The sequence below is a fragment of the Luteimonas aestuarii genome (assembly GCF_004357985.1).
In the GTDB taxonomy this organism is placed as follows: domain Bacteria; phylum Pseudomonadota; class Gammaproteobacteria; order Xanthomonadales; family Xanthomonadaceae; genus Luteimonas; species Luteimonas aestuarii.
The window spans coordinates 56,108-286,793 of the sequence record NZ_SMTF01000001.1 but is presented as its reverse complement, the minus strand read 5'-3'; the positions used below and the strand labels follow the sequence as shown (position 1 = coordinate 286,793).

Below are 230,686 nucleotides of genomic sequence, written 5' to 3'. Positions count from 1 at the left end.
GGCCGACCAGTCCAAGGGTGAGGCGCACTTCGACCTGCAGGTCTTGGATCATGAGAACCAACCCCTCGGTGAACATTTCGAGCGGACGTTTCTGACGTTCGATGAGATTCCGGATTACAGACGCGCGCAACTTTCCGCGTTCATGACCGCTCCCAACTACACCAGTGCTAATCGCAACTACTGGAGAGACGGGGCGGATTATCACCAGTCCAAGAACAGCCTCATTAGGATCAGGCTGGCTCTGACCAACCGTTCCGATTTCTCGCTGACCGGAACCAAGCTGGAAGTCACGTGGACTGCCGATGACGGACAGCCTTTTAAGATGCTGACGGCCGACGACCTGCCGGACCTTCCCAGTGATGAGTGGAATTTTCGGGCAGCAATCGTGGGCGATGGTGCCGCAGAAGTGGACGAGGACGGGCCGGTGCCGGTCTACCAGTGCACGCTGGGAAGCGTAAAGCCTGGAGAGTGTCGGCGGGTAGACGAAGACATGGCTTTCCTTCCCATGAAGCCAGGGGAGTTCACTATGCATGTCCGAGTTCTCGCGAACGAGATATCAGCACCCCACGCCATGGAACGCGTTCTTACGGTGGAAGGGGAGTGCAGGCACCTGAGCTTCGATGATCTTCAGGAACTGCTCGACGAGGACTAAGTCGCTTAGCCTTCAGCCAGGTCAGGGCGAGATCATCCACGTCAGCCTGCACGGCCGCCCGCTCCCCAGGAAGCCATTCCCGAACCTGGCCGGCGTCCACCGCGGCGTCCCGGTGCTCCAACCGGTGCCGGGCTTCCAGCCACCTCGCTTTCGTTTCCGCCTCCCTCGACGCTCGCCGCTTCTCCCGCATGCGCACTGAGCCGGCCTTCTCGCTGTATGCCTTGATCTGACCATCGACGGCCAGTGGCCAGGGCGTTTCGTGCGCGCCTTTGCGTCGCTGGCGCACCTGTCGCAAGGTCGGAAACCGGGCCTTCCAACTGTTCAGGCCGGTCCGCTCGCCGTGGGCGGCATCGTGTGGGCTCATGTCGATGACCAGGGCGTGGTGCTCGATGAGCTGCCAGACAGCGACTTGAAAAACTTCTCCCGAAACGTCGAAGCCCACCACCTCCCCGTGCTCCACCCAGCGGCCTAGATGCACATGGCGCAGCAGGGCGGCGGCTTCATTGCGGGTCGTCTGGGTGCGCTGGCCCACCGGCCAACCTACGAACCATCCGTTTTCATGGCGTTCGACGTAGACGAGAAAGCGGGGATGCTTCCAGCGCTCACGGAGCAGGTCCAGCACGGTTCCGTCTTTCGCGTAGCGACCCACAGAGGTCAGGTGATTGTCCGAGCGTTGCAACACTCCCAACCGGGCTTCCTTCAGCGGGTTCAGGTGTTCGGCAGGCACCTTTGCAGCCAACTCTTCCCAAGCCAGAAGGTCGCGCGCGCCGCGTTCGACCGCGCACTTCTTGCAGGCCATCCGCAGGTTCGACGGTTCGACCGGTCCGCCCTGGTTGAACGGAACGAGGGGTGACAGCCCCCACGACTGTCGGCGGCTCACCTCGATGGGCGAACAGCAGAACGCACATGTCGGGTTGTCTTGTCGTCGCAGCAGGTCAAGCGCCCACCTGGGGGTATCGGCGGCACGGGCGCGGTGCTTCTCCAACACCCGTTGAGCAAATGCCTGGAAGTCGGCGAGGGTCATGGGGTGGCCTCCAACGAACGGAAAGCGATCCGGAGTGGGGTGTCATAGATGGGGCGCGAGCACTTCAACAGCTCCCTCACTGGATTGACTAAAACGATAAGGCGCGCGGAATTCCCAGCCATGTTTCGGGTTGCGAGGGTGACTGCTCTCGTGTGACTAAAACGACCGGTGCGGTGCATCCAGCGTCCCCCAACTGGTTTGACTAAAACGATTGCCTCACCGGTTTTCGAGCGCAGCGCCGATGGGTTGCGGTGGTCACGGATGAGGGTTGGCCGGCGAAGAGAAACGGGTGGCCGAACGAACGCAACTGGCTTTCCGTGCGACGAGCGACGGAGGGCGAGAGGGGTAGGGGTGCGTGGGGTGAGGAAAGGCATGGCGTGAACGTGGGGAGAGATGAACCGGTTGGGGATGCACCACTAATACCGCTGAATTGGCTAACCGCAAGGGGTGGCGAAAAGCAACGGCAACAGCTCCACGTCGGTTGAAGCAGTGTCGGCCCAGGCACCGAAGCAGAAGCCTGGAGGGTGTCCTGGACTCGTCATACACATGACGCACTGAAGTGGGTGTGCGCTTCGCGCCCAAAATCTGCGTCACGAACGGCGAAAGCTCAATGCAATCAAGGCCTGACCGTGTCACAAGCGTCAGGAGACAAGGTCAGCGCTTGTTAGCTCCTTTCACCCATGTTTTTCAGGCTCCTGCGGTGGGGCCTTGCCAACTCGCGGATTCCAGGTATCGGTGGAGTAATCCAGAAACGGAGCTACTCGACCAATGGCGTTCGTTCGTCAAAACGTAAATCTCGATCGCGAGCAACTGAAGCTGGCTCGCCGTCTCGCTCGCGAGAGCGGGGTGGCGTTCAGCGCTTACATGCGCGATGCACTGGAGCGGCACAACGCGGGCGTCACATTGATCGCGGTGCTAGAGAACTCGAACGCCCACCTGGAGCTTCTGCTCGATCAGCTGCGCGAGGAGAACGCGACCTTGCGCCGCTCTCTCCAGCAGGACCACCAACGGTTGCGCGACGAGATGAAGGCCGAGCAGGCCCAGGCCATCGAACGCTACGAAGAAGCGCTTCGCCGTGTCCTCTCCGCTGCGATCGCTCCCACAGCACCCAGCAAGGCCTCGGCCAAGACGCCCGCGGCCAATCCCATGCTCTCCCCCCGCGTCTGACCCTTCCCCCACCACTAGGAGATCCATCCCATGAAACGTCGCTCCCTCACCCTGACCGTGTGCCTGGTCGCCTGCCTTCCGTGGGCAGTCCCGCTGCAGGCCTGGGCCCAATCCACTCCCACTGAACTCGGCAACACCGAGGACGCCAAACCTAAGTCCGACAAGAAGCGCTTGTTCAAGGCCGGTGGCATCGGCTGCGTGGCCGGCGGTGCACTCGCTTTTGTCACCGGCAAGAAGGACAAGGCCCTGGCCGCTTGCGCTGCAGGTGCAGCCGTGGGCGCCACCGCGTCTTACGTGAAGCAGCAGCGCGAGCACGCCGAGGAAGCCGCTGAAGCCGCGCGTGCCGCTGGCATGAAGGCCGAGGTCGTGACGAAGACCGAAACCGTCGAAGGCAAGCAAGAGGCGGTGCTGGATTCGCTGCGCTTGAACTACGACCCCACCGACATGATGCAGCTGGACAGCAACACCCAGGCGTTCCTCGACAAGTTCGCCGGCCTGCTGACCAAGTCGACCAACGGGCTCACGGTCGTGTTCCAGGGCACCGACAAGGTCGCCTGCCAGATCCCCATCGTGGAGCTCGCCAAGCGCGGTGCGCTCTCGAAGGTGACGGTGGACGACCGCTGCGGCAAGGGTGAACACGTCATCACCGTCACGCCGGTGCCCGATGTCCGTTGAGCCGCCTGCCCGGGTGTCCTCGCGATGCCCGGGCTTCCTTCCCCATCCCCCAGGAGATCCCATGACCCCCGAAGAACTGATCCGCAAGCGCAAGCGCGATGAGCTGCTCAAGCGCGCCAATGCCGCGCAACCAACCACGCCCACCGATGGGGAGCAGTTGGTGTCCGAGAACACCAAGGAGACATTGAAGGCCGCCGGTCACTGGGCAGGGGTGATCGGCAAGCGCGCTGCCGAGTTGACCCAGAAGGGGGCGCTCGTTGCCGCGGAGAAGGCGAAGGAGGTCAAGGCACAACTGGACGCGAAGCGGGCAAAGACCGCAGAGGAACGGGTTCAGGCTACAGAAGCCAACTCGAGCACCCTGACAGTCCAGCCGGCCAAGGTCGATGTGGCGAGAAAGTTTTTGAAGACCGAGACGGCGGGTTCTCTCGTGGCGGACGGAATGGCTCAGGACCTAATCTCTGTCGATGGCGAAGGTAGGGAAGGCAAAGCTCCTTTCGCTGAAATGGCAGTCGAGGACTTGGTCGAAGCATTGTCCGTCCAGGTGCCACCAGCAATTGCCGGTGAAGGTGAAGCACCCTTGGCCAACATGTCGCAGCAGCACGTGGCAGATAACCTGTCCGTTCAATCGGAATCGGATTCTCCATCTTTCGAGGGTGTCTCGTCCGAAGTCATCGAGGAAGTGCTGGCCCAGATAGTGGAAGCTGGAATACATGACGAACGCGGATTTCTCTCCCCAGAGCCACCAGGTGGCACAGCGCGGGAGATGGCCCGATCAGTTCTTGAGGAGGCCGGTTACGCCAAGACATCAGGTGGACGCGTGTCGGATTTGGCCGATGACTCCAAGTTCGCTTCTCCTTCGGAAGACCCCTTGGGCGAATCCGTGCCGCCGCCGGATGACGCCCACAGCGAGGAGGTGACGCAGCCGTGCATTGGAACCGACGACACAACCCCAAGACGCAAGGCTTGGCCCTGGCTCGTGGGCGGCGTTGTGGCGGTGGCATTGGTCGCTGGGGCGATCAATTTCCTTCAGGGGAAGGACGACCAGCCGCCGCCGAGCGCACCCGCTCCCGTGGCACACGTTGCCACTCCGGTTGTTCCCGAACAGGTGCCTGAGGTGCTGGAAGCCCCCGTGGTCTTGCCAGCGCCAGCAGTGCTTCCAGATCAGGCCAGGCCGGAGCACACGATCGAGAAACCCGAGCCTGTCGCCGCTCCCCTGGTGAAGGCGCCAGCGCCGATTGCGACCCAGTCCATGCCTTCTCGGAAACGCGCGTCCGCCCCTTTGCCGAAGAAGGCCCATGCACCAGCCGCGGCGCAGAAGAACGACTGGCAGCAAAAGGCGAGCAACGATTTGGATGCCTGGGCGGAGAAGTCCGGGATCAAGTGACCCCCTTGCCAACTCGCCGATTCGATCTAGAAAGAAGTGACCTACTCATCATTCAAGGGGGAAACATGTTCCAGTGGCTTTTCACTCAATACCGGGAACCAGGAAAGCTCCACTTCGGCTCGAAGTGGATGAGCCTTCATGGGCGACTTTTCATTGGCAGCCCGGAGTCGCTGGGCATGGGTCAACTGAGTGAGCCCGTGAGGCGCTCCTTCTACTACCTGCGCGCCGATCGCGTGCCGCCGGTGGACAACGATGCGGCTTACGAGGCCTGGACCAAGGATCGGCTCTACGCGAGCAAAGTGGAGCAGGTGGCTGAGCGTTGGGTGGCCAAAGCGGGGTTCCTGGTCACCGCGCCATTCTGCGCGGTGCTTACCGTCCTGGTGCATTGGCTTGGCAACTAAGGGAGAACACTGACATGGCATTGAACATCAGCATTCTGAGCGCGATTGACTGGACGAGCGGACTGGGACGCAAGTTCCGACGCAAGGAAGGAGAGAGCACAACCATTCGCGAAACCATCATCGTCAATTCGAACGCAGAGTTCGAGAACTTGGTGGGGCGCTTCGACCTGAGCGACCGTGTTCGCAGCCGCGTCCTGGACGTTCCACCGAAAGACACCCAGCTGGCTGCTGAGTGCGGCGCCGTTTGGAACGAGGAGCAGAACGCGTTCTTGGTCCCGGATGGAATGAGCGAAGACGATTTCCAGGAGTGGTGGCCCAAGGTCCCCGAGGACCTGCGCGACAGCCAATCCCGAATCACCATCACCAAGAACGGCCGCCGGGCTGAGGGCTTCCTGCAGGGCAACGACATGGGGCAGGGCAACGACAGCATTGCCACGCCGTTGATGTATCTCGCGTTCCCCGCCATCGGTGCGCTGACCCTGTTCCTGGTCTCGCTGATCGGCTGGGCGGGCTGGGCCTTCCTGCTGACGAGCATTCCCTACTTCATCGCCCTGAAGCAGGGCGAGAGCATGAAGGAGGCTCTGAAGGCCTTGGTGCTCCTCCAGTGGATTCCGATGGGAATGGCCAGCATGTCGAAGATGAGCGCTCTAGGAATGGGAGGCGCAGCTGCCGGATCGGCAGGTTTCCAGGCTTACATGGCTTTCTTCACCAAGGCCTTGATGATCGGCTTTAGCCTGGTGGGTGTGATCTTCGTGGTCTGCCTGGTGGCTGCCGCCTCCCATCCCCACCGCGGTGTCATCGGCGGCACCGCCGCCCGGTTCATCCAGGCCATGAAGTGGGTGGGCATCATTGTGGTCGCCCTGCTGGTGTCCCAGATCCTCCCGTGGGGCCTGGGCGACGCCGTGCCCTTCGTCTTGGCCTGCATGTATGCCATGCAGTTCGCCGAGGGCAATTTCGTTCAGACCGGTGCGCGCCTTTACCTGCAGAACAACGACAACAACCTGGGCACCCAAGGCGCCTTGGTCACCTCGCACGTCAAGGCGCGCGAGCAGCAGGCCCAGAACGCTCTGAAGGACACGACCCCGCTGATTTCCGTTGCCCGATCCCTGGGTCACCTGACCGACAAGGGATACGGGTATTCGCCTGATCTGGGCACGGTGATGATGTTGTCTTGGAGGGACCTCACCCAAGGAATGATCATTTTCGGGGCCATTGGTTCGGGCAAGTCCTACAGCCTGATGCGTCCTTTGGCTCGTCGTTTCCGTCGAACTTCCCTAGCTCTTGCGACCAAGAGGGGAATGACTGGATTGGCCGGTGGTGCGCTGATCGTCGACGGCAAGGACGGCGCGATCATCACTGATTTGGAAGGACTGTTCGACATCGTGGTGAAGCCAGGACTATCCGTCGGCCCTTACGAGGGATTGGAGCCGGATCAGATCGTGAAGGCGTTGCGTGGTGCGTCCGGTGGCGTCGTGGACGAGAATTCCAAGTTGTGGTCTGACGGTGGCGACGCGTTCCTCTACCACACCGGAATCATCTTGAAGGCCTTGGTCGAGCACGAGGAGACCTACCGTGCTTGGTGCATGGCCAAGATCGACGGATTGGAACAATCCCACCTGCTATTGCAGCTCGAAGAGCGCAAGCTCCGCAAGCTGGGGCAGGACACCGCCGAAGTGGAAGAACGGTTGGCGGAGGTGGTTCAGGAAGTGGGTCTCTACTCCTGCGTCGTCGAATCCGATCGCGGTTGGGCCTACACCCCAATGCACCACGCCAAGCTGCTCGCCAGCGTCGAAAGCGTCATTCCGACCGGCACGCTCCCTAAGCCCAACCCAAAGGTCATGGAAGTGATCAAGTATCTGGGCCTGGAAGAGCCGGACAACAGCTTGGAAGAAGAAGGCCGTGCTGCGCATGCCGCTTATCTGGCCGCTTACCGGAAGCGCCAGCAGAACGAGCCGCAAACGATCCACCCGGATCTCAAGCGTCCGATGTCCCAACTTCAGAGCTCACTGGAATGGGCATTGCGAGAAGTGCCGGATATGAACGCCGAGCAGCGCCAGTCGTTCACACTCAACTCCCGTGGCTTGCTACAGAAGCTGTTGCGAGGTGAAAAGCTGCGCGATGGCAACGACATCCCCTGGCACTCCATCGAGAAGGGCGAGGTGGACGTTTCGAAGGTTCTGTATGGCGCAATGGTGGGTCTGTTCCTGCCCCCCACCCAATACGGCGAAGCGGGCGAAATGATGATGCGTCTGCTCAAGCAGCGGGTTATGAATGGCATTAAAGCCCGCGGTGCACACGGTGATAAGTGGCGTGACGCATTGCCAGGACAAGTGGAAGTCATGCTGATGATGGACGAGGCCCACTTGTTGCTCACTGCCGACGACACGGACCTGTTCTCCGTATCTCGTTCACTGGGATTGATGCCCGTGCTGGCAACGCAAGGGTTTGAAAGCCTTGAGGTTGCGTTTGGCAGCCGCACGCGGGCAGAAGTGCTGGCAAACACGATGCAGTCGTTGATTGCCTTTAAGTCCTCCTACAACACCAAGGATTACCTGATAAAGCGACTTGACGTGGCCATGCTGACCACTTTTAAGCAGAAGACGCGGGGCATCGACTACAAGGGCGGGCTGGACAACTACCGTCACTCGGTCCTCAACGACCCGAACCACCCCCATGCGGCGGTCTTCGACAAGATGCGCCTGGAAGGTGCGGGTCGCCTGACCGCCTTGCGCGTGGACCCGGCCACGGGTCGCCGCTGGAGGATTGGCGCGGAGGATGTCATTGGTCAGGACGAACTGGCCCGTGACATCGACATGCCCACGGGCGGCAAGCGCGAGGTCCAACCCCTCTTCGCACCTGAGGAGTATCAGGCCCTGCTGGAACCCCGCGGCCACGCCATCGTTGCCTTGAACCGCGCCGGTCACAAGCGCATCGACCTGGCCGAGCTGGTTCCTGACCTGGACTGACGGAGAACGGCGAGGGGGTTCGCCCCCCTTGCCAATCCGCCGATTTGATCAACCCTCGATGTATCCCATCCCCACTGGAGACCCCACATGAGCGACAACCTTACCCAACCCATGGAAGCATTGGACGATCTGCGCACCTTGCGAGCACAACGCAACGAGAAGTTGTTGGGCGACCGTCCTCCCGTCCAAAAGGAAGAGGCCAGGGCGGCCTACGATCAGTCCGTGAGCAAGGACCAGCATTCGATCGACGAGCGTCGCCAGCGGTTGCTGGATTGGGCCGAGAAGGCTAGCCCGGAGCAGATCGAGGCCCTGCAGAAGAAGATTCAGGAGACCGACAAGGCCAAGGCCGAAAGCCAACCCGACAACCAGCACGAACAGGTGGCCTTTCAGACCGTCCAGCAGTGGCGCCAGCAGCGTCAAGGGGAAGAGCAGCGCCCTCCCATGCTGACCCGGGAGCAGCAGAAGGAAGACGGGCCGGGGCGCTTGGGCTACGCCGAGTATGCCCGCACGGCCCAGAAGGAGGCGGCGTTCCTGAAGGACTACGAGAAGAATTTCGACTGGGACAAGCACGAGAAACAGCGCCAGCGAAACGTCTTCAGTCTGTAATTCCGCCTTTTCCAACTAATGTCAAAAACTGCCCGGTTCTTCACAGAATCGGGCTTTTTTGCGTCTTGACACCCATTTCTGGTGTGGTTTCCTGAAGGTGTAAAAAGAGTAGACCGACCTACTCACAAAAACACTAAGGAGACCGACATGACTTTCATCGCCAACTTCTACGAATGGGCCGTAGAGAACACCGCCCTTGCCATCCTGGTGGCATTCTTCGCCATCCTCCTTCTGGCTATCGCTTTCGCTCTGGCACCGTTCATGGCCAAGGCCGCTCTGGTGGGATTGTTCTTCGTCGGCGTCATCTACATGGTCGTCGAGTTCATGTTCAACTGAGCATGAGTCGTTCTTACCGACAAGTGCGTGTCTACGTCCGGCGGAGCTTCCGCCGGTTCGATGGCGACGCATTCATGGCCGTTCTCTTGCCGGTGGTCGTCGTCTACATGCTGGGTTGGATTCTTTTCGGTCCCATCCCTGGGTAACCATCACTACGACGAGCTGAGCATCAATCGGGTCAGTAGTCCGGTAACGTAGCCGGGGCAGTCTGTAAAACTGTTGGCAATGTCCCCTGTAGGTTCAAGTCCTACCTGACCCACCAACACCTGCGAATTCGTCGCTCGCTTGACGGCCGTCGATTCGTCTTTACAACCATGGGGATGGACCCCCGTGAATCTCTCCAACACCAACTGCGCCCCCTGGGCCTCCATCGAACGGAAGTTCTGGTGGACACCTTGCTGCGTGAGTTCGGCAACGAGCCGCAGCACGCTTCCGTCATTCTGGCCCGCTCCCATGCTTTGAGCCTGGCCCCCGTCGAGGGGCGACGCGGCGACCTCGTCTGGCAGGTATGCCATGGCGACGACGACCGAGAGGCCCAGGTGGATCTCCGGTGGGGCCTTCATCGGTTGGCCTTCGACGCTCCCGACAACGCTTCGACCCAGGACATGATTCGTGCCTTCGAGCGTCGGCTGGGCGACAAGAACGAGCCCATGGCGTTCAGTGCCATCGCCGACCATGTGTCACGCCTTACCCCTGCCCAGCACACAGGGTTGTTCCATGACCTGTCCATGGCCGCTGAAGAAGCCCGCGCAGCTCACACCGACGCGCAACGCCTCCAGGAACATGGCCCTTGGCAAGCTTGGTTGACAGGCGCCTCCCGAGCGGGCCACGAAGCCGCCCTGTTGGCCTGCATCGGCATGGGTGCCAGCGTGCGAATGCCCGACGTCAGCGGGAACACGCCGCTCCACCATGCGTCCCGGTTCGGACATGCCCAGCTGATCACGCCCTTGGTGGATGCCGGAGCCGACGTTTCAGCTTTGAACGGGCAGGGCTGGGCACCCCTCCACTTGGCCGCGCTCCACAAGCACGCTCGCGTGTGCCTGCAGCTGATGGCACATGGCGCCAACCCCGAGCAGCCCGGGTGGCGCGGTCGCACCCCCACTCGCATGCACCAGCGTCAACTTCACCATGAGCAAGCCCAAGCCCTATGACGCCCTTGGGGAGGTGCCCGGCAACGTCGCACCGTCCCAGCCGGTCCGCTACTGGCACCGTGCGTTGTTGGGCGGCGGGTTCGTGTTCGGGGTGGTCTACGTCAGCGCCATGGGCGTGGCCTGGCTCGTCCCCAACCCAGATGGCCAGCTCATCCGTTTCACCGATGCTTTGAAGGGCGGACTGGTCACGGCTTATCACTTCCTCACGGCCACGATCTCCCTCCGGCAGGAAGCCCGTCAGTTCATCGAACTGGTCTCCTTTCACCATCCCTTGGCCACATGGACGCGCATTGGTGTGTCACTCGGGTTGGCGGGTTACCTGGCCGTCCGCGTGTTCCTGAAAGAGGCCAAGCCCGCGAGCAACACCTGGCATCTGGCGGGACCTCGACTGCTGGAAGGTGAGGAAGCCATCGCCGAGGCACGCCACCGTTCCCTGACTCCCAAGGAGGCCGAGGCAGACCCATACGCCTTGTCACTGCATCCCGACCTGGTGTTGTCGAAGAAGCAATGGGCGCGCCACGTGCTCATCACGGGTTCGGTGGGCTCGGGCAAATCGGTCATCCTCAAGCACGTGCTGGAGCAGCTGGTCCGCAAGCGGGATGCGAAGCTGTTCCTTTACGACATCAAGGGGGATTTCACGTCGATCTTCCGGCGTCCCATCATCGTTTCCCCGTTCGATTCGTTGACGCGGTCTTACGTGTGGGACGTGGCGGCGGACGTTCGCACGCCCACCCAGGCGGCTGCTTTCGCCGCCTCGCTCATCCCAGAGGGCGAAGGCAACTCCAAGTTCTGGCACTTGGCGGCTCAGGAGCTCCTGATCGGTTGCTTGAGGGAGCTGCAGAACACGGTGCCAGAGCAGTGGTCGTGGACCGATCTCGCGCGCTTGGTGCGCCGCCCTGCACAGGCCATGTGCGACGGTCTCCGTCCCCACTATCCGCGTGGCGCAGCGCTTGTCGTGAACCCAGAGAGCCAGACCACCACCAGTGTGTTGTCCACACTGGGAGGATTCACCCGGCTCCTCGACGATTTGGCCACTGCCTGGCCGACGGTGGGCAAGCGTCGTTTCTCTGTCACTCGGTGGCTCCGTGACGACTACACCGGCCGCAAACAGGTCATCGTCCAATCCGGCCCCGATCCGACGCTGACCAAGGCCTACATCGCCGCGATGATCAACGTTGCGGTGCCGGACTTGATTTCGCCCGCTCTACCGGACAACGAGAGTGGGCGAGGGCTCTACTTCGTGTTCGATGAGCTGACTTCCGCTGGCAAGCTCAACATCGACCCGTTGTTGGCGCTCGGGCGCAGCAAGGGCGTGGTGGCCGTCATGGCGGTCCAGGATCACGCCCAGATCGAATTGGTCTACGGCGAGAAGACCGCTCAGGCGTTCTCCTCCCTCGTGGGCACCCACGTGGTGTGCCAGGTGCAGATGGGCGCGACCCGCGACAAGCTGGCCGGCCAGTTGGGCAAGCACAAGGTGGCTTGGCGCTCGCACGAGGACAAGGCACAGGTCCACGAGGAAAGCCGGGCGCTGATATCCAGTGGGGAGCTGACCGACCGGCTAGGGTTCCGCAAGGGCAAGCGCTATGGGCCGGAGAAGTGGGGCATCGAGGCGATCGTGCAGATGGGCGGGGACGTGCTGTTGCTTGCATGGCCGGGGAAAAACTATCCCGAGGTGCGCGAAGGGCAGATTCCCGCCGAATGGACCACCAAGCCCGCTGGGCCCGTGGACGCGGTCGACGCGGCGCAGGTGGCGGCTGTATCGCCGGCCTTAGATGACCCCGCCGCCATCGCCGAGGTGCAGCGAACCTTGGCCATGACACCGGAAGAGATCGACGCGTTATTCTCCCGCTGAACCGAAACTAGGGGAGGCAAGGATGTCCAAGATCACGGTCCCGATTTGGAAGCCCACAGCCGAGTATGCGGTCAAGGCGGCGCTGACGTCGCGCTTTCGGGAATCGCTGGACGAGCTGGCCAAGAACCGAAAGGGCACCACCAGCCGAATCTTCACCCTGGTCGTGCTGTATCCGGACAAGAACAATGCGGTGGACCCCAATGCTGTTCTGGTGATGACACAACAGGCGCCGCCGAAGCTGCTGGGATACCTGCCGAGTGAAGTAGCTGCCGAATACCAGAAGCGAATGGTCGAAGTCGGATACGACCACCTGGTGTCCGCATGCGAGGCCGTCCTGTCAGGAGGTCTGGTGACCACGGACAAGACCTACGACTACATCCTGGAAGTGGATCTGGACATGTCCACGGACCCGCACCCAGACCACCTGGTCATTCATCCGGAGATGGTCCGCCACCCCGCCGATCCGGAGTTCAAGAAGGACGCCGGCGGGCTGTATCGGTTCAAGTGCTGGATCCCGCACGACGCGGTGGGCCACCTCCATCCCAAGCAGCGAACCAAGGGCTGGACCACGGACTCCTGGACCACGGTCAACTACTACCTGAGCAATGCCCAGGACATCGGGTTGGGTTTCAAGGTGCTTTCAGTGCCCAAGGCCAAGCATGCAAAAGCCTTTGGCGAGGAGCCCGTGACCGCCGTGGTGGAGGACATCAAGCGCCGCTGGGTCACGTTGCGCCTGGAGAAGTAATCCCCCTTGCGCATCGGAGGTTTTCTGGGACCTTGGATCATCCGAGGTTCCGGAGGCTCCATGATCAACTGCACTCGAATCGATGCGCGTGGCAACAACAAGCGCAACGGCAACATGTTTGACTACTTGCTGGCCACCGAACGGCTGGCCATCGACAACGCGGTGGCCTATTACGCCGGCAGCGGCCCCGATCCCCGTCAGACGATCAACTGGGGCGGCAGCCTCGCCGCCGAGCTCGGCCTGGAAGGGCAGCCGGTCACCCGCGAGGTGATGGAACTGCTGGGCAAGGGCTTTTCACCCACCGGAAGGCCGTTGTGCAAGAACGCGGGCGAGGAACCCCGACTGGTCATCAAAAAGGATCGCTGGGACAACGTGCGCCTGGACGACGATGGCAAGCCGATGGAGAAGTGGGAGGGCGGCCATCGGGTGGGATTCGACCTAACCATTTCGGCCCCCGGGGACGTAAGCGTGGCGTTCGCGCTGGCGGACGAGCGCGAGAAGCTGGCCATCCTGAAGGCCCACCGCCAGGCCTGCGCCGTGGCCATGGGCTACATCGAGAGCAAGGTGGAAACCCGCCGGGAGAAGGGAGGAAAAGAAGTCATCGGAACGCAGGGCCTGGTGTGGACTGCCGCCGACCACATAAGCAACAGGAACGTGCAGTGCGATCTGCACACCCACCATCTTGTCTTTGGTGTTTCGACGGGGGAGGACGGCCGTTGGGGCACGTTCGATGCCATCGAGATCTACCGCCACCGCCACGCCGCCGATCACCTCTACAAGGCCGAGCTCTACAGCGCGATGAAAGCGCTGGGCTATGGGATCCAGCGGGAGCGCGAGGTGGACGTGATGGGGCGCGAGACGGGCCAGATTCTCACCACCATCGCCGGCATCGACCGGGAACTGGTGCTCCAGACGAAGACCCGCCGCCAGGAAATCCTGGACTACGTCAAGGAACATCCTTCGGCCAGCCACGACGAGGCCTGCAAGGCCACCCGCAAGAAGAAGGAAGAGCCGCCGTTCGAGCAGGTGGTGAAAGACTGGCAGCAGACCTTCGCAAACATTGCTAGGGAAAGACCTGATTTGGTTCCGACCACCCAGTCGCTCAAGCAGACCCAAGGGCAACACCTGGACCCACATACATTCGATGAGGTCTTGAAGCGCATGCACGAGAACGAGGCGATGTTCTGCGAGCATGACCTGGTTCGGGAGCTGGGTATGGAATTCGCCGGGCAGAAGAACGCTGAGGAAGTGCTGCAGATGGTGAAGGAGTTCACCGAGCAGGACGACTTGGTGCGCGTGAAAGCCGAACACCTCCACGAAGACGATCGGGGCAACCGGTTGGCGCGCAAGCACCGAGAGGATCGATTCTGCGCCACCTGGATGGTCGAATGGGAAGCCGAGATCATCCGCCGCTCGAAGGAGCGGGAGAACGAGACGGACCTGAAGCTGTTCCGCTCCACAGTGGACCGGGAGATCGCCGCGTATGAGAAGCGCAAGGGGTTCACCCTCACCGAGGAGCAGAAGGCCGCTATCGGTCACCTGACCTATGGAACCGCAGGTGTCGGCGTCATGTCGGGGTTGGCCGGCACCGGCAAGACCACGGTGGCCGAGGTCTACAAGCAGTGCTTCGAAGCTGAGGGAAAGCAGCTGATTGGACTGGCGGTGGGTGGACGGGCCGCTGAAAAGTTGGAATTCGAGTCGGGCATGCCCAGCATGTCCGTCGCCAGATTTTTCTCCCAGGTGCGTCAGGGCAAGATTGCTCTGACGAAGAAGGATGTGGTTGTGCTCGATGAAGCCGGCATGGTGGCCACCGGCGATACCTTAAAGCTGATGACCTATTGCCAGCAGATTGGCTGCAAGCTGTTGCTCCAAGGAGACACAGATCAGCTCCAGCCCATTGCGGCCGGCAACGGTTTCGAACTGGCGAAGATGGCACTGGGCGACACGAAGCTGACCGAGATCCGTCGGCAGAAGAACGCCGGTGACCTGATAACCGCGAACAGCTTCTACGAGCGGGACCCCCAGGGGAGGGTCAAGGACATGCGCCGAGGGCACCGGAGCCGCCAAGGCACCCTCGATATGGGTGCGCAGATCCTCCGCAATCTCAAGGAGCGAAATTGCATCGACGACTTCGGGACCGATAAGCAGGCGATCAAGGCGCTGGTGGACGACTACCTGAAAGACCCCACCCCGATGGACGAGAAGTTGGTTCTGGCCCATACCAGGGGCGAGGTCACCAGCCTCAACATGTCCATCCGAAAAGGGCTGCAGGAGCAGGGTGTGCTGGACAAGGAAGAGTTCACCTTCCGGTCGATCGTGAAGGGGAAGTGGGAAGACCTGACGCTGTCCCGCCGCGACCGGGTGATGTTCACGGCGACGAACAACGATCTGGGCGTCATCAACGGCACCGAGGGAACGGTGGAGAGCATCCGCAAGGACAAGGCCGGGGGCTATGACCTGGTGGTGCGCATCGAAGCTTCGAACCCGAAGGAGAACGGGCGCCTCGTGAGGTTCAACACGAGCGAGCACAACGCGCTGGCCCACCGGTATGCAATGACCGTCCATAAATCCCAAGGGCAGGGCAAGGCTGAGGTTTACCACCTGGCCACCAACATGGGCATGCTCGATCAGCAATCGGCGCTGGTGGCGTTCACGCGCCTGACCAAGGGCAGCTACCGCATGTATACGACGGACGACGTGATGGAGCGCATGGCCGAACGCTTGGGCACCGAGCGGCACAAGGAAATGGCGCTGAGCGTCGGACTGTCCGAAACCCAGGCAGCGCCCGTGCGCAACCTGGTTCAGGATGTAGAGGAACTGCTGGCAGGATTGAAGCCGAAACCCCAGGTGCCAGTGGAGAAGCAACGGGGCGCGGTGCTTACCCGGTGACGCAGCGGGCCAGCAGCAAGACGCTGGCCCCCACCGCGATCCACGGCCACCACCGGATGCGTTCCGAGGGAAGCCTGCTTGGCGTGCCCAAGGTCCATCGGCACTGGAGGGCCAGGCATCGAACGTGGGGCGTCGCCCGACGGTGGGGGTTGATGACGATGCCCGGGGGCTTGGCGTAGACGCGCCAACCTTCCTTCGACGCCCTCACTCGCCAGGCCTGTTCGTGTGCTTCGGCTTCCGCTCGGGTGGCCGTCACCACGTTCAGCACATGAAACTGGAAGGGGCGGTGCCAGCCGCCCTGCTGGGAACGGTGCTGTTTCTCCCGCTGCTGCGGGTTCGAACTCTGTCCGATGTAGCAGCCCCCGTCGTCGAACAACAGGGCGTATAGGGTGCGGGGCAGTGGGTGATATTTCTCACTGCGTCCGAGGTTGTGGCGGTGGGTCATGATCTCTCCGTGAGTGAAACGACCCACTCACGAATAGATCAGATTCGAGGACTGGCAACCCCTTGCGCGTTCCCGATGCCGATCTACCGTGGCTTATCGACCTCAGAGGGGAACAGCCTTGGACAACCGATGGATGCGCGCGGCCCGCGTGGGCGACACGGACGAATTGCGCCAACTCCTCGAGGCGGGCATGGATCCCGGGCGCTACGTGCTGGTTGATCAGGGCATGGTGTCCACGATGGCTGAGCAGGTGACAGCGCTCCACCTGGCCGCTTTCGGAGGCCACCTGGCCGCCTGCCGGTTGCTTCTGGCGAATGGCGCGGAAGTGGATGCACTGACGTTGCCTTTGGAGCGCAGGGAAAGCGGGGACACCGCGTTGATGCGCGCGGTTTGGGGCTGCTCGATCGCTGTGGCTGAATTGCTGTTGGAGGCGGGCGCGGACGTAGACGACGTCGACGGGCTGACGGGAGACACGCCGTTGCTGGCAGCGGCACGTTCAGGCCATCCGTCCATGTGCCTACTGCTCCTCGATAACGGAGCGGATCTGTATGCATTCAACCAGGACGGTGAGGGGGCTATGGATCTGGCGGCCGACTCCACAACATTGGAAACGCTTCAAGTCTGGAAGGCGTCCAAGAAGGCCGAGCACCTGGCGCAGGCTTGGGCAACACCACTTCCCGATCCTGGGTCCCGTGCCCGGCTGTAATCGCTCAAAAGAAAAGCCCGGGCTGGTCCCGGGCTCTTCGTGTGGGTCAGCAGGGAGCGGGGCTCACCGTTCGCTGACCTGGTGTTGCTGGAGGAGCGCACCAGCTCCCATCCCAACGGTCGTGTCGTATCCCACTTTCAGAATCGCGCCGATTGCGTTCTTGAGTGTTTTGCTGGTGTTGCCATTTCCTGTATTGCTCGAACGGTTTGCTTTCTTCATGACGTTTTCCTCCGTGTTGTCATCGTTGTTGCGGGTGTCACCATTCCTGTTGCGGTTGAAGAACCATCCCTTGGTGAGAGCCAAGGCGATGGCGGCTATCGGCGCTACGACCATCGTGATGGGTAGGGAATTGAACCCACACCCCTCTGCGAAATTGTTTGGGGCGATTATACGCCCCTCGGGCCCGGAATGCAACTGTAAGTGCTTGTAAATTATGGCAATTCAATTAAATTCCAGCGTGCACGAACAAGGGCCCCGAAGGGCCCCTGCCGAGACAGATCACCTCCTTTTCAGTTACCAACCAATTGCCCAGCCCACGCCGATTGACGTCTGGCTACCAGTCGAGGAGACACCAATCGAGAAAGCCGATGGCGATCCGCCGGGAGTGGTCAAGTCGCGCACGTAACCAAGCGAAAGAGCGGTCTGACCGCCGCAGTGGCCAGCGCCCATCGCCAAACGGTTACGCTTGTTGATCGCGCTTGCTGACATTGCAACTTGGGATTGGGCCTGGCCCATTGCGCACACACCGTCCACACGCTTGTCGGTCCGTTCCAATCGACGGTCGATCTGAACCCACCGGTCATCCAGCGACTGCTGAAGGTTCCACAGCTGCCCACCGTTGACGGCATCCGTGGAGCCTTGCGCCACTCGGCCGTCGGCCACCTGGGTGACCTGGCGGTAACCCATAGCCACTTGGTTGGCGCCCGTGGTGCGGGTGTTGGCGCCGATGGCCACCGAGTTGGTGTGCGTGGCGCTGGCGTTTACGCCCATGGCCGTTCCGTTCACCCCAGCCGCTGAGCCGGCGCCCACCGCGGTGCCGTTTCGCTGAGCTACCGTCGCAGAGCCGACTGCAGTGGCGTTGTCCTGTTGCGCCTGGGCGTTGTTACCGAACGCCGCAGCGGCACGTCCCGATGCTTGCGCATGAGGGCCGACAGCAGTGCTGACGTGGCCGGTGGACGCAGCGCCCATGCCAGCGGCCAGGCTGCTATCACGTGCGTTGGCGCCCATACCGAAGGCGGCCGAACCGCGGTCTTGCGCATTGGCTTGGTCGCCGACGGAGGTGGTTCCACCACCCACGGCGCTGGAGCGGGGACCAATGGAGACCGCCCCAGATCCATCAGGGCCTGAGTCCGCGTTGGCGTCCTCACCGACAGCCACGTCACCGAAGCCTCGGGAAGCCGCGTTGCGGCCGGCCGCAACACCCCCGAGCTGGTCTGCCTGCGCGTTGTCCGACCCGTCGTTGTTGCCGTTGGCGACGAAGTAGGGGTTGGTTCCGTCGCCTTGTCCGTCCCGACCGTTGGCGCCGGCAGGCCCTTGCGAACCCACATCGCCACGCTCTCCCTTGTCGCCTTTCAGCGATACCAGCCACTCCGTTTCCGTTCCAGTGAAGCCGTTGGAAACGGCCACGTCGTAGGCGCTGGCACCGGCTGGACCGGCCGGGCCTTGCGAGCCACCGCCCGGGTTCTGCTCCACGGTATGAAGGCGCCCGTCCAGGTCGTAAATGGCGGCCGTGACGTTGGTGTGGGTGTTGCCGCTGGACAAGGTGATGGTCGGCGGGACGAACACGCCGTTGACGAAGCCCGCCCCGCCGCCGATGGCCCCGGACATTGAGCGGAGTTGACCCACCGAGGCAGCGTCGGTGTCGTTGATCCCGTTGGCGAGATTCGTCACGCGGCGATAGATGCCATATCCCACGTTGCCAACGCTGACCTCATCCGAATTCGTGCATTCACTGAAAGAGCCCAGAGCAACGCAACCGTCGGCGTCTGCCTTCGACATCGCTCCAATGGCCGTGCCGCGAGCACCGGCAGCTGCAGCGCCAGACCCAATGGCGGCGCCGAAGGTCCCGGACACGGAGGTGTTGGAGCCGATGGCGGTCCCGCTGTTCGAGGCGGAAGCGCCTGCGCCAAAGGCAGAAGAGTTAACGCCCGTCGATTCTGCTCTCGCACCCACTGCGGTTGCACTCGGCCCGTTCGCGTGGCTCATGTGGCCCACCGAGGTGGTGCTGCAGCCCTGGGAAGTGGCTTCGTTGCCCACCGCAGTGGCTCCTACGCACGGGGTGCCGTCGATCATGCCGCCATCCGCGATGGCTCGGGCACCAATGGCCGTTGAGAGGTCCGTGACCGCATTGGCGCTGTCGCCCACGGCGGTGGTTTCGAGGGCGGTCGCGTTGGCGTTGTTGCCGACCTGGACCTGCGCCATCGCCGTTCCGGAGAACAGGCAGGCGAGCAGCGCGAGGTGAATGAGTGAGCGTTTCATGGTGGCGTGTCCTCCAAGACGAGTAGGGGTGTCTACTCACGAGTAACACGCAGCGGGAAACGCGCAAGGGGGGGGCATGAAGAACCTCCCGACCCGACGTGGGGAACCGACAGGAGACCGCGTCGAGCCGGGAAGCTGCAGGCAAGGAGGGGGCCTGCCTCTTCTTTTCTATACAAGGTTTTCAGATTCGCAAGGGGTCCTTGCGCGTTTCCGATTTTCCTTTTTCATGAAGAGTAGACCCGTATGAGTAAGGAGGCCTACTCATGATTTTCAATCTCGCCAAAGCGCTGCTGGCGTCTTTCCTGTTGTTCGCCGTTGCCGTGCCGGCGCACGCGCACGTTCCCACCGACTCAATCGCTGACGTCCATGGCAAGAAGCCCGGTCTGTTCAAGCGGCTGTTCCACCGGCACAAGGACGCCCCTCAGTGGGACGGCGTCCACCCTGAGCTTCGGGACAAGCTGGAGCGGATCCAGCTGCAGATGAAAGAAGAGGGGTATGACCTGCGTCTGGCCGAGGGCTACCGGTCGGAGGAGCGCCAGGCCGAACTCCTGGCCAGCCAGAAGGGCGTGACCCAGGTCGGCCCGGGTAGGAGCTGCCACAATCATGGCTTCGCCGCCGACATGGTCATCCACAAGCGGGGGCGACCCAGCTGGAACCTCAAGAACGACCACGTTCGCCAGGGCTACGAGCGCTACGGGGAACTGGCCCAGGCGGCCGGCTTGCGGTGGGGTGGGGCTTGGACCGACTTCAAGGACATGCCCCACGTCGAGCTTCGGGCGCCCTGCCTTCTGGCCATTCGTTCTTATGGGGCCGGACAGGAGGTGAGGGTGGCGGCCGTGGTGCCCGAGCCCTTGCCGCCCCTTTGGCCGGGCTTGGACCCTCTGGCCATCACTCCTGCGGAGGAGTGCGTCGGCTTCGTGTGCCGTCGCCCCTGGGAGTGGAGCGTGTCCACGTCGCGTCTCGACTGGAGCGCGTGGTGGTCATTGCCAATGCCCGTGTTCGAGGGGCCTCAACAGTGCCCCGTGGGCACCGATTTCAGGACGCCGTGGCGGGCTTGATCTTGTTGCGATGGTGTTGCGACGGGCGTCCCCGATTATTCGCTAGGCCGCAAAAACAGCGGAAAACTGGGGAAACAAGAGCGTTATCTGAACATACGCCAATGGTGCTTCATCAAAGGCGTGTGCTCGGCCCGCGGGGCAGCGTCGCCGGCGTCTTTGGGGGAGGGAGTCTTCAAGGTCGTGCCGCGCGCGTCGCAGGGTGTCGGATCAGCCCTCTATTCTGACAATTCGGGGCGATGCGTGCGCCGCGCCCTGACCTGGCTGGCTGACGACCCCAAATCTGCTGCAGGGCAGCAACGACCAGGTCGGGCATGACCGCCGGCACATACGCATGCGTCCGGAAAGTGTGTTAGGTTTTCGTTGGTTTTGTGTCATGCCAACGCGATGGTGCCCGGTCAGTCCCCCACGCCGACCGGTACGCCACGCACCCATCTCCCCGGGAGCGGGGGAGGTGGCGTTTGCTCGTACCGCGCCAACCACGATCTTGCATTTCCACCACTTCAGGTTAGGGGGACACCATGGCTTCTCGCCACCCGCAGCGCAATGTTCTGACCACCGCCGTGTTCGCGGCACTCGCTTCCTTCACCCTGCCTGCGCTCGCGCAGGACGCCCCTTCCGCTTCGGAGGAAGAACCCCGTTCCCTCGCCACGATGGTGGTGACTGCGCAGAAGCGCGAAGAACAGATGCAGGACGTGCCGATCTCGGTGACCGCGCTTGATGAGCGCCTGTTGCAGGACACCGGCGTGCGCGACATCAAGGACATGCAGATCCTGGTGCCGGGCCTGACCGTCACCAGCACCCAGAACGAAGCCATCACCACCGCGCGTATCCGCGGCATCGGCACCGTGGGCGACAACGTCGGCCTGGAATCCTCGGTCGGCGTGGTCATCGATGGCGTGTACCGCCCGCGCAACAGCGTTGGTTTCGGCGACCTCGGGCAGATGGAGCGCATCGAAGTGCTGAAGGGCCCGCAGGGCACGGTGTTCGGCAAGAACACCTCGGCGGGCGTGATCAACGTGGTCACCCGTCGTCCCAGCTACTCGCAGAGCGCCGAGGCCGAGGTCACCGCCGGCAACTACGGCGCACTGGGCGTGTCGGCCAGCTACAACGATGCCATCAGCGACAACATGGCGTTCAACGTTTTCGCCGCCAAGCGCAAGCGCGATGGCTGGATGGACGTCCGCACCGGCCCCGGCCCGCGCCAGGAAACGGACGATTACGACCAGAACTTCCACACCCTGCGCGGCAAGCTGCTGATCGAGCCGAGCGACAACCTCGACATCGTGTTCTCGGCCGACTACACCAGCCGTGAGGAGAACTGCTGTACGGCGGTGCAGACGGTGGTGGGCGCGACCGGCGCGATCCTCAACGGCCTGGTCCGGGCCGAGCTTGGCCCCAATGCGTCCGCGGTCGCCGCCCCAGGCGACGATCCGTTCGACCGCATGGCCTACAGCAACCGCCCGACCAGTCAGGACATCAAGGACAAGGGCGTGTCGATGGAGGTCAACTGGGACGCGTCCTGGCTGGGGGGCGCCACGCTGACCTCGATCACCGCCTCTCGCGACTGGCAGGCCATCAATGGCCTGGATTTCGACTTCAGCGGCGCCGACATCCTGTACCGCAACGCCGACGAGGACGAGTCGTTCACCGGCTTCAAGACCTTCAGCCAGGAGTTCCGCCTGACCGGCTCGGCCGATCGCCTCGACTGGATGGTCGGCATGTTCTATTCCGACGAGGACTTGCGCCGCAACGAGACCTACCGCATCGGGCGGCACTACGAGCCTTACCTGTCGATCGCACTGCTGTCGCTGGTCAACCCGGCGCTTGGCCAGCTTCCGAATGCACCGACGTTCCTCGCCGATGCCACCGGGCGTCCGTTCGGCACCGTGTTCGCCGGCTTTGGCGCCAACGACCGCTACGAACAGAATGCCAAGACGCTTGCGCTGTTCACCAACAACACCTGGCGTGCCACCGATGCGCTGGACCTGACCCTCGGCCTGCGCTACACCCGCGAGGACAAGGAGCTGACCTCGGTCTACAGCAATCCAAACGGCAGCCCGGGTTGTGCCGCCATGCTGCAGCCCACGGTGGGCCAGCAGCGCATTGCGGCAGCGCTCCTCGCGCGTGGCGTGCCCGCGGCGGCGCTGCCCCAGGTCATTCCGCAGGTCATCGGCTATGGCTGCCTGCCTTGGGCCAACCCGCTGCACAACGGCCGCAATACCTTCCAGGAAAGCGAAGAGAAGGAGTGGTCAGGTACGGTCAAGGCGGCTTACCGCTGGAACGAGAACGTGATGACCTACGCCTCGGCCGCGCGCGGCTACAAGGGCGGTGGCTTCAACCTCGACCGCGTGCAGTCCGCCACCGGCCAGTCGATCGATGGCCAAGGCATCATCCCGGTCAACGATACGTCGTTCGGTGGCGAGTTCGTCGACAGCTACGAGTTGGGTGCCAAGACCACCTGGGCGGATGGCACCTTGCTGCTCAATGCCACGCTGTTCCACCAGGAGTACGAGGACTTCCAGCTCAACAGCTTCCTCGGCACCAGCTTCGTGGTGCGTTCGATCCCGAAGGTCACCTCGACCGGACTGGACGCCGAGATCCTGTGGCAGCCGCGGGCGGTGATGGGCCTCATGCTGCAGGGCGGGCTGATGTATGCCGATACCAAGTTCGGCAGCAACATCCCGGGCGTGGACTTCATCGAGCCCACCGGCGCGCTGTACAAGCTGCCGGGCGCGACGATGCCGTTCGTGCCTGAGTGGTCGGGCTCGCTGGCGGCCACGTACGAGTGGGATTTCTCCGACAACCTGATCGGCCGCTTCAACATCGGCGGCAAGTACATGGGGGCCTACAACACCGGCTCCGACCTCGACGTCGAGAAGCACCAGAAGGCGTATACGGTGTTCAACGCGCGCTTCGGCTTCGGTCGTGGCGATGGTCGCTGGATGGTCGAACTGTGGGGCACCAACATCACCGACACCGAGTACGTGCAGGTCGGGTTCGATGGCCCGCTGCAGAACGTCTCGCCAGTGCCGGGCAACCCGTTCAACACCTACAACGCGTTCCTCGGCGCGCCGCGGATGTACGGCATCACCTTCCGCACCCGCTACTGATCCACGTTGCCAGCGAAGCCCGCGCATCCCTGATGCGCGGGCTTTGCTTTTGGCGGCCACGACAGGCGAGGGCGATTCGGGTACAAATGGGCGCCCCGACGATCGCCATGATGCGCATGCCCGACGCCATCCCCACCGACGACGACCTCCGCACGCTGGCCGATGACCTGGGCATCCGTCTGCGCGCCGGCCACCACATGCTGGTCACGGCCGAAAGCTGCACCGGCGGCTGGATCGCGAAGGTCGTCACCGATATCGCCGGATCGTCCGAGTGGTTCGACTGCGGCATGGCCGTCTACAGCTACGAGGCCAAGCAGGCGATGTTGGGCGTACGTCCGCAAACGCTCGAGGAGCATGGCGCGGTCAGCCGCGAAACGGCGATCGAAATGGTGTCCGGCGCGCTGGTGCACTCCGGCGCCAGCATCGCGGTGGCGGTAACCGGTATCGCCGGGCCCGGGGGCGGTGCCCCCGACAAGCCGGTCGGTACCGTCTGGATCGCCTGGAAGCGGCGCGGCGGCTATGCCTCGGCGGACGTGTTCCATTTCGAGGGCGATCGGGAGGCCGTTCGTCGACAGACGGTCGCCCGCGCGCTGCGAGGGCTTGCGGAGGCAGCGGGTTAGTAGTATTACTACTAACCATGAAGATCACCGACACCCAGCAGGCCATCCTCGAACTGATCGCCGAACGGATCGAGGCCGAGGGCATGCCGCCTTCGCAGGCCGAGATCGCCCGGGCCTTCGGCTTCAGTAGCGTCCGTGCGGCGCAGTACCACCTCGAGGCGCTGGAGGCATCCGGCGCCATCGAGCGCGTGCCTGGCCGCGCCCGCGGGATCCGCTTGCTGAAGCCGGTGTTGCCGCCGCAGTCCGAACTCGCCCTGCCTGCCAACGACGACACGCTGCAATTGCCGGTGCTGGGCCAGGTGGCCGCGGGCCTGCCGATCGGCGCCGACATCGGCAGCGACCAGGTGGTGCTGATGGACCGCGCGCTGTTCTCGCCCGCGCCGGACTACCTGCTGAAGGTCAAGGGTGATTCGATGATCGACGAAGGCATCTTCGAAGGCGACCTGATCGGCGTGCATCGCACCCGGGAGGCGCGCAGCGGGCAGATCGTCGTCGCGCGCGTGGACGATGCCGTGACCGTGAAGCTGCTCAAGATCGGCAAGGACCGCATCCGCCTGCTGCCGCGCAACCCTGATTACGCCCCCATCGAGGTGCAACCCGACCAGGAGTTCGCCATCGAGGGCCTGTACTGCGGACTGGTCAGGCCCAACCGGTGATCGCGATGGGGTGTTCCCTGACAGCCGCGGGCGGCATCGGCTGGCATGCCGCGGCCGGGCACGCCACTAGTTTCGAACCTGGCGCCCGCGTCGCAGCCTGTGCGATGGACGCCTGCAAGGATGCACCCAACACGAACCCACGATGACAAGGATCACGAAGATGGACGAAAACAAGAAGCGCGCGCTGTCGGCCGCCCTGACCCAGATCGAGAAGCAGTTCGGCAAGGGCTCGGTGATGCGCATGGGCGACGGCAACGTCGAGGCGGCGGAAGTCATCGGCACCGGTTCGCTGATGCTGGACCTGGCGCTGGGCATCGGCGGCCTGCCCAAGGGGCGCGTGGTCGAGATCTACGGGCCGGAATCCTCGGGCAAGACCACGCTGACACTGCAGACGATCGCACAGTGCCAGAAGGCGGGCGGCACCGCGGCCTTCATCGATGCCGAACACGCGCTCGACCCTGCCTACGCGCAGAAGCTCGGCGTGAACATGGACGACCTGCTGGTGTCGCAGCCCGATACCGGCGAGCAGGCGCTCGAGATCGCCGACATGCTGGTGCGCTCCAATGCGGTGGACATGGTGGTGGTGGACTCGGTTGCCGCGCTCACGCCGCGAGCCGAGATCGAGGGCGAGATGGGCGACCAGCTCCCTGGCCTGCAGGCGCGGCTGATGAGCCAGGCGCTGCGCAAGCTGACCGGCAACATCAAGCGCAGCAACTGCATGGTGATCTTCATCAACCAGCTGCGCATGAAGATCGGCATCATGATGCCGGGCCAGAGCCCGGAAACCACCACGGGCGGCAACGCGCTGAAGTTCTATGCCTCGGTGCGCCTGGACATCCGCCGCATCGGCGCGATCAAGAAGGGCGACGAGATCATCGGCAACCAGACCCGGATCAAGGTGGTCAAGAACAAGATGGCGCCGCCGTTCAAGCAGGTCATCACCGAAATCCTCTACGGCGAGGGCATCAGCCGCGAGGGTGAGCTGATCGACATGGGTGTCGACGCCAAGCTGGTCGACAAGGCCGGCGCCTGGTACAGCTACAACGATGAACGCATCGGCCAAGGCAAGGAGAACGCCCGCAACTACCTCAAGGAAAACCCGCACCTGGCGACCAAGCTGGAAGGCGAGCTGCGCGAGAAGTTCCAGCCGGCCGAAGCCAAGCGCGACGAGTCGGACGATGGCGTCGCCGAGGATTGATCTTCGTGGCCAGGGATGGCGTTTCCACTTGCAACCCTCTCCGGAGACGGGGAGGGTTGTACTGTTTTGGCAGCAGCATCCTGCGTTGCCGGAGGCGCGGTGACAACGCGCCGTGATTTCGTCGTTTCGGTCTTCGCCATGGCGGCAATGCAGTCCGTGCCAGCGTTTCCGACCCTGCCCGCTTCGGGCAATGGAGCCTCCATGTTTGGTTTGATCGGCAACATCAAGGCGGTGCCGGGCCAGCGCGATGCGTTGCTGGCGATCCTGCTGGAGAACGCGGGGCGGATGCCCGGATGCCTGGCCTATGTGGTGGCGGAAGATACCGCCGACGCGGAGGGCATTTGGATCACCGAGGTCTGGGACAGTGCGGCCAGCCACAAGGCATCGCTATCGATTGCCGCCGTACGCGACGCGATTGATCGTGCCAAACCGATCATCGCCGGTTTCGGGCAATTCATCGAAACCCGTCCCCGCGGTGGTCATGGGCTGGCGGCCATCGCGCCGGCATGAGCGAACCCTCGCGTCCTCGCCGGCAGCGTGCGCCGTTGACGGCGACCCAGCGAGCGCTGGCGCTGTTGACACGCCGCGAGCACTCCCGCAAGGAGCTGACGCGCAAGCTGGCCTCGCGCGGCGTGGAGACGACCGAGATCGAGGCCGCGGTTGCGCGGCTGGCGGGGGAGGGCTGGCAGGACGATGGCCGTTTCGCCGAGTCGCTGGTGCGCAGCCGGGTGGGCAGCGGCTACGGGCCCAGGCATATCCGGGCGGAGCTGGGGACGCATGGGCTGGATGCAGGGACGATCGCTTCGGCAATGGCCTCTTTCGACGGGGACTGGACGGACGTAGCGCGCGACCTGGTCCGGCGCCGGTTCGGTGAAGACGGCCCAACCGGCCAGGCGCAGCTGCGCAAGGCGGCCGAATTGCTGATCCGCCGGGGGTTCGATGGCGACACCATCCGCATCGCGACCCGGGTCGCCCCGGAAGAAGCCGGCGACTGAACCCCGGCCGGTTTGATAATCTGGCGGCTTGTCTGGGTTGTCTGCTCTGGCCATGGGCCTCGTCTTGGGGTGTCGCGGGACGGAACGGATGGCCCGCCCGCTGCCAGGCCCGCCATGACCAACCCCACTGCATATACGACTGCGCGCATCCGCAGCGATTTCCTCGAGTTTTTCCGCGGCAAGGGCCATGAGATCGTGCCGTCCGCACCGCTGGTGCCCGCGAACGACCCGACCCTGCTGTTCACCAACTCGGGCATGGTGCAGTTCAAGGACGTGTTCCTGGGCGCCGAGAAGCGCGTCAACCCGCGCGCCGCCGACGTGCAGCGCTGCCTGCGCGCCGGTGGCAAGCACAACGACCTCGATTCGGTCGGCTACACCGCACGCCACCACACCTTCTTCGAGATGCTTGGCAACTGGTCGTTCGGCGACTACTTCAAGAAGGAGGCGATCGCCTGGGCCTGGGAACTGCTGACCGGCGTCTGGGGCTTGCCGAAGGAGCGCCTGCTGGTCACGGTCTACCACACCGACGACGAAGCCTACGCCTTGTGGCACGACATGATCGGCGTTCCGGCCGAGCGCATCGTCCGCATCGGCGACAACAAGGGTGCGCCGTTCGCCTCCGACAACTTCTGGCAAATGGCCGATACCGGCCCCTGCGGTCCCTGCAGCGAGATCTTCTACGACCACGGTCCCGCGCACTTCGGCGGCCCGCCCGGCTCGCCGGACGAGGATGGCGACCGCTACATCGAGATCTGGAACCTGGTGTTCATGCAGTTCGACAAGCAACCGGATGGCACGCTGGTCCCGCTACCGGCGCCCTGCGTCGATACCGGCATGGGGCTGGAACGGCTGGCCGCCGTGCTGCAGGGCGTGCACAGCAACTACGAGATCGACCTGTTCGACGCGCTTATCCGCAAGGCGTCGGTACTCACGGGCACGCCGGACCTGCAGGACAAGTCGCTGCGCGTGATCGCCGACCATATCCGTGCGTGCAGTTTCCTGATCGTCGATGGCGTGCTGCCGTCGAACGAGGGCCGCGGCTACGTACTGCGCCGGATCATCCGTCGCGCATTGCGCCATGGCTGGATGCTTGGCGTGCGCCAGCCGTTTTTCCACCAGCTGGTCGAAACGCTGGACGCGCTGATGGGCGATGCCTATCCCGAGCTGCGCGCCAAGCGGGACTTCGTCGGCAAGGCGCTGCTGGCGGAGGAAGAACGCTTTGCCGAGACGCTCGATGCCGGCATGAAGATCTTCGATGACGTGGCCGCGAAATCCGGTGGCGCCATCCCGGGCGCGGACGCCTTCCGTCTGTACGACACGTATGGGTTCCCACTGGACCTCACCCAGGACATCGCGCGCGAGCGCGGCCTGTCGGTCGATATCGCCGGGTTTGAATCGGCGATGGAGAAGCAGCGCGAAACCGCCCGCGCGGCCGGGAGGTTCGGTGGTGGCGTACAGTTGCCGGCGGACCTGGTCGCCCAACTGCAGCCCACTCGATTCGTCGGCTACGACCGTCTGCATGAAGCTGGCCTGGTGGTGTTGGCGCTGCTGAAGGACGGACGCCCGGTGGAGTCCATCGACGCGGGTGACGCGGCCATCGTGATCCTCGATCGCACGCCGTTCTACGCCGAATCGGGCGGGCAGGTGGGCGATACCGGTGAACTGGACGGGCACGGTGTGCGCTTCCGCGTCGATGACACGCTCAAGCTGGCCGGCCAGTTCCACGCCCATGTGGGCACGCTCGCCAGCGGCAGCCTGAGACGCGGAGACCACCTGCTTGGCGCCGTCGATGCCGAGCGCCGTGGCAGCACCCTGCTCAACCACAGCGCGACGCATCTGCTGCATGGCGCGCTGCGCGGCCTGCTGGGCACCCACGTGGCACAGAAGGGCTCGTTGGTCGCCCCGGACCGGCTGCGCTTCGACTTCTCCCACTTCCAGCCTGTCGCTTCCGGGCAGTTGGCCGAGATCGAGCGCCTGGTCAACGCCGAAGTGCGCGCCGACCATCCGGTCGAAACCCGCGAGATGGCGATGCAGGAGGCCATCGATGCCGGTGCCATCGCGTTGTTCGGCGAGAAGTATGGCGAGCGCGTCCGCGTAGTGAAGATGGGCGATTCGGTCGAACTGTGCGGTGGTACCCACGTCGCGCGCACTGGCGGCATCGGCCTGTTCAAGCTGGTGTCCGAAGGCGGTGTCTCGGCCGGCGTGCGGCGTATCGAAGCGCTCACGGGGCAGGCGGCCCTGGACCACGTCGCGGCCGAGGAGCAGCGGCTGAAGGACGTCGCCGGATTGTTGGGGGGAACCACCGCCGAATCGATCGACAAGCTGCGTGCGTTGCTGGACCGCCAGAAGAAGCTGGAGCGGGAACTCGATGCGCTCAAGGCCAAGGCGGCCAGTGGGGCGACCAGCAGCCTTGCCGACCAGGCGGTGGAGGTCGATGGCATCAAGGTCGTGGCTGCGCGCCTGGAGAACGTGGATGCCAAGGCGTTGCGCGATGCGATCGACCGCCTGCGCCAGCAACTGGGCGATGCGGTGGTGGTGCTGGCCGGCGTGCAGGATGGCAAGGCGGCGCTGGCGGCAGGCGTAGGTGGCGCCGCGGCGGGCCGGGTCAAGGCCGGAGAGTTGTTGGCAAAAGTCGCGGCGAAGGCGGGCGGCAAAGCCGGAGGGCGACCCGACATGGCGCAGGGCGGGGGCATCGATGGCCCCGGCCTGGTGCAGGCGTTGGTGGAGGTTCCGGGGATGATCGGGTCGGGTTCGTGACCACCTTCACGGCAGCATGACTTCCGTAGCTTGACCCTATGCCCGTCGGAGGACATGCTTCACGTTTCTGAATTCTGGGCCGTACGGCACCGTCCTTGGGGGCGGCGCGGCCATCGAACGGGCCAAGGCCCATGGAGATTCCCGAATGTTGATTTTGACCCGCCGGGTCGGCGAAACCCTGATGATCGGAGATTCCGTCACCGTGACGGTGCTTGGCGTCAAGGGCAACCAGGTGCGCATCGGCATTACCGCGCCGAAGGACGTGGCGGTGCACCGCGAAGAGATCTACCAGCGCATCCGCCGCGGTGAGGGCGTCGAAGCGCCGGTGGATTCGGACTCGCAGGACTGACATTTGCCAGCACGCAGGGCAAGCCGGTATCCTTCGCGGCTCGCTGCGACGTGGTTACCGGATGTCGCAGCCCCGGAGACTTGCCCGAGTGGCTGAAGGGGCTCCCCTGCTAAGGGAGTATGGGGCCAAAAACTCCATCGAGGGTTCGAATCCCTCAGTCTCCGCCAGTTTCATCCCGTGACGAATTGACGGATGCCCAGTCGATTCGGCACAATTCCGCTTCTGCACAACGCGCCCGTAGCTCAGTTGGATAGAGCACCAGGCTACGAACTTGGGGGTCGGAGGTTCGAATCCTTCCGGGCGCGCCACTTGCAAGAAAAACCGGCTCGCAGCCGGTTTTTTTTTGCGGATTTTGTCTTGCGCCGATCCGGCCTGGACGTTCGCTACATGCGCAGAAGTGCCTTCCGGGTGGGCACAGCCGCACAGTTCAACTGGTGTCCTGCATATCCGTGCTCTCACCTCCCGATGGGGCCGAGTGCAGCATGCCGCGAGGTATGCGGCGGCGAGAGGCGGCACGGCACCATCGTCGGCTGGGCCCCCGGCAGGCGTCCACGCCGGCGACCCGTTCGCTCGTGTTCGCTTGCGGTCGCCGGGCTGTCGGCCGGTTGCAACGGCCGCTGGCCACGACCGCGCGCATGTCGTGCGATGCTGGTGCCGTCCCGACGCGGAATTCGCCGTGCAACACGCCAGCCTGCGTACTGTATTCGCTGCCCGCATGTCGTCACGGCATGGGGCGGGTGGCGAAGGCGTTACGGTGGCGTCCAGTCGCTTGTCGTCGTGGAAGCCGTGGCTTGCGGATGCGGCCACCCTGCTCAGTGATGCCGAGCGCGCGCGCGCCGCGCGCATGAAGCATGCACGGGACGCGGAGGACCGCATGCTGGCCTATGCATTGCACAGGCTGGTGCTGGGCCGGCTGCTGTCGATGGATCCATGCGACGTGCCGCTGACCCGCGACAGGCACGGCTGCCCGTGCGTGGAAGGGCAGGCGTGCCAGACCAGCCTCAGCCACGCGCGGGACGCGGTGGCCATCGCAGTGAGCACGGCCGGTCCGGTAGGCGTCGACATCGAACACGCTTCCCGCGCCGCGAGCATGGAGGCCATTGCCGACGAGGTATTGCATCCGTCGGAGAGGATCGATCCGGATCATCCCCGTGCGCAACGCGGGCAATCCCTGCTGGAGACATGGGTACGCAAGGAAGCGTACCTGAAGGCCTCGGGCGTCGGCCTGCTGGTGCCGATGCCTGGTTTCGCGCTGCACCAGGGCGAACCCATGCGTCTCGCGCCGCACCCGGACGAGGGCGTCCGCGATGCCGTGGTTTCGACGACGCTGCTGTCGTTGCTGCCCGGCTACGCCCTGGCGTTGACCTGTGCGCCGGGGGTGGAGGTGCAGTCAATGCGCGTCGAGCCTGCTTGACGCCTCACCAGCGTGCAGGAGGCGGCAGACGTGCCGAGATGGACGCCACCAGCGCGTGACGGTGGCTTTCGATGAAGAAGTGGCCGCCGCCGAACTGCTCGATCGCGAAGTCCGCCGAGGTGCCCGCGCGCCAACCCTCCAGCGAGGACGGCGGCGTGCTCGGATCGTGCGCCCCGGCGAACACGGTCAACGGGCACGCCAGTGGTTGACCGGACGGGTCGCGATGGTCTTCCAGCAGACGCAGGTCGGCGCGCAGCACGGGTAGCGCGACGTCACGGATCTCCGGATGCGACAGGCTCGCAGGCAGCGCGCCGAAACGCGCCGCCATGCCGGCCAACAGCGCATCGTCATCGAGTGACCAGGCGGGGGCGGATGCCGTCGCGCCATCGCCGTGCCAAGGGCGGGCAGAGACGAAAAGATGCACCAGTCGCGGGGTGCCGGCGTGCTGCAGGCGATGCGCGAGGGCGTACGCCGCCAGTGCGCCCAGACTGTGGCCGAAGATGGCGGTCGGTTGCGGATGCAGGCTGCGGACACTGCCCTCCAGCGCATCGACCATCCGCTCCCAGCGGGTGAACGGTGCATCCGCCAGTCGGTCCTCGCGACCGGGGAACTGGACCGCGTAGGCCTCCACGTGCGGCGGCAGCGCATCGGGCCAGCCACGGAACAGGGATGCGCCGGCGCCGGCAAACGGCAGGCAGAGCAAGCGCACCGTGGCCATGGGCCGGGGCGACAGGCACTTGAGGCGCACCTCCATCACGACGTGCGGTGCCGCCAGGACGCCGGTGTCGACCGGTTCTGGCGCTGCAGGCCCGGGACGTCGCGGAACTGGGTGTGTGGGCCTGGACGGTGGTGCATGCCTGTCCTGTCGGGGCTCGGGAACCCGTTCTTTCGATCATACATGCGGCTTTCGTCTGGCTTGCGATGCGGCATGGCGCACTTCCGTTCCACCCGGCGTTTGCCACGGGGAAGAGACGTGGGCCGCCGAGGTTGCCGGACACGAACAGGGGCGGTGCGATGGCAGCGTGGTGCAGGGACCAGTGCGGGCAAGGGTGCGTGCCATGACGCAATCATCCGCCCTGTTCACGTTGTCCGGCACCTGGACGCTCGACCCGCTGTTGCCGGTGTTCGACTTCTGGCGTGAATACCTTGGCCTCGATGCCGAAGCGCAGGTGACGCCATACGCGCAGGTGTTCCAGCAGTTGCTCGACCCGGGCAGCGCGCTGCGGCGAAATAGCCGCGGTGCGAACTTCGTTTGCCTGCGCTGGGAAGACCTGTTGCCGGAGCCGGCAGCGACATCCACGAACGCCCATGCCCTGCTGGCGGCGCGGATCGATGAATTCGCGAATGCCTTGTCCGGTTTCGATCACGTGGTGCCTTGCATGGTGCTGGTGGGACCCTCCGACCCGACCAACCCGTCCTGGCGTGCCGCGAATGCCGCGCTCGGCGAAACGCTGGTGGGCTTGCATAACGTGCACGTCCTCGATGGCAACGAGGCGCTGCGACGCTACGGGGTGGCGCACGGCTTCGATGCCGCGTCCGAGCGCTTCGGCCATGTGCCGTACACGCCCGAAGCGCTCGCCGCCCTTGGGACGGTGCTGGTACGCGCGGCGATGGCCGCGCTGCGCAAGCCGGTCAAGCTGTTCGCCGTGGATGGCGACCACACCCTGTGGTCGGGCGTGGTGGGAGAGCAGGGCGTCGACGGACTGCGGGTCGATGCCGGCCACCTGGCGCTGCAGCGCATGCTGTCTGCGCAAACCGGCAGCGGACGGTTGTTGTGCCTGCTGAGCAAGAACGAGGAGGCGGATGCGCGCGCGGTGTTCGAGCGCCGCGGGGACATGGCGTTGCGATGGGACGATTTCATCGAGCATCGCGTCGACTGGAACCCGAAGCCCGGCAACCTGCGCGAGCTGGCCTCGAGCCTGGAGCTTGGGCTGGATGGGATGGTCTTCCTCGACGACAACCCCGTGGAATGCGCGCAGATGCGTGCGCAGTCGCCCACCACGCTCACTGTGCGCGTGCCAGCCGACCCGGCAAGGCTCGAGGCCTTCGTCCAACACCTGTGGCTGTTCGACCATCACGCCACCACCGACGAGGACCGCAAGCGTGCAGGCATGTATCGCGACAACGCCGCGCGCGCCCGTTCACTGCGCGATGCCGGCTCGCTGCAGTCCTTCCTCGATGGGCTCGAACTGGTGGTGCAGATGGAACCACCCGCGGCGTCGGACGTGCCGCGACTGGCACAACTCTCCCAGCGTACCAACCAGTTCAATGCGAGCCTGGTGCGGTTGCAGGAAGGCGAAGTGCTGCAAGCGGGCGATGGCGCGTTCCACCGCGCGGTACGCGCCCGCGATCGCTTCGGGGACTACGGGCTGGTAGGACAGGTCCGCGGCAGGGCCGTCGGCGATCGACTGCAGATCGACCTGTTCATGCTGAGCTGCCGCGCGCTCGGCCGCGGCATCGAGCACCGGATGATCGCCGAGGCGGGGCGGCATGCACTGGCATCGGGCCTGTCTCGGGTGTCGATCCTGTTCCGGGCCGGTGAGCGCAACACGCCTGCCCGGCGCTTCCTCGAAGCGCAGTTCGGCGCGTTGGCGCAGGGCGATCCCGCCGCGTTCACGATGGACGCGGAACGTGCGGTCGGCATCGTGTTCGATGCCGTTGCCGCCGCTGCCGTACCTGCAGACGACGTCGATACGTCGGTCATCGCACCCGCAGCACGCGATGCGACCGACCTTGGCGAGGTCTACGAGCGCATCGCACACGAACTGACGACGGCCGCGGAGATCGAACGCGCCATCGCCGCGCGCGGCCAGCCGCGGCCCGAACTTGCGGTGGGATTCGTCGCGCCTGCGCCGGGGATGGAGCGTGACGTCGCCGGGATCTGGCAGCAGGCCCTTCGGATCGACCGCGTGGGAGCACGGGATCCATTCCGCGACCTGGGCGGCAAGTCGATCCACCTCGTGCAGGTGCACAGGCTGCTGCTGGAACGCCTTGGCATCGATGTCGACATCACCATCCTCTTCCAGCACCCCACGGTCGCATCGCTGGCGGCGCATCTCGCGCCAGATGGCGCCGCGGCACGCACCACCGACGCGGCGCAGCAGCGTGGCCAGCGCATGCGCGAGGCACAGGCGCGCGCGGCTGCAAGGCGACACGCGGGCGGGGGCACACAGACGAGGACAGGCACATGAGCCAGGAAGGGATTGCCATCATCGGCATGTCGGGGCGCTTCCCGGGCGCGCGCGATGTCGATGCGTTCTGGCGGAACATCAGGCAGGGCGTCGAATCGGTCACGCATTTCGATGCGTCCGAGCTCGACCTGCCGCTGGCCTCGCTCGCCACCGAGGACCCGAATGCGCGCTACATCTGCGCCAAGGGCATCCTCGACGACGTCGACCAGTTCGATGCGCGCTTCTTCGGTTACCTGCCGCGCGAAGCGGAGCTGATGGACCCGCAGCACCGCATGTTCCTCGAGATCTGCTGGGAGGCGATGGAGCGTGCCGGGCACGACCCATCGCGGTATCCGGGCGCGGTCGGCGTGTATGCCGGCTGCTACATGGACACCTACCTGATGTGGAACCTGTGCTCGGACCCGGCGTTCCTGGCGCGGTTCATCGAATCGATCCAGGTGGGGTCACTGCAGACCGAGCTGGGCAACGACAAGGATTACCTGGCCACGCGCGTCGCCTTCAAGCTGGGCTTGCGCGGACCGGCGATGACGCTGCAGACCGCATGCTCGACCTCGCTGGTCGCGATCGCCACGGCGTGCCAAAGCCTGGCGTCGTACCAGTGCGACATGGCGCTGGCCGGTGGGGTGACCATCGTGTTGCCGCAGAAGAAGGGCTATTTCTACAAGGAAGGCAGCATGCTGTCGGCCGACGGGCATTGCCGCACCTTCGACGCCGATGCCGCGGGCACGGTGTTCAGCAATGGCGCGGCGGTGGTGTTGCTCAAGCGCGTGGAAGATGCGATCGCGGACGGCGACACCATCCATGCCGTGATCCGCGGCTACGCCACCAACAACGATGGCGCCGGCAAGGTCAGCTACACCGCACCCAGCGTGGACGGGCAGGCGGACGTGATCTCGATGGCGCTGGCGGTGGGCGACATCGACGCGCGCACCGTGGGCCTGGTGGAGGCGCACGGCACGGCCACGCCGATGGGCGATCCCATCGAGATCGCGGGCCTGACGGCCGCCTATCGCGCGCATACGCAGGACAACCAGTTCTGCGCGATCGGGTCGTTGAAGGCGAACCTGGGCCACCTCGACGTGGCCTCGGGGGCGATCGGCCTGATCAAGACGGCGCTTGCGGTGCATGAAGGCGTGCTGCCGCCGTCGATCAATTTCAGCAAGCCGAACCCGAAGATCGATTTCGCCAGCAGCCCCTTCTACGTGAACACTGCGCTGACGCCATGGCCGCAGGGCGAATGGCCGCGCCGTGCGGGGATCAGTTCGTTCGGCGTGGGCGGCACCAATGCGCACGTGGTGCTGGAGCAGGCGCCTGCGCCTGCGCCGGAGGGCGCCCGGCGCTCGCATGCGCTGCTGGTGCTGTCGGCGCGCAGCAAGGAGGCGCTTTCGGCGCAGGCGACACGCCTCGCCGACTGGCTGGAGGCGCATCCGGATGCGTCGCTCGACGACGTGGCCTACACCCTGCAGGTCGGTCGCCAGCAATTCGAGCACCGACGCATCGTGGTGGCTGCGGATATCCCGGGCGCCATCGCGTCACTGCGGTCGCCGCCGGCCCCGGGCGAATCCACCAAGCTGGACACCGCGGCCGCACGCATCGCCTTCATGTTCCCCGGGCAGGGCGCGCAGTACCCCGGCATGGCGCGCGCGCTCCATGCTTCCGAGCCCGCGTTCCGCGACATCGTCGATCGTTGCGGCGAAGCCCTGTGCGACGCCGGCATGGCGGTGCAGGACCCGCGTCCGCTGCTGCTATGGGACGCCGCGTCCTCGTCGCTCGATGCTGCGCAGGCGGCAGAGGCACTGGCACAGACCGACATGGCGCAGCCAGCCATTTTCACCATGGAAATGGCGCTCGCGACGCTGCTTGCCGGATGGGGCGTGCGCGCCGATGCGGTGCTGGGTCACAGTGTCGGCGAGTTTGCTGCGGCCTGCCTCGCCGGCGTCTTCGAACTGGAGGATGCCGTGCGGCTGGTGGCGACGCGCGGCAGGCTGATGCAGGCGCAGCCGCAGGGCACGATGCTGGCGGTGCGGGCACCGTTGCAGCAGGTGCAGCCACTGCTGCCCGATACGCTGTCCATCGCAGCCATCAATGCGCCGGGGCTGGTGGTGGCCAGTGGGCCGGACGACGCCATCGACGCGTTCGCCCAGGCATTGGCTGCGCAGGACATCCAGGCTACGCGGCTGGTGACTTCGCACGCGTTCCATTCCGCGATGATGGCGCCCGCACGCAAGCCGCTGGAGGAGGCCGTGGCTGCGGTCGACTCGCGACCTGCGGCGATCCCGGTGGTGTCCACCTCCACCGGCACGCGATTGCAGGCCGATGGCTTCCGCGACCCGGCGTACTGGGGCGCGCAACTGATGCGTCCGGTGCTGTTCGCCGATGCCGCCACCGAAGCAGCGAACGACGGCCTGGTACTGCTCGAGGTGGGGCCGGGCCGTACCTTGTCCACGCTGGCACGGCAGTCGCTCGACAAGCCCGGCCCGCTGGCAGTGCTGCCCAGCCTGGGTCCGGTGCAGGCGCCGGGGTCGGACGTGCAGCACTTGCTGCATGCCGTCGGGCAACTGTGGCTGGGCGGCGTGCAGCCTGATTGGCAGGCCCTGCAGCCTGGCCCGCGCAGGCGGGTCACGCTGCCGACGTATCCGTTCGAACGCAAGCGGTTCTGGGTGCAGCCAAAAGCGCTTGCCTCGCAGGGCGAGGGACAGGTGCACGACGCCGCGACGAGTGTTGCGACGACGGCAGCCAGCCACGCACTGCCTGCAAATCCGGCAACGACCGATGTGGAACACCTGATCCGGCTGCAGTTGTCCTTGATTGCCGAGCAGCTGGGCGCAATGGGTGACACGGGGACCGGTCGCGGCCCCGGATGACGTTATTGGTCCATGTGGGCCACGGTATTTGCGGAGAATCAGGATGGCGGCGGTAGGACAATTGCGCATTGCAAGGATCGTCGAGCGCTTGCGCACGGTGGCGGCAGACCTCTCCGGCTATGCGCCCGACGACCTGGTCGAGACCTCGACGTTCCTCGACCTTGGCTTCGATTCACTGTTCCTGACCCAGCTCGCGTCGGCATTCCAGGGCGAGTACGGGGTGAAGATCACCTTCCGGCAGTTGTTCGACGAGTTGCCGACGCTGCGCGCGCTGGCCGAGCATCTCGATGCCGCATTGCCGTCGGATACTGCGGCCGTGCCAGCGCCGGGCGCTGCGATGGCTGCGCCGGTCGATGCGATTTCGGGTGAGGGTGTCGTCGCCGATCGGGTACCCGTGGCCGAGCCGATGCCTGCCCCGGTATCCGCTGGCCTGGCCGCGATGTCTGCGACCGTGTCTGCCGGGCCGGCCGCGGGTGGCCTGCAGGGGGTGATGGCGCAACAGCTGGCGTTGATGTCGCAGCAGATCCAGTTGTTGCAGGCGATGAAGGCTGGCGGCACCTCCGCGGCAATGCCCGTGGCGCGTGCCGTAATGCCCGTGGCGCAACCAGTGCCGGCCGTGCCAGCCGCAGCGCAACCTGCGTTGGATGTGGCGGCAGCGACGGATGTCAAGCCTGCGGACGACAAGCCTGCCATGCCGAAGGGCTTCGGACCGCAGGTCGGCCGCGAGGAGCGCGTGCTCACGCGCCGCCAGCGTGAACACATCGCGCGGCTGACCGCGCGCTACAACGCACGCACCGCGCGTTCCAAGCAGCATGTGCAGGCGCATCGCGCGCACCATGCCGATCCGCGCACCGCGGCAGGATTCAACCGGCTGTGGAAGGAAATGGTGTACCCGATCGTGATCGAAGGCTCGCGCGGCTGCCGCCTGCGTGACATCGACGGCAACGAGTACATCGACATCCTCAACGGCTTCGGCCCCAACTTCCTCGGCCACAGTCCGTCGTTCATCTCGGATGCGCTGAAAGCGCAGCTCGACAAGGGGATCGAGGTCGGGCCGCAGACGCCGCTGGCGGGCGAGGCCGCCCAGCTCTTCTGCGAGCTGACGGGGATGGACCGCGTGAGCTGGGTCAACACCGGCTCCGAAGCGGTGCAGGCTGCGATCCGCCTGGCGCGCACCTACACCGGCCGCAACAAGATCGTGGTGTTCTCCGGCGACTACCACGGCAATTTCGATGAGGTGCTGGTGCGCGTGACGAAGAACGCCAAGGGCGAGCGGCGGACCTTCCCGCTGGCGCCGGGCATCCCGTTCCGCGCGGTCGAGGACGTGATCGTGCTCGACTACGGCGAGGACGAATCGCTGGACATCATCCGCCAGCATGCGGGCGACATCGCCGCGGTGCTGGTCGAGCCCGTGCAGAGCCGCCGGCCCGACTTCCAGCCGCACGAGTTCCTGAAGAAGCTGCGCACGCTGACCGAGGACGCCGGCATCGTGCTGGTGTTCGACGAGGTCATCACCGGCTTCCGCATCCGCCCCGGCGGCGCGCAGGAGTATTACGGCATCCAGGCCGACCTGGCCACCTACGGCAAGATCATCGGCGGCGGCATGCCGATCGGCGTGGTCGCGGGGCGTGCGCGCTTCATGGACACGTTCGACGGAGGCCAATGGCAGTACGGCGACGATTCGTTCCCGTCCGCGGGGGTGACCTTCTTCGCCGGCACGTTCGTGCGCCATCCGCTGGCGATCGCCGCCGTGCATGCCGCGCTGAAGTACATCAAGGCGCAGGGCCCGTCGCTGCAAGAGACGGTGAACAAGCGCACCACGCGCTTTGCGACCGAACTCAATACGTTCTTCAAGGAGCGCGGGCTCAAGATCCACATTCCGCACTTCGCCTCGCAGATGTTCATCCGCGTGCAGGAGGAGGGCGAGCTGGCGACGCTGCTGTTCTTCCACCTGCGCGCACGCGGCATCCACGTGCTGGAGAACTTCCCAAGCTATATGACCGCCGCGCACACCGACGAGGATGTCGACGCGATCATCGCCGCATTCAAGGACAGCGTCCTCGAGATGCAGGCCGATGGCCTGCTGCCGGCGGCGCCGGAGACGGCGAAGGCCATCCCGTGGCGCCGCACGCTGCCCCTGACCGACGCGCAGCGCGAGGTGTGGTTCGCCTCGCAGATGGGCGACATGGCCAGTTGTGCCTTCAACGAATCCGATTCGGTGCGGATCGACGGACCGCTGGATGCGGACCGTTTCGTCGCCGCAGTACGCACGGCGCTGGGCGAGCAGGAAGCGTTCCGCTACCGCTTCGACGCCGACGGGCAGATGCAATGGGTCGATGAAGACGCTACGTTCGAGATCGGGTTCACCGATCTTTCCGCGCTGGACGAGTCGGAGCGCAAGCAGCGCGTCGATGCCGTTCTGGAACAGGAAGCGTTGACGCCGTTCGACCTGGAGCATGGACCCCTGGTGCGGGCGCAGCTGTTGAAACTGGCTGCCGACGCACACCTGTTCGTCGTCTACTGCCACCATATCGTCTTCGACGGATATTCCGCTGACGTATTGATGGGGCGTATCGCCGATGTGTACGCATCCGATGCCGGGGTCGATGCCGCATCGGGCGACCGCATCGTTCCGTTCAGCGTATACGCGCACCGCGTGGGCGACGGTGCCGCACCCGCGCGTGACGCGGCCCTGCGCTACTGGCGAGGCGTGTACGACACGCTCCCGCCGCCGCTCGAACTGCCGACGGATCGACCGCGGACGGCGTTGCCCAGCCATCGCGGCGCCACGCTGCACCACGTGCTGGACGCGGAGTTGTCGCACTCGCTTCGCGGCACCGCCAAGGCCTTGAAGACAAGCCTCAACGTGGTGCTGCTGAGCGCGTTCCAGTCGCTGCTGTCGCGGCTGGGCGGGCAGGAAGATCTGGTGGTGGGGGTGCCGGTGGCCGGACAGGCACATACGGGGCTGGAGACGGTGGGATACTGCGTCAACGCGCTGCCGGTGCGCGCAGCGACCATGCACGATAAATCCTTTGCGACACTGGCGAGCGAAACGCAACGCAACCTGTTCGATGCCTTCGAGCATCAGGACGCGTCGCTGGGCCAGGTGGTCAACGCGTTGTCGGTGCCGCGGGAACCGGGGCGGTTGCCGCTGGTCGAGGCGATCTTCAATTACAGCGGCTATTTCGCGAAGCTGGACCTCGGGGGCTGCCAGGTCGAGACCCATGAGAACCCGAGGCGCGCGATCTATTTCGACATGTTCTTCAACATCATCGAATCGCGCGGCGGAAGCCTGGTGATCGATTGGGACTATGCCAGCGACCTGTTCGACGCGGAGACCATCTCGCGCTGGACTGGACACTATGTCGAGCTGCTGCGTGGCGTGGTGGCCGACAGCGCGCAGTCCATCGGCGATCTGCCGCTGGTCGCCGAAGCCGAGGCGTCGGCTGCCTTCGCGGGTTGGGGGCGCTGATGGCCGACGCTTCCTTGCCGGCGGCCACGGAATGCCGGGTCGAACACCTCGTCCGTGCGCAGGCGATTCGCACGCCCGATGCACTGGCGGCGGAATCCGGCAATGCGTCTCTGACCTACCGCGAGCTGCTTGCGGCGACCGATCGTGTCGCCGCGGCACTGCGTGCGCGGGGCGTCGGCCGCGGCACCATGGTCGGCATCCACCTGGAGCGCTCGCTGGACATGCTGGTGGCGCTGCTGGCGGTCATGCAGGCGGGCGGCACCTACATTCCGCTGGACCCGGACTTCCCGCCGGACCGGTTGCAGCACATGGTGTCCGACTCGAGCCTGTCGTTCGTGCTCACGCAATCGTCGCTCGCCGCGGACGTGCCAGGCGGCGGTCACCAGGTGCTGGCGGTCGAGGAGGTGATGCGCAGGGAGGCAACGTCCAACTTCCCTGTCGATGCCTGTCGTGACGCCGCCTCCGGGTGCGACCTGGCCTATGTGCTCTATACGTCGGGTTCCACCGGCTTGCCCAAGGGCGTGGCCATCGAGCACCGAAGCGTCGTCAACTTCCTGCGCAGCATGCAACGCGAGCCGGGCATGGGCGAGGGCGACCGGTTGCTGGCGGTGACCACATTGTCCTTCGACATCGCCGGGCTGGAGCTGTACCTGCCGCTCATCGCCGGTGGCACGGTGGTCATCGCCACGCGAGATCAGGCGATGGATGGCGACGCCCTGCGCGCCCTGGTCGAATCGCGTGGCATCAACATCCTGCAAGCGACGCCCAGCAGCTGGCGGCTGCTGCTGGACGCGGGCTGGCAGGGTGACCCCGGGTTCAAGGCTTTGTGCGGCGGTGAACCGATGCCGCTGGACCTCGCGCATGCGCTGGCCGCGCGTTGCGGCGAACTCTGGAACCTGTACGGCCCCACCGAGACCACGATCTGGTCGACGCTGTGGCGCGTGCCGGCGGACTGCAGGCAGATCCTGGTCGGCAAGCCCATCGCCAATACCCGGATCCATGTGCTGGACAAGTCCGGGCGGCGCGTGCCGGTTGGCATCCCGGGGGAAATATGCATCGGTGGCGATGGCGTGGGTCGCGGCTACCTGCACCGGGACGAGCTGACCGCCGAACGCTTCGTGCCCGATCCGTTCTCGGACGTACCGGGTGCGCGGCTCTACCGTACCGGCGACCAGGGGCGGCTGTTGCCCGACGGCAACCTCGAGTGTCGTGGGCGTCTGGACAGCCAGGTGAAGATCCGTGGCTACCGGATCGAGTTGGGCGAGATCGAGCAGGTGCTGCTGTCCGCGGAAGGCGTGGCACGCGCCGTGGTGATTGCGCGCGAAGATGCGCCTGGTGATGTGCGCCTGGTAGGTTACGTGGTGGTGGGCGCGGGAGAGGCAGGCCCGCACGCGCTGTTCGAGCATGTGCGCGGCAAGTTGCCAGGCTACATGGTGCCGCAACACCTGGTGGTGCTGGATGCCATTCCGTTGCTGCCAAACGGCAAGGTCGATCGCAAGGCCCTGCCTGCGCCTGCGTCGCGCGGCACCACGCGCGGGATCGACCTGTCCGCTGCTTCGCCGGCGCTTCGCTACCTGGTGGCGACCTGTGCCGAGGTGATCGGCGATGCCGTGGCACCGGATGACAATTTCTTCGATGCCGGCGGGCATTCGATGCTTGCGATCAAGTTGATCAATCGCGTGCAGAGGGACACCGGGATGCGCCTCAACCTGCTTGCGCTGGCGTCGTCCACGTTGTCGCAGCTGGCCGAGGCCCTGCCGCAGGATGGGGTTCCCGAAACGTCGATCGCCGGCAGCGCGGCCGCAACGCACGCTTGAGGAGCGCCGTGAAGCCCTGGGATTCCGCCATGGCACACTGCAGGCATGAGTGAACGCATCGACGCTTTTCGTTTCGGTCCCGTGTCGCGCGCGTTGTTCGGGGTCTACCATCACGTCGATGCGCCGCGCGCCGCGGTGCTGCTGTGCCCGCCGCTGCTGCACGAACATGTGCGCAGCCATCGCCTGTTCGCCGGGCTTGCCAGCCTGCTGGCCGCGGACGGCTTGTGCTGCCTGCGCTTCGACTACCACGGTACCGGCGATGCCGACGGCGACAGCACCGCGTTCGATCCCGCGCGCGTCGGCGAGGACCTCGCCCATGCCGCGGAAGCCTTGCGCAGCCGCAGCGATGGCGCACCCCTGATCGTGCTGGCCGTGCGTGCCTCCGCCTTGTTCGCGCGTGCGCACGCGGCCGAGTTGTACGCGTCCGCCGTCTGGTTGTGGCAACCGGTGCTGGACGCCGCGGGTTACCTGCACCAGCTGGAAATGCTGGACGCCGGGGAACGCAGTTCGGGCAAACGCTACCCGTTCGCTCGGCCAGGGCCTGTTCGCGAGGCGGGCGAGTTGGCCGGCTTCGCGACGAACGCGGGTTTCCGCGACGCTTTGCGGGCCTATGACGGCCATGACTGGCCAGACGGCGTTCCCGTCGCCTGGCTGGACGACGCCGATGCGTTGCAGCGTGCCACGACGGCGGTGGATGCACAGGTGGTGCTGCCAACATCGATTACAGGTTGGGCCGGACAGGTGGAACTGGAAGGGCTGTTGCCGGCGCGGGATGCACGCGAGGCGGTCGACGTGCTGCTTTCGGACCTGGAGGCGTGGGCCTGATGGAGCGGGTGATCGAGCTTCCCGGCTACGGCGGTGTCGGCATCCTGACCCCGGCCGGTGGCGCTGCGAATGCAACCGCCGTGGTGCTGTTCAACGCCGGGCTGATCCACCGTTCCGGTCCGCAACGTTTGCATGTCGATCTCGCCAGGCGATTGGCCGCGCGAGGATTCCACGTGTTGCGTTTCGACCTCCCCGGCATCGGGGACGCCATGTCCGCAGGGGCGGCGCCAACAACCCGGGCCGCCATCCAGGCGCTCGATGCGGTGCAGGCGACCACGGGCGCCTCGAACTTCGTGATAGGGGGCATCTGTAGTGCAGCGGACCTGGGGTGGCGCGTGGCGCTGGCCGATGCGCGCGTACAGGGTCTGTTGATGATCGACGGCATGGCGGTGGGCGGTACCTGGTATCGCCTGGGGAAGCTGCGGATGGCGCTGGGCAGCTCGCCTGCATCGTGGCCTGGCAAGTTGCTGCGTCGCCTGCGGCGCGACGCAGCGCATCGCGGCGACTCATCCGATGCGCTGGTCGATGACCTGCGCGACTGGCCCGCACCGCACGAATTCACCCGGCAGGCAGCCGAACTCCTGGACCGGGGCCTGAATGTGCTGGCCCTGTATACCGGCGGGGTCGCCGACTACCTGCTGCATCCGCGCCAGATCGACCGGACCTTCGGCCCATCGCGCAGGCACCCGGGATTGCGCGTCATCATCCGGTTCGACATGGACCACATCTTCTTCGCGTTGCGCCATCGTCGCGAGGCGATCGGCCTGATCGGGGATTGGTTGCAAGACACCTTCCACGAGCGATAGCGCCACGCCAGAATTTTCTGGCATTCCCACCCTGATGAACGCAAGCACACCCGGGATGGCCGGAACACTCAACGACTGGCGTTCCGGCGTGCTAGATTCCTTCGCTAAATCCCGTAATCGCCTGTTTTTACTTGTGTTTGCGGATTCTGTCACAGCGAAACAGGGGCGCTGTCACACTTCCAGCGAGGGTGCCATGCCTGTTGTTCCCCTGCGCCGGCCGGGCGCCTTGTTTGCCGGTCTGGTCTTGTCCTGCGCGCTTCCCGCCTCGGCAGCCGAACTGTTCGTAGCCACCAATGGCAACGACAGCAGTGGCAACGGCAGTTCGTCCAATCCCTATCGTACCGTCAAGCGCGCCATCTCGGCCGGCACTACCGGCGACACCATCACCATCCGCGCAGGCACCTACAACGAGTGCGACGTGCGGCTGCGCCAGCGCATGACGCTGCGCTCGCCGTCCGGCCAGCGCGCGCGCATCCACTGCGATATCAATACTTCGAATACGGTGACGGTGCAGATCGATCCCGGCGCTTCCGGCAGCCGCCTGTCGAACCTGGAGATCAGCGGCGGTTTCTTCTACGGGGTGATGCTGCAGACCAACTGGTACCAGGGCGGGCCCGCCAGCAATACCGGCGCGTCCGACGTGGTCCTCGAGGACCTGCTGGTCCACGGCACGGGTCGCGACGGCATCAAGATCACGCCCAAGTCGAACCGAGCGATCATCCGTCGCGTCGAGATCCACAGCACCGGCCAGCGCGACAGCGGCAATGCCGACGGCATCGACAACGTCAACGGCGACGGCATGCTGGTGGAGGACAGCTACATCCACGATACCGCCACCACCGGCCTGTACTTCAAGGGCGGCGCGCGCAACGTCATCGTGCAGCGCAACCGCATCGAGAACACGGGCAATGCCGGCATCCTCGTCGGCTTCGATACGAGCCCGGAGTTCTTCGACCTGACGGTCAACCCGCAGTACTACGAGGCCATCGGCGGTATCGTCCGCAACAACGTCATCCGCAACACCGCGCACACCGGCATCGGCCTGTACTCGTCGCGCGATGCGGTGGTGGCCAACAACACCATCGTCAACGCCGCGCAGAGCGCGCACTCGGCGATCATGTTCGGCATCGTGTTCCAGGGCTATGGCTCGCATGCGGGGCGTCCGCCGAACCTCAACCCCAGGATCCAGAACAACCTGGTGATCCAGAACAACAATCGCTGCATCGAGGTCCGGTACTCGACCGAGCTCGGCGGCCTGTCCGCGCTCAGCGGCTCGCCGGGGACCGACTGGAATGGCTACAGCAACGGCTGTACGTTCCGCGACAGCCGGCCGAACAGCGGGATCAGCGGTGCGGGCACGCTGGCGCAGTGGCGCGCCGCACGCGGCACCGATGCCAACAGCAAGCAGGCGGCCTACACGGTGAGCGCCAGCGGGCACCTGCCGGCGAACAGCCCCGCCATCAACGCCGGCACCACGGTTGCCGAAGTCACCGACGACATCGATCGGCAGGCGCGCGTGGCGCCTTACGACATCGGCGCGGATGAATACATGGCGGCCAGCCCGCCGGTACGTGCAACGGGTGCACAGCCGCTGCTGCCGGGAACCGTTTCCGCCGCGGGCCAGGCGGTGGCGGCGGGGCAGGTTGCGCAGGTGGTGCCGGTCGCCGCTTCCGCTGGCACGTCGTCGACCTCGCCAGCCACGGCCACGGCCGGGGCGGGCGGGGGCGCCAGTGCCGTTCGCATCCGTCCGCCGATCCTGCGTGCCTGGCTCTGGCTGCGCGACCGGATTGCCGGGGCCTCGCTGCTGCGATAGGCGTCCCGGGCGCCGTGCCGCGGTCGTCCACTGGCCCAGGCTCCTCCCCATGACACCCAGCGCCCGCCCTGGCGCGGCCGTTGTCCTGCATTCCCCCGGATCTGCGTTGGATAGGTGAGCGGAACCGCAGCTGGTTCCGGGACATTCAACGGCGACACAACGGGGGGCGTTGGCATGCAGGCATCGCGGGAGACACGCGCCATCGCGCGCGCCGCATGCATGGCAGGCACTGCGCCGCCATTGCAGGACATCGGGCCATGATGGGTGCATTTGCCAGCCGCGCGAACCGTACCGTGCGCGTGCTGTGGTTGCTGGAACTTTCGGTCATGTTGCTCGCGGTCACGGCCGCGGTCTGGCTGCGTTTCCTCGACGATCCTGCCAGCCGCGGCCTGTTCGTGGAAACCGCCCCGGTGCGGACCCTGCTGGTGGCCATCTTCGTGACCGGCGCGATGGCGACGCTGGGGCTGTACCAGCCGCACGTGCGGCACAACCGGGTCGACCTGGTGCTGCGCATGGCGTTGGCCTTCGGTTTCGGCGGCATCGGCCTGCTGGTGCTGTACTACCTCGTGCCGCAGACCTACATCGGTCGTGGCGTCCTGGCGATCGCGCTGGCCATCGGCTTCATCCTGATCTGCACGTTGCGCCTGCTGGTGTACAGCCTGATTGGCGTCGAGGCTTTCAAACGTCGCATCCTGATCCTGGGAGCCGGCAACAACGCCGACCTGATCAATCGCCGGCTTCGGCGCAAGAGCGATCGCAAGGCCTTTGCCGTGATCGGCTTCCTGCCGATCGGGACACAGCAGCGGGTGGTGGCGGACGACCTGCTGGTCACCGCATCCGAGGGCGAAACCCTGCTGGAACTCGCGCGGCGGCTGCACCTGCACGAGATCGTGGTGGCGCCGGACGAGCGCCGCGGCGGCCTGCCGATGGAACAGGTGCTGCAGTGTGCGCAGAACGGCATCGCGGTGATCGACCTGCCGGCGTTCTTCGAACGCGAGGCCGGGCTGATCAAGCTGGAGATCGCGGACCCTTCCACCCTGGTGTTTTCCGGCGGGTTCGACCATTCCTTCCCCCGCCGCCTCACCAAGCGCGGCTTCGACATCGCCGCGGCCCTGGTGCTCTTGCTGTTGGCGTGGCCGGCGATGCTGGTGGTGGCGCTTTGCGTGTGGCTGGAGTCGGGGTCGCCGGTTTTCTATCGCCAGGTCCGCGTGGGCGAGGGCGGCCGCACCTTCAGCCTGACCAAGTTCCGCAGCATGCGCACCGATGCCGAAAAGGACGGCGTGGCGCGCTGGGCCAGCAGCAACGACGATCGCACGACGCGCGTGGGCCGGTTCATCCGTGCCACCCGGCTGGACGAGTTGCCGCAGCTGTTCAACGTACTGGCCGGCGACATGAGTTTCGTGGGCCCGCGCCCGGAACGGCCGCAGTTCGTGGACCAGCTCAACGGCGAGATCCGCTACTACAACGTGCGCCATTCGGTGAAGCCTGGCCTGACCGGGTGGGCGCAGCTGCGCTACCCCTATGGCGCCTCGGTCAACGATGCCCGCGAGAAGCTGAAGTTCGACCTGTTCTACGTCAAGAACCATGGCCTGGTCTTCGACTTCATGATCCTGCTGCAGACGGTCGAGGTGGTGCTGTTCCGCCGAGGCGCGCGCTGAGCCCGGCGCCACGGGACTCGCGCCACCTGCGCAGCACCCGGAAACGGCCCGGCAGCCACCCACAGGGGTTCCCGCCCGCGGCAAGGCCGCGGACAATGTCATGCCCAGAATGAAATACAGGAAGCCAGCTGCATGAGCACCACCGAAACCCTCGTCAGGGACTTCATCGCCACCACGTTCCCCAGCGAGGACGGTAGCGACCATCCCGCCGACGCCAGCCTGCTGGAAGGCGGCGTGATCGACTCGATCGGCGTGCTGACGCTGGTCACCTGGATCGAGGAAGCCTTCGGCTTCACCGTCGAGGATGAAGACGTGCTGCCCGAGAACCTCGACAGTATCGCCAGCATCGTCGCCTACATCGACCGCAAGCAGTACGAGGCAGGACAAGCGGCATGATCGAGCGTTACGAAAGCCACCTGTCGCGGGCCGCGCGCACGCGGCCCCAGCATGCCGCGATCGTGCATGCCGGCGTGCGCACAAGCTACGCGGAGCTGGATGCTGCCGCTGGCCGCTTCGCCGACGCGCTGGTGGATGGCGCGGCATTCGCGAATGGCGATCGCTGCGTGGTGTTCCTGGAGAACCGGGTCGAAACGGCAGTGGGCATCTTCGGCACCCTGCGCGCGGGCGGCATCTTCAGCGTGGTCAACCCCACGACGAAGACCGACAAGCTGGCGTTCGTGTTGAACAACTGCGAGGCCGCGGTGGTGGTCACCCAGGCCAGCCTGGCGCCGGTGGCGCTTGCCGCCGCGGCGCAGGCGCCCAGCGTGCGCCGCGTGGTGGTGGTGGATGAGCCCGGTGCGCCGCTGGACGGCGCGCACGTGGCCTACGACGCGTTCCTGTCGTCGGCCACGGCCGGCACGTCGGCGCTGCGCCCGGCGGGCGTCGACATCGACCTGGCCATGCTGGTCTACACCTCGGGGTCCACCGGCAACCCCAAGGGCGTCATGATGACGCACAAGAACATCGAACACGCCGCGACCTCGATCACCACCTACCTGCAGTCGTCTCCGGACGACGTGGTGCTGAGCGTGCTGCCGCTGTCGTTCGACTACGGCCTGTACCAGCTGCTGATGTGCGTGAAGATGGGCGCCACCCTGGTGCTGGAAAAATCCTTCGCGTTCCCGCAGAAGGTGCTGCCGCTGCTGGCGTCCGAGAAGATCACCGGCTTCCCGCTGGTGCCGACGATGGCGGCGTTGATCGTGCAGATCCGCAACTTCGACCCGGCCTGGGCCGAAGGCGTGCGCTACCTCACCAACACCGCCGCGGCGCTGCCGCCGGCGCACATCCTGAAGCTGCAGGAGATCTTTCCCAACGCCCGCATCTACTCGATGTACGGCATGACCGAATCCAAGCGCTGCACCTACCTGCCGCCGGAGCAACTGCGGGTCAGGCCGGACAGCGTGGGCATCGCGATCCCGGGCACCGAGGTCTGGGTGGCCGGCGACGACGGCAAGCCGCTACCTCCGAACACCACCGGCGAACTGGTGGTGCGCGGCGGCCATGTGATGCAGGGCTACTGGCGCAACGAGGAAGCGACCGCCAAGGCGCTCAGGCCGGGTCGTTATCCGTGGGAGAAGGTCCTGCACACCGGCGACCTTTTCCGCATGGACGACGAGGGATTCCTGTATTTCGTCGGGCGCAAGGACGACATCCTCAAGTCGCGTGGCGAGAAGGTCAGCCCGAAGGAAGTCGAGAACGTGCTGTACGCGCTGCCTGGCGTTCGCGAGGCAGCGCTGGTCGGCGTGCCAGACCCGGTCATGGGCCATGCGCTGAAGGCGATCATCGTCACCGACCGCGACGACCTCGATGCCAAGGCCATCCTGGCGCACTGCCGCGCGCACCTGGAGGAATTCATGATTCCGCGCACCGTCGAGTTCCGTGATGCGCTGCCGAAGACCGGCACCGGCAAGATCCGCCGCAGCGTGCTGCAGGCGGAAGCCGAGGGCACGCCGCTGCCGGCGGACGAAGAGCCCGCCTGATGCGTTGTCCCCGGGGTGCCACGTCGCCCTGCCGCAGGTGCGCTACGGTTCAGTACTGCATCGCCGCCGGTGTCGCGGATTCGACGCAGTGCTGGCGCGGCTGGTAACCATCGCGCACATCGCCAGGTCCCGGCCGCATCCGCGAGCCTGCCAGTGGCTTCAGCGGCGAGCTGTACCAGTCGGTCAGCTGGCCACACACCACGCGCACCCATGACGGTCCGTATAGCCAATGGCGACCGTCATCGACGGTTTCCGGCGGTGCACCGACAAGCGCCAGGATCTCGCCGGGCAGCATGCCCACCTGCAGCGCCCCGGCTGGCGGACGCTGCACCGCAGGGACCAACGCCGCGATGGCACGTGGCGCGGCGGAGGTGTCGGTGCCGGCGGTGGCATCGTCATCCATCAGCAGGGAGGCAACAAGCACGACCAGCAGGAGCAGGAGGACCAGCAACAGCCAGCGAGGTTTGCCGTGCCGGCCCGCGACGTGTTCGTCCGGTCCTTCCTGCAGGTATTGGTGGCGTTGCGGGTGCAATCCGGGGCGTGACCCGGCAGCAATGGGGCGGGCGGCGACTGAACCGGGGAAACGTCCATGCATGCGATGGAACTCCATCGCCGCGGCATATCCCAGGTTGAGTGACTTCAGTGCTTCCTCGCCGCCACTGCGTTCACCCCTGCGATCAGGGTGCAGCTCCGAGACGCGTTTGCGGTACGCGCGCTTGAAGTCATCGGGCGTGCATTCGGGATCGACGCGAAGGTCCCGGTACAGTGCGATGAAGTCGGTTCTGGAGTTGTCGATGCCTTGCATGCCGAGCTCAATCGTAGGTGCGCGCGCAGAACACTTGCGGCAGCCGGGCCATTGCCTTGAATTCGTGGATGCCCACGTGGTCCTCGATGGCAACGCGCGGTACGTCGAACCGGGGCGAAGCGAGTGTGGCGTATCCGCCATAGTACGAAAAGGCACGACGCACGCCCGCGGCCTCCAGGCATGCGCGCGTGCTGTCGTCGAATGCCCACCGGCTGCCCACCGGATAAGCGAAATACTCCATGCGGCGGCCGGTTTCCGCGAGGATGCGGGCCGCACAGCCGTCGATCTCTTCGCGCTGGCGCGCAGGCGAGAGCCGCGACAGGACCGGGTGGTGCACCGTGTGGCCGCCGATGGTCATGCCGACATCGGCCATTTCGCGGATCATCGACCAGTCCATCCAGTGCCCGGGTGCGCCCGGCGGATGCGCCACGCCGGTGGCTTCCCGCAGGGCCGACAGCATGGCGCCTGCATCGTCTGCGGGCAGGGACTTGTACTTGGCCAGGAGCTTGCGGATCAGCGGGGTGCGCCGGTGTCCCACCTGCAGCGGCTTGGCGAACCACGGTGCCAGCGGAATGCGCGCGGCTTGCGTGCTTCGCGACAGCCATGCGATTTCGTCCCACCAGGGAATCGACGGGTGGTCGATGAAACCCGTGGCGATGAAGAACGTGGCAGGCACGCCGTGCGCCTGCAGGACAGGGAACGCGAGTTCATGGTTGTCGCGGTAGCCGTCGTCGAACGTCACCAGGACCAGGCGGCTGCGTGGCTCGGCAAGCGCGGCATCGAGGTCCGAAGGCGAGATGACATCGCAGTGGCGCTTGAGGAAACCGATCTGCGCGTCGAATGCATCAACGGTCGCGCTCCACAGCTCGCGGTCATAGGGCGAGGCACTGCCATCGCCAACGCGGTGGTAGTTCAGCACCAGCACGCCGCGCTGCGGCAGCATCGCGGAGAGGGCCCGGCCAATCCCGGTGCCCGACAGCAGTCTGGCGGCGATGCGCTTCTTCAAACCCCTTGATCCCCCGCTTCCGAAGTGCGTCATGCAGCCGCGCGACGGATCGCTTTTCTCCACCATTGTGGAACAACAAACGCCAAATCCGGCCGCTGCAGGACGCGATGGCCTGATGGCGGGCCGGACCCCGTTGTCCCGTACGTGGCGTTGCATCCTGCAACCGCGACTCGACGCATTGCGATGTCCCCTCCGTCGCAGGCGTCCTGCACCTTAAACCCGGCTTCCGTCCGGGGCAAGCACGCGTGGCGCGCATGGCGTCGCAGTCCACGGAGACGTCTTCAGAGCATGTGTCGCCGAACCATCCAGCCTTTCATCGTCGTGCTCCTCGGCCTGGCGTGTGCACTCTGGCTAGCCGCGCCGGCGACGGTGCAGGCCGCGACCTGGCACGTCTCCCATGCTGGCGACGACGACAAGGGAAAGGGCTCGGAGGCGCGCCCTTTCCGCACCCTGATGCGGGTGTTCAATACCTCCAACGGCGTCGTGCGTGCGGGCGACACGGTGCTGGTGCACGGTGGTGGCCCGCGCTACGACGAGTGCGACGTGCGCCTGCGCGTGCCGGTGACCTTGCGCTCGGCCCCCGGCCCGCGCGCGCACATCCATTGCGACCTGGACCAGGAGAACACCGTGACGGTGCAGGTCGATCCAGGAGCGTCGGGCAGCCGCGTGTCCAACCTGGAGATCAGTGGCGGCTATTTCTACGGGGTGATGCTGCAGACCTACTGGGAGCAGGGCGGGCCGACGGACCAGGCCGGCGCCAGCGACGTGGTGCTGGAGGACCTGCTGATCCACGGCACCGGCCGCGACGGCATCAAGATCACGCCCAAGTCCAACCGGGCGACCATTCGCCGGGTCGAGATCCACAGCACCGGCCAGCGCGATGCCAGCAACGCCGATGGCATCGACAACGTCAATGGCGACGGCATGGTGGTCGAGGACAGCTATATCCACGATACCGCCACTACGGGCCTCTATTTCAAGGGCGGCGCGCGCGACGTGCTGGTGCAGCGCAATCGCATCGAGAACACGGGGGATGCCGGTATCCTGGTCGGGTTCGACACCAGCGTGCAGTTCTTCGACCTGGACGCCAACCCGGGCTACTACGAAGCGATCCGCGGAACGGTTCGCAACAACGTGATCCGCAACACCGGCTATTCCGGCATCGGCCTGTACGCGTCGAAGGATGCGGTGGTGGCCAACAACACCATCATCGATGCGGGCCGGAAGGGGCATGCGGCGATCTTCTTCGGTATCGTCTTCCAGGACTGGGACGACAAGGCCGGGCGACCACCGAACACCAATGCCACGATCCGCAACAACCTGGTGGTGCAGTCGGGTGGCAACTGCGTCGAAATCCGACATTCCCCGGAACTGGGTGGGCTGGTGGGGCTGGAAGGTGCGCCGGGGCTGGACTGGAACGGCTACCCGACGCGCGGTGGCGGCTGTCGCTTCGTCGACCATCGCCCCGGCACGCCGATGGTCGGTGCCCGCGGCGATTTCGAGCGGTGGCGAGCGCGGATGGGGGCCGATGCGCATAGCGTGTTGGCGGATTTCGCGCTGGATGAACAGGGACGGCCCTTGCCAGGCAGCCCTGCGCTTGGCGCCGGTACGCCCGTGGACGACCTGCCCGACGACATCGAGGGCGCACCCCGCGGCGATCCCCCGACCCTTGGCGCTTATGAAGGCGAGGCCGCGGCCGGCGCATCGACGATGCAATCCGTGCCCGTGCAGCCGGTGCGGGGCGAGCAGGGCGGTCTGGTCGAACGTTCTCGTGGCAGGGCGGCCGAAGCCGGCGTGTTGGCCACGGCCGCTTATTCCCGTTTGCAACGTTCATGGCACGGGTGGATGCCGGGGATTCCGTTGATGACGATCGTTCTGCTGGGTGGCCTGTTGCTGGTGGTGGTTGCAGCATTGTTTGCGCTCAATCTTGCGCGCAAGCGCAACATCACCGGGTGGTTGCTGGCGTGGATGCGACAGGATTGGCGCGAGCCCGTGCCCAAGGGCACCACGCGGCACCTGCTGTTCTGCTTCGTCGACCATTACGAGCCAGCGTGGGGCAAGCCCGGCCTGGCGAAAGAACGCGCGCGCGTGGCGCGTTGGCGCCGCGACCTGCCGAAGCTGTGCGAAGGCCATCGCGATGCCGACGGCCGGCCGCCGGTGCACTCGTTCTTCTATCCGGAAGAGGAATACCGCGAGGAGCACATCGACCGCCTGGTCGAACTGTGCCGCTTGGGTCTGGGCGAGATCGAGATCCACCTGCACCACGACAACGACAACGAGGCCAACCTGCGCGCCACCCTGTCGCGCTTCACCGAGCTGCTGGCCTCGCGACACGACGCGCTGCCGCGAGATCCCGCCACCGGCCAGCCGCGCTGGGCCTTCATTCATGGCAACTGGGCGCTGGACAACAGCCATCCCACCGGCCGCCACTGCGGCGTGGACAACGAACTGATCGTGCTGCGCGAAACAGGCTGCTACGCCGACTACACGCTGCCGGCCGCGCCCGACCCCTGCCAGACCCGCACCGTCAACCGCATCCACTACGCCAAGGACGATCCGTGCAAGCCCAAGTCGCACGACACCGGTCCGCGGGTGCGCGTGGGCGGCCGCGAGGAAGGCGAGCTGATGATCGTGCAGGGTCCGCTTGGCTTCCGCTGGAGGAGCCGCAAGTTCGGGCTGATCCCGCGGATCGAGAACTCGGACATCCGTGCCGTGTCGCCACCGTCGAAGGATCGCATCGATGCCTGGGTGAAGACCGGCATCCACGTGCAGGGCCGGCCGGAATGGACCTTCGTCAAGATCCACACCCATGGCGCCGAGGACTGCGACATGGACACCCTGCTGGGCAAGGCGATGGACGAGGCTTACGCGTACCTGGAATCGAAGTACAACGACGGGACGCAATGGAAGCTGCACTACGTCAGCGCGCGCGAGATGTACAACATCGCCAAGGCCGCCGAGGCTGGCGAAACCGGCGAACCGGGGCAGTACCGCGATTACGTGATCGCGCGGCCCGGCTATCGCGAGCGGGCGCGCGCGGCGGCTTGATCTTTCGATGGGCGCCGCCGGGCACGGCCGCGTCCATGCGGTCGTGTGGTTGCTGGCGTGGGCATGCCTGCGAAGAAGAAAGGTTCTGTTTCTGATCGAGGTAAGGCACCGGCCCGCGATGAGCGCGCAGGTCCGATGCCACCGCAAGTCGCGGCCCGATATCCGCTTGGTTGCGGTGGCATCGGACCTGCGCTGGACAGATCCTCGTGCGTTCGGCAAAAAAGCGAAGCGGCGCTGTCCTTGCCTTGGATTTCCGCCCAGCCGCCGGAAAAGTGTGGGGGCGCCTGCCGGTGCCATGCCGACCAAGCGGAGATCGGGCTGCGACTCGGCATGGCACCGGCAGGCGCCCTTGGTGTCCCGGGGCTCGGGAGAGAAGAATCGTGGCGTCAGGGCAGCGCGGTGAACGTGTCCGCAAGCGCCTGTGCCGGGTCGAGTGGAGGCCTGAAACCCAGCGCACGCAGCCGCTCGCCGGAATACCGCTGCGGCTTCCAGGTCGACAGTGACCGATAGCGCGTGAACAGCAGCGGCAGCCTGCCGCGCGACAGGCGGTGCAGGCGTTCGTTGAGCGACGAAGCCAGCATCAGCAGGGGGCGGGGCACGGGCAGCACGAGGAAGCCGCCGCCGACACGACGGTAGCGCCTGAGGTAATCGCGACAGGTGATGGGCGCTTCGTCCACCACGTCATAAGCATCGCCATCGAACCGGCCATGCGCGGCCGCGAAGCGGAACGCCTCGGCGCAGTTCTCGACGTGCGTCAACGGCAGCGGGTTGTCGCCGCCCAGCAGGAAGAACAGGCGGGCCTTCGGGCCCATGCCGACGCGATTGCTCGGTGCGCGCCGCGTTGGCCCGTGGATCACGCCGGGGCGCAGCACCACCAGGCCGAGGCCATGCCGCAACTGCGCATCGCGGAACATGCGCTCCTGCTCCAGCTTGGCGTGCGAATAGGCGTCGCGGCGCGCGGGCGACGTTTCCAGTGGCGTGGTCTCGTCGACCTGCGCGCCCGGTGGCAGCGCAGCGGTGCCATACACGCCGAACGAACCGGCCAGCACCACGCGCGGCGGTTCCGGCATCGCCAGCATCGCATCGAGCAGGTGGCGCGAGGTGGCCAGCGTGCCGCGGAACACGTCGGCCGGCGATCCGCGCATCGCCGAGGCGAGGTGATGGACGAGGACGACGCCCTGCAGCGCGGCCATGGCATCGGCCACCGAATCCAGCGTGCCGGGGTGGCGTTCGAGTCGTGCCAGCCGGTCCGCGGACAGGCCGGCGCAGGCGGCATCGAGCAGGCGTGCATCGCTGCCCGGCCGCAGCAGCACCCGCACCGGGCCGTCGCCGGCCTGCAGCAGCCGGCGCACCAGGGTCGCGCCGAGGAATCCGGTGCCACCGGTGACGAGGAGGGTCATCTCAGCGCGCCCACGGCATCGGGTCGATGGGGTCGAAGCGCGACTGGATCGCCACGCGTGCGTCGCCGTCGATCGCCTGCGTGATCGCAAGTGAGATTTCGGCCACGTGCAGCGCCAGTTCCGCCGAAAGCCGAGAGGGACGGTCTTCGCGCAGCGCGCGCGCAAGCTCCACCGGACCGAGGCAGAAATCCACCTTGCGCCGGCCTTTCGACAGCCGGATCGCTTCGGCGTCGCCCAGCAGTTTCCGTTTCGACGCGAACGGCGATTCCATCGTGCGTCCGCGGAATGTCAGGCGCCTGCGCACGCGCACCGGCGACTCCGGCTTCCAGACATCGTCGACGGAGAGGATGCCGTCCTCGCCGAACACGCGCAGGGTGTGGTCGTGGCTGGCGACGATGCTGCAGGTCAGCCGCGCGATCGTGCCCGAGGCGTATTCGATGCCGGCGAAGGTCACGTCGGCGGCCTGCTCATGCAGCGGCACGTCGAGGTGTTTCTCGGCCACCGCGCGGCCGCCGAACGCGGTGACCCGGGTGGCCGGGCCGAACATCGCCGCCAGCCAGGTCAGCACGTAACCGGCGTGTTCGAGCGTGTTGCCGACGCGCAGCTCGTCCTCGTGCGGCCACGGCGCGCCGGAGCGCCCGCGCCAGCGGCGCACCGCCATCCGGTGCAGCAGGCCGTCATCCATCTCGGCATAGACCAGGTGCGGATGGCCGATGGCACCCTCGCGCAGCAGCTTCCAGGCGGTCTGCGCCGGCCGGCCGAGCAGGCGGCTGGGTGCGCCGGACAGGCGCAGTCCATGGGCGTGGGCGCGTTGCACCAGGTCGGCGGCGTCGGCGGCGTCCATCGCCAGCGGTTTTTCGGAATACACGTGCTTGCCGGCATCGAGGCACGCGCGCGAAACCGGGTAATGGCTGTGCGGGTTGGTCAGGTTGAGCACGGTATCGACGCCGCCGTCTTCCAGCAGCGCCTCGAAGCTCGGGTAGGCGGGCACGTGGTAAGTCCGGCAGAACAGCGCCAGCCGCACCGGGTCGCGGTCCCATGCGCCGGCCAGTTGCAGGTCGGCGTGCTTGCGCAGGGTGTCCATGTACAGGTCGGCGACGAATCCGCAGCCGACGATGGCGATACGCACGTTCAGTCGCCTCCGTGGCGGTATGGGTCAGCGGCGTGCATCGAGCGCCCTCGCATACACGGTGTCGTAATTCTGCCGCATCGCATCGACCGAGCCGTGCATGCGGACCCATTCGCGCGCCGCCCCACCCAGTCGCCTGCGTCCATCGCGGTCGTGCAGCAGGGCACCCACCGCGTCCTGCAGTGCGGGCAGGTCGTCGGAGGGCACCAGCCGCCCGGTGCTTTGGTCGGCGATGATCTCGCCATTGCCACCGACATCGGTGGCCACGACCGCGAGACCCGCGGCGCAGGCTTCCAGCAGCGCGATCGACAGGCCTTCGGTGCGCGAAGGCAACACGAATACGTCGAACGCGGGCAGCAGTGCCTGTACGTCGTTGCGGGGGCCGGCAAGGTGGATGTGCCGCGCCAGGCCCAGCCCGTCGATCTGCCGCTGGAGTTCCGGCTGCAGTGGACCATCTCCTACGATGACCGCATGCAGCCGTGGGTGCTTGGCCAGCAGGCCCGGCATCGCGTCCAGCAGCAGGCGATGGTTCTTCAACGCCACCAGTCGGCCGACGCTGCCCAGCAGCAGTGCATCGCGCGGGATGCCAAGGCGGTCGCGCGCGGCATCGCGGTCTCCCGTGGTAGCGGGCACCGGCACCCCGTTGAGTACGACGTCGGCCTTGCCCGGTTCCGCCACGCCGGTCTCGACCAGCCGATCGCGGACCTGGCGGCCAACCAGGGCGATCCGCGCGGTGTGGCGTAGCGACCAGCGATACAGCCAGCGCAGGCGCCGGTTCGACAGCCGCGTGCCCATGTTGTGGCAGGTGTTGACCAGCGCCGGCGGGTGCGCGACGAAGCGTGTCGCCAGCGCCGCGTAATAGTTCGGCACGAAGTTGTGGGTGTGCACGACCTGCACCGCATTCGAAGAGACGTTGTGTCGCAACGCCGACAGCATGCGCAGGTCCAGCGTGCCGCGCTTGGCGCCGACCACCACCGGCACGCCCGCGGCTTCCAGCATCGGGCGGAAGCCCCGCGTATCGTTGAGGCTGAACACCTCGACCTGCCGACCCTGCGCCGCCTGTGCGATGGCGAGATCGGCCACGACGCGCTCCAGTCCGCCGAACTCCAGGGTATCGACGACATGCAGGATGCGGGAGGGCGGGGTAAAGGACATCCGCGGTGGAAACGTCGAAACCCGCGCATCGGGGCCAACGACGGCGGGCGTGGCCGGGCGCATTCCCTTTCGCCGTTGTTGTGGGGGTAGGCAGGAACGGCGATGACGATCCGCGGTGCGCGGGCGGGCGGCCGCATCGACGCATCGAAGTACAGGGGACGCAGGTCGCAGGCCATGACGCATCAGTTCAACGGCGCCGCTGCGATCCGCGGGGCGATCATGGTGATGGGTTCGACTTATGTCACCTATGCCCTCGGCCTGCTGACCAGCATCCTGGTCGCGCGCACGCTCGGCCCCGACGAGTTCGGTCGCTACACGTACATCGTATGGCTGGCCGGCATGATCGTCGCGTTCGGCAACAACGGCCTCAACACCACGGGCATCCGTTTCGTCTCCGAAAGCCTCGGGCGCGGCGCACCCGAGGCTGCGCGCAGCGTGCATGGTTGGCTGCTGCGGCGACAGTTGGCCTGCCTCGCGGCGATTGCGCTGGTCTTCATCGTGGCCAACCCGCTGTTCACGCCGGATGGCTGGGAGGGGCGCACGGTCGAGTTCGCCGCGGTGGCGCTGATCGCCGGCGTGGCCAAGGCGCTGTTCGTGTTCGACGTGTCGGTGGCCAAGGGTTACGGCCGCTTCGGGGTCGAGGCCAAGTCGACCGTGCTGATGAGCTTCCTGAACATCATCGCGGTGTTCGTGCTGCTCTGGATGCGCGCTCCGCTGATGGCGTATCTGGCGCTGTTCGCCTCGGTCAGCATTGGCTATGCCGTGTGCTCGGCCGTGATGCTGCGCAGTGGCGGCCAGGTCCCTGCGCGCGCGCCGATGCCGCCGGACCTTTTGCTGCGGATGCGCCGCCACCTGTGGTGGACGGTGCTGCTGGCCGTGGCCTATGCCCTGAGCAACAAGTCGATCGAAACGTGGATGCTGAATGCCATCGTCGGTTCGGCCGCGGTGGGCTTCTTCGCCATCGCCGCGGCGTTGACACGTGGCGGCGTGGACTTGCTGGCATCCGGGCTTGGCACCGTACTGATGCCGATGATGGCGCATGCCTACGGCGAGGGCGGGGCGGAACGGGTGAATACGATCATGGCCAACGCCATCCGCTATTTCTCCTTCATTGGCCTGCTGCTGGCCGGTTCCGGTGCGTTGGTTGCAGACACCGCAGTGAGCCTGCTGTACGGCTCGCAGTACGAGGCGGTCGTCAACCCGTTGCGGGTCTTCATGCTGGTGGGGGGCGCCACGATGGTCACCGGCGCGTTCAACGCCCTGCTGTCGACCACCGACAACCAACGCTTGCGAGTGGGGTACGTGCTGCTGTCGATCCTGATCACGGCAACCTGCGCAGTGCTGCTGATCCCGCGCTACGGATTGAATGGCGCGGTGGCGGCCCATGCGGCCTCGGAGGTGCTGGTGACGGTGCTGATGGTCATCGGCATTTCGCGGCTGCTGAAGCTGCGCATGCCCTGGCGCGAGCTTTCCCGCCTTGTCGCCTGCGCATTGCTGGCGCTGGCGTTCGCGCTGGTGCCGCTTCTGGTCGGAGGCGTGACCATCTGGACCGAGCTGGCGGCTGCCTTGGTTTACGCCGCCGTGTTCATCGCCGGTACGGTGGCCATGCGGGCCTGGCGCGCGGTGGACGTGGAGAGCCTGGATGCCTTCCTGCAGCGCTACCCCTTCCTCTCGCGACGCGTGCAGGGCCCGCTGTTGCGCTGGGGTGGCGGGCTGCCGGCGGATGCTCCGCGCGGATGAGCACGCTTGTCGCCACGATTGCGTTCTGGGCCAGTGCGGCGCTGGTTGCCTATACCTACGCCGGCTATCCGCTGTGGGTACTGTTGCAGGCATGGCTGCGGCCGCGTCCGGTCGCGAAAGGTGATGCACAGCCCGCGGTCACGGCGATCCTGGTCGTGCATGATGCCGAACGCATGGTCGAGGCCAAGATCGAGAACCTGCTGTCGCTGGACTACCCGGAGAAACGATTCGACATCGTGGTTGCCTGTGACGGCTGCAGCGATGGCACCGTAGCCCTGTGTCGACGTTACGCCTCGGATCGGGTGCGGGTACTGGCCTGGCACGAACGGCGCGGCAAGGCACGCAGCCAGGCCGCGGCCGTGGCGGTTGCGCGCGGCGATGTCCTGCTGGTGGTCGACGTGCGCCAGCGCATCGAGCGCGACGCGCTGCGCCGGCTTGCGGGCTGCTTTTCCGATCCGGGGGTGGGCGTGGTGAGCGGCGCATTGCACTTCCCCGCCTCGGCAAGGCGCGCGTACGCGGGGGTCGGCGCATACGGTCGCTACGAGCATGCGATCCGGGACGCCGAATCACGCAGCGGTTCTGTCGTTGGCGTGACGGCGGCGCTCTTCGCCATACGCCGCGCGCTGTTCCGGCCCTCGCATGCCGACATCCGGTTCGATGACGCGCTGGTACCGCTTGTCGTGGCGCGCGCCGGCTACCGCGCCGTGTTCGAACCTGCGGCCATCGCATGGGACCGGGCATCGCCCGATTCCGCATCCGAACGCAATCGGCGGGTGCAGGCCATGGCCGGGAGTTACCAGATGCTCTCCATGGCGCCCTGGCTGCTGCATCCGCGGCACAACCGACTGTGGTTCCGCTATGCGAGCCACAAGCTCATGCGGTTGGCGGCGCCCTGGCTGCTGTCCGTGCTGGCCGCGGCGAGCGCATGGCTGGCGCCCACGCATCCGTTCTACCTGGCCTGCCTGTCCGCAGGCATCGCGTGTGTGTCCATCGCGTTGGTCGGTCCACGCTTGCCCGTGCTGTCGAACAGCCTGATTGTGCGCACGCTGTCCGCGTTCTGGCGCGTGAACGTCCATTCGGGGCGCGCATTGCTCGCCTACGTTCGGAACCCCGGGCTACGGCCGTGGTGATCCGTACTGCGCGCCACGGGCGGAGCTGACGCATGCTGCTCTTCGTGTTCATCACGTTGTACCTGCTGCTGGTGTTGCTGCGCCCGCAGGACTACCCCCAGTTCGCGGGTGTCGGCATCCCCATCCTGCCGCTCGCGCTGATGGCGGCGGCTGGCGCATGGGTCCTGTCGCGCGAGAAGCGTTTCGATGCGCCGCAGTACCTGCTGCTGGTGCTGTTCTACCTGAGCACATGCGTTTCGTTGCTGGTGTTCGGCTGGTTCGGCGGGGCGCAGGCGCAGTTCACCGATTTCCTGCCGACCGTCATCTCCTTCGTGTTGCTGGCCAACGCGGTCAATACGCCATCGCGCACGAAGACCATCATGGCGCTGTTCGTGCTGTGTGCATGCGTGATGGCACTCCATGGCATCGACCAGTCGCTGGACGGCGTGGGTTGGACCGGGCAGGAAACCGTGATGGACGGCCGCATCCAGTACGTCGGCATCTTCAGCGATCCCAACGACCTGGGCATGCTGTTCGTGCTGTCGATGCCGATGGCATTGTACCTGGGGACCCGGGGCGGGTTGCTGGGCTTCCGCCGGTTGTGGTGGTTCGCCGCGTGCGCGCTGCTGTTCTATGGCATCTACCTGACCAATTCGCGGGGCGCGCTGCTGTCGGTGGTCACCATGACCGCGGCATACCTGTGGATCCGCAAGGGCCCGATGGTGGGCGGGCTGCTGGCAGCCGCGGCGCTGGCGATGCTGAAACTCATGCCCTCCCGGCTTGACCAGCTTGATGTGTCCGAGCAATCGGCATCCGGACGCGTCGACGCCTGGTACGAAGGCATGCAGATGTTCATCTGGCAGCCGCTGTTCGGCGTGGGAACCGGCCGTTTCACCGACTATCACCACCTCACCGCGCACAACTCGATCATCCTGGTGCTGGCGGAGAACGGCATCGTCGGCTTCCTCTTCTGGTTCGTGTTCGTGGGGTACTGTTTCTGGATGATGGGTCGCATCATCCGACACGAGCCCGAGCTGGTGGATGGTGCCGACGCCGACGACTGGAGCGAGGCGCGTGCGAAGGCCATCGCCCTGCTGGTCGCGTTGACGGGGTTCTTCACTGCGGCGTTCTTCCTCAGCCGCAGCTACGTGATCCTGCTGTACCTGCTGGCGGCCCTGGTGGTGGCGCATTTCAGCAACGTGCGCGAGCGCTTCCCGTCGCTTGAGGAAATGCGGCTGTCCAGCCACATCGTCCGCTGGGCGATCCTGACGCCATTGGCGGTGGTCGCCTTCTACCTCATCCTCAAGCTGCTGCTGGCGATGGGCTGAACCTCGCCGGTGGCCTCAATGCGTCGTGCGATCCGTTTATCAGGGGATGCACCGTATCGCCGTTGTCACTCCGATCCTTCCCGTCCCGCATGACCTGACGCGAGGACGCTACATCCATGAGACCGCACGCGCGTTGTCTGCGCTTGCCGACGTGCGCGTGTTCTTCCAGCAAGCCCGTTATCCGCGCTTCCCGGGGCTGTCGCCGCGCAGCTTCCTGCGGGGCGAGGTGGGCGCGGACTACCGGCTGGACGGCGTCGACGTGGATGCCTACACGTATCCGGCACTGCCCGGCCTGTCGCGGGCGAGCAACGGCTTCATGGCCGCGCGCGCCCTGCTGCCGCGCCTGCGGTCCTTCATGCCCGACATCGTGCTGGCCTACTGGGTCTATCCCGACGGCTATGCCGCGCGGCGCGCGGCGCGCAGGCTGGGGGTTCCCTGCGTCGTCGGTGCGCGCGGCTCCGATATCCACGTGCGCTCCGGATTCAATGCCCGCATGACGCGCCGTACCCTGCATGGCGTCGACGCGATGCTGACGGTCAGCCGCGCGATGCGGGACAAGGCCATCGCGGATTTCGGTGCGGATCCCGGCCAGGTGCACGCCATCGTCAACGGCATCGATACCAGCGTGTTCCATCCGCGCGACCGCGGGGACATGCGCGACAAGCTGGGCATTCCCCCGGACGCGCGACTGGTCACCTATGTCGGCAGGTACGTGGAAACCAAGGGCATGCGCGAATTGCTGTCGGCATTCCGCTCGCTGGCGCGGAACGATCCGGCACTGCGCCTGGCCCTGGTCGGCGATGGCGTGATGCGCGACGAACTGGCCGCGCTGGTGGCCGCCGCGGGGCTGGACGATCGGGTCACGATGACCGGCGGCCTCGATCCGGTGCAGGTGGCCGAATGGATGTGCGCCTCGGACGTGGTCACGCTGCCCAGCTGGTCCGAGGGGTATCCGAACGTGGTGGTCGAGGGCATCGCTTGCGGACGCCCGGTGGTGGCCACGGCCGTGGGCGGCACCGGCGAGATCATCCGCGATGGCAACGGCATCATGGTGCCGCCACGCGATGCCGAGGCACTGGAGCGTGGACTGTCCGAGGCGCTCGCGCGTGACTGGGACGGTGACGCGATGGCGCTTGCCGCCAAGCGGGGTTGGTGCGACGTGGCCGCGGAGACGCTGGCGGTCTGTGAACGGGTGCTGGCGCGGCGCAACCCGCTGCCGGCGCGGGGGATGGAGGTCGTGACGTGAACGAGGCAGGCGTGATGCAGCACAGAGAGGAAGCAACCCGGCCGATGGCGGTATCGCCGGGTGTCGTGACCCCCGCGGGTACCGTGCGGCGCGTGCTCTACCACCACCGCACGCAGGGCAAGGCGGTGGAGGGTGTGCACATCCGCGGCATCGCCGATGCGCTGCGCAAGGAGGGTGTCGCGGTGGACGTCATCTCGTTGCCCGGCGCCGACCCGTACTCGTCGCCCAAGGCGATGTCGCCCACCCAGCAGTCGCGCAAGTGGATGGGCTGGGTGAACCGCCTGCCCGAGCCCCTGTTCGAACTGGCCGAGCTGGCCTACAACGTGGTCGCGGCGTGGCGCGTGCGCGACTACATGCGCAAGCATCCCGACCTGGCCTTCATGTACGAGCGATACTCGCTGTTCATGGGCCTGCCGACCTGGCTGGCGCGGCGACGCGGCATCCCGGTCATCCTCGAGGTGAACGATTCGGCCAACGTCGAGCGCGTACGCCCGTTGTTCTTCAGGCGGCTGGCGATGGCGATCGAACGCTGGACCTTCCGCAACGCCAGTGGCCTGGTGTTCGTGTCGTCCGTGTTCCGCGACCGGGCGATCGCAGCGCATGGCTGGATCGCGCCCGCCATCATCACGCCCAACGCCGCCAACATCGACAAGTTCACTTTCACCCAGGCGCAGCGCGACGAGACGCGCGCGAAATACGGTCTCGAGGGCAGCGTGGTCTGTGGCTACCTCGGCGCGTTCGTGCCCTGGCACGCCATCGACCGGTTCGTGCACCACCTCGTGGCGCGCCTCGACGAGGCTCCGCACCTCAAGCTGCTGCTGGTGGGCGATGGCGCCACTTTCCCCGCACTCAAGGCCTACGTCGACGAGCGCGGTTTGGCCGATCGCATCCTGCTGACCGGCCGCGTGGCGCACGACGAAGTGCCCGGCCTGCTGGCGGCGATGGACATGGCGGTGATGCCCAGCGCCGGCGACTACACGTCGCCAGTGAAGATGTTCGAGTTCATGGCCTGCGCAGTGCCCCCGGTGGCGCCGGACTTCGAACCGATCCGCGAAATCATCGTCGAAGGCCGTACCGGCTGGATGTTCCCGGCCGGCGACATGGACGCGGCGGTGGCCCGCGTGCTGGAATACAGCCGCGACACCGACACCCTCCGGCGCGTGGGAAGCCATGCGCGCGACTACATCACCCACCACCGCCAGTGGCGGCACAACATCCTGCAGCTGCTGGAGTTCCATGCGTCCATCGTGGCGCGCGGCACGGCGCAGGCAGGCGCGACGACCAGCCCCGCATGACAGATTCCACCCATTCCAGCCGTGACTGGCCGCGCGACGGCGCCGGCGAGTTCCTCGTGGGCGGCCAACCGTTGTCGCGGGTCGTCGATGCCGTCGGCAGCACGCCGTGCTACCTGTACGACCGCGAGCGACTGCGCGCACGCGCATGGGCATTGCGATCGGCATTCCCGACCGGCGTGCTGCTGCACTATGCGATGAAGGCCAATCCGATGCCGGCGCTGGTCTGCCACATGGCAGGCCTGGTCGATGGCCTGGACGTGGCCTCCGCGGGTGAACTGCGCGTGGCGCTGGATACCGGCACGTCGCCGGAGCACATCAGCTTCGCCGGCCCCGGCAAGTCGGATGCCGAGCTGCGGCAGGCGGCGGCCGCCGGGATCCTGGTCAACGTCGAATCGTTCCGGGAGATCGGCGAACTGGCCCGTGCCAGCGAACGCAATGGTCGCGCCGCACGCGTCGCGGTACGCGTCAACCTGCCGTTCGAGCTGAAGGCGTCCGGCATGAAGATGAGCGGTGGCGCGCGCCAGTTCGGGGTGGATGCCGAATGCGTGCCGGACCTGCTGCGCGAAATCGCCGCGGCGGGCCTGGCGTTCGAAGGCTTCCACATGTTCGCCGGCTCGCAGAACCTGCGCCATGCGGCCATCGTGGAGGCGCAGACGAAGTGCTACGAGCAGGCGCTGGAATGGAGCGACCTGTTGCCTGCGCCGGTGCGTAGCCTCAACCTCGGCGGGGGGTTCGGGATCCCGTACACGCCCGGCGAGGCACCGCTGGACCTCGCACCTGTATGCGACAACCTGGGCAGGTTGTCGGAGCGCATGTCCGGTGACTTCCCGGGCGGGCACATCGTGATCGAACTCGGACGCTACCTTGTCGGTGAAGCGGGCCTGTACGTGTCGCGCGTGATCGACCGCAAGATTTCGCGAGGGCAGGTGTTCCTGGTGGTGGATGGCGGCATGCACCACCACCTGGCGGCATCGGGCAACTTCGGGCAGGTGATCCGACGCAACTATCCGGTCGCAGTGAACGGCCGCAGCGATGCGGGCACGGAAACCGCGAGCGTCGTCGGCCCGCTGTGCACGCCACTGGACCTGCTGGCCGATCGCATGGAGCTGGACGCGGCACAACCGGGCGACCTGGTCGTGGTGTTCCAGTCCGGCGCCTACGGTCGCAGCGCCAGCCCACGCAACTTCCTCAGCCATCCGGAGGCGGCGGAAGCGTTGGTCTGATCCACTGCACCGACGCGTTCGCATGCCGTGTGCGTTTCCCCGTGGGCATGCCAGGCCCGAATGCGCTTGCCCGTGATCACGCCTTGGCCCCGGCGCCATTGTCTGCGGGTGCCATGCCCGGCCAAAGGGGCGTGAAGGCGGTTGCTGCCGACTGTCGCCGATGGCGGGCGGACCGCTGTCAGGCGGCGGAGGTTTGGCTCGGCGTCGCCTCTGCCCGGGAAGATGTCTCCGCGCCGGCCGCGGGCTTCGGCTTGGGCGAAGGGACCAGATGCGCGCGCTCCGGTGGCGGCGTGAGGGTGCCGATGCGGCGCGCGGGATTGCCCGCCACCACGGTGTAGGGCGCGACACTGCCCGACACCACCGAGTATGCCGAGACGATACTGCCTTCGCCGATGTCGGCCCCCGGCATCACCAGCACGTTCGAGCCGATCCAGACATTGTCGTGGATGTGCACGGGCTTGACGTCCGCTTCGTCGGGAGGCGCCCCTGCCGCGCGCAGGGCAGGGTCGGCCGGATGGCCGCCGGAATCCCGGATGGTCACGGCGCTCGCCAGTTCCACGTGCGAGCCGATGGTGACCGCCTTGCCTACCACGATGCGGCAGTCGTGCGCGATATCGGTGCCGTCGCCGATATCGAGTCGCGGCCGCTGCGCGAAACGCGCGGCGAAGTTGATCGACAGCTTGCCGCTGATGCGCACGCGGTCGCCGACCAGCAGATCCCCCTTGCCCTGTACCCACGGCACATAGATGCCGGTCGTCACGCCCTTGCCGACGCGCGTGCAGTACGCCTTGAACAGCGGTTCGGCAATGAACGCCCGGCGGATGAAGAACACCAGGCCACGCAACGCCAGGAACAGCCACAGGTAGGGCAGCACCAGCACCCGCGGCGCCGGCAGGGTGAATCCACGCAGGCCCTTGCGCAGCGTGCGCGCAGTGGCGGCCGCGGGGTGGGGCGAAGTGGCGACCCAGTGGCGCATCGTTTGGCGGGACGGCATCTGGTTTACGTCAGCGGTTGCGGTAGGTCACGCCGATGTAGATCAGGTTCTGCTCGAACTCGGCGCTGTCGAGGGAGCTGCTGCGGCTGTATCGGGTTGCCGAAAGCGTCGACGACCAGTGCCGGGACCATTGTTTTTCCAGGCCGAGCGAATACAGGCGGTTGTCCTCGCGTCGGTTGGCCGGGGCGTTGTACTCGGTGCGGTTGGCGCTGGCCGAAGCACGCAGGGTCAGGGTGGGCTGCAGGCGGTAGCCGAAGCCGATGCTGCCGCCGCGGGCTTCCTCGTTTGCGGTCCCGACATCGATGTAGTCGAGCCTTTGGTGGTATGCAGACAGCGAAAGCGAGGTGCGCACGCCGGTGTACTCGTATCCACCGCCAAGCTCCCGCACCTCGTAGGCCGACGCGGTCACGGTGGAATCGCCGGTCATCACCGAGGCCGGGATGCCGGTGGTCGCACCGATCTGGTCCAGCGCGCTGGTGGCCGCGTCGGAGAACTGGTTGGCGGCATTGAGGTTGAACCGGCTGCGCTCGCTGGGTTGCCACCCGATTTCCGCGCGCGCCAACGGGTTGTTGCGACTCTGCCCGTCCGCGTAATCCAGTCGCGACCAGCCGCCATCGAGCTGCATGTCGAAGCGATTGAACTGGCGGCGGTAGGTGGCGAATGCCTCGTAGCGCTTGTGGTCGCGTGCGAACAGGTCGTTGTCGAAATCGATGTCCTGGCCCTGCAGGTTGAACGACAGCGAGCTGGTGGCATCGAGGTCCTTGATGATCCGGAGCGCGCCGGCAACGCGGCTGGAGTTGAAGTCCTGGGTGACCTCGGCATGGCTGTCGATGTAGCGCAGCTCGGCCTGGCCCCGCAGCGCGCCGCCGGCGTTGAAATAGAAGTTGGGGCCTAGCGACAGCACGTTGACCTGCTGCCGGTTGTCCGGCGACGCCGGGGCGAACCGATTGATCGTCTGCACGCCGTATCGGTCCTCGAGCACGAAGCCGAAACGGTCAGGCACGATCATCCAGTTCAGCCGGCCCTCCAGCATGCGATCGGTTGCGTCGTCGTAGATGTCTTCGTAGCGACGGTGGTCCACGCGCCCGGCCAGGCTCGCTTGAACGGTGGACGTGTCGTGCGTCAGCGCGAAGCCCGCCCCGAGGCGCAGGATGTCCTGCTCGATCGGATCGGTGGCCGACAGGGCGACGTTGTCGTCACGCTCGTATCCCGCGTCCAGGCTGTAGTCGATGCGCACGGCATCCGCCGTGCCGGGGAGTGCGGCGGCAAGCGCCGCGGCGATCACGGTCGTGGTGAATGGACGCTTCATGCGCTTTCCCCGTGGTGCGTATTCAATGGATGTCGTTGAAGACCACGCCGGCGAGCTTGTCCGGCTCGAAATTCGCGGCGGCCTTCTCGATCTGGTCGGTGGTGACCTTGCCGTAGCCCGCCACCAGCACCACCAGGTCGGCTAGGTCGGAGAGGATGCGTGCATCCGGCGACTTCAGTACCGGCGGGCCATCGAGCACCACGTAGCGGTTGGCGTGGCTGCTGCGCAGCGAGTCGACCAGCGTGCGCATGCGCAGCGAGGAGAACGATTCTCCGGTGATTTCGCGGGTGCCGCCGCTCGGCACCAGGTACAGCCGCGGCAGGCCGGTGCGGTATTGGGCATGGGCGAGGTCATCGACGCTGCCGTCGAGGTAGTCCATCAGGCCGCCGGTGTCGGCGTCGACACCCAGCGCGGTTTGTTGCGCCGGTCGGAGGGCGTCGCAATCGACCAGGGTGGCCAGTTTGGTTTCATCGAATGCGAATGCGGCGGCGAGGTTTCGCGCGACGAAGCTGGCGCCGCACCCTGGCACGACCGGCGCGACCAGGGTGACGAAATTGGTGTCGCCGCCCAGCGCCAGCAGGCGCGTGCGCAGGTCGCGGAACGCATCGGCCTGCACGCGTGCCGAGTCGTGGCGGTGGATCAGCCGACGCTCCTCCAGCGCTCGCGTCGTCAGGGCCTGCGGGTCCGACGCACGCACGATCGAGCGTGCCTTGCTTGCGCTCGAGATGTCGCGGACGTCGTCCGGGAGGTCGTTCATCGGGGAATCCTGGCGTTGTGGATGTGGCATGCGTCCGGCCTCAGGCATTGGACAGCTTGAAGGCGAACAGCAGCCCGTAGACAAGGAAGACGCCGCAGACCATCGCTGCACTCATGGCCAGCTTGAACGTCTGGCGTCGGCGCTCGCGCGGCGTCGGGTAGGCGGGGATGACGGTCAGTAGCGCGTAGCCGGTCTTCTGCACGATCTGGCGCGGCGCACGCACCCGCGGGTCGAAGCGTACCAGCAGGAACAGGAGGCCCAGCGGCAGCGCGATGGCCAGGGCGAAGCCGGCAGCGGCGATGTGCATGAAACGCAGGCCGCTCGGGCGCAGCGGCATCGTGGCCGGGTCCTGGATCCGCAGGGTCAGGCCCCGGTTCTCCTGGTCCAGGCCCATCGACACCCGCGCGTTCTCGCGGCGGCGCAGCAGGTCCTGGTAGATCTCGCGGTTGACTTCGTAGTCGCGGGTCAGTTCGGCCAACGCACTTTCGGACGCCGCGATGCGCCGGCTGCGATCCAGTTCTTCGTTGAGCAGCGATTGCGCGATGCCCATGCGCGAGCGCGTGGCGGCGGCCTCCCGGCGCGCCTGTGCCTGCTGGCTGCGCAGCTCGTTGTACAGCGGATTGAGCTGGGCTTCTTCCGACGAGATCGCGGACGTTCCTGATTGCGCGCGGCGCTGCTGCTCCGTCGCCAGGCTGCGCTGCAGGTCCTCGAGCTGGTGGCGGATCCTGACCACGTCCGGATGGCGCTCGGTGTAGGTCAGCATCAGCCGGTCCAGCTCGGCACGGAGTTCGATCATCTGCGTGCGGTACAGGTTCTCGCGGGTCTGCACCGCGGACACGGCGGACTCGCCGGTCAGCTGGGAAGCGATGGCGCCGTCGCGGGACTCCTGCTCCAGCAACGTCATGCGGGCCTGTTCGACCTGCGTGCGCAGGGAGCTGATGCGCGAGTTGACGTCCACTGCGCTGCCGGGTTGTGCGTCGGCGTTGCGCGAGCGGTAGTCCTGCAGGTTGCGCTCGGCGTCCAGCAGCTTGGCGTGGTAGTCCTGCACCTGCTTGTCGATGAACTCGTAGGCCTCGCGGCTCTCGCGCTCCTTCGCCGCCAGCGTCTCCTCGATGAACAGTGAGCCGAAGGCTTCAGTGACGCGCCAGGCGCGCTCCGGGTCCGTGTCGCGATAGTCGATCTGCACCAGGTCCGGGCGCGGCGCGGTGATCATCGTCGCCTTGCGGATGTCTTCCATCAGCCGGTCGCGCTCGATCGGCCCGGGGTTGCGCGACGACCAGCCGCCGATGTCCAGAATCTGCTCCAGAACCCGCCTGCTGTAGGCGATCTGGCGCGCATGGCCGGCGCGGTCGGCCACGCCGGTGGGGACCGCGCGGCCTTCCAGCAGCGGCTGGATGATGTCGCTGTCCTGCGCCAGGATCGTGGTGGACGCGGTGTAGTTGCGCGGGATGATCACCATGCCGACCACCAAGGTCAGCAGGGTGACCACCGCGAACGTGCCGGCGATCGCCACGATGCGCTTGCGCGCTTCCTTGTAGAGGATCAGCAGCAACTCGTCGGGCTGCATTTCCTCGGCCTTGCGGGCCTGCGCCGACGTACGCGGCGCGGGAAGGTTGCTCGCTGCCATCAGAACGTGCGCTCCGGCACGGTGATCACGTCGCCCGGGGCGACCTTGTAGTTGGTGGACAGGTCGCCACGGTTGAGGATGCGGTCGAGGCGGACCGGATAGGTGGAGGTGGTTTCGTCAGGGTTCTTGCGGAACAGGTCGGAGCGGTCGGAAGCGGCGAACTCGGTCACGCCCCCGGCGGCCAGCACCGCATCCAGCACGGTCATGCCCTGGCGGTACGGAATCGACACCGGCTGGCGCACCGCGCCGGTGACGCGCACGCGCGACAGGTATTCGTGGCTGCGCAGCTGGGTCAGGATCACCGCCACCTGCGGGTCGCGCACGTAGGCGCCCAGCTTTTCCTGGATATCCTTGGCGACATCGTTGGGCGTACGGCCGCCGGCGGTCACGTCGCCGATCAGGGGCACCGAGATCTTGCCGTCCGGGCGGACCGGCACGGTGATGCCGAGGTCCGGGTTGCGCCACACCGACACCTGTACCTCGTCGTCGACGCCGATGAGGTAGTCATCGACCGGCGCATGGGCGGTGGCGGGCGGTTCGCCCGGGCGCGGGCCGCTGGAGGCGCAGGCCGCGAGCAGGCAGAAGGTAAGCAGTACCGCGATCAGGCGGAAGGCGCGCATGGAAAGTCCCCGTTCTTGCGTAGTGGTGCCGATGCAGGAACAAACGGGAAACAGCCGTGTCCGCGGACAGGCCCTGCCTGAACGTGACGGTGCCGGGTCGTGGTCGGCGCTCCCGGAAGACCGCGCAGGAGCCGTGGCGCTTGCTTCAGTCGGTGGACGGACGGGGCTCGCCTTCGGCGTCGCGCATGCGCAGGATGCGGGCGGGGATGCCGCCGACGGTGGCGCCGGGGGGGACGTCCTTGAGCACCACGGCATTGGCGCCCACGCGTACGTCGTCGCCGATCGCCACGTCGCCGACGATCTTGGCGCCGGCGCCGATGAAGACGTGGTCGCCGATGCGCGGAGACACGTATTTTTCGGCGCCGATGGTGACCTGGTGCTCGATGTAGACATGCGCGCCGCCACGGACGCTGCCGTTGATGACCACGCCCTGGCTGTGGATCAGGACGAAACCGGGCCCGAACTCCGCGCCGCGGCCGATGATGCATTGGCCGAAGAAGGCGTTGAGCTTGTTGGCCAGCATGGCCAGCGGCGCGAGCCGACGCCGGTGGCACCATTGCATCGACCTGTAACACAGCATCGCGAACGTACCGTCGGTCAGCAGCGTCTTGAGCAGTGCGCGCCGCGAGCTGTCGCCATAGCACCACTGCGCCTTCGCCCTCAGGTCCTCGAGGATGATCATGCGCGGGCGACCAGGCGTGCGGCGGCGTCGGGAGTGGACGTATCGCCCGCAGTCTTGGCAGGGTGGGTGGACATCATGACAGGACGGTCGACGCTCGCTGCGCGTGGTTGCGGCCAGCGGAGACTACAGCGAGCCGACGGCAGGGACAACGCATCGCAGTGGCCGCGCAGGCGGCAGGCGCGCTGTCCGGCCGCAGCCCGGTTGCGCGTTGATCCAGTCGTGGGGCCGGCGTTACCGGTCGATGGCATGCGATGGGATGGATGCAATGACGGGGGCGCCGCACCGGCCGGAATCGGTAGTTGCCGGCCAGGCGCGCGTGAGCGTGGTCATGCCCGTGTACAACGCAGAGTCGACGATGCGTCGCTCCATCGATTCGGTGCTCGCACAGACCCACGCAGACTGGGAACTGCTGCTGGTGGACGACGGGTCCAGCGATGGCTCGGCCGGCATCATCGCCGGATACGCGGCGCGCGATGGCCGTATCCGCCCGGTCCACCAGGCCAACGGCGGCGTCGCTTCCGCGCGCAACGCCGGCATCGACATCGCCACCGGCGACTACATCGCCTTCCTCGACAGTGACGACTGGTGGCACCCGGACAAGCTGGCGCTGCAGGTCGCCGCCATGCGCGACCAGGGTGCGCTGGTCAGCTATGCCGCCTACCAACGCGTGGCGGAGGACGGGCGTGCGCTTTCGACGGTATCGCCACCGGCCGCGGTGGACTACCGCGACATGCTGGCCAGCAACTTCATTGGCAACCTGACCGGCATGCTCGACCGTCGGCTGGGCGAGGTGCGGTTCGCGCGCATGGGCCACGAGGATTACGTGTTCTGGCTGGAGTGCGTGCGTCGTGCCGGCCGCGCCGTCCGCGTGCCGAGTGATGGCCCGCTCGCCTGGTACCTAGTGCGCGAGGGGTCGGTGTCGGCGAACAAGCTGCGTGCCGCTTCCTGGCAGTGGCGCATCTATCGCGATGTGGCCGGGCTTTCGCTGGCGCGCGCGAGCGTGTGCATGCTGCAGTACGTCGTGCATGCGTTGCGCAAGCGACGGGCCGAGGCGTTCTGAACGGGCTGTCCAGTTGTTCCCCGACCAGCGGAAAGACACCGGTACAGGGCGCGCAGGACCGGTGCCACGGCAAGTCGCGGCCCGATATCCGCTTGGTTGCGGCGGCATCGGACCTGTGCTGGACAGATCCTCGTGCGTTCGGAAGAAAGCGAAGCGGCGCTGCTCCCGGTTTCCGTTCCGTTCGCCGGATGTGTGAAGGCGTCTGTCGGAGCCGCGCGGGCCAAGCGGATATCGGTCCCCGACTCGACGAGGTCCCGTCGGCATCCTCGGCGTCCCCGCACGTTGCAGGAGCACCTACGCCCGCCGTAGGAGCGGACTTCGCGATGGGCTGCGCAGGCAACGCGTTCCCGGTCGCGCCCACGGGGCGCGGATCAGGAATAGAACGCCCGGTACCACTCCACGAAGTTGCGTACGCCGGTTTCGATGGGCGTGGACGGGCTGTAGCCGGTATCGCGCTTGAGCGCCTCGACGTCGGCCTCGGTGTCCGGCACGTCGCCGGGTTGCATCGGCAGCAGGCGCTTTTCGGCCGTGCGGCCCAGGCAATCCTCGAGCACCTCGATGTAGCGCAACAGCTGCACCGGCTGGTGGTTGCCGATGTTGTAGACCCGCCACGGCGCGCTCGATGACCCCGGGTTGGGCTGTAGCGGGTCGTAGTTCGGATCGGCGCCGGGCACGGTATCCAGCGTGCGGACCACGCCTTCGACGATGTCGTCGATGTAGGTGAAGTCGCGCGTGTGGCGGCCGTGGTTGAATACGTTGATCGGCTCGCCGGCGAGGATCTTGCGGGTGAACAGGAACAGCGCCATGTCCGGCCGGCCCCAGGGGCCATAGACCGTGAAGAAGCGCAGGCCAGTGGTGGGCAGGTCGAACAGGTGGCTGTAGGTATGCGCCATCAGCTCGTTCGCCTTCTTGGTGGCCGCATACAGGCTGACCGGATGGTCGACGCTGTCCTCCACCGCGAACGGCAGCTTGCGGTTGGCACCGTACACCGAGCTGGACGAGGCGTACACCAGGTGCTCGACGCCGTTGTGGCGGCAGGCTTCGAGGATGTTGGTGAAGCCAACGATGTTGCTGTCGATGTAGGCGTGCGGGTTTTCCAGCGAGTAGCGCACGCCGGCCTGCGCCGCCAGGTTGACCACGCGCTGCGGCTTGAACTCGGAGAACACGCGCTCCATCGCTGCACGGTCCTCGAGCGACGCGCGCACGAAGGTGAATCCCGGCTGCGGCAGCAGGCGCGCCAGGCGCGCATCTTTCAGCGCCGGGTCGTAGTAGTCGTTGAGGTTGTCGTAGCCCAGCACCTCGTCGCCGCGTGCCAGCAGGCGATGGGCCAGGGTGGAACCGATGAAGCCGGCGGCGCCGGTGACGAGGATGCGCATGGCTTGGGTCCGGTGGTCAGAGGCAGCCGTCGACCGAGGCGCGGGGCAGCGCGCGCTTTACGTCGAACAGCACGGCGCCGGGCTTGCCGAAGGCGCGCACACCGTCGGCGCCCAGCGCCACGAACTCGCGATGCGCCACGGCCAGCACGATCGCGTCGTACTGCCCGGCGGCGGGCTGCGCCACGGGATCGATGTCGTACTCGTGGCGGGCTTGCGCGGGCGCGACCCATGGGTCGTGCACGTCCACTTCGACGTTGTAGGTCGCCAGTTCGTCGATGATGTCGGTGACGCGTGTGTTGCGCAGGTCCGGGCAATTTTCCTTGAACGCCAGGCCCAGCAGCAGCACCTTCGCGCCCGCGGTACGCAGCCCGCGCTGCTGCATCAGCTTCACCACGCGCTGGGCGACGTGCGCCCCCATGCTGTCGTTGATGCGGCGTCCGGCCAGGATGACTTCCGGGTGGTAGCCGATTTCCTGCGCCTTGTGGGTCAGGTAGTACGGATCCACGCCGATGCAGTGGCCGCCGACCAGGCCGGGACGGAACGGCAGGAAGTTCCACTTGGTGCCGGCGGCTTCGAGCACTTCGTGGGTATCGATGCCCAACCGGTGGAAGATCAGCGACAGCTCGTTGATCAGTGCGATGTTGACGTCGCGCTGGGTGTTCTCGATCACCTTCGCCGCTTCGGCCACGCGGATGCTGCTGGCCTTGTGCGTACCGGCATGGATGATGCTGGCGTACAGCGCGTCGATGAAATCGGCCGCCTCCGGCGTCGAGCCCGAGGTGACCTTGAGGATGGTTTCCAGCCGGTGCTCCTTGTCGCCGGGATTGATCCGCTCCGGGCTGTAGCCGGCGCTGAAATCCGTGTTGAACGACAGGCCCGACTCGCGTTCGATGATCGGCACGCAGACTTCTTCGGTCGCGCCCGGGTAGACGGTGGACTCGAAGATCGCCACGCCGCCGCGTCGGATCGCCTTGCCCACGGTGCGGCTGGCCGATTCCAGCGGGCGCAGGTCCGGGCGCTTGTAACCGTCGATCGGCGTCGGCACGGTGACGATGAACACGTTGCAACCGGCAAGCGCGGCCGCGTCGTCGGTGCAGCTCAACTGGTCCGCCGCCTGCAGCTCGGCTTCGGTCATCTCCAGCGTCTGGTCGTGGTGGCGACGCAGTTCGGCGACGCGCGTGGCGTCGATGTCGAAGCCAAGGGTCGGGTACTTCCGGCCGAAGGCAGCGGCCAGGGGCAGTCCCACGTAGCCCAGGCCGATCACGGCGATGCGGATCTCGTTCTTGTCGGGTAGCGGGGCGGTCATCCGGTCCGTCTCGTGGGAACTCTTTCGAATGCAGCGGGGTGGAGTGGAGTCTAGCGGAGATCGCCATCGACCTCGTCTGCCGGCCTGCTGCATCGAAGTGCAGGCGTGGCAGGCCCTATCGAAAACGCAAACCGGACATCGCGCAGGCCAGCGGCGGTGGCCGCCAGTGCTCCCGGGATGCGTGGGTGATAATGCGACCCTCCTTTCCGTGGAACCCTTGCCATGCGCATCCTGGTCTGTGGCGGCACCGGCTACATCGGCAGCCATACCTGCGTGGTGCTGGCCGAGCGCGGGCACGATTTGCTGATCGCGGACAATTTCAGCAACAGCTCGCCGCGCGTGCTGGAGCGGCTGCAGGCGATCACCGGCAAGACGCCAGCGTTCGAGCGCATCGACCTGCGCGACCGGGACGCCACGCACGGGCTGCTGCGCGAGGGTGGTTTCGACGCGGTGGTGCACTTCGCGGCGCTCAAGGCGGTGGGTGAGTCCTGCGAGAAGCCGCTGGACTACTTCGACAACAACATCACCGGCACCATCCACCTGCTGCAGGCGATGCAGGCGGCGGGCACCAAGCGACTGGTATTCAGTTCGTCGGCGACCGTATACGGCGACCCGGACCGCGTACCGGTGCGCGAGGACGCGCCCCTGCGCGTGACCAATCCCTACGGCCGCACCAAGCTGGTGATGGAGGAACTGATCGCCGATCTTTGCGCCTCGGACCCTGCGTTCCATGCCGCGGTGCTGCGCTATTTCAACCCGGTGGGCGCGCACCCGTCGGGCCTGATCGGCGAAGACCCGGGCGGTACGCCGAACAACCTGATGCCCTACATCTGCCAGGTGGCGGTGGGGCGGCGCGAACGCCTCAGCGTGTTCGGTGGCGACTGGCCGACGGTGGACGGCAGTGGCGTGCGCGATTACATCCACGTGATGGACCTGGCGCGCGCGCATGCCGATGCCATCGACACGCTGCAGCGGGAGCGCCGGGGGTTCACCGTGAACCTCGGCACCGGGCAGGGCGTCAGCGTGCTGCAGCTGGTACAGGCCTTCGAACGCGCGTCGGGCAAGGCGGTGCCCTACGAGATCGTCGCGCGCCGCGCCGGTGACGTGGCCGAGGTCTATGCCGACCCGTCGCTGGCGCAATCCCTGCTGCACTGGTCCGCCGAGCACGATGTCGATGCCATGTGTCGCGATGCCTGGCGCTGGCAATCGATGAATCCGCAGGGCTTTGCCTCGTAGCCGCAGCCGGAGCGTCGTTGTTCCGAGCCACCCAGTTCTCCCGGCGAACCTTCGCATCCGTCATCCCCGGCGATTTGCCGACAGCCCTCATCCCGGCGAACGCCAGGACCCAGTCCCTTCGTCCTTGATCACAGCTTCCCGCTCCGCAGGAATGACGGGACCCCTGCACTCCCGTCGCCAACGCCGCCGCAAACGCATTCACTCCTGCGGCGCGGAGAGGAACCAGTCGGCCACCGCTTCAGGACGCTTCATCCACGCATAGTGGTCTGCCGCAGCGCCGAGCGTGGCGGCGCCGAAGATCCGGGCCTGCGGTTCTCGAGTCGCCAGTTTCGACAACAGGAATCGCAACGACGATTCCGGCGCCAGCCAGTCGTTGTCGAACAGCGCGGCGCGCACCGGCACCGAAACCCGTGCCAGCGCGGCCTCCAGATTCGTGTCCACGCCCTGGGCCTGGTAATGCCCGGTGATTGCGGTCCGCGCCCAGTCGCGGATCAGGCTGCGCGCCTCGTTGCCGCCGAAGCCGATGCGTCGGCCGGGCAGGTAGCCGGCGCGCTGCGCCAGCCAGGGCAGGAAGCGATACGCGAGTGGCAGCATCCAACGGCTCGGCGTCGGGAAGGCCCGCCAGTACGGCGCGCCGCTGCCGGCCAGCCACAGCGACGACGCGCTGCCCGGCTGCAGCGCCAGATGGCAGCAGGCGAGCTGCCCGCCCAGGCTGTGTCCGCCGATCGCAGGCCGCGCAGCCGGCGACGCAATCGCCACCGCCGCGGCGCTTGCGGGAATGTCGTGCAGCAGCAGTTCGCGGTAGCCCCAGTCCCGGGTGGCATCGGCGCGCAACGTACTGCTGCCGTGGCCGCGCCATTCGTGCACGAACACCGCCACGCCGCGCGCGGCCAACACCTCGGCCATGGCGACGTAGTGCTTCGCGGCGATCCCCAGCGCCGGCAGCCACAGCACGCTGCGCGACGGCGCGGCGGGAATGCGCGCCAGCAACTGGAAGCGATGGCCATCCGCGGCTTCGACCGCGATCTCGCGCGCTTCGATCATGCGGGGCGCGCGGCAAGGTGGCCAAGCACGGTCACGTCGCCTTTGCCGGGTCGGTATCCAGCGCGCAGCGCATCGCCGATATAGTCGATCGCGGCTTCCACCGCATCGGCCATCGCCATTTCGCGGCACAGGTTGGCGGCAATGGCCGCAGCCAGCGTGCATCCGGTGCCGTGGCCGTCCACGTCGAGGCGGTCATGGAGGAACTCGGCGTCGGTGACGCCATCGTCGTAGCGATCCACGACGGTCCGGCCTTCGTCGAGGTGCCCGCCCTTGAGCAGCACGGCGCGGGCCCCCAACGCACGCAGGTGGCCCAGCGCAGTGGAGGCCGCACCCGCGTTGTCGACGCGCGTGCCGGCGAGCAATTCCGCTTCCGGAACATTGGGCGTGATGATCGACGCCAATGGCAGCAGCCGCCTGCGCAGCGCGTCGAGGGCGTCGTCCTCCAGCAGCTTGGCGCCAGACGTCGCCACCATCACCGGGTCCAGCACCACGTAGCGTGGTCGATGCGTTTCGAGGGCATCGGCCACGGCGTGGATGACCTCGGCATTCGCCAGCATGCCCAGCTTCACCGCGCCGATGTCGAAATCGTCGAAGCATGCATCGACCTGGGCACGCAGGAACGCGACCGGCGGCACGTGTACCGCGGTCACCCCGCGGGTGTGCTGCGCGGTGAGTGCGGCGATCGCGGACAGCCCGTGCACGCCATGCGCGGCGAAGGTCTTCAGGTCAGCCTGGATGCCGGCGCCACCACCGGAATCTGAGCCGGCGATGGTCAGGGCACAACGCGAGGCGAGTGTTTGCATGGCGGTATTGTGCCGGATGCAATGCGGGGGGCGCATGGCGCGCTTGGCCGTGCGGGTGGCGTGCACTAGTGGCTTGCGGCTGGGGCGATGATCGATTCCGCCAGCCTGATGGCGCGCTCGAAACTGGAGGCAAAGCGGATGTGCCCGGCCTGGCGCTGCAGTTGCATGTCCGCAATCACGCGGTTGGGCTGTTCCTGCAGCGCGGCGATGACCAGCACGATGCCCTTGCGATGGCAGCGTTCGGCCAGCTTCTTCAGCGCGTGGACACCGCTGGCGTCGATCACCGGCACCCGTCCCATCCGCAGGATGAGTACCCTCGGCGGCTCCGCGAACTGGTCCAGCAGGTGGTCCAGCCGGTTGGCCGCGCCGAAGAACAGCGGGCCACCGATCCGGTACGCCTCTACGCCCTCCGGCAGGCGTGCGCGTTGGTCGTCGGATGGTTCGGGGCCGTCCCCTGCGGGATCATCCATGGTCTCGTCGTCGCCGGCCCGGATCTCCACGGCTCCCGCCATCCGGTGCATGAATACGAACGCGGCCAGCACGATGCCGGCCTGGATCGCGACGGTCAGGTCAACGAAGACTGTCAACAGGAAGGTCAGCAGCAGTACCAGCCGATCCCCCCAGGGTGCCGACAGGGTGGTGCGGAAGTGCTCGGCCTCGCTCATGTTCCAGGCCACGACCAGCAGCACGGCGGCCAAGGCTGCAAGCGGGACATACCGCATCAGCGGCGCCAGCACCAGCATGAATAGCAGCAGGAACGCGGCATGCAGGATGCCGGCGACAGGCGTCCTGCCGCCCGCGCGGACGTTGGTGGCGGTGCGGGCGATGGCCCCGGTCGCTGGCAGGCCGCCGAACAGCGCCGAGCCGACGTTCGCCACCCCTTGCGCGACCAGCTCGCCGTTCGAGCGATGGCGGCCGCCGGTCATGCCGTCGGCCACCACTGCCGACAGCAGCGATTCCACGCCGGCGAGGAAGGCAATGGTGAAGGCACTGGGCAGCAATTCGAGGGTGCGCTCGAATGGGATCTGGGGCACATCGAAGGCAGGCAGTCCGGAAGGGATGTCGCCGAAACGCGTGCCGATGGTGTCGGCGGGTAGCGCGAACACGAGGCAGGCTGCAGTGCAGGCCAGCAGCGCGACCAGGAACCCCGGCCACCGCGGCCGCCAGCGACGCAGGCCGATGATCACTCCCAGGCCGAGCACCGTCAGTGCAACGGCGGTCGGCTGCGTGGTCGCCAACTGCTGACCGTACGCCGACCAGCGTTCGAAGAACCCCACCGGTACCTCGTCGAGCTGCAGGCCCAGGGCATCCCTGACCTGGCTCGAGAAGATGCTGACCGCGATGCCCGCGGTGAATCCCGTGATCACCGGCTGCGGCATGTACTTCATCAGCGTGCCCAGCCGCAGCAACCCCGCCACGATCAGCATCAATCCGGCCAGCAGCGTGCACAGGATCAGTCCGCCATAGCCGTGGTTCTGGATGACGACGAACACCACCGGGATGAAGGCCGCCGTGGGGCCGCCGATCTGCACTTTCGATCCGCCCAGCGCGGAGATCAGGAAGCCGGCGATGATCGCCGTGTGCAGGCCCTTCTCGGGCGTGGTGCCGGATGCGATCGCCAGCGCCATCGCCAATGGCAGCGCAACGATGGCTACCGTCAGCCCGGCCAGGGCGTCCGCCCTCAGTGCGTGGAGCCCATAGCCGCCGCGAAAGCTCGAGACCAGCATCGGCTCGAACATGCGCCGGAACGGGCGGTCGTGGCCGGGCATGGTCGTCCTCAGCCGGCACCGATGCGTCGGCCGCACGATGGATCCGATGCGCTGGATGCGGTCATGGCCGGCCCTCGGCTGGCGACCCGGGCATCATCGCGCTGCGTCTCCGCGCCGTACAGTCGACTTCGGTCGCGTGCCGGAGCGTCTTCGGTCCGGCGCACGACCGTGTTTCCACTGTGCCTACAGCACTTCCGAAGCGTAATCCGCCAGCCGCGAACGCTCGCCGCGGCGCAAGGTGATGTGCGCGCTGTGCGCCCAGTCCTTGAAGCGGTCGACGGCGTAGGTCAGGCCCGACGTGGTCTCGGTGAGGTAGGGCGTGTCGATCTGCTCCACGTTGCCCAGGCAGATGATCTTGGTGCCCGGTCCGGCGCGCGTGACCAGGGTCTTCATCTGCTTCGGCGTGAGGTTCTGCGCTTCGTCGAGGATCAAATAGCGCGACAGGAAGGTGCGGCCACGCATGAAGTTGAGCGAGCGGATCTTGATCCGGCTGGCCAGCAGGTCGTTGGTCGCCGCGCGGCCCCAGCTGCCGCCTTCCTGGTTGTGGGTCAGCACCTCCAGGTTGTCGGTCAGCGCGCCCATCCACGGCGTCATCTTCTCTTCCTCGGTGCCGGGCAGGAAGCCGATGTCCTCGCCCACGCTTACCGTGGCGCGGGTCATGATGATCTCGCGGTAGCGCTGCTGGTCCATGGTCTGCGCCAGCCCCGCGGCCAGTGCCAGCAAGGTCTTTCCGGTGCCGGCGGTACCGAGCAGGGTGACGAAGTCGATCTCCGGGTCCATCAGCGCGTTGAGTGCGAAGTTCTGTTCGCGGTTGCGCGCGGTGATGCCCCAGACCGAATGCTGCGTGCTGCGGAAATCGTCGACGATCTGCAGCGTCGCCTTGCCGCCATCGACCTTGGCCACGCGGAACTCGGCCTCGTCGTCGCCGGGCAGGTAGAGGTACTGGTTGGGGTGCCAGTCGCTGTCTTCGCCCAGTGCCACTTCGTAGTAGGTGCGCCCCTTGTCGGTCCACGAGCGCAGGTCCTTGCCGTGGCGCGACCAGAAATCCTCCGGCAGCGCGGTGGCGCCGGTGTAGAGCAGGCTGAAATCGTCCAGCGCGCGGTCGTTCTCGTAGTCCTCGCTGGGGATGCCGGCGATGGCCGCCTTGATCCGCAGGTTGATGTCCTTGGACACGAACACGACCGGGAAGTCCGGGTCTTCCTGGCGCAGCGCGAGGATCGCGCCGAGGATGCGGTTGTCCGGGGCGACCGCGCCGAACGAGGCCTGGTCTTCTTTCGGCACCGTGGTCTGGAACCGCAGGTGGCCGACGCTCTGGGCGCCACGCAGTTGCAGTCCGTTCGGCCGGGTCAGCGGCAACCCGGTGGCGATGTGGTCGGCACCGCCCGATTCGATCAGTTCGTTGATGAAGCGGCTGACCTGGCGCGCGTTGCGGCTGGCCTCGGTGGTGCCTTTCTTGCCGTTGTCGAGCTCCTCGATGACCTGCATCGGCAGGTAGACGTCGTGCTCCTCGAACTTGAACAGCGCGGTGGGGTCGTGCATCAACACATTGGTGTCGAGGACGTAGATGCGCTTGCCTTTGGTCATCATCGGCGTGTGGGCTTCCGTGGCGGGGTGGTGGACCGGCAGCGGCGCGCCGCCATGGCCTGCGGGGCAGGATGGCGACGACCGGTCGGGGCGGGGCGGGTCACTTGGACTAGGGCCTGTCAACACTCATGACGCATGCCGCACCGGCCCTTCGGGCGTGCGCAGCAAGGAAGAGCGACGGCGCGTATGTCGATACGCAACGGAGCGATGACGCCGCTGCGCGCGTCCGAAGGGCCGGCCCGCCGGGTGGTTTCCCCAAGGCCGCCATGCGGCGCCACGTGGCTTGACCTGACGGCCAGTCAGGCACTGCGCCACGCAGCACCACCTGACGGCCTTGGGGAAACCATGCGACATACGTCATGAGTGTTAACAGGCCCTAGCGGCCTTCAGGGCATCGAACACGGCCTGTGCATGGCCGGGTACCTTCACGCCGCGCCATTCCGCGGCCAGGCGGCCTTCGGGGTCGATCAGGAAGGTGCTGCGCACCACGCCCAGCACCTTGCGGCCGTACATGTTCTTCTCGTGGATCACGTCGAAGGCGGTGCACAACTTCTCGTCGGCATCACTGACCAGCGGGAACCTGAAGCCCTGCTTGGCGCAGAAGTTGTCGTGCGACTTCACCGAGTCGCGCGAGACGCCCAGCACCGCCGCGTTGGCGCGCTTGAACTTCGGCAGCAACGCGTTGAAGTCAAGGCCTTCGGTGGTGCAGCCGGGGGTGCTGTCCTTGGGGTAGAAGTACAGCACCAGCCATTGGCCGGCGTAGTCGGCGAGGGTGGTGGTATCGCCGCCGGACAGCGCCAGCGGCAGCTTGAGGGTGGATTTGGGAAGCGCCTTGCCGGGTTGCGTCATGTCAGAACTTCATCGGGTCCATGATCGCATCGAGGTTCAGGTGGTCGCAGAACTCGAGGAAATCGTCGCGCAGCGCGGCGATGTGCATGTTGGCGGGCACGCCGATGGTCACCTGGGCCGAGAACATGTCCGCGCCGGTCTGCATGGCGCGATAGCGCGAGCAGTGCAGGCTTTCGATGGTGATGCCCTGGCGGTCGAAGAAGTCGGCCAGCTGGAACAGGATGCCCGGCTTGTCCGCGGCCACCACTTCCACCACGTAGGGCAGCAGGTTGGACTGGATCGGCTTGGGCCCGGTGCGGTACCAGATCAGCTTCAGGCCTTCCTCGCGCTCCAGCCGGGTCAGCATCGCCTCGAGTTTGGCCACCGCGTCCCACGAGCCGGTCGCCAGCGCGGTGACGGACACGTCGCGGCCGACCGTGGACAGGCGGGTGTCGACCAGGTTGCAGCCGCTGTCGGCGATGCGCCGCGACACGGCCAACAGCGGGGAGGCCGGGTGCGTCGTGTAGGCGTTGATCAGCAGGTGGTTCTCGTTCGGCGCAGGCCGGGTGGTGTCTGGGTCGGTCAAGGCAGCGTCCGCGGCGAGAATGAAGTCTTCCGGTGGCCCGGTCTGAACGGCGGATGGCCGCTTCGCCGGGCTGCGGCCAGCATACTTGCCCGCGCTTCCGGGCCGCAAGTAACATGCCATCGAACCGCGACGGCAAGCCGCATCGCGCGCCCGGCACTCCACACAGAGCCCCATTTTGCGACTTTCCGGCAGCATCACCGCGCTGGCGACGCCGTTCACGGCGACTGGCGAACTCGACCTCGACGCCTGGCGGCGCCTGTTGCAGGCGCAGCTCGACGGTGGCACGCAGGGCGTGGTGGCGGCCGGTTCCACGGGCGAAGCCGCGGCGCTGTATGAATCGGAATACGACGCGCTGCTGCGCACGGCGGTGGAGACCGTGGCCGGACGCCTCCCGGTGCTGGCCGGCACCGGCCTGTCCGGCACTGCGAAGACGGTCGAACAGACGCGCCGTGCGGCCGCACTCGGCGCCGACGCCGCGCTGGTGGTCACGCCGCCTTACGTGCGTCCCACCCAATCCGGCTTGCAGGCGCATTTCCGCCGCGTGGCCGACGAGGGCGGGTTGCCGGTGGTGTTGTACAACGTGCCGGCGCGTACCGGTTGCGACCTGTCGCCGGACACCGTGGCAGCGCTTGTCGGACACGAGGGCATCGTTGGGATCAAGGAAGCGCGGGGTGATCAGGAGCGCGTCGACGCGCTGCATGCGTTGCGCAGCGACACTTTCTCACTGCTTTCCGGCGACGATCCCACTGCAGCGCGCACGATGCTGGCCGGTGCCGATGGCGTGGTGTCCGTGGTGTCCAACGTCGTGCCGCGCGCGATGCGCCGGCTCTGCGACCTGGCCCGCGCCGGGCGTCGCGATCTCGCCGAGGCACTCGACGCGCAATTGCAGGGCCTCTACGACTTCTCGGGCATCGAACCGAATCCGATTCCGATCAAGGCTCTGCTGGAGAGGCAGGGCATCGGCCACGGCCTGCGGCTGCCGCTGCAGGCGCTCTCCGACATCCACCGCCCCACGGCTTCGCGCATCGCGCGCGACGTCGAGGCGCTCGAACTTTCGTGCCGCGATGCCGTCGCGGCCTGACGTACACCTGCAGGAGTCCTGACCCATGCGCCACGTTCCGTCCCCGTCCCGTATCGCGATCGTCGCGATGATCGCCATCGTCGTGCTCGGCACCACCGGCTGCAGGTGGTTCAGCAAGACCAACGAGATGTACGCTCAGAGCCCGGAGTCGCGTCCGCTGGAAGTGCCGCCGGACCTCGACCGTCCCGGCACCAGTGGCGCCATGGCGCTGCCGCCGGCCGCATCGGCCACGCGCTCGGAAATGGCGCCGGCGCCTTCGGCCCAGCCCAACGGTTTCGCCGTCGCCGGATCGCGCGACGAAGTTTTCAATCGCGTCGGTGAGGTGCTGGCCGGCGTGCAGGGACTGACGATCGTCAACCGCGCGCAGATCCTCGGCACCTTCGACGTCGATTATGGCGATGCCAAGTTCCTGGTCCGCATCACCCCGACGGATACCGGCGCGTATGTCGCCGCGGTCGATCCGCGCGGCCTGCCCGCCGCCGGTGAACCGCCCATCCAGCTGATCGAGACGCTGCGCGCCGCGCTCGCCAACTGAGGAATTGCCCGGCCGGTGTACCTTTCCGGCCCAATCAGCGAAACGGGCGCCTCGGCGCCCGTTTTCGTTGCCTCCGGTCGATGCCCGACGGTCAGCGTTCCAGCAGTTCCAGCTTGCCGGTCTTGCCTTCCCAGTCCTTGGCGTCGGGCAGGCCGTCCTTGCGTGCGGTGATCACCGGCCAGGCTTGGGACAACTCGGCGTTGAGGGCGACGAACGCTTCCTGGCCTGCGGGCACGTCGTCTTCCGGGTAGATCGCGTTGATCGGGCACTCCGGCTCGCACAGGGTGCAGTCGATGCATTCGTCCGGGTCGATCACCAGGAAGTTCGGGCCTTCGTGGAAGCAATCGACCGGGCAGACCTCGACGCAATCGGTGTACTTGCACTTGATGCAGTTCTCGGTGACGACGAAAGGCATGGCGGGGTTCCGTGGGTGGTGCGGGGATTCTAAGGCAGGTGCCGGTTCGGGATGCGAGGGGTTCGCATTGGTGCGTGGACGGCGTGGAAGGTTGCTGCGTCGTCGCCGGGAAAAACGGGGTCATCTGTTCGAATCCGACAGCGTGCTTCTGGCTCGACTATCGACACGTCGTCCTCCCGGCGCAAGCCGGGACCCAGTGCCTTCAAGAAAAATATTCTCCCGGGTCCGGCGGCGCCGAGGGCGCCTGCCGGGGCCATGCCGAGTCGTGGCCCGATATCCGCTTGGTCGGCATGGCCCCGACAGGCGCCCCCAACCTCTCCGGCGCGTCAGGCAAAAAGCCAGTCCAAGAACAAGCTGTTTCGCTCTTCTACCGAACTGACGATGGCTTCTCCGCGCAGGTCCGATGCCACCGCAACCAAGCGGATATCGGGCCGCGACTTGCGGTGGCATCGGACCTGCGGCATCACGAGGTGGTGTTTTTTGCTCGATCGGGACGAAGAGCCACAAAAAAGCCCGCGTCGAGTGGCGCGGGCTTTCAGTTGCCCCCATCCCGTTCCCTTCCCCCGCAAGCGGAGGAAGGGCGAAGGAATGGCGGTCGTCGCATCCTTGGCGTCCATGCAGCCTGTCGGTCGCATGCCTTCGGGTGCGGCGGAAGAATTGGCGCTCCCTACGGGAATCGAACCCGTGTTTCAGCCTTGAGAGGGCCGCGTCCTGACCGCTAGACGAAGGGAGCGGTGGTGTTGCATGCAACCGGGTCGGCAGGACGTCCAACCCGTGCCCCGGACATCGGCCCGGCGCAGCTTGCTAGTATAGCAGCGATACGGGCGGCGAACGTGGCCGCCCCTCCGGAACCCGCCTGGCGCAGATGCCCAACGACACCTCGATCACACCCGTCCTGCGGGTCATTCCCCGCGACCAGCACGCCATCTCGCGCAAGGACATCAGTGCCAATGCGCTGCGCGTGCTCTACCGCCTGCGTGAAGGCGGCTACCAAGGCTACCTGGTGGGCGGCGCGGTCCGCGACCTGCTGGCCGGGCGCCATCCCAAGGATTTCGACGTGGCCACCGATGCCACGCCGGACCAGGTCAAGCACCTGTTCCGCAATTGCCGCCTGATCGGCCGCCGCTTCCGGCTGGCGCACGTGGTGTTCGGCCGCGAGATCATCGAGGTTGCCACCTTCCGCGCCAACGTCGACGACGGCAGCGGCGATCGCGAGACCCACGAGGGCGGTCGCCTGCTGCGTGACAACGTGTACGGCACCATCGAGGACGATGCCGTCCGCCGCGACTTCACCGCCAACGCGCTGTACTACACCATCGAGGACTTCTCGGTGCGGGATTACGTCGGCGGCTTCGAGGATGTTGCCAACCGCCGCATGCGCCTGATCGGCGATCCCGAAACGCGCTATCGAGAAGACCCGGTGCGCATGCTGCGCGCGGTGCGGCTGGCGGCGAAGCTGGGCTTCGAGGTGGAGGCTGCCAGCGCCGAGCCGATCCCGCGGCTGGCGTCGCTGCTGGCCGAGGCCGCGCCTGCGCGCCTGTTCGAGGAGTGCATGAAGCTGTTCCTGTCCGGGCATGCGGTGGCCAGCTTCGAAGGCCTGGAGCAGCACGGCCTGGTCGCGGCGTTGTTCCCCGAGACCGCCGCCGCGCTGGCATCCAACCGCAGCGGCGCCTTGCGCAAGATGCTGCTCGCGGGCCTGGGCAATACCGATGCGCGGGTGGAAGCGGACGAGCCGGTGTCGCCGGCCTTCCTGTTCGCCGTGCTGTTGTGGCCGGCCTACTGCCGCGAGCTGATGAAGCTGCAGGCGCAGGGCGTCAGCCCGGTGGAGGCGCAGCGCCGCGCCGCGGACCGCGTGACCGTGCACCAGCTGTCGACCATCGCGCTGCCGCGCCGGTTCTCGCTGCCGATGCAGGAGATCTGGCTGATGCAGGCGCGGTTCTCGCTGCGCCAGCGCAAGCGGGTGATGCGCACGCTTGCGCATCCGCGCTTCCGTGCGGCATGGGACTTCCTGCTGCTGCGCGGCATCACCTCCGATGCGCATGCCGAGGACATCGCGTTCTGGCGCGAGGCGCAGGACGATCCCGACCACGCCATCGCAGCCCATCCCCCGGAGGGCGAGGGCGAAGGCGATGCCGCCGCGCCGCGCAAGCGTCGCCGCCGTCGCCGTCGCGCCACGGCCGCCCTCGGCACGGACTAGGCCTCGATGCACACCCCGGTCGTCGCCTGCATCGGGCTGGGCGGCAATCTCGGCGATGCCGCCGCGGCGGTGGCATCGGCCGCACGCTCGCTCGATGGGCTGCCGCACACCCGCCTGCTGCAGGTGTCGCGGCTGTACCGCACGCCCGCCTGGGGCGTGACCGCGCAACCGGACTTCATCAATGCCGTTGCCGCGGTGGAAACCTCGCTGGCGCCGCGCGCACTGCTGGATGGGCTGCTGGCGCTGGAGCGCGACCATGGACGCACCCGCGCCGCCGACGGCAGCGATCGTTGGGGCCCGCGCACGCTGGACCTGGACATCCTGCTGTATGGCGATGCGGTGGTGGACGCGCCGGGGCTGACGATCCCGCATCCCCGCCTGTCGCAACGCGCCTTCGCGCTGCTTCCGTTGCTCGAGATCCTGCCCGGCGCCCGCATTCCAGGCGTGGGCGATGCGCGCGCCGCGCTGGCCGCATTGGAAACCACCGCCATCGAGGCGCTAGGCTAGCGACATGAGCCAGGCCCCTGCGAAACCCGTCACCGTCCCGGCGCTTGGCGATGCCAGGCGCGCCGGCCGCAAGCTGGCGATGCTGACCGCCTACGATGCCGGCTTCGCCCGCGTGTTCGATGCCAGTGGCGTCGACATCGTGCTGGTGGGAGATTCGCTGGGCATGGTGGTGCAGGGCGAGGCTTCGACCCTGCCGGTGACTGTGGACCATATCGAGTACCACACGCGGGCCGTGGCGCGTGGTCTGTCGCGCGCGTTGCTGCTGGCGGACCTGCCATTCCAGGCGGATGCCACGCCCGAGCGCGCGCTCGATGCCGCCACGCGCCTGCTGCAGGCCGGCGCGGGCATGGTCAAGCTGGAAGGCGCCGGGCCGCACAAGCTCGATGCGATCCGGTTCCTCGCCGGGCGCGAGATCCCGGTGTCCGCGCACCTCGGCCTCACCCCGCAGTCGGTGTTGCGCTTCGGCGGCTTCAAGGTGCAGGGCCGCGAGGCCGCGGCGGCGGAACAGCTGCGCGCCGATGCGCTGGCGGTGGCGGAAGCAGGTGCCGACCTGCTGGTGCTAGAGTGCGTGCCCTCGGCGCTGGCCGCTGACATCACCCGCGCATCGCCGATCCCGACCATCGGCATCGGTGCCGGCCCGCATTGCGATGGCCAGGTGCTGGTGCTGCACGACATGCTGGGGCTGGACACCGGCCACCGCCGCCCGAAGTTCGTCAAGGATTTCCTGGTCGAGGGCGGCTCGGTGGCGGGCGCGGTGCAGGCCTACGTCAATGCGGTGCGGGACGGGAGTTTTCCCGATGCGGCCCACGCGTATGAATGACCGCGCGTCCAGATTGGATGCGTGCGCGGTCGCCGATCGATGCGGATGAACACAAAACCCCCGTCATCCCGGCGCGAGCCGGGACCCGGCGACTTGTCTCCGGGTCAAGGCCGCTCGAAGGCACTGGGTCCTGGCGTTCGCCGGGATGACGTCGTTGAGGCTCGCCCGTGTCCGCAACGCGCCACGGCACCATGACCGCCATGCTCGAAACCGTCACCGACCTGCAGGCCCTGCGCACCCGAATCGCCGGATGGAAGCGCGAAGGCTTGCGCATTGGCTTCGTGCCCACGATGGGCAACCTGCACGCCGGCCACCATTCGTTGGTGCAGCTGGCGCGTGCGCATGCCGATCGCGTGGTCGCCAGCGTCTTCGTCAATCCCACGCAGTTCGGCCCCAACGAGGATTTCGCGCGTTATCCGCGCACGCCGGACGCGGATGCACGGGGCCTCGACACGGCGGGTTGCGACCTGCTGTGGCTGCCGTCGGTGCAGACGATGTACCCCTATGGCGCGGAGGCCGCGGTGCGCATGCGCGTGCCGGGGATCACCGACGTGCTCGACGGTGCGCATCGCCCCGGGCATTTCGATGGCGTGGTGACCGTGGTGTCGCGCCTGTTCAACCAGGTGCAACCCGACGTGGCCGCGTTCGGGCGCAAGGACTACCAGCAGCTTGCGGTCATCCGCTACTTCGTGCGCGACCTCGCGTTCCCGGTCGAACTGCTCGCCGGCGAGACTCGGCGCGAGGATGACGGCCTTGCGATGAGCTCGCGCAACCAGTATCTGTCGCGGGCCGAGCGCATTATCGCGCCGGAGATCCACCGCACCCTGCAGGCCATGCGCACGGCATACCTCGATGGCATGTCCCTTGCCGCGGTCCAGGCCGACGCCGCGCAACGCCTCGAACGCGCCGGCTTCGCCGTCGATTACGCAGAGGTCCGCGATGCCGGTCTGGGCGCACCGGACCCTGCGTCGCGAGGTCCGTTCGTGGCGCTGGTGGCCGCACGGTTGGGCCGCACGCGCCTGATCGACAACCTGGAATTCACAGCCGCGGGATGAATCCGCGCGCCGATGTTGCGGCGCGGAAATCGGTCCTATACTCGGGCGACGCGTGTTTCGTGCGCAGGGTGGTGCCGCCAGGGCGCCACGGGCATGGGGCACCCCACAACGCCTTTCCGGTCCAGGTTGCCCCCACATGAGCATCGATTCCGCCGCACTTCGAGAACACGCATCACGCCTGCGCGACACGCCGATCCGCGCGCTGGCCGCCACCCCCGGGCGCCCTGAGTCACAGGCGCTGCGTGCCGGTCCGCTGTACGCGAATTTCGCACGGCAGCGGTATGACGATGCCGCGCTCGATGCGTTGTTCTCGGTTGCCGATGCGGCCGGGTTTCCGTCGGCGATGCGCCGGCTGGTCGATGGCGAAACCGTCAACGCCACCGAGGGACGCGCCGCGTTGCACACCGCCCTGCGCGGTGACACGTCCACGTCGCCCGCGGTGCGCGAACGCGCCGCGCAGGCGCGCGACGCCAGGCAGCGGATGGGCGCTCTGGTCGACGCCTTGTCGGGCAGCGGCGTGACCGACATCGTCAGCGTCGGCATCGGCGGATCCGACCTGGGGCCGCGGCTGGTGGTGGATGCGCTGGCGCAAACGGACGCACGCTTCCGCGTGCACTTCCTGTCCAACGTGGACGGCAACGCGGCGCGACGCACGCTGGCGGGACTGGATCCATCGAAGACCGCGACGATCCTGATCTCGAAGACCTTCGGCACGCAGGAAACCCTGCTCAACGGCGGCATCGTGCGCGAATGGCTGGGCGACGACAGCCGCGTGTACGGCGTCAGCGCCAACGTCGATCGCGCCGCCGCGTTCGGCATCGCGCCCGAACGCATCCTGCCGATGTGGGACTGGGTGGGTGGTCGCTACTCGCTGTGGTCGGCGGTGGGATTTCCGATCGCGCTCGGCATCGGCATGGATCGCTTCGAACAGCTGTTGTCGGGCGCCGCCGGCTTCGACGCGCATGCGGTTGGCGCGGCACCTCGCGACAACCTCGCGTTCCGCCACGCGTTGACGGCCATCTGGAACCGCAACGCGCTGGGTCTCGCCACGCAGGCGGTCCTGCCCTACGACGAACGCCTCAGGCTGCTGCCCAACTACCTGCAGCAACTGGTGATGGAAAGCCTCGGCAAGTCGGCTCGGCTTGATGGCGCGCAGCTGCAGGTCGACACCGTGCCGGTCTGGTGGGGTGGCCCGGGCACCGACACCCAGCACAGCTTCTTCCAGGCGCTGCACCAAGGCACCCAGGTGGTGCCGGCCGATTTCATCGGCGTGGTCGGCAGCGAGGGCGGGCACGAAGAAAACCATCGCGCACTGCTCGCCAACCTGCTGGCGCAGACCGAAGCGCTGGCGAACGGGCAGCCCAGCGACGATCCGCACCGCGCCTATGCCGGCAACCGACCCAGCACGCTGATCCTGCTGGACGCGCTGTCGCCGCAGGCGCTCGGTGCACTGGTGGCGCTGTACGAGCACAGCGTGTACCTGCAGTCGGTGGCATGGGGCATCAATGCCTTCGACCAGTTCGGCGTGGAGCTGGGCAAGCAACTGGCGAACAAGCTGTTGCCGGCGCTGTCCGGCGATGCGCAGGTTGATGATCCGGTGACGCGCGCGCTGCTCGACGAAATCAACGCGCGTTCGGGCCAACGATGACGCCGGGCGCGCGCGTCCGCCATGCCGAGCCCGGCGATGCCGCCGGCCTGCATGCGCTGTTCGCGGAGCCGGGTGCATTTGCGGCGACCCTGCAACTGCCATACCCGTCGCTCGCGGCGTGGGAGAAGCAACTGCGCGATTTGCCGCGGCATGTGGTGCAACTGGTGGCTGAGGTCGATGGCGACGGAGTCGTCGGCGCCGCCGGGTTCGAGGTCTTCCAGAGTCCACGGCGACGACATGTCGCCAACCTCGGCATGGCCGTGGCGCCCGCGTATCGCGGCCGAGGCGTCGGCACGCAGTTGCTGGAAGCGGTGATCGATACCGCCGAACGCTGGCATGGCGTGCGCAGGCTGGAGCTGGAGGTCTATGCCGACAATGCCGCGGCCATCTCGCTTTACGGGCGCCATGGCTTCGAGCGCGAGGGACTTGCGCGCGAGTACGCCTTGCGCGACGGCGCGTACGTCGACGTGCTGTTGATGGCGAGGCGCGCCAGGCGCCTCTAGCTGCTATCCGCGGCTACGGCATCCCGTGCCGCCGCAGCGCCCACTCGATGTGTTCGCGCACCACGGGGTCTGGCCAGTCGCGGCGCGATTGCAGCGCATCGATGACCTCGCGCGTGGCCGGCGCATTACCCAGGGCGATGGCGAGGTTGCGCAGCCAGCGCGCATGTCCGCTGCGGCGGATCGCGGACCCTTCCGTGCGTCGGAGGAACTCGTCCTCGTCCCATGCGAACAGTTCGGCCAGCGAGGCTTCGTCCAGGCGGTTGCGCGCGCGGAAATCCGGTTCGTCGGTGCGCCTGGCGAACTTGTTCCAGGGACACACCAGCTGGCAGTCGTCGCACCCGAAGATGCGGTTGCCGATGGCCGGGCGCAGCGCTTCGTCGATCGCGCCTTCGTGTTCGATGGTCAGGTAGGCGATGCAGCGGCGCGCATCGAGGCGGTGCGGCGCGACGATGGCCTGCGTCGGGCAGATGTCGATGCAGCGCGCGCAGGTGCCGCAGTGTGCGCTCGCAGGCGGATCGATCGGCAGCGGCAGGTCGACGTACAGCTCGCCGAGGAAGAACCACGAACCACCGTCGCGGTCGATCAGGCAGGTGTGCTTGCCGATCCAGCCCAGCCCCGCATTGCGCGCCAGCGCGCGCTCGAGTACCGGTGCCGAGTCGACGAACACGCGATGGCCGAACGGACCGATCTCCCCGGCGATGCGATCGGCGAGCTTCTGCAGCCGGTTGCGCATCAGCTTGTGGTAGTCGCGGCCGAGCGCATAGCGCGCCACGTAGGCGCGGCTGCCGTCGGCCAGCGTGCGCCAGGCCTCGTCTTCGTCCTGGCCGTAGTCGAGCCCCACCGACACCACGCGCAGTGTGCCGGGTACCAGCTCCTGTGGGCGCGAGCGCTTGTCGCCGTGGCGCGCCATCCAGTCCATCGAACCGTACAGTCCGTTCGCCAGCCAGCTGCGCAGGTGGGCTTCATCCTCGCCCAGCTCGATGCCGGCGATGCCGCAGCGCTGGAAACCCGATTCGCGCGCCAGCGACTTGATCCGCAGCGCCAGCGCAGCAGGATCGGCGGGCGTCGATGGGCTTGCGGGCACGGACATGGGGCAAGTATAGAATCCGGCGCATGGAGCAGCCCTCGCCAGCCCGCGGCACACCCCTGTACGACGCGGCTGCGCTGCGCGGGGTGGAAACACAGGCGGCGGGCGACGACGGCTTCGCGCTGATGGCAAAGGCCGGCCAGGCCGCCTGGCGCGAACTGCTTCGCCACTGGCCCGATGCGCAGACCCTCGTGGTCGTTTGTGGCCCCGGCAACAACGGCGGCGATGGCTATGTGCTGGCGCGCCACGCGCACGCATCCGGACGCACGGTGCGCGTGCTGCGGCTCGCGACGCATGCGCCGAAGACACCGCTGGCACGGCGCGCCTGCGACGAGTATGAAGCGGCGGGTGGCGTGGTGGTCGAATTCGGCGGCACCGTGGGACATCCCGATGTGATCGTGGATGCGGTGTTCGGCATCGGCCTGTCGCGCGCAGCCGACGGTGCAGCGGCGGAGCTCTTCGCAGCGATCGCGGCGTCGGGGCGTCCGGTGCTGTCGCTGGATGTGCCCAGCGGCGTCGATGCCGACCACGGCCGCGTGCCGGGGGCCGCCATCGTCGCCACGCGCACGCTGCAGTTCATCGCGCCCCATGCCGGGCTGGCGACGGGTGCGGCACTGGAGCATGTCGGCCGACTTTCGCTGGCCACGCTGGACCTGCCGGCACACCTGCGCGACGCGATGGCGGTCGTCGCCACCCGTTTCGATGCGGACGACCTGTCGGCGATGTTCGCGCCACGCCCGCGCAACACCCACAAGGGTGCAAGTGGCCGCGTGCTGTGCATCGGTGGCGACAGCGGCAAGGGCGGCGCGGTGATGCTGGCCGCGGAAGCCGCGCTGCGCAGTGGCGCGGGGCTGGTCGCGGTGGCCACGCAGCCGTTGCATGTCGCGCCGCTGCTGGCGCGCTGCCCGGAGGCGATGCCGGTCGGCATTACGTCGGCGCGGCAACTCGATCCGATGCTGGACACCGCCGATGTCGTCGCGATCGGCCCCGGACTGGGGCAGGGCGACTGGGGGCGCACGCTGTTCGAACGTGCATTGTCCCGTGGCAAGCCACTGGTGCTGGATGCCGATGCCTTGAACCTGCTCGCAGCCTCCGCGCGCCTGCCTTCGCACGATGACATCCTCACGCCGCACCCGGGCGAAGCCGCGCGACTGCTGGGCATCAGCGTGGCCGAGGTGCAGGCCAATCGCTACGCGGCGGCGCGCCTGCTGTGCCAGGCCATGGGCTGCGTAGTGGTGTTGAAGGGGGCGGGCACGCTGGTGGCCGCGCCGGACACGACGCCGCGCGTGGTATCCGCCGGCAATCCCGGCATGGCCGTTGGCGGCATGGGCGACGTGCTGACTGGCTGCATCGCCGCGCTGCGCGCGCAAGGGCGCGATGCCTTCGATGCCGCGACCACGGGTGCGCTGCTGCACGCCGTGGCCGGCGACGATGCGGCGGGGGAGGGTGGCGAGCGCGGCCTGCTGCCCTCGGACCTGCTGCCGCACCTGCGCCGACGTGCCAACGGGACAACTCCCGGGGGGGCGCGATGACGCTGCATGTCCATCTTGCCGACGAACAGGCCACGGCCGAACTGGCGGGCGCGTTGGCGCTCGCGGCGCCGCCCGGCGCGATGGTGCACCTGCGGGGCGACCTTGGCGCCGGAAAATCCACACTGGCGCGCGCCTGGCTGCGTGCGCTGGGCGTGACCGGTCCGGTCCGCAGCCCCACCTACACGCTGGTGGAGCATTACCTGCTGGCCTCCGGACGCGAAGCCGTGCACCTCGATCTGTACCGCATCGGCGATGCCGCCGAGCTCGATTTCCTGGGCCTGGACGACATCGAGCCGGTGCTGTGGCTGGTGGAGTGGCCAGACCGGGCGGGGCCGGCGCTGCCGCCCGCAGACCTGCGGGTGCATCTGGCCGTCGCTGGCGAAGGCCGCGGCGCCCGACTGGAGCCGGTGTCGGGCCCCGGGCATGCCTGGCTGGCGACCGTCCGGCTCCCGGAGCGGTTTGCAGCGATTACCTGAACCGGAACCTAGAAAGGTTTGGCAGGTGCCGGATTTTGAAGGGAAAACCCGTTGCAAAATCGGGGCGTTGGTGCTTGACTACTGCCCATGCGCCTTCGGGGAATCAACATCCAGCAAGTGCTGCTTGGCATCGCCTTGCTGGCGGCCTTGCTCTGGAACCTTGCGTATTCGTCCGAAATCAAGGACTTGCGCCTGAGTACCGGCGCCACCGGCACCCGGGTCGAGATCCACCTGGACGACCGAGCCGAGCACAAGGTGCTGTCCCTCGCCAACCCCGACCGCCTGGTGGTGGACCTGCCCGGCAGTCGCTTCGCCGCGGGCCTGCGCCTGCCGCCGGCGGCAGGCATCGTCAGCAGCGTCCGCAACGGCCAGCCGGTGCCGGGCACCGCGCGGATCGTGTTCGACCTGTCCAGTCCGGTCGTCGCAATGCAGCCGCGCTACGAGGACGGCCCTGACGGCCTGCGCCTGATCCTCGAGTGGCCCGGCGACGGGCCGGCCGATCCGATCGCGCAGATCGCGGCTGCCACCTCCCCCCTTGCCAGCGCAGCCACCTCGCCTGCCTCATCCCAGATCGATCCGGCCGTTGCCTCGGCCGATGCCACCTCGCGCATCATCGCCGGCCTGCAGGGCGGCGCGACGGCAGTGGGTGACACGCCTTCGAATCCGGCATCTCCGCCGCAGCCGCAGCCATCGAGCGATCCGTCGCTGCAGCGGCAGGTGCCGACCCCAACCCCCGCGCCGGCCACCGTGGCCGCCGCGACCACCCCAGCGACCATCCCGCCGCAGGTCGCGCAGCCGCCTCCGCCCGCCGCGCGTCCGCCGCTGGCCCAGGCCGGCACGCGGCCGCTGGTCATCGCCATCGATCCCGGCCACGGTGGCCAGGATCCCGGTGCGATCGGCCCCGCCGGCACCTACGAGAAGCACATCGTGCTGGCGATCTCTCGTGAACTGGCGCGGCAGATCAACGCCACGCCGGGCATGCGCGCCTACCTCGTGCGCGATCGCGACGAGTTCGTCGACCTGCCGCAGCGCGCGCGCCGCGCCCGCCAGGCCGGTGCGGACATGTTCGTCTCCATCCATGCCGATGCCGCGCACAACCGTGCGGCCTACGGATCTTCGGTGTACACACTGTCCACGCGCGGCGCCTCGTCGCAGCAGGCGCGCTGGCTGGCCGACCGCGAGAACGCGTCCGACCTGGTCGGCGGCGCGCGGCTGGAGCGCGACGTGCTGTCCAACGTCCTGCTCGACCTCGCGCAGAGCGGGCACATGAAGGCCTCGCAGGAGGCCGCCAGCCACGTGCTGGAAGGCTTGCGCAGCGTCGGCAAGACGCACAAGCCGCAGGTCGAATACGCCAACTTCTCGGTGCTGCGCAATGCCGACATGCCGGCGATGCTGGTCGAAACCGGCTTCATTTCCAACGCCGACGAGGAACAGCGGCTGAAGGATCCGGCGCACCAGCGCCGCCTGGCCGAAGCGGTGCTCAAGGGCATCGACCGGTACTTCGTCAACCAGCCGCCGCCGGGCACGCTGTACGCTGCGCGCGCCGCCCGGGAAGCCGAGGCCGTCGCTGGCGGAAGCCGCTGACGCGCCCGTCCGGCCACGGCCGGGCACCCTCCGCTATCATCACGCCTGACCCCTGCGGCGGCCCGGACTCCGTGCCGCGACCCTGCGTGCCGATCCTGCAACTCCCCGACACCCTGATCAACCAGATCGCCGCCGGCGAAGTCGTCGAGCGGCCCGCGTCCGTGGTCAAGGAACTGGTCGAAAACGCCGTCGATGCCGGCGCCGACCGCATCGACATCGACCTCGAGGAAGGCGGCGTGCGCCTGATCCGCGTGCGCGACAACGGCTCGGGCATCGCGCCGGATGAATTGCCGCTCGCGGTGTCGCGCCATGCGACCAGCAAGATCGGGTCGCTGGACGATCTGGAAACGGTGGCGACGATGGGATTCCGCGGCGAGGCGCTGCCATCGATCGCGTCGGTCAGCCGCTTCGTGCTGGCGTCGCGTCGCGGCGATGATGGACACGGTTCGGCATTGCCGGTGGAAGGCGGTCGCGTGGGCGCAGTGGAGCCTAGGCAGCATCCGCCCGGCACCACGGTCGAGGTGCGCGACCTGTTCTACAACGTGCCGGCACGGCGCAAGTTCCTCCGTGCCGAACGCACCGAATTGGGCCACATCGAAGAGTGGCTGCGTTCGCTGGCGTTGGCACGGCCCGACGTGGAGTTGCGCATCTCGCACAACGGCAAGCCGACGCGGCGCTACAAGGGCGGCACCGAGCTGTTCTCGGACGACCGCCTGCATGAAACCCTGGGTCCGGAGTTCGCGAAACATGCCCTGCGCGTCGACCACGCCGCGGCGGGCCTGCGCCTGCACGGCTGGATCGCGCAGCCGGCCTATTCGCGCGCAAGCGCCGACCAGCAATACCTCTACGTCAACCGTCGCCCGGTGCGCGACCGCAGCGTGGCGCATGCGGTGCGGCAGGCGTTCGGCGACGTGATGTACCACGGCCGCCAGCCGGCCTACGTGCTGTTCCTCGACCTCGACCCGGCGCGCGTGGACGTAAACGTGCACCCGGCCAAGCATGAGGTGCGGTTCCGCGATACCCGACTGGTGCACGACTTCGTCTACCGCACCCTGCACGAAGCCCTGGCGGACACGCGGGCAGGCAGCCAGGTGGCGCCTGCGTTCGCGCCGACGGGCGATGCCGCGATGGTGACCGAGGCAACCGCGCCGTGGTCGCGGCCGATGCCGCAGCCGAACCTGTCACTGCAGGTAGGCGAGGCACGGGCCGCGTATGCGGCGCTGTACGCCGCGCCCGGCACAGTGCGCGTCGAAACGCCGCTGCCTGCCGAAGATGCCGCCACCGGCATCCCGCCGCTGGGCTATGCGCTGGCGCAGTTGCACGGCATCTATATCCTCAGCGAGACCGCGGACGGCCTGATCGTGGTGGACATGCATGCCGCGCACGAACGCATCGGCTACGAACGGCTGAAGGCGGCGCATGACGGCGAAGGCCTGCGCACCCAACCGTTGCTGGTGCCGCAATCGATCGCCGTGTCCGAGCGCGAAGCCGAGATCGCCGAGCGCGAGGCCACGACACTGGCGGAACTTGGCTTCGAGCTGTCGCGGACTGGACCGCAGGCGCTGCTGCTGCGCGGCGTGCCGGCGTTGCTGGCACAGGGCGATACCGAGACGCTGGTCCGCGACGTGCTGGCCGACCTGCGCGAACATGGCGAAAGCCGCCGGGTGAAGGCTGCGCGCGACGAGCTGTTGTCGACGATGGCCTGCCACGGCGCGGTGCGCGCCAACCGCAGGTTGACCGTGCCGGAAATGAACGCGTTGCTGCGGCAGATGGAAGCGACCGAACGTTCCGGGCAATGCAACCACGGGCGGCCGACCTGGGCACGGTTCACGGTGCACGAGATCGACCGCTGGTTCCTGAGGGGGAGATGACATGCGAAAGCTGACGTGGGGCGTGTGGCTGGGGACGTCGATGCTGCTGGCCGCGTGTGGCGGTTCCGGTGGGTCGCAGGACAGCGGTCTCGAGCCGCCGCCGCAGGATCCGCGGTTTGTCGCCGACAACGCGCAATGGCGCGAGGAACGCCGCGAGCGCCTGCTGCAGCCCGACGGCTGGGCGAGCCTCGTGGGATTGCATCGTCTTGAACTCAACGCGCACTACGTCGGCAGCGGGGCGACCAACGGCATCCGGCTGGCGAAGGGTCCGGAAAAACTCGGCCTGCTGCAGCAGTCGGGCGGCCGCGTGTGGCTGGTGCCGGAACGCGGCGTCGCGCTCACGCTGGATGGCGAGCCTGTGAAGGCGCGCTTCGAACTGAAGCCCGATACCGATCAATCACCCTCCATCGTCGGTTTCGATGAAGGCAACGGTCAGTTGTCGTTGTTGCAGCGGTCTGGTGGCAAGGCGCTGCGCGTCAAGCACGCGGACGCCGAAACGCGCACGCAGTTCGGCACGCTGGAGTACTGGCCGGCCGATGCCGGCTGGCGCATCGACGCCAGCTTCGTGCCGCATGCCACGCCGCGCACGCTCGAGATCATGGACATCACCAGCCAGCTGCAGGCCTTGCCGAATCCGGGCGTGGTCGAGTTCGAGCGCGACGGCGCGCGTTACCGGCTGGAGGCGCTGGAAGGCGAAGAGGGCGGCCTGTTCCTGGTGTTCGCCGACCGTACCAGCGGCCACGAGAGCTATGGTCCGGGGCGATACCTCTACACCGATGCGCCGGACCGGTCGGGCGCGGTCGTGGTGGACTTCAATCGCGCCTACAATCCCCCGTGCGCCTTCACCGACTACGCCACCTGTCCGCTGCCGCCCCATGAGAACCGCATGGACCTGGCCGTGACCGCTGGCGAGAAGCGCTACCGCCGTCCCACACCCTGATCACAAAGGATCGTCGTCCATGTCGATTTCGAACCCCGTGCCCGCGATGCTCCGCGGCCTCAAGACCACTCTATGCAGCGCCGCGGTGTGCGCACTGCTGCTCGTCGGGCCAGCCGCTGCACGGCAAGGTACCGAGCCCGCGTCCGCGCCGCCGGTGCCGCTGCTGTGGAAGGTGTCCGACGCCGACAACGCGGTGTACCTGCTGGGCTCGTTCCACCTGCTCAAGCCCAGCGACTATCCGCTGTCGCCGGACGTGGATACCGCATTCGCCGCCGCCGACCGCGTGGTGTTCGAGATCGCGCCCGAGGAGATGGGCTCGCCGGCGCTGGGCATGCAGATGGGCCAGGCCGCGCTGCGCACCGATGGCACCCAGCTCAACAGCGAACTGCCGCCGGAAACGGTGGCCGCGCTCGATGCCTGGGTGCAGGAGAATGCCAGCCACCTCGCCGCGATGCAGATGAACGGGCAGGTGCTGCAGATGTTCGAGCCGTGGTTCGTTGGACTGATGGTGACCATCGTCGAACTGACCAAGTATGGCCTGGACCCGGCCATCGGCCTCGACACCCATATGGCGGAGCGCGCGCGCACCGCCAACAAGCCGACCTCGGGCCTGGAGACCGGCGCCGAGCAGATCGCGTTCCTCGACGGCATGGACCCGGCCGAACAACTGCAGTTCCTGCAGGAATCGCTGAAGTCCGGTGCCGAAGGCCAGGAAGCGGTGGAGAAGCTGCACAACGCCTGGCGCGCGGGGGATGCCGACACGCTGTGGCGGGAAATGGCCCTGGAGATGCGCGATCAGTTCCCGAAGCTCTATCACCGCATCAACGTCGAGCGCAACGACGCCTGGGTGCCGAAGATCGCCGCCCACCTCGAGGCACCGGGTAGCGACGACACCTTGGTCGTGGTCGGCGCCCTGCACCTGCTGGGCGAGGACGGCGTGGTCGAAAAGCTGCGCGAACGCGGCTACGAGGTGGAGCGGATCTGCTCCGCCTGCGCGACGCGCTGAGGGCGGCGCACTGGAGTCAATCCCGGTCCCGGCGTCCGCCGGGACCCGTCTGATCCCGCTGCGGCGTGCTTCGGCACGCCGTTCTGTCGTCAGGGGACGGGAGCCGTACCGGGTCGAAGTTCGATGCAGTCCACGGGACACGGTGGGATGCACAGCTCGCAGCCGGTGCACAGCGCCGCGATGACGGTATGCATCAGCTTGCTGCCGCCGACGATGGCGTCGACCGGACAGGCCTGGATGCACTTGGTGCAGCCAATGCAGTCGGCTTCGACGATCAACGCCACCTGCGGCGGCTTGTGCATGCCGCGCGTTCGGTCATAGGGAAGGGGAGGCACGTCCAGCACGTGGGCCAGGGCGCGGGCACCGGCATCGCCACCCGGCGGGCAGTGGTCGACGCCGGCTTCGCCGCGCGCCATGGCCACGGCGTATGGCCGGCAGCCGTCGTAGCCGCACTGTCGGCATTGCGTCTGCGGCAGCAGGCGGTCGAGCCGCTCGACGAGGTGGAGATCGGCGGGTGCGTTCATGCGACCTGCACCCCGCGGTACCAGCGCTCGTGCGCCAGGGCGAGCATCGGGCGGTCCTCGCCGCTGTCGCCGTAGGCATGGATGCGCTCGTAACGCGACAGGTCGTGGTGCCGGCGGATCTCGTCCGCCTTGTGCGCGCCGATGTCGCGCACGGCGTAGCGGCCGGTCAGCCGTCCGCCCCGCACTTCGAGCGTATTGCAGAGCAGCGCCAGCCCGTGCTGCGCGCACCACGGGCGCAGGTAGGCATCCAGCGACGCCGACACCAGCACCACGTCATGGCCCTGCTGGCGATGCCAGCCGATGCGCGCCATCACCTCGGGGCGCACCAGCGCGGGCAGTGCCTCGCGCGCGTAGGCCCGTCCGTGCGCCTCGATCTCGTCGGGCGTGCGCCCGGGAAAGACCCGCGCGGTAACCCGGCGACGGATGCGCCCGGCGCTCACCAGCTTCAGCCGATAGCCGAGCAGCCAGGGACCCACCGTCCATTTCGCCGACGCAAGCTGCGCCGGCGTGGCCACGCGGCGCAGGAACCGCGCGTAGGTATCGCAGGTGGTGACGGTGTGGTCGAAATCGAACAGGGCGAGCTGCATGACGGGACGTTGGGCCGATGCGGCTGGTGGCGACAACGCCGCGGCGATCAACGCACCGGCATGCCGGGCTGCGCGCCGGCATCGACATCCAGCAGCGCCAGTGCACCGCCATCGAAACCGGCCGACAGGATCATCCCCTCGCTCATGCCAAAGCGCATCTTGCGTGGCGCGAGGTTGGCGATGAACACGACGTGGCGACCGACCAGCGCCTCCGGATCACCGTAGCTGGCGCGGATGCCGGAGAAGATCTGGCGCGTGCCGAGGTCGCCGGCATCGAGCTCGAAGCGCAACAGCTTGTCCGAACCCTCCACGAACCCGCACGCGACCACCTTGCCGATGCGCAGGTCGAGCTTGGCGAAATCGTCGATGCTTACGATCTCGCTCCCTCCTCCGCTTGCGGGGGGTGAAGAGGTGCGCTCGCGAACCAGTGGTTCGCGCGCCGATGAACGCCCGTCGGCTGCGCCGATGGGCCGGGCGGGCTGGGGTGGGGGCAAGGACGATGCCTGCAGCTCTGCCGCCTTCGCGGTCTGCGCGGCTTTGGCCGCAGCGGCCAAGGTGTCTTTCGAAGCTTCGGTCATGGCGTCGATGCGTTTTGGATCAATGCGGGTGAACAGGGCGGTGTACGGCGCAAGCGCCCGGCCCGCCAGGTCGATGGTGGCGCCGGGGGCGAGATCCACGCCGCCGAAATACGCCTCGACCTTACCCACCGTGGCCGGCAGGATCGGCTTGAGCATGCCCGCGATATCTGCGAAGGCCTGCAGCGAAGTGGCCAGCACCAGGTGTAGGTCGGGCTGGCGTGCATCGTCCTTCGCCAGCGCCCACGGCGCGGTCTGTGCGATGTACTCGTTGACGCGGTCGGCTGCGGACATGGCAGTGCGGGCTACCGCGGCGAAGTTGCCTTGTTCGTAGTCGGCCGGCACCGTCGCTGCCGCCCTCCGGACGTCCGACAGCACCGCATCGGCCTGGGCTTGCCAGCCCTCGCTCGTCCCATCCAGGGTGTCGCCGGGGAGTGCGTTGCCGAAGTGCGTGTCCAGCAGTTTCGCGCAGCGACTGGCGATGTTGACGAACTTGCCGACCAGGTCGCTGTTCACGCGTGCGACGAAATCGGACAGGTTCAGGTCCACGTCGTCAACGCCACCCGACGACTTGGTGGCGAAGTAGTAGCGCAGCGCCTCCGGGTCGAGCCCGCTATCGAGGTAGGTGCGCGCCATGACGAAGGTGCCGCGCGACTTCGACATCTTGTCGCCGTTGACCATCAGGTAGCCGTTGACGTGCAGCCGTTCCGGCAGGCGCAGGCCGTTGCCGGCAAGGACGGCGGGCCAGAACAGGCCGTGGAAGTTCACGATGTCCTTGCCGATGAAGTGGCGCAGTTCCGCGTGGTCGCCGGGTGCGAGCAGGCGTTCGAACTCGGCCTCGTCGAAACCGGGCTTGCGGCCGCTGCGCGCAAGCGCGAGCAGGCTGGAGAAGTAACCGATCGGCGCATCCAGCCAGACATAGAAGTACTTGCCCGGGTGGCCGGGGATCTGGAAGCCGAAGTAGGGCGCGTCGCGCGAGATGTCCCAGTCTCGCAGGCCGCCCTCGGCATCGATCCATTCGCGCAGCTTGGCCTTGACGCCGGGGATCGCGACGTCGCCTTCCAGCCAGCCGCGCAAGACCCCGGTGAAATCGCCGACCTTGAAGAAGAAGTGCTCGGACTCGCGCAGTTCCGGCGTGGCACCCGACACCACCGAGCGCGGGTGTTTCAGTTCCGTCGGCGAATAGGTCGCGCCGCAGGCCTCGCAGTTGTCGCCGTACTGGTCGGGCGTGCCGCAATTGGGGCATTCGCCCTTGACGTAGCGGTCCGGCAGGAACATCGCCTTGACCGGATCGAACAGCTGCTCGATCGAACGGCGCTCGACGTGGCCGCGGCCGTCCAGTGCGGCGTAGAAGCGCTCGGTCAGCTCACGGTTCTCGGCCGAATGGGTGGAGTGGTACCAGTCGAAGGCCACGCCGAAATCGGCGAAATCACGCTCCTGGCTGGCCTGCGTGCGCTGGATGAATTCCTCCGGGGGCACGCCTGCCTTTTCGGCCGCCAACATGATCGGCGTGCCATGCGTGTCATTGGCGCAGGCGAAATGCACCGTACCGCCCGCCATGCGCCGCGCGCGCACCCAGATGTCGGCCTGGATGTAGCCGACCAGGTGGCCGATGTGCAGGTGGCCATTGCCGTAGGGCAGGGCGCTGGTGACGAGGGCGGGGCGGGGCATGGAGGCGGTCTTTGTGGCGGCCCTGGATTATCGCATGGGCATCGCCGCTGCCCGGCCACGAAAAAGCCCGGCATCTGCCGGGCTTCCGGGACTTCTAAGACGGGGCGTGCTACTGGCGGACCCAGACCTGCGTCCGGCACAGGAAGGCGATGCAGCCGGCCACTTCCAGCTTGCTGCCGCCGTCGACCAGCTTCATCTTGGAGCGATAGACCTTGCCCTCCTCGGGATTGAGGATGGTGCCGCCACCGAACCCATCGCCGCGTTCCGCGCGCATGCCGCGGATGATCTCCATGCCGGTGATCGGACGGTCCTTGCGGTCGTCGCTGCACTTGTCGCAGGTGGGGTTGGGGCGGCTGGGATTGAGCAGTTCGACGATGCGGCCGGTGTAGGTGCCATCGCTTCCCTGGCGGATTTCGACGATGGACTTGGGCTTGCCCGACTCATCGATGGTTTGCCAGCGACCCGCTGGATCAGATGCGAATGCTGGGATGCTGACGCAGATTGCGATGGCGGCGAGTGCCGCGGAACCGAGCTTGCGCACGAACGATTTCTCCAGGGTGGCGGCCACAGGCCGACGATGACGGCGTTATAGCGCATTGGCCCCCTGCGCGGCGGCGATTGCCGCTGGCGTTCAGGGCAGGGAGGGGTCGCGTTCAGGCGCGCCCCTGCCTTCGCCATCAGTCCGACGCGGTTCCACCCGCTGGCTGCGCGCTGCCGATATGCCTGTCGAAGAACTCGAGCATCTTCGTATACAGGTTGACGCGGTTGTCCACGTCGTAGAAGCCGTGCATCTCGCCGGACTGGATGATCATGCCCTCCGGCGGGTTGCCTGCGGCAATCAATGCACGATTCATCAGCTCGGTCTGCTCCGGCGGGGTGCGTTCGTCGCGCGCGCCTGCCGCCAGATAGACCGGAATCCCGACCTCCCCGGCACGTCGTGCAGGCGAGTTCTCGGCCCATACGGAGGCATCGGTTCCATGCGTCCTCCGCAGGTAGCGCAGGCCTGACTCCGATTGCGGGATGTCGCCGCGCTTGAACATCATGTCCACGTCGTACACGCCGACATAGCCAAAAGTGCAGCGATACAGCCCGGGCTCGCGAATGGGCGCCATCAACGACGAGTAGCCGCCGAAGCTGCCGCCATAGATGCAGATGCGGTCCTTGTCGGCATGGCCTTGTGCGATTGCCCAGCGGGTGGCATCGATGATGTCGTTCTGGATGCCTTGGCCCCACTGCATGTGGCCGGCATCCTGGAATGCGCGTCCGTATCCACCCGAGCCGCGGAAGTTCACCTGCAGCACGGCATAGCCGCGGCTGGCGAGCATCTGCGCTTCCCAGTTGAAGCCCCAGGCATCGCGCGGACCGATGGGGCCGCCATGTGGATTGACGATCATCGGCAAGTTGCGGCCATCGCTGCCATTGGGGATTGTCAGGTAGCCGTGGATCGTCATGCCATCGCGAGAGGCGAACGAAAATGGCATGGTCGACGCCATCTTCGTTTTGTCCAGCCACTGGCGATTGCTCATCATGAAGCGCGCCTGCCCGGTATCCCGGTTGTAGAGGTAAAGCTCGCCAGGGTTGGAGTCGGAATAGACCGACACCAGGATCTGGCTGCCGTCATCGGTGTGGCTTGAGAACGACACCATCTCTCCCGGAAAAGCTGATGCGAGTGACGAGAACAACTCCGCGTCGCGATGGGTGGCGTTGATCAGTTGGACCATCGGCGCGCCGGCTTCCGTGACCACGCCCACCAGAGTTTCCCCATCCGTGGACCAGATGGCGCGCGAGACATCCGCGACGGGATCGCTGAACAAGGGACTGAACTCGCCCGACTCGACGTCGAGGGTTCCGATGGCGGAGGGCTGCTTGCCGTCGCTGCGGTCGACGTAGACCGTGCCATCGTCGGTAGTCCGGATGACGCGCAGATGATAGCCGTCGGAACGCGATGCGTTGATGAGCGTCCATCGCGCTCCGTCGCGGCGATACAGTTCTGTCCTTTCGTCGTAGTTGCCATCCTCGTCACGGCTGGATGAGCACACGGCGAATCGTGGTTCCTTCCGGGCATCCAGGGCGATTCCGCAGTTTTCCTTGGGCGCTCGTGCCAAGGGCGTCCTGCGCCCGCTGAAGACGTCCATCCTGACGACTTCGGTGCCGGCACCTTCGGACGACCGTGGCGAGGTGACCGACATGACCACGAACTGGTTGTCATCCTTGAGCGTGTCAAGGAGGCGGAACTGCTGGTTGCTGACGGTCTTGCCACGTTGGGTGGCATCGCGGGTGCCGCGGAATACCAGAGGACGCGGTTGTGACCCGTCTGCATTGACGGCGAACCATTCGCCAAGCATGAACGGCTGCGCGTAGCCGCCCAGCTTGCGCACGGCGTTGAACATCAATCGATCCGGGCTGACCCAATGGAACTCGCCAACGCTCTTCTTGTCGGGTAGCTGGTTGATCTTGAGGACAGTCAGGTCGCTGGTGCGCATAACCGTCAATACATCCTGGTCACCACGATCGACGGTTACTGCCAGGAATCGGCCATCGGGCGAGATCTTGGCGTTGCTGTAGGTCGGGTGGCGAGCGAAGTCCTCGATTGAATACGCCGATGCGTGCGCGGGCGAAAGGTTCATCGCCGCGGCCATCAAGGCTGCTGCAATCGTCGAAAGGCTTTTCATACCCATGTCTGAATATCTCCCATGTGTGCTGGCGGCAGCATGAGGTGCTCCAGCAACGATGTTCGTGGTCCTCAAAGCAAGAGCCCGGCGGATGCCGGGCTCTTGTCTGATGGCCCGCCGTTCTTTCAGAACCGGTAGGACAGGCTGAAGGCATACCTGCGGCCCAGCGGATCTGCACCGATCCATGGGTTGAAGTACGGATAACCTTGGCCAGGGTCGTGCCGATACTGGTTGTTCGTCACGTTGACCACGTCGAATTGTGCGCGCAGGTTGGGTCCGAAGCGCTTTCCGACGGTCAGGTTGTAGACCATGTACGGGTGGAGGCGACGACCAAAGCAGACCTGGTCATTCGGCGGCAGCAGGCACCCGTCCTCCTCCTGGAAAGACCAGGCCGAACCCAGGCGCGAACCATACACGGTGGTATCCCAGTCACCCTTGTTCCAGGTGACCGACCCGCGGACCCGGCTGCGCTCGGGATAGAACCAGATCGGAGGCGAGTCGCGGTAGTCCACCAACTCGTCGCTTTCGAACTGCTTGTACTTGTTGGTGAGGACCAGCGAGTAGTTCACGTCGAATCGGAAGCGACCCAGGCGATCGGTATCCAGGACATAGCGGAATGTCGAGTCGATGCCGCTTGTGTCGCGCAGCGCGGTATTGATGTACGCGGAGTTGATGCTCTCGATTCGTCCGTCCAGCGTAGTGCCGGGTGCCACCTGGCGGGTCACAAGCGAGGTGACGTTGCCGCAGAACTCAGGTGTCAATTCCGGTCGCGGGGCGGTGGAACTCCAACTGCCCAGGCGGCAGGCTGCCTCGGCCTGCAGGATGAAGTCATTGCTCAACTGCGCGGCAGCATCGGCCAATTCGATGCGGTAGTAGTCCACGGACAGCGACATGTTGTCGATGATGTCCCAGACGAACCCATAGCCATAGGACGTGCCTTCTTCCTCCTTGAGGCCGGGATTGCCGGAGAGCGACGTGCGCGCGGAGTAGATCGTGGGATCTCCGGTTTGGTTGCACTGTGCGCGTGTACGGGGTCCGCCGGCGGACCCCGGGCCGATACCGGCCCGGCAGGAATATTCGTCCAGCACATTCGAGAACGATGCGGCACCCTCGGCATAGACAAGCTGCATGTCCGGCGCCTTGAAGCTGGTGGCGTACGAACCGCGGAGCAGCAGCCTTTCCCAGGGCCTGAATTCCAACCCGAGGTTATAGGTGATGGCGTCGTCCACGGCCGTGATGTCGTCGTACTTGTCGTAACGTGCGGCAAGCTGCGCATCGAGCATGCTGAAGATCGGCACGCGGAACTCGACGCCTGCGGCATAGCGATCACGACGACCCGTCGTCTGGCCCGAACTTACCAGGTTATAGACCGTCTGGTTGTCCGCGGGACGGAGCGGGTCGAGGCGGGGATCGCTGCGCAACTCCGTCTCTTGGCGCACCCCTTCCAGCACGCCTGCGAAGCCTACGGGGCCCGCGGGCAGGTCGAACAGGTCGCCGCTGATGTTGAAATTCACCGCACTCGAGCTGGTGGTGCCCTTGTTGATGACACGGGTCGACACCGATTCATAGATCTCGGGCGTCCATGGGGCGAACCAGCGGTCGCGGTTCAGGGTATGAATCGGGAAGCCGCTGATGAACCCTTGGCGTGGTCCCAGGAAGTAATCATGCACGGCTTGGGCCAGCAGTCGCGGACGATCTGCTTCGTAGCGATATTCCGAGTGCTGAGCGAAAGCCTCCCAGTCGAAGCGTTCGCCGAACATGCCGCGTACGCCTGCAGTGATGTCGTAGGTACTTTCGTCGAACAGCGTAGTCGCCGCTTCGTTGCCGCCAAGCTCGAAGGGATTGAAGACTCGTTGCAGTTGCACCAGATGACCGAGCGTCGGGTCGTAGAATACTGAGCTCAGCCCGCCAGTGGAATTGACGAGGAAGCGATTGTTGGCAGTCCCCCCCAGAACTCCGTGCCCGAGCTCGCCTTGGCGTCACTGCCATAATAGGTGATGCTGCCGAAGAGCTGCGTTTCCGGAGTGATGTCGAAGGTGCCGTAGCCATATGCGGAGTGGAAGCTGCCCGCGTTAGAGATCGACCTGGAGCCCACCTGGTTGAACGAGCCGCAGTAGGTGCCGCGTGCGGCCGTGGTGACGGTGGTATAGCCAAAACGATCGCAGTTGGCCTGTCCGGGGTACAGGCTTTCGTGGTTGGTCGGTCCTGAAGGGTGTGCCGAGGCACGGATGGCGATCAGCGACAGCGCCGGGTTGACAACCAGTCCATAGGGATTGTTGCGGGTGTCTGCCATGAAGTCGCGTTGCGTGCCAAACACTGCCTCGTTGGCGCCATACTGGAAAGCGAACAGTGTCGACCAGCGGTCACCGGTCCTTCCCCCTGTGTATTCGATGGAGAAGCGGTCGCCGCCGCCCTCGGCCGTAGTGCCCACGACGCCACGGAGCAGGTTGCCTTCGTAGTTCTCGCGGAGCACGATGTTGACCACGCCTGCCACTGCGTCGGAGCCATAGATCGCCGATGCACCACCGGTCAACACTTCGATGCGCTCGACGATGGACGTGGGCACGGCGCGCACGTTCACGACGTTATTGTCGCGGTTGTAAGGCTGTGGGTACTGCGCGGGGCGGCGGCCGTTGATCAGCGTGAGGGTGTAGCCAGGCCCCAGGTTGCGCAGGTTGACGACCTGGGCGTTCGGGGTGAAGCCGGTGACGCCAAGATCCCCAGTGAACGAAGACGCGGTGTTCTGGCTCAGCGACTGCAACACGTCACCGATCGTCTGGAAGCCTTCACGGTCGATATCCTCGCGTGAAATCACCGTCACCGGTGCCGGGCCTTCGATCTCCGCGCGCTTGATGCGGGAACCGACCACCGAGACCCTGTCGAGGGTTGCGGCGCTGCTTGAGCCGGGGCGGGACTCCTGCAGCTCGTTTTCGTCCTGGTCGCTGCTGCTAGCGTCCTGCGCTGCCGCAGTGCCCATCGTGGTCAGGAAAAGTGCGGCGAACAGCGCCGAACTCAAGTGGCTGGGCTTCGGGCCAGTCATGCGTTTTTTCATTGATATATCCCCAAGAATGGTTCGAGTGACTGCGTCCATCGTCCAATGCGGCCGTCAGTTTCGCGTAACAACATTAGGAAACGGGCGGTTCCCCCTGCCCGATGAAGCGACCTTAACATGTGGTTAATTGCCGTGCCAGATGTCACATGCGGTGCGGGGTACATATGCTAGGCCGCAGTCCCGGGCAGCACCTTCGGTCGTAACATGTTGTAATCATTCGACACATGCCTTCGCAAACTCTCCCCCGCGGCGTCCAGCCACAGCTCTTCCCCCTTGCCCGCATCCGCAACATCCTCGCCGTCGGTTCCGGCAAGGGCGGGGTGGGCAAGTCCACCACGGCCGTGAACCTTGCGCTGGCCCTGGCGGCGGGCGGCGCGCGGGTCGGGGTGCTGGATGCCGACGTCTATGGCCCGAGTATTCCGATGATGCTGGGCCTGTCGGGCCGGCCGGACAGTCCGGACGGGAAGTCGATCGAGCCGATGCGGGCGCACGGGATCGAGGCGATGTCGATCGGGCTGCTGGTCGAGCAGGACACGCCGATGATCTGGCGCGGACCGATGGCGACGTCGGCGCTGACGCAGTTGCTCAACGACACGCTGTGGGGCGGCGAGGAGGGCCTGGACTACCTGGTCGTGGACCTGCCGCCGGGTACCGGCGACATCCAGCTGACGCTGGCGCAGAAGATCCCGGTGGCAGGGGCGGTGATCGTCACCACGCCGCAGGACGTGGCCACGCTGGACGCGCGCAAGGCGCTGAAGATGTTCGAGAAGGTGGAGGTCGCGGTGCTGGGGCTGGTGGAGAACATGGCCCAGCACGTGTGCTCGAACTGCGGCCATGTGGAACACCTGTTCGGGCAGGGCGGTGGCGAGCGGATGGCCGCCCAGTACGGGGTGCCGCTGCTGGGCTCGCTGCCGCTGGAGATCGGTATCCGCGAGCAGGGCGATGCCGGGACCCCGATCGTCGTGGCGCAACCAGAGTCGGCCGCGGCGCAGGCGTATCGGGAGACGGCGCGGCGGCTGGTCGAGGAACTTTCGAAGCGACCGCGGGCAGCGATGTCGATCTCCGCTTCGCTGGTGTAGGGCGGGTCTCGACCCGCCGTGCTTGGCACGCCTGGCTTGGCGACGGTGATCGAAGTGCGGCGGGTCGAGACCCGCCCTACAATGCCCGATTCGGCCACCACGGCTACGGGAACCACTGCATGAGCATCAAGAGCGACCGCTGGATCCGGCGGATGTCCGAACAGCACGGCATGATCGAGCCGTACGCACCGGGCCAGGTCAAGGAAGCCAATGGCGGCCGCATCGTCAGCTATGGCACCTCCAGCTACGGCTACGACGTGCGCTGCTCGCGCGAGTTCAAGGTGTTCACCAACATCAACTCGACCATCGTCGACCCCAAGCACTTCGACCCGAAGAGCTTCGTCGACATCGAGGCCGACGAGTGCATCATCCCGCCCAACAGCTTCGCGCTGGCGCGGACGGTGGAGTTCTTCCGCATCCCGCGCGACACGCTGGTGGTGTGCCTGGGCAAGAGCACCTATGCGCGCTGTGGCATCATCGTCAACGTCACCCCGCTGGAGCCGGAGTGGGAAGGCCACGTGACGCTGGAATTCAGCAACACCACGCCGCTGCCGGCGCGCATCTACGCCAACGAGGGCGTGGCGCAGATGCTGTTCTTCCAGTCCGATCCGGATGACGTGTGCGAAACGTCCTACAAGGACCGCGGCGGCAAGTACCAGGGACAGACGGGCGTGACCTTGCCGAAGACCTGAGTCTGGTCGATTCGAAGCGCGGCGGGGATGACCGACGCGTGCGATGTGCCCGTGTGCATCCTGCGCGCCCATGTTCGAGACCGCTTGCTCGAAGCCACTGGGTTCCGGCGTTCGCCGGGATGACGGGAGCTGGCTTGCGCGACCAGCCTGTGCGGCCGATCAGGGCGCGCTGAGGAAACCCTCGCGCAACACCTGCACGCGCTCGATCAGCAGCTCCGGTGGATAGGGGCGTGCCGCCACGCGGCCCCAGACCGGCGCTGGCCACGCCGGGTCGTTCTCGAAACGTGCGATCACGTGGACGTGGAGCTGCGGCACCAGGTTGCCCAGCGCAGCCACGTTGAGTTTGTAGGGCTGGAACGCGTCGCGCAGCAAGCGTGCGGCCTGGTCGATCTCGTCGGTCAGTTGCCGGCGCTGGCCGGCATCGAGGTCGATCAGTTCGCGCGCACCGGCGATGGTTGGCACCAGCACCAGCCACGGGTAATTGGCATCGTCCATCAGCCGCACCTCGCACAGGGCCAGGGTGGCCAGGGGGTGGGTGTCGGCGGCCAGTTGCGGGTGCAGTTCGTAGCGTGTCGGCGCTTGCGCGTGACGGCCCATGGCAGGCTCCTTGAGCAGGGAGGGTGGCTTCAGGGAGCCCCATTGTGCGCCCTCGGGACCGGACTGTCGGCGGCAAGCTGCCAAACACGGTCGCAGCGGCGCATTGCGACGTGTACCGGGGGGCGGGGCGGTCGGCTCGTATAATGCCCGGCCCTGCCAGCGCCGCGCTTCCATGCCAGCCAGCCAGCCCAAAGTCGGTTTCGTCAGCCTCGGTTGTCCCAAGGCGCTGGTGGATTCCGAGCGCATCCTCACCCAGTTGCGGGTCGATGGCTACGACATCGTGCAGACCTACGACGATGCCGACGTGGTGGTGGTGAATACCTGCGGCTTCATCGACTCGGCGGTGGCCGAATCGCTGGATGCCATCGGCGAGGCCATGGCCGAGAACGGCAAGGTCATCGTCACTGGCTGCCTGGGCAAGCGCTCGGAGATGATCCGCGAGCAGTATCCGGACGTGCTCTCGATCAGCGGCCCGCAGGACTACGGCAGCGTGATGTCGGCCGTGCACACCGCGTTGCCGCAGTCGCACGACCCGTTCACGAACCTCGTGCCGCGTCGTGCCGCCGGGGATGATGTGGGCATCAAACTCACGCCGAAGCACTACGCCTACCTGAAGATTTCGGAAGGCTGCAACCACCGCTGCAGCTTCTGCATCATTCCGTCGATGCGTGGCGACCTGGTGTCGCGCCCGGTCGACGACGTGCTGCGCGAGGCCGAGCGCCTGGTGGTGCGCGGCGGGGTGCGGGAACTGCTGGTGATCTCGCAGGACACCTCGGCCTACGGCGTGGACGTGAAATACGCCGAACGTGAGTGGCGTGGCAAGGCGTACCAGACGCGCATGAAGGCCCTGTGCGAGGGGCTGGCCGAGCTGGGCGTGTGGACGCGGCTGCATTACGTGTATCCGTATCCGCATGTCGACGACATCATTCCGCTGATGGCGGAAGGAAAGCTGCTGCCTTACCTCGACATCCCGTTCCAGCATGCCAACCCGCGCGTGCTGAAGTTGATGAAGCGCCCCGGCGCGGTCGACAAGGTGCGCGAACGCATCGCGCGCTGGCGCGGGATCTGCCCGGAGCTGACGATCCGCAGCACCTTCATCGTCGGCTTCCCCGGCGAGACGGAGGCGGAGTTCGAGGAACTGCTGGACTTCCTGCGCGAGGTGCGACTGGATCGCGTGGGGGCGTTCGCCTATTCGCCGGTGGATGGCGCGACGGCGAATGCGCTGCCCGATCCCGTCCCCGAAGCCGTGAAGCAGGAGCGCCTGGCGCGTTTCATGGAGGTGCAGGCGGAAATCTCCACGCAGAAGCTCGAGGACAAGGTGGGCAGCGTGCAGCGCTGCCTCGTCGACCTGCTGGACGGCGAACTGGCGATCGCCCGTTCGATGGCCGACGCGCCCGAGATCGACGGCGTGGTGCAGATCCAGGATGGCCGCGACGCCGGCCTGCAGCCGGGCGAGTTCGTCGACGTGCGCATCATGGGCAGCGACGAGCACGATCTGTATGGCGAGGTGGAGTACGGCCGCGGGCTGGAGCTTCTTCGCGACGCGTGAAACGGTGCCCCGGCGCCCAGACCGCGCGCCGATCCCGCCGATGCCGTCAGTCGGAGCTTGCCCCCGTCCGCACGAGGACCATCGCTTCGTCGCGTTCGTCGGCGGCCTGGCAACCACCGCCATCCTGCCGCAAGGCGTCGGCATCGCCGATGACCCGGAAACCGAACAGGCGGTCGTCGCGCGTGGGCACTGGCTGTGGATCGACGAGGATCACGCAGCTGCCGGCGATCTCGTCGATCCACCACGTCCCGCGCAACATGCGCGTCCCGGTGGCGTCGGCCGCGCAATGCAGGTCGAGCACATAAGTCTTGTCGGTCGAAAGCCGCAACCGGGCCGACAGGAACTCGCAGGCCCCGTCCCGCTGCCAGCCGTCGCGCACCTTGCCGGAATACTCCCCGGCAAGCAGCGGTTGCCGAGCGGGCGGCCATTCCACGATGTATCCCTGCGCTGCCGCAGTCATTCCGAAAGCGCTGGCAGACAGGGCGAGGGTCGGCAAGACGCGGCGCCCCGCTTTAGCAAGGACCATCGTCCGACTCCCGGTATTCAATCGCCACCACAGCGAACCGCGCGGGCCCGCCCGGCAACTGCGCTTCGAACTCGTCGTCCACGCGCTTCTTCAGCATCGCGCGCGCGAGCGGCGAGTCGATGCTGATCCAGCCCAGTTTTGCATCCGTCTCGTCCGGGCCGACGATGCGGTAGCGCGATGTCTCGCCGGTTTCCAGGTGCTCCACTTCGATCGTCGCGCCGAAGAACACGGCTTCGGGATCGGAGGGCACCGTGTCCACCACGCGCAGCGTCTCCAGCCGTTGGCCCAGGTAGCGCACGCGCCGATCGATCTCGCCAAGCTGCTTCTTGCGGTAGGTGTATTCCGCGTTCTCGGAGCGGTCGCCCTCGGCCGCCGCCGCGGCCAGTGCCTTGACCACTTCAGGTCGCCTGACGCGCCACAGTTCGTCCAGTTCGGCCTTCAACCGTGCATGCCCGGCCGGGGTGACCAGCGCAGTGCTCTTCTCGGAGGGTGGCCGCCAGCGTCCCACGGTGGCCGGTCAGTCGCGGCGCAGGAGGTGGTCCAGCGTGCTGTCGATGGCATTGCCCTCCGGGTCGAGGGCCCGCAGTTCATCGTTCGAGACGATCGAAAGGTGGCGGTCCGGCGCATCTTTCACGTCCGGATCGAGCAGCAGGCGCGTGCCTGCGGCATCGACGGTCCAGGTGCCGGCGGTCTGCGCGTTGCCACGGTCGCGGTAGGCCTCGGTGAGGTGGAAGGTGCCGTCATCGGCGATGTGCAGGCGCGTGTCGATGCCCGGGCAATCGGCGCAGGGCAGGGTGCCGCTGAACATGCCGGCGAATGCCCTGCGGTCGAAGCCCGCCGGTTCCGGGCGCGAGTGGTGTTCGATGGCGATGGCGTCGCTGCCTTCGAGCAGCGGGTCGCGCCCGGGTTGTGCTTCGGGCGTCGTGGTGGTCGCGTTGGCTGTTGCGGCGCCGCCGGTGTCGATATCGGTGGATTTATCGGCTGCAGGCTGGCAGGCGCAGATGGCAAGCGCGAGGGTCAGGGACAGCGGCAGACTGCGAAGCGACATGCGAAACCTCGACTTGGATGCGGTCATTTGATTTTCATGCCACCTAAGACATTACGAATGATGCGACTAGTAACAGTGCGAGCCGCCTGTTTTCCGGCTGCTTCCAGCACTCCTTGTCGCTTGTTTGTGCCCAGTAGCCAGCGAGAAATCACCCCTGCCATTCCCCCCTCGTTGGCGTCGTCGCCGGATTTCGCCGCCGGCGCCTGCTTTTGCGCAGGCATTTCCTCGGTGCGTCGGGCCAGCATCTCGGCAGCCGAGTCGCGATTCACCGCAGTGTCGTACTTGCCACCGACCGGACTGCCTGCGCGCACCTGCGCGCGTTCGGCCTCGGTGATCGCACCCATGCGGCAGCGCGGCGGCGACACAAGCGTATGTTCGACCGGCATCGGAATGCCCTTGTCCTGCAGGGTGGACACCAGTGCCTCGCCGGTGCCGAGTGCCGACAGCGCTTCAGCGACCCTGAGCCGCGGATTGGCGACGAAGGTCTCTGCGGCGGTGCGCACCGCCTTCTGGTCGCGCGGCGTGAACGCGCGCAGGGCGTGCTGCACGCGGTTGCCGAGCTGGCCGAGGATCTCGGTCGGCACGTCGTCGGGGTACTGCGAGCAGAAATACACGCCTACACCCTTGGAGCGGATGATCCGCACCACCTGTTCGATCCGCTGGCGCAGCGCCGGGGGCGCGTCGTTGAACAGCAGGTGCGCCTCGTCGAAGATGAAGACGAGCTTCGGCTTGTCCAGGTCGCCCACTTCCGGCAGCGTTTCGAACAGCTCCGACAGCAGCCACAGCAGGAAGCTCGAGTAGAGCCGCGGCTTGAGGATCAACTGGTCGGCCGCCAGCAGGCCGATCACGCCGCGCCCGTTGACGTGGGTGCGCATCAGGTCGTGCAGCTCCAGCGCGGGCTCGCCGAAGAAGTGGTTGCCACCTTCCTGCTCCAGCCGCAACAGCGCACGCTGGATGGCGCCGACCGACTGCGTGCTGACCAGGCCGTAGCTGGTGGAGATGTCCTTGCGCTCCTCGACGATCAGGTTGAGCAGGGCGCGCAGGTCGGCCAGGTCGAGCAGCAGCAGGCCGCGGTCGTCGGCCAGCTTGAACAGGATGTCCAGCACGCCGCCTTGGGTGTCGTTGAGTTCGAGGATGCGCGACAGCAGCACCGGCCCCATCTCGCTGACCGTGGTCCGCACAGGGTGGCCGAGCTTGCCGTACAGGTCCCAGAACACCACCGGGCTGCCTTCCGGCGTCCAGTCGTCGATGCCGATCTGTGCGGCGCGTTGGAGCAGGCGCTCGCTCGCCTCGCCGGGCATCGCCAGGCCTGCCACGTCGCCCTTCACGTCGGCCAGGAACACCGGCACGCCGATCCGCGAGAAGCCTTCGGCCAGCGTCATCAGCGTGACCGTCTTGCCGGTGCCGGTGGCGCCGGCCACCAGGCCATGGCGGTTGCCGTACTTCGGCAGCAGGTGCACCTGTCCGCTGTCCGGGGTGGTGATGGCCTTGCCGACGAGGATCGGGTCCATGGACGTTCCGTGTGGATGGGTCTCGGCCATTCTAGCGGTTGATCCCGACATCGAGACGTCGCGCTTGCCCCCTGTCGCAGGCGGCGGATACCCTGCCGAATCCCCGCCACGCCGCAGAGAGCCGCTTTGTCCATGCCGTCCCGCACCACCGTTTTCCTGCCGCTGTTGGCGCTGGCCATTGCCGCCGGCGCGATTCCCGAGGCGCAGGCCCAGTCCCGCCGCGGGCAGGCCGACATCGAAGCGCTGCAGCAGCGGATGACCGAGGCGGAGGCGCGGTACCGCGAAGCCATGGTCAAGGCCGGCAACAACGATCCGGCCGGCGTGGACGAGAGCAATGCCGCGCTGGAGGACATGGAGGACGTGATCGTCGAGTGCGGGCGCACGCGCGGCTGCGGCACGGGCACCCTGCTGGCGACCTACAAGCGGCTGCTGAAGGCGCAGGTTGACGCCGCCGCCGCGGCGGAGGACGACGAAGCCGATACCACGTTGGTCGACGATGGCGATGGCCTGCCGACCGGGGACGTGCCGCCCGCGGCGACCGCAGCGGCCCTGCTCAGCGCCGATGACCGTCGCTTCATGGAGCTGGTGCAGATGAATCCGGCGGTGCAGGCCGGCATCCGCCGCTGGCTGACCGACATGCGGGTGTCGCTGATCACCAGCCACGAGAACTACCAGTACATGCAGCACCTGATGTCACCGGGCTTCACCCGTCGCGGCCTGCCCGAGGCGCTGCTGTTCGGCATCCTGGCCAAGGAATCGAACGGCCGGGTGCACTCGCGCTCGCGCGCGGGTGCGCTGGGCCCGTTGCAGTTCATGCCGGCCACCGGCGCGCGTTTCGGCCTGGGCCGCGACGACACCGGCTTCGATACGCGCTACGACGCACGCATGTCGGCCGATGCGGCTGCCGCCTACCTCAGCGAACGCTTTGCCGAGCTGGGCAACAACATCGAATACTGGCTGGCGGCCTACAACGGCGGCGAAGGCCGCGCGCGCCGCGTCTACCGGGAGTTCAACGGCAGGCCGTTCTGGGATGTCGACGTTTACAACCAGTTCCCGGCGGAAACCAAGGACTACGTGCCGATGGTGATCGCCGCGGCCTGGCTGTACATGCATCCGCGTGAATACGGGCTGGTGTTCCCCAGGGTCGACACGCGGCCGGCCACCTTCGCCCTGAAGCAGCCGGCGTCGATCTACGAGCTGACCATCTGCCTCGGCAACGGCGGTACCCGCGAGGGCTACATGCGCGCGCTGCGCAACCTCAATCCTCGCTACGAGGCCGAGCAGTGGATCCCGGCGGGCACGGTGCTCAACGGCACCGTACGCATGGCGGGGTTGTACGAACGCTGGTGCGTGCGCGGTGCGCGGGCAGAACTGGCGCGGCGGCTGGTCAACAGCGATCCGGCCAGCGCGATCGTCCGCACCAGTGCGCTGCAGCCGGTTTCGAATGACGAGGTGCCCGCGATTGGTGCCACGCCTGCGGCGGCACCCGCGCCGGCGCCTGCAGCGGCCATGCGTACCCATCGCGTGGCCCGGGGTGAAACCCTGGTGGCCATCGCACAGCGCTACCAGTGCGATACCGGCGTGCTGGCGCGCGCCAACGGCATCGCCGCACCGCGTTACCTGGTACGGCAGGGGCAGTCATTGAAACTGGAAGGTTGCAGGCGCTAGTTCGCTGCCCGGCGAAGAATGTCCGTTCGTCATCCCCACGACGGCGGGGATGCATGGACTTGTCCATGGACGCATCCTTCGGCAAGCCAATGCCGGGATGGAACAGCACTTGGCGTGCTTCTACGGCACCGAGCGCCGGTGTGTCGCGGGACGACCTTCGATGCACGATGCCCAAGGCTCCCCGGTTTGGCGGGGATGGCGACATCTGTCCGGTCTTGCCTAGCGCAAGCGGGCCAGTCGCTGCCCCAGCTTCACCGGTGACTCGGCCTTCAGCGTGGGCTCGAGCTCGGCCACGCCGGGCGGAAGCAGCACGATCACGGTGGAGCCGTAATTGAAGCGGGCCATTTCCTCGAACCTCTCCAGCGTGATGCCACGCCCCCGCCAGTCCTTGCGGGTGATGCGGTCGCCGTAGGCCGGGATTTCCTCGCCGCTCCAGACCGTCTCCACGCCCGATACCAGCAGCGCGCCCACCATCACCGAGACCATCGGCCCGAAGTCGGTGTCGAAGTGGCACGCCAGGCGCTCGTTGCGCGCGAACAGGCGCGGCACGCTGGCCACGGCATCGGTGCCCACGCTGAACAGCCGGCCTGGCACGTGCACCGTCTCGCGCAGCGTGCCGGTCCAGGGCATGTGCACGCGGTGGTAGTCGCGCGGCGACAGGTACACGGTGGCGAACAGGCCATTGCGGAACGGCTCCGCATCGACCACGTCGCCCAGCAGTTCGGCGGCGGTGAACGACTGGCCCTTGGCCTGGAAGATGCGGCCGTCCTCGATGGCGCCGCACTGGCTGACGTGGCCGTCGGCCGGCATCAGCAGGGCGCGCGGGTCGGGATCGGCGACGCGTGCGCCGGGCTTGAGTGCGCGGGTGAAGAACGCATTGAAGGTGGCGTAGCTGCGCGGGTCGGGGTTCGCGGCTTCGGCCAGATCGACGTTGAACTTGTGCACCACGGTGTCGATCAGCCAGCGGCTGGTGCGGGGCGAGTCGGAATAGGCCAGGCGGCGCGCCAGCGACGACAGCAAGCGGTGCGGCAGCGCATAGGTGAGGGCGGTGACCGGACTCACTGGCGCGAGGTCTCGGTCAGGCCGGTGAAATCGGCGGCGATGGCGGCCGGCTGCTCCAGCGCGCTGCCCGGCAGCACGCCGGCCATGCGACCCTGCGGGTCCAGCACCGCCAGCGAGGCGCTGTGGTCGATGGTGTACTGGTTGGGACCATCGCCCAGCGGCACCTTCGCGAAGACCAGCGACAGCGAGCGCGCGAAGGTTTCGAGCGAGGGAATGTCGCCGGTGGCAGCCAGTGTGTCGCGATGGAAGGCGTGGGCGTATTCGCCAATGCGGTCGGGTGTATCGCGCTCCGGATCGACCGAGACGAACAGCACGCGCGGTCGGATCGATTCGGGGAAGGCTTCCCATTCCCGTTGCGCCTGCGCCAACTGGGCCAGCGTGGTCGGGCAGACGTCCGGACAGAAGGTGAAGCCGATGAACACGACGGTCCAGTGGCCGTTGAGTTCGCCGGGTACCAGTTGCGTGCCATCGGACTGCTGCAGGCTGAAAGGCGGGATCTGCCGGGGCTGCGGGAACAGCTTGACCACCTGCGTCGCCGGCTGCGCGCTGGCGCGGTCGGCGCCGAAGTAGTGGTTCGCGGCCAGCAGGCCGGCACCGCCGGCCAGGGCGATGACGAGGATGACGAGGGTGGTGCGGTTGAACATCGCGCTGCCTGTGGATCCACGGTGAGCGACCATGATACCCGCCCCCCCGTTTATACTTGCCGACCGGCCCGACGCCGGGGTGTGCGAGCCCATGACCGACGAACTGCAGACGATCATCGACCTGATCCGCTACGGCGCCAGCCGCTTCAACGCGGCGGGGCTGACGTTCGGCCACAGCCATGACAACGCCATCGACGAGGCCACGCACCTCACCCTGCACGCGCTGCACCTGCCGCACGACCTGGGCCCCGCCTACGGCAACGCCCGGGTCACGCTGGCCGAGAAGGAAGACGTGCTGGCGCTGTTCCTGCGCCGCATCGAGGAGCGCGTGCCCGCCGCCTACCTGACTGGCGAGGCGTGGTTCGCGGGCCTGAGTTTCAAGAGCGACCGCCGCGCGCTGGTGCCGCGTTCACCCATCGCGGAACTGATCCTCTCGGGCTTCGAGCCCTGGCTGGGCGGCCGCGAGGTACGCCGCGCGCTGGACCTGTGCACGGGGTCGGGCTGCATTGCGATCGCGATGGCGCACTACAACCCCGACTGGCACGTGGATGGCGCCGACATCAGCGACGAGGCGCTGTCGCTGGCGCGCGAGAACGAGGCCCGCCTGCTCACCGCCAACACCCGCTTCGTGAAGTCGGATGTGTTTTCCGGCCTGCAGGGCGAACACTACGACCTGATCGTCAGCAACCCGCCGTATGTCACCAACGACGAGACCGACGCGCTGCCGAAGGAATATGCCTACGAGCCCGAGCTTGGCCTGCGTGCAGGCGACGACGGCCTCGACATCGTGTTGCGCATGCTGCGCGACGCGCCACTGCACCTGACCGAGGACGGCCTCCTGATCTGCGAGGTTGGCGAGTCCGAACAGCACCTGGTCAGGCTGCTGCCCGAACTGCCACTGATGTGGGTGGAATTCAAGGTCGGCCAGATGGGCGTGTTCGTGGTCGAGCGCCACGACCTGGTCACGCACAATGCGCGCATCGCCGCACTGGCGGCGCAGCGCGAGGGCGCGGCGGCGCCAGCGGCAGCGGCAGCGTCTTCAACGCCCTCCGCCAGCAGCTTGTTCTGAGTGTGTGTTCGTGATTCCCGCGCAAGCGTGAATCTCTCTGAATCGTGGGATAGTGCGAATGTATTCCCGCATGCACGGGAATGACGGAGCAAGGCGGGTAGTGCATTGAACACCTTCGGCCATCTCTTCCGCGTCACCACCTTCGGCGAATCGCATGGGCCGGCGATCGGCTGCGTGGTCGATGGCTGTCCTCCGGGAATCGCGATTGCGCCGGAAGACTTCGCGCACGACCTGTCGCGTCGCGCGACCGGCAAGACGCGACATACCTCCGCGCGGCACGAAGCGGACGAGGTGGAGATCCTCAGCGGCGTGTACGAAGGCGTCACCACCGGCACCCCCATTGCCCTGCTGGTCCGCAACACCGACCAGCGCAGCAAGGACTACACCGCCATCGCCGCGCAGTTCCGGCCAGGCCATGCCGACTACACCTACTGGCACAAGTACGGCCTGCGCGATCCGCGCGGCGGCGGACGTTCGTCGGCGCGCGAGACCACGATGCGGGTGGCGGCGGCGGTGCTCGCGAAGAAGTGGCTGGCCGACCGTTTCGGCGTGAGCGTGCGCGGCTGCATGGGCCAGATCGGCGATATCGTGCCGGAGACGCACGACTGGCACGCGGTCGAAGCCAATCCGTTCTTCTGGCCCGATGCCGCGCAGGTGCCGGAGCTGGAAGCCTTCATGGATGCGCTGCGCAAGTCCGGCGATTCGGTCGGCGCACGCGTGACCGTGGTGGCCGACGGCGTGCCACCGGGCTGGGGCGAGCCGGTCTACGGCAAGCTCGACGGCGAGCTCGCCGAGGCGATGATGTCGATCAACGCGGTCAAGGGCGTGGAGATCGGCGACGGCTTCGCCAGCGTCGCGCAGAAGGGCACCACGCATCGCGACGTGATGACGCCCGGTGGCTTCCTGTCCAACCATGCCGGCGGCATCCTTGGGGGCATCAGCACTGGCCAGCAGGTGGTGGTATCGGTGGCATTCAAGCCGACCTCCAGCCTGCGCCTGCCGGTGCAAGGCGTGGACGTGGACGGCAACGTGGTCGATGTCATCACCACCGGCCGCCACGACCCCTGCGTGGGCATCCGCGCCACGCCGATCTGCGAGGCCATGTTGGCGCTGGTGTTGATGGACCAGGCGCTGCGCCATCGTGCCCAGTGCGGCGACGTGGGTGGCGTCGTGCCGCGCATCCCGCCATCCGCCGGTGGCTGACCGGCCGCGCGTCTGGGTGTCGCAGCCCCTGTTCGACGACATCGTCGGCCGGCTGCACGAACATTTCGAGGTGGATGCCACCGGCAAAGTGACCGTCTGGTCGTCGCCGCAGATCGCGGCCAAGCTGCGCGGATGCGAGGGCGCGGTGGTCACGCTCAACGAGCGCGTCGGCGCCCATGAAATCGCCGATGCGACCAGCCTGCGCGCCATTGCCAACGTCGGCGTCGGCTACAACAACCTCGATGTCGCCGCGCTCGGCGCACGCCGCATCGTCGCCACCAATACGCCCGACGTGTTGACCGAAACCACGGCAGACATGGCGTTCGCCCTGCTGATGGCGGCGTCGCGCCGGGTCACCGAAGGCGAGCGCTGGCTGCGCGAGGGGCAATGGACGCAGTGGGCGTTCGACAGCCTGCTGGGCAACGACATCCACGGCAGCACGCTCGGCATCCTCGGCATGGGCCGGATCGGGCAGGGCGTTGCGATGCGCGGCGCACAGGGCTTCCGCATGCGCGTGCTGTACCACAACCGCAGCCGCCTGCCGGACGGTATCGAAAGCAACTGTCGTGCACGCTATGTCGACTTCGCTACACTGCTGGCCGAGTCGGATCACCTGGTGCTGGTGCTGCCATACTCGCCCGCCACCCACCACGTCATCGATGCCGCCGCCCTCGCACGCATGAAACCCACCGCGACGCTCATCAACATCGGCCGCGGCGGCCTCGTCGACGAGGATGCGCTGGCCGACGCCCTGTCCGGCGGCCGCCTGTTCTCGGCGGGACTGGATGTGTTCGAAGGCGAGCCCGTGGTCAATCCGAAGCTGCTGGCGGTGCGCAACGTGGTGCTCACGCCGCATGTCGGCAGCGCGACCCGCGCCACGCGCCGCGCAATGGCAACGCTGGCCGTCGACAACCTGATCGCCGCATTGGGCCATGGCCCGGATGCAGGCAGTCCGCCGACGCCGATCACGGCCATCAAGACCGCGAAACGATAGGGGAGCCGCCGCCGGCATTGCGCGCGTGTTCCCCCGAAACAGGCGATGGCGCGTGCCGCACGCACGCAAGACACTCCACAGCAGATCCCGGATCCACTCCCCATGAACGATTCACAGCAACGCCGTTTCAACGTCGCCGTCGTCGGCGCCACCGGCGCGGTCGGCGAAACCATGCTCGCCATCCTCGCCGAGCGCGACTTCCCGGTCGGCAAGCTCGTCCCGCTCGCGTCGGAGCGTTCCGCCGGCAGCACCATCGACTACCGTGGCGATGACCACGTCGTGCAGGACCTCGCCACGTTCGATCCGGCCGGCATCGACATCGCGCTGTTTTCCGCCGGTGGCGAGACCTCGAAGGAACATGCGCCGAGGTTTGCCGCGGCCGGCGCGGTGGTGATCGACAACTCGTCGGCCTTCCGCTACGACGACGACGTGCCGCTGGTGGTCAGCGAAGTGAACCCGGAAGCGGCGAGGCAGCGCCCGCGCGGCATCATCGCCAACCCGAACTGTTCGACCATGCAGATGCTGGTCGCACTGGCGCCGATCCACCGCAAGGCCGGGATCACCCGCATCAACGTGGCCACCTACCAGTCGGTCTCGGGCGCGGGCCGTAGCGCGATGGAAGAGCTGGGCAAGCAGACCGCGCAGTTGCTGGGCTTCAGCGGCATCGATCCGCAGAAGTTCCCGGTGCAGATCGCCTTCAACCTGATCCCGCACATCGACAGCTTCCTCGACAACGGTTTCACCAAGGAAGAGATGAAACTGGTGTGGGAGACCCGGAAGATCCTTGGCGACGACAGCATCCAGGTGAACCCGACCGCGGTGCGCGTGCCCGTGTTCTACGGCCACTCCGAGGCCGTGCACCTGGAGACCCGCGACAAGATCACGGCCGACGAAGCCCGCGCGCTGCTGGCGTCGGCGCCGGGCGTGGAAGTGGTGGACGAGCGCAAGCCGGGCGGCTATCCGACACCGGTCACCCATGCCTCCGGCAACGACGCGGTATACGTGGGCCGCATCCGCGAAGACATCTCGCATCCGCGCGGACTGGACCTGTGGATCGTGTCGGACAACATCCGCAAGGGTGCGGCGCTGAACGCGGTGCAGCTGGCCGAACTGGTGGCGGCCGAAGGCTAGGGCCCGTGAACGCGACATGCGCCAACCGCATCGACAGGCCGCGGACATTGCCGAAGATGCGGTCTGGCGGCTAGAGTCGTCGGAATGTCACGGGGAACGACACCTTCCATGCCGATGCGGCTGCTGTGGATCCTGCTGCTGGCGCTGGCCTGCGGGCCGGCGCTTGCGCTCGGGCTTGGCCAGATCGAGGTCAAGTCGCGCCACGGCCAGCCGCTGTTGGCCGAAATCCCGATCGTGTCCAGCGATCCGTCGGAGATGGAGCGCCTGCAGGCGCGGCTGGCATCGCCCGAGACGTTCCGCAGGGTGGGGCTGGAGCCGCCGGTCGGCGTGGTGCAGGAGCTGCAGTTCGCCATCGCGCTGGATCCGCAGGGTCGTCCGGTCATCCGGATCACCACGGCGGCGCCGGTGGAGGCGTCGGCGCTCACCTTCCTGCTGGAGGTGGACTGGGGCTTCGGCCGGCTGGTGCGTGAATATTCGGCGCTGGTCGACTCGCCGCAGACCGTGGCCGCGCCCGCGCAGCCGCCGATCGATGCGCCGGTGGTGGCGCCCCAGGACCTGATCGTCCGTGCGCCGGAAGCCGCCCCGCCTGAAACCACGGAAGCGGAACCCGCCGCCGACCCCGTGCCGGACGTGGCCGCGACCGAACCTGCGGAAGCAGCGGCGCCTGCTGCAATGCCTGCGCCGCGCCCGCCACCGCCTGCACCCGCATCCCCGGCGACTGCCGTCGCTGGAGGTGGGTTACCGCCGGTACAGGCCGGGCAGACGCTGTCGGGCATCGCTGCCGGCCTGAGCGCACAGACCGGGCACAGCCTCAACCAGACCATGCTGGCGCTGCTGCGGGCCAATCCCGATGCCTTCATCCGCGGCAACATCAACCTGCTGCGCGAAGGCGCGGTGCTGCGCGTGCCCGGGCCGTCCGAACTGGCGGCCGAGGATGCGCGCGCGGCCAACGCCATCGTGCGCGAACAGGTCGCGCAGTGGCGGGAGTGGCGAAACCCGGTGCCGCAGCCGGTGGAAGCGGCGTCGGCCACGGCGGATGCCGCCGGTGCCAGCGGGCCCTCCCGTACCAGCGACGCGCGGCTCGAAATCGTGCCGCCCACCTCCGGTGGCGCGGCGGCAGGAACACGGTCCGGCATTGCGGCCGGCGGCGAGGGTGACATGCTGCGACAACAGGAATTGACCGAGGCACGCGAGACCATCGCCGCACGCTCGGCCGAGGTGGACGAACTGAAGGCGCGCGTCGCCGAGCTGGAGCAGTTGCAGCAGCAGCAGTCGCAGCTGATCGCGCTCAAGGATAGCGAGCTGGCGGCAGCGCAACAGCGGCTGGCCGAAAGCAACCAGCAGCCGACGCCAACGCTTGCCTCCACGGCGCAGGCATCGAATCCGGAAGCGCCGGGCGTGGCTTTGCCATGGGTGTGGATCGGACTGGGTGTGTTCGCGTTGATCCTGCTGGCCTGGTGGTGGGCCAGCCGTCGCAGCGTGGCCTCCGCCAACGCCAGCCGCAGTTTCCTGTCCGATCGCCCGGTGCCTGCGCCGTCCAGGTCGATGTCGACCCCGGCGCCGGTGGTGGACGCCCAGGCCGATGCCGACGTGGCCTCGCCGCCCGCCGCCGCGCCTGCACGGCTGGACCCTGCCGCCGCCATGGCGGCCAGCGGCTGGCCGAACACGCCAGCGCCCGCCGCCGACGCCGGGTTGGTCGAGCCGGCGGCCGCCGGGGACGCCGCGCCGCCCTGGCATGCCGCCGGTAACGGCGCCGCGCAGGCCGCGACGATCGCACCGCTGAATCCTGCGCCGGCGGGGCAGGAGCGGCTGGAGCTGGCCCGCGCCTACATCGACCTGGGCGATGTCGATACTGCGCGCACGCTGCTGCAGGAAGTCGCGGACAGCGGCGACATGGCCTCGCGTGGCGAGGCGGCGCGCCTGCTGCGCGAACTGGTGTGACCCGGCGTTTCGCGCTGGGCGTCGAATACGACGGCGGCGCATTCCAGGGCTGGCAGCGGCTTAGTCCGCCTGGTGTCGCCGGCGACACTTCCGTGCAGGGTGTGCTGGAGCAGGCCTTGTCCCGCGTGGCCGACGCGCCAACGGCGACCACGTGCGCCGGCCGCACCGATGCTGGCGTGCACGGACAGTGCCAGGTGGTGCATTTCGACACCGATGCCGTCCGTGACCCACGCGCCTGGGTGCTGGGAACCACCACGCGGCTGCCGTCGTCGATCGCGGTGCGCTGGTGCGCGCCGGTGGACGACGCGTTCAACGCACGATTTTCGGCGGTGGCGCGTTGTTATCGCTACCGCCTGCTCAACCGACAGGTGCGGCCCGCGCTTCAGCGGCAATACCTGTCCTGGCACTGGCGTCCGCTGGATGCGGCAGCCATGCACCGCGCCGCGCAGGCGCTGGTGGGCGAGCATGATTTCAGTGCGTTCCGCTCCGCGCAGTGCCAGGCAACGCACGCACGTCGTGAACTGCAACGCATCGCGGTCGCGCGCGAGGGCGACGTGGTGACGGTGGAGGTGCAGGCCAATGCCTTCCTGCACCACATGGTGCGCAACCTCGTCGGCTCCCTGCTGGAAGTCGGTGCCGGCGCGCGGAAGGAGCGCTGGGTGGCCGAATTACTGGCCGGGCGGGACCGCACCGTGGCCGGGCCTACCGCTCCACCGCAAGGATTGACGTTCATTGCGCCCCTGTATCCGCGACAATGGGGCCTGCCCGACGAGGTGACCCTGTGAGCCGACCCCTGTACCGCACCCGCGTGAAGTTCTGTGGATTGACCCGACCGGGCGACGTGCGCCTGGCTGGAGAACTCGGCGTGGATGCCGTGGGTTTCGTGTTCGCGCCGGCCAGCCGCCGTCGCGTCGAGATCGATGCCGCCGCGGCCATGACCCATGCGCTGGCGCCCTTGGTCGACTCGGTGGCACTGTTCATGGACAACGCCGCCGACGAGGTGCGCGAGGTGGTGCGCCAGGTGAAGCCGGCGCTGCTGCAGTTCCATGGCAACGAGGACGATGCGTTCTGCCGCAGCTTCGGCGTGGCCTACATCAAGGCCGTGCCGATGGGCGGCGGCGATGCGCTGGATCCACTGTCGCTGCATTCCCGCTACCCGGCGGCGTCCGCCTTCCTGCTGGACGGGCACGCCCCGGGCGCTGCGGGGGGCGAGGGCCACCTGTTCGACTGGGCGAGCGTGCCCAAGGGCATGACCAAGCCCTTCCTGCTGGCAGGCGGACTGACGCCCGACAACGTGTTCGACGCGGTGGTGGCGACCTTGCCCTGGGGCGTGGACGTGTCCAGCGGGATCGAGGTCGAAGGCGATCCTGGCGTGAAGGATGGCGCACGCATGCGCCGCTTCGTCGAGGAAGTGCGACGCGCCGATTGCGACTGACCGCATCGGCACAACCAGAAGGCCATGGGTTTGAACCAAGCAGACATCGATTTCAACGCCTACCCCGACGCGGCCGGCCACTTCGGTCGCCATGGCGGTCGTTTCGTCGCCGAGACCCTGGTCGGTCCGCTGCAGGCGCTTGCCGCGGCCTACGACGCCGCGCGCGTCGATCCTGCCTTCGTGGCCGAATTCGACAAGGACCTGAAGCACTACGTCGGCCGGCCCAGCCCGATCTACGAAGCCGAGCGCCTTGCGCGCGAGGTGGGTGGCGCGCGCATCCTGCTCAAGCGCGAGGACCTCAACCACACCGGTGCGCACAAGATCAACAACACCATCGGCCAGGCACTGCTGGCCAGCCGCATGGGCAAGACCCGCATCATCGCCGAGACCGGTGCCGGCCAGCACGGCGTGGCCAGCGCCACCGTTGCCGCGCGCCTGGGCCTGGAATGCGTGGTGTACATGGGCGCGACCGACATCGAGCGGCAGAAGATCAACGTCTACCGCATGAAGCTGCTGGGCGCCGAGGTGGTACCCGTGACCAGCGGCTCGGCGACGCTGAAGGATGCGCTGAACGAGGCGATGCGCGACTGGGTGACCAACGTGCACGACACCTTCTACATCATCGGCACCGTCGCCGGCCCCGACCCGTACCCGCGCATGGTGCGCGATTTCAACGCCGTGGTCGGGCGCGAGGCGAGGGCGCAGATGCTGGAAGACTACGGCCGCCTGCCGGATGCCATCACCGCCTGCGTCGGCGGCGGCAGCAATGCCATCGGCCTGTTCCATGCGTTCCTGGGCGATCGCGGCGTGCGCATCGTCGGCGCGGAGGCGGCGGGCGACGGCATCGAGACCGGGCGCCACGCGGCGTCGCTCGCGGCGGGGCGCGTCGGCGTGCTGCACGGCAACCGCACCTACGTGATCTGCGACGACGATGGCCAGATCACCGAAACACATTCGATTTCGGCCGGCCTGGACTATCCCGGCGTCGGTCCGGAACACGCCTTCCTCAAGGACACTGGCCGTGCCGAGTACGTTGGCGTGACCGACGACGAAGCACTGCATGCGTTCCACGCCCTGGCGCGCACCGAAGGCATCCTGCCGGCGCTCGAATCCAGCCACGCCATCGCGCAGGCGATGAAGCTGGCGCGCGACCTGCCGAAGGACGCGCTGGTGCTGTGCAACCTGTCGGGCCGCGGCGACAAGGACGTGCACACCATCGCCGCGCGCGAGGGCATCGACCTGTGAGTCGCCTCGACGCGAAGTTTTCGGACCTGCGGGCGGCAGGCCGCAAGGCCCTGATCCCCTTCATCACGGCCGGCGACCCTTCACTGGAATCCACCGCGCCGGTGATGCACGCGCTGGTCGAGGCCGGTGCGGACGTGATCGAGCTTGGCGTGCCGTTCTCCGACCCGATGGCCGATGGCCCCACCATCCAGCGCAGTTCGGAACGCGCATTGGCCCGCGGCGCCGGCCTGCGTCATGCGCTGCAGGCGGTGGCGATGTTCCGCCAGGGTGACGACAGCACGCCGGTGGTGCTGATGGGATACCTGAACCCGGTGGAGATCCACGGCGCCGGACGCTTTGCCCGCGAGGCGGTGGCTGCCGGCGTGGATGGCGTGCTGCTGGTCGACCTGCCGCCTGAAGAAGCGGATGACACGCGCGCGCTGTTCAGCCAGCATGGGTTGGCGCTGGTCGCGCTGGCATCGCCCACCACCAGCCCCGAACGCCTCGCCATGCTGTGCGACACCGCGCAGGGGTATCTGTATTACGTCAGCTTTGCGGGCGTCACCGGTGCGTCGGACCGTCTCGATGCCAAGGCCGCCGGCGAACGGCTCAGGCAATTGCGCACCACCGCGCGCGTGCCGGTGGTGGCAGGATTCGGGATCAAGGATGCCGCCAGCGCCGCGGCAATGGCGGTGGACGCCGATGGCGTGGTGGTCGGCAGCGCGCTGGTGGCGGCGCTGGCCGGGCGGGATGCCGGTGCGGCCGACGCTGCGAAGGCGTTCCTGGCCCCGCTGCGCGCCGCGCTGGATGCGTGACCGTACGGTGGCCCGGCGAGGCGGTGGGCTAAACTTCGCGCCATGACGCGGCCCGGCCGCAAGACCACTGGATACCGATGTCCTGGCTGAAAAAGGTGATGCCGCCGCGCATCCGCACCGACAACGGCACGCCCAGGAAGCGCAGCGTGCCCGAGGGACTGTGGGACAAGTGCGACCGTTGCGGCGCCGTGCTGTACCGCACCGAGCTGGAGCAGAACCTCGAGGTCTGCCCGAAGTGCAACTTCCACCGTCCGATCCGCGCACGCGCGCGGCTGAAGGCGTTCCTCGACCCGGGCGGGCAGTTGGAGATCGGCGCCGCGCTGGGGCCAACCGACGTCCTGAAGTTCAAGGACCAGAAGAAGTACGTCGAGCGGATCAAGGCCGCGCAGAAGAGCACCGGCGAGCGCGATGCGCTGGTGACCCTGCAGGGCAGGCTGCACGGCCGCGACATCGTGGCCAGTGCGTTCGACTTCGCCTACATGGGCGGTTCGATGGGTTCGGTGGTGGGTGAACGTTTCACGCTGGGCGCCGAGCGTGCGCGCGAGATCGGTTCCCCCTTCGTTTGCTTCGCCGCCAGCGGTGGCGCGCGCATGCAGGAAAGCCTGTTCTCGCTGATGCAGATGGCCAAGACCTCGGCTGCGCTGGGCCGCCTGCGCGAGGCCGGCTTGCCGTATGTGTCGGTGATGACCCATCCGACCACCGGCGGCGTCTCGGCCAGCTTCGCGATGCTGGGCGACATCAACATCGCCGAGCCGGAAGCGCTGATCGGCTTCGCCGGCCCGCGGGTGATCGAGCAGACCGTGCGCGAGACTTTGCCGGAAGGCTTCCAGCGCTCGGAGTTCCTGCTCGACCACGGCGCCATCGACCAGATCTGCGACCGTCGCGAGCTGCGCGACCGGATCGCCCGCCTGCTTGCGTTGATGATGCGGCAGCCGGCGCTTGCCGGCGATTCCACGGGCGACGCATGAGCAGGAAGTACTTCGGCACCGACGGCATCCGCGGCAAGGTGGGCGAGGGCCCGATCTCGGCCGACTTCGTCCTGCGCCTGGGCAATGCCTATGGGCACGCGCTGCGCGCCGCTGCCGGCGACGGCCGCAAGCCGGAAGTGTTCATCGGCAAGGACACGCGCATCTCCAACTACATGTTCGAGGCGGCGCTGGAGGCCGGGCTGGTGGCTGCCGGCGTCGATGTGCAGTTGATGGGGCCGATGCCCACGCCGGCCGTGGCGCATCTCACGCGCACCATGCGCGCCGATGGCGGCATCGTCATTTCCGCTTCGCACAACCCGCATTACGACAACGGCATCAAGTTCTTCTCGGCCGAAGGCGAGAAGCTCGACGACGCCACCGAGCTGGCCATCGAGGCCGCGCTCGACCATCCGTTCTCCACCGTTGCCTCCGAGCGCCTGGGCAAGGCGCTGCGCACGCGCGACGCCATTGGCCGCTACGTGGAGGCGTGCAAGAATTCCGTGCCGCGGCAGTTCGACCTGGCGGGCATGCACATCGTGGTGGACTGCGCCAATGGCGCGACCTACCAGGTCGGGCCGCTGGTGCTGCGCGAACTGGGTGCCGAGGTCGATGCCATCGGCGTCGACCCCAACGGCACCAACATCAATGACGGCGTCGGTTCGATGCACCCGGAAGCATTGGCAGCCCGCGTGCGCGAGACGGGCGCGGACCTTGGCATCGCCTTCGATGGCGATGGCGACCGCCTGCTGTTCGTGGATGGCGAGGGCCGGACCTGCGACGGCGACGACCTGCTGTACGTGCTGGCGCTGGACTGGCAGGCCTCCGGCCGCCTGCGCGGGCCGGTGGTGGGCACGCTGATGACCAACTACGGGCTGGAGAAGGCACTGGGCGCGGCTGGCATCGGTTTCCTGCGCGCCAAGGTCGGCGACCGCTACGTCCATCAGATGCTGCTGGAACACGACGGCATGCTTGGCGGCGAGACCTCCGGTCATCTGCTGTGCCTGGACCGCACCACGACCGGCGACGGCATCATCAGCGCGCTGCAGGTGCTCGAGTCGCTGCGCGGCCGCGGGCTGTCGCTGCAGGAGGCGTTGCAGGGCATGCAGAAGCTGCCACAGAAGACCATCAACGTGCGTTTCGCCAACGGCGCCAGGCCCGCCGAGGCTGAAAGCGTGAAGGCCGCGTTGCGCGAAGCCCAGCAGGCCGTGCATGGCCGTGGTCGCGCCTTCCTGCGCCCCTCGGGCACCGAGCCGGTGGTGCGGGTGACGGTGGAAGCCGACGACGGCATGCTGATGCAATCCACCGTCGAACGCCTGGCGGACGCCGTGCGCCTTGCCGCGCAAGACTGAACATTGACCACGGTCGATGCGCGCGGCCCGGTGCCGTGGTGCAACGGCCGGAAACATCCGGAGCCTGACGCATGAGTTCGCGAATCCCCACCCTCGACATCCGCCGCTTCGACACTGATCGCGATGCTTTTGTCGCCGAACTCGGTGCCGCCTACCGTGAATGGGGTTTCGCGGGCATCAACGGCCACGGTATCCCGCAGTCGCAGCTCGATGACGCCTATGGCGTGTTCAAGGCGTTCTTCGCCCTGCCCGAGGACGTGAAGAAGCTGTATCACGTGCCCGGCAGCGGCGGTGCCCGCGGCTACACCCCGTTCGGCGTCGAGACGGCCAAGGACTCCAAGCATTTCGACCTCAAGGAGTTCTGGCACATCGGCCGTGAGATCCCGGACGATTCCAAGTACCGTGAAGTGATGCCGCCGAACCTGTGGCCGACCGAGGTGCCCGGGTTCCGCGAGCACGGCTACGGCCTGTACCAGACGCTCGATGCGCTGGGGTCCAAGGTGCTGTCCGCATTGGCGTTGCACCTCGGCCTGGCGGAGGACTACTTCGCCGACAAGACCGATTACGGCAATTCGATCCTGCGGCCGATCCACTATCCGCCGATCACCGCCGACGACATCCCCAACGTGCGCGCCGGCGCCCATGAGGACATCAACCTGATCACCTTGCTGGTGGGCGCCAGCGCGGCCGGGCTGGAGGTGCTGTCGAAGAAGGGCGAATGGGTGCCTTTCACGTCAGATGCCGACACGATCGTGGTCAACATCGGTGACATGCTGCAGCGCCTGACCAACCACGTGTATCCATCCACCACCCACCGCGTGACCAACCCGCCGGGCGAGCAGGCCCGCCAGCCGCGCTACTCGGTGCCGTTCTTCCTGCATCCGAACCCGGATTTCCTGATCGACGTGCTGCCATCCACCGTCACCGCGGACAATCCCAGTCGCTATCCCGAGCCGATCACGGCACAGGGATACCTGGAAGAGCGCCTGCGCGAGATCAAGCTGGCCTGACGCGGCGTGGGCCGGCTGCGTGCCGGCCGCGTCCCTGCCGACGATGGGGCGGGCGCATCCGTGGCACGCTGGCCTGTTCAGAATCCGCTGGCACGGTTCATGCATGATCCCCTTGACCTGCAAGGGGACAGGCCATCGTGGGAAGCACATCCAGACTCCGGCCCTGGTTCGCCTGCGTGCTCGCGCTCGCGGCGCTGGCAGGCGTGGCCGAGGCGACCGAACTGCGGGTGATGGTCAGCGGCGGCGATGCGCCGCTGGCCGATGCCGTCGTCAGCCTGCACCCCGTCGGAGCCGGGGGTGCTGCCGCGTCGGCACGCGCCGACATGAACCAGCGCGACTCCACGTTCGTGCCCGGCGTACTGCCCGTACAGACGGGGACGGTCGTGCGCTTCCCGAACAGCGACAACATCCAGCACCACGTCTATTCGTTCTCCGAGGCCAAGCGCTTCGACCTGCCGCTGTACACCGGGCGCGATGCGCCACCCGTACTGTTCGACGCGACCGGCGTAGTCGTGGTGGGTTGCAACATCCACGACTGGATGATCGGCCACATCGTGGTGGTGGACACGCCTTACTTCGCGAAGACCGGCGCCGATGGCACCGTGCGGCTGCAGGCTCCGCCGGGCGATTACGACCTGCGCGTCTGGCATGTCCGCGCCGACCGTCGGGTGGCGGACAGGCGGCTGTCGCTGCGCGGGGCCAGCATGCCTGCCCAGCTGGTGGAACTGCCGGTCACGCCCGCGCCCGCTGCGGTCGAGACCCGCGGCAGCGAGCGTCTTCGTGAACTGCAGCAGAAGTTCCGCCGCATGAAGGATGGGGCGTGATGTTCCAGCGCTTCCAGGCGCGCATCGTCGCGCTGATGATCCTGGTGGTGCTGCTGGCGCAGTTGGCCACGTTTGGCGTGGTCACCGTGGCCACGGAGCGCGCGGTCGGCAGCCGCCTGCAGCAGGAGCTGCGCGTGGGGCAGCGGGTCTGGGAGCAGTTCCACGACAATCGTGCCGAGCAACTGCTGGCCAGCGGTTCGGTGCTGGCCGACGACTTCGGCTTCCGGGCCGCGGCGGCGACCGGCGATGCGCCGACGATCGCCTCTGCGCTTGGCAACCATGGCGCAAGGATGGGAGCGGACCTGGCATGGCTGCTGACTCCGCAGGGCAAATGGGTGGCGGGCACCGAAGGCATCGGCATGCCGCCGCGGGAAATGCTGGCGGCGCTGGTCGCCGAGGCGCAGGCAGCTGGTTTCGCGATGCAGGTGCTGTCAGTGCAGGATCGACTGCTGCAGGTGGCGCTGTTGCCGGTGATGGCGCCGGACCTGGTCGGCTGGCTGGCCGTGGGGCAGGCCTTCGAGGATCGCGCCGCCGCCGACTACCGCAACCTCACCGGGCTGGATGCAAGCTTCGTCAGCGGCTCGGCGGGCGCCTGGCAGGTGCATGCCACCTCGCTCCCGCGAACCGAGCGCAACGCGCTGGCCTTGACCACCTTGCCGGTCGACGCCTCAGGCGAGTCGTTGCGCCTGGATGATGCGCGCTACCTCGCCGTGGCGCGTCCGCTCGAGGGGGGCACGCAAGGGCAGCAGGTGGTGTTGCAGGGCTCGTTCGACGCCGCGCTCGCACCCTACATGGCGCTACGCACGCGCATCCTGGCGATGTCGGCGCTGGCGGCACTGCTGGCACTCGTCGTGGCGGCGACGCTGGGCAGGGGCATCAGCCGCCCACTCGCACGCCTTGCCGACGCCGCTCGGCGGATCCAGGCCGGCGACTACTCGCGACCGCCGCAACCGGAAGGGCGGGGGGAAATCGCGGATCTCGCGGGTGCATTCGGGCGGATGCAGGCGGATATCGCCGCGCGCGAAGCGCGCATCCTGCACCAGGCGCGGCACGATGGATTGACCGGGCTGCCCAACCGCGGCCATGCCCGCGACCTGCTGCAGGCGGCGATCCAGGCCGGCGATGCGGCGGGCACGTCGTCTGCGGTGGTGGCGATCGACCTCGACCGGTTCAAGGAGATCAACGACACGCTCGGCCACGACTTCGCAGACGAAGTGCTGCAGGAAGTCGGGCGGCGGCTTCGCGCCACGCTGGCGCCGCAGCATGTGGTCGCGCGGCTGGGCGGCGATGAGTTCCTCGCGGTACTGGTGGGCGTGGATGCCGAAAGCGCGATGGCCGAGGCGTCGTCGCTGCTGTCCCGGTTGCGACACCCGCTCGAACTCTCCCGCACCCGCATCAGCCTGGACGCCAGCCTCGGCGTGGCCATGCACCCGGCGCACGGTGCCGATGCCGATACCCTGCTGCGGCGCGCGGACATCGCGCTGTACGACGCCAAGGCCGCGCACAGCGGCACTGCCCTGTACGCGCCCGGGCGCGACGAGGTCCACCTGCGCCAGCTGACGCTGATGTCGGACCTGCGCAAGTCGATCGAGCGCGGACAATTGACGCTGCGCTTCCAGCCCAAGCTGCAGGTGGCGGATGCGCATGTCGTGCACGTCGAGGCGCTGCTGCGCTGGCGACACGCCACCCTGGGGATGGTGCCCCCGGACGAATTCATTCCGTTGGCCGAGCGCTCCGGCTTCATCCACGAACTGACACGGTACGTGCTGGACGAATCCCTGCGCTGCAATGCCCGCTGGCGGCGCGAGGGCGTGGACCTCGGCCTCGCCGTGAACCTGTCGGCGATGGACCTGATGGACGCGGACCTGCCGGATTTCATCCTGGATCGACTGCGGCGCCACGGCGTCCCGGCAGGCAAGCTGATCCTGGAGGTCACCGAAGGTGCGCTGATGCGCGACATCGACTACGCGATCCGGATGCTGTTGCGACTCAAGGCCTGCGGCATCCGGCTGGCGATCGATGATTTCGGCACGGGCTACTCGTCGCTGGCGCAACTCAAGCGGATGCCGGTGGACGAGCTGAAGATCGACAAGAGTTTCGTGATGCAGCTCGCCGAGGGCAGCGACGATGCGGTGATCGTGCGTTCCACCATCGAACTGGGACACAACATGGGGCTGTCCGTGATCGCGGAAGGCGTGGAGAACGAGGCCGCGATGACCCTGTTGCGCAGCTATCGCTGCGACATGGTGCAAGGCTATCTGTTCAGTGCGCCGCTCGATGCCGACGCGCTGCTGTCGTGGTGCCGCCGGCACGCGGGCGAAGGGCAGCGTATCCACGTTGCGACGACGGAGGTCGACGCATGAGGACGTGGCATCTGCTGGCTTCGCTGGCACTGGTCGCCGGATTGCCCTGGCTGGCCACGCCGGCGTTCGCCGGGCAGGGCCGCCTGCTGGCGACGGGTGGTGCCACCCAGGTGGAGGGCGCTGCCGGGGGTGGCATCGTGCCTTGGGCCGTGTTGGCCGGTTACGGCACCGAAGACGAATTTGGCGGCGCGGCTTTCCATACCCGCGTGGATACCGGCGACTACGCACTGGCCGCCTACGGCGCTGCGTTCACGCTGTACAACCGGCTCGAACTTTCCGTGGCGAGGCAGTCCTTCGATCTGGGCGAACTGCAGCGCCAGCTGGCCTTGCCGTGGGATTCACTGGACCAGGACATCCATGGCGCCAAGCTGCGCATCGCGGGCGACCTGGTGTATACGCACATGCCGCAGGTCAGCGTGGGGATGCAGCGCAAGCGCCTGCGCGATGGCACCCTGCCGCTGGCGCTGGGTGCGCATGACGACGCGGGCACGGATGTCTACGTCAGCGCCACCAAACTGTTCCTCGATGCCGCCGGTGGCTACCAGCTGCTGCTCAACGGCACCCTGCGTTCGACCCGCGCCAACCAGGGCGGCCTGCTGGGGTTCGGCGGCGACCGCAAGGCCGGGCGCTCGGTGGTGTTCGAGGGCTCCGCCGCCGTCCTGCCCAGTCCGCGCCTGGCGCTGGGCGTCGAGTACCGGCAGAAGCCCGACAACCTCGGCTTCGCACGCGAGGACGACTGGTACGACGTCTTCGTCGCCTGGTTCCCCAACAAGCATGTCGCCGTGGTGGGCGCGTGGGCCGAGCTGGGCAGCATCGCCACGCTCGATCGCCAGCGCGGCGCCTACCTGTCGCTGCAAGTCGGCTTCTGAGGAGTGACGTGGATGCGCCTTCGTTTGGTGATCCTGCTGACCGTGTTGTGCTGCGGCGCCTGCGCAAGCGCTCCCCAGCGTAGCGTCTACGACGACCTGGGCGGGCAGGCCGGGATCGAGCAACTGGTCGAAGACCTGCTGGTGCGCGTGTCGGACGATCCGCGCATCGCGCCGCTGTTCATCGGCGTGGACATCGTGAACCTGCATTCGCGGCTGTCGGAACACCTGTGCGCCGAGGCGGGAGGCCCCTGCGTCTATGCCGGCAAGAACATGGTGGACGCGCACGCGCACGTCGACATCAACGCTGCGCACTTCAACGCCCTGGTGGAGAACCTGGTCGAGACCATGGAGGCGCGGGGGGTGCCGCGCAGCGCACAAAACAGGCTGCTGGCGCGGTTGGCACCGATGCAGCGGGACGTGGTCGGCGCGTCGCGAGCGGGTGGCCGGTGATCAGTCCACCGGCCTGACCTTGCGCGAGTTGCGGGCCATCAGCGCCATCGCCGCGCGATGCGGCAGCAGTTTCACCAGCGTGCCCAGCATGCGATAGCGCCAACCCGGCACCGCCAGTACGTCGCCGCGCTCGTTGGCGTCGATGCCCTCGCGTGCGACATCCATGGCGTCGAGCCACAGCTTCGGCGACACGCGCATCTTTCCCCGGGTGCCGGTGACGTCGTGGAATTCGGAATAGGTGAAGCCGGGGCAGAGCGCGGTCACGTGCACCCCGCGATCGACGTTCTCCATCGCCAGCGATTCGCTGAATTTCACCAGCCAGGCCTTGGCGGGCGCGTAGAGGGTCTGGCCATCGGCGGACGGCATCAGCGCGGCGAAGGAAGCGACGTTGAGGATGCGGCCGTCGTCGAAGCGGCGGATCGACGGCAGCAGGCGCCAGGTCAGTTCGGCCACCGCGGCCACCATGACCTGCTGGAACTGTGCGTGCGTGCGCCAATCGTTCTTCAGGTAGCGCCCCGGAACGCCATACCCGGCGTTGTTGGCCAGGATGCGGATGGCGATGCCACGCGCGTCCAGCGTATCCACCAGCGCCGCGGGCGCAGCCGGATCGGAAAGGTCGGCGGCGATCACCTCCACCGGCACCCGCGCGCGCAGTTCGGTGGCGAGCGCTTCGAGCCTGTCGAGGCGACGGGCGGTCAGCACCAGCGGCACGCCGCGGCGCGCGTACTCGCGGGCGATCTCGGCGCCGATGCCGCTGGAGGCGCCGGTGACGAGGGCATGGCCGCGGGTGTCGTGCATGGCGGGCTCCGTCTGTCTGGGAAGGGCATCGGCTATCCTGTCGCCCGCATTCGAACAGGGCAGGGCATGGACATGCGTCGCAGGATCGTAGCCGGAAACTGGAAGCTCCACGGCAGCCGGGCGTTCGCATCGGAGCTGGTCGATGGCGTCGCCGCAGGCCTGCCGGTCGCCGGCGTCGAGGTGGTGGTGCTTCCGCCGTTCCCGTTCCTGCCGCAGCTCGCCGCCAGCCACGCCGGCGGCATCGCCTTCGGTGCCCAGGACGTCAGCGAGCACGCCAAGGGCGCCTATACCGGCGAGGTGTCGGCGGCCATGCTGGTCGACGTGGGCGCCCGCTACACCTTGGTGGGTCACTCCGAGCGCCGCCAGTACCACGGCGAAGACAGCGCCCTGGTGGCCCGGAAGTACCTGGCGGCCCGCGAGGCCGGGCTCACGCCGATCCTGTGCGTCGGCGAGACCCTCGATGAACGCGAGGCGGGCCGCACCGAGCAGGTGCTGCTGGACCAGCTGGCACCGTTGTTCGAGCTCGCGGGCGCGGGGGTGCTGGCCGACGGGGTGGTGGCGTATGAGCCGGTCTGGGCGATTGGCACCGGCCGCACCGCCACCACCGGGCAGGCGCAAGCGGTCCACGCCTTCCTGCGTGGCGAGGTCGCCCGGCGCGATGCTACAATCGCGGATTCCCTGCCGTTGCTGTATGGCGGCAGCTGCAAGCCCGACAATGCCGAGGCGCTGTTCTCGCAGCCGGACGTGGATGGTGGACTGATCGGCGGCGCCTCGCTCGCGGCCAACGACTTCCTCGCCATCGTCGCCGCGGCCGCGCGCTGAGGGTCGGTCTCCACCCGCAAGTCTTTTCGTTATCGAGCACCCCCATGCTGTTGTTGACCCTCAACATCCTGTTCGTGCTGGTCGCCGTCGCGATGGTCGCACTGATCCTCATGCAGCGCGGTGCCGGCGCATCGGCCGGTTCCGGCTTCGGCGGCGGCGCCTCGTCCACCGTGTTCGGTGCCCGGGGCTCGTCGAACTTCCTGACCAAGGCCACCAAGTGGCTGGCGATCACGTTCTTCGCGATCACGCTGTTCATGGCGTGGTACGCGCACAACGGCGCCCGCGTGCAGCCGGTGCAGGACGTCGACCTGGGCGTGATGTCGCAGGTGCCGGAGGCCCCCGCAGCACCCGCTGCGCTCGAAGTCCCGACGGTCCCCTCTGGCAATGCAGTGCCTGCCGCGCCGGCGCAGTCGGAAGTGCCGCAGGCCGTCCCGGCACAGGATGCGGCGGAAACGCCCGCGGCCACTCCGCAAAACGAGTGAGACCGCTTACAATTGCGTGATCCGCGGGCAGTCGACGCGGAACGTACAGACATTGCCCAGGTGGCGGAATTGGTAGACGCACTACCTTGAGGTGGTAGCGGCTTAGGTCGTGGGGGTTCGAGTCCCCCCTTGGGCACCAGAAACGGAAGGCGTCCCGCGGCAACGCGGACGCCAAGCCACGGCCGCTTTCGCGGCCGGTAGCCGAGAGAACAACGCGTGCTGGCCGAATACCTGCCGACCCTGCTGTTCCTGTTCGTTGCCACCGGTATCGGCATCGCGTTGCTGATCATCGGCAACCTGCTGGGCCCGAAGCGCCCGAGCGCCGAGAAGCTGTCCGCGTACGAGTGCGGATTCAGCGCATTCGAAGACGCGCGCATGCAGTTCGACGTGCGCTACTACCTCATCGCCATCCAGTTCATCGTCTTCGACCTGGAAATCATCTTCATCGTGCCGTGGGCCACCGTGTTCCGCGACCTCGGCGTGCTGGGGCTGATCGAGATGGGCATCTTCGCCGGCATGCTGCTGCTCGGCTTCATCTACGTGTGGAAGAAGGGGGCGCTCGAATGGGAGTGATCCAGGCCATTCGCGGGCTTGCCGATTCGGCCAGCAACCCGCTGCCCGAAGGCCGCATCGACGACATCCTGCGTCCCGAGGGCGACAATCCGCTGCTCGAGCAGGGCTTCGTGACCACCAGCTCCGACGTGCTGCTCAACTGGGCGCGCACCGGCTCGATGTGGCCGATGACCTTCGGCCTGGCGTGCTGCGCGGTGGAGATGATGCATGCCGGTGCCGCGCGCCTGGACCTGGACCGCTACGGCGTGGTGTTCCGGCCGTCGCCGCGCCAGTCCGACGTGATGATCGTCGCCGGCACCCTGGTCAACAAGATGGCCCCGGCGCTGCGCAAGGTCTACGACCAGATGCCCAACCCGAAGTGGGTGATCTCGATGGGCAGCTGCGCCAACGGTGGCGGTTACTACCACTACTCCTACGCCGTGGTGCGCGGCTGCGACCGCATCGTGCCGGTCGACGTGTACGTGCCGGGCTGCCCGCCGACCGCGGAAGCGCTGGTGTACGGCATCCTGCAGCTGCAGAAGAAGATCCGTCGCGCCAGCAACTTCGGCGACGAGAAGACGGGGATGCGCAATGGCTGATCGCATCGATCGGGAGTCCGCTACGGCGTTCGCCGGGCGCCTGCGCGCACGCTTCCCGGATGCCGAGGTGTCCGTGGCGCTGCCGCGCGGTGAAGTCGGCATCGTCACCGCTGGCGACTGGCTTGCGACCTGCCAGGTGCTGCGCGACGAGTTCGGCTTCGAATCGCTGGTCGACCTGTGCGGGCTGGACCTGCTGGGCTATGGCAGCGACGAGTGGGATACGGATACGTCGTCCGAAGGCTTCAGTCGAGGCGTGGAAGGCCGTGGCCCGGGTCGCTTCGCCTATGGCGAGGCGCCTTCGCAACAATTGCCCCAACCCGATGGCGAGGGCGCGATTCCCTTGCCGGAGCGCCGATTCGCCGCGGTCGCGCAACTGCTGTCTGTCCAGCACAACCGTCGCCTGCGCGTGACCTGCCTGGCGCAGGACGATGCGCTGCCGGTGGTGTCGTCGCTGACCGGGCTGTGGCCGGTGGCCAACTGGTTCGAGCGTGAGGCGTTCGACCTGTTCGGCATCATCTTCGAAGGCCATCCGGACCTGCGCCGCATCCTGACCGACTACGGGTTCGTGGGCCATCCGTTCCGCAAGGACTTCCCGCTGATCGGCAATGTCGAGGTGCGCTACGACGCCGAGAAGCAACGCGTGGTGTACGAACCGGTGACCTCGGTCGAGCCGCGCGTGCTGGTGCCGCGCGTGATCCGCGACGACGCGCGCTACGCGACGGCCGTCGGCGAACAGATGGCGCGCAGGGCAGGGGGTGCGAAGTGAGTGCAGTGCCCAACGTTCCCGCAGCCAGCGCGACCTCCGGTACCAGGCAGGAGATCCGCAGCTACACCTTGAACTTCGGCCCGCAGCATCCGGCCGCGCACGGCGTGTTGCGCCTGATCCTGGAAATGGACGGCGAGACGGTGGTGCGTGCCGACCCGCATATCGGGCTGCTGCATCGTGGCACCGAGAAGCTGGCCGAGTCCAAGCCGTTCAACCAGTCGATCGGCTACATGGATCGCCTGGACTACGTGTCGATGATGTGCAACGAGCACGCCTACGTGCGCGCCATCGAGAGCCTGATGGGCATCGAGGCGCCGGAACGCGCGCAGTACATCCGCACGCTGTTCGACGAGGTCACCCGCATCCTCAACCACCTGATGTGGGTGGGTTCGAATGCGCTCGACCTCGGCGCGATGGCGGTGTTCCTGTACGCGTTCCGCGAGCGCGAGGAACTGATGGACGTGTACGAGGCGGTCAGCGGCGCACGCATGCACGCCACGTACTACCGCCCGGGTGGCGTCTACCGCGACCTGCCGGACCACATGCCGAAGTACCGCGAGTCGCCGTGGCGCAAGGGCGGCAAGCTTAAGCGCTTCAACGAGTGGCGCGAAGGCTCGATGCTGGATTACCTGGAGGCGTTCGCCAACGACTTCCCGACCCGCGTCGACGAGTACGAGACGCTGCTCACCGACAACCGCATCTGGAAGCAGCGCACCGTCGGCATCGGCGTGATCCCGCCGGAACAGGCGCTGGCCTGGGGCATGAGCGGCCCGATGCTGCGCGGTTCGGGCGTGGCCTGGGACCTTCGCAAGAAGCAGCCGTACGCGAAGTACGACGTGGTGGACTTCGACATTCCGGTCGGCGTCAACGGCGACTGCTACGACCGCTACCTGGTGCGCATCGCGGAAATGCGGCAGTCCACGCGCATCATCCAGCAGTGCGTGCGCTGGCTGAAGGCCAATCCCGGCCCGGTGATGGTCGACAACTACAAGGTCGCGCCTCCCTCCCGCGAGGAGATGAAGGACGACATGGAAGCGCTGATCCACCACTTCAAGCTGTTCACCGAAGGCTACTGCGTGCCGGCGGGCGAGACGTACTGCGCGGTCGAGGCGCCGAAGGGCGAGTTCGGCTGCTACCTCGTCAGCGACGGCGCCAACAAGCCGTTCCGCGTGCACCTGCGCGCACCCGGCTTCGCCCACCTGTCGTCGATGGACGAGATCGTGAAGGGCCACATGCTGGCCGACGTGGTGGCGATGATCGGCACCTATGACGTCGTGTTCGGAGAGATCGACCGATGAGAGCGACCGGCAACTTCGAGAATGCGCGCAACGTCGACCCGATGGTGGTGCTGAGCGACGACACGCGTGCGCACATCGACCACTGGCTGACCAAGTTCCCGCCGGACCGCAAGCGCTCGGCCGTGCTGCCGGGCCTGCACGCTGCGCAGGCGCAGAACCAGGGCTACCTGACCGACGAACTGATCGCCGGCGTTGCCAAGTACCTCGACCTGCCGCCGGTGTGGGCCTACGAGGTGGCGACGTTCTATTCGATGTTCGAGACGCAGAAGGTCGGCCGCAACAACGTCGCGTTCTGCACCAACATCAGCTGCTGGCTCAACGGTGCCGAAGACCTGGTCGCGCATGCCGAGAAGAAGCTGGGCTGCAAGTTGGGCGAATCCACCGCCGACGGCCGCGTCTACCTCAAGCGCGAGGAAGAGTGCGTGGCTGCGTGCTGCGGCGCGCCGGTGGTGGTGATCAACGGGCATTACCACGAGAAGCTCTCTCCCGAGAAAGTGGACGAGCTGCTGGACGGGTTGAAGTAATGGCAGGGCACTCCCACTATTCCGAAGGTTATGGTCCCGTCGGCCCCGCGCCGAAGGAGTACCAGGCCGTCTACACCACGTTGCATTTCGACAAGCCGTGGTCGTACGAAAACTACCTCAAGACCGGCGGTTACAGCGCGCTGCGCAAGATCCTCGAGGAGAAGATCCCGCCGGCCGACGTGATCGAGATGGTCAAGCAGTCCGGCCTGCGCGGCCGCGGCGGCGCGGGCTTCCCGACCGGCCTGAAGTGGAGCTTCATGCCCAAGGGCGAGATGCAGAAGTACATCCTCTGCAACTCGGACGAATCCGAGCCGGGCACCGCCAAGGATCGCGACATCCTGCGCTACAACCCGCATTCGGTCATCGAGGGCATGGCGATTGCCTGCTACGCCACCGGCGCCAGCGTGGGCTACAACTACCTGCGCGGCGAGTTCCACCACGAACCCTTCGAGCATCTCGAGGAAGCCACTGCCGAGGCCTACAAGCACGGTTGGCTGGGCAAGGACATCCTCGGCTCCGGCATCGACATCGACCTGTACAACGCGCTGGGCGCGGGTGCCTACATCTGCGGCGAAGAGACCGCGCTGATGGAGTCGCTGGAAGGCAAGAAGGGCCAGCCGCGGTTCAAGCCGCCGTTCCCGGCCAACTTCGGCCTGTACGGCAAGCCGACCACGATCAACAACACCGAGACCTTCGCCTCGGTGCCGGCCATCGTGCGCAACGGCGCCGAGTGGTTCCTGGGGCTGGGCAAGCCGAACAACGGTGGCTGCAAGATCTTCTCGGTGTCGGGTCATGTCACCAGGCCGGGCAATTACGAACTGCGCCTCGGCACGCCGTTCTCCGAACTACTGGAAATCGCCGGCGGCCTGCGCCCCGGGCGCGCGCTGAAGGGCGTGATTCCCGGTGGTTCGTCGATGCCGGTGCTGCCGGGCGAAACCATCCTGGGCCTGACCATGGATTACGACGCGCTGCAGAAGGCCGGGTCCGGCCTGGGCTCGGCGGCGGTGATCGTGATGGACGACACCACCTGCATGGTGCGTGCCTGCCAGCGCATCGCGCGCTTCTACTACGCCGAGAGCTGCGGCCAGTGCACGCCCTGCCGCGAAGGCACCGGCTGGATGTACCGCATGGTCACGCGCATCGTGAACAAGGAAGCGACGCTGGACGACCTGCAGATGCTGCGTGCCGCCGCGGGCCAGATCGAGGGCCACACCATCTGCGCCTTCGGTGAAGCCGCGGCGTGGCCGGTGCAGGGCTTCCTGCGCCATTTCTGGGACGAGTTCGAATACGCCATCGTCAACAAGCGCTTCCTGGTCGACGACCAGTTGGCCGGCACCGTGGTGCCGAAGGCGGTGGCGGCATGAGTGCGCAGCCGGTGAATCCAGATCTGCCGCCAGACCACGTCACCGTGTTCATCGACGGCGTCGAGATGGCCGCGCCGAAGGGCTCGATGATCATCCATGCCGCCGACAAGGCCGGCATCCCGATCCCGCGTTTCTGCTACCACGACAAGCTGTCGATCGCCGCGAATTGCCGCATGTGCCTGGTCGACACCGAAGTCGGCGGCCGTTCCGCGCCGAAGCCGTCGCCGGCCTGCGCCACGCCGGTGATGGACGGCCTGAAGGTGTTCACGCGCAACGACAAGGCGCTCAAGGCGCAGCGCAACGTGATGGAGTTCCTGCTGATCAACCATCCGCTCGACTGCCCGATCTGCGACCAGGGCGGCGAGTGCGAGCTGCAGGACCTGTCGCTGGGCTACGGCCGCTCGGTCAGCCGTTTCAGCGAGCGCAAGCGCGTCGTCGCCGACGAGGACATGGGGCCGCTGGTCGCCACCGAGATGACCCGCTGCATCCAGTGCACGCGCTGCGTGCGCTTCACCGCGGAGGTCGCCGGCACCTACGAGCTGGGCGGCATGCAGCGTGGCGAGAACCTGCAGATCGGCACCTACGACGGCAAGCCGCTGACCACGGAACTGTCGGGCAACGTGATCGACGTGTGCCCGGTCGGTGCGTTGACCAACAAGGTGTTCCGCTTCCGCGCGCGCCCATGGGAGCTGATCGCGAAGGAGTCGCTGGGCTTCCACGACGCGCTCGGCAGCAACCTGTTCCTGCACTTGCGTCGTGGCGACGTGATGCGCGCCGTGCCGCGCGACAACGAAGCGGTCAACGAGTGCTGGCTGTCGGACCGCGACCGCTATTCGCACCAGGGCCTGTACGCCGAAGATCGCGCGACGGTACCGCTGGTGCGCGTTGCGTCCAATGGCGACGCGGGCGACTGGCGCGAAGCGTCGTGGGACGAAGCGCTGGCCAAGGCCGCGCAGATCCTGCGCGACAACGGCGCCGACAACCTCGGCGTGCTGGTGCATCCGGCCACCTCGAACGAGGAGGGTGCGTTGCTGGCGCGCCTGGCGGAAGGCCTGGGAACGGGCAACCTCGACCACCGCATCGCGCAGCGCGACCTGTCCGACGGCGCGACCGCGACGCAGTTTGCCACGCCGGTCGCGGAGATCGAACAGGCCGATGCCATCGTCATCGTCGGCTCGAACCTGCGCCACGAAGTACCGCTGCTGCACCAGCGCGTGCGCAAGGCGTGGAAGCAGGGTGCCAGGGTGCACGTGGTCAATCCGGTCGATTTCGAGTTCGCGTTCGACATCGCCTCCAAGGCCATCGTCGCCCCGTCGAAGCTCGCCGATGCGCTGGGTTCGACCGAACTGGCCAGGGCTGTCGAAGGCGCCAACCACGTCGCGGTGATCCTCGGCGCGGTCGCCGAGAATGGCATGCATGCCGCGGCGATCCGTGCGGCTGCGGCCGATTTCGCCAAGCGCGCCAACGGCACGCTCAACCGCATCCCGCAGGGCGCGAACGCGCTGGGCCTGTCGCGTCTGGGCGTGCTGCCGACGACGCGCGATGCCAATGCGATGCTCGCCGAGCCGCGTGCCGCCTACGTGATCCACGGCATCGAGCCGGGCCTCGATTTCGCCGACCAGGCCGCCGCGATGAAGGCGTTGGGCGGCGCGCAGGTGGTGGCCTTCAGCCACTTCGCCTGTGCTTCGACGCGCCGCGTGGCCGATGTGATCCTGCCGATCGCGACCCTGTTCGAGAACGACGCCACGCTGGCCAATCTCGATGGCCGCGAACAGCGCGCCGTGGCTGCCGGCAAGTTGCCGGGCGACGCCCGCCAGGGCTGGAAGGTGCTGCGCGCACTCGGTGGCGAACTGGGACTGCCGGGGTTCGAGTTCACCGATCTCGCCGGCCTGCGTGCCGGGATCTCCGCACGCGACGTCGCCGTCCAGGCCGGTGCCGCGCCGCAGGCGGGGCAGGGCGGGCTGGAGCTGGCCGTGTCGCAGGCGATCTACCGCGTCGATGGGCTCACGCGTCGTGCCGCGGCGCTGCAGGCGCATCCGCTGACCGTCGGCCCGCGCGTCACCCTGCATCCGCAGGACGCCAGCGCCGCGGGCCTGTCCGAGGGCGCGATGGCGAAGGTCTCCAACGGCTCAGGCACGGCCACGCTGCAGGTGGGCATCAGCGACAGCGTTGCGCCCGGCGCGGCGTGGGTCGAGTCCGGTTATGGCGCCACGGCCGCACTGGGCGGCGGTCGCGTCGAAGTGGAGGCCGCATGAGCAGTACCGCGACCAATACCGCCACCATCCTGGGCAACGTGACCCAGCCCGTCCATGACCTGCTGATGTCGCTGGGCTGGATCGGCGCCGTCGTCTGGATCGTGCTGAAGATCCTCGCCATCGCCGTGCCGGTCATCGTGTCGGTGGCGTTCTACGTGGTGTGGGAGCGCAAGCTGATCGGCTGGATGCACGTGCGCCACGGGCCGATGTACGTGGGCTGGGGCATCCTCCAGGCCTTCGCCGACGTGTTCAAGCTGCTGTTCAAGGAAGTCATCCAGCCGAGCAGCGCGCAGAAATCACTGTACGTGCTGGCGCCGTTGATCGTGCTGGCGCCGTCGTTCGCGGCCTGGGCGGTGATTCCGTTCGACGCGCAGCTGGTGCTGTCCAATGCCAATGCCGGCCTGCTGTACCTGCTGGCGATGACCTCGCTGGGCGTGTATGGCGTGATCCTCGCCGGCTGGGCATCGAACTCGAAGTACGCCTTCCTCGGTGCGATGCGTTCGGCCGCGCAGGTGGTGAGCTACGAGATCGCGATGGGCTTCGCGCTGGTCGGCGTGATGATCGGCGCGGGCAGCCTCAACCTGACCGAGATCGTGATGTCGCAGGCGGGCAACGCCGGCCTGTTCGAGTGGTTCTGGCTGCCGATGCTGCCGCTGTTCGTCATCTACTTCATCTCCGGCGTGGCCGAGACCAACCGCGCGCCGTTCGACGTGGTGGAGGGCGAGTCGGAGATCGTCGCCGGGCACATGGTGGAGTACTCCGGTTCGGCGTTCGCGCTGTTCTTCCTGGCCGAGTACGCCAACATGATCCTGGTCAGCTTCCTGACCGCGATCTTCTTCCTGGGCGGCTGGTTGTCGCCGATCCCGGCGGCGTTCATCCCGGACATCCCGGTGCTCGGCACGTTGCTCGGCGACGGCTGGTGGTGGCTGTTCGCCAAGGTGTTCTTCTTCGCCAGCTGTTTCATCTGGTTCCGCGCCTCGTTCCCGCGCTACCGCTACGACCAGATCATGCGGCTGGGCTGGAAGGTGTTCATTCCGTTGAGCATCGCGTGGATCGTGGTGGTCGCACTGATGGCGTATTTCGGCGTGTTCGAGGCAGGGCAGTGATGGCCAAGTTCGTTGCATGGTTCCGCAGCCTGTTCCTGCTCGAGTTGCTGGGCGGGCTGTGGTTGACGCTGAAGTACCTGTTCCGTCCCAAGTACACCTTGATGTACCCGATGGAAAAGACCCCGCAGTCGCCGCGGTTCCGCGGCCTGCATGCGCTGCGCCGCTACCCGAACGGCGAGGAGCGCTGCATCGCCTGCAAGCTGTGCGAGGCGGTGTGCCCGGCGCTGGCGATCACCATCGACTCCGAGCAGCGCGCCGACGGCACCCGCCGCACCACGCGCTACGACATCGACCTGTTCAAGTGCATCTACTGCGGCTTCTGCGAAGAGTCCTGCCCGGTCGACTCGATCGTCGAGACCCACGTGCACGAATACCACTTCGAACACCGCGGCGAGAACATCGTCACCAAGCCGCAGCTGCTCGCCATCGGCGACCGCCTCGAGGCCGAGATCGCCGAACGCCGCGCCGCCGACGCCGCCTACAGGTAAGCCATGGACCTCGCCCTGCTCGCATTCCTCGCTTTCTCCGTCGTGGCCGTGATGTCGGCCGGCGCGGTGATCAGCGTCAAGAACCCGGTGCATGCCGCGCTGTTCCTGGTGCTGACCTTCTTCACCGTGGCCTGCACATGGATCCTCGCCGGCGCCGAGTTCCTCGGCGTGGCGCTGATCCTGGTCTACGTGGGCGCGGTGATGGTGCTGTTCCTGTTCGTGGTGATGATGCTGGACATCGACGTGGTGCCGCTGCGCGAGGGCTACGTGCGTTACCTGCCGGTGGGCCTGCTGGTCGCGGTGGTGATGCTGGTCGAGATGCTGGCGCTGATCGGCCTCAAGGCGCGCATGGCGCCGTTCCCGGTCGACGCCGCCGAAGCGCAGGGCGTCTCGAACATCACCTGGCTTGGCCGCCGCCTGTTCACCGACTTCCTGCTGCCGTTCGAAGTGGCCGGCCTGATCCTCACCGTCGCCGTCGTGGCGGCCGTGATCCTGACGCTGCGCCGCCGCGAGGGTACCAAGCACCAGAATCCGGGCGAGCAATCGCGCGCGCGTGCCGCCGACCGGGTGCGGCTGGTCAGCATGCCGGCCGAACGGCGGGTCGAGGAAACGCCGCCCACGGGCGACGTCCCGGGCGAAGGGGAGGCGAAATAATGGACGTGTTCGGGCAAGGCCTTGCCTTGGGCCACTACCTTGCGCTGGGCGCGGTGCTGTTCTGCATCAGCGTGGCGGGCATCTTCCTCAACCGGAAGAACGTGATCATCCTGCTGATGTGCATCGAGCTGATGCTGCTGGCGGTGAACATCAATTTCATCGGCTTCTCGCGCCAGTTCGGCGACGAATCGGGCCAGATTTTCGTGTTCTTCATCCTCACCGTGGCCGCGGCCGAGGCCGCGATCGGCCTGGCCATCCTGGTGGTGCTGTTCCGCAACCGGCGCACGATCAACGTGGCCGAACTCGATATGTTGAAGGGCTGATCCGATGCCGGGTATGGAAATCACCCTCTCCAAGACCATCCTGCTGGTGGTGGTGCTGGCACCGCTGCTGGGCGCGATCGTCGCCGGGTTCTTCGGTCGCCAGGTGGGCCGCGTCGGTGCGCACACCGCGACCATCCTCGGCGTCGCCGTCAGCTGCGCGCTGTCGGTCTACGTGCTGTGGCAGCTGGTCTGGCAGGGCGCGGCGCCGTTCAACCAGAACGTCTATACGTTCTTCGAGGTGGGCAACTATTCGGCGCACGTCGGCTTCATGGTCGACAAGCTGACCGCGATGATGATGGTGGTGGTGACCTTCGTGTCGCTGCTGGTGCACGTGTACACCATCGGCTACATGCACGAGGATCCGGGCTACCAGCGGTTCTTCAGCTACATCAGCCTGTTCACCTTCTCGATGCTGATGCTGGTGATGGGCAACAACTTCCTGCAGCTGTTCTTCGGCTGGGAAGCGGTGGGCCTGGTGTCGTACCTGCTGATCGGTTTCTGGTTCAAGCGGCCGACCGCCATCTTCGCCAACATGAAGGCGTTCCTGGTCAACCGCGTGGGCGACTTCGGCTTCCTGCTGGGCATTGCCGGCGTGCTGTACTGGTTCGGCTCGCTGGACTACGCCACCGTGTTCGCCAATGCCGGCGACACCATCGGCGGCGGACAGGTGGTGCAGATCATCCCGGGCATGGAATGGTCGGTGGCCACGCTGATCTGCATCTGCCTGTTCATCGGCGCGATGGGCAAGTCGGCGCAGGTGCCGCTGCACGTGTGGCTGCCGGACTCGATGGAAGGCCCTACCCCCATCTCGGCGCTGATCCACGCCGCGACGATGGTCACCGCGGGCATCTTCATGGTCGCGCGCATGTCGCCGCTGTTCGAACTGAGCGAGATGGCGCTGGCCTTCATCCTGTTCATCGGCGCCACCACGGCGTTCTTCACCGGCCTGATCGGCATGGTGCAGAACGACATCAAGCGGGTGGTGGCCTACTCCACGCTGTCGCAGCTCGGTTACATGACCGTGGCTCTGGGCGTGTCCGCGTATTCGGCCGCGGTGTTCCACCTGATGACGCACGCCTTCTTCAAGGCGCTGCTGTTCCTGGCGGCCGGCTCGGTGATCATCGGCATGCACCACGAGCAGGACATGCGCAAGATGGGCGGCCTGCGCAAGTACATGCCGATCACCTTCTGGACCAGCGTCATCGGCACGCTGGCGCTGATCGGCACGCCGTTCTTCAGCGGGTTCTACTCGAAGGACACGATCATCGAGGCCGCGAAACACGGCGGCGCCACGATGGGCTGGGTGGGCACCTATGCCTACTGGGCGGTGCTGCTGGGCGCGTTCGTCACGTCCTTCTACAGCTTCCGCCTGCTGTACATGACCTATTTCGGCGAAGAGCGTTTCCGCCACGCCGAGCCCTCGCATCCGCACGTGGCGCACGACGAGCACGGGCAGGAAACCCGCCACGAGCCGCTGCACGAGGACGCCCACGGCCACCATGCCGACGATCCGCACCACGGCGTGCACGAGCCGCACGAGTCGCCGTGGGTGGTGACGCTGCCGCTGATCCTGCTGTCGATCCCGTCGATCCTGGTCGGCTACTTCACCGTCGGCCCGATGCTGTTCGGTACGGACTGGACCGGCCACCACGAGGCGGCACCGTTCTTCCTGGGCGCGATCGACGTATCCGCCGCGCGCGACAGCGTGGTGATGGTGAAGGACGCGCTGTGGCACGGCCCGGCGGCGTTCGCGCTGCACGGCTTCATCGCGCCGGCGTTCTGGCTGGTGGTCGCCGGCTTCGCGCTGGCGACGGTGATGTACTGGTGGAAGCCGCACCTGCCGGCGAAGGTCGGGCATGCCCTGCGGCTGCCGATCCGCATCCTCGAGAACAAGTACGGCATGGACGACCTGTGGATCAAGGGGTTCGCCGGCGGCGGCCTGCTGCTGGGCGAGGCCTCGCGCCAGGTCGACAGCAAGGTGATCGATGGCGCCGCGGTCAACGGCAGCGCCCGCATCGTCGACCTGGTGTCCGGCGTGCTGCGCAAGGTGCAGACCGGCCGCCTGTACAACTACGCCTTCGCGATGATCGTCGGCCTGATCGTGCTGCTGGCGGTGCTGATCCGCAACTGGACCTGATGCAATGCAGAACCTGCCTCTCCTCAGCATCCTGATCTGGCTGCCGATCCTCGGCGGCGCACTGGTGCTTGCGCTGGGCGACCGCCGCGCCGAGCTGGCGCGCTGGGTCTCGCTGGGCATCGCGCTGGCGGTGTTCCTGGTCAGCCTGCCGCTGTTCACCGGCTTCGATTACACCGCCACGGCGATGCAGTTCGTCGAGCGCCGCGAGTGGATCCCCGCCTACGACATCCAGTACCACCTGGGCGTGGACGGCATCTCGGTCGCGCTGATCATCCTGACCACGCTGACCACCGCGCTGGTGCTGATCGGTGCCTGGACCTCGATCGGCAAGCGCGTCAACCAGTACTACGCGGCGATGCTGGTGCTGGAAGGCCTGATGATCGGCGTGTTCTCGGCCGTCGACGCCATGCTGTTCTACGTGCTGTTCGAAGGCATGCTGATCCCGATGTTCATCATCATCGGCGTCTGGGGCGGCCCGCGGCGCGTGTACGCATCGATCAAGTTCTTCCTGTACACCTTCCTCGGCTCGGTGTTCATGCTGATCGGGCTGGTGTACCTGTACCTGAAGGCCGGCAGCTGGCAGTTGCCGGACCTGTACGCGCTGCCGCTGACCGCGACCGAGCAGATGTGGCTGTTCTTCGCCTTCCTCGCCGCCTTCGCGGTGAAGGTGCCGATGTTCCCGGTGCACACCTGGTTGCCGGACGCGCACGTCGAGGCGCCGACCGGCGGCTCGGTGATCCTGGCGGCGATCATGCTGAAGATCGGCGGCTACGGCTTCCTGCGCTTCAGCCTGCCGATCACGCCCGATGCCGGCAACGACTGGGCGTGGCTGCTGATCGCGCTGTCGCTGGTGGCGGTGGTGTACGTGGGCATGGTGGCCCTGGTGCAGCAGGACATGAAGAAGCTGATCGCCTATTCGTCCGTCTCGCACATGGGTTTCGTCACCCTGGGCACGTTCATCGCGTTCGCGCTGGTGCGCGAGTCGGGCAACACCGATGCCGCGCGCCTCGGCCTGCAGGGCGCGATGGTGCAGATGATCTCGCACGGCTTCATCTCCGGCGCCATGTTCTCGTGCGTGGGCGTGCTCTACGACCGCATGCACACGCGCATGATCAAGGACTACGGCGGCGTGGCGAACACCATGCCCTGGTTCGCGTTCTTCATGGTGCTGTTCGCGATGGCCAACGCCGGCCTGCCGGGCACGTCGGGCTTCGTCGGCGAGTTCATGGTGATCCTGGCCAGCTTCCAGCAGCATCCGCTGATCGCCTTCACCGCCGCCATCACCCTGGTGGTCGGTGCGGCCTACACGCTGTGGCTGGTGAAGCGGGTGATGTTCGGCGAGGTCGGCAACGCGCACGTCGCGCAGCTGCAGGACATCAACGGACGCGAGTGGCTGGTGCTGGGCGTGTTCGCGGCCGGCGTGCTGGCGATCGGCGTCTATCCGAAGCCGCTGACCGACCTGATGGAACCGTCCATCGCGCAGCTGGTGAGCCATCTCGCCGCGAGCAAGCTTTGAGGTGATGTGTCGATGAGTGCTGCCCCGTTCGTTCCACCCGTCCGCACCCTCGCCGAGTTCGCGCCGCTGCTGCCCGAACTGACGGTGATCTTCGGCGCGTTCGCGCTGCTGATGCTCGACCTGTTCCTGGACGAGCGCCGCCGCATCTGGACCAACGCGCTGTCCATCGTGGTGCTGCTCACGGCTGCCGCGATGATCGTGTTCGGCGTGGGCGGGCATGGCGAGGTGATGGAGGGCGTGTTCGTGCGCGACACCGGCGCGGACATCCTCAAGCTCGTGGTGCTGGTGGTATCGGCGGCGTCGCTGGCCTACCTGTGGTCGTCGCTGCGCGAGCGCGGCCTGTACCAGGGCGAGGCCTCGATCCTGTTGCTGTTCACCGTGGTCGGCATGATGCTGCTGATGTCCGCGGGCAACCTGACCATGGTCTACCTCGGCCTTGAGCTGATGGCGCTGTCCACCTGCGCGCTGATCGCCTTCGATCGCGACAACCCCAGGGCCACAGAAGCGGCGATGAAGAGCTTCATCCTCGGCGCGCTGGCCTCGGGCATGCTGCTGTACGGCATGTCGCTGCTGTATGGCGCGACCGGTACGCTGTCGCTCGACGGCATCCGCGAGGCCATCGGTACGGTGACTGGCGAGAACCGCGTGCTGCTGCTGACCGGCATGGTGTTCGTGATCGCCGGCGTGGCGTTCAAGTTCGGTGCGGCTCCGTTCCATATGTGGCTGCCCGACACCTACCACGGTGCGCCGACGGCGATGACCGTGTTCATCTGCGCCACCCGCGACGTGGCCGCGTTCGCGATGGCCTGGCGCCTGTTCGAAGTGGCGATGGGCCCATTGCACGACCAGTGGCAAAGCCTGGTGGCGATGTTGGCGGTGCTGTCGCTGGCGGTGGGCAACCTGATCGCCATCGCACAGACCAACCTCAAGCGCATGCTGGCGTATTCGACGGTGTCGCACGTCGGCTTCCTGCTGATGGGCATCGCCGGCGGCGGACCGATCGGGTTCTCTGCATCGATGTTCTATGCGATCAGCTACTCGATCATGTCGGCGGCAGCCTTCGGTGCCATCGTCATGCTCTCGCGCAAGGGCTTCGAGGCCGAGCGCATCGAGGACTACAAGGGCCTCAGCACCCGCAGCCCGTGGATGGCGGGACTGGTGCTGATCGTCATGGCGTCGCTGGCGGGCGTGCCGCCGCTGCTTGGATTCTGGGCGAAGATGGCGGTGTTGCGCGCGGCGCTGGATGGCGGCCTGATGTGGCTGGCCATCGCCGGCGTGGTGTTCGCGGTGATCGGCGCGTTCTACTACCTGCGACTGATCAAGGTGATGTACTTCGACGAGCCGGTCGGCGAAGCGGTGCTGCCGCGCAAGAGCATCGGCCTGCGCGCGATGTTCGCGGTCAACGCGCTGGCGCTGCTGGGCCTGGGCCTGTTCTGGAGCCCGATCATGGCGTGGTGCCAGCAGGCGTTCGCCTGACCCCCTCCCTCTGCTGCAAAGGCGGCGGAGGGATGGCAAAGGCTGGAGTGGGCGACGCGGGTGTAGTGCCGGTCGCCATCGCAAGTCGCCGCCCGATATCGGCTTGGTTGCGATGGCGACCGGCACTACACCTAGAATTTCGCTCCCAACTCCGTTCCCAAAGCAATCGCCGTGCGTCTGCCATAGGCTTCGACTTGCTTTTTTGCGATCCACCGCAAGGACCTTGGGAGCGTCTGCCTGGTGTCATGCCGACCAAGCGGATATCGGGCCGCGATTCGGCGTGACACCAGGCAGATGCTCCACGCAGCCTCTCCCCAGCGATCCCGCCTCTTCCAGACCCGGAACGACGTTCAGCACGCGGCGTTGTCCCGGGCTTGTAAAAACGACCGGGCATCCGCATAATTCCGCTTCTGCTGCGGGGTGGAGCAGTCTGGCAGCTCGTCGGGCTCATAACCCGAAGGTCGCAGGTTCAAATCCTGCCCCCGCTACCAGCTTTCGTTTGCCGGGATTCCATGAGCATTTCAGGGAGTCCCGTGGATACGGAAGTCGGGCTTCGTCGAAGCATCTGCTCGCTTCGACGCCGAAATCCAGTGGTATCGGACAAGGGGCCCAATGGGCCCCTTGTTGCGTTCCGGGGTTCGGTTTTCCAGGCACAGGTTTCCATACACAGGCATCGCGTGACCGACAAGGCGACACACATTTCGGCACTGCTGGCCCCGACCGTCGCGTCGCTGGGGCTGGAATTGCTGGGCATCGAATACCTGCCGGCCCCCGGCGGAGCGGTGCTGCGCCTGTATATCGACGTGCCGGAAGCCGAGGCCGAGACGCGCCACGTGGCCATCGAGGACTGCGAGGCCGTCAGTCGCGAGGTGTCGGCGCAGCTCGATGTGGAAGACCCGATTTCCGGCAACTACACGCTGGAAGTGTCGTCGCCCGGCATCGACCGTCCGCTGTTCACGCCGGCGCAGTTCGCGCGCTACGTGGGGCAGCAGGCCAAGGTGGGTCTGAAACTGCCGCAGGATGGCCGGCGCAGGTTGCAGGGCACGATCGTCGCGGTGGACGAGGGCAGGGTGAGCTTCGAGGTCGATGGCCAGCCGTTCGACGTGGCGTCCGACAACATCGACAAGGCGCGTCTGCTCCCCGACTGGGCCGCGCTGGGCCTGGCGCCGGGCAAGGACGGCAAGAAGAAGGGTGCGTCCGGCGGCAAGGCGGCCGGCAAATCCGGCAAGCATTGAGCGTGTCCGGCCGGGTGCCGGGCGGGAATCCAACCAACGGCGGCCTTTGGCTGCCACATGCTGAAGTGAAGTGACACCACGATGAGTAAAGAACTGCTGCTAGTCGTCGATGCCGTCGCCAACGAGAAGGGCGTGCCCGAGACCGTGATCCTCGAGGCGATCGAGGCCGCGCTGGCCACCGCCGCGAAGAAGCGTTACCACGAACAGGACGTACTGACCCGCGTGCAGATCGACGCGAAGGACGGCAGCTACGAGACCTTCCGCCGCTGGGAAGTGGTGGCCGACGACGTGGTGATGGAATCGCCCGACCGCCAGATCCGGCTGATGGATGCCGTGGACGAGGCCGAAGGCGTCGAGGTGGGCGACTACATCGAGGAACAGATCGAGAACGTCGATTTCGGTCGCATCGCCGCGCAGGCCGCCAAGCAGGTGATCGTGCAGCGCGTGCGCGAGGCCGAGCGGCAGCAGGTGGTCGATGCCTGGAAGGACCGCATCGGCGAGCTGGTCACCGGCGTGGTCAAGCGCGTCGAGCGTGGCAACGTCTACGTGGACCTCGGCGGCAACGCCGAAGCCTTCATCCCCAAGGACAAGGCGATCCCGCGCGATGTCGTGCGCGCCGGCGACCGCATCCGCGGCTACCTGTTCGACGTGCGCAGCGAGCCCCGCGGCCCGCAGCTGTTCATCAGCCGCGCCGCGCCGGAATTCATGATGGAGCTGTTCAAGCTCGAGGTGCCGGAAGTCGGCCAGGGACTGGTCGAGATCAAGGCCTGCGCACGCGACCCTGGTGATCGCGCCAAGATCGCCGTGATCGCCTACGACACGCGCACCGACCCCATCGGCGCCTGCATCGGCATGCGCGGTTCGCGCGTGCAGGCGGTGAGCAACGAATTGAACGGCGAGCGCGTGGACATCGTGCTGTGGTCGGACAACCCCGCCCAGTTCGTGATCAACGCCATGGCGCCGGCCGAGGTGCAGTCCATCGTGGTCGACGAGGACAAGCACTCGATGGACCTTGCCGTGGCCGAGGACAAGCTGGCCCAGGCGATCGGCAAGGGCGGCCAGAACGTGCGCCTCGCCAGCCGCCTGAGCGGTTGGCAGCTCAACGTCATGACCCAGGACCAGGTGACCGAGAAATCGGAAGCCGAGCAGGCCGCCGCCCGCGTCCTGTTCCAGGAAAAGCTGGAAGTGGACGAGGAAATCGCCGGCATCCTGGTGGCCGAGGGCTTCAGCACGGTCGAGGAAATCGCCTACGTGCCGGTCGGCGAGCTGCTGGCGGTCGAGGGCTTCGACGAGGACATCGTCGAGGAACTGCGCTCGCGCGCCCGCGACGCGCTGCTGAACGATGCGCTGGCGGTCGAGGAAGAGCTGGACGAGAACGCGCCCACGGAGGACCTGCTGGCGCTGGATGGCATGGACGAGGCGACTGCCTTCGCCCTGGCCGAGAACGGCATCCGCACGGCCGAGGACCTTTCCGACCTGGGGGCCGACGAAGTAGCCGAATTCGGCATCGATGGGCTGGACGAGGAACGCGCTGCGGCGCTGATCCTGGCGGCCCGAGCCGAGGAAATCGCACGGTTGGAGCGCGGCGAATGACCCCGCGATGAACGCCGCCCTGCGCCTCCAAGGGCTTAGAATCCGCGTTTCCCTTGCTCTCGGCGAGGGGGCGCCACACAGAGCATAGGATCCGAATGTCGCAACAAACCACCATCCGCAAGCTTGCCGCCCTGGTCAATACGCCGGTCGAGAAACTGCTGGAGCAGCTGTCCGAAGCGGGCATGCCCTTCAGCGATCCCGACCAGGTGGTGACCAGTGCCGAGAAGCTGAAGCTGCTGGGTTTCCTGAAGCGCGCGCACGGCAAGGGCGACAAGCCCGCCGAGGAAGCGATCGCGCCGAAGAAGATCACGCTCAATCGCACGCGCAAGCAGGAAATCACCGTTGGCGGCGGCAAGAACAAGGCCACCGTCGACGTGGTGGTGCGCAAGAAGGTCACGCTGGTCAAGCCGACCGAGGCGAAGACGCCCGAGCAGGAGCAGGACGCCGAGCGTGCCGAGATCCTGCGCAAGCTGGAGGAATCGCGCCAGCGCAACCTGTCCGAGCAGCAGCGGCTGGAAGAAGACGACCGCCGTCGCGCCGAGGAAGCCGCGGAACAGAAGCGCAAGGAAGAAGCCGAGGCCGAGCGCCTGCAGGCCGAAGCCGCGCTGGCCGCGGCCTTGCCGGCCGAGGACGACCCTGCCGCGCGCAAGGCCCATGGCCACGGTCATCCCAAGCCGGCCGCGCCGCGCACGGATGATCGCGCCGGCCACAAGGGCAAGCCGCATCGCGGTTCGCACGCGATGGTCGCGGGCGTGGAGGACGATGAGAACGCCGCGCGCTTCGCCGGACAGTTGCACCTCAGCGCGTCCGAACGCGCTCGCCGCAGCACTTCGCGCGGCAAGCCCAAGCCGCGCCGCAACATCGAGCAGTCGCGCAGCGGTTCGGCCGGTCCGCATGGCTTCGAACGCCCGACCGCGCCGGTGGTGCGTGAAGTGGCGGTCGGCGAGGCGATCACCGTGGCCGACCTGGCGCAGAAGCTTGCGATGAAGGGCGGCGACGTGGTCAAGGCGCTGTTCAAGATGGGGGTCATGGCCACCATCACCCAGTCCATCGACCACGACACCGCGGTGCTGGTGGTCGAGGAACTGGGCCACAGGGCCGTGGCCGCCGAAAGCGACGACGCCGAGACCGAGCTGCTGGCGCATGCCGGCGAGCTGCAGGGCGAGAAGGCGGCGCGTCCGCCGGTGGTCACCATCATGGGCCACGTCGACCACGGCAAGACCTCGCTGCTCGACTACATCCGCCGCACCAAGGTGGCGTCGGGCGAAGCCGGCGGCATTACCCAGCACATCGGTGCGTACCACGTCGAAACCGACAAGGGCGTCATCAGCTTCCTCGACACCCCCGGCCATGCGGCGTTCACGTCGATGCGCGCCCGTGGCGCGAAGTTGACCGACATCGTGGTGCTGGTGGTGGGTGCCGATGATGGCGTGATGCCGCAGACGGTCGAGGCGATCCAGCATGCGCGCGCCGCCAAGGTGCCGCTGATCATCGCGATCAACAAGATCGACAAGTCCGATGCCGACCCCGGCAGGATCCGCAACGAGCTGCTCGAGCACGACGTGGTGGCCGAGGACTTCGGCGGCGATGTGCAGATGGTCGAGCTGTCGGCCAAGACCGGCCTGGGCGTCGACAACCTGCTGGACGCGATCTCGCTGCAGGCCGAAGTGCTGGAGCTGCAGGCCGTGGCCGAAGGTCGCGCCAATGGCGTGGTCATCGAATCCTCGCTGGACAAGGGCCGTGGCCCCGTGGCGACGGTGCTGGTGCAGCAGGGCCGGCTGGAGAAGGGCGACTACCTGGTGTGCGGTGTGCAGTACGGCCGCGTGCGTGCGCTGTTCGACGAGACCGGCGCGCAGGTGCAGTCGGCGGGCCCGTCGATCCCGGTGCAGGTCCTCGGCCTGTCGGGCGTGCCCGATGCCGGCGACGACTTCGTGGTGGTCGCCGACGAGCGGCTTGCCAAGGACGTGGCCCAGCAGCGCGAGGCCAAGCGCCGTGAGTCGCGACTGGTCGCCGCCGCCGGCAACCGCATGGAAGACATCATGGCCCAGATGGGCCAGAGCGAGGCGCAGCAGCAGCTCAACCTCGTGGTCAAGGCCGACGTGCAGGGCTCGGTGGAAGCGCTGCGCCAGGCGCTGACAGGCCTGTCGAACGAGCAGATCCGGATCAACGTGATCGTCTCGGGCGTCGGCGGCATCACCGAGTCCGATGCCAACGCCGCGGCGACCGCCAAGGCGACGATCATCGGCTTCAACGTCCGTGCCGACGCGTCCGCGCGCAAGATCATCGAGAACGGCAACCTCGACCTGCGCTACTTCTCCATCATCTACGACGTGATCGACCAGGTGAAGCAGGTGGCGTCCGGCCTGCTGGGCGTGGAGATCCGCGAGGAGATCATCGGCATCGCCGAGGTCCGCGACGTGTTCCGCAGCTCCAAGTTCGGCGCGGTGGCGGGCTGCATGGTCACGGAGGGCGTGGTCAAGCGTTCCAAGCCGATCCGCGTGCTGCGCGACAACACCGTGGTGTTCGAGGGCGAGCTGGAATCGCTGCGTCGCTTCAAGGACAACGTCGACGAAGTCCGCAGCGGCACCGAATGCGGCATCGGCGTGAAGGCGTACAACGACGTGCAGCCGGGCGACCAGATCGAATGCTTCGAGCGCATCGAGGTGCAGCGCACGCTGTAAGGCGTGCGCATCGACCGCATGGCGCAGAAGTCCTTCCATCGTACCGACCGCGTGTCCGCCCAGCTCCGCCGCGAGCTGGGCACGCTGGTGCGCGAGGCCGTGCAGGAGCACGGCCTGCCTTCGCTCAGCGTGTCCGATGTGGAAGTCACGCGCGACATGGCGCATGCCAAGGTGTTCGTGACCGCCCTGCAGCCCGAACGCGCCGCCGAGGCGATGAAGGGCCTGAAGGCGGTGGCGCATGAGATCCGCTTTCGCCTGGCGCGGGCGGTGAAGCTGCGGCACGTGCCCGAGCTGCACTTCCATTACGACGATTCGGTCGATCGCGGCGAACGCATCGACAACCTGCTGCGCGACCTGCCGGATCTCGTGGATGACGAGCCTGCGCCGTAGGGCGGGTCTCGACCCGCCTTGAACGACGCGTCCGGACTGCCGCAGGCGCGGCGGGTCGAGACCCGCCCTACAATCGCGATGATGACCGCCCGCCCACGCACCAGGTTCAGGAAGCTCGACGGCATCCTGCTGCTCGACAAGCCGCGTGGCATCAGTTCCAACCAGGCGCTGCAGCGCGTACGCCACCTGTTCCGCGCCGAAAAGGGTGGCCATACCGGCAGCCTCGATCCGCTCGCGACCGGCCTGCTGCCGATCTGCTTCGGCGAAGCCACCAAGATCGCTGGCGGCCTGCTGGGTGCGCGCAAGGCCTACGACACCGTTGCGCGCCTGGGCGTGGTGACCGATACCGATGATGCCGATGGCCAGCCGCTGCGCGCGCGCGCGGTGCCCGACCTGCGCATCCCGCAGATCGATGAGGCATTGCGTGCCCTGACCGGGCGCATCCGGCAGCGGCCGCCGATCTATTCCGCACTCAAGCGCGGCGGCGAGCCGCTGTATGCCAAGGCGCGCCGCGGCGAGCAGGTGGAGGTGGAGGCACGCGAGGTGGACGTGCACGCATTCGCATTGCAGTCCGCCGGCGACCTGTTGGACGACCTGCAAGGCGTACCGCCGCAGTTGCGCCTGCACGTGGAGTGCGGCTCGGGCACCTACGTGCGTAGCCTCGTCCGCGACCTGGGTGAGGCGCTCGGCTGCGGGGCACACGTGGCCGAGTTGCGTCGGCTCTGGGTCGACCCGTTCAGGGAACCGAAGATGTGGAGCCTCGAGGAACTGCAGGCGCTGGCCGGGCGGGGCGAACGCAGCCTGGAGGCCTGCCTGCTGCCGGTCGAGCGGGGCATGTCCGCTTGGGCGCCTGCGGACGTGGACGCCACGCAGGCCCGGCGCCTGGCGCATGGACAGGCCGTGCAGGGCGGGTTCCGTGGAGACGGCCAGGTCGCCATTTTTGGCCCCGACGGTCGTGCCCTTGGATTGGGCGAGCTGTCCGACGGCTGCCTGCGGCCGACACGGCTGTTTGCCTGGGCTGCGGCGCAGGGGCCGGGCGCGTCCGCGTGAGCGCCTTGTCCACGGACGGCTGAGCCGTTACAATTCCGCGGCTTTTTCAAGCACTTCCGGCATCCTGCCGGTTCCATCCATCCAAGGCGGGCCAAGGCGGTAGGCCGTGCGTGTCGACGACACGGCGCTCTCTGCCTGCCACGCGTCAAGAGGCAACAGCATGTCCATCGACAACAGCAAGATCATCGAAGAACACAAGCGCGGCGACAACGACACCGGTAGCCCGGAAGTCCAGGTCGCCCTGCTGTCGGCGCGCATCGCGCACCTGACCGAGCACTTCAAGACCCACAAGAAGGACCACCATGGCAGGCGCGGCCTGCTGATGATGGTCAACCGTCGCCGCAGCCTGCTCGATTACCTGCATCGCAAGGATGCCGAGCGCTACAAGGCCCTGATCCAGAAGCTGGGCCTGCGCCGGTAAGCCGGACCACCGCCGCGGCGCAGAAATGCGCCGCGGCGTTGTTTTTGGGGCAGCCGATGCGGTTGTCCTGTTGTACGGGGCAGGACGCCCACACCCATCGCCAGCAATTCCGGTCGCGTGCACGCGGCCACCCGTCCGGGGCATGGGTCCCGGGTGGTCCAACGATCAAGACCCAAGGACATCCAACGTGGCAAAAGTGACCAAGACCTTCCAGTACGGCAACCAGGCCGTGACCCTCGAGACCGGCGAGATCGCCCGCCAGGCCGGCGGCGCCGTGATGGTGTCGTGCGAAGGCACCGTGCTGCTGGTCAGCGCCGTGGCCAACAAGACCGCACGCGAAGGCCAGGACTTCTTCCCGCTGACCGTGGATTACCAGGAAAAGTTCTATGCCGGTGGCCGCATCCCCGGCGGCTTCTTCAAGCGCGAAGGCCGCGCGACCGAGAAGGAGACGCTGATCTCGCGCCTGATCGATCGCCCGATCCGTCCACTGTTCCCCGATGGCTTCCGCAATGAAGTGCAGATCATCGCCACCGTGATGTCGATGAACCCGGAAGTCGACGGCGACATCCTCGCCCTGATCGGCGCGTCCGCCGCGCTGTCGCTGTCGGGCGCGCCGTTCGACGGGCCCATCGGCGCCGCCAAGGTCGGCTACAAGGACGGCCAGTACCTGCTCAACCCGACCGTCAGCGAGCTGAAGGATTCGGACCTGGAACTGGTGGTCGCCGGTACCGCGCCCGCGGTCCTGATGGTCGAATCCGAAGCGAAGGAACTGTCGGAAGACGTGATGCTGGGCGCCGTGATGTTCGGCCACCAGCAGATGCAGGTCGCGATCGCCGCGGTCAACGAACTGGTCGCCGAAGCGGGCAAGCCGAAGTGGGAATGGTCGGCCCCGGCCGCCAACGAAGGCCTGGTGTCCGCCATCCGCAATGCGGTGGGCGAGCAGCTCGCCAGCGCGTTCCAGGTGCGCGACAAGCTCGAGCGCAAGGACGCCATTTCCACCGTGAAGAAGGCGATCCTCGAGGCGCTCGCGCCGCAGGCCGAGGCAAATGCCTGGTCGTCCGGCGAGCTGTCGAAGGAATTCGGTGAGCAGGAATACCAGACCATGCGCAACTCGGTCCTCAAGACCAAGGTGCGTATCGACGGCCGCGCGCCCGACACCGTCCGCCCGATCGCGTCGAAGGTCGGCATCCTGCCACGCGTGCACGGCTCCTCGCTGTTCACTCGCGGCGAGACGCAGGCGATCGTGGCGGTGACCCTCGGCACCGCACGCGATGGCCAGATCATCGATGCCGTCGCCGGCGAGTACAAGGAACACTTCCTGTTCCACTACAACTTCCCTCCGTACTCGGTGGGTGAAGCCGGCCGCATGATGGGCCCGAAGCGTCGCGAGATCGGCCACGGCCGCCTCGCCAAGCGCGGCGTGCTCGCCGTGATGCCGACGATGGAAGAGTTCCCGTACACCATCCGAGTCGTCTCGGAAATCACCGAGTCGAATGGCTCCTCGTCGATGGCGTCGGTCTGCGGTTCCTCGCTGGCGCTGATGGACGCCGGCGTGCCGATCAAGGCGCCGGTCGCGGGCATCGCGATGGGCCTGGTGAAGGAAGGCGACGACTTCGTCGTGCTGTCGGACATCCTGGGCGACGAAGATCACCTGGGTGACATGGACTTCAAGGTGGCCGGTACCACCAATGGCATCTCGGCGCTGCAGATGGACATCAAGATCCAGGGCATCACCGAGGAGATCATGAGGGTCGCGCTGGCGCAGGCCAAGCAGGGCCGCCTCCACATTCTGGGCGAGATGGCCAACGCGCTGACCGAAGCCCGTCCCGAGCTCAGCGAGTTCGCGCCGCGCCTGATCACCATCAAGATCCATCCCGACAAGATCCGCGAAGTGATCGGCAAGGGCGGTTCGGTGATCCAGGCCATCACCAAGGAAACCGGCACCCAGATCGACATCCAGGACGACGGTACGATCACCATTGCCTCGGTCAATGCCGTTGCAGGCCAGGCCGCGAAGGACCGCATCGAGCAGATCACCTCCGACGTCGAGCCGGGTCGCATCTACGAGGGCAAGGTTGCCAAGATCATGGACTTCGGTGCGTTCGTCACCATCTCCCCCGGCAAGGACGGGCTGGTGCACGTCTCGCAGATTTCCAACGAGCGCGTCGAGAAGGTCGGCGACGTGCTCAAGGAAGGCGACGTGGTCAAGGTCAAGGTTCTCGAGGTCGACAAGCAGGGCCGCATCCGCCTGTCGATGAAGGCGATCGAGGAAGGCGAGGGCGTGCCGGCCGCGTAAGCCGCCGCCACGCACCTTCTACGCGTATCAGGAAAGAGCGGGCGGAAGCCCGCTCTTTTCGTTTGTCGATGGCGTCGGGCCTGCAGGCGATGCGAAAGCCGCATCCGCGTGCGCCTCCCCGGTGCCGCCGCAAGTCGCGGCCCGATATCCGCTTGGTTGCGACGGCATCGGGGCGGCGCTGTTACATCCGTGGATGCGGCGGCGGGATGCGACGAGCGGATGGATTGGCCGCGTTCGCGAGGAGCGCCTCCGTTCGCTACCTGCCGGCATCCGCGCGATGGCGCGGAGACATGGACGTTCGCCGCGGCTGCCGTCGTGGAGCAATCGCCCGAATCGTGCCGCCCAACTACAGGCGATGTTGCAGCATCAACCGGTACAGCTTGAGTCGCCACCGCAACAGCGGCTGCGAGACGCTGCGCGGCAAGAACGCGATGCTTCGCGACGTCGTGGTCCTTGCTTCGCCGGCGGTGGGCAGGGAGGAACCCACGGCCGGCTGCGGATGCGTGGTGATGTTGGCGACGGCGGGCTGGGCCGCCTGCGCGGCCATGGCGGCGACGCCGGTACCGACGATGCCAAGGGCTGAGGGTATCCCGTAGCCGGGGAACACCTCGCCGATGCGGGTATGGCCCATGCGCTTGGCCAACAACTCGGAAAACACGTGCCGGAAATCGGTGGTGACAGGCACGTCGCCGAAGTGTGGCGAGAGGATCTCCGGATCCAGGCCAGCCCATGTGCCGTAGAAGCGGCGCCCGTTGACCGGACCGCCGAACACCAGCAGCGGGTTGCCATAGCCGTGGTCGGTGCCGCCGCTGCCGTTCTGGCGCACGCGACGGCCGAACTCGGACTGCACCACCACGGTGACGCGTGCCATTTCGCCGCTGTTCTTCAACTCCCCGTACAGCGCGGTCAACGCCTGCGAGAGTTCTGCGATCTTGTTCTGGTAGTAGTGGTAGCCGCTGCCGGCAGTGCCCTGTCCATCGTGGGTGTCCCAGCCGCCGAGGTCCACGGTGGCGTAACGCAGGCCCAGGTTGAAGCGGATCGATTGCGCCACGGTCCAGAGCTGCCGGGCGAAGTTGGAGGTGGGCCACGACGCAGGCAGGGTCGCCGTGTACGGTTGCTGGGCGACCACGCGCAACGCCGCATCGGCGGCGCGTCCGCTGCGCTCCACTCGTGTCTGTCCGTTCCACAGGCTTGCCAGGGTTTCATTGACCCCCTTGAAGCCTGCGGGATAGCCGTCGTCGCGTCGCATCTGCCACTGCCACGCACCGGCGTTGAGCGCGAAATCGGTCGGGCTGCCCATGGTCAGCGCGTCGGTGGCGCCGAGCAGGTTGGCCGGCGTGCGGCTGTTCACCGCCACCGCCGGCATCACGACTTGCGACGATGCATCGGGCTGCGTGTTCCACGCGCGCGTGATCCAGCCGGTGCCGTTGCCCTGGCTGCCGGGCGTGCCGAGGTCGAGATAGAGCTGCGCGTCGAAGTGGCTGCGCGTGACCGTGGTCTGCATGCCACAGCAGTGCACGATGGCCAGCCTGCCGTCGGCCCAGATGTCGTTGAGCCCGGTCGCGGAGGGGTGCAGGCCGAAGCCGGTCGCCGATCCGTTGGACAGCGTCAGCGGCAGCGCGCCGTAGGCGCCGCTGGCGGCGATCGACAGGTTGGGGCGCGCCTGTTCGTAATGCGTGCGGTCGTTGCCGGACACCGGTACCACGAGGTTCAGGCCATCGATGCCGCCGCGCAGGAAGATGTGCACGATGGTGTCGTGGTTGTTCACCGCCGCGTGGGCCGGGCTGCCGAACAGCAGGGATGGGCCGACGGCGCCGATGGCGGCGGTGGCGCAGCAGCCCTTGAGGAATTCGCGGCGGTCGAGTTCGATACTCATGGCGTCATCCTCACCGGCTCAGGAATTCAGGGGTCATCAGCACCAGCGACACCATGCTGCGCAGGCGCTGGTGGTTGTAGTGGCGCTTGAGGTCGCCCTGCGCCCACGCGTCGGTATCGGTGATGACGTAACCGTCGATGTCGCCGTTCTGCGCCATGAACGCCAGCAGCGTGTTGTAGCGCGAGGCTTCCGGCCGGTAGCCGAGGATGCGCGTGCACCAGAAGTCCACCAGCCTTCGCGCCGTCCACTGGGCAACCGGAACGCCGGTGCGCGTGGTCTCCAGGATCGGCAACAGCTTGCCGTCGCCGGCGACGTTGTTGGTCTCGGTCAGCCAGTTCAGCGTTTTCCAGGTCATCGCGTGGCTGTTCGCGCCGCCCCAGGCTTGTCCTTTGTCCGGATAGCCGTTGGGCGCCGGCCAGTCGTAGGGCTGGTGGCCAGTGAAGCCCATCCGCCAGTTGAGGTCGTTGCTGCGGTTTTCGTCCAGCCGGTAGGTCCAGTCGCAGTCCAGTACGCGCAGCGCGGCGGCGATGGCCTCGAACGGACGGCGTTGCTTCATGCCCCAGTTGTGGAACGCGGCATCGGACAGCAGGATGTGCCGCAGGGTGCGCTTGATCTGGTCGGGCGCCTGCCAGTGCTGGCGGAACACCGCCGCGGCGCTGTCGACGAGATCCTGCGTGGGCTCGTCGTTGAAGAAGCGGCGGATCAGCTTGCGGCAGATGAATTTCGCCACGCGCGGATGGCTGGCGATGCGATCGAGGATGTCGCGGCCATCCTTGAGTGCTGGCTGCTCGGGATAGATGAAGCGGCCCAGCACGAACTTCGGCCCGGTGTCGTGCCAGGCGGCGCGATAGACGAAGGTGCCGTCGTTCTCGCTCGGGTACTGCCAGTGCCCGTTCTTCACCGACCAGCCGGTGAACGCAGCCGCGGTTTCGTAGACGTCGATATCGGTGTAGCCGATCGGATAGCTCGGGTCCTCGGGGCAGGGTGGTACCTGGAAGGGATCCATGAAGCCGAGGTAGTTCTCGGCGCCGAAGGTGTGCAGCTCCAGCAATTCCCGGGCGAAATTCTCGTTGGGGCCGGAACGCGAGTTCGACAGGTTGTCGAGGTAGTACATCATCGCCGTGCTCTGGGCCACGGCTTCCAGCATCTGCCGGAAGTTGCCCATCGCGTGCTGTCGGGTCACGTCGCGGTCGTAGTGCACGTACACCGGGCAGCAGTCGTAGTCGGTGACCATCACGTTGAAATGGTCGTGCCAGAACGTGTTGACGATCTCGAACAACTGACGTTTCGAATGCACCGCGCGGGCGAGCGCCGCGCGTTGCACTTCCCATCCGGGGCGCATGCGGGTGTTGTAGTCGTCCTGGCGCACGTGCTGGGACCATTGCTGCGCGAGTGTCTTGCCCAGCGTGGTGTATCCGGCGGCCGACAGCCGGGCCTCCATCGCGCTGTCGTCGATCGACTCCCAATTCAACTGCTGGTCGACGTAGGCGGTCATGCGCGCGGTGTCGTTCGCGCCCAGCGCGTTGAACGCCGCGATGCTGGCAGCCGTGGCGCCATAGCTGAGGTTGTTGAGTGCGCGCACGGCGAAAGGCGGTTTGGCCAGGGTCAGCAGGCGCGGCTGGCTGATGGCCGCCATGACCGGGCCGGCTGCAGCTGCCGGCGCAGCCGGGGCCGGTTGGAAGCGGGGCGCCCCCTTCAGGCGGTAGCGTCGCGCGTGCGCGTCTTGCAGCAGCTTGCGCTGGCTGGCCGGGAGCTGGTCGGTCATGGCAGGCGGTCCTGTCTATCCCCTCGCGGCAGGGTATGTGCGCAACGGAGGCGTGTATGTGACCGGTTGCGCAATCCCGTCGCGGTTTCGCCTGGGGAGGGTTGCCGCTGCCACCGGTGGTGTCAGACCCAGCCGGTCAGGTAGTAGATGGCAATGACCGCGAACACCGCAGCCGTGCTGATCAGGGTGATGGCGAAGATGTCCTTGTAGGACTGGCGATGGCTGAGCCCGGTCACCGCGAGCAGGGTGATGACCGCACCGTTGTGCGGAAGGGTATCCAGGCCACCCGATGCCATTGCCGCCACCTTGTGCAACACCTCCATCGGGATGCCTGCCGCCTGCGCGTTGGCGATGAAGCTCTCCGACATGGCGGCAAGCGCGATGCTCATGCCACCCGACGCCGACCCGGTGATGCCTGCGAGCGCAGTGACGGTGATCGCTTCATTGACCAACGGATCGGGGATCGAGTTGAGCGCATTGGCCACCAGCAGGAAGCCGGGCAGGGCAGCGATGACCGCACCGAAGCCGTACTCCGACGCCGTGTTCATCGATGCCAGCAGCGCGCCACCGATCGCGGCCCTGGTGCCTTCGGCGAACTTGCGCGACACCGGCTTCCACGCCAGCAGCAGCACCGCAAGGATGCCCACCAGCAGCGCGCCCTGCACGGCCCAGATCGCGGCGACGCGCGAGACCTCCTGCACCACGGGTGTAGCGTCGCCCATTGCCGATGGCGAGAACGCGTGGCTCTCGCCGTAGAGGCGTGGAATGAGCACCGTGAACACCTTGTTCGACACGCCCACCAGTACCAGCGGCAGCAGTGCGACCAGCGGGTGGGCGTGGCGCTCGCCTTCGAACGGTTCCGGCTCGTTGCGCAGGTCGGTACCGTAGCCTTCGCCGGCCGATGCCGCGCGCTTGCGGCGCCACTCCAGGTAGGCCATGCCGGCGGCGAAGATCAGCACCGAACCGATCGTGCCCAGGATAGGCGCGGCCCAGGCATCGGTGCCGAAGAAGGCAGTGGGGATGATGTTCTGGATCTGCGGCGTGCCGGGCAGCGCCATCATGGTGAAGGTGAACGCGCCGAGCGCGATCGTGCCGGGGATCAGGCGCTTGGGGATGTCCCCCTGTCGGAACAGTTCCGCCGCGAACGGGTACACCGCGAACACCACCACGAACAGCGACACGCCGCCGTAGGTCAGCAGCGCGCAGACCAGCACGATGGCCAGCATGGCCCGCTGCGCACCGACCACGCGGATGGTCGCGGCGACGATCGACTTCGAGAACCCCGAGATCTCGATCAGCTTGCCGAACACCGCGCCCAGCAGGAACACCGGGAAATACAGCTTCAGGAAGCCCACCATCCTGTCCATGAACAGTCCGGTGAACATCGGCGCCACCAGGGTGGGGTCGGTCAGCAGCACCGCGCCCATCGCCGCGATCGGCGCGAACAGGATCACGCTGTAGCCGCGGTAGGCGACGAACATCAGGAAGCACAGCGACGCCAGGACGATCAGGAACTCCATGCGCACAGCTCTCCGGCGCGGCCGGGCCGCAGATGGGCCGCCAGTGTCGCCAGCGCCAGAGGGTCGGCCCATTGTCCGAAGGTACGATGCCGCCCGCCTGCCGCGGTCCGTACTGTTGCCGGTGGGCGGCCATCCGGCCGCAAGCCATGCCATACCCCTGGGAGGGGCATCGATGAAGCGCACGCACCTGAAGTACAGCACCCTGAGCCTGGCGGTCGCCTTGGCCTCCGCCGCGCCGGCCGTCGTCGCGCAGGACGTCGCCACGGCCACGCCGCAGTCCGAGGCGGCCACCCTGGACACGGTGCAGGTGACCGCACGCCGCCGCGCCGAGTCCATCCAGGACGTGCCGGTGGCGGTCAGCGCCTTCGGCGAAGAGCAGCTGAAGGACCTGCAGGCCAGCAACATCGATGGCCTGCAGGGCGCGGTGCCCAACCTCAACATCGTGCAGGGTCGTGGTTCGGCCAACAGCGTCAACGTGTTCATCCGTGGCATCGGCCAGCCGGATGCGTTGCAGACCTTCGACCCAGGCGTGGGCATGTACGTCGACGACGTGTACTACTCGCGTATCAATGGCGCGCTGTTCTCACTGTTCGACGTTCAGCAGGTGGAAGTGCTGCGCGGCCCGCAGGGCACGCTGTACGGCAAGAATTCGACCGGCGGCGCGATCAAGATCAACACCAAGGATCCGTTCACCGATGCGGGCGGCGCGGCCGAGCTGACCGTCGGCCGCGATGGTCGCCGCGAGGGCCGTTTCTACGCGGGCGGGCAGTTGGGCGAGACGGTGGCGGCCAGCATTGCGGTGGCCAGCATCGACAACGATGGTTTCATCCGCGACCCGGCTACCGGGCGCAGCTTCAATGGCGACGACACGTTTGCCTTCCGCGCCAAGGCCGCGTTTCGTCCGGTCGACGGCTTCCGTGCCACGCTCTCGGTCGATCGCACCCGGCAGGACACGGATCTCTCCCTCGGCCGCCCGACCGCACCGCTGGTCGCCACCGACCTGCTGCTGGGCCCGGTGGTGCTGAAGCCGGCGCCGACCGGCGAGTTCGACTTCACCGCGCGCACTTCGTTCGCGCCCTGGCAGGGCCAGCAGATGACCCACACCGGCGCGTCGCTCACCGCCGAGTGGGATGTCAGCGACCGCCTGCTGTTCAAGAGCATCACTGCCTATCGCGAGCTGCAGACCAATTCCTACATCGATATCGATGCGTCCGAGTTCGAGCTGGGCGACGTGCTGGTGGCATTGGACCAGGACCAGGTGAGCCAGGAACTGCAGCTGCAGTACGACAACGGCAGCAACCTGCAGGCGACTTTCGGCCTGTACTACATGAAGGAAGACGTGCCGTCCTACCAGGAGGCTTACGCCGACGACCTGTTCTTCAACGGCGGCGTGCCGGTGCAGTTCCTGCGCACCATCGAGGACGACCTCAGCACCACCAGCAAGGCCGCGTTCGCCCACTTCAACTGGGAATTCGCGCCCACCTGGACGCTGGCCGCTGGCGTGCGCTACACCGAGGACGAGAAGGACTACGCGCGTTCGACCAGCACTTTCTGGAATTCGACTTCGTTGTTCCTGGGCATCCTGCCGTTCGCCGCGCTCAACGAGACCGTCGCCTTCCAGGCACGCCAGAAGTGGAGTGCGGTGACGCCGTCGCTCAGCCTGCAGAAGGCCTTCGGCGACAACGCGATGGGTTACGTGTCGGCCAACCGCGGCTTCAAGTCCGGCGGCTTCAACGGCCGCGCCAACAGCGCGCTGGAAACCACGGCGGCGGCGTTCGATCCCGAGTTCGTGTGGACCTACGAAGCCGGCTTCAAGCTGCGCTCGCAGGACGGTCGGTTGCAGGCGAACGTCGCCGCCTTCCACAGCCGCTACAAGGACTTCCAGGCGCGCGTGTCGGAAGTGCTGAACCCCGAATCGCCGACGCCGACGTTCTCGTTCCCGGTACTCAACGCTGCGGAGATGGAGGTCAACGGCTTCGAGTTCGAGGGCGTCGCGCGTCTCGGCAGCGCCACCACGCTCAGTGCGCAGCTGGGTTGGACCGACGCCAGTTACAAGCGCTTCGACGACCTGCGCACGACGGACCCGACCAACCCGGCGTACAACCCGACGCTGCACGAGCACGTGCCGTTCACCCCGGATTGGACCGCGCGCATCGCCCTGCAGCACGCGTTCACGCTGGGCGGCGCCGGCACCCTGACCGTGGGCGGCGATGCCTCGTACCGCGGCGACACCTGGCTGTCGGTCGACAACCGCGCGAACCTCTCGCAGGACGCGTACACGCTGTTCGGCCTGTACGGGGTGTGGGACTCGCCGCAGTACGCCTGGCAAGTGCGCACCGGTGTGCGCAACCTGACCGACGAGGTCTACAAGATCGAAGGCCAAGAGTTCTCCAGCGTGGGCAACATCCAGACCGCCTACTACGGCCGTCCGCGCGACTGGTACCTGTCGGTGCGCTACAACTTCTGACCGGCTTCGCTCTACGCCGGTCGACAGCGGCGGGCAGGTCCCGCCGCTGCGCTATGCTCGCTCGCCTGCGGGGTGGCACGGGTGGGATGGACGAACGCACGACCATGGCCAGGACAGGTAGCCGATGCTGAGCGTCAGCATGGTCGCGGCCGCCGCGCTGGCCTGGCTGGCCGTGCTGTTCGGCACGGCGGTGTATGCCGAACGCCATGCCGGCGCGTTCGCGCGGCACTGGCGGCATGTCTACACCCTGTCGCTGGCGGTGCACTGCACCTCGTGGACGTTCTACGGCACCGTCACCCAGGCCGGCCGCTACGGCTGGCCGCTGCCGCCGACCTTCATCGGCGCGATCCTGTTCTACGCGCTGGCGTTCGGGTTCATGACCCGGCTGGTGCGGCTGGCGCGCGAAAGCAATGCCACGTCGCTTGCGGACCTGATCGCCACGCGGTTGGGCAAGGACGCGTGGCTGGCGGCCATCGTCACCGGCGTGGTCGCCATCGGCCTGATCCCGTACATCGCGCTGCAACTCCAGGCGATCACCCTGAGCTTCGCTACCGTGGTGTCGCGTCCCGGCGCTGCCGGCGACGTCGTGCCTGCGGTATGGCGCGACGGCGCGCTGTACGTGGCGCTGGCCATGGCCGCATTCGCGATGCTGTTCGGCACCCGGCGTGCCAGTGCGACCGAGCACAATCGCGGGCTGGTGCTGGCGATGGCCTTCGAGTCGCTGTTCAAGCTGGTGGCGATGCTGGCGCTCGGACTGTTCGTCTGGCTGGCGCTGGACCTGCCCGATGCCGGACAGGTGCAGCGCGTCGCGGCGACCGCGCCCGCCACCGGCTTCGTTCCGCTGGTGTTGCTGGGCGTGCTGGCGATGTTCCTGCTGCCGCATCAGTTCCACGTGGCGGTGGTGGAATGCCGCGACGAGGCGCACGTGCGCACCGCGCGCTGGCAGTTCCCGCTGTACCTGCTGCTGATCGCCTTGCCAACGCTGCCGCTGGCGAAGGCGGGCGCCGCGCTGCTGGGCGATCGCGTGCCGTCGGACATGTACGCCCTCGCGCTGCCGCTCTCGCAGGGCAACGAGGCGATGGCGCTGCTGGTGTTCCTGGGCGGCCTGAGTGCGGCAACCGGCATGGTCATCGTCAGCACGCTGGCGCTCAGCCTGATGATCGGCAACCACTGGTTCGCACCGGGCCTGCTGCGCGGCGCCTGGTCGCGCGGGCAGGGCGACGACCACCGCGGCGCGCTGCTGATGCTGCGCCGGGGCGGCATCCTCGCGATCATGCTGCTGGGCTGGGCCTACAGCCGGCTGGTCAGCGGCAGCGAAGCGCTGGCCGACGTGGGCGCGGTGTCGTTCTCGGCGCTGGCGACGCTGGCCCCTGCATTGGCGTTCGCGGTGTGGCGGCCGGAGACGCCACCGCGGGCGGCCGCTTTCGGCGTGGCCGCAGGCTTCGTCGCGTGGGCATGGGTGATGCTGGTGCCAACGCTCGCGGGCGACCGCAGCTGGCTGCTTGCCGGCCCCTTCGGCTGGGCATGGCTGGCGCCGGACGCCCTGTTCGGCCTCACCGGCTGGAGCCGGCTGGGGCGGGCGGTGGGCGTCAGTCTCTTCATCGGCACGCTGGTCACGCTGGCGATGACCTGGCGCGGCGCGCCCTCGCGCGGTCCATCGCGCGGCGGCTCCGATTTGCAGACCCTCCGCAATGCCGGGCGGCGGTTCCTGCCGGCCTCGCGCGTCGATGACGTGTTGCGGGGCGCGCCGGAAACCGGGCCGGTCCCGGCGCGGATCGAAGCGCAACTGGAGCGCGAGCTGGCGGCGATCCTGGGCAGCGCATCGGCTCGACTGCTACTGGACGCGGCGCGGCGCGACGCGGGACCCGACCTCGATACCGTGGCCGCCATCGTCGGCGAGGCCTCGCAGGACCTGCGCTTCAACCAGCGGCTGCTGGAAGCCGCCCTGGAGAACATGAGCCAGGGCATCAGCGTGGTGGACAGCGAGTTGCGGCTGGTGGCGTGGAACACGCGTTACGCACAGTTGTTCGACCTCACGCCGGACATGCTGCGCGTCGGCATGCCGGTGGAGCAGCTGGTGCGCCGCAACCTGCGACAGGGCCTGATCGGCGCCGTGGACATCGAGCACGAATCCACGAAGCGCCTGCGCCACATGCGCGCCGGCACGCCTTACCTCGCCGAGCGTCGCTTCCCCAACGGCACCGTGGTCGAGATCCGCGGCAACCCGATGCCGAACGGCGGTTTCGTCGCGACCTTCACCGACGTCACCGCGTTCCGCGATGCCGAGGTCGAGCTCAAGCGCAGCAACGAGACGCTGGAGCAACGCGTGGCCGAACGCACCGCCAGCCTCGACCAGGCCCGGCGCGAAGCCGAGCGTGCGAACGATGCCAAGAGCCGGTTCCTCGCGGCCGTCGGCCACGACCTGCTGCAGCCGCTGCACGCCGCGCAATTGTTCACCGATGGCCTGTCGCAGCAGCTCGATGCGCCCCGGCGGGCGTCGTTGCAGCAGGTGCGCGGCGCGCTGGACTCGACGACCGACCTGTTGATGGGGCTGTTCGACATGTCGCGGCTGGAGGCCGGCGGGCTGGTGCCGCAGCCGCGTGACTTCCCGCTGGCGGACGTGCTGGAGCCGCTGGCGTCGGAGTTCGGTGCGTTGGCGGCGGAGCGTGGCCTGGCGTTCCGCCATGTCGCGACGCAGGCATGGGTGCACGGCGACCCGCAGTTGCTGCGGCGGGTATTGCAGAATTTCCTGGCCAACGCCGTACGCTACACATCGAGCGGCGGCGTGCTGCTGGGCGTGCGCCGGGAGGGCGGCGCGATGCGCATCGAGGTGCACGACACCGGCCCGGGCATCGAGGCTTCACAGCAGTCGGTGATCTTCGAGGAGTTCCGTCGTGGCGAAGGCGTGCCCGGGCAGGGACTGGGCCTGGGCCTGGCCATCGCCGATCGCATCGCACGCTTGATGCAGGCACCGCTGGCGCTGCGCAGCGCGATGGGGCGGGGGACCGTGTTCTCGTTGCGGCTGCCGCGGGCGGCGGGTCCCGTCCGGGGAGAGGCAAACGCCGCGAAGCCCGGCCTGAAGGGGCTTCGCGTGCTGCTGGTCGATAACGATCCGGCCGCGCTGGCCGCCATGCACACGTTGTTGCAAGGCTGGGGCTGCATGGTCGACGCCGTGGGCGATGGCGAGGCCGCACTGCGTGCCATGACGCGCCACGCCGCGGCGCTGTGGCTCTTCGATTACCACCTGGATGCGGGCGATACCGGGATTGCGCTGCGCGGCCGACTGGCCGAACGCTTCGGCCCTCGGCCAACGCTGGTGCTCAGCGCCGACGACAGCGGCGAGGTGCGTCGCGCAGCGCTGGACGAAGGCCTGTCGCTGCTGCAGAAACCGGTACGGCCGCTGGCGTTGAAGTCGGTGCTGGATCGATTGCTTGCCAGCCGCGCGTAGGTGCTGTCCATGCCTTGACCAGGCGGGATGTCGTGGCTCGGCGCGTTGCTTTCAACGGTGCGCCAACCGCGTGACGACGGGGTCATGGGATTCGCTGCAGACGGAGGAAAGCAGGCTGCGACGCTCCGGGGGAATGTCATCCCAGGGCTGGAACTTGCGCACGCGCACTCCCGATGCCGCCGCAAACCACGGCTCGACATCCGCTTGGTTGCAGCGGCACCGGGGCTGCGCAGTCATTTCCGTGGATGCGGTGACCGGATGCGTCCGTGCCAGGACATGCGCTGGCCGCGGCAGATGGAACCAGCCGATCCACGGGAAGCATCGGCGACGATTTCCTACAATGCACGCCCGCCTCGCCACCGAATTGCCATGCCGTATACCCCCATCGTCGCCACCCTGGGTTACGTGCTGTCTCCCGATCGCCGGCGCGTGCTGATGGTCCATCGCAACGCGCGACCCGGAGACCAGCACCTGGGCAAGTACAACGGACTGGGTGGCAAGCTCGAAGCCGACGAGGACATCGTCGCTGGCATGCGCCGCGAGATCCACGAGGAAGCGGGCATCGAGTGCCACGACATGGCAATGCGCGGCACCATCAGCTGGCCCGGTTTCGGCAAGCAGGGCGAGGACTGGTTCGGGTTCGTGTTCGTCATCACCCGCTTCACCGGCGTGCCGTTCGCGTCGAACCCCGAAGGCACGCTGGAGTGGGTGGACGTGGACCACATCCTCGACTTGCCGCTGTGGGAAGGCGACCGCCATTTCCTGCCGCTGGTGTTCGATGCCGATCCGCGCGCGTTCCACGGCGTCATGCCGTATCGCGATGGCCGCATGCTGTCGTGGACGGTCTCGCGCATCTGAGTGTCGCGATGCGCGTCCGCGTGAGGGGTTCCGACGTGCGGCGTGAGATTGTCGCGGTCGCTGCGCGAAGCTTGAGTTTCTGTCCGCGTTCGCGTTGCAGCATTTTTTGGCCGCTCGATGGCGGCAGGCATCGTCATGTTCGACGTCGCCACGATCGTGGCCCCTCCGGCAGGATGACCGGATGACTTGCGGCAATGGGCTTGGCAACGTGAGTCTTCGCCGCTGCACCGGTATCGCGACCATGCGCGGTACCTCGTCATTAGGTCAGGTCGCGCATCCAGCTGGATTTTTCCAACACATTGCGTGAGGACGGGGATTTCATGCGCCGTCTGGAGCGGGACGGGGTTACGCTCGAAGACCTGGATGCGGATGGTGCCTACCCGATCGATGGCGCTTCCTCCTGGCGCGTCATCAACACCTGCAACACCCTCGGAGGTGCCATCGTGCCGCGAGGCGAGTGTCCAGTTCAATTTCGACCCTACGACGTTGGTTTCGTGCGGGGGGGGGGGAACGGCAATCGCGTGCGGAGGTTCGACTTGGCCGATGGGGCGCTGGACAGGCGCTCGGAAGTGTTTGTCCACGAGCATGGTCTTGCCACTTCGATAGCATCGAGTTGCCGGCTTCCTCCCGATTTTTCGCCTCCAGGCAGTACGCCCCAGCGGTGCCCACCGCACGAGGTTCCGGTGTTCTTGGCGAACGTTGCTGCACATGTGAGGTCCGAGGGCGCTGGATAACGGCGACGGGCCGTCAGCGTGCCGCCAGGGAGAGAGCTGGCGGTTCCACGCTGACGGCCTGTCCCGGCGCGACGCGTTCCGCGCCGCGCACCACCACGTTGTCGCCCGGCCGCACGGCGCCGTCCACTTCGACCAGCCCGTCGATCTCCTCGCCGGTCACCACGCCAAGCCGTTCGGCCGTGCCGTTGTCGCCGATCCGCAGTACGTAACTGCCCTCGCGGCGCAGTACCACGGCATCGCGCGGCACCGCGACCACGGTCCGTGCCGCGGCGCGTGGCATGCCGACCTCCAGCGCCGTGCCGACCGGCCACGTCCGCCCGTCCACGTCGATGCGGAGTTCCATCTGGCGGGAGGCTTCGTCGCCGACCGGCACCTGCGCGGAGACGTGCAGCGCGTGGATCCGGTCGCCATCGCGGACCTGCACCGCCGTGCCTGGCGGCAACTGCGCGGCGAACCCGACCGGTGCGCGCACGCGGATCTCGCGTGCGCCGGTGTCCACGACGCGGACCACCGCGCCGCCGGGCACCAGGTACTCACCGGCCTGCGCATACTGCTCGGCCACCACGCCGTCGAAGGGTGCGCGCACCACCATCTGGCTGCGCTGGTGCCGCACCTGCGCCAGCTGCGCCTGCGCGCGGGCATGGTCCTGCGCCAGCATGTCGCGGTCCGCGCGGACCTGGTCGTACTGGGCGCGGGCGATGCTTTGCGTGCCGGCGAGCGCGGCATAGCGCGTTTCCTGCAGCCGGGCCATCTCCAGCTGCGAACGGATGCGGGCGGACTCGGCCTCGATCTCGCGTTCGCGCAGGCGCAGGCTGGTGTCGTCGAGCACCGCCACCGGGTCGCCCGCGGCCACGGTCTGCCCGACGCTCGCGATCCGGGCCACGCGCCCGGGCTGTTCGCCGGCCACGCGCGCATCGCGGCGGCTGATCACGCCGCCGGGCGCCCAGTGCATCGGCGCGAACGCGATGTCCACCGCGGGCGCGACCGCGACGATGGCGGCAGGCGGCGCAGCGGGTGGTGCGGCGCTGGCATCGGCGTCGCGCCGCAGCAAGGCCAGTGCGGCCACGCCGGCCAGTGCACAGGCGAGCAGGGTCTTGTGGAGGGTTCGCATGTCGGTCTCCGCTGGATCAGGGGGTGGCGTGGGACGGGACGGCTGTCGCGTTCGCGGTCGCCGTGCGGTGCGCCGGACGGTGGGCCAGCCGCAACAGCGCCGGCACCAGCACCGCGGTGAACACCAGGCTCAGCGCGATGCCGCCCACCGACAGCGCGGCGATGCCGCGGTAGATCGCCGCACCGGGGCCCGGATTGACCGCCATCGGCAACGCGCCGAGCACGCCGGTGGCCGCGGCGATCAGGATCGGCCGCAGTCGCTGCTCCAGCGCCTGGCGCAGGGCCTCGTCCAGCGACGCGCCGGCGGATTCGGCCTCGCGCGTCTGTGCGACCAGCAGGATGGCGTTGTTGATCACCATGCCCATCAGCATCACGAAGCCGATCATCGACAGCAGGTCCAGCGTCTGCCCGGCCACCAGGCCGAGCGCGCGCAGGCCGAGCACGCCGCCCAGCACCGCCAGCGGCAGCGAGGCGATGACGAAGGCGCTGTCGCGCAGCGAGCGGAACATCGCCGCCATCAGCAGGAACAGCACCAGCAGCGCCAGCAGGAAGTTGTCGCGCATGCTGGCGACCACGCCTTCCAGCCGGTCGGCGCTGCCGGAGACGCGGATCGCGGCATCGGCGGGCAGGGCATCGCGCAGCAGCGGCACCATCTCGCGCTGCACGATGTCCAGCGCCTGTTCGAGCGACATGTCGGCGGGCGGATCGATGGTCAAGGTGACGGTGCGGCGGCGGTCGATCCGGCGCAGCTGGGTCGCGGCCAGCACGGCATCCACCTGCGCCAGCTCACCCAGGGGCAGCACCCCCGCCAGCGGCGTGGACAGCGGTACGCCGGCGAAACGTTCCAGCGCATCGTCGCGATCGCTGCGCAGGATGATCGGCAGGCGGCGGTCGCCGTCGAACTGCTCGCCCAGCCATTGGCCGTCGCCGAGCACGCGCACCACGGTGCCCAGGTCGCCGCGTTGCCATCCGGCCTCGGCGAGGCGGCGATCGTTGGGCGAGATGCGCAGCTCCGGCGTATCGATGTCGGCGTTCGGCCAGCGCTGCACGTTGGCGCCGGGGAAGCGTTCGCCCAGTCCACGCCGGCCGAGGTCGGCGGCGCGGGTCAGCGCATCGGGATCGGCATGTTGCAGGTGGATCGCGATCGCGCGCGGCGAACCGCCGAACCCGCCGAACAGCTCGCCCTCGCGCGCGAAGGCGCGGGTGTCCGGGAAACCCACGATCACCTCGTCGCGCACGATCCGTTCCAGTTCGCCGATCTGCGAGGCGTCCACCACGCGTGCGCCCAGCGTGCCGCCGCCGGGCCACAGTTGCAGGTACCAGTTGCTCAGTTGCGGCGATCGCTCGCCGTCCATGTACGGCTGCATCCGCGCCAGCAGCACCGGCACGATCTCGCGGTCCACCCGCTCCGGGCTCATGCCCGGCGGGAAGGTGAAGTTCGCGTCGACCGCCGCGCGCTTGACCGGAGGCAGGTAGTCGACCTGCGGCACCAGCAGCCAGGCCAGCAGCACCGGCGCGGCGACCAGCGTACCCACCCAGGCCCACTGCCGGCGACGCCCCTCGGTGGAGCGCATCGCCCAGGCGCTGGCCTGCGACCAGAAGCGGTGGCGCGTGCTGCCGCCCGGACGGCTGCGCAGCCAGTTGCCGGCCGCCGCGGGCAGCACCACCACCGCGACCAGCAGGGATACGCCCACGGCGATGGAAATGGTCAACGCCAGGTCGGAGAACAGCTGTCCCTCCACGTCGCGCATGAACACCACCGGCAGGAACACCGCGACCGTGGTCAGGGTGGAGGCCAGCAGCGCGCCACCGACCTGGCGCGTACCCTCCAGTGCTGCGCGCGCGGCCGGCATGCCCTGTTCGCGCAGGCGCAAGATGTTCTCCGCCACCACCACCGCCGCGTCCATCACCATGCCCACCGCGAACGCCAGCCCGGCCAGCGAGATCACGTTGAGGCTGCGCCCGGTGAGCTGCAGCACGATGAAGGTGGCCAGCAGCGAGATGGGAATGGCGCAGGCGATCAGCGCCGTTGCGCGGGCATCGCGCAGGAACCACCACAGGCACCCGACCGCAAGCAGCATCCCCGCGAACAGGCTGCCCGAGAGCAGGCCGATCGCACGGTGGATGAACACCGAGGCATCGAAGCTTTGCGCGATGTCCAGGCCCAGCGGTTGCAGTTCCTGCTCGCGCAGATCCTCCATGGCGTCGCGCACCTGCGCCAGCGTGTCCAGCACGTTGGCGCCGTTGCTGCGCAGCACCCGCAGGCCGATCGCCGGGTTGCCGTTCTGGTAGGAGAAGAAGCGCTGTTGCGGCCGTTTCACCTCCACCGTGGCCACGTCGGCCAGCCGGACCGGCATGCCGTCGCGCCAGGCCAGGATCATCCCGCCCATGGCATCGGGCGAATAGCGGCCGGCGAAACGCAGCACGTACTCGCGGCGGCCGGCTTCCACGGTGCCGCCCGAGACATCGGTGGCGCGCGCGGCGACGGCGGCCACCTGTGGGATGTCGATGCCCAGCGACGCGGCGCGCGCCAGGTCGATGGTGACCGACAGTTCTTCCGGTTCGCTGCCATTGATCTCGACGCCGGCGACGCCCTCGATGGCGGCCAGCCGCGGGACCACGCGGTCCTCCACCACCTGGCGGAAATCGCGTACGTCGCCCGACGTCCCCTGCAGCTTTTGCACGAACAGGAAGGTCAGCGACGCGTTGGCGACGTCGGCCCCGGTGCGGACCACCGGCGGCGTGGCATCGCGCGGCAGTGGCGGCAGGCGGTTCATCCGTGACAGCACCTCGACCAGCATCGCCTCCGTGTCGCTGCCGACGGCGAAGGTGAGGTTGATGTTGCTGAAGCCGGGCGAGACGTTGGACGCGATCTCCTCCAGCCCGGGCAGGCCCTGCATCACCGTTTCGATCGGTTCGACGATCTCCGATTCCATCTCCTGCGGCGAGGCTGCGCGCCACGCCGTCTGGATCGACATCTGCGGGCGGTCGATCTCGGGAAACAGCTGCAGCGGCAGTTTCGCCAGTGCCAGCAGTCCGAAGGCACAGGCCATCACCACGGCGACGGCCACGGCGGCGGGATTGCGCAGGGAGGCTTCGGTGAGCTTCATCGCGGGACGCGCATCGTTGCGGATGGCGCGCACGATGCGCCCGCGGACGTGCATTGCGATGCCCCGGAAGTCACGTCGCGGACCGCATTGCGCCGGGACGACGGCGGTGTGCGACGAAACGTTGCGGCCAGCGCCGGAGCACTACCGGATTTCTGCAAGGATACGATCTCCATGATCCACGTCATCCCGGCGAACGCCGGGACCCGGCGTCTTTGGCTGGTGCTGCCCTGTCCATCACGTTCCTGGCATCGCGTCGAAGGCTCGGCACGGTGTTGCAGCGGTTTCGTGGCTGGAGCTCGAGCGCGAAGGCATTGCGTCTTCGACCCCGGCCCTCGCGCACCGCGCTCGGGCGTTCGCCCGGGCGCGCGCCAGTGGCTCGCCCTCATCCCGGCGTTCGCAGAAGGATGGAGCGTGATTCGCCCGATGACCGTGCGTCGTCCGCCGGGTGGAAATGCGCAGCCAGTGGTCCTAGCCCAGCGCCGGCAACCGGTCCCGGAAGCTGCGCGAGAGTTTCAGTTCCTGCCCGCAATCCAGCAGCAGGAAGCATTCGCCGTTGGTGTGCGGCCGGGTTTCGATGATGCGGCTGGCGTTGACGATGGTGGAGCGGTGGATGCGCGGGAAGCGGCGCGGATCGAGCTGGCGTTCAAGGTTGCGCATCGTGGCGCGCAGCACCAGCGTGCGTGCCTGCCCGCCGTCGCCGTCGACGTGGATGCACATGTAGTCGCCCGCGGCATCGATCCAGCGGATGCTGCGCAGGTCCACGCGGATCGTGCGCTGGCCGTCGCGCACCGCCAACCGGTCCTCGCGACGCAGCTGTTCCAGCGCGTCCGGTCGCAGCGCTTCGTCCAGCTTCAGCGGCGGCTTGCCGCTCAATTCGCCCAGCAGGCCCAGCAGGTGGGCGCAGTGCGAGCCCGCCTGCTGTTCGCTGCGAGCCTGCCGCGCCCTGGACAGTGCCTGCGCCAGGCGCCCCTCGTCGACGGGCTTGAGCAGGTAATCGATGGCCGAAGCCTCGAAGGCACGAATGGCGTAGTGGTCGAAGGCAGTGACGAACACCACCATCGGCATTTCGCTCGCGGGCACGCGGCGCAGGGTTTCGAAGCCGTCGATCCCCGGCATCTGCACGTCCAGAAACACCAGGTCCGGCCGGTGTTGGCCAAGGCCGGCAATGGCGGACAGGCCGTCGCCGTACTGTCCTACGATGTCGACATCGCCATGTGCGGCCAGGCGCAGTTCCAGGCCACGGCGGGCGAGGGGCTCGTCGTCCACCACCAGCACGCGCAGCCGCTCGTTTCCCGAGCCTCGTGGGTTCGTGTTCATTCGGAGATGCCCGATGCGGTTTCCAGGGGCAGCTGCAGCGTGACTTCGATGCCGGGGCGACGGTTGCGCACGGCGACACTCGCGCGCTCGCCATACAGCACCTGCAGGCGCTCCCGCGTGTTGCGCAGGCCGACGCCGTTGCCCGGCTGCAGGCCGCCGTTGCCCAGCGCTTCGCAGCCGGGGCCGTCGTCGATGACACGGAGCACCAGCTGGGCGCCGTTGCGCGATGCTTCGATCCGCAGCAGGCCCCCTTCGACGCGCTTGGCGACGGCGTACTTGATCGCGTTCTCCACCAGCGGCTGCAGCAACAGGCTTGGCAGCAGGGCGCGCCAGCATTTCTCGTCGATCTCGGTCTCGATGCGCAATCGTTCCGCGAAACGGACTTTCTCGATGTCCAGGTAAAGCGTCAGCGCATCCAGCTCCTGTCGAAGCGTTACGCGCTGCATCGGGTCGCTGTCGAGCGAGTGGCGCAGGAACGAAGACAATCCCTGCACCATCCTGTTGGCGGTGGCGTTGTCGCGATCCAGCACCAGGGTGGAGATCGCATTGAGCGTGTTGAACAGGAAGTGCGGGTTGAGCTGGTAGCGCAGCATCTTCAGTTGCGCCTGGTGTGCCATGCCGCGCGCTGCCAGCACCCGCTTGGTCTCGTCCTGCAGTTGCCGGTACAGTTTGATGCCGGTGTACAGGCCTGCCCATGCAAGCACGACGTAGATGTAGTTCAGCGAGTACGCGAGTCGCGAAACGTGGTTGATGGGCGCGCAGGTTTCACAGAAGCCCACCAGCACGCCACGAGTGATGGTGTCGATGACGACCGAACACGCGAGGACTGCAGCCATGACCAGTGCCAGCAGGCGTGCCGGCGGCATGTCCCAGCAGCGGCGCAGCAGCATCCGCAGGCCCAGGGTCGCGACTGCGCCCGTGGCGGCGGCAGTGAACGGCACCATCCAGTAGCCTGCGGGCTTGCCGTGGGCCACCGCCTGCAGATAGCCCAGCGCGAAATACCCGCCCCAGCCGCCCAGGTGGAGCAGCCAGAACAGGCCTTGCCGATGCAGCTCCAGCGGGCGTGGCAGGGCGAGGGACATCGCGGGTGGCCAGGTAAAGGTGGCGCAATCCTACTCCCGCCGCGCTTCCGCTGGACTCGCTTCGACGCGTCCCGGGCACGCTCCGTCGCGGCGGAGCGCCAGGCACGTGCTCAGGGTGTGGAGATCCGGCTGGGGTCACCGATCTCCAGCTCGCGCAGGATCACGCTGGCCTGGGTGCGGTTGCGCGCGCCGAGCTTTTCGAAGATCACCGACAGGTGCGCCTTGACCGTGCGCTCCTGGATGTCGAGGGTATCGGCGATCTGCTTGTTCAACAGTCCCTCGGCGACGAGGGTCAGCACCCGGAACTGCTGCGGGGTCAGGCTGGCCAGGCGCGCGGCGAGGTCGGCATCGGCCGGCGACGACTGCGTGCGCGTGACCGCCCCGCGCAGCGCGGGCGGCAGCCACTGCTCGCAGGCCAGTACCGTGCGGATCGCCTCGCGCAGTTCGTCCAGCCCGGCGCTCTTGGGGATGTAGCCGGCAGCGCCGTGGTCCAGCGCACGGCGCACGGTGCGCGGGTCTTCGTTGGCCGACACCAGCACCACGGCCACGGCCGGGTACTGGGCGCGGATTGCGGCCAGTCCCGCCAGGCCATGGTTGCCGGGCATGTGCAGGTCCAGCAGCACCAGGTCGATGTCGTCGCGGGATTCCAGCAGCGCCAGCACGCCGCCCAGCGTTTCCGCCTCCACCGTGGCCACGTCGGGTGCGGCCTCCGCGGCAGCGCCGCGCAGGGCGGCGCGGAACAGCGGGTGGTCGTCGGCGATCAGCAGGGTGGGCATGTCAGTCCAGCGTGCGGGTCAGGTAGGCGCTGTTGGGGTCGTCTTCGTAATCGGCGAAGGGGCCGCAGGGCTCGAAACCGGCCGCAGCGTAGAGTGTCCGCGCCGGGATGAAATAGTCGGTCGCGCCGGTCTCCAGGCTGAGCCGGGTGTAGCCGCGCTGCTTGGCTTCACCGACCAGGAAGGCCAGCATCGCCTTGGCCACGCCGCGCCGCTGGTAGCCGAGTGCGGTGCGCATCGCCTTGATCTCGGCGTGCGCCTCATCGATGTGCTGCAGCGCGCCGCAGCCGGCGAGCGCGTCGCCGTCGCGGAGCACCCAGACGCGCACATCGGGTTGGCGCAGGCCGTCGAGGTCCAGCGCATGCTGGCTCTCCAGCGGCGAGGCGGCACGCATCGTGTCGCGATGTTCTTCCATCAATGCGACGAAGGCGGTGCCGTCGAGGTTGGCGGGTTCGATGTGCATGGGGGGGCGGCGACGTTCATCCGGTAGGCGCGGGCCATGCCCGCGACTTGATGTTCGGGTTTCGATGCGGCCCATGGGAACGCATCGTGGCATGGCCCGCTGCTACTGGGCCGTCCATCCGCCATCGATCGGCAGGGCGGTCCCGGTGACGTTGTGCGCCTCGCGGCGGCACAGCCACACCGCCATCGCGCCGATGTCCTCCGGCAGCGACATGCGCAGGCTGGGCTGCTTTTCCGACAGCAGCGATTTCACCCCGTCCTCGCGGCTGCCGCCGTTGCGCCGGGCCTCGATCTGCGGCTCGATCAGCGGCGTCTCCACCCAGCCGGGACAGATGCAGTTGACGGTCACGCCACCGCTGTCGCGGCTGCCGCTGGCCGCGTATTCCAGCGCGGTCACCTTGCTCAGGCCGACGATGCCGAACTTGCTGGCCACGTAGGGCGCCTTCTCCTTCGAGGCCACCAGCCCGTGCACCGAGGCGATGTTGACCACGCGGCCGAAACCGCGCGCGGCCATGCCGGGCAATGCGAGGCGCATGGTGTGGAAGGCGGACGTGAGGTTGATGGCGAGGATGTCGTTCCACTTCGCCACCGGCATGTCGGCGATCGGCGCGGCGTGCTGGATGCCGGCGTTGTTGACCAGCACGTCGAGCGGGGACCAGTCCGCGATGTCGGCCATCATCGCCTCGATGGCGTCGGCATCGCGCAGATCGGCGCCGAAGTGGCGTGCGTCGGGCGCGCCGGCTTCGCGAACGGATCGCACCGCGGCCTCGATCTGTTCGGGCGAGCCCAGGCCGTTGACGGCCACGCGGGCGCCGTGCGCCGCGAGGGCGCGGGCGATGGCCAGGCCGATGCCGGAGGTGCTGCCGGTCACCAGTGCGGTGCGGCCTTCGAGGAAGCGGTCGTTCATGGCGTGGGGTCTGTCTGGTGGCGGGAAACGGTACCAGCATAGGCGCCAGCGGGCGTGGTACCAAAGTACGATGGGGCGCCGGCACGGGGCTGCTACCGTAGCGGCCATGAACGCATCCATGATCGGAACGCTGTGCGCGGCCCTGGCCGCGGTGTCCCTGGGCGCCTGCGCGACCGGCCCGACGACCACGTCGGCCATGGCCCTGGCGAAGGAGGCCCCGATGTTCACGATGCAGCGCACTACCGAACACCGTGACGGCGATGACCTGCTGAGCGCGGGACTTGGCCTGGACGGGCTGCGTGAGATGGTGCCGCCGAGCTTTGCCAACCCGGACCGGCCCACGGCCGCCGAACTGCGGCGCCGCGCACTGTGGAGCAACTGGCGCGGCATCGCCGACCTGGGCCCCACCGGTGGCTTCGGCAGCCTGTACGGCAGCGCCGCGGCCGTGCCGGGTCGCGAGTTCCACGCCTATGCCACCGTGCCGGGCGCGCGCCATCCGCACCGGGTCATGCTGCAACTACCCGACGACTTCGATGCCGGCAAGCGCTGCGTGGTGGTGACGGCCTCGTCCGGCTCGCGCGGCATTTACGGGGCGATCGCGGTCGCCGGTGCGTGGGGCCTGCCGAACGGCTGCGCGGTGGCCTATACCGACAAGGGCGCCGGCACGGACTACGTCGACCTCGACACCGGAACCGGCGTACGCAGCGATGGCACCCGCGCGCGTCTGGATGCGGGCGACCTCGCGTTCCGGCCGGCATTGCCGCAGGCTGCATCGGGCGTGGCGTTCAAGCATGCGCATTCGGGCGACAACCCGGAGGCGGACTGGGGTCGGCACGTGAAGCAGGCGGCGGAATTCGCGCTGGCCACACTCAACGACGCGCTTCCGCAGGCCGCGCCGTTCACCTTCGACAACACCCGCATCATCGCGGTGGGCATTTCCAACGGTGGCGGCGCGGTGTTGCGCGCTGCCGAAGGCGCTGCCGACTGGCTGGACGCGGTGGTCGCCGCCGAACCCAACGTGTACATCGATGCCCCCGGCGCACGCACGCTTTACGACTACAGCACCGAAGCGGCGCTGCTGATGCCGTGTGCGCTGGCCCACTTCGACGGCCTGCCGCAATCCCCACTGTCGCCGGTCGCGCTGGTGATGCGTGCGCCGCGCTGCGCATCGCTGCGTGCAGCCGGCATGATCGAGGGCGACGACACCGCGGCACAGGCGCGTTCGGCCCATGCGCGCCTGCGCGACGCGGGCTGGAGCGATGGCGCGATGCGGGCGGCCACGCTGTCGGTGGACTTCGATCTGTTCCGCGCCGTCGCCGTGACCTATGCATCGGCCTACGGCCGCTACAGCGTGAATGCACATCCCTGCGGCTTCACGTTCGCAGCGCAGAATCCGGATTTCTCCGCGCGCGCCGCGACCGCGGCCGAACGTGCAGCGTGGTGGAGCGATGCCAGTGGCGTCCCGCCGGGCCCGGGCGCCGGCATCGTCGATTCGACGCTGGCCCCACCGGACTTCACGTTGCAAGGCCTGCAGTGTCTGCGCGCACTGAACGATGACGACGGCGCAGCCGCGCGGCGCGTGCGCGAGGGCATCGCCGCAACGACCGCCGGGATGCCGCGCAAGGGCTTGCCGGTGGTGGTGATCCATGGCGCCGACGACGGCCTGGTGCCGATGGCCTTCACCAGCACGCCGTACGTCGCCGCTGCGAAGGAGGCCGGTGCCGATGTGCGTTTCTGGCAGGTCCGCAACGCCCAGCATTTCGACGGGTTCCTGGCGTTGCCGGACTACGCCACGCGCTATGTGCCGATGCTGCCGTACGTGTATGCGGCGCTGGATCGCGTATCCGCGCACCTTGACGGGCAGGGCACATTGCCGGCCGATGCCGACATTGCCACCACGCCGCGTGCGGCAGGCAGCGCACTGGAAGCAGCGCACCTGGCGATTCCGGGCCAGTGACCGGATAACCGCGGACGCGTCCCGCCGCGGGCGTTGCCGGTGCGGGTGCGGGTGCGAGCCGGACACGCACCGCGGCGGTCCTGTCGCCATCACGCGCTTTTTGGCACTGTGGCGTCTTCGGCCACCGGAGTGCCCCATGACCCGCCCCCGCCACTTCTCGATGTTGCGCGATTTCCACCTGGCCGACTGGTTCACGCTGGCCAACGCGGTGTGCGGCGTGTTCGCCGTGTTCGCGGCCATGCGCTTCCTGCAGGATGGCGTCGTCCGGGACCTGATGCTGGGCATGGCGCTGATCCCGCTGGCCTTCGTGTTCGACGCGCTGGACGGCCGCATCGCGCGCTGGCGCAAGGTGGCGTCCACGCTGGGGCGCGAGCTCGATTCACTGGCCGACGTGATCTCGTTCGGCGTCGCGCCTGCCGCGCTGGCCTACGCCTGCGGGCTGCAGGGTGGCTGGGACATGCTGGTGCTGGCGTACTTCGTCGGTTGCGGCGTCAGCCGGCTGGCGCGCTACAACGTGACCGCCGAGACGCTGGCCGATGGCGGCGACACGGTGAAGCATTTCGAGGGCACGCCGATCCCGACCAGCCTGCTGCTGGTGGTGCTGCTGGCGGTGGCGGTGTGGCAGGAGGCGATTGGCGACGCCGTCTGGTTCGGTGTGATCCAGCTCGGTCCGTGGCAGTTGCACCCGCTGGTGCTGGTGTTCGCGCTGTCGGGATCGCTGATGATCAGCAAGACGCTGCGTATCCCCAAACCCTGACGCGGCCCCCGCCGACACCAAACCGACCGCCACGGGTTGCTATGATCGGGGCACCTGCAGGAGGACGGCATGGCGAACGGACCAGCGGATTTCGAACGGCTCGCGCGGCAGTACTGGGGCGCGTGGGGCGATGCCATGCGCAACGCCATGCCGGGCATGGCGCCACCCGATCCGGTGCGCGCCGGCACCCAGGCCTGGCAGGATGCGATCGACTGGTGGACGAGGCAGGCGGGCATGCGCCCGGCGCACGAGGACGTGCTGGGTCGTTTCAACCGCCAGGCCAGCGACTGGTATGCGCAGATGCAGCAGGTGGCGGCGCGCTTCGGCGGTGCCGACAACACCGCCGCCGACGTGGTGCGGGCGTGGAAGGACGCGCTGGGCGGCGAGGGTGCCGCCAATATCTTCGCCGACATGCTCAGGTCGATGGCGGGCCGTGGCTTGCAAGGTGCTGAGCAATGGTCGGAGCAGATGGGGCCGATGCTGCACGCGATGCGAACCGATGCCGGCGCATGGCTGCAGATGCCCACTTTCGGTTTCGCCCGCGAGCACCAGGAGCGTTCGCAGGCCCTGGCGGCGGCGCAGCTGGAATGCCAGGAAGCCAGCAACGCGTTCAACACGCTGATGCTCAAGGCCTCCGAGGCCGCATTCGCCGTGTTCGAGCGCAAGCTGTCCGAGCACGAAGCGCCCGGCCTGCAGATCAGCAGCCCGCGCAAACTGTTCGACCTGTGGATCGACGCCGCGGAGGAGGCCTACGCCGAGACCGCGCTGTCGAAGGAGTACCGCGAGGCCTACGGCAACCTCGTCAATGCGCAGATGCGGCTGCGCGCCGGCGTGCAGAAGGAAGTCGAGCAGGCCACGGCCGCGCTGGGCATGCCCACGCGCAGCGAGCTGGACGGCGCGCATCGCAAGATCGTCGAGCTCGAGCGCGCGCTGCGCAAGCTGCGTGATGCGGCGGCAGCGGCTGTCGCGCCCACGCCCGCGCCGCGGCGCGAAGCAATGAACGCCCACGCGTCCGGCGATGTGCGGCCCAAGCCTGCCGCCAAGTCCCGGCCTGCGAAGAGGAAGGCGAAACCCGCCGCGAAGGCGCGTGCTGAGGCGCCTGCGGCCAGGCCCGCCCGCAAGCCTGCGGCGAAGAAGGTGGCGCGCAAGCGGGCATCGCGCGCACCGTCGCGTGCGTCGCGCGCGCCCACGAATGGGTTCTCGTCCGCGATCCCGGTGGCCCCGGTGCCACTGCCGAAGGAGTCGACATGAACGGCCCGTTGAACATCACGCTCGACGACCTGGCCGACGAGGCCGCCCGTTTCCAGCAGAAGCTGGGCGCGGGCCTGCAGACGTTGCTGGAGGTCGAGGACGTGCACTTCGGCGCCACCGAGCGCGAGGAAGTCTGGCGCGACGGCAAGGTGGTGCTGTACCGCTTTCGCGGCGAACGCAAGCCCACTGCGAAAGTTCCGCTGCTGATCAGCTACGCATTGGTCAACCGCCCGTACATGGTCGACCTGCAGGCCGACCGCTCCATCGTCAAGGGCCTGCTGGAACGCGGCGAGGACGTGTACGTCATCGACTGGGGCTACCCCGACCGCTCCGACCGCTTCCTCACGCTGGAGGACTACATCGAGCGATTCCTCGGCGGCGCGGTCGACCACCTGCGTCGTTCGTCCGGGCTCGAGGGAGTCAACCTGCTCGGCATCTGCCAAGGCGGCGCGTTCTCGCTGTGCTATGCCGCGCTGAACCCCGGCAAGGTGCGGAACCTCATCACCATGGTCACGCCGGTGGACTTCCACACCGCCGACAACATGCTGTCCAACTGGACCCAGGGCATGGACGTGGATCTGTTCGTCGACACGCTGGGCAACGTGCCCGCGGACATGATGAACCTGTGCTACCTCACGCTGAAGCCATGGCGGCTGTTCGTGCAGAAGTACGTGGGCCTGGTGGATATCCTCGACGACCGCAAGGCGATGGAGGATTTCCTGCGCATGGAGAAGTGGATCTTCGATTCGCCCGACCAGGCCGGCGAGGCCTTCCGCCAGTTCATCAAGCAGTTCTACCAGGGGAATGGCTTCATCAATGGCGGCATCACCATCGGCGAGCGCGAGGTCGACCTGGGCTTCGTCGACATGCCGGTGCTGAACATCTACGCCGAGCAGGACCACCTGGTGCCGCCCGATGCCTCGCGCGCGCTCAAGGACATGGTGGGCAGCACCGACTACTCGGAGCTTTCGTTCCGCGGCGGCCACATCGGCATCTACGTGTCCAGCCGCGCGCAGAAGGAAGTGCCGACGGCGATCCACGACTGGCTGGCCAGGCGCAACCGTTGACGCAGGCAGGCTGCACTGGCTGCAACAGAGGGAAGATCCAATGGCACGTATTGCACTGACCCGTACCGTCAACGACCGCGTGCTTGCCGGCGTGGTCGGCGGCGTCGCGCGACGATTCGGCTGGCATCCCACGTGGACGCGCGTGGGCTACATCCTGCTGTCGATCCTGTCGGCGGCCTTCCCCGGCATCCTGGTGTACCTCGTGCTCTGGCTGTTGATGCCCGAAGGCGACGATTGAGCGTCACGGTCCCGTCGTCGCGGCCATGGCGACGTACGCTGCTTCTCGCACTGGGTGCGACCTGGGCGTCGCCGAACACGGTGCTGGGCCTGGTGGCAGGCATTGCAGGCATGGCATTCGGCGCACGCCCACGCTGGAACGCGCGTGAATGCGCCATCGTCTTCCATCGCTGGCCTTGGGGCCCGGGTGGCGCAATGACGCTGGGCAACGTGATCCTGCATACCGGGGACAGCCTGGACGTTGCGTGCAGCACGTACGCACATCGCGCCGGCCTGTGCGTGGAGGCCGGGATCCAGCTCGGCGACCACGAACGCGCGCATGTCTACCAGTACATGGCACTCGGCCCGCTGTTCCTGCCACTGTACTTCCTGTGTGGCGGCATCAGCGTCCGCAACCGCTTCGAGCGGGCCGCGGACCGTTACGCGCAGACGGGGCGCGGGTGGTGGCCCTGGTGATGCAGCGGCGTGACCGTACGGCGCAGTGCCTGCCGGTGACATGCAACACCGGTTGGATCGGGTCGCAGTCAGCCGCGTTTCGCGGCTTCGATGGCCGCGATGTCGATCTTGCGCATCGTCATCATCGCTTCGAATGCGCGCTTCGCCACGGCCTTGTCGGGACTGGTCACCGCCTCCGTCAGTACGCGCGGCGTGATCTGCCAGGAGATGCCCCAGCGGTCGCGGCACCAGCCGCAGGCGCTCTCCTCGCCACCGTTGCCGACGATGGCGTTCCACAGCCTGTCGGTTTCGGCCTGGTCGTCGGTGGCGACCTGAAACGAAAAGGCCTCGCTGTGTTTGAACGCGGCGCCGCCGTTGAGGCCCAGGCAGGGGAGTCCGAGCACGGTGAACTCCACGGTCAGCACATCGCCTTCCTTGCCGGAAGGGAAGTCCGACGGTGCGCGGTGCACTGCGCCGACGGCGCTGTCGGGGAAGGTCTCGGCGTAAAACCTTGCTGCGCCGAGTGCGTCATGGTCGAACCAGAGGCAGATGGTGTTGTTGGGAATCATGGCTTGGCTCTTGGAAAATGGCGGGGCGCCGGCGTGCGGGAGATCCGGCGGGGCGTGGCTATCGAACGGACACCGGTCCAGCGTCGGCAGTGCGCTGCATCAGCCCGTGCATCGCCATCCAGCGACTGAACGCGTCGAACCAGCCGGTGCTGGTGGTCGGCTTCTGGTACATGCCGAAGCCATGGCCACCTTGTTCGTAGAAATGGAATTCGACCGGGCGCCCGGCGGCGCGCCAGCTTTCGACCAGGCCGAAGCCGCTGTCGGCGAACAGCCCATCATCGGCGGCGATGGCGATGAACAGCGGCGGTGCGTCCGCGGGCACCTCGACCGCTGACAGCGGGCCGTAGATGTTGCCGATGAAGGCCGGGCGGGCGTCCTCGCCGGCCAGCGTGGTGGCGAGCGTCAGCATCGCGCCAGCGGAGAAACCGAGCATGCCGATGCGATCAGGATCGACGCGCCATTCTTCGGCACGCGCGCGCACCAGCGCGAACGCGGCGCGGGCATCCGCCAGTTGTGGTTCCAGTTCGGCGATGGTTTCCGCGGGATCTGGCCGGCGTGGCGCGCCCTGCGCAAACATTGCCTGCATCGATGCTGCGAATCCGTCCATGTCCGCAGGCGTCTGGTTGAGCCGGTACTTGAGCACGAAGGCGGCGACCCCCTGCGCCGCGAGCGCACGCGCCACGTCCCAGCCTTCGTTCTCCATCGACAGCGTGCGGAAACCCCCGCCGGGGGCCACGATCACGGCGGTGCCCGTCGCCATCGCGGGATCGGGCAGGAACGGCGTCAAGGTGGCATCGGTGACGTTGCGTGCGAACACGCGCTCGTACTGGCGATGCCAGGATTCGGCGGTGGCCGCACCGGGCAGGGTGCCGGTCCGCAGGTCGATGGCCTCAGGCTGCGACGGGACGGGGATCGGCTCCATCGCATCGTGCTGTGCAAGGGCGGGCGTGACGCCTGCGAACAACAGCAGGGTGGCCAGCAGCGACGGATATCGGCGACGGAGCGGAGCGGCCAAGGCGGGGCATGTGAATCGCGTCGCAATCATTGCGGCATTCCTTGGGGGGCGGGACGCCGACTCTAGCGCCGTGCGCAATCGCGACCGTTGTGCGCTGCGGCGTACGGCGGGCGATGTGCGATCAGTGGGCTGAGCCACCCTGTCGAAAGGCGAGGCCTGCATGCATGGCTCCATGTCTGCACACCTGTGACGAACCGGAATGCCGTGGATCGACATCGGCGCGCTGGCCCTTGCACTGTCTTGTCATGCCGCGATCACCCGGCCCGCACGCGGTGCGCGCTACATATCGCCCTGGCGCATATGCAGTCGCGCCATGCACTCCACATCACACCGAGGAACGGCGATGGCCGATGAAAAACCACTGGATCGCGAGCAGGGCAAGGATCGCACGCCGCCCGAACGCGAACGGGACGTCAGCGTCTGGGCGCGCGCGCATGGCGTCTCGGCGGATGACCTGAGCGGCGGGACCAAGGAGGGGCAGCCTGCGACCGCGACGGACAAGGCGCGTGAACGCCGCGACGCGGAAGCAGAGCAGGTGCGTGACAGAGACTGAAAGCTGGTCCGCGCTGTCGTCGGCCGATGCGTCAGTCGCCGGTCGCACTGCGTGGGGTCCACGGGTCGGGGCGCGCGCCCATGCGCAGCACGTGCTTGCGGAACACCAGCACGCTGTCGACCAGTGCATCGGTGCGCACGAAGGCGATCGGCAGGCCCGGCTCGGCGTCGTGCACCGACTCCGCCGCGAAGCCCCGCTCGCGGAGCCGTGCGGCGACCTCGCGCGCGCTGGCATCGGGGTCCGCGACCACGAAGCCGAGCGCCGCGCCGTGCGGGCCCAGCCGTTCGTACATGAGCGGATCGGGCCGGTTGACGATGGTGCCGTTGGAGAACAGCGTGCGTTGCACGCTCCCCGAGTCGATCCGGAAGCGCGGGCGCACGCCCAGCGGGCGCATGATGTCCTCCATCGCCACCAGCGCCCCGCCGGAGCTGGCGCTGAAGACGTGGTAGTGCCGGTCGGGGAAGGGAAGGGGGTTGCGGTCGAACGCCAGCGCAAACGCCCAGAGCAACGACAGCAGGGCGACCAGCGGGACAAGGATGGCGACCGGCAGCGGGACCTGGACGCGGCGTCGGGTCCGGGTGTTGGCATCGACCATCATGCTTCTCCATCTGGCGGGTGAAGCTGGGCTTCCCGGGACATTCCCGGGCGTTTGTGGATATCACGTCATCATGGGCATGGACCGGACGGCCGCCGTCGGCCGGGCGGAGCATGTGGATGTCAGCCGGCCCCATGTCGTTGCCCTTGGCGGTTTGTTGCGCGCGATGGGGTTGCTACTCTTGCGCTTCCACCGCAGCGGGTTGATCTTCCATGCAAAGGCGACAGTTCCTCGGCAGCGCAGCACTGGCTGCCTTGATGCCACTGGTGGGCACCGGCCAGGGCGCATTTGCTGCAACACCACGCGCACGACTGTTGCCGGTGCCGCTGAACCCGGGTGACACCGTGGCCCTGGTCAGCCCGTCGGCGGCGATGGAAGATCCGTTCGACCTGCAGCTCGCGCAGGAAGTGCTGGAGGCGCTGGGGCTCAAGGTGCGCACCGGCGCGCATTACGCCGGGCGGCGTGGACACCTCGCGGGCACCGATGCCGAGCGCGCGGGCGACCTCAACGCGGCTTTCGCCGATCACGACATCAAGGCCGTGGTCTGCGCACGCGGGGGTTCGGGCGCGGCGCGGTTGTTGCCCCTGATCGACTACGCATCCATCCGTCGCAATCCCAAGGTCCTGCTGGGCTACTCCGACATCACGGCGCTGCACAGTGCCATCCAGGCGCAGACGGGGCTGGTGACCTTCCACGGGCCCAACGGCTCCGGCAGCTGGAACCGGTTCAACGCAGACCAGTTCCGCCGCGTGTTCTTCCAGCGCGAGCTGATGCACTACGAAAACATCGCCGAAACCGGCGATGAGCTCGTGCAGCGGCGCAACCGCACCATCACCATCAACGGCGGCAAGGCCAGTGGCGAGCTGGTGGGCGGCAACCTGACCGTGCTCACCGCGCTGGCGGGTTCGCCGTACCTGCCGGATTTCAGCGGCAAGATCCTGTTCCTCGAGGACGTCTCGGAAGCGCCGTACCGCGTCGACCGCATGTTCAGCACGCTCAAGCTGATGGGCGCGCTGGACAAGGTGGCCGGCGTGATCTTCGGGGAATGCACCGACTGCCGGCCCGGCAACGGTTTCGGCTCGCTCAACCTGCAGCAGATCCTCGACGACTACATCAAGCCGCTGGGCGTGCCTGCCTACCACGGGGCGATGATCGGGCATATCCGCCAGCAATTCATCGTGCCGGTGGGCGGGCGGGTCGAAATGGATGCCGATGCCGGCGCATTCCGCCTGCTGGATCCGGTGTTCCAGTCCTGATCGCAGCTGTCTGCATCCGTTGCAGGGACGTGAGCACGGTGACGGTTTGCGCATCCATGAATGCGCAGTTGCGGGTGCAGGCACCTCCATGGGGTGCGCCGGGCTGACCTGCCCGCTGCGATGTGGCAGCGCGATATGGTATTAATCCTGTTACGGTGAGGCGTGCGGGGAGCCGCCGTGCCGGTCGGGGGCAGTCGCGATGCCTGGAAGTCGTCGGGCAGGTGGCATGCCAGGGGGATCGATTCGGGGGATCGCTAGACATGTCCAAACTGCTTGACCTGATGCGCAGGCTCGGGAGTGATGCCGCGCTCGCTTCGGAGTATGCCGACGACCCGGAAGGGGTGATGCTGCGGATGGGGCTGTCGGATGAGGAACGGACCGCGATGCTCGAGAAGGACTACGAGGCGATCAAGCGCCTGACCGGTCTCGAGGACGGCCAGTTCTCGACCAACCACAGCATCAAAGCCTACGAGTAGCCGTCATCGCGGCGCGCATGCATCGTTTCCGCTCCATCGTGCTGCTGGTGATGGCGCTGTCCGCCGCGCCGGCATCGGCGGACGATGCGCTCGAGTCGGCCATTGCCGAGGTGGAGCGACTGGCGGTGACGGCACATTGGCGCGAGTCGAATGCCGGGATCGAGGCCTTGCACCCCCGTCGCGGGGCGATGTCGGACCACCAGCGTCACCGCATCGATTACGTGGCGTCGCGCAACCGCGCCCTTGCAGGAGACCATCTCGGCGCCCTGGAAGACCTGGGGCGATTGCTGCAGCAGGCGGTCGAACCCGATCTCCACGTGCGCGCGTACACCACGGCGATCAGCGTGGCAGCGAACGTGGAGGACTGGCCGCTGGCATTCCGCTGGTTGGGCCAGGCGCTGGAGCGCATGCCAGAAGCGTCCGCGCCCGCGGCCAGTCGGGTCCATGGCGTGGCCAGCTACCTGCTGGTGCTTGCGGGCGAATCCAACATCGCGCGCTTCCATGCCACGCGTGCGTTGGCGATGGCGGAGGCGGAGGGCGCCATCCGCGAGACCTGCCTCGCCCTGTCCGAAATGGGACTGGTCGAGGACCATGCCGGCAACTATCGCGAAGCGGAGCGATGGCGTCGCCGCCAGATCGACGCCTGCGGCAAGGCCGGCGATCCGGTGTTCACCGCCATCGGGCATTACGGCGTGGGCAAGATGCTCAATCGCCAGGGACGGCATGCGGAGGCGCTGGTGCAAACCCGGCGTGCGCTCGAGGTGCATGGCAAGAGCGGGTACCTGTCCGGTACGTGGGGCGCGCGGATGGTGGTCGCCGAGAGCCTGATCGCGTCCGGCGGCGACCTGGATGAAGCAGGCCACTTGCTGGCCGGCGCGCTCGACTACTACCGGGAGGAAGGCATCCATTTCGCGATCGCGGAAGCAGAGGAGCACATGGCGCGGCTTGCCGAAGCGCGGGACGACTTGCCCGAGGCGGTACGCTACTACCAGCTGGCAATGGCTTCGCAGGCGGCGGCTGAGCGGGACGTGCGCGAACGCCGCGTGGCCTACCTGCAGCTCGAGTTCGACACGCGCGTGAAGGAACAGCAGATCGCCTTGCTGGAGGCGGAGGCCGAAGTGGCGGCGCTGCAGGCCAGCGCGACCAGACGCCGGCAGTGGCTGCTCGCCGCCGGCATGGGGGGGCTGCTGGCCACCGCCCTCCTGCTGACCGGGTTGTTGCGGCGATCTTTCCTGGAGCGCAAGCGGTACCGCTGGCAGTCGGAGCACGACAGCCTGACGGGCCTGTACAACTACCAGCAGTTGCGCAAGCTCGGTGAGCAGGCATTCCAGCAGGCGCGCACCCGTGCGGCGGCCTTCACTGCGATCGTCGCCGATATCGACCGCTTCAAGGACGTCAACGACCGCCACGGCCACGCCGCGGGCGACGAGGCACTGCGTTCGCTGGGCGGATGGATCACAGGCGTGGTGGGCGACGCCGGCATCGCCGGTCGAAGCGGCGGCGACGAGTTCTCCATCCTGCTCGAGGCGGATGCCGCGGCTGCCGAAGTACTGCTGCAGCGCCTGCGCGACCGCGTCGAGCCAATCACCGTGTTCGGGCAGACGGTGCATTTCAGCATCAGCGCCGGGACCTGCCAGTCGAACGGCGATATCGATTCGCTCGAAGAGCTGATCCACGAAGCCGACCAGGCCCTGTATCGCGCGAAGCAGCAGGGGCGCGATCGCGTGGTGCACGCGAGCGGCGAGCCGCGCGCGGCCAGCCGGGGCGCCTCGCTGGTCGTAGTGGGCAGCGGCATCGATTTCGGTCGCCACGCCAGCGAGCGATGCCTGTCGGAGATCCGCGAGGCGGAGGTGGTGTTTTGCCTGGTCGACCCGTTCGCGTTGGCCATGATCCGGGGCATCCATCCGGATGCGATCGACCTGGGCGTGCACTACGCGACCGGCAAGGATCGTCGCGAGACGTATCGCGGGATGGATGCGGCCATCATGCAGGCGCTCCACGCTGGCCATCGGGTGTGCGCAGTCTTCTACGGACACCCCGGCGTGTTCGCCGACGTGCCGCATGCCGTCGTGCGCAAGGCGCGCGAGGCGGGTATCCCGGCGCGGATGGAGCCCGGTGTGTCTTCGGAAGCGTGCCTGTATGCGGACCTGGGCATCGATCCCGGGAGGTGGGGGGTGCAGTCGATGGAGGCGACGCAGTTCCTTGTCCATGATCGTCGCCCGGATCCTGCCGGGCTGTTGCTGCTCTGGCAGGTCGCGTTGTCGGGGGACCTGGCCTGCACCCGTTTCCATGCCGAACGCGAAGGCCTGCAGTCGTTGGTGGACAAGCTGCTGCATTGCTATCCACCCGACCACCAGGTGATCCTGTACGAAGCCGCGCGCCTGCCCATCGAGACTTTCCGTGCCGAGCGCGTGGCGCTGCGCGATCTTCCGGAGGCGCGGTACCAGGAGTACACCACGCTGGTGGTGCCGCCCTTGCACAGGGAGGGCGGGGTTGCCGAGGATGCCGCCCGCGCCGCCTTTGCCTGATGCCGTTTCGCCAGAGGCGCCCTGACCGGTCGCCATCGCGTTGAAGCGAATGCGCGTCGCGCGGCATTCCCGCCAGCGCCTCATCGTCGCAAGCGCGCATCCGGGCCGCCATCGGAGGGATGAGAGACTGCCGGTCAGCGCTTCCGTACGTCGGTGCTCGCCCAGCCGCTTGCCAGTCGTGCATCGTCGTGTGCCGGGCGGACATGGAGGCGTCTCTACCCGACTGGTGGTACGACGGGATGCCGCAGTGCGCAACGGTGGCAGCAGCAAGTGCTGCTACTCTTTGGTAGCGCTAACATTCCTGGCGCCACTTCGTACCTGCGTCCATGCCCGACCAAGAGGAGCGTCATGCCGAATCCAGTCTATCGTCGTCCGGTTTCGCGTCGCCTGGCAGGTGGATGGAAGGCGCTGTGCGTACTCGCACTCCTTGGCTGGTGCCTGCCCTTGGCCGCGCAGCCATCCGGAGGCCCGTACGGCCCGATCCCGCAGTCGTATGCGGTGCCGACCGAGGGCACGGTCTACTACGTCGCGCCAGACGGCCGTGCCGACGCGCCAGGCACCGCGGTGGCGCGGCCTACGACCATCGAGTCCGCGATCTCCCGCGTGGTCACCGGCGACAGCATCGTGATGCGCGGCGGCACCTATCGTACGGGCGGCCTGCAGCTCAACCAGGGCATCACCCTCCAGCCCTACCTGGACGAGCGTCCTGTCCTGGTCGGAACACGCATTGCGACCGACTGGGAGGAACTGCGCGACGGCGTCTGGCGCACCCGTTGGGATACGCTGTTCCCGGCGCAGCCGCTGGCGTGGTGGCGGCGCGAGCGCGAGGGCATGCATACGCCACTGCACCGTTTCAACAACGACATGGTGTTCGTGGACGGCAGGCTGCTGGAATCGGCCGGCTGGGAGGGCGAGCTGGGCGAGGACGCGTACTTCATCGACTACGACACCGGGCATGTGTACATCGGCTTCGACCCCGAAGGCCGGGAGGTCGAAATCACGGCACACGACATCGCGCTGCATCGCCCCTCGCGTCCTGTGCACGGCAAGGAATCCGATCGCAAGGGTCCGACGATCCGCGGCATCACGTTCACCCGTTATGCGTTTCGTGCAATCGATATCGAAGGTGTGAAGCCGTCCACTGGTCCCAATGACGAGCCCACCGATGATCCGGTCGGCCCGTCGGACCCGTCGGCCCACGGCAAGGAAGTCGTCGGCACCACGCTTGAGAACGTGACCATCAGCTTCACCTCGCGCGTGGCCGGCTACTTCCGTGGGGACGGACTGGTGATCCGCAACTCGCTGGTCAGCGACACCGGCACCGAAGGCATCTACGTCATCGGGTCGTCGGACGTGCTGCTGGAGCGCAACATCATCCGCCGCAACAACATCGAACGGATCACCGGCTACTACGCCTCGGCGGTGAAGATCTTCAACCAGTCGTATCGGGTGGTGGTGCGCGACAACCTGGTGATCGAGCATCCGCATTCGAACGGCGTCTGGTACGACGTGGGCAACGTCGATGGCGTGTTCGCCAACAACCACGTCGAAGGCACCCAGATCGGGTTCTTCTTCGAGATTTCGCGTGGCATGGTGGTCGCGGGCAATGTCTTCGTCGACAACCGGCAGGGCGTGCGCGTGCTCAACAGCGCCGATGCGCAGGTGTTGCACAACACGTTTGTCGATTCGCCGGTGATGTTCGACCGCGACGAGCGCAGCGCGCAGGGCGACCATTTCGGCTGGCACCCGGCGACAGGGCCGGACGTGGGCGAGCGTGAAGGACATGCGTTCGTGGGCAACCTGCTGGTGGCGACGCCGGGCTTCGACCGGCCCTTGTTGCACTTCGACCAGGCCGAAGCGCTGTGCGGCACGCTGCGGCAGCCGATGGCGACGCGCGTCGAGCACAACGCCTACATCCACGCCGGGTTGGGCGACGCACCGCTGGTCACCTGGAGCCCGGTGGCCGGCCGCAGTTGCCTCGCGCGCTACGCAACGCTGGACGCGTTCCGTGCAGGGGCGCGCATGGGTGCCGGCAGCGTGGAACTGCCGCGCTACGGCGGCCAGTTGTTCCGCAGCGTCGATCTGCGCAACTTCGATCTGGCGCAGCGCCCTGCCGGGCTGGAGGAAGTCGAGGTCGATCCCGCTGCTGCCCAGGCGTTGGGATGGCCTGCCGGGAAGGTGCTTCCCGGCGCGTTTCCTGCTCTGGACGCAGCACTGCGGTCGGAGTGAGCGAGCGGGATCTTCCCTGAGCACACCTGGAGGCGCGCCATGCGTCTCCCGGTGGTGGGTCGGACGGTCGCCTTGGCGTGCCGGGCCGTTGGCGCAGCACGGCGGTGCATCCAACCCGCATCTCCCATCGTATGGACCGTCGCCGGCAGCCGCCGGTCCATAGGAGGAGAGACCGATGAACCGTTTGCTCAGCGCTGCATTGATCGTTGCCTGCCTCAGCCCCGCGGCTGCCATGGCACAGGACGGGCCCAGCTTCAGCCTTTTCGGGGGACGCGAAGCCGACGTCAAGGGTGACGTGCACAAGGGCGCCATCGCGCCCATCGCGGACCTCGGTCCGCTCAATCCCGCCCTGGCGGGCGTCGCCGCGGAACTGCGCATCGAGTCGCGCGGATACGACGACATCTACAGCGAGGCGAACGTCTTTGGCGTGGAAATGGCCTGGCCGACCCAGGGCGGCGAGATTTTCGGGCAGCTTGCGTCGACGCGCAGCAGCGAAGGCGAGGTCCAGGTAGGCGGCGCGTTCGTGCCGGCCCTCGATGCCACGCTGCCGGTCTTCGGCCGGTTCGGTCGCTACGAGGCGCTCGCACTGGAAGGCGGCTATCGCCACTACTTCAGTGACGGCAATGCACGCCCGTACCTGGCCGGCCGCTTGGGGGCCACGCGCGTGGGCAGTATCGATGCGACGTTCACCATTCCCGCCGCCGACATCACCCTCAGCAACGTCCCGTTCTACGAGAGCGGCTGGATTCTCGGCGGTGGCGCGGACTTCGGCGTGATCTGGCAGTTGTCGGAGGCGGCGTCACTAGGCGCGGAAATCGGCGTGCGCTACCACGGCAAGTTGAAGGACGACGACAGCGCCATTGGCGGGCTGGGCCTGGCCAGCATCAACGACACCGGCGCTCGCACCTCGTTCCCGGTCAGCATGCGGCTGGAATTCCGCTTCTGATCCCGCGCGCGGCGGCCATGCCCCAGGGGCGCGGCCGTCGCCGCCGCCGCGCGCTATCGCCACTGCCATGAAACGTATCGATCCCGGCAAGCTCCCGCCCTGGAAGCGCGCGCGTCCACCCGGACAACCGTCGCGCTTGACCAGGTGCCAGATCGAAGCGGCGCGCGAGCGCGCCTCTGCGGCGGGACGTCGCTATCCCAACCTCGTCGACAACATGTGGGCCGCGCGCAACGTGCCGCGCGGCGAAGGCGAGGCCCCGCAGGTTGGCGAAGTCGCAGCGGAAGACGCGGACTGACCGTCATCAGCCGGGCGCGCCGAGGCGGTTGATCTCGGCGTTCTCGACTGTCGACGGCGGTGAGGGCATGTGCGAAAGCGCGAGCATCGCGCGGCCCACGGCGGCGGTCGTGGTCATCAGGCCGGGCATCAGCCTGACCCCCAGTCCCATGAACGGGCCGCCGACGGCATACAGCGGTTTGAGCACGGCGTGGCTGGTCTGCTCACCGTGCACGGGCTGGATGCCGCCCGGCCGCAGCATCACGGTGGAGAGCGACAGCATGCGCAGCGCGTCTTCGGTTTCGCCCTTGATCCGCAGAGGCATGATGCGGCTGGACGCATCGGCGTGCGCGCCTGAAACATAGAGGAAGCGTCCGTCCGGATTGGCAGTGGCATATGCATTGGCGACGGCCAGCGTGAGCGCGAGGGTGACGTGGCGATACTCGGCCTCCGGCGTGCCGATGGGCGGCGCGCCCGCGCAATGGAAGCAGGCGTCCATGCCTTCCAGGCGCTGCGCGATCCCTGGCGCGTCGGCGAAATCCTCCAGCACGATCTCGCGCAGCCGGGGATGCTGGCGCCCGGTCGGGCGACGCACGAGGGCGGTGACCTGCCTCAGGTCATGCGCCTGCAGGCATTCGTGCAGGACGCCCTGGCCCACGAGCCCGGTGGCGCCGGTCAGCAACACATGCATGGTCGATGCTCCAGTCGTTGGCGTGGAAGTGTTTCACGGCCGATGTTGATGGGGCGTGGTGGCTGCGCCGACGGCATCCGTTCACAGCATCGAAAGTTCCACGTTGCTCAACTGGCCATGGTAGCTGTCGCGCAGCCGGACCTTGCGCACCAGGTCGGCGATGATGTGTCCGCTGAAATCGACGCCGGTCAGCTCCTCGGCCATGTTGATTCCGCCGGGCGTATCCACGTTCACCTCCATCAGCTTGTCGCCGACGATGTCCAGGCCGACGAAATACATGCCGTCGCGCACCAGTTTCGGCGCCACCAGCTTCGCCAGCCGGAGGGCATCCGCATCGGGCTCCGCGATCTCGAACTTGCCGCCGGCACTGATGTTGCTGCGGGCATCGCCGCTGTCGTTGTAGCGACGGAAGCAGGCATGGCGTCCATCGACCTGCAGCGGCTGGCCGTTGAGCATCAACAGGCGCAGGTCGCCGTCGGCGGCACCGGGCAGGTACTCCTGCGCGATCGCGTAGCCGTCGCGGGTGACGGCATCGATCATCTGGTTGAGGTTGCCGTTGTCGCTCTCCTTCACCACGAACACCCCCTGGCCCCCGGATCCCTGCAGCGGCTTGACCACCCCGCGGCCGCCCTGTCCGGCGATGAACGACTTGATCTCGTCGGCATCGCGGCTGATGCAGGTCAGCGGGCGCACGTCTTCGGGGAAATGCTGGAAGTAGGTCTTGTTGGAGGCATCGGTGAGGTGGGTGGGGTCGTTGACCACGATCACGCCACGTCGGAGGACGAGCTGTGCGAACAACAGCGCGCTGTTGGGCGCCCAGGGACGGTCCACCAGCTCTTCTGCCGGGTCGCTGCGCAGCATCAGCACATCGAGCTGGTCGACGTTGATGCGGTCGATCCCCGGGTCCTCGCCCTGCAGTTCGGCCAGCAGCGCGGCATCATCGGCGTAGTCCCGAGCGCGCGGCACGTAAGCCCTTGCGCGGACGGTGTCGGTGGCGTCGTAGATGAAATCGCCCAGGCCGATCAGCGCGACGTCGTGGCCAAGGTTGGCCGCGGTGCGCGCCAGCCGGATGGTGGTGTAGTTGTCCTGTTCGGTGCCGACGTCGTTGACGACGAAGCCGAGGCGGATGGGGCGGTCGCTCATGGTGCGGAGTCCTGGACGGGAAGCGGTTCGGGGTGCGCGTGGTACAGGCCGGCCACGCCGAGCCTTCGGCAGCGTTCCAGCGCAGCAGGGAATCCGGGCGCGCGGGTGTAGCGTGGCAGCAGGGCCGGTGGCGTTGCCCAGCCCGCCTCGAGCAATTGTTCGATCACCACGCGATGCGACAGCGCGAACTTGCCCGCGAACAGCGACTCGAAGTCGCCACCGTTGCGCAGGTCGTCCAGCAGGTCGCGCAGGCCGCGCAGGTACACCGCATCCTTGGTCAGCCCGCCTCCGCGCTGCGCGCGTACCGCGACGTCGAAGGCATCATCGGTGGAGAAGCCGTGTTCATCGTGCAGGCACGCGAAGATCTCCGGGATACCGTTGCGGTGGATCGCCATGTCCGCGGCCACCACGCGCGCGGCGAGGATCCTGAGGCGTTCGCCGGGCAGGTATCCGGCCAGGTACTCGGCCAGCACGCCCAGTCCTTCCTGCAGCGGATCGTAATGCGCCAGCCCCACCGCCATCTGCCGCAGGGGTTGGCGGCTGCCGTTGTAGTAGGTGACCACGTGGGTGCCCACTTCGTGCTGCACCAGCGGCTGCAGGCGCGCGTCGGGCAGGCGCAAATGCAGGTCGAGGTAGAGCTTGCCGTGCGAGACCATCATGAGCGAGCCGACGTCGGCGTTGACCACGACCTCAAGCTCGAAGTCCGGCGCCTGCGTGCGGTACCAGTCGACCTCCTCCTCGACGGCCGCCACCACCGCATCGACGCCGGTGTCGGCGGGCAGCGGGTCGCCGCTGCCGACGTCCGCGAGGATCTGCCGGGCGAGTGCGAGCAAGCCAGCCTCGACACCACCGAACAGGTCGATGCTGGCGCCGATGAAGCCGTCCGTGCCGCGTAGCCGCACGAGTTCGATGGTCCTGTCCAGTTCGCGCTGCTTTTCCGCCAGCACCCCTGCCAGTAGCGGCGATTCGATCTCGTCGACCGGAAGGTCCAGCAATCGCCTGCGAAGCGCGGTGAGATCGACCACCGGGTCGGCATAACGCAGCGGCGATACGTGCCTGCGCCTGCTGGCATCGAATTCCTGCCACAGCGCGTCGGTGCCGAGGGGATTGAGCGCCAGCAGCCAGTCGAGCTCGGCATCCATGACCGCCAATGCCGTATCCACCTTTGCGGCGATCGGCGGGACAGGCTGGAGCCGTGCTGGCGGTGCCTGAGTCATCGTCGGGTTCACCGGCGCCTCCGGAACTCCGGTCGCACCACGTCGACGGCGTGTTGCAGGCCGCGTTGCAGCGCATCGAGTGCGGCGATGTCGGCCTGGCCGGTCCATTCGTCCATGAAGATCTTCTTGTACTCGGGCGAGATGGTGCAGACCCGGTCGCCCCATTGCGCATACACCCATTCCGGGAAGTGGCCACCGGTGGGGAAGCGCACGTTCGCGCGTACGTCGGGCGTTGCGCCGTGGATCGGAGTCTGCCGCAGTGCCTGTGCGAAACGTTCGCAGGTTGCGCGCCAGCGCGCCGGGTCGGCGGTGGTGAAGCCCAGTTCGATATCGGGATTCCCGTCCTGTGCGGCGGGTGGCTGGTCGGGACCGTCGCGGCGGTGGTTGTAGCTATGCAGGTCGATCAGCAGCACTGCGTCCCAGCGGGCGAGCAGCCGGTCGAGCAGCTCCGTCACCATCGCGTAGAAGCGGTCCCATGCCGCCCGCGATTGCTCGACTTCGCGAGGCGGCAGCGGCGCACGCCAGGCCTGCAGCCCCCACGCGTCCTCCGGGCGCGCATACACCGCGCGTTCCCGCGGGCGATTGAGGTCCACCTCGAACCGCGACGTGCGGACCTGGACGCGTACGTCGCCGACGCGGGTCAGGACGCCGGTGAGCGGGTCTTCCTCGCGCAGGCGCTGGGCATCGTCGATCGCAAGCATTGGTCGCAGCACATCGCGGATCGCATGGCCGTCATGGATCGCGGTCGCCACGACCGGACCATCGGCCAGGGTGATGTCCCAGTCCGCGCAGGTATGCGCAAGCGCGATTTGTCCACGCGTCAGGAAGTATTCCGCCTTCGCATCGATGGCGGAGATCGGGCTGTTCGTCATGGCCACGATGCTGGCAGCGATGCAATGAGCGCGTCGTGACGGCAATGCGAACGCGGAGTAAAGCGGGATCCGACGTTGCCACGCACATCTGCGAGATCAAGGGTCATTCCCTGCACCGGCGGTTGCGAACGCATCGTGCGGCAAGCGCATTCCGCGCGGACGTGGCTGGCGACACGCTACGATGTCGCCACTCCCGCAAGCGTGGCTGTCCGCATGTCGTCCACCCAGGATCGCGATCCGTACCCCGACGCGCTGCGCGCCTGTGCGCTGCTGGTGGTGGTGCTGGGGCACTGGATCGCCACGCTGCCGAGGCTTGAGGACGGACAGCTGGTGGCGACCGACCATCTGCTGGCGGTCTGGGGCTCGGCCGGATTCCTAACCTGGCTGGTGCAAGTGGTGCCGCTGTTCGTCTTCGTGTCCGCAGCCGTCAGTGCCGACAGCGTGGAAAAGCGCCTGCGCGAGGGCGCCCAGCGGCAATGGTGGGCATTGCGCGCGCTGGGCATGGCGCGGCCCACGGTGACCTACCTCGCGGTACTCACGTTGCTGGCCTTGGTGTCGCTGGCAATGGGCACGCGCCTGCTGGGCCTGTTCAACACGTCGCTCACGGTGCACCTGTGGTTCCTGCTGATGCTGTTGACGGTGCAGGCAATGCTGCCGTGGTGCCTGCGCATGGACCGGCGCTTCGGTTTGGGCGCGGTGGCGGGGCTGGTGCTGGTGGCGATGTCGCTGGATGGGGTGCGTGGCGGCGTCTCTTCGTTCGCCGACTTGCGCTGGCTGGGCGATCGCGTCTCAAGCGCGTCGCCGGGCATGGCGTGGCTCAACATGCTGGTGGTGTGGCTGGTGCCGCAGCAACTGGGGATCGCCTGGAAGCGGGGACGTTTCCGCGGCGTGCAGGCGGGTCTGGCGCTGCTGGCGCTGGGTGCCGCATGGCTGGTGCTGGCTCTGGGCAGCGGCTATCCGGTGGCGATGGTGGGCGTGGCGCTGGCCGGGAACAACATGCTGCCGCCGACGCTGGCGCTGGTCGGCGTGATGTGGTTGCAGGCGGGCGCCGTGCTGGTGTTCGAACCGCTGGCACGCACGCTGCTGGCGGGGCGCGTGCTGGGCCGCGCGGTGGCCATCCTTGGTGCGCTGGGCATGCCGTTGTACCTGTGGCACAAGCTTGCGGAATTGCCTGCGGCCTGGCTGGGCGAAAAGCTGGGCCTTCCCATCGATGCCGGTGTTCCCGGCGAGGCCGGGTTCTGGCTTGGTCGGCTGGCGTGGATCGTGTTGTGCATGCTGATGGTGGCGCCGGTGATCGCAGCCGTGGTCGCGTTCGAGCTGCGGCGCGTGCGCGAGGTGCCGGCCATGGCGGACTGGAAGGCCGTGTCGTTGGGAGGCATCGCGCTGTACGCCGGACTCGCGATGGCATTGGCCTGGGGCGCGTGGCCGGGCGCTGTCGCCGGGCTGGCCTGCGTGGCGTTCGCATCGTGGCGACTGCGGCTTCGTGGCGGGAATGGCTGAGCGGTTCGCACGTCTCCCGAGTGGACGCGGCGTCGTGGTCGGCGCACGATGGTTGGGTCGAATGACCGATCGGGAATGAGGGGATCGCGATGAATTTTCTGCCGTTGATGGCTGGCCTGTGTCTCGCGATCGGCATGCCGCCGGGCGTGGATGCCGCGGCAATGGGACCGACCGCGGTGGCCAATGCGGGGCAGGGCCATGATGCCGCCCTGGCCCGGCAGCTCGGTGCGGACGAGCGCGGCATGCGTCGCTATGTGCTTGTGATCCTGAAGACGGGACCCGCAAGGGTCCCCGACGGACCGGAACGCGATGCGATGTTCGCCGGACATTTCGCGAACATGGCGGCGTGGTCGGCAGCCGGCAAGCTGGTGCTGGCCGGGCCGTTCCTGCAGGATGCAGAAGGATGGCGCGGGCTTTACGTGTTCGCGGTGGCGGATCGGGACGAGGCGCGTGCACTTGCCGAATCCGATCCGGTGGTGCGGCAAGGCGAAATGGTCGCGGAGTACCACGACTGGTATGGAACGGCGGCGCTGATGCAGGTACCGATGTTGCATGAAACCCTGGTGCCGCCTGCCTCGCCCGATCCGGGATGATGGTCGCGTCGTTGTTCGATGCCTGGCGGCGGTCTAGTCGCGCGCGAACGACATCGCGGGGCCTTTCGGCACGATGCCGGTCGGGTTGATGTGCCGGTGGCTCTGGTAGTAATGGCGTTTGATGTGGTCCATGTCGACCGTGGGCGCCACCGCCGGATGCGCGAACAGTCGCCGCGTGTAGTCCCAGAGCACGGGGTAATCGACCAGTCGCCGCAGGTTGCACTTGAAGTGGCCGTGGTACACGGGATCGAACCGCAGCAAGGTGGTGAACAGGCGCCAGTCGGCTTCGGTCAGCGTGTCGCCGCACAGCCACTCGTGCGCCGACAGTCGCTGTTCCAGCCAGTCCAACGTCTCGAACACATCCGTGACCGCCTCGTCATACGCTGACTGCTTCTTCGCGAAGCCGGCCTTGTAGACACCGTTGTTGAGGCCGTCGTAGACGCGATCGTTGATGGCATCGATCTCGCCGCGCAGTTCCATCGGGTAATAGTCGCCTTCGCCGGCGCCGACGCCATCGAAGGCGCTGTTGAACATCCGGATGATGTCGGCCGATTCGTTGCTGACGATGCAGTCGCGCTGCTTGTCCCACAGCACCGGTACGGTCACGCGACCGGTGTAACGCGGGTCCGATTTCACGTACAGCTGCCACACGGTGTCCGCGCCGTGCAGCGGATCGGGCACGACGCCCGGGCCCGGCCGGAAGGTCCAGCCGTCTTCCGCCATCAGCCAGTGCGTCACCGACAGGTCGATCGCGTCCTGCAGGCCCTTGAGCTCGCGGAAAATCGTGGTGCGATGCGCCCACGGGCACGCGCGCGCGATGTAAAGGTGGTAGCGCCCCGGCTCCGCGCGGAACCCGGCCTCGCCGGTGGGGCCGGCGCTGCCGTCGGCGGTGATCCAGTTCCGGAACGCGGAATCCGGTCGCCGCAGGCGACCGTCGTCATCGACCAGCTTGTCGTCGTCGCTTTCCCACTTGCCGTCGATCAGCATGCCCATCGCGGTCGTACTCCCTCGGAAAATGCCCGTGCGCAAGTATGCGCAGGGTGGCGTCAAGCAGGCGTGGGCGTGCATGACCATCGGCATGGCAATGACTTCCGGCCCGCGGCGCGCCGCATTCGCACGTGGATACTGGACGCACCCTGCTGGCCAGCCAGCTCCCGCCGGAGTTCCCATGCGTCCGATTTCCTTCGCCGCCGTCGCCTGCGGCATCGCACTGCTGGCGGTTTCTGCCACGTCGGCGGCGGGTCGCCATGGCTTCGGCAGCCAACACAGCGGTTGCAGCGTGGAAAGTGCATACACGCTGCGCGTGGGGCAACACGGCATCCGATTGCACGACAACGATGGCAAGGCTTCGCCGCAGCGGATCGACTTCCATGACGGCGCGCTGCGCATCGATGGCATCGAGCGTGATGTCTCGCAGGCCGATGCCCGGCGGCTGCGCAGCATGGAAGCGGAGACACGCGCGTTGCTGCCGGAGATCGCGGGCATCACCCGCGAGGCGATCGGCATCACTTTCGACACGCTGGGCAGCGTCAACGCGGCGTTGGCCGGCAACAGGCGCAACGCGCGCCAGTTCGAACGGTTGCGCGCACGTTCGCTGGCGCGCATCGACGAGACGTTGGGCCGGGGCGTCTGGAATGCAGACATCTTCGGCGATGCATTCGAGGCCGAGATCGAGGCGGCCGCGGAATCGATGGCCGCCAGCTTCACGCCCGGGCGCGCGATCTGGATGGTGATGACCGGCGGCATCGGCCGCATGGAGCGGCGGATGGAGAAGATGGAAGGTGACATCGAACGCTCGATTTCGGCGCGCGAAGGCCAGCTGGAGCAGCACGCCACTGGGTTGTGCACGCGCCTGGAGACGCTGGATGCGCTGCAGGAGGCGATGGAGCTCAGGCTCGACGATGGCCGCCCGCTACGTGTGTTCGAGTTCCGGCGCGGGCATGGCGTGGAAAATCCCGGGGAGGACGTACAGGCCAATCGTGGCTCCTGAGCCGACCGTTCCGTCTGTGTCTCGATACGTGGCGCCAGCGTGCGCTTTGCGTCGCGCATTCATGGCCGGGTTGCAGCAATGCTGTCGGCCGCTGAATGCGGCGGATCATCTGGCCGTCGTGCGGCAGTAAACACGATGGCCGCAGCCCCGCTGGCTGAAGCACGCATCGCAGCGGGTTTGCATGCCCATGTCAGGGTCGCTATGGTGGTGGCGTGACGTATTCGCTGCACCGTGACGCTACCGGTGCCTGTCCGTGTCACGCCTCCCTTCCCATCCGTTCCAAGGAGATCGCCATGCAGATCGCCGCTTCACGTGTCGCCAGCATCCATTACACCCTCACCGATGCCGACGGCAGGGTGCTCGACAAATCCCCGGAATCGCAGCCTCTGCGCTATTTCCATGGCGCCGGCAACATCATCCCCGGCCTGGAGAAGGCGCTCGACGGCAAGCAGGCCGGCGACGCGCTGAAGGTCGAGGTAAAGCCCGAGGAAGCCTACGGCGTGCGCAACGATGCACTGGTCAAGGTGCTGCCGCGCGAGGCGTTCCAAGGCGTGGACAAGGTGGAAGCCGGGATGCAGTTCCGCGCGCAGGGCGAGGGTGGTCCGCTGTTGCTGACCGTCATCGACGTCGGCGATGCGGGGGTGACGGTGGATGGCAACCATCCGCTGGCCGGCCAGACGTTGCACTTCGACGTGCAGGTGGCCGACGTGCGCGAAGCGTCCGAGCAGGAAAGGCAGGAAGGCAGGGTGCAGCCCGCCTGAGCTGGCTGCAAAGCGCCTGTCGCTGCGCGCGGTCAGAGCACCGCGCGCAGGATGAAGAAGAAGATCACCGACAGCACCGCACCTGCCGGCACGGTGATCAGCCAGGACAGGAAGATGTTGCGGATCACGGTGACGTTGAGCGCCGAGATGCCGCGCGCCATGCCCACGCCCAGGACCGCACCCACCAGGGTGTGCGTGGTGGATACCGGAAGGCCGGTGCTGGAGGCGAGCACGACCGTCGAGGCCGCGGACATCTCCGCGGCGAAACCGCGGCTGGGCGTCAGCGCGGTGATCTTCTCGCCCACCGTGCGCATCACCTGCTTGCCGTAAGTCGCCAGGCCCAGCACGATGCCGCCGCCACCGAGCAGCAGCAACCACGGCGACACCACCGAGCGGCCTTCGACCACGCCGGTCGAGGCGACCGAGATGACCGCCGCCACCGGGCCGATGGCGTTGGCGACGTCGTTGGAACCGTGCGCGAACGCCATCGAGCAGGCGGTGATGACCATCAGCACGCCGAAGATGCGCTCCACCGTGGCGAAGCGGAACTTGCGATCGGCGGCGGGATCCACCTGGATGCGGTCGATGATCAGCTTGCCCGACACCGCCACCACGATGGCCACCACGCTGGCGACCAGCAAATTCTGTCCGGTGCTGAGGTCCAGGCCCACGTGGGTCAGGCCCTTCATCAGCGTCATCATCGTGATCATGAACGCGGCCGCCAGCATGTACAGCGGCACGTACCTGCGTGCGCGCTCGACCGGGTCGTTGCGGTCGAGGATCAGCACCTGCACCGTGCGGAAGATCAGGAAGGCGATGGTGCCCGCGATCACCGGCGAGACCACCCAGCTCATCGCGATCTGTCCCACCTTGCCCCACTGCACCGCGTTCACGCCGATGCCGACGGCCGCGAAACCGACGATCGCACCGATGATGGAATGCGTGGTGGACACCGGCCAACCCATCTTCGATGCCAGGTTGAGCCAGACCGCCGCGGCCAGCAGCGATCCCAGCATCCCGTAGATCATCAGTTCGGGCGTATCCGACAGCAGGCTGGCATCGACGATGCCATTGCGGATGGTCGAGGTGACATTGCCCCCGGCCAGCACCGCGCCGGCGAACTCGAAGACTGCGGCGATGATCACGGCCTGCTTGAAGCTGATCGCCTTGGCGCCGGTGGAGGTGGCCATGGCATTGGCCACGTCGTTGGCGCCGATCGCCCAGGCCATGTACAGGCCGAACACCGCCGCCAGGATGATGTAGAGGGTCATCTGCTCCATGTCGGCGCCCTCAGCGTGCCAGCAACCGCTGCAGGCGGCTGCCCACGCGCTGCGCGTAGTCACCCACCTCGCCGATCCATTCGATCGCCTGGTACATGAACACCACGTCCACCGGCGGCAGGTCCTTTTCGCGCACGAACAACACGGCGCGTACCTCGGCCTGCAGCTGGTCGGTGTCGTCCTCGATCGCATCGAGGTGGTCGATCAGCTCGTTCACCAGCTCCACCTCGGCGCCGCGGAAACCGGTCTCGAACAGTTCGCCAAGCTCGTTGACGCTGCGCTCGGCCTGGTCCACGGCGTCCACGCAGCGGCGCACCAGCTTCATCAAGACCTCGCCGACGTCGGCGGGGAAGGCCATCTTCCGCCCGATCACGATGCCGGAGACGTCCTTGGCGGTGTTGGCCACGCGGTCCTGGACCATCAGCAGATCCAGCAGGTCCGCCCGCGGTACCGGCATCCACAGGTTGTCGGGCAGGTTGAGGCGCACGTCCTTCTTCATGTCGTCGGCGGCCTGCTCCTTGGCGACGATGCGCTCGCGCGAGGCTTCGGCGGCCACCCAGTCGCCGCGCAGCACGGCCTCCATGAACGGCGTCAGCTCGCGTGCGCAGGCGGCGGCCTCCTGGAAGTGCTTCTGGAGCGGACGGACGGGCGAGCGGCCGAAGAGGTTGGCGACGAAGCTGTTGGCCATGTGGATCCCCTGGGTGGCGCCGGCAGGGCCGGCTGTCATCAGACTGTCATTATCGGCGGAAAGCCGGCGTCGCGGGAACCTGTGGGAACGCGTGTCCGCAGGGTGGGCGGCCCGCAGGATCAGGCCGAGGCGACACGGTCGCGGCCGGCCGCCTTGGCGCGGTACAGCGCCGCATCGGCGGCTCGTATCCAGTGCTCCAGCGCGGGATAGTCCGGTGACAGTTCGGCCACCCCGATGCTCAGCGTGCAGCGCAGGCCGGGCTCGGCATCGAACTCCAGCGCGCGCACCTGCCGCAGCATGCGCTCGGCGCAGGCGAGGGCGGTCGGGGTATCGCTGTCGACCAGCAGCACGGCGAACTCGTCGCCACCGTAGCGGGCGGGCAGGTCGACGTCGCGGACGCTGTCGCGCAGCACGCCCGCGATGCCCTTCAGTACCACGTCGCCCATGCCGTGGCCGTAACGGTCGTTGATGGTCTTGAAGTGGTCCACGTCCACCAGCAGGATCGAGGTGGGGCGGCCGTAGCGATGGAAGCGCGCCAGCTCGCGCGAGGCGATGCTTTCGAAATGCGGGCGGTTGGGCAACTGCATCGCAGGGTCGGTGCGGTTGAGTCGCGCCAGTTCCCGGTTCTGCTCGAAGATCCGGCGCATCAGGCGATGCGTCAGCACGCTCAGCACGATGGCGTACACGAACATGAAGGGGAACGAGAGCAACAGGGTGCGATGCGAGGACTCGGGCTGGTAGGGGAAGCCGAGCAGGATCCACGTGGCAGCGAAGCCGGCCAACCCGGCCAGCGTGCAGCGGATGGCCAGCGACCATCCACCTGCGGCGATCTTGTCGGCGGTCAGCATCGCCAAGAACAACGCGGTGGGCGCGGCGCTCAGCGCCATCGCCGCGATCCATGCGCCGCCGAACGTCGAGTCGAGCATCAGGCAGCGGAATTGCGCCTCGACCGGGTCGCGCGCGCGTCGGCAAATGCGGTAGGCCAGCGGCGGCCACAGCATGACGTTGAGCGCCAGTAGCAACCACCAGAAACCGGGCGCGTCGCGTTCGGCAAGCACCGAGGCGATGGGCAGCATGCACAACAATACGCCCAGCACACGCATGCGATGGATGCGGCGCACGAATTGCAGGTCCCTTGCGCGGAGTTCCTCGGCGATGGCGTGGTGCTGCATCGGAGGCAATCGGTTCCAGCGAGTTGGCGGAGCAGCCGCCATCTTACCGCGCGTGCGCGGGATCGGCGTGGACGCACGCGCTCCGCCATCTGGCCGCGCCAGGCCGCAGTGCGAAATGATGCGAAGGGGCGATGACCGTTCACACTCGTGGCACGCCTGCATCGCCACCATGGCCCCACGTCAACCGGGAGCAGCAGGCATGGTCAAGTGGGCCATCATCTTCGCGATCATCGGACTTGTGGCCGGTGCTCTGGGTTTCTCCGGCGTGGCGAGTGCCGCCATGGGCATCGCGCAGGTGCTGTTCTTCATCGCGATCGCCATTGCGGTGGTGCTGTTCGTGCTGGGCATGACGATCTACAGGAAGGTCACGTAGCCGAGGCCGCCAGGCGCTGCGAAGGCCTCAAGCCGTGTTGCGGCGATAGGGCGCGAACAAGCGCAGCAGCCAGGGCTTCTGCGCCAGCACGAGGCTTACGCCGACCCGTTGTTCGGACGGCAGTGCGGCATCGCGCGCCAGCAGGCCGTCGAACTCCCGCGCCACCTCATCGAGTCGTTGCCGCATCTGCTGCACGCCGTCCGGGCTCAGGCTGCCGCTGAGCAGCAGCAGGCGGTCATGGTCGCCGTCGAACGGTGCAGCGAAGTAGTCGCCCAGCAGTTCGGTGCGGAAGTACCGTTCCATCGGCCCGTCGGTCAACCAGCGGAAGTTGCGCGCCGTCAGCGGCCGCACGCGATTGCCGGCCTGCAGCTCGATGATGCCCATGCGGTCCAGTCGCGCCAGCAGGGCCGTCCACTGCGGCACGCTGAAATTGAAGTGCGCCGACACGTCGGGCTGCTGCCAGCGGTTGATGCTGAGGAACATCGCCAGCATCAGGGCAGGGTCGTCCACCAATGCCTGCTCCTGCGCTTGGGTCAGCCGCGCCATCGGTTCCTGGCCGCGTCCGGCATCGGCACCCAGTTCGGCAAGCCCCATGCCCAGCACGTCGCAGATCTGCTCCAGCCGCACCAGGCTCATCGCCCGGCGCGAGAACATTCGCTTCACCGCCGCTTCGCTGAGATCGATGCGCGCGGCCAGTTCGCGATAGGTCATGCCTTGCGCGCGCAGGCCGCGCTTGAGGGCGTTCACGAGGTCGATGGAAAGGGCCATGGTCTAAAAATACGCTACCGCCCGGCGAGTGGACCAGCACTTTTCACATCCCGGTTGCCTGCGTCGCGCAAGGCGGCAAGGCTCCGTCGCAGTCCTTGGGAATGGGAGCCGACGGTGATGCAACGGGACAGAGGGCAGGCGATGGACCTGAAGGCGGCAATGGTGATCGCGATGTCGCTGGCGTACATGGGTGCCGCAGGCGCGGCGACGCAGTCCGATGCCCTGAGCCGGCAGTCTGATGCCAGCCTGATGGCCTCGGTGGAAGTGCCGGTGGCCATGGCGGAGGCCTTGTCCGCGGGTGCGGCGCTATCGGTCACGGCGGTCGACGCCAGCGGTGGCGTGGTGGCATTGACGATTTCAGCCGCCGGCGCAGGCGCTTCCGCGTTGGTGCAGGTCTCGGCGGAGATGGCGCGTGCGCTGGGGATCGCCGTGGGCACCGTGGTGGTGGTGACCGCGGTTTCGACCGGCTGGGTGCTCAGCGTGGCCGGCGAGTCGCTCTATTACGTCGCGAATGCGTTGACCCGGCCGCACCTTCATTCGCGACGCCTATTGCCGTGAACCGCGAGACCTTTTGCCTGTGCCTGGTGCTGCTACTGTGGCCGGTGCATGCGTTTGCTGGCGCCAACTGTGAAGCGACGGCCGTGCCCGCGCACAAGGTGGCGGCCGCGGCATCGACCGCGTTGCGCACGGTCGACGCGCTCGACGCACGTAATGCACCGGTTGCGCTGGTGGCACGCGTGGGCCGCGACCTGTCGGAGCACGGCCTGGTCTACAGCCACGCCGGCTTCGCGGTGCGCGACCATCCCGCCGGGCGCTGGACCGTCGTCCACCTGCTCAACGAGTGCGGCAGTGCACGCGCCGGGCTGTATGCGCAGGGGCTGGTCAACTTCTTTTCCGATGACCTGGTCAACCAGGATGCGCGAATCACGTGGTTGGCACCGGCGCATGCGCAGCGGCTGGCGTTGCACCTGCTGGCGGTGGAATCGAATCCGCTGTTCCAGCCGAAGTACAACCTGATCGCACGCCCGGGCAGTCGCGAGTACCAGAATTCGACGGCATGGGTGCTGGAGACGCTGGCCGCGACCCTTCCAACGACTGGCACCGTGCGCGATCGCCAGCGGGCGCATGCGCTGGCCGTGCAGGCCGGGTTCCGCCCCGACACCATCCGCATTCCGTATGCACAACGCGTGTTGGGCGGACTGTTCGGCAGCAATGTCGCTTTCACTGACCATGGGATATCGACGCGGCTGTCAGGCGAGTATCCGGTGGTGACGGTGCGCTCGATCCTGCGCTGGGTGGCGTCGAACGATCCACAATCGACGCAGATGGAGTGGCGTGGCGGCGTGCTGATGGCGGAGCCGGGTCCCGGCTAGCAAGAGGTCGGACGGCGTGCTTCCGCGATTGCCCGCAATGTGTATACGCCAGGACATCCGGCTGGATTCGCGCGAAGTTCAAGTTCCCTTATCCGTCATCGCCGCGCAGTCGGGGACCCATGGACGTGTCCCTTGCGCAATCTGACGGGATCGCGAACTGCTTTTTGAGATCCCCAGCCGCTGTGAGAACGGTCGCCCCACTACCAGAAGCACCCACTTCCGGGAGAGACTCCTGGAACGATCGAGGTGCGTGGATCCCCGCCTGCGCGGGATGACGATCTGGATGACCCCACCGATGGCGTTGCTCTCTCAACCTGTCGCAACGAAGTTGCTGTTGCCCGCCGACTGCAGCGCAATCCAGCACAGCGCGACCGTCGTGGCATCGCCCAGTGCACTGTGGCGACCGAGCACGGGTACGCCCAGCGTGTCGGCGATGTGCTGGAAGTCCAGGTTGGGCGGCACGTCAGGCTGTGCGCGCCGCGCGCGTGCGGCGAAGGCATGCGCCAAATCGACGCGCGGGTTGGGCAGCGCGAAGCCGGTGATCGCCTTCGCGTGCGGCGCCAGCATCGCCACGTCGAAGGCGAGGTGGTAGCCCAGCAAGGTGCGACTGCCCAGCCAGGGCAGGAACGCGCGCATGGCCGCGGTCACCGACACGCCCTCCGCCGCCTCGTCGGGGGTGATGTGGTGGTGGCGGATCGAATCGATGCCGAAGCTGCGGTCGGGGCGGATGCGTTGTTCAAATCGCTCCGATGCCACCACCACGCCGCCGCGGATCGGCACCGCCGCCAAGGTGAGGATGTGGTCGTTCCGCGGATCCAGCCCGGTGGTTTCGAGGTCCAGGCTGACCCACTCGCCGGCGGGGGGCGCATGCAGCAGGGCCGTCCACTCGCTACCCGCATGCCGGCGCCGCAGCCACCAGCGTCGCATCGGTCCCACCGCTCAGTCCCGCAGGTGGAAGCTGTGGCGGATGTGTCCGCGGAATTCCTTGACCACGTGCAGGGCATCGCGCAGCAGTTCGCGGTCCAGCCGGGTCAGGCGCGCGGGATCGATCGCGTTGCCCGCCTTGCGCCCTTCGTCGAGCGCCGCCAGTTGCGACTGCAGGCGCATGCGCTGGAACACGTTGAGCGCCTGCGGCAGGTCGCGGCCGAGGTCGCTGGACAGGTGGCCCTGTTCGACCAGCGCAGTACAGCGTTCAGCACTGCCATTCGCCTCGATGCCGTGGCGCAGGGCCAGGCAGCGCAAGCCGTGCACGACCGGGAAGATGCCGCCCTTCTTGATGTCGATGCCGTCGGCGTCGCTGCGCACCCGGCCGAAGAAGGTCAGTGGCGTGTCGAAATCGAGCGTGGCCGCGGCAAGGTGGTGCAGCAGGATGTGGTCCTCGCCCAGTGCCATCAGCCGCGCTTTCACCGGCGCGAACAGCGCAAGCTTGCCTGCGATCGGACGGGCATCCAGCGCGATCGAAAGGTCGAGTGCGTTCTGGCCGCCATACGACTGGCGCCAGTGGTCGATCCGTGCGTGCCATTCCGATGCGCGCATCCGCCAGTGCGGGTTGTTCACCATCACCTTGCCGGGGCAGGGCGGATAGCCCACCTTGTCCAGCGCGGCACTGAAGCGCCCCATGGCGTCGTCCAGCCCAGGCCAGTCGAGGTCGTCGGCCAGCACCAGCGCATTGTCCTGGTCGGTCTTGAGCACCTGCTCGCGTCGGCCCTCGCTGCCCATCACCAGCAGGCAGATGCCGTTGCGATGCGCCTCCGGCACCAGCAGGTCGAACAGCTGGCCCATGATCCGGCTGTTGAGCGCGCTGACCAGTTCCATCACGTAGGGAATGCGCGCCCCGTGGGCGTTGAGGCTGCGCACCAACCGGTCCATCGCGCCGGCGGCATCGGCGATCTCCTCCAGCGTGCGCGCACGCGACAGTCGCAGGCTGATCAGGTGCGAATGGCTGGCGAAGTGCGACAGCACTTCGGCCATGCCCAGCGTGCCGGCGATCGCGCCCCGATCGGTCACCACCACGCGCTCGATGTGGCGTTCGGTCATCTGCACCAGGGCCTGGAACAGCACGGCGCTGGTATCGACCGCCACCAGCGGGCGGCTGGCGAGCGGGCCGACCGTTGCGTCCAGCGGCAGGCGCTCCAGTGACAGCGCTTCCAGCAGGTCGGTGCGGGTGACGATGCCCGGTGCATCGTGCGCGGGATCGTCCACCAGCAGGCAATCGACGCGACGCGCATGCAGGCGGGCGCTGGCTTCGGCGATGGTGGCGGTGGCATCGATGCGTTCGGCCGGCGCCAGCTGTGCCTCGCCCACCTGGGTCACCATCAGCTCGGCGACTTCGCGCCGGTCGGAATTGCCGATCGACAGTCGGCCCTTGGTCGCCAGGCCTTCATTGAAGTACGCCGCGAAGGGCGGGTTGTCGGCGATCAGTTGGCGGAACACCTCCGCGGGGATGAGGAAGGTCAGGCAATCGCCGTCGGCGCGGTAGCTCAGGCGCGCGCGCCCGGCCATCACCGCCCAGGCACCGAACACGTCGCCCGGGCCGTAGTCGGCGAAGCGCTGCTCCCGGCCGTTGTCGTCGCGCACGGTCGCATGCACCAGGCCCTTGAGGATGACGTGGGCGTGCAGCGAGGGCTTGCCGGCTTCGATCAGCGTCGTGCCAGCGCGGTGCAGGGCGATGTCGACGCTGGCCTGCAGCCGTTCGCGCCCGGCATCGTCCAGCAGGTCGAAGGGCGGCAGCGACAGGTCGAGTCCGGGCACGGGGTCCATGCCCGGATTGTGCGCCCGCGCAGGCGCAGGGTGAATCACACCAAAGTGGAAGGGTGCCGGTGCGCCGCGGCATCCGGTCGTGCTGGCGACGGTTACCATGCAGCGCTGATGCGATCCGGGGCGCAATGCGCCGGCACACGGGAGGACGGGTGGAGGCAAGCGCCGGGACGGAACATTCGCAGGGCACCGATGGCGCCCTGCGACGACGCGTGGGCCTGGTGCTGGGGCCGCTGCTGTTCGCGCTGGTCTACTGGCTGCCAGCGCTGACCGGGCTGGACGATGCGCCACGCGCGGTGCTGGCGGTGACGCTGTGGGTGGCCACCTGGTGGATCACCGAGGCGATGCCGATCCCGGCCACCTCGCTGATGCCGATCTTCCTGCTGCCGATCACCGGCGGTGCCGACGAGCGCACCGCGACGATGGCCTACGGCAATCCCATCGTGTTCATGTACATGGGCGGCTTCACCATCGCCCTGGCGATCCAGAAGTGGAACCTGCACAAGCGCATCGCCATGGCGATCCTGTCGATGGTCGGTGCCGGGGGGCAGCGGATCACCCTGGGCGTGATCCTGGCCACGGCCTTCCTGTCGATGTGGATCTCGAATGCGGCCACGGCGCTGATGATGCTGCCGATCGGCCTGGCGCTGATCGAGGAAATCCGCGACAAGCAGATCTACGACGAGGTGTCTCTGAAGCGCTTCGCCAAGGGCCTGTTGCTGTCGATCGCCTACGCCGCGTCGATCGGTGGCCTCGCCACCCTCATCGGTTCGGTGCCCAACGCGGTGTTCGCCGCGGTGTCGGCGCAGTCGCTGGGCCGTCCCGTGAGTTTCGCGCAGTGGTTCTTCTTCGCCGCGCCGCTGACCGCGCTGCTGCTGGCGGTGCTGTACGTCTACATGACGCGGATCAAGTTCCGGGTGCGGCCGGTGCAGGAGATCGGCAGCGACTTCGCGCGCGAGCAGTTGCACCGCCTCGGGCCGATGGCGTTCGAGGAAAAAGCGGTGCTGGCGATCTTCGCCGTGGTCGGCACGCTGTGGATCGGCAGCGGTTTCCTGCCGGAAGCGTGGCGGCTGTCGGATACGTCGATCTCGATGATCGGCGCCGTGAGCCTGTTCCTGCTGCCCGCGCGCAAGGGCAGGGGGCGGCTGATGGCGTGGCCGGACATGAAGGCGCTGCCCTGGGGCCTGCTGCTGCTGTTCGGCGGCGGCCTGTCGCTGGCGGCGGCGTTCGAGAGCTCCGGCCTGACGCAGTGGTTCGGTACGCTGCTCGGCGGCCTGCAGGTGCTGCCGCTGGTGCTGATCGTGGTGGCGCTGTCGGCGATCGTGTTGTTCATGACCGAGATCATGTCCAACACCGCGGTGTCGAACATGCTGATCCCGGTCGGCATCGGCCTGGCGCTGGGTATCGGTGCCGATCCGCACACCATCATGGCGGTGATCGCGCTGTCGGCCAGCTGCGCGTTCATGCTGCCGATCTCCACGCCACCCAATGCCGCGGTGTTCAGCGCCGACATCATCACCATCGACGACATGGTGCGCGCCGGTTTCTGGATGAACATCGCCGCGGTGCTGCTGGTCAGCGCGTTCGTGCTGGTCTGGCAGCCGGTTGCGATGGCGGGCTGAGCGCCGGCATTGCTATCGTGTCGGCCACGCCGCGCGGCGGCCCACCACCCAGGACCTTTCCATGATCGAACGCATCGACGCGGGCAACCGCATGTCCGAAGCCTGCATCCACGGCGGCATCGCCTACCTCGCCGGACAGATCCCGATCACGCCAGGTGCGGACATCGAGACGCAGACACGGGAAGTGCTGCAAGAGATCGACGAACTGCTCGCGAAGTGCGGCAGCGACAAGACGCGCATCCTGCGCGCGCAGATCTACCTCGCGGACATCGCCGATTTCGACGGCATGAACCGCGCCTGGGATGCTTGGGTAGCCGCGGGCGAGGCACCGGCGCGTGCGACGGTGGAAGCACGGCTGGCGAATCCGGAGTGGAAGGTCGAGATCGTGGTCACGGCGGTGGTGTAGCCGTCGCCTGTGCCGTCCGCTGACCCGATTCGCGTCGTCTCCATCGTGATCCGTCGCGTGTCGATGGGAGTAGCGCCATCGGGATTCGCGCGCCGTTTCCAGAGGTATCCGTGTTTGCAACGCGTGCCTCCAGCGCTTAGGGTCGGGGAGAACCCAACGGGAGCGGGAAGATGAATGGGATGACCCCCGGCTGGCGCGCTGCGCGCTGGAAGCATGCAGGCGTGGCGCTGTTCACGGCGATGGCGATGCTGGCATGTGCAGGGCACGAGGATGCGGCGGCGCCGCAGGCAAGCGATGCCGACACCATTGCCTTCGTCGATGTCGACGTACTGCCGATGGATCGCGATGCGGTGTTGTCCGCCCAGACGGTGCTCGTGCGCGATGGCCGCATCGTTTCGATGGGCCCTTCGGCCGACGTCGACGTGCCGACCGGTGCGCAGCGGATCGACGGTCGCGGCAAGGTGCTGATGCCGGGCCTGGCGGAGATGCACGGCCACGTGCCCGGTGGCGACGATCCGCAGTACGTCGAGGACGTGCTGTTCCTGTACATCGCCAACGGCGTGACCTTCGTGCGCAACATGGCGGGCAACGAAAGCCACCTGGCGTTGCGTGATCGCCTGGCACAGGGCGAGCTGGACGGGCCGACGATGGTCGCCGCCAGTCCCTGGCTGGGGGCGAGGGACGAGGCCGAGATCAATGCGACGCTGCAGGCGCACCATGCCGCCGGCTACGACCTGGCCAAGCTGGGCAGCGTGCCGGCGGACCTGTATCCCGGGATGGCGCGCACGGCACATGCGCTGGGGATTCCCTTTGCCGGGCACATCCCCGAGGGCGTGGCCCTGGAAACCGCACTCGACGCGCGGCAGGCGTCGATCGACCACTTCGATCGCTACGTCGAGTTCCTGGTCCCTGGAGATGCCGCGGCGCGCAGTCGCAGCGCGGGGTTCTTCGGCAGCGGCTGGGTGGACGCGGTGGATGCCGCACGCATTCCAGAGGCCGTGCAGCGCACGATCGATGCCGGCACCTGGAACGTGCCGACGCTGAGCCTGGTCGAGCATCTCGCATCGCCCGAAACGGCGGCGGACATGATCGCGTGGCCGGAGATGCGCTACATGCCGCAATCCGTACTCGACGGCTGGGTGCGGGCCAAGGGCGAGTTCGGTGCGCGCGAAGACTTCCAGCCTGCCGCGGCGCAACGGCTGGTGGAGGTGCGCAGGCAGTTGCTGAAGGCGCTGCATGATCGCGGCGCCCCGATCGCCCTGGGTTCGGACGCGCCGCAGTTCTTCAACGTGCCCGGATTCTCGATCCACCACGAGATGCGGATGATGGTCGCCGCCGGGATGACGCCATACGAAGTGCTCGCGACCGGCACCACGGCGCCGGCGCGCTACATGCAAACCCCTGGCGAGTTCGGCGTGGTTGCGCCGGGGGCACGCGCCGACCTTGTGCTGCTGGATGCCGATCCGCGCCAGGACATCGGCCATTTCAAGGCGCAGGCAGGGGTGATGGTGCGGGGTCGCTGGTGGCCCGCGGACAGGATCCGCGCGAGGCTCGAGACCATCGCGGCACGTCGAGCGGAGACGGCTGCCGACGGCTGAGTGCATGCGTGTTGCGCCGCAGCAATGTGGCGAGGCCAACCTCCGGCACGGGTCCGGCGAGGGCGGGGTGGGTATCCTGAGGAGTCCCGTGCGCGCCGCTCGCAGCGACGCACCCACGTTTTGAACCGGAGAACGCTGTTGAAGCTGAACAAGACCGCCCTGTCCCTGGCCACTGCACTGGCCCTTGGCTTCACCGCGCAGGCCTCTGCGCACGACAACCACCGCTGCCTCGACGACGCCTGCACCCTGCAGGCGCTGTTCGCGCAGGACGATGCCGGCGGCGGCCACGGCATCATCGCCGCCCAGCGCTACGGCAACTGGGGCATCGATACCGCGGGCATGGACAAGAGCGTCCGTCCCGGTGAGGACTTCTTCGCCTACGCCAGCGGCACCTGGGCGCGGAACACGCAGATCCCCGCCGACCAGTCGAGCTATGGCAACTTCCGCGTGCTGCGCGACCTGTCGGAAGCGCGCGTGCGGGCGCTGGTGGAAAGCTATCCCAAGGCCGACCCTTCCACGGGCGATGCGGCGAAGATCGCTACGCTCTACCAAGGGTTCATGGACGAGGGTGCCGTCGAGGCGCTGGGCGGGCAGCCGCTGCAGCCTTACCTGGCCGAACTGAAGTCCGCTGCCGACAAGGCCGCATTCGCCAGCCTGATCGCCGCGCGCGGCGGCTTCGGCGGCGGCATGTTCAGCCTGTTCGTGTCCGACGACCAGCGCAACCCCGACCAGTACACGCTGTACCTGAGCCAGTCGGGCCTGGGCCTGGGCGATCGCGAGATGTACCTGCGCGACAACTTCGCGCCGCAGCGCGAGCGTTACCTCGCCTACATCGCGCAGATGCTGGAACTGGCCGGATGGGAAGACCCGGCCGCCAGCGCCGAGGCGGTGATGGCGCTGGAGACCCGCATCGCCGACGCGCACTGGACCCGCGCCGAGAGCCGCGACCGCGACAAGACCTACAACCCCAAGCCGCTGGCCGATTTCGCCGACGATGCGCCTGGCTTCCCGTGGGCGGCGTACTTCGCCGCATCCGGGCTGGACCACGCGCCGGTCGCCGTGGTGCGCCAGGACAGCGCCATCCCGAAGCTGGCCGCGATCTTCGGCGACACCGACCTGTCGACGTTGAAGGCATGGGAAGCGTTCCACATCGCCGACGGCATGGCACCGTTGCTTTCGAGCGCCTTCGTCAATGCGCATTACGAGTTCCGCGAGAAGTTCCTGTCCGGCCAGCCCGAGCCGCGCGAGCGCTGGAAGCGCGGCGTGTCCTTCGTCGAAGGCGTGATGGGCGAGGCGATCGGCCGCGACTACGTGGCGCTGTACTACCCGCCGGATGCCAAGGCGAAGATGGACGAGCTGGTCGCCAACGTGAAGGTGGCGATGGGTGCGCGCCTGGACTCGCTGGAGTGGATGAGCGACGCCACCAAGGCCGAGGCCCACGCCAAGCTGGCCGGTTTTGGCCTGAAGATCGGCCATCCCGACAAGTGGCGCGACTACAGCGCGCTCGAAGTCCGAGAGGGCGACCTGTTCGGCAACGCCATGCGTGCGCGCAATTTCGAGTGGGAATACCGTCGTTCGCGCCTCGGCCAGCCGGTCGACAAGGACGAGTGGGGCATGACCCCGCAGACGGTCAACGCCTACTACAACTCGGTGAAGAACGAGATCGTGTTCCCGGCGGGCATCCTGCAGCCGCCGTTCTTCGATCCCGATGCCGATCCGGCGGTGAACTACGGCGCCATCGGCGGCGTGATCGGCCACGAGATCATCCACGGCTTCGACGACCAGGGCCGCAAGTCCGACGGCGAAGGCGTGCTGCGCGACTGGTGGACGGCGGAGGATGCCGCGAAGTTCGAGGCGCAGGCGGAGCGACTGGGTGCCCAGTACGAGGCATACGAGTTCCCGCAACTGCCCGGCATGCACATCAACGGCCGCACCGCCATGGGCGAGAACATCGGCGACCTTGGCGGCCTGACCATCGCGCTGGAGGCCTACCGTCGTTCGCTCGCTGGCGAGGAAGCCCCGGTGATCGACGGCTTCACCGGCGAGCAGCGCCTGTTCCTGGGTTGGGCGCAGGTGTGGCGCACGTTGTGGCGTGACGACGCGCTGCGCCAGCAGCTCGTCAACGGCACGCATTCGCCGGGCCATATCCGTGCATTCGCGCCGCTGCGCAACATGGATGCCTGGTACGAGGCCTTCGACGTGACCGAGTCCGATGCGCTGTGGATCGCGCCGGAAGACCGGGTGCGGATCTGGTAACGCGGTTTGGACGAAGCCCGCGCAAGCGGGCTTCGCCTTGTTTGATTGCCACTTGAGACGCGATCGAGGGGGAGCAAGCGAATGATGCGAAGTGCAAGGCGTTGGTGGCTGGCGTGCCTGCTGTGCATTGGCGGCGGGGTGGCGCATGCGCAGGACATCGCCATCGTCGGTGCGCGCGTGGTGCCGTCGCCGGAGGCCGAAGTGATCGCCTCCGGCACGGTCGTCGTGCGCGATGGCCGCGTCGTGGCCGTGGGTCCGAGCGATGGCATCGATGTGCCGGATGGCATCACCACCATCGACGGCCGCGGCACCACGCTACTGGCGGGGTTCTGGAACAGCCATGTGCACTTCCTCGCGCCGGAAACGCGCGCGCCGGCGTCCGTTCCCGCCGATGCCCTCGAGTCCGCGCTCGCATCGATGCTGACGCGCTGGGGCTTCACCACGGTGTTCGACATTTCCTCGATCGGGGGCGCTGCGGCTGCCATGCGGGCGCGGATCGAGGCCGGCGAGGTGCGCGGGCCGGACATCCTGTACGTCGATACGCCGTTCTTCCCGGAGGGCGGAACGCCCAGCTATGTGCGCGACCTGTTCGATGAGATGCAGGCGCCCAGCGCGGAAGTGGCCACGGCCGACGAGGCGCGCACGCGTGCGGACGCGCAACTGGCCGCTGGCGCGGACGGCGTGAAGCTGTTCGCCGGTGCCATCCTCGGGGGTGCGCTCGACGTACTGCCGATGGACGTGGATGTCGCCCGCGCGATCGTCGAGGCCGCCCACCGCGCAGGCAAACCGGCCTTCGCGCATCCGACCAATGTCGCCGGACTGGAGGTTTCGCTGGCCGCTGGCGTGGATATCCTCGCGCACACCACGCCCGTGTCCGGGCCATGGGACGAGGCAATGGTGCAGCGCCTGCGTGCGGCCAACATGGCATTGACGCCGACGCTGACGCTGTTCGACCACGAGTTGCGCCGCGAGGGTGCGCCACAGGAGGTCATCGATCGTTTCCTCGAGGCCGCCACGCAGCAGGTGCGCGCGTACCACGCGGCAGGTGGCGACATCCTGTTCGGCACCGATGTCGATTTCATCCAGCAGTACGACACACGACTCGAGTTCGAACTGCTGCGCGCCTCCGGGCTGGACTGGCGCGCGATCCTCGCCACCCTCACCACCACGCCGGCGCGCCGCTTCGGCCAGGACGATCGCAAGGGACGCATCGCGGAAGGGCTGCAGGCGGACCTGGTACTGCTGGAGGGCGATCCGGCGGATGACGTGGCTGCGTTCGCGCGCGTGCGGCAGGTGTTGCGCGCAGGCAGGATGCTGTATCGCGCCCGGGACGAGGGGCGCTGACAGGGCCGCGGCCTACAGGCGAACGGCGTTGCGGAACACGGGCTGGCCGGCGTCATGGCGTCGCGCGCATACGGGATCATCGAGGGCTTCCGCCAGCGCAGTCACGAACTCGTATTGCGTGGTGTCCCTGCCCATCGTCGCCAGGCCCTGGCGCAATCCTTCCTGAGCACCGCTATTGATCGCCGAGATCCATTCGCTTTGGGGATGGGTGGCTGAAAGGTTGCCGGGATTCCCGAACGCGTTGCGACAGGCCTCGATGTCAAGCGAGTGGTAGGCGCGGCAATTGAGCGGGCGGGCCGGGTAGATGCCGCAGGCGCCGTCGGCGTCGAGCATGGGGCAGGGGATATTGGTCGAGAGCAGCTGTCCTCGCGGCAGCGCAGAGACGCGTTCCGCAGTGTCGCGAACCAGATCCACGCGTGTCGCCAGCTCGTCCGGGGACAATCTTCCGCGCAGGTACTGGACGACCCCCAGCACCTCGACGGGCATCGCGGCGACGCGCAGGTGGCAGCACATCGCGCAGCCCCTGGCGCAGGCCAGCGGATGCGTGGATGCGCGCGCCGGTGCCTGCAGCTCTATCTCCAGCCGCGCCTGGGTCTTGCGTCGGGCGCCCTCGGCATCGCGCCTGGCAACGGCGGGGCGTGTGTCCTCGAGCACGGCGTGGCGTGCGGAGGCGCGCGCAGGGTGGGGCTGGGGCATGGCGCGTGCTAAGTCGTGGCAAACGGACGGCCATGGTAACGCGGGGTGGGGACGACGACTCCGACCGGTCGGTGCCGTGCGTGGTCGCGACGGACTATGTGCCGGATGCGGCGAAACGAAGGGCGACGCGATGCGGCCAGCGGTCACCCCGACTTTCGTCATGCGCGGCGGACGCGCGACAGGTGCAAGATGCGGCGATCCATCCGACCGGAGTCCACGATGCGCACGTCACGACGCGACCTGCTCAAGCTCGGTGCGCTTGCCGCCGCCAGCGCCACCTTGCCTGCCTTTGCCTCGAGCGCGGTGGGTGCGCCCATCGACAAGGCCGCCAGGCCACTGCGCGTCCTCATCCTCGGCGGGACCGGGTTTACCGGACCCTTCCAGGTGCAGTACGCGCTGGCGCGCGGGCACCAGGTCACCCTGTTCAACCGAGGCAGGCGGCCTTCCCCGGAATGGCCTGGGGAGGTGGAACAACTGCATGGCGATCGCGACACCGGTGACCTGAAGGCGCTGGAAGGTCGCGAGTGGGACGTCTGCATCGACAACCCCACCACGTTGCCATTCTGGGTGCGCGATGCCGGCAACGTGCTTAAGGGCAAGGTCGGCCATTACCTCTTCATCTCGACCATCTCGGTCTACGCGGATGGCTCGAAGCCGGGCATCACCGAAGACGCGGCGTTGGCACGTTATGGCGGTGCCGATGCCATGGCCGAGACGCGCGATAGCATGATGGCGGACATGGCCAACCTGTACGGTCCGCTCAAGGCGCTGAGCGAGGCCGAGGCGTGGAAGCAGTTCGATGAGCGCACCACGATCATCCGGCCGGGCTACATCGTGGGCCCGCGCGATGAAACCGATCGCTTCACCTACTGGCCGCACCGCATCGCGCAAGGCGGCGAGGTCCTGGTGCCTGGCGACGGCAGTGATCCCGTGCAGATCATCGATGGCCGCGACCTGGGCGAGTGGGTGATCCGCCTTGCCGAAAACCGCACCTACGGGACCTTCAACGCGTGTGGTCCGGATTACAGGCTGAGCACCGACGCAATGGTGCACGGTTGCCACGCGGTCACCGGCGGCCCGGTCGAGTTCACGCACGTGCCAACGCAGTTCCTGGAACAGCAGGAGGTCTCGTTGCCGATCTGGGTGCCCTCGGACCACGACACCTATGGCGGCTACGGTGCGGTCAGCAACGCCGCCGCCATCGCCGCGGGCCTGACGTTCCGGCCACTGGCCACGACCGTGGAAGACCTGCTGGCGTGGTTCCGGTCATTGCCTGCGGACCGCCAGGCGACCCTGCGGGCCGGTATCACCCGCGAGAAAGAGAAAACCGTGCTGGATGCGTGGCGGGCTTCGCATGGCCGGGTCGGCTGAGCGTGCCCGGATGCAGGCAGGGCTGGAAGCGCGCAGGCAGGAAGTCGCAGGCCGACGTTGCGCCGACCCGCGTCTGGTTTCGGCTTGATGCGGTTTGACGTGGACGCGAATTCGGATCTGCTTGCGCCACCGCGTCAGCGGTGCGCTGCACGCAGCCAGATCGCGCATGCACCCGGATCGCTAGACGTTGGCGTCGTTAGAGGTTAGAGCTCGTCAACGCCAGACTCGCTCACAGCGCTGTTCGACCACGCGGTCGCCACGCGCTTCCTGGCGGTTGCCCTGCACATTGCGGCCGATGACGCCGCCGGCGACTGCGCCGCCGACGGTGGCGATGTCGCGGCCGCTGCCACCGCCCACCTGCCTGCCGACCAGGCCACCGATCACGGCACCCGCGGCAGTACCGCCAATGCGGTTCGGATCACTGTCGGCCTGGCGAACTTCGACATCGGTGCAGACCACGCGACTCCCGTCACTGAAACGGCGGCCCTCGTCCTCGGGTCCGTAGAGGACGGTCGATTGTGCCGACACGACGCCGGAAGCAGCCAACGCGACGGCGGCGAGCAGGGTAGTGGCATGGATCGGCTTCATTTCGAGACTCCGTGATTGCAGGTTTCGGTGGGATCTTCGCGTCACCGGTGCAAAACGCAGGTGAAAAACTGCGAACTGGTTGGCCCACATTACGGCCGCAGTTCAGCGAGGCAGGCGTTGCGTGAAGTCGTCGGCACCGACCAGGGTCTCGCCAATCAGGGTCTGGAACGAGGCCGCCGGCTACGGCGACGATGCAGGTGTTCGTATTTGCATCCAGTCCACGCGCGGTCGGGGATGATGCCGTGATGCAGCACACACCTTCGCCACGCCCACGTCGCAGCCTTGCCGGTTTGCTGTCCCTGCTGCTGCTGGCATGCGCAACCTGGGCGTGGCAGGTGGCCGGGGTGCGCGTGCCCGATGCGTGGAACCCCTGGGCCCCGCTCCGCATCGATGCATCACCCAACCTGCTGACCGGCATCAAGCTGGCGCGCGCCTCGACGGATCGCGTCGCCTGTCGTGAAGCATTGGGGCAGGCGGGTATGCGGTTGACGGCGCTGCCCGACCGCGAGACCGGCGATGGCTGCGGTTTCGACAATGCGTACCGCATTGACCGCACCAGCGTCGCCGTTGGCGAACCGTTCTCGCTGAGCTGCCGGGCTGCGTTGTCGCTGGCGATGTGGGAGCGCCACGCGTTGCAGCAGGCCGCGGACGCGCATCTCGGTAGCCCGGTGGCACGAATCGAGCATCTCGGGTCGTACGCATGCCGGAACATCTATAACGCGGACGGGCGTCGGCGCAGCCAACA

At 67.4% G+C, this 230,686-nt stretch carries 195 protein-coding genes, 6 tRNA genes and 2 pseudogenes (2 of these 203 cut by a window edge); 134 read left to right on the top strand and 69 right to left on the bottom strand.

All coding sequences use genetic code 11. The features are described from left to right. Positions 1-652, top strand: the 3' portion of a protein-coding gene (locus tag E2F46_RS01280) for an AlbA family DNA-binding domain-containing protein (protein ID WP_133320366.1). 473 nt of this gene lie to the left of the window's left edge; the window shows 652 of its 1,125 coding nt (coding positions 474-1,125); the start codon falls outside the window, past its left edge; it ends in the stop codon at positions 650-652. Here the strand turns inward: E2F46_RS01280 and E2F46_RS01275 are convergent. Further along, positions 585-1,676, bottom strand: a complete 1,092-nt coding sequence (locus tag E2F46_RS01275; protein WP_207949489.1) for a hypothetical protein — start codon at positions 1,674-1,676, stop codon at positions 585-587. The two genes, E2F46_RS01280 and E2F46_RS01275, sit on opposite strands and share 68 nt — an antisense overlap. A 768-nt stretch (positions 1,677-2,444) precedes the next feature. Here E2F46_RS01275 and E2F46_RS01270 point away from each other — a divergent pair. The 12 genes from E2F46_RS01270 to mobF all read left to right on the top strand — a co-directional run bounded on the left by E2F46_RS01270 (position 2,445) and on the right by mobF (position 15,848). After that, positions 2,445-2,843 (top strand): hypothetical protein, encoded by a 399-nt coding sequence (locus tag E2F46_RS01270; RefSeq protein WP_133320365.1) that lies wholly within the window; start codon positions 2,445-2,447, stop codon positions 2,841-2,843. 30 nt (positions 2,844-2,873) lie between these two features. Next, positions 2,874-3,518, top strand: a complete 645-nt coding sequence (locus E2F46_RS01265; RefSeq protein ID WP_133320364.1) for a hypothetical protein — start codon at positions 2,874-2,876, stop codon at positions 3,516-3,518. A gap of 61 nt (positions 3,519-3,579) precedes the next feature. Next, complete coding sequence (locus E2F46_RS17550) at positions 3,580-4,902, top strand: hypothetical protein (protein WP_207949488.1); 1,323 nt, start codon at positions 3,580-3,582, stop codon at positions 4,900-4,902. A 65-nt stretch (positions 4,903-4,967) separates the two neighbouring features. Next, the gene (locus tag E2F46_RS01255; RefSeq protein WP_133320363.1) at positions 4,968-5,303 is read left to right on the top strand and encodes a hypothetical protein; all 336 of its coding nucleotides are present in this window, start codon (positions 4,968-4,970) and stop codon (positions 5,301-5,303) included. 14 nt (positions 5,304-5,317) lie between these two features. Beyond that, positions 5,318-8,269 carry a TraM recognition domain-containing protein gene (locus E2F46_RS01250; protein ID WP_133320362.1) on the top strand — a complete coding sequence of 984 codons (2,952 nt, stop codon included), beginning with the start codon at positions 5,318-5,320 and terminating at the stop codon, positions 8,267-8,269. Between the two features lie 87 nt (positions 8,270-8,356). Then, on the top strand, positions 8,357-8,875 hold the full coding sequence (locus E2F46_RS01245) for a hypothetical protein (protein WP_133320361.1): 519 nt from the start codon (positions 8,357-8,359) through the stop codon (positions 8,873-8,875). Between the two features lie 147 nt (positions 8,876-9,022). Further along, the gene (locus E2F46_RS01240; RefSeq protein WP_133320360.1) at positions 9,023-9,211 is read left to right on the top strand and encodes a hypothetical protein; all 189 of its coding nucleotides are present in this window, start codon (positions 9,023-9,025) and stop codon (positions 9,209-9,211) included. 175 nt (positions 9,212-9,386) lie between these two features. Next, a tRNA-Tyr gene (locus E2F46_RS01235) sits at positions 9,387-9,473 on the top strand. Between the two features lie 124 nt (positions 9,474-9,597). Beyond that, complete coding sequence (locus E2F46_RS01230) at positions 9,598-10,362, top strand: ankyrin repeat domain-containing protein (RefSeq protein ID WP_243720257.1); 765 nt, start codon at positions 9,598-9,600, stop codon at positions 10,360-10,362. Continuing rightward, positions 10,340-12,214 carry a helicase HerA-like domain-containing protein gene (locus tag E2F46_RS01225; RefSeq protein WP_133320358.1) on the top strand — a complete coding sequence of 625 codons (1,875 nt, stop codon included), beginning with the start codon at positions 10,340-10,342 and terminating at the stop codon, positions 12,212-12,214. The genes E2F46_RS01230 and E2F46_RS01225 overlap by 23 nt, the downstream gene beginning before the upstream one ends. 22 nt (positions 12,215-12,236) lie before the next feature. Further along, positions 12,237-12,959, top strand: a complete 723-nt coding sequence (locus E2F46_RS01220) for a hypothetical protein (RefSeq protein ID WP_133320357.1) — start codon at positions 12,237-12,239, stop codon at positions 12,957-12,959. Between the two features lie 60 nt (positions 12,960-13,019). Next, on the top strand, positions 13,020-15,848 hold the full coding sequence (gene mobF / locus E2F46_RS01215; RefSeq protein ID WP_133320356.1) for a MobF family relaxase: 2,829 nt from the start codon (positions 13,020-13,022) through the stop codon (positions 15,846-15,848). Here the strand turns inward: mobF and E2F46_RS01210 are convergent. Then, a complete protein-coding gene (locus E2F46_RS01210; RefSeq protein WP_133320355.1) occupies positions 15,838-16,293 on the bottom strand; it encodes a GIY-YIG nuclease family protein in 456 nt (151 codons plus the stop codon). The genes mobF and E2F46_RS01210 overlap by 11 nt on opposite strands. A 118-nt stretch (positions 16,294-16,411) precedes the next feature. Between E2F46_RS01210 and E2F46_RS01205 the strand changes: the two genes are divergently transcribed. Next, the gene (locus E2F46_RS01205; protein WP_133320354.1) at positions 16,412-16,999 is read left to right on the top strand and encodes an ankyrin repeat domain-containing protein; all 588 of its coding nucleotides are present in this window, start codon (positions 16,412-16,414) and stop codon (positions 16,997-16,999) included. Between the two features lie 63 nt (positions 17,000-17,062). Here E2F46_RS01205 and E2F46_RS01200 read toward each other — a convergent pair whose 3' ends face one another. Together E2F46_RS01200 and E2F46_RS01195 are read right to left on the bottom strand one after the other, a co-directional pair. Beyond that, positions 17,063-17,332, bottom strand: a complete 270-nt coding sequence (locus E2F46_RS01200; protein ID WP_165967314.1) for a hypothetical protein — start codon at positions 17,330-17,332, stop codon at positions 17,063-17,065. Positions 17,333-17,512: 180 nt separating this feature from the next. Further along, a complete protein-coding gene (locus E2F46_RS01195; protein ID WP_133320352.1) occupies positions 17,513-19,477 on the bottom strand; it encodes a YadA family autotransporter adhesin in 1,965 nt (654 codons plus the stop codon). 263 nt (positions 19,478-19,740) lie between these two features. Between E2F46_RS01195 and E2F46_RS01190 the strand changes: the two genes are divergently transcribed. The 12 genes from E2F46_RS01190 to E2F46_RS01135 all read left to right on the top strand — a co-directional run bounded on the left by E2F46_RS01190 (position 19,741) and on the right by E2F46_RS01135 (position 31,634). After that, positions 19,741-20,535, top strand: a complete 795-nt coding sequence (locus tag E2F46_RS01190; protein WP_243720256.1) for a M15 family metallopeptidase — start codon at positions 19,741-19,743, stop codon at positions 20,533-20,535. 518 nt (positions 20,536-21,053) lie between these two features. Continuing rightward, positions 21,054-23,645, top strand: a complete 2,592-nt coding sequence (locus tag E2F46_RS01185) for a TonB-dependent receptor (protein WP_133320351.1) — start codon at positions 21,054-21,056, stop codon at positions 23,643-23,645. Positions 23,646-23,761: 116 nt separating this feature from the next. Further along, a complete protein-coding gene (locus E2F46_RS01180) occupies positions 23,762-24,265 on the top strand; it encodes a CinA family protein (RefSeq protein ID WP_165967313.1) in 504 nt (167 codons plus the stop codon). A 17-nt stretch (positions 24,266-24,282) separates the two neighbouring features. Continuing rightward, positions 24,283-24,921 carry a transcriptional repressor LexA gene (gene lexA, locus E2F46_RS01175; RefSeq protein ID WP_133320350.1) on the top strand — a complete coding sequence of 213 codons (639 nt, stop codon included), beginning with the start codon at positions 24,283-24,285 and terminating at the stop codon, positions 24,919-24,921. Between the two features lie 160 nt (positions 24,922-25,081). Further along, complete coding sequence (recA, locus tag E2F46_RS01170; protein ID WP_133320349.1) at positions 25,082-26,119, top strand: recombinase RecA; 1,038 nt, start codon at positions 25,082-25,084, stop codon at positions 26,117-26,119. 99 nt (positions 26,120-26,218) lie between these two features. Then, a complete protein-coding gene (locus E2F46_RS01165; RefSeq protein ID WP_243720255.1) occupies positions 26,219-26,629 on the top strand; it encodes a putative quinol monooxygenase in 411 nt (136 codons plus the stop codon). Next, a complete protein-coding gene (recX, locus tag E2F46_RS01160; RefSeq protein ID WP_133320348.1) occupies positions 26,626-27,114 on the top strand; it encodes a recombination regulator RecX in 489 nt (162 codons plus the stop codon). The genes E2F46_RS01165 and recX overlap by 4 nt, the downstream gene beginning before the upstream one ends. Positions 27,115-27,228: 114 nt before the next feature. Beyond that, complete coding sequence (gene alaS, locus E2F46_RS01155; protein ID WP_133320347.1) at positions 27,229-29,871, top strand: alanine--tRNA ligase; 2,643 nt, start codon at positions 27,229-27,231, stop codon at positions 29,869-29,871. Between the two features lie 145 nt (positions 29,872-30,016). Beyond that, entirely contained in the window at positions 30,017-30,220 is a 204-nt protein-coding gene (gene csrA, locus E2F46_RS01150; protein ID WP_133320346.1) for a carbon storage regulator CsrA, read from the top strand. A gap of 74 nt (positions 30,221-30,294) precedes the next feature. Then, a tRNA-Ser gene (locus E2F46_RS01145) sits at positions 30,295-30,387 on the top strand. A 64-nt stretch (positions 30,388-30,451) separates the two neighbouring features. After that, positions 30,452-30,528 (top strand) — tRNA-Arg (locus E2F46_RS01140). 407 nt (positions 30,529-30,935) lie between these two features. Continuing rightward, complete coding sequence (locus tag E2F46_RS01135) at positions 30,936-31,634, top strand: 4'-phosphopantetheinyl transferase family protein (RefSeq protein WP_133320345.1); 699 nt, start codon at positions 30,936-30,938, stop codon at positions 31,632-31,634. 4 nt (positions 31,635-31,638) lie between these two features. On the opposite strand, the gene E2F46_RS01130 is transcribed toward E2F46_RS01135, so the two are convergent. Then, positions 31,639-32,388 (bottom strand): thioesterase II family protein, encoded by a 750-nt coding sequence (locus tag E2F46_RS01130; RefSeq protein ID WP_133320344.1) that lies wholly within the window; start codon positions 32,386-32,388, stop codon positions 31,639-31,641. Positions 32,389-32,692: 304 nt separating this feature from the next. Between E2F46_RS01130 and E2F46_RS01125 the strand changes: the two genes are divergently transcribed. From E2F46_RS01125 to E2F46_RS01080, 10 genes are all read left to right on the top strand, one after another. Continuing rightward, positions 32,693-34,825, top strand: coding sequence for an HAD-IIIC family phosphatase (locus tag E2F46_RS01125; protein ID WP_165967312.1), 2,133 nt, complete (start codon positions 32,693-32,695; stop codon positions 34,823-34,825). Beyond that, the gene (locus tag E2F46_RS01120) at positions 34,822-37,689 is read left to right on the top strand and encodes a type I polyketide synthase (protein WP_133320342.1); all 2,868 of its coding nucleotides are present in this window, start codon (positions 34,822-34,824) and stop codon (positions 37,687-37,689) included. The genes E2F46_RS01125 and E2F46_RS01120 overlap by 4 nt, the downstream gene beginning before the upstream one ends. A gap of 43 nt (positions 37,690-37,732) precedes the next feature. Further along, on the top strand, positions 37,733-41,161 hold the full coding sequence (locus E2F46_RS01115; protein ID WP_133320341.1) for an aminotransferase class III-fold pyridoxal phosphate-dependent enzyme: 3,429 nt from the start codon (positions 37,733-37,735) through the stop codon (positions 41,159-41,161). Beyond that, the gene (locus tag E2F46_RS01110) at positions 41,161-42,978 is read left to right on the top strand and encodes a non-ribosomal peptide synthetase (protein ID WP_133320340.1); all 1,818 of its coding nucleotides are present in this window, start codon (positions 41,161-41,163) and stop codon (positions 42,976-42,978) included. Before E2F46_RS01115 ends, E2F46_RS01110 begins: the two co-directional genes overlap by 1 nt. 45 nt (positions 42,979-43,023) lie before the next feature. Then, positions 43,024-43,803, top strand: a complete 780-nt coding sequence (locus E2F46_RS01105; RefSeq protein ID WP_133320339.1) for an alpha/beta hydrolase family protein — start codon at positions 43,024-43,026, stop codon at positions 43,801-43,803. Next, a complete protein-coding gene (locus E2F46_RS01100; protein ID WP_133320338.1) occupies positions 43,803-44,609 on the top strand; it encodes a hypothetical protein in 807 nt (268 codons plus the stop codon). Before E2F46_RS01105 ends, E2F46_RS01100 begins: the two co-directional genes overlap by 1 nt. A gap of 193 nt (positions 44,610-44,802) precedes the next feature. Next, positions 44,803-46,422 carry a right-handed parallel beta-helix repeat-containing protein gene (locus E2F46_RS01095; RefSeq protein WP_165967311.1) on the top strand — a complete coding sequence of 540 codons (1,620 nt, stop codon included), beginning with the start codon at positions 44,803-44,805 and terminating at the stop codon, positions 46,420-46,422. A gap of 257 nt (positions 46,423-46,679) precedes the next feature. Beyond that, entirely contained in the window at positions 46,680-48,080 is a 1,401-nt protein-coding gene (locus E2F46_RS01090) for a TIGR03013 family XrtA/PEP-CTERM system glycosyltransferase (RefSeq protein WP_133320336.1), read from the top strand. A 132-nt stretch (positions 48,081-48,212) separates the two neighbouring features. Then, positions 48,213-48,476, top strand: coding sequence for an acyl carrier protein (locus tag E2F46_RS01085; protein WP_133320335.1), 264 nt, complete (start codon positions 48,213-48,215; stop codon positions 48,474-48,476). After that, positions 48,473-50,059 carry a class I adenylate-forming enzyme family protein gene (locus E2F46_RS01080; RefSeq protein WP_133320334.1) on the top strand — a complete coding sequence of 529 codons (1,587 nt, stop codon included), beginning with the start codon at positions 48,473-48,475 and terminating at the stop codon, positions 50,057-50,059. The genes E2F46_RS01085 and E2F46_RS01080 overlap by 4 nt, the downstream gene beginning before the upstream one ends. Before the next feature lie 49 nt (positions 50,060-50,108). Here the strand turns inward: E2F46_RS01080 and E2F46_RS01075 are convergent, their stop codons facing one another. Further along, a complete protein-coding gene (locus E2F46_RS01075) occupies positions 50,109-50,864 on the bottom strand; it encodes a J domain-containing protein (protein ID WP_165967310.1) in 756 nt (251 codons plus the stop codon). Between the two features lie 7 nt (positions 50,865-50,871). Then, positions 50,872-51,870: a polysaccharide deacetylase family protein gene (locus E2F46_RS01070; RefSeq protein WP_165967309.1), complete on the bottom strand. Its 999-nt coding sequence runs from the start codon at positions 51,868-51,870 to the stop codon at positions 50,872-50,874. Between the two features lie 288 nt (positions 51,871-52,158). On the opposite strand from E2F46_RS01070, the gene E2F46_RS01065 reads away from it, so the two are divergent. After that, positions 52,159-54,918 (top strand): right-handed parallel beta-helix repeat-containing protein, encoded by a 2,760-nt coding sequence (locus E2F46_RS01065; RefSeq protein WP_165967308.1) that lies wholly within the window; start codon positions 52,159-52,161, stop codon positions 54,916-54,918. Positions 54,919-55,304: 386 nt separating this feature from the next. Here the strand turns inward: E2F46_RS01065 and E2F46_RS01060 are convergent, their stop codons facing one another. Genes E2F46_RS01060 through E2F46_RS01050 form a run of 3 tightly spaced genes read right to left on the bottom strand, consistent with a single transcriptional unit; the run spans position 55,305 to position 58,602 of the window. Further along, entirely contained in the window at positions 55,305-56,318 is a 1,014-nt protein-coding gene (locus tag E2F46_RS01060; RefSeq protein WP_133320330.1) for an NAD-dependent epimerase/dehydratase family protein, read from the bottom strand. A 1-nt stretch (position 56,319) separates the two neighbouring features. Further along, positions 56,320-57,447 carry a Gfo/Idh/MocA family protein gene (locus tag E2F46_RS01055; RefSeq protein WP_133320329.1) on the bottom strand — a complete coding sequence of 376 codons (1,128 nt, stop codon included), beginning with the start codon at positions 57,445-57,447 and terminating at the stop codon, positions 56,320-56,322. Positions 57,448-57,474: 27 nt separating this feature from the next. After that, complete coding sequence (locus E2F46_RS01050; protein WP_165967307.1) at positions 57,475-58,602, bottom strand: glycosyltransferase; 1,128 nt, start codon at positions 58,600-58,602, stop codon at positions 57,475-57,477. A gap of 102 nt (positions 58,603-58,704) precedes the next feature. On the opposite strand from E2F46_RS01050, the gene E2F46_RS01045 reads away from it, so the two are divergent. Genes E2F46_RS01045 through E2F46_RS01020 form a run of 6 tightly spaced genes read left to right on the top strand, consistent with a single transcriptional unit; the run spans position 58,705 to position 66,543 of the window. Continuing rightward, positions 58,705-60,342 carry an oligosaccharide flippase family protein gene (locus E2F46_RS01045; RefSeq protein ID WP_133320327.1) on the top strand — a complete coding sequence of 546 codons (1,638 nt, stop codon included), beginning with the start codon at positions 58,705-58,707 and terminating at the stop codon, positions 60,340-60,342. Beyond that, positions 60,339-61,472, top strand: a complete 1,134-nt coding sequence (locus tag E2F46_RS01040) for a glycosyltransferase (protein WP_133320326.1) — start codon at positions 60,339-60,341, stop codon at positions 61,470-61,472. The genes E2F46_RS01045 and E2F46_RS01040 overlap by 4 nt, the downstream gene beginning before the upstream one ends. A 32-nt stretch (positions 61,473-61,504) precedes the next feature. Next, positions 61,505-62,779 carry an O-antigen ligase family protein gene (locus E2F46_RS01035; RefSeq protein ID WP_133320325.1) on the top strand — a complete coding sequence of 425 codons (1,275 nt, stop codon included), beginning with the start codon at positions 61,505-61,507 and terminating at the stop codon, positions 62,777-62,779. A 46-nt stretch (positions 62,780-62,825) separates the two neighbouring features. Then, positions 62,826-64,025: a glycosyltransferase gene (locus E2F46_RS01030; RefSeq protein ID WP_133320324.1), complete on the top strand. Its 1,200-nt coding sequence runs from the start codon at positions 62,826-62,828 to the stop codon at positions 64,023-64,025. Beyond that, complete coding sequence (locus E2F46_RS01025) at positions 64,022-65,320, top strand: glycosyltransferase family 4 protein (RefSeq protein ID WP_243720254.1); 1,299 nt, start codon at positions 64,022-64,024, stop codon at positions 65,318-65,320. Before E2F46_RS01030 ends, E2F46_RS01025 begins: the two co-directional genes overlap by 4 nt. Continuing rightward, the gene (locus E2F46_RS01020; protein WP_133320323.1) at positions 65,317-66,543 is read left to right on the top strand and encodes a pyridoxal-dependent decarboxylase, exosortase A system-associated; all 1,227 of its coding nucleotides are present in this window, start codon (positions 65,317-65,319) and stop codon (positions 66,541-66,543) included. The genes E2F46_RS01025 and E2F46_RS01020 overlap by 4 nt, the downstream gene beginning before the upstream one ends. A gap of 178 nt (positions 66,544-66,721) precedes the next feature. Here the strand turns inward: E2F46_RS01020 and E2F46_RS01015 are convergent, their stop codons facing one another. From E2F46_RS01015 to E2F46_RS17770, 6 genes are all read right to left on the bottom strand, one after another. Beyond that, positions 66,722-67,537 carry an acyltransferase gene (locus E2F46_RS01015; protein WP_133320322.1) on the bottom strand — a complete coding sequence of 272 codons (816 nt, stop codon included), beginning with the start codon at positions 67,535-67,537 and terminating at the stop codon, positions 66,722-66,724. A 10-nt stretch (positions 67,538-67,547) separates the two neighbouring features. Further along, positions 67,548-68,846 carry a porin family protein gene (locus E2F46_RS01010; RefSeq protein ID WP_133320321.1) on the bottom strand — a complete coding sequence of 433 codons (1,299 nt, stop codon included), beginning with the start codon at positions 68,844-68,846 and terminating at the stop codon, positions 67,548-67,550. A gap of 22 nt (positions 68,847-68,868) precedes the next feature. Continuing rightward, complete coding sequence (locus E2F46_RS01005) at positions 68,869-69,603, bottom strand: P-loop NTPase family protein (RefSeq protein WP_133320320.1); 735 nt, start codon at positions 69,601-69,603, stop codon at positions 68,869-68,871. 40 nt (positions 69,604-69,643) lie between these two features. Continuing rightward, on the bottom strand, positions 69,644-71,230 hold the full coding sequence (locus E2F46_RS01000) for an XrtA system polysaccharide chain length determinant (RefSeq protein ID WP_243720253.1): 1,587 nt from the start codon (positions 71,228-71,230) through the stop codon (positions 69,644-69,646). Further along, complete coding sequence (locus tag E2F46_RS00995) at positions 71,230-71,850, bottom strand: XrtA/PEP-CTERM system exopolysaccharide export protein (RefSeq protein WP_133320319.1); 621 nt, start codon at positions 71,848-71,850, stop codon at positions 71,230-71,232. Before E2F46_RS00995 ends, E2F46_RS01000 begins: the two co-directional genes overlap by 1 nt. A 145-nt stretch (positions 71,851-71,995) precedes the next feature. Continuing rightward, on the bottom strand, positions 71,996-72,532 hold the full coding sequence (locus E2F46_RS17770; RefSeq protein ID WP_133320318.1) for a serine O-acetyltransferase: 537 nt from the start codon (positions 72,530-72,532) through the stop codon (positions 71,996-71,998). Between the two features lie 241 nt (positions 72,533-72,773). Between E2F46_RS17770 and E2F46_RS00985 the strand changes: the two genes are divergently transcribed. Continuing rightward, complete coding sequence (locus E2F46_RS00985) at positions 72,774-73,592, top strand: glycosyltransferase family 2 protein (protein ID WP_133320317.1); 819 nt, start codon at positions 72,774-72,776, stop codon at positions 73,590-73,592. A gap of 371 nt (positions 73,593-73,963) precedes the next feature. Here E2F46_RS00985 and E2F46_RS00980 read toward each other — a convergent pair whose 3' ends face one another. Both E2F46_RS00980 and E2F46_RS00975 read right to left on the bottom strand, forming a co-directional pair. Further along, a complete protein-coding gene (locus E2F46_RS00980; RefSeq protein WP_133320316.1) occupies positions 73,964-74,968 on the bottom strand; it encodes an NAD-dependent epimerase in 1,005 nt (334 codons plus the stop codon). Positions 74,969-74,984: 16 nt separating this feature from the next. Further along, positions 74,985-76,274, bottom strand: a complete 1,290-nt coding sequence (locus E2F46_RS00975; RefSeq protein WP_133320315.1) for a nucleotide sugar dehydrogenase — start codon at positions 76,272-76,274, stop codon at positions 74,985-74,987. Between the two features lie 222 nt (positions 76,275-76,496). Here E2F46_RS00975 and galE point away from each other — a divergent pair, with 222 nt between their 5' ends. Continuing rightward, positions 76,497-77,510, top strand: a complete 1,014-nt coding sequence (gene galE / locus E2F46_RS00970; protein WP_133320314.1) for a UDP-glucose 4-epimerase GalE — start codon at positions 76,497-76,499, stop codon at positions 77,508-77,510. Between the two features lie 198 nt (positions 77,511-77,708). Here galE and E2F46_RS00965 read toward each other — a convergent pair whose 3' ends face one another. The 6 genes from E2F46_RS00965 to E2F46_RS00940 form a co-directional block, all read right to left on the bottom strand. Further along, on the bottom strand, positions 77,709-78,554 hold the full coding sequence (locus tag E2F46_RS00965; RefSeq protein WP_133320313.1) for an alpha/beta hydrolase family protein: 846 nt from the start codon (positions 78,552-78,554) through the stop codon (positions 77,709-77,711). Next, entirely contained in the window at positions 78,551-79,357 is an 807-nt protein-coding gene (gene thiD / locus E2F46_RS00960; protein ID WP_133320312.1) for a bifunctional hydroxymethylpyrimidine kinase/phosphomethylpyrimidine kinase, read from the bottom strand. The genes E2F46_RS00965 and thiD overlap by 4 nt, the downstream gene beginning before the upstream one ends. A 65-nt stretch (positions 79,358-79,422) precedes the next feature. Then, positions 79,423-81,126: a SulP family inorganic anion transporter gene (locus E2F46_RS00955; RefSeq protein ID WP_133320311.1), complete on the bottom strand. Its 1,704-nt coding sequence runs from the start codon at positions 81,124-81,126 to the stop codon at positions 79,423-79,425. A 183-nt stretch (positions 81,127-81,309) separates the two neighbouring features. Continuing rightward, a complete protein-coding gene (locus E2F46_RS00950; protein WP_133320310.1) occupies positions 81,310-82,710 on the bottom strand; it encodes a PhoH family protein in 1,401 nt (466 codons plus the stop codon). A 366-nt stretch (positions 82,711-83,076) separates the two neighbouring features. Further along, entirely contained in the window at positions 83,077-83,559 is a 483-nt protein-coding gene (locus tag E2F46_RS00945; RefSeq protein WP_133320309.1) for a peroxiredoxin, read from the bottom strand. Position 83,560: 1 nt separating this feature from the next. Next, positions 83,561-84,124 carry a glycine cleavage system transcriptional repressor gene (locus E2F46_RS00940; protein WP_165967305.1) on the bottom strand — a complete coding sequence of 188 codons (564 nt, stop codon included), beginning with the start codon at positions 84,122-84,124 and terminating at the stop codon, positions 83,561-83,563. Between the two features lie 175 nt (positions 84,125-84,299). Between E2F46_RS00940 and dapA the strand changes: the two genes are divergently transcribed. Both dapA and E2F46_RS00930 read left to right on the top strand, forming a co-directional pair. Beyond that, positions 84,300-85,205: a 4-hydroxy-tetrahydrodipicolinate synthase gene (dapA, locus tag E2F46_RS00935; RefSeq protein WP_133320307.1), complete on the top strand. Its 906-nt coding sequence runs from the start codon at positions 84,300-84,302 to the stop codon at positions 85,203-85,205. Positions 85,206-85,230: 25 nt separating this feature from the next. Further along, complete coding sequence (locus E2F46_RS00930; protein ID WP_133320306.1) at positions 85,231-85,740, top strand: hypothetical protein; 510 nt, start codon at positions 85,231-85,233, stop codon at positions 85,738-85,740. Positions 85,741-85,831: 91 nt separating this feature from the next. Here E2F46_RS00930 and fdxA read toward each other — a convergent pair whose 3' ends face one another. The 3 genes from fdxA to E2F46_RS00915 form a co-directional block, all read right to left on the bottom strand. Next, positions 85,832-86,155 carry a ferredoxin FdxA gene (gene fdxA, locus E2F46_RS00925; RefSeq protein ID WP_133320305.1) on the bottom strand — a complete coding sequence of 108 codons (324 nt, stop codon included), beginning with the start codon at positions 86,153-86,155 and terminating at the stop codon, positions 85,832-85,834. 326 nt (positions 86,156-86,481) lie between these two features. Beyond that, positions 86,482-86,772 (bottom strand): hypothetical protein, encoded by a 291-nt coding sequence (locus tag E2F46_RS00920; protein WP_133320304.1) that lies wholly within the window; start codon positions 86,770-86,772, stop codon positions 86,482-86,484. 41 nt (positions 86,773-86,813) lie between these two features. Next, a tRNA-Glu gene (locus E2F46_RS00915) sits at positions 86,814-86,888 on the bottom strand. A 132-nt stretch (positions 86,889-87,020) separates the two neighbouring features. Here E2F46_RS00915 and pcnB point away from each other — a divergent pair. The 6 genes from pcnB to E2F46_RS00885 all read left to right on the top strand — a co-directional run bounded on the left by pcnB (position 87,021) and on the right by E2F46_RS00885 (position 92,885). After that, on the top strand, positions 87,021-88,352 hold the full coding sequence (gene pcnB, locus E2F46_RS00910; RefSeq protein WP_133320303.1) for a polynucleotide adenylyltransferase PcnB: 1,332 nt from the start codon (positions 87,021-87,023) through the stop codon (positions 88,350-88,352). A 6-nt stretch (positions 88,353-88,358) separates the two neighbouring features. Next, complete coding sequence (folK, locus tag E2F46_RS00905; RefSeq protein WP_133320302.1) at positions 88,359-88,859, top strand: 2-amino-4-hydroxy-6-hydroxymethyldihydropteridine diphosphokinase; 501 nt, start codon at positions 88,359-88,361, stop codon at positions 88,857-88,859. Between the two features lie 4 nt (positions 88,860-88,863). Further along, complete coding sequence (gene panB, locus E2F46_RS00900) at positions 88,864-89,679, top strand: 3-methyl-2-oxobutanoate hydroxymethyltransferase (RefSeq protein WP_133320301.1); 816 nt, start codon at positions 88,864-88,866, stop codon at positions 89,677-89,679. Positions 89,680-89,879: 200 nt separating this feature from the next. Further along, complete coding sequence (panC, locus tag E2F46_RS00895; protein WP_133320582.1) at positions 89,880-90,734, top strand: pantoate--beta-alanine ligase; 855 nt, start codon at positions 89,880-89,882, stop codon at positions 90,732-90,734. Between the two features lie 136 nt (positions 90,735-90,870). Beyond that, positions 90,871-92,382: a glucose-6-phosphate isomerase gene (pgi, locus tag E2F46_RS00890; protein ID WP_133320300.1), complete on the top strand. Its 1,512-nt coding sequence runs from the start codon at positions 90,871-90,873 to the stop codon at positions 92,380-92,382. Continuing rightward, positions 92,379-92,885, top strand: a complete 507-nt coding sequence (locus E2F46_RS00885; protein WP_133320299.1) for a GNAT family N-acetyltransferase — start codon at positions 92,379-92,381, stop codon at positions 92,883-92,885. The genes pgi and E2F46_RS00885 overlap by 4 nt, the downstream gene beginning before the upstream one ends. Before the next feature lie 13 nt (positions 92,886-92,898). On the opposite strand, the gene queG is transcribed toward E2F46_RS00885, so the two are convergent. Further along, positions 92,899-93,975 carry a tRNA epoxyqueuosine(34) reductase QueG gene (gene queG / locus E2F46_RS00880; RefSeq protein ID WP_133320298.1) on the bottom strand — a complete coding sequence of 359 codons (1,077 nt, stop codon included), beginning with the start codon at positions 93,973-93,975 and terminating at the stop codon, positions 92,899-92,901. A gap of 23 nt (positions 93,976-93,998) precedes the next feature. Between queG and E2F46_RS00875 the strand changes: the two genes are divergently transcribed. The 6 genes from E2F46_RS00875 to E2F46_RS00850 all read left to right on the top strand — a co-directional run bounded on the left by E2F46_RS00875 (position 93,999) and on the right by E2F46_RS00850 (position 101,381). After that, positions 93,999-95,504, top strand: a complete 1,506-nt coding sequence (locus E2F46_RS00875; protein ID WP_133320297.1) for an NAD(P)H-hydrate dehydratase — start codon at positions 93,999-94,001, stop codon at positions 95,502-95,504. After that, positions 95,501-95,980: a tRNA (adenosine(37)-N6)-threonylcarbamoyltransferase complex ATPase subunit type 1 TsaE gene (gene tsaE / locus E2F46_RS00870; RefSeq protein WP_133320296.1), complete on the top strand. Its 480-nt coding sequence runs from the start codon at positions 95,501-95,503 to the stop codon at positions 95,978-95,980. The genes E2F46_RS00875 and tsaE overlap by 4 nt, the downstream gene beginning before the upstream one ends. Positions 95,981-96,067: 87 nt before the next feature. Then, a complete protein-coding gene (locus E2F46_RS00865; RefSeq protein ID WP_133320295.1) occupies positions 96,068-97,564 on the top strand; it encodes an N-acetylmuramoyl-L-alanine amidase in 1,497 nt (498 codons plus the stop codon). 86 nt (positions 97,565-97,650) lie between these two features. After that, complete coding sequence (gene mutL / locus E2F46_RS00860) at positions 97,651-99,435, top strand: DNA mismatch repair endonuclease MutL (RefSeq protein ID WP_133320581.1); 1,785 nt, start codon at positions 97,651-97,653, stop codon at positions 99,433-99,435. A gap of 1 nt (position 99,436) precedes the next feature. Continuing rightward, positions 99,437-100,375, top strand: coding sequence for a DUF1684 domain-containing protein (locus E2F46_RS00855; protein WP_133320294.1), 939 nt, complete (start codon positions 99,437-99,439; stop codon positions 100,373-100,375). A gap of 19 nt (positions 100,376-100,394) precedes the next feature. Beyond that, complete coding sequence (locus tag E2F46_RS00850; RefSeq protein ID WP_243720252.1) at positions 100,395-101,381, top strand: TraB/GumN family protein; 987 nt, start codon at positions 100,395-100,397, stop codon at positions 101,379-101,381. An 89-nt stretch (positions 101,382-101,470) separates the two neighbouring features. Here the strand turns inward: E2F46_RS00850 and rnfB are convergent, their stop codons facing one another. From rnfB to E2F46_RS00815, 7 genes are all read right to left on the bottom strand, one after another. Then, complete coding sequence (rnfB, locus tag E2F46_RS00845; protein WP_133320293.1) at positions 101,471-101,905, bottom strand: Rnf electron transport complex subunit RnfB; 435 nt, start codon at positions 101,903-101,905, stop codon at positions 101,471-101,473. Beyond that, positions 101,902-102,492 (bottom strand): HAD-IB family hydrolase, encoded by a 591-nt coding sequence (locus tag E2F46_RS00840; RefSeq protein WP_133320292.1) that lies wholly within the window; start codon positions 102,490-102,492, stop codon positions 101,902-101,904. Before E2F46_RS00840 ends, rnfB begins: the two co-directional genes overlap by 4 nt. Before the next feature lie 47 nt (positions 102,493-102,539). Beyond that, a complete protein-coding gene (gene metG, locus E2F46_RS00835) occupies positions 102,540-104,738 on the bottom strand; it encodes a methionine--tRNA ligase (protein ID WP_133320291.1) in 2,199 nt (732 codons plus the stop codon). Between the two features lie 109 nt (positions 104,739-104,847). Beyond that, a complete protein-coding gene (locus E2F46_RS00830; protein WP_243720251.1) occupies positions 104,848-105,306 on the bottom strand; it encodes a DUF2147 domain-containing protein in 459 nt (152 codons plus the stop codon). Positions 105,307-105,415: 109 nt separating this feature from the next. Continuing rightward, a complete protein-coding gene (locus tag E2F46_RS00825) occupies positions 105,416-107,596 on the bottom strand; it encodes a S9 family peptidase (protein WP_243720250.1) in 2,181 nt (726 codons plus the stop codon). Continuing rightward, positions 107,536-109,275: a TonB-dependent receptor domain-containing protein gene (locus E2F46_RS00820; RefSeq protein ID WP_133320290.1), complete on the bottom strand. Its 1,740-nt coding sequence runs from the start codon at positions 109,273-109,275 to the stop codon at positions 107,536-107,538. The genes E2F46_RS00825 and E2F46_RS00820 overlap by 61 nt, the downstream gene beginning before the upstream one ends. 35 nt (positions 109,276-109,310) lie before the next feature. After that, a complete protein-coding gene (locus E2F46_RS00815; protein WP_133320289.1) occupies positions 109,311-110,501 on the bottom strand; it encodes a TonB-dependent receptor plug domain-containing protein in 1,191 nt (396 codons plus the stop codon). A 185-nt stretch (positions 110,502-110,686) separates the two neighbouring features. Here E2F46_RS00815 and apbC point away from each other — a divergent pair, with 185 nt between their 5' ends. Together apbC and dcd are read left to right on the top strand one after the other, a co-directional pair. Then, on the top strand, positions 110,687-111,541 hold the full coding sequence (gene apbC / locus E2F46_RS00810) for an iron-sulfur cluster carrier protein ApbC (protein WP_133320288.1): 855 nt from the start codon (positions 110,687-110,689) through the stop codon (positions 111,539-111,541). Between the two features lie 119 nt (positions 111,542-111,660). Then, positions 111,661-112,233 carry a dCTP deaminase gene (gene dcd, locus E2F46_RS00805; RefSeq protein ID WP_133320287.1) on the top strand — a complete coding sequence of 191 codons (573 nt, stop codon included), beginning with the start codon at positions 111,661-111,663 and terminating at the stop codon, positions 112,231-112,233. 159 nt (positions 112,234-112,392) lie between these two features. On the opposite strand, the gene E2F46_RS00800 is transcribed toward dcd, so the two are convergent. Further along, the gene (locus tag E2F46_RS00800) at positions 112,393-112,830 is read right to left on the bottom strand and encodes an HIT domain-containing protein (RefSeq protein ID WP_133320286.1); all 438 of its coding nucleotides are present in this window, start codon (positions 112,828-112,830) and stop codon (positions 112,393-112,395) included. A gap of 172 nt (positions 112,831-113,002) precedes the next feature. On the opposite strand from E2F46_RS00800, the gene rimO reads away from it, so the two are divergent. Next, the gene (rimO, locus tag E2F46_RS00795) at positions 113,003-114,379 is read left to right on the top strand and encodes a 30S ribosomal protein S12 methylthiotransferase RimO (protein WP_133320285.1); all 1,377 of its coding nucleotides are present in this window, start codon (positions 113,003-113,005) and stop codon (positions 114,377-114,379) included. A gap of 46 nt (positions 114,380-114,425) precedes the next feature. Here rimO and E2F46_RS00790 read toward each other — a convergent pair whose 3' ends face one another. The 4 genes from E2F46_RS00790 to E2F46_RS00775 all read right to left on the bottom strand — a co-directional run bounded on the left by E2F46_RS00790 (position 114,426) and on the right by E2F46_RS00775 (position 117,464). Next, positions 114,426-114,812 (bottom strand): hypothetical protein, encoded by a 387-nt coding sequence (locus tag E2F46_RS00790; protein ID WP_133320284.1) that lies wholly within the window; start codon positions 114,810-114,812, stop codon positions 114,426-114,428. Positions 114,813-114,891: 79 nt separating this feature from the next. Beyond that, positions 114,892-115,413, bottom strand: a complete 522-nt coding sequence (gene greB / locus E2F46_RS00785) for a transcription elongation factor GreB (protein WP_133320283.1) — start codon at positions 115,411-115,413, stop codon at positions 114,892-114,894. A gap of 9 nt (positions 115,414-115,422) precedes the next feature. Then, positions 115,423-115,953: a copper resistance protein NlpE gene (locus tag E2F46_RS00780; protein ID WP_165967304.1), complete on the bottom strand. Its 531-nt coding sequence runs from the start codon at positions 115,951-115,953 to the stop codon at positions 115,423-115,425. A 23-nt stretch (positions 115,954-115,976) separates the two neighbouring features. Continuing rightward, positions 115,977-117,464 carry a helicase HerA-like domain-containing protein gene (locus E2F46_RS00775; protein WP_133320281.1) on the bottom strand — a complete coding sequence of 496 codons (1,488 nt, stop codon included), beginning with the start codon at positions 117,462-117,464 and terminating at the stop codon, positions 115,977-115,979. A 132-nt stretch (positions 117,465-117,596) separates the two neighbouring features. On the opposite strand from E2F46_RS00775, the gene E2F46_RS00770 reads away from it, so the two are divergent. Continuing rightward, positions 117,597-119,132: a transglycosylase SLT domain-containing protein gene (locus E2F46_RS00770; RefSeq protein ID WP_133320280.1), complete on the top strand. Its 1,536-nt coding sequence runs from the start codon at positions 117,597-117,599 to the stop codon at positions 119,130-119,132. Between the two features lie 219 nt (positions 119,133-119,351). On the opposite strand, the gene asd is transcribed toward E2F46_RS00770, so the two are convergent. Further along, positions 119,352-120,194, bottom strand: coding sequence for an archaetidylserine decarboxylase (gene asd / locus E2F46_RS00765; protein ID WP_133320279.1), 843 nt, complete (start codon positions 120,192-120,194; stop codon positions 119,352-119,354). Beyond that, positions 120,191-120,838, bottom strand: coding sequence for an SCO family protein (locus E2F46_RS00760; protein WP_133320278.1), 648 nt, complete (start codon positions 120,836-120,838; stop codon positions 120,191-120,193). Before E2F46_RS00760 ends, asd begins: the two co-directional genes overlap by 4 nt. 91 nt (positions 120,839-120,929) lie before the next feature. Between E2F46_RS00760 and prmB the strand changes: the two are divergent. From prmB to E2F46_RS00680, 16 genes and pseudogenes are all read left to right on the top strand, one after another. Further along, positions 120,930-121,841 (top strand): annotated as a pseudogene (gene prmB / locus E2F46_RS00755) (50S ribosomal protein L3 N(5)-glutamine methyltransferase); the annotation flags it as partial. A gap of 171 nt (positions 121,842-122,012) precedes the next feature. Beyond that, positions 122,013-123,110 (top strand): chorismate synthase, encoded by a 1,098-nt coding sequence (aroC, locus tag E2F46_RS00750; protein ID WP_133320276.1) that lies wholly within the window; start codon positions 122,013-122,015, stop codon positions 123,108-123,110. Continuing rightward, a pseudogene (locus tag E2F46_RS00745) lies at positions 123,103-124,210 on the top strand (2-hydroxyacid dehydrogenase). Before aroC ends, E2F46_RS00745 begins: the two are co-directional and overlap by 8 nt. Continuing rightward, positions 124,207-125,235: an aspartate-semialdehyde dehydrogenase gene (locus E2F46_RS00740; protein WP_133320274.1), complete on the top strand. Its 1,029-nt coding sequence runs from the start codon at positions 124,207-124,209 to the stop codon at positions 125,233-125,235. The pseudogene E2F46_RS00745 and the gene E2F46_RS00740 overlap by 4 nt, the downstream one beginning before the upstream one ends. A gap of 108 nt (positions 125,236-125,343) precedes the next feature. Beyond that, positions 125,344-127,176, top strand: coding sequence for a motility hub landmark protein FimV (locus E2F46_RS00735; RefSeq protein WP_133320273.1), 1,833 nt, complete (start codon positions 125,344-125,346; stop codon positions 127,174-127,176). After that, positions 127,173-127,961 (top strand): tRNA pseudouridine(38-40) synthase TruA, encoded by a 789-nt coding sequence (truA, locus tag E2F46_RS00730; protein WP_133320272.1) that lies wholly within the window; start codon positions 127,173-127,175, stop codon positions 127,959-127,961. The genes E2F46_RS00735 and truA overlap by 4 nt, the downstream gene beginning before the upstream one ends. Further along, positions 127,958-128,611, top strand: a complete 654-nt coding sequence (locus E2F46_RS00725) for a phosphoribosylanthranilate isomerase (protein WP_133320271.1) — start codon at positions 127,958-127,960, stop codon at positions 128,609-128,611. Before truA ends, E2F46_RS00725 begins: the two co-directional genes overlap by 4 nt. A gap of 24 nt (positions 128,612-128,635) precedes the next feature. After that, a complete protein-coding gene (trpB, locus tag E2F46_RS00720) occupies positions 128,636-129,856 on the top strand; it encodes a tryptophan synthase subunit beta (protein WP_133320270.1) in 1,221 nt (406 codons plus the stop codon). After that, positions 129,853-130,650 carry a tryptophan synthase subunit alpha gene (gene trpA / locus E2F46_RS00715; RefSeq protein WP_133320269.1) on the top strand — a complete coding sequence of 266 codons (798 nt, stop codon included), beginning with the start codon at positions 129,853-129,855 and terminating at the stop codon, positions 130,648-130,650. The genes trpB and trpA overlap by 4 nt, the downstream gene beginning before the upstream one ends. A 77-nt stretch (positions 130,651-130,727) precedes the next feature. Beyond that, complete coding sequence (gene accD, locus E2F46_RS00710; RefSeq protein ID WP_133320268.1) at positions 130,728-131,618, top strand: acetyl-CoA carboxylase, carboxyltransferase subunit beta; 891 nt, start codon at positions 130,728-130,730, stop codon at positions 131,616-131,618. Beyond that, positions 131,615-132,967, top strand: a complete 1,353-nt coding sequence (gene glmM / locus E2F46_RS00705; protein ID WP_133320267.1) for a phosphoglucosamine mutase — start codon at positions 131,615-131,617, stop codon at positions 132,965-132,967. The genes accD and glmM overlap by 4 nt, the downstream gene beginning before the upstream one ends. Before the next feature lie 71 nt (positions 132,968-133,038). Continuing rightward, positions 133,039-133,977, top strand: a complete 939-nt coding sequence (locus E2F46_RS00700) for an isopenicillin N synthase family dioxygenase (protein ID WP_133320266.1) — start codon at positions 133,039-133,041, stop codon at positions 133,975-133,977. 230 nt (positions 133,978-134,207) lie between these two features. Next, complete coding sequence (locus E2F46_RS00695) at positions 134,208-134,801, top strand: methylamine utilization protein (RefSeq protein ID WP_425599788.1); 594 nt, start codon at positions 134,208-134,210, stop codon at positions 134,799-134,801. Then, on the top strand, positions 134,798-137,164 hold the full coding sequence (locus E2F46_RS00690; RefSeq protein ID WP_425599785.1) for a putative bifunctional diguanylate cyclase/phosphodiesterase: 2,367 nt from the start codon (positions 134,798-134,800) through the stop codon (positions 137,162-137,164). Before E2F46_RS00695 ends, E2F46_RS00690 begins: the two co-directional genes overlap by 4 nt. Continuing rightward, positions 137,161-138,033 (top strand): DUF3034 family protein, encoded by an 873-nt coding sequence (locus E2F46_RS00685; protein WP_133320263.1) that lies wholly within the window; start codon positions 137,161-137,163, stop codon positions 138,031-138,033. The genes E2F46_RS00690 and E2F46_RS00685 overlap by 4 nt, the downstream gene beginning before the upstream one ends. Before the next feature lie 12 nt (positions 138,034-138,045). Next, positions 138,046-138,483 carry a group I truncated hemoglobin gene (locus E2F46_RS00680; RefSeq protein WP_133320262.1) on the top strand — a complete coding sequence of 146 codons (438 nt, stop codon included), beginning with the start codon at positions 138,046-138,048 and terminating at the stop codon, positions 138,481-138,483. On the opposite strand, the gene E2F46_RS00675 is transcribed toward E2F46_RS00680, so the two are convergent. Further along, positions 138,484-139,281 carry an SDR family NAD(P)-dependent oxidoreductase gene (locus tag E2F46_RS00675; protein WP_133320261.1) on the bottom strand — a complete coding sequence of 266 codons (798 nt, stop codon included), beginning with the start codon at positions 139,279-139,281 and terminating at the stop codon, positions 138,484-138,486. Positions 139,282-139,353: 72 nt separating this feature from the next. On the opposite strand from E2F46_RS00675, the gene tpiA reads away from it, so the two are divergent. From tpiA to pnp, 25 genes are all read left to right on the top strand, one after another. Then, on the top strand, positions 139,354-140,103 hold the full coding sequence (gene tpiA / locus E2F46_RS00670) for a triose-phosphate isomerase (protein ID WP_133320260.1): 750 nt from the start codon (positions 139,354-139,356) through the stop codon (positions 140,101-140,103). A 44-nt stretch (positions 140,104-140,147) separates the two neighbouring features. Continuing rightward, complete coding sequence (secG, locus tag E2F46_RS00665) at positions 140,148-140,585, top strand: preprotein translocase subunit SecG (RefSeq protein WP_133320259.1); 438 nt, start codon at positions 140,148-140,150, stop codon at positions 140,583-140,585. Between the two features lie 54 nt (positions 140,586-140,639). Beyond that, positions 140,640-140,724, top strand: a tRNA-Leu gene (locus tag E2F46_RS00660). A 77-nt stretch (positions 140,725-140,801) separates the two neighbouring features. Beyond that, positions 140,802-141,158: an NADH-quinone oxidoreductase subunit A gene (locus E2F46_RS00655; RefSeq protein WP_133320258.1), complete on the top strand. Its 357-nt coding sequence runs from the start codon at positions 140,802-140,804 to the stop codon at positions 141,156-141,158. After that, positions 141,149-141,736, top strand: coding sequence for a NuoB/complex I 20 kDa subunit family protein (locus tag E2F46_RS00650; RefSeq protein ID WP_133320257.1), 588 nt, complete (start codon positions 141,149-141,151; stop codon positions 141,734-141,736). The genes E2F46_RS00655 and E2F46_RS00650 overlap by 10 nt, the downstream gene beginning before the upstream one ends. After that, positions 141,729-142,502 carry an NADH-quinone oxidoreductase subunit C gene (locus E2F46_RS00645; protein ID WP_133320256.1) on the top strand — a complete coding sequence of 258 codons (774 nt, stop codon included), beginning with the start codon at positions 141,729-141,731 and terminating at the stop codon, positions 142,500-142,502. The genes E2F46_RS00650 and E2F46_RS00645 overlap by 8 nt, the downstream gene beginning before the upstream one ends. Beyond that, positions 142,499-143,800 carry an NADH-quinone oxidoreductase subunit D gene (locus tag E2F46_RS00640; protein WP_133320255.1) on the top strand — a complete coding sequence of 434 codons (1,302 nt, stop codon included), beginning with the start codon at positions 142,499-142,501 and terminating at the stop codon, positions 143,798-143,800. Before E2F46_RS00645 ends, E2F46_RS00640 begins: the two co-directional genes overlap by 4 nt. Then, positions 143,797-144,324 carry an NADH-quinone oxidoreductase subunit NuoE gene (gene nuoE, locus E2F46_RS00635; protein WP_133320254.1) on the top strand — a complete coding sequence of 176 codons (528 nt, stop codon included), beginning with the start codon at positions 143,797-143,799 and terminating at the stop codon, positions 144,322-144,324. Before E2F46_RS00640 ends, nuoE begins: the two co-directional genes overlap by 4 nt. Beyond that, positions 144,324-145,688: an NADH-quinone oxidoreductase subunit NuoF gene (nuoF, locus tag E2F46_RS00630; RefSeq protein WP_133320253.1), complete on the top strand. Its 1,365-nt coding sequence runs from the start codon at positions 144,324-144,326 to the stop codon at positions 145,686-145,688. The genes nuoE and nuoF overlap by 1 nt, the downstream gene beginning before the upstream one ends. Then, a complete protein-coding gene (gene nuoG / locus E2F46_RS00625) occupies positions 145,685-147,943 on the top strand; it encodes an NADH-quinone oxidoreductase subunit NuoG (RefSeq protein WP_133320252.1) in 2,259 nt (752 codons plus the stop codon). The genes nuoF and nuoG overlap by 4 nt, the downstream gene beginning before the upstream one ends. A 65-nt stretch (positions 147,944-148,008) precedes the next feature. After that, positions 148,009-149,049 (top strand): NADH-quinone oxidoreductase subunit NuoH, encoded by a 1,041-nt coding sequence (nuoH, locus tag E2F46_RS00620; protein ID WP_425599787.1) that lies wholly within the window; start codon positions 148,009-148,011, stop codon positions 149,047-149,049. After that, a complete protein-coding gene (gene nuoI / locus E2F46_RS00615; protein ID WP_133320250.1) occupies positions 149,049-149,537 on the top strand; it encodes an NADH-quinone oxidoreductase subunit NuoI in 489 nt (162 codons plus the stop codon). The genes nuoH and nuoI overlap by 1 nt, the downstream gene beginning before the upstream one ends. A gap of 3 nt (positions 149,538-149,540) precedes the next feature. Next, positions 149,541-150,191, top strand: coding sequence for an NADH-quinone oxidoreductase subunit J (locus E2F46_RS00610; protein WP_133320249.1), 651 nt, complete (start codon positions 149,541-149,543; stop codon positions 150,189-150,191). Next, positions 150,191-150,514, top strand: a complete 324-nt coding sequence (gene nuoK / locus E2F46_RS00605; protein WP_133320248.1) for an NADH-quinone oxidoreductase subunit NuoK — start codon at positions 150,191-150,193, stop codon at positions 150,512-150,514. The genes E2F46_RS00610 and nuoK overlap by 1 nt, the downstream gene beginning before the upstream one ends. A gap of 13 nt (positions 150,515-150,527) precedes the next feature. Then, positions 150,528-152,651 (top strand): NADH-quinone oxidoreductase subunit L, encoded by a 2,124-nt coding sequence (nuoL, locus tag E2F46_RS00600; RefSeq protein WP_133320247.1) that lies wholly within the window; start codon positions 150,528-150,530, stop codon positions 152,649-152,651. A 4-nt stretch (positions 152,652-152,655) separates the two neighbouring features. After that, positions 152,656-154,167, top strand: coding sequence for an NADH-quinone oxidoreductase subunit M (locus E2F46_RS00595; protein WP_133320246.1), 1,512 nt, complete (start codon positions 152,656-152,658; stop codon positions 154,165-154,167). A gap of 12 nt (positions 154,168-154,179) precedes the next feature. Then, positions 154,180-155,643 (top strand): NADH-quinone oxidoreductase subunit NuoN, encoded by a 1,464-nt coding sequence (gene nuoN, locus E2F46_RS00590; protein ID WP_133320245.1) that lies wholly within the window; start codon positions 154,180-154,182, stop codon positions 155,641-155,643. 414 nt (positions 155,644-156,057) lie between these two features. Beyond that, positions 156,058-156,134, top strand: a tRNA-Met gene (locus tag E2F46_RS00585). Between the two features lie 186 nt (positions 156,135-156,320). Beyond that, positions 156,321-156,878 carry a ribosome maturation factor RimP gene (gene rimP / locus E2F46_RS00580; RefSeq protein WP_133320244.1) on the top strand — a complete coding sequence of 186 codons (558 nt, stop codon included), beginning with the start codon at positions 156,321-156,323 and terminating at the stop codon, positions 156,876-156,878. Between the two features lie 81 nt (positions 156,879-156,959). Continuing rightward, the gene (gene nusA / locus E2F46_RS00575) at positions 156,960-158,471 is read left to right on the top strand and encodes a transcription termination factor NusA (RefSeq protein ID WP_133320243.1); all 1,512 of its coding nucleotides are present in this window, start codon (positions 156,960-156,962) and stop codon (positions 158,469-158,471) included. 95 nt (positions 158,472-158,566) lie between these two features. Next, a complete protein-coding gene (infB, locus tag E2F46_RS00570; RefSeq protein ID WP_165967303.1) occupies positions 158,567-161,152 on the top strand; it encodes a translation initiation factor IF-2 in 2,586 nt (861 codons plus the stop codon). An 18-nt stretch (positions 161,153-161,170) separates the two neighbouring features. Continuing rightward, the gene (gene rbfA / locus E2F46_RS00565) at positions 161,171-161,542 is read left to right on the top strand and encodes a 30S ribosome-binding factor RbfA (protein ID WP_133320577.1); all 372 of its coding nucleotides are present in this window, start codon (positions 161,171-161,173) and stop codon (positions 161,540-161,542) included. Positions 161,543-161,623: 81 nt separating this feature from the next. Continuing rightward, complete coding sequence (truB, locus tag E2F46_RS00560; protein ID WP_133320241.1) at positions 161,624-162,592, top strand: tRNA pseudouridine(55) synthase TruB; 969 nt, start codon at positions 161,624-161,626, stop codon at positions 162,590-162,592. A 160-nt stretch (positions 162,593-162,752) separates the two neighbouring features. Beyond that, positions 162,753-163,013 (top strand): 30S ribosomal protein S15, encoded by a 261-nt coding sequence (gene rpsO / locus E2F46_RS00555; RefSeq protein ID WP_133320240.1) that lies wholly within the window; start codon positions 162,753-162,755, stop codon positions 163,011-163,013. A gap of 187 nt (positions 163,014-163,200) precedes the next feature. Then, a complete protein-coding gene (pnp, locus tag E2F46_RS00550) occupies positions 163,201-165,309 on the top strand; it encodes a polyribonucleotide nucleotidyltransferase (protein WP_133320239.1) in 2,109 nt (702 codons plus the stop codon). Between the two features lie 346 nt (positions 165,310-165,655). On the opposite strand, the gene E2F46_RS00545 is transcribed toward pnp, so the two are convergent. The 3 genes from E2F46_RS00545 to E2F46_RS00535 all read right to left on the bottom strand — a co-directional run bounded on the left by E2F46_RS00545 (position 165,656) and on the right by E2F46_RS00535 (position 170,470). Further along, positions 165,656-167,185: a DUF1501 domain-containing protein gene (locus E2F46_RS00545; protein WP_133320576.1), complete on the bottom strand. Its 1,530-nt coding sequence runs from the start codon at positions 167,183-167,185 to the stop codon at positions 165,656-165,658. 10 nt (positions 167,186-167,195) lie between these two features. Further along, complete coding sequence (locus E2F46_RS00540) at positions 167,196-168,950, bottom strand: DUF1800 domain-containing protein (RefSeq protein WP_133320238.1); 1,755 nt, start codon at positions 168,948-168,950, stop codon at positions 167,196-167,198. Positions 168,951-169,072: 122 nt separating this feature from the next. Then, positions 169,073-170,470: a GntP family permease gene (locus E2F46_RS00535; RefSeq protein ID WP_133320237.1), complete on the bottom strand. Its 1,398-nt coding sequence runs from the start codon at positions 170,468-170,470 to the stop codon at positions 169,073-169,075. A gap of 172 nt (positions 170,471-170,642) precedes the next feature. On the opposite strand from E2F46_RS00535, the gene E2F46_RS00530 reads away from it, so the two are divergent. The 3 genes from E2F46_RS00530 to E2F46_RS00520 all read left to right on the top strand — a co-directional run bounded on the left by E2F46_RS00530 (position 170,643) and on the right by E2F46_RS00520 (position 177,243). Further along, entirely contained in the window at positions 170,643-172,937 is a 2,295-nt protein-coding gene (locus tag E2F46_RS00530; RefSeq protein ID WP_133320236.1) for a TonB-dependent receptor, read from the top strand. A gap of 124 nt (positions 172,938-173,061) precedes the next feature. Next, positions 173,062-176,385: a hybrid sensor histidine kinase/response regulator gene (locus E2F46_RS00525; RefSeq protein WP_133320235.1), complete on the top strand. Its 3,324-nt coding sequence runs from the start codon at positions 173,062-173,064 to the stop codon at positions 176,383-176,385. 369 nt (positions 176,386-176,754) lie between these two features. Then, the gene (locus E2F46_RS00520; protein WP_133320234.1) at positions 176,755-177,243 is read left to right on the top strand and encodes an NUDIX hydrolase; all 489 of its coding nucleotides are present in this window, start codon (positions 176,755-176,757) and stop codon (positions 177,241-177,243) included. 747 nt (positions 177,244-177,990) lie between these two features. On the opposite strand, the gene E2F46_RS00515 is transcribed toward E2F46_RS00520, so the two are convergent. From E2F46_RS00515 to E2F46_RS00485, 7 genes are all read right to left on the bottom strand, one after another. Continuing rightward, positions 177,991-179,088 carry an efflux RND transporter periplasmic adaptor subunit gene (locus tag E2F46_RS00515; RefSeq protein ID WP_133320233.1) on the bottom strand — a complete coding sequence of 366 codons (1,098 nt, stop codon included), beginning with the start codon at positions 179,086-179,088 and terminating at the stop codon, positions 177,991-177,993. A 16-nt stretch (positions 179,089-179,104) separates the two neighbouring features. Next, positions 179,105-182,251 carry an efflux RND transporter permease subunit gene (locus tag E2F46_RS00510; RefSeq protein ID WP_207949487.1) on the bottom strand — a complete coding sequence of 1,049 codons (3,147 nt, stop codon included), beginning with the start codon at positions 182,249-182,251 and terminating at the stop codon, positions 179,105-179,107. Between the two features lie 414 nt (positions 182,252-182,665). Continuing rightward, the gene (locus E2F46_RS00505; protein ID WP_133320232.1) at positions 182,666-183,514 is read right to left on the bottom strand and encodes a LytR/AlgR family response regulator transcription factor; all 849 of its coding nucleotides are present in this window, start codon (positions 183,512-183,514) and stop codon (positions 182,666-182,668) included. Continuing rightward, a complete protein-coding gene (locus E2F46_RS00500) occupies positions 183,511-184,596 on the bottom strand; it encodes a sensor histidine kinase (protein ID WP_133320231.1) in 1,086 nt (361 codons plus the stop codon). The genes E2F46_RS00505 and E2F46_RS00500 overlap by 4 nt, the downstream gene beginning before the upstream one ends. 110 nt (positions 184,597-184,706) lie before the next feature. Beyond that, a complete protein-coding gene (locus E2F46_RS00495) occupies positions 184,707-185,372 on the bottom strand; it encodes a response regulator transcription factor (RefSeq protein WP_133320230.1) in 666 nt (221 codons plus the stop codon). 1 nt (position 185,373) lies between these two features. Beyond that, positions 185,374-185,832: a GNAT family N-acetyltransferase gene (locus tag E2F46_RS00490; protein WP_133320229.1), complete on the bottom strand. Its 459-nt coding sequence runs from the start codon at positions 185,830-185,832 to the stop codon at positions 185,374-185,376. A 102-nt stretch (positions 185,833-185,934) separates the two neighbouring features. Beyond that, positions 185,935-186,738 carry a 3-hydroxybutyrate dehydrogenase gene (locus E2F46_RS00485; RefSeq protein WP_133320228.1) on the bottom strand — a complete coding sequence of 268 codons (804 nt, stop codon included), beginning with the start codon at positions 186,736-186,738 and terminating at the stop codon, positions 185,935-185,937. 106 nt (positions 186,739-186,844) lie between these two features. Here E2F46_RS00485 and E2F46_RS00480 point away from each other — a divergent pair, with 106 nt between their 5' ends. From E2F46_RS00480 to E2F46_RS00455, 6 genes are all read left to right on the top strand, one after another. Beyond that, the gene (locus tag E2F46_RS00480; RefSeq protein ID WP_243720248.1) at positions 186,845-188,695 is read left to right on the top strand and encodes a D-(-)-3-hydroxybutyrate oligomer hydrolase; all 1,851 of its coding nucleotides are present in this window, start codon (positions 186,845-186,847) and stop codon (positions 188,693-188,695) included. Positions 188,696-188,831: 136 nt separating this feature from the next. Next, on the top strand, positions 188,832-189,452 hold the full coding sequence (locus E2F46_RS00475) for a CDP-alcohol phosphatidyltransferase family protein (protein ID WP_133320227.1): 621 nt from the start codon (positions 188,832-188,834) through the stop codon (positions 189,450-189,452). Between the two features lie 69 nt (positions 189,453-189,521). Beyond that, entirely contained in the window at positions 189,522-190,703 is a 1,182-nt protein-coding gene (phaE, locus tag E2F46_RS00470) for a class III poly(R)-hydroxyalkanoic acid synthase subunit PhaE (protein ID WP_133320226.1), read from the top strand. Continuing rightward, positions 190,700-191,770: a class III poly(R)-hydroxyalkanoic acid synthase subunit PhaC gene (locus E2F46_RS00465; protein WP_133320225.1), complete on the top strand. Its 1,071-nt coding sequence runs from the start codon at positions 190,700-190,702 to the stop codon at positions 191,768-191,770. Before phaE ends, E2F46_RS00465 begins: the two co-directional genes overlap by 4 nt. A 40-nt stretch (positions 191,771-191,810) precedes the next feature. Beyond that, on the top strand, positions 191,811-192,008 hold the full coding sequence (locus E2F46_RS00460; RefSeq protein ID WP_133320224.1) for a PspC domain-containing protein: 198 nt from the start codon (positions 191,811-191,813) through the stop codon (positions 192,006-192,008). Beyond that, positions 192,005-192,463, top strand: coding sequence for a hypothetical protein (locus tag E2F46_RS00455; RefSeq protein ID WP_133320223.1), 459 nt, complete (start codon positions 192,005-192,007; stop codon positions 192,461-192,463). The genes E2F46_RS00460 and E2F46_RS00455 overlap by 4 nt, the downstream gene beginning before the upstream one ends. Positions 192,464-192,531: 68 nt before the next feature. Here the strand turns inward: E2F46_RS00455 and E2F46_RS00450 are convergent, their stop codons facing one another. Then, complete coding sequence (locus E2F46_RS00450) at positions 192,532-193,011, bottom strand: VOC family protein (protein WP_133320222.1); 480 nt, start codon at positions 193,009-193,011, stop codon at positions 192,532-192,534. Positions 193,012-193,069: 58 nt separating this feature from the next. After that, on the bottom strand, positions 193,070-194,026 hold the full coding sequence (locus tag E2F46_RS00445; RefSeq protein WP_243720247.1) for an alpha/beta hydrolase: 957 nt from the start codon (positions 194,024-194,026) through the stop codon (positions 193,070-193,072). A 343-nt stretch (positions 194,027-194,369) separates the two neighbouring features. Here E2F46_RS00445 and E2F46_RS00440 point away from each other — a divergent pair, with 343 nt between their 5' ends. Further along, positions 194,370-194,579, top strand: a complete 210-nt coding sequence (locus E2F46_RS00440) for a hypothetical protein (RefSeq protein ID WP_133320220.1) — start codon at positions 194,370-194,372, stop codon at positions 194,577-194,579. 31 nt (positions 194,580-194,610) lie between these two features. On the opposite strand, the gene E2F46_RS00435 is transcribed toward E2F46_RS00440, so the two are convergent. After that, the gene (locus E2F46_RS00435) at positions 194,611-195,174 is read right to left on the bottom strand and encodes a hypothetical protein (RefSeq protein ID WP_133320219.1); all 564 of its coding nucleotides are present in this window, start codon (positions 195,172-195,174) and stop codon (positions 194,611-194,613) included. Between the two features lie 212 nt (positions 195,175-195,386). On the opposite strand from E2F46_RS00435, the gene E2F46_RS00430 reads away from it, so the two are divergent. The 6 genes from E2F46_RS00430 to E2F46_RS00405 all read left to right on the top strand — a co-directional run bounded on the left by E2F46_RS00430 (position 195,387) and on the right by E2F46_RS00405 (position 202,904). Continuing rightward, positions 195,387-196,430 carry a S66 peptidase family protein gene (locus E2F46_RS00430; RefSeq protein WP_133320218.1) on the top strand — a complete coding sequence of 348 codons (1,044 nt, stop codon included), beginning with the start codon at positions 195,387-195,389 and terminating at the stop codon, positions 196,428-196,430. A gap of 260 nt (positions 196,431-196,690) precedes the next feature. Then, the gene (locus tag E2F46_RS00425) at positions 196,691-196,906 is read left to right on the top strand and encodes a hypothetical protein (RefSeq protein ID WP_133320217.1); all 216 of its coding nucleotides are present in this window, start codon (positions 196,691-196,693) and stop codon (positions 196,904-196,906) included. A 17-nt stretch (positions 196,907-196,923) separates the two neighbouring features. Beyond that, positions 196,924-199,434, top strand: a complete 2,511-nt coding sequence (locus tag E2F46_RS00420) for a diguanylate cyclase (protein ID WP_133320216.1) — start codon at positions 196,924-196,926, stop codon at positions 199,432-199,434. A gap of 348 nt (positions 199,435-199,782) precedes the next feature. Continuing rightward, entirely contained in the window at positions 199,783-201,663 is a 1,881-nt protein-coding gene (locus E2F46_RS00415) for a right-handed parallel beta-helix repeat-containing protein (RefSeq protein ID WP_207949486.1), read from the top strand. A gap of 175 nt (positions 201,664-201,838) precedes the next feature. Beyond that, positions 201,839-202,609, top strand: coding sequence for a hypothetical protein (locus E2F46_RS00410; RefSeq protein WP_133320215.1), 771 nt, complete (start codon positions 201,839-201,841; stop codon positions 202,607-202,609). A gap of 67 nt (positions 202,610-202,676) precedes the next feature. After that, positions 202,677-202,904 (top strand): hypothetical protein, encoded by a 228-nt coding sequence (locus E2F46_RS00405; protein ID WP_425599784.1) that lies wholly within the window; start codon positions 202,677-202,679, stop codon positions 202,902-202,904. 6 nt (positions 202,905-202,910) lie between these two features. Here the strand turns inward: E2F46_RS00405 and E2F46_RS00400 are convergent, their stop codons facing one another. The 4 genes from E2F46_RS00400 to E2F46_RS00385 form a co-directional block, all read right to left on the bottom strand. Beyond that, a complete protein-coding gene (locus E2F46_RS00400) occupies positions 202,911-203,573 on the bottom strand; it encodes an NAD(P)H-binding protein (protein ID WP_133320214.1) in 663 nt (220 codons plus the stop codon). Positions 203,574-203,654: 81 nt separating this feature from the next. Then, a complete protein-coding gene (locus E2F46_RS00395) occupies positions 203,655-204,716 on the bottom strand; it encodes an ATP-grasp domain-containing protein (protein WP_207949485.1) in 1,062 nt (353 codons plus the stop codon). Further along, a complete protein-coding gene (locus tag E2F46_RS00390; RefSeq protein ID WP_165967302.1) occupies positions 204,713-205,879 on the bottom strand; it encodes a tyrosine/phenylalanine carboxypeptidase domain-containing protein in 1,167 nt (388 codons plus the stop codon). Before E2F46_RS00390 ends, E2F46_RS00395 begins: the two co-directional genes overlap by 4 nt. 62 nt (positions 205,880-205,941) lie before the next feature. Then, the gene (locus tag E2F46_RS00385; protein ID WP_133320212.1) at positions 205,942-206,805 is read right to left on the bottom strand and encodes an N-formylglutamate amidohydrolase; all 864 of its coding nucleotides are present in this window, start codon (positions 206,803-206,805) and stop codon (positions 205,942-205,944) included. Positions 206,806-207,018: 213 nt separating this feature from the next. Between E2F46_RS00385 and E2F46_RS00380 the strand changes: the two genes are divergently transcribed. Then, the gene (locus E2F46_RS00380; RefSeq protein WP_133320211.1) at positions 207,019-208,305 is read left to right on the top strand and encodes an acyltransferase family protein; all 1,287 of its coding nucleotides are present in this window, start codon (positions 207,019-207,021) and stop codon (positions 208,303-208,305) included. Between the two features lie 89 nt (positions 208,306-208,394). After that, positions 208,395-208,898: a YciI family protein gene (locus E2F46_RS00375; protein ID WP_133320210.1), complete on the top strand. Its 504-nt coding sequence runs from the start codon at positions 208,395-208,397 to the stop codon at positions 208,896-208,898. A 33-nt stretch (positions 208,899-208,931) separates the two neighbouring features. Here the strand turns inward: E2F46_RS00375 and E2F46_RS00370 are convergent, their stop codons facing one another. Further along, the gene (locus E2F46_RS00370) at positions 208,932-209,891 is read right to left on the bottom strand and encodes a glutathione S-transferase family protein (protein ID WP_133320209.1); all 960 of its coding nucleotides are present in this window, start codon (positions 209,889-209,891) and stop codon (positions 208,932-208,934) included. A gap of 175 nt (positions 209,892-210,066) precedes the next feature. On the opposite strand from E2F46_RS00370, the gene E2F46_RS00365 reads away from it, so the two are divergent. Beyond that, on the top strand, positions 210,067-210,888 hold the full coding sequence (locus E2F46_RS00365; RefSeq protein WP_165967301.1) for a DUF2884 family protein: 822 nt from the start codon (positions 210,067-210,069) through the stop codon (positions 210,886-210,888). Between the two features lie 293 nt (positions 210,889-211,181). Continuing rightward, complete coding sequence (locus E2F46_RS00360; protein WP_133320207.1) at positions 211,182-211,649, top strand: FKBP-type peptidyl-prolyl cis-trans isomerase; 468 nt, start codon at positions 211,182-211,184, stop codon at positions 211,647-211,649. Between the two features lie 32 nt (positions 211,650-211,681). Here E2F46_RS00360 and E2F46_RS00355 read toward each other — a convergent pair whose 3' ends face one another. The 3 genes from E2F46_RS00355 to E2F46_RS00345 all read right to left on the bottom strand — a co-directional run bounded on the left by E2F46_RS00355 (position 211,682) and on the right by E2F46_RS00345 (position 214,789). Further along, a complete protein-coding gene (locus E2F46_RS00355) occupies positions 211,682-212,929 on the bottom strand; it encodes an inorganic phosphate transporter (RefSeq protein WP_133320206.1) in 1,248 nt (415 codons plus the stop codon). Between the two features lie 10 nt (positions 212,930-212,939). Next, on the bottom strand, positions 212,940-213,656 hold the full coding sequence (locus E2F46_RS00350; protein ID WP_207949484.1) for a TIGR00153 family protein: 717 nt from the start codon (positions 213,654-213,656) through the stop codon (positions 212,940-212,942). 80 nt (positions 213,657-213,736) lie between these two features. Beyond that, positions 213,737-214,789, bottom strand: coding sequence for a diguanylate cyclase (locus tag E2F46_RS00345; protein ID WP_165967300.1), 1,053 nt, complete (start codon positions 214,787-214,789; stop codon positions 213,737-213,739). A 199-nt stretch (positions 214,790-214,988) separates the two neighbouring features. Between E2F46_RS00345 and E2F46_RS00340 the strand changes: the two genes are divergently transcribed. Then, positions 214,989-215,162 (top strand): DUF1328 domain-containing protein, encoded by a 174-nt coding sequence (locus E2F46_RS00340; protein WP_133320204.1) that lies wholly within the window; start codon positions 214,989-214,991, stop codon positions 215,160-215,162. 27 nt (positions 215,163-215,189) lie between these two features. Here E2F46_RS00340 and E2F46_RS00335 read toward each other — a convergent pair whose 3' ends face one another. Continuing rightward, positions 215,190-215,930 (bottom strand): helix-turn-helix domain-containing protein, encoded by a 741-nt coding sequence (locus E2F46_RS00335; protein WP_133320203.1) that lies wholly within the window; start codon positions 215,928-215,930, stop codon positions 215,190-215,192. A gap of 117 nt (positions 215,931-216,047) precedes the next feature. On the opposite strand from E2F46_RS00335, the gene E2F46_RS17380 reads away from it, so the two are divergent. Both E2F46_RS17380 and E2F46_RS00330 read left to right on the top strand, forming a co-directional pair. Next, a complete protein-coding gene (locus E2F46_RS17380) occupies positions 216,048-216,488 on the top strand; it encodes a hypothetical protein (RefSeq protein ID WP_165967299.1) in 441 nt (146 codons plus the stop codon). Then, a complete protein-coding gene (locus E2F46_RS00330) occupies positions 216,485-217,303 on the top strand; it encodes a DUF2145 domain-containing protein (protein ID WP_165967298.1) in 819 nt (272 codons plus the stop codon). The genes E2F46_RS17380 and E2F46_RS00330 overlap by 4 nt, the downstream gene beginning before the upstream one ends. 309 nt (positions 217,304-217,612) lie before the next feature. Here the strand turns inward: E2F46_RS00330 and E2F46_RS00325 are convergent, their stop codons facing one another. Both E2F46_RS00325 and E2F46_RS00320 read right to left on the bottom strand, forming a co-directional pair. Continuing rightward, positions 217,613-218,230 carry an exonuclease domain-containing protein gene (locus E2F46_RS00325; protein WP_133320201.1) on the bottom strand — a complete coding sequence of 206 codons (618 nt, stop codon included), beginning with the start codon at positions 218,228-218,230 and terminating at the stop codon, positions 217,613-217,615. A gap of 12 nt (positions 218,231-218,242) precedes the next feature. Continuing rightward, positions 218,243-220,063 carry a putative nucleotidyltransferase substrate binding domain-containing protein gene (locus E2F46_RS00320; RefSeq protein ID WP_165967297.1) on the bottom strand — a complete coding sequence of 607 codons (1,821 nt, stop codon included), beginning with the start codon at positions 220,061-220,063 and terminating at the stop codon, positions 218,243-218,245. Between the two features lie 149 nt (positions 220,064-220,212). Between E2F46_RS00320 and E2F46_RS00315 the strand changes: the two genes are divergently transcribed. From E2F46_RS00315 to E2F46_RS00295, 5 genes are all read left to right on the top strand, one after another. Continuing rightward, a complete protein-coding gene (locus E2F46_RS00315; protein WP_207949483.1) occupies positions 220,213-221,682 on the top strand; it encodes an SLC13 family permease in 1,470 nt (489 codons plus the stop codon). Between the two features lie 61 nt (positions 221,683-221,743). Next, complete coding sequence (locus E2F46_RS00310) at positions 221,744-222,088, top strand: RidA family protein (protein ID WP_133320199.1); 345 nt, start codon at positions 221,744-221,746, stop codon at positions 222,086-222,088. A 170-nt stretch (positions 222,089-222,258) separates the two neighbouring features. After that, positions 222,259-223,686, top strand: coding sequence for an amidohydrolase family protein (locus tag E2F46_RS00305; RefSeq protein WP_133320198.1), 1,428 nt, complete (start codon positions 222,259-222,261; stop codon positions 223,684-223,686). Between the two features lie 138 nt (positions 223,687-223,824). Continuing rightward, on the top strand, positions 223,825-225,942 hold the full coding sequence (locus E2F46_RS00300; RefSeq protein ID WP_243720246.1) for a M13 family metallopeptidase: 2,118 nt from the start codon (positions 223,825-223,827) through the stop codon (positions 225,940-225,942). 81 nt (positions 225,943-226,023) lie between these two features. Then, on the top strand, positions 226,024-227,286 hold the full coding sequence (locus tag E2F46_RS00295) for an amidohydrolase family protein (RefSeq protein ID WP_243720245.1): 1,263 nt from the start codon (positions 226,024-226,026) through the stop codon (positions 227,284-227,286). Between the two features lie 12 nt (positions 227,287-227,298). Here the strand turns inward: E2F46_RS00295 and E2F46_RS00290 are convergent, their stop codons facing one another. After that, a complete protein-coding gene (locus tag E2F46_RS00290) occupies positions 227,299-227,982 on the bottom strand; it encodes a YkgJ family cysteine cluster protein (RefSeq protein WP_165967296.1) in 684 nt (227 codons plus the stop codon). A gap of 219 nt (positions 227,983-228,201) precedes the next feature. On the opposite strand from E2F46_RS00290, the gene E2F46_RS00285 reads away from it, so the two are divergent. Beyond that, entirely contained in the window at positions 228,202-229,353 is a 1,152-nt protein-coding gene (locus tag E2F46_RS00285) for a Rossmann-fold NAD(P)-binding domain-containing protein (RefSeq protein ID WP_133320195.1), read from the top strand. A gap of 213 nt (positions 229,354-229,566) precedes the next feature. Here the strand turns inward: E2F46_RS00285 and E2F46_RS00280 are convergent, their stop codons facing one another. Next, positions 229,567-229,941, bottom strand: coding sequence for a glycine zipper 2TM domain-containing protein (locus E2F46_RS00280; RefSeq protein ID WP_133320194.1), 375 nt, complete (start codon positions 229,939-229,941; stop codon positions 229,567-229,569). Positions 229,942-230,186: 245 nt separating this feature from the next. Here E2F46_RS00280 and E2F46_RS00275 point away from each other — a divergent pair, with 245 nt between their 5' ends. Beyond that, on the top strand, positions 230,187-230,686 hold the 5' portion of the coding sequence (locus E2F46_RS00275; protein WP_133320193.1) for an extensin-like domain-containing protein. It continues 271 nt past the right edge of the window; only the first 500 of its 771 coding nucleotides appear in the window; its start codon is at positions 230,187-230,189; the stop codon falls past the right edge of the window.

Bases quoted from the DNA above. Each gene is read 5' to 3' on its own strand.
- E2F46_RS00490 (WP_133320229.1), bottom strand. From the start codon at position 185,832: ATGCACATCGAACCCGCCAACCTCGACGGCACCGCCTTCGTCGCATTG.
- E2F46_RS00530 (WP_133320236.1), top strand. From the start codon at position 170,643: ATGAAGCGCACGCACCTGAAGTACAGCACCCTGAGCCTGGCGGTCGCC.
- E2F46_RS00360 (WP_133320207.1), top strand. From the start codon at position 211,182: ATGCAGATCGCCGCTTCACGTGTCGCCAGCATCCATTACACCCTCACC.
- fdxA (WP_133320305.1), bottom strand. From the start codon at position 86,155: ATGCCTTTCGTCGTCACCGAGAACTGCATCAAGTGCAAGTACACCGAT.
- tsaE (WP_133320296.1), top strand. From the start codon at position 95,501: ATGACGCTGCATGTCCATCTTGCCGACGAACAGGCCACGGCCGAACTG.
- E2F46_RS01265 (WP_133320364.1), top strand. From the start codon at position 2,874: ATGAAACGTCGCTCCCTCACCCTGACCGTGTGCCTGGTCGCCTGCCTT.
- E2F46_RS00510 (WP_207949487.1), bottom strand. From the start codon at position 182,251: ATGCACGTCCGCGGGCGCATCGTGCGCGCCATCCGCAACGATGCGCGT.
- E2F46_RS01135 (WP_133320345.1), top strand. From the start codon at position 30,936: ATGTCGTCACGGCATGGGGCGGGTGGCGAAGGCGTTACGGTGGCGTCC.
- E2F46_RS17550 (WP_207949488.1), top strand. From the start codon at position 3,580: ATGACCCCCGAAGAACTGATCCGCAAGCGCAAGCGCGATGAGCTGCTC.
- E2F46_RS01040 (WP_133320326.1), top strand. From the start codon at position 60,339: ATGAGCACGCTTGTCGCCACGATTGCGTTCTGGGCCAGTGCGGCGCTG.
- nuoG (WP_133320252.1), top strand. From the start codon at position 145,685: ATGAGTGCGCAGCCGGTGAATCCAGATCTGCCGCCAGACCACGTCACC.
- E2F46_RS00290 (WP_165967296.1), bottom strand. From the start codon at position 227,982: ATGCCCCAGCCCCACCCTGCGCGCGCCTCCGCACGCCACGCCGTGCTC.
- metG (WP_133320291.1), bottom strand. From the start codon at position 104,738: ATGCCCCGCCCCGCCCTCGTCACCAGCGCCCTGCCCTACGGCAATGGC.
- E2F46_RS01095 (WP_165967311.1), top strand. From the start codon at position 44,803: ATGCCTGTTGTTCCCCTGCGCCGGCCGGGCGCCTTGTTTGCCGGTCTG.
- E2F46_RS00395 (WP_207949485.1), bottom strand. From the start codon at position 204,716: ATGAGCGACCGCCCCATCCGCCTCGGCTTCGTCGTCAACGACGTCGGC.
- E2F46_RS00350 (WP_207949484.1), bottom strand. From the start codon at position 213,656: ATGACAGCCGGCCCTGCCGGCGCCACCCAGGGGATCCACATGGCCAAC.
- E2F46_RS01220 (WP_133320357.1), top strand. From the start codon at position 12,237: ATGTCCAAGATCACGGTCCCGATTTGGAAGCCCACAGCCGAGTATGCG.
- E2F46_RS01000 (WP_243720253.1), bottom strand. From the start codon at position 71,230: ATGGCAGCGAGCAACCTTCCCGCGCCGCGTACGTCGGCGCAGGCCCGC.
- E2F46_RS00320 (WP_165967297.1), bottom strand. From the start codon at position 220,063: ATGGACCCCGTGCCCGGACTCGACCTGTCGCTGCCGCCCTTCGACCTG.
- E2F46_RS01270 (WP_133320365.1), top strand. From the start codon at position 2,445: ATGGCGTTCGTTCGTCAAAACGTAAATCTCGATCGCGAGCAACTGAAG.
- E2F46_RS00295 (WP_243720245.1), top strand. From the start codon at position 226,024: ATGATGCGAAGTGCAAGGCGTTGGTGGCTGGCGTGCCTGCTGTGCATT.
- E2F46_RS00465 (WP_133320225.1), top strand. From the start codon at position 190,700: ATGAACGGCCCGTTGAACATCACGCTCGACGACCTGGCCGACGAGGCC.
- E2F46_RS00365 (WP_165967301.1), top strand. From the start codon at position 210,067: ATGCGTCCGATTTCCTTCGCCGCCGTCGCCTGCGGCATCGCACTGCTG.
- E2F46_RS00680 (WP_133320262.1), top strand. From the start codon at position 138,046: ATGCGCCTTCGTTTGGTGATCCTGCTGACCGTGTTGTGCTGCGGCGCC.
- queG (WP_133320298.1), bottom strand. From the start codon at position 93,975: ATGTCCGTGCCCGCAAGCCCATCGACGCCCGCCGATCCTGCTGCGCTG.
- E2F46_RS01060 (WP_133320330.1), bottom strand. From the start codon at position 56,318: ATGACCCTCCTCGTCACCGGTGGCACCGGATTCCTCGGCGCGACCCTG.
- pcnB (WP_133320303.1), top strand. From the start codon at position 87,021: ATGCCCAACGACACCTCGATCACACCCGTCCTGCGGGTCATTCCCCGC.
- E2F46_RS01130 (WP_133320344.1), bottom strand. From the start codon at position 32,388: ATGGAGGTGCGCCTCAAGTGCCTGTCGCCCCGGCCCATGGCCACGGTG.
- E2F46_RS00325 (WP_133320201.1), bottom strand. From the start codon at position 218,230: ATGCGACGCTGGTGGCTGCGGCGCCGGCATGCGGGTAGCGAGTGGACG.
- E2F46_RS00840 (WP_133320292.1), bottom strand. From the start codon at position 102,492: ATGCAGCTCGCCCTGTTCGATTTCGACCACACCGTCACCACCTGCGAT.
- E2F46_RS01240 (WP_133320360.1), top strand. From the start codon at position 9,023: ATGACTTTCATCGCCAACTTCTACGAATGGGCCGTAGAGAACACCGCC.
- E2F46_RS01080 (WP_133320334.1), top strand. From the start codon at position 48,473: ATGATCGAGCGTTACGAAAGCCACCTGTCGCGGGCCGCGCGCACGCGG.
- E2F46_RS00285 (WP_133320195.1), top strand. From the start codon at position 228,202: ATGCGCACGTCACGACGCGACCTGCTCAAGCTCGGTGCGCTTGCCGCC.
- E2F46_RS00500 (WP_133320231.1), bottom strand. From the start codon at position 184,596: ATGTCCCTCGCCCTGCCACGCCCGCTGGAGCTGCATCGGCAAGGCCTG.
- rpsO (WP_133320240.1), top strand. From the start codon at position 162,753: ATGTCCATCGACAACAGCAAGATCATCGAAGAACACAAGCGCGGCGAC.
- E2F46_RS00425 (WP_133320217.1), top strand. From the start codon at position 196,691: ATGTCCAAACTGCTTGACCTGATGCGCAGGCTCGGGAGTGATGCCGCG.
- E2F46_RS01275 (WP_207949489.1), bottom strand. From the start codon at position 1,676: ATGACCCTCGCCGACTTCCAGGCATTTGCTCAACGGGTGTTGGAGAAG.
- E2F46_RS01065 (WP_165967308.1), top strand. From the start codon at position 52,159: ATGTGTCGCCGAACCATCCAGCCTTTCATCGTCGTGCTCCTCGGCCTG.
- rnfB (WP_133320293.1), bottom strand. From the start codon at position 101,905: ATGAACGCACCCGCCGATCTCCACCTCGTCGAGCGGCTCGACCGCCTG.
- E2F46_RS01125 (WP_165967312.1), top strand. From the start codon at position 32,693: ATGACGCAATCATCCGCCCTGTTCACGTTGTCCGGCACCTGGACGCTC.
- accD (WP_133320268.1), top strand. From the start codon at position 130,728: ATGTCCTGGCTGAAAAAGGTGATGCCGCCGCGCATCCGCACCGACAAC.
- E2F46_RS00515 (WP_133320233.1), bottom strand. From the start codon at position 179,088: ATGCGAACCCTCCACAAGACCCTGCTCGCCTGTGCACTGGCCGGCGTG.
- E2F46_RS17770 (WP_133320318.1), bottom strand. From the start codon at position 72,532: ATGATCATCCTCGAGGACCTGAGGGCGAAGGCGCAGTGGTGCTATGGC.
- E2F46_RS00850 (WP_243720252.1), top strand. From the start codon at position 100,395: ATGTCGATTTCGAACCCCGTGCCCGCGATGCTCCGCGGCCTCAAGACC.
- E2F46_RS00735 (WP_133320273.1), top strand. From the start codon at position 125,344: ATGCCGATGCGGCTGCTGTGGATCCTGCTGCTGGCGCTGGCCTGCGGG.
- E2F46_RS00495 (WP_133320230.1), bottom strand. From the start codon at position 185,372: ATGCCCACCCTGCTGATCGCCGACGACCACCCGCTGTTCCGCGCCGCC.
- E2F46_RS01185 (WP_133320351.1), top strand. From the start codon at position 21,054: ATGGCTTCTCGCCACCCGCAGCGCAATGTTCTGACCACCGCCGTGTTC.
- E2F46_RS00920 (WP_133320304.1), bottom strand. From the start codon at position 86,772: ATGGACGCCAAGGATGCGACGACCGCCATTCCTTCGCCCTTCCTCCGC.
- trpB (WP_133320270.1), top strand. From the start codon at position 128,636: ATGGGTTTGAACCAAGCAGACATCGATTTCAACGCCTACCCCGACGCG.
- E2F46_RS00430 (WP_133320218.1), top strand. From the start codon at position 195,387: ATGCAAAGGCGACAGTTCCTCGGCAGCGCAGCACTGGCTGCCTTGATG.
- E2F46_RS01050 (WP_165967307.1), bottom strand. From the start codon at position 58,602: ATGTCCTTTACCCCGCCCTCCCGCATCCTGCATGTCGTCGATACCCTG.
- csrA (WP_133320346.1), top strand. From the start codon at position 30,017: ATGTTGATTTTGACCCGCCGGGTCGGCGAAACCCTGATGATCGGAGAT.
- E2F46_RS01225 (WP_133320358.1), top strand. From the start codon at position 10,340: ATGAGCAAGCCCAAGCCCTATGACGCCCTTGGGGAGGTGCCCGGCAAC.
- E2F46_RS00780 (WP_165967304.1), bottom strand. From the start codon at position 115,953: ATGTCGCTTCGCAGTCTGCCGCTGTCCCTGACCCTCGCGCTTGCCATC.
- E2F46_RS00885 (WP_133320299.1), top strand. From the start codon at position 92,379: ATGACGCCGGGCGCGCGCGTCCGCCATGCCGAGCCCGGCGATGCCGCC.
- E2F46_RS00340 (WP_133320204.1), top strand. From the start codon at position 214,989: ATGGTCAAGTGGGCCATCATCTTCGCGATCATCGGACTTGTGGCCGGT.
- E2F46_RS00545 (WP_133320576.1), bottom strand. From the start codon at position 167,185: ATGAGTATCGAACTCGACCGCCGCGAATTCCTCAAGGGCTGCTGCGCC.
- E2F46_RS01250 (WP_133320362.1), top strand. From the start codon at position 5,318: ATGGCATTGAACATCAGCATTCTGAGCGCGATTGACTGGACGAGCGGA.
- E2F46_RS00995 (WP_133320319.1), bottom strand. From the start codon at position 71,850: ATGCGCGCCTTCCGCCTGATCGCGGTACTGCTTACCTTCTGCCTGCTC.
- dcd (WP_133320287.1), top strand. From the start codon at position 111,661: ATGAGCATCAAGAGCGACCGCTGGATCCGGCGGATGTCCGAACAGCAC.
- E2F46_RS00385 (WP_133320212.1), bottom strand. From the start codon at position 206,805: ATGACGAACAGCCCGATCTCCGCCATCGATGCGAAGGCGGAATACTTC.
- mobF (WP_133320356.1), top strand. From the start codon at position 13,020: ATGATCAACTGCACTCGAATCGATGCGCGTGGCAACAACAAGCGCAAC.
- E2F46_RS01010 (WP_133320321.1), bottom strand. From the start codon at position 68,846: ATGAAGCGTCCATTCACCACGACCGTGATCGCCGCGGCGCTTGCCGCC.
- E2F46_RS00450 (WP_133320222.1), bottom strand. From the start codon at position 193,011: ATGATTCCCAACAACACCATCTGCCTCTGGTTCGACCATGACGCACTC.
- panB (WP_133320301.1), top strand. From the start codon at position 88,864: ATGAGCCAGGCCCCTGCGAAACCCGTCACCGTCCCGGCGCTTGGCGAT.
- pgi (WP_133320300.1), top strand. From the start codon at position 90,871: ATGAGCATCGATTCCGCCGCACTTCGAGAACACGCATCACGCCTGCGC.
- E2F46_RS00540 (WP_133320238.1), bottom strand. From the start codon at position 168,950: ATGACCGACCAGCTCCCGGCCAGCCAGCGCAAGCTGCTGCAAGACGCG.
- apbC (WP_133320288.1), top strand. From the start codon at position 110,687: ATGCCTTCGCAAACTCTCCCCCGCGGCGTCCAGCCACAGCTCTTCCCC.
- E2F46_RS01015 (WP_133320322.1), bottom strand. From the start codon at position 67,537: ATGCCGTCCCGCCAAACGATGCGCCACTGGGTCGCCACTTCGCCCCAC.
- E2F46_RS01085 (WP_133320335.1), top strand. From the start codon at position 48,213: ATGAGCACCACCGAAACCCTCGTCAGGGACTTCATCGCCACCACGTTC.
- E2F46_RS00405 (WP_425599784.1), top strand. From the start codon at position 202,677: ATGAAACGTATCGATCCCGGCAAGCTCCCGCCCTGGAAGCGCGCGCGT.
- E2F46_RS00400 (WP_133320214.1), bottom strand. From the start codon at position 203,573: ATGCATGTGTTGCTGACCGGCGCCACCGGGCTCGTGGGCCAGGGCGTC.
- galE (WP_133320314.1), top strand. From the start codon at position 76,497: ATGCGCATCCTGGTCTGTGGCGGCACCGGCTACATCGGCAGCCATACC.
- E2F46_RS00475 (WP_133320227.1), top strand. From the start codon at position 188,832: ATGACCCGCCCCCGCCACTTCTCGATGTTGCGCGATTTCCACCTGGCC.
- E2F46_RS00760 (WP_133320278.1), bottom strand. From the start codon at position 120,838: ATGTTCAACCGCACCACCCTCGTCATCCTCGTCATCGCCCTGGCCGGC.
- glmM (WP_133320267.1), top strand. From the start codon at position 131,615: ATGAGCAGGAAGTACTTCGGCACCGACGGCATCCGCGGCAAGGTGGGC.
- lexA (WP_133320350.1), top strand. From the start codon at position 24,283: ATGAAGATCACCGACACCCAGCAGGCCATCCTCGAACTGATCGCCGAA.
- E2F46_RS01180 (WP_165967313.1), top strand. From the start codon at position 23,762: ATGCCCGACGCCATCCCCACCGACGACGACCTCCGCACGCTGGCCGAT.
- tpiA (WP_133320260.1), top strand. From the start codon at position 139,354: ATGCGTCGCAGGATCGTAGCCGGAAACTGGAAGCTCCACGGCAGCCGG.
- E2F46_RS00535 (WP_133320237.1), bottom strand. From the start codon at position 170,470: ATGGAGTTCCTGATCGTCCTGGCGTCGCTGTGCTTCCTGATGTTCGTC.
- E2F46_RS00770 (WP_133320280.1), top strand. From the start codon at position 117,597: ATGCCGTCCCGCACCACCGTTTTCCTGCCGCTGTTGGCGCTGGCCATT.
- E2F46_RS01075 (WP_165967310.1), bottom strand. From the start codon at position 50,864: ATGCAAGGCATCGACAACTCCAGAACCGACTTCATCGCACTGTACCGG.
- E2F46_RS00480 (WP_243720248.1), top strand. From the start codon at position 186,845: ATGAACGCATCCATGATCGGAACGCTGTGCGCGGCCCTGGCCGCGGTG.
- secG (WP_133320259.1), top strand. From the start codon at position 140,148: ATGCTGTTGTTGACCCTCAACATCCTGTTCGTGCTGGTCGCCGTCGCG.
- E2F46_RS00740 (WP_133320274.1), top strand. From the start codon at position 124,207: ATGAACGATTCACAGCAACGCCGTTTCAACGTCGCCGTCGTCGGCGCC.
- E2F46_RS01090 (WP_133320336.1), top strand. From the start codon at position 46,680: ATGATGGGTGCATTTGCCAGCCGCGCGAACCGTACCGTGCGCGTGCTG.
- E2F46_RS00420 (WP_133320216.1), top strand. From the start codon at position 196,924: ATGCATCGTTTCCGCTCCATCGTGCTGCTGGTGATGGCGCTGTCCGCC.
- E2F46_RS00370 (WP_133320209.1), bottom strand. From the start codon at position 209,891: ATGGGCATGCTGATCGACGGCAAGTGGGAAAGCGACGACGACAAGCTG.
- E2F46_RS01110 (WP_133320340.1), top strand. From the start codon at position 41,161: ATGGCCGACGCTTCCTTGCCGGCGGCCACGGAATGCCGGGTCGAACAC.
- E2F46_RS00695 (WP_425599788.1), top strand. From the start codon at position 134,208: ATGGTCAGCGGCGGCGATGCGCCGCTGGCCGATGCCGTCGTCAGCCTG.
- E2F46_RS00335 (WP_133320203.1), bottom strand. From the start codon at position 215,930: ATGGCCCTTTCCATCGACCTCGTGAACGCCCTCAAGCGCGGCCTGCGC.
- E2F46_RS00610 (WP_133320249.1), top strand. From the start codon at position 149,541: ATGGACCTCGCCCTGCTCGCATTCCTCGCTTTCTCCGTCGTGGCCGTG.
- nuoN (WP_133320245.1), top strand. From the start codon at position 154,180: ATGAGTGCTGCCCCGTTCGTTCCACCCGTCCGCACCCTCGCCGAGTTC.
- alaS (WP_133320347.1), top strand. From the start codon at position 27,229: ATGACCAACCCCACTGCATATACGACTGCGCGCATCCGCAGCGATTTC.
- E2F46_RS00310 (WP_133320199.1), top strand. From the start codon at position 221,744: ATGATCGAACGCATCGACGCGGGCAACCGCATGTCCGAAGCCTGCATC.
- E2F46_RS01210 (WP_133320355.1), bottom strand. From the start codon at position 16,293: ATGACCCACCGCCACAACCTCGGACGCAGTGAGAAATATCACCCACTG.
- E2F46_RS00520 (WP_133320234.1), top strand. From the start codon at position 176,755: ATGCCGTATACCCCCATCGTCGCCACCCTGGGTTACGTGCTGTCTCCC.
- phaE (WP_133320226.1), top strand. From the start codon at position 189,522: ATGGCGAACGGACCAGCGGATTTCGAACGGCTCGCGCGGCAGTACTGG.
- E2F46_RS01245 (WP_133320361.1), top strand. From the start codon at position 8,357: ATGAGCGACAACCTTACCCAACCCATGGAAGCATTGGACGATCTGCGC.
- nuoK (WP_133320248.1), top strand. From the start codon at position 150,191: ATGGACGTGTTCGGGCAAGGCCTTGCCTTGGGCCACTACCTTGCGCTG.
- E2F46_RS00855 (WP_133320294.1), top strand. From the start codon at position 99,437: ATGCGAAAGCTGACGTGGGGCGTGTGGCTGGGGACGTCGATGCTGCTG.
- E2F46_RS00650 (WP_133320257.1), top strand. From the start codon at position 141,149: ATGGGAGTGATCCAGGCCATTCGCGGGCTTGCCGATTCGGCCAGCAAC.
- recX (WP_133320348.1), top strand. From the start codon at position 26,626: ATGAGCGAACCCTCGCGTCCTCGCCGGCAGCGTGCGCCGTTGACGGCG.
- E2F46_RS01035 (WP_133320325.1), top strand. From the start codon at position 61,505: ATGCTGCTCTTCGTGTTCATCACGTTGTACCTGCTGCTGGTGTTGCTG.
- E2F46_RS00505 (WP_133320232.1), bottom strand. From the start codon at position 183,514: ATGAACACGAACCCACGAGGCTCGGGAAACGAGCGGCTGCGCGTGCTG.
- E2F46_RS01190 (WP_243720256.1), top strand. From the start codon at position 19,741: ATGATTTTCAATCTCGCCAAAGCGCTGCTGGCGTCTTTCCTGTTGTTC.
- thiD (WP_133320312.1), bottom strand. From the start codon at position 79,357: ATGCAAACACTCGCCTCGCGTTGTGCCCTGACCATCGCCGGCTCAGAT.
- E2F46_RS00380 (WP_133320211.1), top strand. From the start codon at position 207,019: ATGTCGTCCACCCAGGATCGCGATCCGTACCCCGACGCGCTGCGCGCC.
- E2F46_RS00815 (WP_133320289.1), bottom strand. From the start codon at position 110,501: ATGGACGCAGTCACTCGAACCATTCTTGGGGATATATCAATGAAAAAA.
- E2F46_RS00775 (WP_133320281.1), bottom strand. From the start codon at position 117,464: ATGGACCCGATCCTCGTCGGCAAGGCCATCACCACCCCGGACAGCGGA.
- E2F46_RS00280 (WP_133320194.1), bottom strand. From the start codon at position 229,941: ATGAAGCCGATCCATGCCACTACCCTGCTCGCCGCCGTCGCGTTGGCT.
- E2F46_RS00675 (WP_133320261.1), bottom strand. From the start codon at position 139,281: ATGCACGACACCCGCGGCCATGCCCTCGTCACCGGCGCCTCCAGCGGC.
- E2F46_RS00645 (WP_133320256.1), top strand. From the start codon at position 141,729: ATGGCTGATCGCATCGATCGGGAGTCCGCTACGGCGTTCGCCGGGCGC.
- E2F46_RS01030 (WP_133320324.1), top strand. From the start codon at position 62,826: ATGCACCGTATCGCCGTTGTCACTCCGATCCTTCCCGTCCCGCATGAC.
- E2F46_RS00800 (WP_133320286.1), bottom strand. From the start codon at position 112,830: ATGGGCCGTCACGCGCAAGCGCCGACACGCTACGAACTGCACCCGCAA.
- E2F46_RS01020 (WP_133320323.1), top strand. From the start codon at position 65,317: ATGACAGATTCCACCCATTCCAGCCGTGACTGGCCGCGCGACGGCGCC.
- E2F46_RS00930 (WP_133320306.1), top strand. From the start codon at position 85,231: ATGCGCCACGTTCCGTCCCCGTCCCGTATCGCGATCGTCGCGATGATC.
- E2F46_RS00415 (WP_207949486.1), top strand. From the start codon at position 199,783: ATGCCGAATCCAGTCTATCGTCGTCCGGTTTCGCGTCGCCTGGCAGGT.
- E2F46_RS00865 (WP_133320295.1), top strand. From the start codon at position 96,068: ATGCGCCTTCGGGGAATCAACATCCAGCAAGTGCTGCTTGGCATCGCC.
- E2F46_RS00685 (WP_133320263.1), top strand. From the start codon at position 137,161: ATGAGGACGTGGCATCTGCTGGCTTCGCTGGCACTGGTCGCCGGATTG.
- E2F46_RS00950 (WP_133320310.1), bottom strand. From the start codon at position 82,710: ATGACCAAAGGCAAGCGCATCTACGTCCTCGACACCAATGTGTTGATG.
- E2F46_RS01105 (WP_133320339.1), top strand. From the start codon at position 43,024: ATGAGTGAACGCATCGACGCTTTTCGTTTCGGTCCCGTGTCGCGCGCG.
- rbfA (WP_133320577.1), top strand. From the start codon at position 161,171: ATGGCGCAGAAGTCCTTCCATCGTACCGACCGCGTGTCCGCCCAGCTC.
- E2F46_RS00945 (WP_133320309.1), bottom strand. From the start codon at position 83,559: ATGACGCAACCCGGCAAGGCGCTTCCCAAATCCACCCTCAAGCTGCCG.
- E2F46_RS01200 (WP_165967314.1), bottom strand. From the start codon at position 17,332: ATGGTCGTAGCGCCGATAGCCGCCATCGCCTTGGCTCTCACCAAGGGA.
- panC (WP_133320582.1), top strand. From the start codon at position 89,880: ATGCTCGAAACCGTCACCGACCTGCAGGCCCTGCGCACCCGAATCGCC.
- E2F46_RS00435 (WP_133320219.1), bottom strand. From the start codon at position 195,174: ATGGTCGATGCCAACACCCGGACCCGACGCCGCGTCCAGGTCCCGCTG.
- E2F46_RS00985 (WP_133320317.1), top strand. From the start codon at position 72,774: ATGGCATGCGATGGGATGGATGCAATGACGGGGGCGCCGCACCGGCCG.
- E2F46_RS00955 (WP_133320311.1), bottom strand. From the start codon at position 81,126: ATGCCCGGCCACGACCGCCCGTTCCGGCGCATGTTCGAGCCGATGCTG.
- E2F46_RS00410 (WP_133320215.1), top strand. From the start codon at position 201,839: ATGAACCGTTTGCTCAGCGCTGCATTGATCGTTGCCTGCCTCAGCCCC.
- E2F46_RS00355 (WP_133320206.1), bottom strand. From the start codon at position 212,929: ATGGAGCAGATGACCCTCTACATCATCCTGGCGGCGGTGTTCGGCCTG.
- E2F46_RS01115 (WP_133320341.1), top strand. From the start codon at position 37,733: ATGGCGGCGGTAGGACAATTGCGCATTGCAAGGATCGTCGAGCGCTTG.
- E2F46_RS00485 (WP_133320228.1), bottom strand. From the start codon at position 186,738: ATGAACGACCGCTTCCTCGAAGGCCGCACCGCACTGGTGACCGGCAGC.
- nuoI (WP_133320250.1), top strand. From the start codon at position 149,049: ATGGCCAAGTTCGTTGCATGGTTCCGCAGCCTGTTCCTGCTCGAGTTG.
- E2F46_RS00440 (WP_133320220.1), top strand. From the start codon at position 194,370: ATGGCCGATGAAAAACCACTGGATCGCGAGCAGGGCAAGGATCGCACG.
- recA (WP_133320349.1), top strand. From the start codon at position 25,082: ATGGACGAAAACAAGAAGCGCGCGCTGTCGGCCGCCCTGACCCAGATC.
- E2F46_RS00345 (WP_165967300.1), bottom strand. From the start codon at position 214,789: ATGCAGCACCACGCCATCGCCGAGGAACTCCGCGCAAGGGACCTGCAA.
- folK (WP_133320302.1), top strand. From the start codon at position 88,359: ATGCACACCCCGGTCGTCGCCTGCATCGGGCTGGGCGGCAATCTCGGC.
- truB (WP_133320241.1), top strand. From the start codon at position 161,624: ATGACCGCCCGCCCACGCACCAGGTTCAGGAAGCTCGACGGCATCCTG.
- E2F46_RS00525 (WP_133320235.1), top strand. From the start codon at position 173,062: ATGCTGAGCGTCAGCATGGTCGCGGCCGCCGCGCTGGCCTGGCTGGCC.
- E2F46_RS00460 (WP_133320224.1), top strand. From the start codon at position 191,811: ATGGCACGTATTGCACTGACCCGTACCGTCAACGACCGCGTGCTTGCC.
- E2F46_RS00700 (WP_133320266.1), top strand. From the start codon at position 133,039: ATGAGTTCGCGAATCCCCACCCTCGACATCCGCCGCTTCGACACTGAT.
- E2F46_RS01045 (WP_133320327.1), top strand. From the start codon at position 58,705: ATGACGATCCGCGGTGCGCGGGCGGGCGGCCGCATCGACGCATCGAAG.
- E2F46_RS00965 (WP_133320313.1), bottom strand. From the start codon at position 78,554: ATGATCGAAGCGCGCGAGATCGCGGTCGAAGCCGCGGATGGCCATCGC.
- nuoF (WP_133320253.1), top strand. From the start codon at position 144,324: ATGGCAGGGCACTCCCACTATTCCGAAGGTTATGGTCCCGTCGGCCCC.
- E2F46_RS17380 (WP_165967299.1), top strand. From the start codon at position 216,048: ATGCAACGGGACAGAGGGCAGGCGATGGACCTGAAGGCGGCAATGGTG.
- E2F46_RS01005 (WP_133320320.1), bottom strand. From the start codon at position 69,603: ATGAACGACCTCCCGGACGACGTCCGCGACATCTCGAGCGCAAGCAAG.
- E2F46_RS00825 (WP_243720250.1), bottom strand. From the start codon at position 107,596: ATGGATCGGTGCAGATCCGCTGGGCCGCAGGTATGCCTTCAGCCTGTC.
- E2F46_RS00875 (WP_133320297.1), top strand. From the start codon at position 93,999: ATGGAGCAGCCCTCGCCAGCCCGCGGCACACCCCTGTACGACGCGGCT.
- nuoE (WP_133320254.1), top strand. From the start codon at position 143,797: ATGAGAGCGACCGGCAACTTCGAGAATGCGCGCAACGTCGACCCGATG.
- E2F46_RS00980 (WP_133320316.1), bottom strand. From the start codon at position 74,968: ATGCGCATCCTCGTCACCGGCGCCGCCGGCTTCATCGGTTCCACCCTG.
- E2F46_RS00305 (WP_133320198.1), top strand. From the start codon at position 222,259: ATGAATGGGATGACCCCCGGCTGGCGCGCTGCGCGCTGGAAGCATGCA.
- nusA (WP_133320243.1), top strand. From the start codon at position 156,960: ATGAGTAAAGAACTGCTGCTAGTCGTCGATGCCGTCGCCAACGAGAAG.
- E2F46_RS01255 (WP_133320363.1), top strand. From the start codon at position 4,968: ATGTTCCAGTGGCTTTTCACTCAATACCGGGAACCAGGAAAGCTCCAC.
- rimO (WP_133320285.1), top strand. From the start codon at position 113,003: ATGCCAGCCAGCCAGCCCAAAGTCGGTTTCGTCAGCCTCGGTTGTCCC.
- E2F46_RS00595 (WP_133320246.1), top strand. From the start codon at position 152,656: ATGCAGAACCTGCCTCTCCTCAGCATCCTGATCTGGCTGCCGATCCTC.
- E2F46_RS01100 (WP_133320338.1), top strand. From the start codon at position 43,803: ATGGAGCGGGTGATCGAGCTTCCCGGCTACGGCGGTGTCGGCATCCTG.
- E2F46_RS00975 (WP_133320315.1), bottom strand. From the start codon at position 76,274: ATGACCGCCCCGCTACCCGACAAGAACGAGATCCGCATCGCCGTGATC.
- E2F46_RS01120 (WP_133320342.1), top strand. From the start codon at position 34,822: ATGAGCCAGGAAGGGATTGCCATCATCGGCATGTCGGGGCGCTTCCCG.
- nuoH (WP_425599787.1), top strand. From the start codon at position 148,009: ATGTCGCTGGGCTGGATCGGCGCCGTCGTCTGGATCGTGCTGAAGATC.
- infB (WP_165967303.1), top strand. From the start codon at position 158,567: ATGTCGCAACAAACCACCATCCGCAAGCTTGCCGCCCTGGTCAATACG.
- E2F46_RS01195 (WP_133320352.1), bottom strand. From the start codon at position 19,477: ATGAAACGCTCACTCATTCACCTCGCGCTGCTCGCCTGCCTGTTCTCC.
- E2F46_RS00375 (WP_133320210.1), top strand. From the start codon at position 208,395: ATGAATTTTCTGCCGTTGATGGCTGGCCTGTGTCTCGCGATCGGCATG.
- nuoL (WP_133320247.1), top strand. From the start codon at position 150,528: ATGGAAATCACCCTCTCCAAGACCATCCTGCTGGTGGTGGTGCTGGCA.